Source organism: Bradyrhizobium sp. GW821-FHT13H06, assembly GCF_058803975.1.
Map to the genome: position 1 here is coordinate 622,755 of NZ_JBXAPN010000001.1, position 222,561 is coordinate 845,315.

A 222,561-nucleotide genomic window follows, 5' to 3' on the forward strand; every position below is an offset into this window, starting at 1 on the left:
TGCGGCCGCCGACCGTCGTATATTCGCCCTGCTGCAACACGCGCAGCAGGCGGGTCTGCGCCTCCATCGGCATGTCGCCGATCTCATCCAGGAACAGCGTGCCGCCCTCGGCCTGCTCGAACCGGCCGGAGGCGCGGGTGTTCGCGCCGGTGAAGGCACCGCGCTCGTGCCCGAACAATTCGGACTCGATGAGATCGCGCGGAATCGCAGCCATGTTGACCGCGACGAACGGGCCGTTGCGGCGCTTGCCGTAATCGTGCAGCGCCCGCGCCACCAATTCCTTGCCGGTGCCGGACTCGCCCGTGATCATCACGGTGAGGTCGGTCTGCATCAGGCGCGCCAGCACGCGGTAGATTTCCTGCATCGCCGGCGAGCGGCCGACCAGCGGGATCGCCTCCATCTCGGCATCTTCGTCCGGCGTCGAGGTTCGCTCCTTCGGCTCGGCGAGCGCGCGGCCGACGATGGCGATCAGCTCCTTGAGGTCGAAGGGCTTGGGCAGATATTCGTAGGCCCCGCGCTCGGAAGCGCGAATCGCCGTCATGAACGTGTTCTGCGCGCTCATGACGATGACGGGCAGATTCGGCCGCATCTTCTTGATCCGCGGCAGCAGGTCGAAGGCGTTTTCGTCCGGCATCACCACGTCGGTGATGACGAGGTCGCCCTCGCCCTGGCTGACCCAGCGCCAGAGCGTTGCGGCATTGCCGGTCAGCCGCACCTCGTAACCGGCGCGGGACAGAGCCTGATTGAGTACGGTGCGGATGGCGGTATCGTCATCGGCTACGAGAATGCTACCTGCGGGCATCGTTGATCCTCATTTTGCCCCCTGTGACGCAGGCGACGACTTACCGGCAGAGTCGGCGCGACTGCTTTGATCGGCATGTTTCACCGATGTGGAATACATCGGCATCAGCACGCGGAAGGTGGTCTTGCGCGGCTGAGATTCGCATTCGATGATGCCCCCGTGATCGCCGACGATCTTGGCGACCAGCGCCAGGCCGAGACCCGAGCCGGTCTGCTTGGTGGTCACGAACGGGTCGAACAGGTTGGGCAGGAGATCGTCCGGCACGCCTGGTCCGTTGTCCTTCACGCAGAATTCCAGCGGCAGGGATACCCTGGATTTTTGACCGGGGACTGACAGGCGCACGCCGGGACGGAAGGCGGTGGTGAGCTGGATCTCGGCGTCGGGAACGTCGATCAAGGCTTCTGCAGCGTTCTTCACGAGGTTGAGGAACACCTGAATCAGCTGATCCTGGTTGGCCAGCACCGGCGGCAGCGAGGGATCGTAGTCCTCGATGAAGCGGATGTTGCGGGCGAAGCCCGACTGCGCCAGCCGTTTCACATGGTCGAGCACCGAATGGATGTTGACGGGGCCGCGCACCACGGGGCGCTCGTCGCCGAACACCTCCATGCGATCGACCAGCGTCACGATGCGGTCGGCCTCGTCGCAGATCAGCCGCGTCAGCATGCGGTCCTCGGACGAGGCCTGCTGCTCCAGAAGCTGCGCCGCGCCGCGGATGCCGGACAGCGGATTCTTGATCTCGTGCGCCAGCATCGCGGCGAGCGCGATCACCGAGCGCGCGGCGCTGCGATGGGTGAGCTGGCGGTCCATCTTGTCGGCGATGGTGCGCTCCTGGAGCATCACCACGATGTGGCCGGGCCGCTCGGTGAGCGGGGCCACGTGCAGATCGACCTGGCGGTCGCCGCCCATGCGCGGCGTGCCGAGATCGACCTTGTATTCGTTGACCGGCGAATTCGACGAGCGCACCTGGTCGATCAGCGCCAGCAACGGGCTGCCGAACGGCACCAGTTCCTTCAACGACTGCCGCTTCAGGAACTGCGTCGAGATCTCGAAGAAGGCCTCGGTCGCGATATTGGCGGCGACGATCTTGCCGTCCGGCCCGATCATGAGCACGGGGTTAGGCAAGGCGTCCAGGATTGCGTCGCTGTCGGACTGAAGCGGCCGACGATGTTCAGCGGCTGAGCTCATGCAGCAGCGCTCCATGCGAAGTCGTCGAAGGCATCTTGCAGTGACTTGTGAACGAGGCGCGGATCCTCCGAGACCAGGATCTTCTGGCGCCAGGATTTCAGCTTCTCCGCCGGGGCACGGCTCGCCTGCGCTGCGACGTCGAGTGCCCAGCTCAGATGCTTGCGGGCATGCCTCAGTCCGATGCGCAGACCATAGAGCGCGCAGACGCCATCATAGAGCGTGCGGACATATTGCAGCTGCGTTTCGAGCGAAGGCGTCGCTTCCTCAGCCCCACCCCGCAGGCGGCGGCCGATCTGACCGGGCAGCCAGGGCTGGCCCTGCGCGCCACGGCCGATCATCACGGCATCGGCGCCCGAGGCGTCCAACGCTGCGAGCGCCCTCTCGTAGGACGTGATATCGCCATTGACGACGAGCGGGATCGAGATGGCCTCGCGCACGGCGCGGATCGCATCCCAATCGGCCTCGCCCTTGTAGAACTGGCAGCGGGTGCGGCCATGGACGGTGACGAGCCTGATGCCTGCGGCCTCCGCGCGCCGCGCCAGTTCCGGCGCGTTGCGCGTGCGGTCGTCCCAGCCGAGCCGCATCTTCAGCGTCACCGGCACCTTCACCGCCGCGATCGTCGCATCGATCAGGCTCAGGGCATGGTCGAGGTCACGCATCAAGGCCGAGCCGGACTGGGCGCCGGTGACGTGGCGGGCCGGACAGCCCATGTTGATGTCGATGATATCGGCGCCTTCGGCTTCGGCGATCCGGGCGCCTTCCGCCATCCAGTGCGTCTCGCAGCCGGCGAGCTGGACCACATGCGGGCCGATGCCGGTGGCTTCGCAGCGCAACCGGGACATCCGGTGGCCATTGGCGAGCTCATCGCTCGCGGTCATTTCGGACACGACGAGACCGGCCCCAAGCTCGGCGGCCAGCCGGCGGACGGGCGAGTCAGTCACACCCGACATCGGCGCCAGGAGGACCGGGGCGGCGATGTCAATATCGCCTATTTTCAACGGCTTAGAGCCTGATACTGCCGAGCCGGTCACAGGGGTCTCGTTGACTGTGCAGGGCCTCATCGCGCCTGCCATGATCTATCTTGCGCACAATTCTTGTGCAGTCAAGCGTCATGCCTACAGTTTAGACAAGTCTGCAAATCTTGCAAGTGCAGTGCAGCAAAATGCTGTTTCCCACAATCCGGGGAAACCCCCTTTTTTTGCGGGCCTGCCGTGCTAGAGGCATGCCGGCAATTACCACTCCCCGACTCCTTGACGAGCAACTGAGTATTTGAGTCCTATGGCGAAATCACAGCGCACCGCAGTCGTTCTCGTCGCAGCCGGGCGTGGACTGCGTGCAGGCGCCGGCGGGCCCAAGCAATATCGCGAGATCGGCGGTGTGCCGGTGATCTATCGCGCCATGGAGGCGTTCAGCCGCCACGCGGAGGTCTCGGCGGTGCAGCCGGTGGTGAACCCCGACGACAGCGCCATGTTCACCGCGGCGGTCGCAGGGCTCAGGCACGAGCCGCCGACCAATGGCGGCGCCACCCGGCAGGCTTCGGTGCTCGCCGGTCTCGAAGCGCTGGCGAAGCACAAGCCGGACATCGTGCTGATCCACGACGCCGCCCGCCCCTTCGTCTCGGCAGGCGTGATCTCGCGTGCGATCGAAGCTGCGGGCCGCACTGGCGCCGCGATCCCCGTCGTGCCCGTCACCGACACCATCAAGGTCACCGGTGACGGCGGCAATGTCGAGGACACGCCGGACCGGGCGCGCCTCAGAATCGCGCAGACGCCGCAATCCTTTCGTTTCGACGTCATCCTCGAGGCGCATCGTCGCGCGGCGAAGGACGGGCGCTCTGATTTCACCGACGATGCCGCGATTGCCGAATGGGCGGGATTGACGGTCGCAACCTTTGAGGGCGATGTTGCCAATATGAAGCTCACCACTCCCGAGGATTTCGTGCGCGAGGAAGCGCGCCTGGCTGCCCTGCTCGGCGACATCAGGACCGGCACCGGCTACGACGTCCACGCCTTCGGCGAAGGCGACCATGTCATGATCTGCGGCGTGCGCGTGCCGCACACCAAGGGGTTCCTCGCCCATTCCGACGGCGATGTCGGCCTGCATGCCCTGGTGGATGCCATCCTCGGGGCACTGGCCGACGGCGACATCGGCTCGCACTTCCCGCCGAGCGATGCGAAATGGAAGGGTGCCTCCTCCGACCAGTTCCTGAAATACGCCATCGAGCGCGTCGCCCAGCGCGGCGGCCGCGTCGCCAATCTCGAGGTGACGCTGATCTGCGAGCGGCCGAAGATCGGCCCCTTGCGCGACAGCATGCGCGCGCGCATCGCCGAGATCTCCGGCGTCGACATCTCCCGCGTCGCGGTGAAGGCGACGACCAGCGAGCGACTCGGCTTCACCGGCCGTGAGGAAGGCATCGCCGCCACCGCGAGCGCCACCATCCGCCTGCCGTTTAGCGAAAAGACTTGGAGCATCTAAGCCATGGGCGGCAGCGACGCACGCGCCCTCTCCCGCTCGCTGCTCGATCTGTGCCGGATGCGCAAGCTGACGATCGCGACCGCGGAATCCTGCACCGGCGGCCTCGTCGCCGGCGCGCTGACCGACATCCCCGGTTCCTCCGACGTGATCGACCGCGGCTTCGTCACCTATTCCAATGACGCCAAGCGCGCGATGTTGGGGGTCGAAGCGAGCACGCTGACGAATTTCGGCGCGGTCAGCAAGGAGACCGCAACCGCAATGGCGATCGGCGCGCTGGAGCGTGCCGATGTCGATCTCGCCGTCGCCATCACCGGCATTGCCGGCCCCGGCGGCGCCACGCCTGGCAAGCCGGTCGGTCTCGTGCACTTCGCCGCCGCCGCGCGCGACGGCCGCATCATCCATCGTGAGCAGCGTTTTGGCGCGATCGGCCGCAGCGCCGTGCGCGCCCGCTCCGTGGTCGAGGCGCTGCGCATGCTGATGGAGCTCGCCCGCGGTCCGCAAGTCGCGGCCAAGCCGCAACGTGCCGCCGCAAGCCGCCTGCGCCCGCGGGTGACCCGCTCGCCACGCCGGCATGCGGTGAAGCGCAGGCCTCCGCGTTCGCCGCGAGGCTGAAAGACCTGCGCCGCCGAAACGCCTACGCCGCCGCGAGCAGCGCGCTGGCGTGATCGAGCACGCACTGCCTGACCGCGTCCGCCTGTGATGGCTTGGCCTTCGCGCTGACCGTCAACTCCACGATCGGCGACGCCGGATTGGCGACATCGACCACCTTGGAGATGTTGACGGCAGGCGCTGCCTGATCGTCCATGCGGGAGTCATTGCGCAGCTCTGTCAGGATCCGATCGGCCAGCGCCGAAGCGGCGCCGGCCGGAACCGGAAACGCCACCTTGACCTCGCCCGTGCCGGGATAGGCGCTGTGGTTGACGATCGCTGCACCCCACACCTGTCCGTTCGGCAGCAGGATCTGCGTGTTGTCGGCCGCGACGAGTTCGGTCATGAACAGCGACAGCGACCTCACCTTCCCCGCCTTGCCGGCGACCTCGACGTCGTCGCCGATGCGAAAGGGCCGGAACAACAGCAGCATCACGCCGGCAGCGAGATTGGAGAGCGTACCCTGCAACGCCAGACCAATGGCGAGAGATGTGGCGCCCAGCACGGCGACGAGGCTCGCGGTCTGGATACCGAAGAGCTGCAGCACGGCGATGCCGACCACCGCGAGCACGCCATAGCGCGCAAGGCTACCCACGAACAACGTCACCAGCGGATCGACGCGATGCGTGACGCTCAGGACGCGCGTGACGAAACGCTGCATCGTGCCGGACAGGTACCAGCCGATGGCGAGCAGCAGGATCGCGTAGATCGCGTTCAGCCCATAGAGAACGAGCGAGGCTTTCAGCGTGTCGAAATTGACGGTCATGGCGGCTCCAACCAAGGCAATCGGTTGAGAACTCGCTGTCGCGGAAAATGATCCCCTTCGGGGCTAGCCAATCGTCAAGCACCTGCCGCGGCATCGCATGGGTGCGAGCGACGTGAAAACGGGGTACTGACCGGCTGGAATTCCAGGTTCATCGCGAATCCCGTTATTGCGCCGCTCGCTCGACACGACACATGACGGGGAGCTTTTGCTCGATCGCCTTCGCGAGCACCGTCCCCGTGGTCCGTCCGAGCTCTCTCGCGATGGTCGTAATCGGCTTGGTGCCTGCGAGCTCCCTGAGTCGGTTGAGGTCTTCCTCGCTCCACGATTGCTTCCAGCGCGCCATCTGTCCCGTCCAGCTCCGCAAGCCCCGCGCCCGACTCATATTCTAGTTGAATACCTTAGTAAATACATCCCTTACAGGTGTACCGCTCGCGGGCAAGGGGTGTTCCGCCGCTGCTCTGCGTTTTGGCACGGACCCCACGGGTCACCTTGGCCCGCACGAAGTCTGGCTGCTTGATCGTGCCCCCAAGGCTTGCGCGTGACAGCCCGTCCCTACCAGCCCTTGTGCTGCCTGTCGGGCAAGACACCCAGCCGGCAGGTCAATCCGCGCCCGCGAAAATATTCCGCTTTACCGAAATTCGGCTTTGGCGTATCCGTCCGTCACCTCATCCCGGTCAGAGGGGCGTATCGCGATCGTCACGACACGCGGGGTGAGATGCGGTGGACGCTAGTCACATCGGCGCGAGAGGCCTTCGCAGGGCGGGCGACCGTGAGCGACAGGTCTTCGCGCACACGACCGGTGCGATCTGCGTACGGCAGAACCGTGTCGTCCTGGCGCCCGGGGTCTGTGCGCCAAGTCTTTGCGGTCAAGTCTTTCGGTGATGTGGCGGCCCAACCGGGCGCGCGCATCAGTCATCCGCAAGGCGACGGGGGCAATAGTGCATCGCTCCCCGGGGAGAACTCGGCATAAGCCGTCAAACCACTGCGCAGGGAAGGCCGGATGTTTGGCTTCACCTGTATGCCACTGTGCAGCTTCTCGTAGCGCAACCTTCGCACAGTGGACCGTGGGTGCCCGGCCGGCACCTGGTCTTCCCTGCACCCTCTGACTGACGAGGGTGTCAAGATGCAGCAAAGCTCGGGCAGGAACTGCCGCGAGAGCGCAGGGTTGTGTCAGATTTTCAAAAAGCACGTAAGTTTTGTCGAATTCGATCGGGATCGCACATGCGAAGGCCGCGACCAAACGTCATCACGCGTGCCCGACCTTGCGCGGGAGCATATTGGCGCAATAATGCTCCGCTACTCTGTGATCCGGAATCAACCGGTCCTGTTCTTTGGAGGGTGACGAGAGTGTTCGCTCGCACCATTGCTCTGGCCATCGCCATTGCCAACTTGGCCGCTTTTGATGGTGCGGCCGCACAAACGGTCAACCAGCCGCCGGACACGATGGCGGCGCGGGTCGAAGCCTGCACGCCCTGTCATGGCAATCAAGGCGAAGGCACCAGCGACGTCTATTTCCCGCGGCTTGCCGGCAAGCCGGCCGGCTATCTCTACAACCAGCTTCTTGCCTTCAAGAATGGCCGGCGAAAATATCCGCCGATGAACTATTTGCTGGAATTCCTCCCCGATCCATACCTGCAGCAGATGGCGGACTATTTTGCGGATCAACATCCGCCTCTGCCGCCCGTCACAGCAAGCGATGCAAGCAAGGAGGTGCTGCAGCACGGCCAGTCGCTGGTGTCGCGTGGCGATCCGCAGCGCCAGATTCCGGCGTGCGGAAGCTGCCATGGCCCGACCTTGACAGGAATGGAGCCGGGAATTCCGGGCCTGCTCGGACTGCGCCCGAACTACATCAGCGCGCAGTTGGGCGCGTGGCGTTATGGCACGCGCACCGCGAAAGCGCCCGACTGCATGCAGCAGGTTGCCGCCAGGCTCACCGAGGAAGACGTGACGGCGGTCGCGGCATGGCTCGCGAGCCGCCCAGCGCCGGTGAACATCGCGCCGGCACCGAAGGGCACGTACGTGCTGCCGTTCGCCTGCGGCAGTGAACCGGATTGAGGAGACGGAATTGCGATCGTGTTCACGAATCCTTGCCGTATGGCTGTTGCTCCTTGCTGGTCCGTCCGCCGAGGCGCAGCCGAAGTCCGGCCCTGATGGCGATAGCCTCGTCGCGCGCGGCGAATATCTGGCACGGGCCGGCGACTGCATTGCCTGCCACACGGCGCCCGAGGGGCACACCTTCGCCGGCGGACGCGCCATGCCGACGCCTTTCGGCACCCTGTATTCCTCCAACATCACGCCGGATCGTGACACCGGGATCGGCAAATGGACTGCCGATGACTTCTACAAGGCGATGCACTCTGGCCGCTTTCCGGACGGCGGATTGATGTATCCCGCAATGCCGTTCGCGTCCTACACCAAGGTCACCAGAGCCGATACTGACGCGATCTTCGCCTATCTGAGGTCGATCCCGCCCGTGAGCCAGCGGAATCGTGAGCACGACCTCCGCTTCCCCTATTCCAACCGCCAGCTGATTCTCGGCTGGCGCACACTGTACTTCTCAGAGGGCGAATTCAAACCTGACCCGACCAAATCCGCGGAATGGAATCGCGGCGCCTACCTTGTCGAGGGCCTCGGCCATTGCGGCATGTGCCATTCGCCCATCAACGCGCTCGGCGGCACCTCGCAATCGGAAGCCTTCAAGGGCGGCCTGATCCCGATGCAGAACTGGTACGCGCCATCGCTCACGTCAAATCGTGAGGCGGGGCTCGGTGACTGGAGCATCAAGGACATCACGGACCTGCTGCAGACCGGCGTTTCCATGCGCGGCGTCGTCTACGGCCCGATGGCCGAGGTCGTGCACAACAGCCTGCAATATCTGAACGACGAAGACACCAGGGCGATGGCGGTGTACCTCAAGAGCATTGCGGAGCCCTCGCGTCCACCGCCGGCGAGAACGACGCTGCCGACGACCGAGAGCAGCCTGCTGATCAGCCTCGGCAAGACCGTTTACGACAAGCACTGCGCGAGCTGTCACGGCACGCAGGGCGAAGGCAAGCCGCCGCACTGGCCGCCGCTCGCCAACAACCAGTCGATCGAGATGCAATCGGCAGTCAATCCGATCCGCATGGTGCTCAATGGCGGCTATCCGCCGGGCACCAAGGGCAATCCGATGCCCTACGGCATGCCGCCTTTCGCGGGGCTTCTGTCCGACAACGAGATCGCCGCCGTCGTTTCCTACATCCGCACCGCCTGGGGCAATCGCGGCACGCCGGTCTCGGCGCGCGAGGCCAACGAGCTGCGGTCCGCACCGCTGAACTGAGAGACGCCAGGTACCCGTCATGATCAATTCCGATCCGCCGACCAGCCCAGCCGCCGCCGACCAGGCGGTCGAAGAGGTCGTCGCGCAAGGCCCGTCCGGCGCAATCGTGCTCGCGGGCATCGCCACGGCCTGCGTGGTCGCGATGTGGCTCGCGTTCTATCTGTTCGTCTTCCTGCCACGTGGCTCGCTGCAATGAGCGCAGAGGAATCCCATCGCGGCAGCGCCGAGGTCGCGGCCCGCGTCGAGCGGCGCTGGGCGACCATTTCCGTGATCATCATCGTCGGCATGGCGCTGCTCGCCGCATTTGCCGGCATCCACCGCGCGACCATGCCGCAGCCGCGCGTCGAGACCACCGATCCATCGCGGCTGCATCTCTCCGGCGAATTCGTCGAAAGCAACCTCGGCAGCGTGCTGGAAACCAATGGCAGTGTGACCGTGCGTGCGATCGGCCAGCAATATTCCTTCACGCCAGCCTGCATCCTTGTGCCCGCGGACACGCCGATCACGCTCCGCGCCACCAGCGCCGATGTCGTGCACGGCATCCTGATCCAGGGCACCAACGTCAACACGATGCTCGTGCCGGGTTACATTTCCGAGCAGCCCATGCGCTTTGCGAGGACCGGCGACCATCTGATGCCCTGCCAGGAATTTTGCAGTTTCGGCCACGAGGGCATGTGGGGCAAGGTCAAGGTGATCGACAAGACCGAATTCGCCGATCGTGCGAAGGGTGGCGGGAGGCTGAGCTGTGTTGGTCAATAGGAAGCTCATCCTCGCCCATTTCTGGCTGGCCTTTGCCGTGTTCGGCATCGCGCTCGCGCTCGGCGCCTGGCAGATGTTCATCCGCAGCCCGATCGGCACCTGGCTCTCCAACCCCGAGCTCTATTACCGCTCGCTGACCGCGCACGGCACAGTGATGGGCTACGTCTTCCCGACCCTGGTCGCGATGGGTTTTGGCTACGCCATCAGCGAGTCCGCGCTGGAGCAGCGTCTTGTCGGCGTGCGCTGGGCCTGGGCCGGATTCTGGCTGATCGTTGCCGGCAGCATCATGGCGGTGATCCCGATCGCGCTGGGCCGCGCCTCGGTGCTCTACACCTTCTATCCGCCGCTGATCGGCAACGTCTTCTACTATCTCGGCGTCGTGCTGGTCGTGGTCGGCTCCTGGTTCTGGGTCGCGCTGATGTCGATCAACCTGCGCGTCTGGCGCAAGGCGAATCCCGGCGCGCCGGTGCCGCTGGCGATGTTCGCCAATGTCGCCGGCTCGTATTTGTGGGCCTGGACCGCGGTCGGTGCCGCGCTCGAGCTGTTGTTGCAGATCATTCCCGTCGCGGCGGGGCTGAAGAGCACGATCGATGCTGGCCTCGCCCGCGTGTTCTTCTCCTGGACGCTGCACGCCATCGTCTATTTCTGGCTGATGCCGACCTACATCGCTTATTACACCATCGTACCGCGCGCGATCGGCGGCCGCGTCTATTCCGACACCATGGCGCGGATCTCCTTCATCCTGTTCCTGGTGGTGGCGATGCCGATCGGCATGCACCACACCTTTGCCGACCCGCAAGTCGGCGCCGGCTTCAAGTTCATCCATTCGGCCTTCACGGCGCTGGTGACGTTGCCGACATTCCTGACGGTGTTCACCATCTGCGCATCCGTCGAGATCGCCGCGCGCCTGCGCGGCGGGCGCGGCCTGTTCGGCTGGATCAGGGCCCTGCCCTGGGACAATCCGATGATGCTCGCGCTCGCCTTCTCCTTCGTCATGCTCGGTTTTGGCGGCGCCGGGGGCCTCATCAACATGAGCTATCAGCTCGATGCGTCCATCCACAACACGCAGTGGATCACCGGCCATTTCCACCTGATCTTCGGCGGCGCCATCGTCATCATGTATTTCGCGATCGCCTATGATCTGTGGCCGCATCTGACCGGCCGCGAGCTGATCGATCTCCGGCTGATCCGCACCCAGCTCTGGTTATGGTTCGTCGGCATGATGGTCACCACGTTCCCGTGGCACTGGGTCGGCATTTTGGGCATGCCGCGCCGCATGGCCTATTTCGACTTCGGCGATCCCGGGATCGCGCCGCAGGCGCTCTCCGTCACCCTTTCGGCGATCGGCGGCTTCATCCTGCTGGCATCGGGCATCCTCTTCCTGGTCATCCTGGCGCGCGGCATGCGCGCACCGCAGGCTGACGCCGGCCCGTATCGGTTTGCGCTGGCCGTACACCAGCCGGCGACCGTGCCGGTCGCGCTCAACACGCACGCGCTGTGGGTGGGGCTGATGATCGCACTCACCCTCACCAATTACGGCTACCCGATCCTGACGCTGGCGCTGAACGAGGGCACCTCGGTGCCGGCCGTCTATGTGGGAGCGCAGTGATGATCGCGCGCGACCTCTTCACCTTTCGCAACAGGCATTTCACGGCAGCCGTCGGCATCACCGCCGCGATCCTGATCGTGACCGCGATCGGTGGCTTCATCGTGCTGCCTTTCGCCCAGCCCTGGGTCCAGTTCGCCAATGTCTGGGATGCGATCTGCAGCGCTGCCGGCCTGCCGCAGCGGGCGGCGACCGTGGCGGCGCCGGAGCAGACCAGGCCCCTGTCCGAGGTCGTGCTCACATCCTCCACGCTGGCGCGCCCGAACCAGGAGGCCATCGGCCGCGGCGCCACGCTGGCGCAACGTTGCGCCATCTGTCACGGCCCGACCGGCATCAGCCGCGCGGACTCGCCGAACCTCGCGGGTCAGTATGCGGCGGTGATCTACAAGGAGCTGCACGATTTCCGCTCCGGCGCACGCACCAATGCCGTGATGTCGCCATTTGCGGTCAACCTGACCGACCAGGAGATCGCCGATCTCTCGATGTACTACGCCTATCTGCCGCGGCTGCCGGCCTACCACCCGACGCCGCAGCTGCCGAAACCCAACATCGTCATCTATGGCGCGCCGATGCGCGGAATCGCGCCCTGCGGTTCCTGCCATGGCAGCCTCGACAACAAGATCGGCAGCCCGTGGCTGGAGGGGCAGTCCGAGGCCTACATCAAGGCGCAGCTCCAGGCCTTCGCCTCCGGTGAACGGCGCAACGACATCAGCCAGCAGATGCGCAACATCGCGCGCGCGATGACGCCGCAGGAGATCGATCAGGCTGCGGCATACTACGCCTCGCAGCCGCCGGATGTGGTGAAGGCGGTGGATTGAAGCGAGGATCTCGTGCCCCGGATGCAGCGCAGCGCTCCTTTAGCGGTGCGCTGCAGAGCCGGGGCCCATTTATCGAGTGAGGGGCCATGGGTCCCGGCTCTGCGGAGCAGCGCCGTAAGCGCGTTTACGCGCGTCTTCGACGCGCTATGGCGCTGCGCCGCGTCCGGGACACGAGAGTTACGATAACCTACGTCGACGCCAGCTTCGGCCGGCCGTAGATCGCGTCCGCGCGCTTTTCAAACGCGGTCGAGAAGCGCGCGAAGGCGGCGTCGAACATCGAGCCCATCAGCATCGCCAGCATGCGGCTCCTGAACTCGTAGGCGAGAAAGAACCCGACGTCGCAGACGCCCTCGCCCTTGGGCTCGAACGCCCAGCGGTTTTCGAGGTTGCTGAAAGGACCTTGCAGATATTCGACCAGGATCTTCAGATTGGCGCGGTCGAGCGTCACCCGGCTGGTGAAGGATTCCTTGATCAGCTTGAACGATACCGTCATGTCGGCAACCAGCACCTCGGTGCCGTCGGGCTTTGCCAAGCGCTGACGAACCTTCAGCGCGCTGCACAGCGGCACGAATTCCGGATAGCGCTCGACGTCGGCGACCAGATCGAACATCTCGGATGCGCTGTGATTGACACGGCGCTTGCTGGAAAAACGGGGCATATCGGTTCAGTGGGCGTTAGCTGCCCGCGCGGCCTTCAGTCTCGCAAAGTCCTCGCCGGCATGATGCGACGAGCGGGTCAGCGGGCTCGCCGACACCATCAGGAAGCCCTTGGTGTAGGCGACCTTCTCGTAAGACGAAAACTCGTCCGGCGGCACATAGCGCATCACGGCATGGTGCTTGCGGGTCGGCTGGAGGTACTGGCCGATGGTCAGGAAGTCGACCTCGGCCGAACGCAGGTCGTCCATCACCTGGAGCACCTCGTGGCGCTCCTCGCCAAGGCCCACCATGATGCCGGACTTGGTGAAGATGGTAGGATCGAGCTCCTTGACCCGCTGCAACAGCCGGATCGAGTGGAAGTAGCGCGCGCCGGGCCGCACCGTGAGATAGCGCGAGGGCACGGTCTCCAGATTATGGTTGAACACATCGGGCCTCGCCGCGACCACGACCTCGAGTGCCCCCTCCTTGCGCAGGAAGTCCGGCGTCAGGATCTCGATCGTGGTCGAGGGGCACGCGGCCCGGATCGCGCCGATCGTCTCGGCAAAATGTTGCGCGCCGCCGTCGGCGAGGTCGTCGCGGTCGACGGAGGTGATGACGACATGAGCGAGGCCGAGCTTGGCGACCGCCTCAGCGACGTTCTGCGGCTCGGCCGCATCCAGCGCATTCGGCAGGCCGGTCTTGACGTTGCAGAAGGCGCAGGCGCGGGTGCAGGTGTCACCCATGATCATGAAGGTCGCGTGCTTCTTGTCCCAGCACTCGCCGATGTTCGGGCAGCCCGCCTCCTCGCATACCGTGTGCAGGCCGTTCGCCCGCACGATGTTGCGGGTGTCTGCATAGCCGCGGGTATTCGGCGCGCGCACGCGGATCCAGTCCGGCTTGGGCGGCGAAGCGGAATCAGGCCGGTTCACCTTTTCGGGGTGGCGCGGGCGCAGCGGGTTCGAGATGGTATCGACAATAACGACCATGGGGTGTCCGGTCTGTTCAGGTCCTACCTAATCGGTCTGGCTGCCTGCCGCAACCCGGCTCGCGCCGCTTCAGGGAACATGGCAGATATGGGCAATATCCTGCTCTGTTCTCAGGCGATTCTCACCTCGAATGGCTCCAATCTCGAAGGCATCCCCACCGCGGCTCGGCAAGCAGCTGAAGCGGACCTTTTTCGGCCGCAGCGTCCACGAGGTCGCACCCGACCTGATCGGCGCGACCATGCTGGTCAACGGTGTCGGCGGGATCATCGTCGAGGTCGAGGCCTATCATCATACCGACCCCGCGGCGCACTCCTATCGCGGGCCGACGCCACGGAACCAGGTGATGTTCGGCCCGCCCGGCTTCGCCTATGTCTATCGCTCCTACGGCATCCACTGGTGCGTGAACTTCGTGTGCGAGGCGGAAGGCTCGGCCAGCGCCGTGCTGATCCGCGCATTGGAGCCGACGCACGCCTTGGCTGCGATGCGCCGGCGCCGGCATCTCCAGGATGCGCATGCGCTGTGCTCAGGCCCGGGCAAGCTGACCGAAGCGCTCGGCATCACCATCGCACACAACGCGCTGCCGCTGGACCGTCCGCCAATCGCACTGCATGCGCGGACGGAGGATGTGGAGGTCGCAACGGGCATCCGGATCGGCATCACCAAGGCTGTCGAGTTGCCCTGGCGCTATGGCATCAGGGGATCGAAGTTTTTGAGCAAGCCGTTTCCGAAGTGACGGTCATTCCGGGGCGGCTCGCAGAGCCGAACTCCGCTGCGCAATTGCGCACCTGAGAATCTCGAGATTCCGGATTCGATGCTGCGCATCGCTCCGGAATGACGGCGAGCTCACGACGCCTGCTTCAGCCGCTCCAGCGCCTCGAGCAGCTTGGCCTTGCGGGCCAGCGCGGCCTCGCGCTTTTCGCGCTCCTCCTCGACGACCTCCTCGGCCGCGTTGGCGACAAACTTCTCGTTCGCCAGCTTGGACTCGGCGCGCTTGATGTCGGCGTCGGCCTTGCCGATCTCCTTGTCGAGGCGCGTGCGCTCGGCAGCAACGTCGATCACGCCCTTCAGCGGCAGCGCAGCCACTTCGCCACGCACCAGCAGCTGGACCGCGCCATCAGGCGCGCGATCGGCGAAGGAGATGTCGGACAGCCGGGCCATGCGCTTGATGACATCGGTCCAGCGCGGCGCGCGCTCCCGGGTCTCGGCCGAGGCGCCGGCGAGCACCAGCGCCGTCAGTGTCGCCGGCGGGATGTTCATCTCGGCGCGCACGGAGCGGATCTGGGTGACGAGATCGATCACCCAGCCAATCTCGGCCTCGGCCGCGGGATCGGTGAAGTCGGCATGATCGAAGAACGGCAGCACCCAGGCCGGCGAAACGAGCGCATCGGTCGGTCCCGTCGTCGCCGCGAGCATCGCGAGCTGCTCGGGCGTCGGCTCGGCCGGCTTCAGCGGCCACGGCGCCAACGCGAGCAGGCCCTCGCGCTTCGCCGTCACCTCCCACAGCTCCTCCGTGATGAAGGGCATGAAGGGGTGCAGCAGCTTCAGGATCTCGTCGCGCGCCCAGGCGACCATGGCCCGGGTCTCATCCTTGGCGGGACTGTCAGGACCAAGCAGCACCGGCTTTGCAAGCTCGACATACCAGTCGCAATAGACGTTCCAGACGAAGCGATAGATGCTGCCCGCAGCGTCGTTGAAGCGATAGGCTTCGATCGCCTCGGTCACCTCACGCGTGGTGTGCGCGGTCTCATGCGCGATCCAGCGGTTCAGTGTCTCCTTCGCGTTCGCCGGCTCGAACCCTTCAGACACGGCGCAATGGTTCATCTCGGCGAAGCGACACGCGTTCCAGAGCTTTGTCGCGAAATTGCGATAGCCCTCGACGCGGCTGGTGGCGAGCTTGATGTCGCGCCCCTGCGCCGCCATCGCCGCCAGCGTGAAACGCAGCGCGTCGGCGCCGTATTCGTCGATCAGGTTCAGGGGGTCGATGACGTTGCCCTTCGACTTCGACATCTTGGCGCCCTTCTCGTCGCGGACGAGGGCATGGATGTAGATGGTCGAGAACGGCACTTCCTTCATGAAGTGCAGGCCCATCATCATCATGCGGGCGACCCAGAAGAAGATGATGTCGAAGCCGGTCACCAGCGCGTTGGTCGGGTAGTAGCGCTGCACCTCGGGTGTATCGTCGGGCCAGCCGAGCGTCGAGAACGGCCACAGCGCCGAGGAGAACCAGGTGTCGAGCACGTCCTCGTCGCGGGTGATGAAGCCTTCGCGCTTGTTGCGGTCGAGCGCCATCTCGCGCCCCTGCTCGACCGTGATGACTTCCTGCTCGACGTAATAGCCGAGCGCGTGACTGACGGCCTCCTCCTCGGTCTCGGCCACGAACACCTTGCCGTCAGGACCGTACCAGGCCGGGATCTGGTGGCCCCACCAGAGCTGGCGCGAGATGCACCAGGGCTGGATGTTCTCCATCCACTCGAAATAGGTCTTTTCCCAGTTCTTCGGCACGAAGGTCGTTTCGCCCGAACGCACCGCCGCGATCGCGGGCTTGGCCAGCGTCTTGGCGTCGACATACCACTGATCTGTCAGGTACGGCTCGATCACGCTGTTCGAGCGGTCACCATGCGGCACCATGTGGGTGTGCGGCTCGATCCGCTCGACGAAGCCGAACGATTCCAGCCGTTCGACGATGCGCTTGCGCGCGACGAAGCGGTCAACCTTGTGGAACTCCTCGGCGAACTGCGCGGCGCCTTCAGGCAGGTCGCGCAGATAATCCTCGTTGTCGAGGAGATCGAGGCAACCTTCCCTGTCGAGCACGCTGATCCGGCGCAGGCCGTGGCGATTGCCGACTTCGAAATCGTTGAAGTCGTGCGCCGGCGTCACCTTCACCGCGCCCGAGCCCTTCTCCGGATCGGAGTACTCGTCGGCGACGATCGCAATCTTGCGGCCGACCAGCGGCAGGATGACGTTCTTGCCGATCAGATTCTGATAGCGCTCATCCTCGGGATGCACGGCAACGCCGGTATCGCCGAGCATGGTCTCGGGACGCGTGGTGGCGACGACGATGAAGCTCGAGGGATCCTCGGGGCTGAAATTCTTGCCCTCGATCGGATAGCGTAGGTACCAGAGGTGGCCCTTGACTTCGACCTGCTGCACTTCGAGATCGGAAATCGCGGTCAAGAGCTTGGTGTCCCAGTTCACCAGCCGCTTGTCCTTGTAGATCAGTCCCTCGCGGTGCAGCTCGACGAACACCTTGACGACGGCTTTCGACAGGCCCTCGTCCATGGTGAAGCGCTCGCGCGACCAGTCGCAGGACGCGCCGAGCCGCTTGAGCTGGTTGATAATGGTGTCGCCGCTCTCGGCCTTCCATTGCCAGACCCGCTCGAGAAACTTCGCGCGGCCCATCTCGCGGCGGCCGGGCTGCTGACGCTCCATCAGCTGCCGCTCGACCACCATCTGGGTGGCGATACCGGCATGGTCGGTGCCGGGCTGCCACAGCACGTCGCGGCCGCGCATGCGCTCGAACCGGCACAGGATGTCCTGCAGCGTATTGTTGAGGGCGTGACCCATGTGCAGCGAGCCCGTCACGTTCGGCGGCGGGATCACGATGGTGAAGGGCACGGCATCACGGCGGTCGGGGCGACCAGCCTTGAAGGCAAGGCCGTCCTCCCACACGACGGACATGCGGGCTTCGATATCGGCGGGCTGGTAATTTTTCTCGATCATGGGGCGCTAGAAAGCCGCGCGAGGGGGCCAAGTCAACGAAAAGGTCAGCGCACGGGCCTTCCGGCCCGGTCGACGAGCCCAATATGGCGTACGAGCGGGGCTATATCGGGGCCGCACGGCCCTTCTCAGCGGCCGCCGCGCGAGACTCGCTCGATTTCGGCCTTCACGATGCGTTCAACAAGACCCGGAAGGTTGTCGTCGAGCCAGGACTTCAGCATCGGCCGCAGCATCTCCTTGACCAAATCCTCCAGCGTCCGTGCATTGCTGCTGAGCACCGTATGGGCCAGGGAGTTGAAGGCGGATTCGACCGCGGAGACCGTCGATTGCGCGAGGATCGGCTGCTGTGGCGGCAGCGGCGGGCCGTCAAAGTCCACCGGCGCGTAGGACGGCGGCGGCGTAGGCCGCGGCGGCGGCGATTCGGCGAATTCGAGATCGTCGCGCGGCTCGACCTTGCGGAAGTTGGGCGGCGGCGGAGGCGGTGTCGGATCCACCGCCATCTCGTCCGTCAATTCGAGCACGTCGGGTTCTGGTTCTGGTTCTGGCTCCGGCTCGGGAGCGCGGACCTCGGGCGCAGGTGTGGCCGCGTCGAGCCCCGCCAGCAGCGCGTCGATATCGTCCTGGTTATTGGTGGCGTCCGCCGCGGGCGCGGGGGGCGGCGGCGGAGCCGGCTTCGCAACTGGCGGCGCCGGCTTCTCGGCAGCAGGTTTTGCGGGCGCGACCTTGGATGGCGGAATGTCGTTCATTGCCTGCGGCTTCGGCGGCGTCGCGGGAGCCGCGGCCTTCTCGGGCTTGGCGGCCTCAGCCGGCGGCGGCTTTGCCTCATCGTCGGCAATGATGCGCCGGATCGAGGCCAGAATCTCCTCCATCGAGGGTTCTGTGACCTTTGCAGGCTGCGTCATCTCCGACTCCACATCATCAACGCCCTCGCATGCGTCGTTTTACCACCAAGCACGATAGGATTGGCCGGTTCCGGACGGGAGGCCCCTCATTTTCGTCGCGGCAGCCCGACTTGTCCCCAGATCACGGCTCGCCGTGCAGCTGTGCGCCCCTGCCCCCGGCACTCAAGTATTACGCACACGACATCAACGCGGGGCCGAATCGACCCGCATCATTCTGGCAAGGCTATGTCAGGGATTTTGACGATTGCAAGCAAAGCACCGGTCGACCTCGGCTATCGGCGAGGTCGACCGAATCACTACGCATGATCCGGAGAGGTATTCCGAAAAGATCATGCTTGAACAAAAACTAAAGCGCGATGGCGATTCATCCTGATCGCATCGCGCTTTAGGAGGGATCAGCGCCCGTCGGGCGTACGCACGCCGGCCCAGCTGTCGCGTACCTGATGATAGTGAACGCTGGGGTCGTAGGTCGTGGTCCGCAGACCAAGCACCTGCGGCGACAGGCGGCCGATGGTATTGAGGACCCTGTAGGAATTCACAACGCGATCATGCTGTGCGTTCACGAGATTGATGCGGGCGTTGACCAGCGCCTGCTGCGCATTGAGAACGTCGAGCGTGGTGCGCTGCCCGGCCTTTGCCTCCTCGCGCACACCGTTCAGCGCGATTTCGGATGCTGTCACCTGGGCTTGTGCGGACGTCACCTGCGCTTTGGATGCCTGGAGCAGGCCCCAGGCAGATGCGGTGTCAGCGCGAGCCTGGTCACGAGTCTGATCAAGCGTGAGACGCTGCTGGGCCAGCGATTCCTTGGACTGCCGGATCAGGGAATATTCGGCGCCGCCCGCATAGAGCTGCCACGAAGCTTGAGCGACAGCGGAGGCGCTGAACGCCCTGTTTTGAATCAAGGACTGTTCGTTTGCCTGCTGGGCGGTCGCTTGCAATGTGACCGTCGGCAGCAGCGCGCCTTCATTGATCTTCACGCTCATATAAGCGACATCGATGCCGAACATCGCTGCTGTGACTGTCGGGTTCTCAGTCAGCGCAAGCTCGACCGCCTTTGCCAGCGACGGCGGCAGTAAACGATCCACCGGCGAGCCAGGCGCAAGGTTGACAGGGTCGTTGCCGATCACACGGCGATAGGTCGCGCGCGTCGCCGTCAGCGTGGCCTCGGACTGCTGCTCCAGCGTTCGCCCTGCAGCCAATTGCGCTTCCGATTGCGCCACGTCAGTGCGAGTGACTTCGCCGACGTTGAAGCGGTCGCGTGTCTGCTTCAACGTCTGCTCGAGGACGCGGACGTTGCTCTTGTTGACATCGACCGTCGCCGAATCGCGCAGATAATCCATGTACGTCTGCGCCGCCAAGAACAGAACACTTTGCTCGAGATTGCGCAGCCCCTCGCGCGCGCCGGAGACCTGATGCTCTGCGCCCCGAACACGGTTGGCGGTTTGGTTGCCGTTGTACAGAGACTGCTGAATGGTAAGGGCGGAGCTGCGGGGGACGGTGGTCCCGTTGATTGGTCCAGTGCCCGGCGCGCTCAATATGTCCTGATATTGATAGCCGGCGCTCGCAGTCAGCGAAACTCTCGGGCGATATCCGGACAGTGCCTGAGGCACGTTTTCGTCGGTCACACGCACCTGGGCGCGCTGCGCGTTGAGCTGCGGATTGTCCTGATAGGCACGCACAAGCGCGCCTTCCATCGTCTCCGCCAAGGCAGGCATCGGCCCGGCAAGCGCCAGCAGCAGGACCGAAACCGCAGCTCCGGTGAAGAGCTTCACCCCATGCATCCCTTAAATTCCGTTCATCTAACGCCCACCCCGTGCCCACGAGCTGGGTTTACCGCCTACGAGGAGTCGTCGCCCCGCTGCAACATAGGACGGGGGCAAGCGCGACGGAACTACCTGAGGGTGGTTCTCAGCGGAAACTCTTCACGTGCAGCATCCCTGCCACACTTCTGATTCGGAACGGGATTTTGGCGGGCTTTGGCCCGTCAGAACACGAAGGCGGCAGCCCGTTCCAGCCCGGGAAGGACCGGGGCTGCGGCATCGAACAGGGCCCGATGGCCGAATTCACCGTGGGTACGGGTCACGATCATGGCGCGCGGCGGCCTGGATTCGGCCGACACCCCCACCAGGCGCCCCCCCTCCTTGAGCTGCCCGAGCAGGGCTTCCGGCATCACCTCGGCCGCTCCGTTGAGGACGATGACGTCATAGGGAGCGGCAGAAGGTTCCCCTTCGGGGCACGCCGCCGCCCGGCAGGTGACATTGGCAAGCCCCAGGGCGGCGAAGGCGTCCTTGGCTTTCGTGGCCAAGGCCGAATCGCACTCGGTCGCAACAACCTGCCGCGCAAGCTTGGCGGTCAGCGCGGCGAGGTACCCCGTGGCGCAGCCGACGACCAGAACGCAGTCATCCTCGCCGATCTCAGCGGCCTGAAGCAGCTTGCCGGTGAGCGCCGGCTTGATCAGGAACCGCTTGGCGCCGCCTTCGCTCACGTCGAGGTCGAGATCGAGATAGGCCAGCGCCTGCCGGGCGGCAGGCACGAAGGCCTCGCGCGGAACCGTGAGCATGGCATCGAGAACACGACGATCGGTGACGTCATTGGTGCGCACCTGGCCATCGACCATTTTCTGGCGCGCGGTCGAGAAACCGGACATTTGCGGACCCTGCAATGCGGACGATGCCGCGGAACAAATTCGCGGCATCTTTGGAGCATGCTCGGTCAAAACGCAACATGGCCGTTGGCCCCGAGAGACCAAGGCTTCCGCAGCTGCCCAATCGGAGGGTCGACCAGTCCTACTCGATCGCCACAGCGAGGCGGCCGATCAGAGCTGCGACCTCGTCCAGCCGCGCCGAATCCGGCGTCTCGACCGCACGCGCCAGACGGGCGATGCATTCGTCGTCGCTAAGTTCGGGAACGTCGGCCGGCAGAATCGAGGGGGCCATGAGAGAACGGTCGGCCTGGATGTCTGGCATGGAATGAGCTCCGTAAATGTCCGGCGGGTCGATGCTCGATTGGAATTGAGTCGATTTGGCGCCGCCCGCATGGCGCGCCCGCGCCCGCGCACACATCCGTTCAAGCGTGATTCCACGCTGGATTGCGGAGACCGTGCTCCAAAGTCAGGCGAAGAAGATCACGCACCGCATGAGGATGCGGACATAAATTACTGAGTTGTCAGCAAAATTTGGCTCCCCGGGCTGGATTCGAACCAGCGACCATCCGATTAACAGTCGGATGCTCTACCGCTGAGCTACCGAGGAAAAGGCGAACCGTTCGTTCGCGCGCGGCTGCGTATAACAAAGCCGCTAGCGCTTGCAAAGGACGAATTCGTCATCATCCGCAACGCACCTTGAGGAAGGTCTGGGCCGGCCCCTCCTTCAGGCACTTTCCGAGGATGGGTTCTGGATGCTTGCGCTACGCTCGCAACGACGGTGCTCGAAGCAACGCCTCTCTCCAGCGACGCAAATCTCTGTTGCAGACACACACGCGCTTCCTCGCGGCTTGTCTCGCCCGAGCTTTGCTGAATCTTGATCACGGCCGCCGGCACACCAGATCGATCTCGATCAGCGCGTCGTAGGCAAGCCCGGTCACGCCGACGCAGGTGCGCGCCGGCAGGCGATCCGGCGCGAAGAACGTGCGGTAGGTCTCGTTCATCGCGGCATAGTCCTTCTTGAAGCGGGTTAGATACACGCGCGTCATCACGACATGCTCGAGGCCGAGATCAAGGCCGGCGAGCACCACTTTCAGGTTCTCCATCACGGCGCGGGTCTGCGCGACGATGCCTTCGGGCAGCACGCCCGGCGCCTGCGGCGTGTCCGGCATCTGGCCCGTGACGAAGACGAAGCCATCGGTTTCCACCGCATGGCTGAAGGGCGCGACCGGCTTCGGTCCGCCGCTGATCATGTGGAATTTCACTTGGGTGTCCTTGTTAAGATGCGTCCTGAAACAGGCGCTTGCTGAGGATGGCGTGCACGCCCCAATTGCCGTCGACCACCTGCGTCACGCCGAAATCGACGGCGGCCGACATCAGCGCGATCGCCTCGTCCTCGCTGAGGCCTTTGACGTTCATCAGGAAGCGCCGCATCTTGCGGAACGCGTCCTTCATGGCGAGGTCGAGCGAGGACTTGGCGTAGACCTCGCTTTGGCCTTGGGCGCCGAACTCCGCGAGATAGTTCGGGTGGCTGAAGCCGGTCAGCACCCAATCGGTCTCGGTCTCGATCAGGGGATAAGAGAGATCGGCGAAGGGCAGGCCGGCGAGATCGGCCTTCTTGTGCAGGATCACCTCGAAGGTGCCGGTCATCGAGCACTCGATTGCGGTGCCGCTGAGCTCGCCGTCGCCCTGCGCGGCATGGGGATCGCCGACCGACAGCAGTGCCCCGGGAACCGAGACCGGAAGATACACGGCCGCCCCCTTCCCCAGCCGCCAATTGTCGAGATTGCCGCCGAAATAGGACGGCGGCACGGAATCGACGAAATCGACCTCGCGCGGCGCCACAGCGATCACGCCGAAATGCGGACGCAGGGGGATCCTGATGCCGTCGAGTACGGCATGGCGGCGCTTGATCGTGGCGGATGCGACGGGAACGCCGGGGTAATCGTAGGTGGTGTGCACGACGCCAAACGGATCGGTCTGCGGCTCCCAGCGGTAGGAATAGAGCGCGCAGGCGTGCGGCACCTCGGCGTCGTCGAAGATCTCGTAGATGGTGACCGCTTCGCGCGGCTTGGGACCGCCGAGAAACTCGTTGTAGTGATAGCCCCACCACGCCGCGACCGAGGAGCCGAACACGCGGCCCGTATGGTTCGGATTGCGGCTCGCCCGCGGCACGATGTCCAGGATGCGCACCTCCAGCACATCACCTGGCTGGGCGTCCTTCACAGCGACGGGTCCGGTGCAGATGTGCACGCCGAACCCCTCGCCGGCACCGCGGCCGAACACGCTGGCATCCATGGGCCCTGCGCCGCGGCGGTCGACGTTCTTCCTGTCCCGTGTCCAGCCGAACACGCTTTCGGCGGCGGCATCGCCGGCGATCATTAGCTCGGGATCGTCGGAGGCGTGCTGCGTCAGCGTCTCGATGGTGATGGTGTCGCCCGAGGCGATCTCGATCTGCGGCGGCAGCGAGCGGCTGAAATAGCCCCAATGGACGCGGCTGGCCTCGACCGGCAGATGGTGATGACGGCGTTCGGCGGTCGTGCGCGCCTCGGCGCCGGCGCAGGCGACACTGCTGCGCGTCTCCACGCTCTGATGGACGCGAAGCTGCGCCAGTGCCTCCTGCGGCCAGCCGCGCTGGCCGGCGACGCCGTGCTGGGCAGTCGCGCGCTCCGCCTCCTGCTGGCGAAACTCGCGCGGCGGCAGGCCGAAGCGATGTCGGAAGGCGCGGCTGAAATGCGCGGAGTCGCCAAAACCGTAGGCGTAGGCGATCTCCGAGATCGAGCGATGCGCCTCGGTTGGGTTGGATAGGTCGGCCCAGGCGCGCTGGAGGCGGCGCTCGCGAACGTAGTGGGTGAAATTGTCCCCGACCGTCTCGAACAGCTTTTGCAGGTAACGTTCGGAAATTCCCTCGGCCTGCGCGACACGCCCCGGCACCAGATCGGGATCGTCGAGGCGACGCTCGATGGTCTGGCAGATCCGGTGCAGCAGCGCGGCCTGCGTCGCGCTCGATCCAGCATCGGAGGCCGAGGACGCCAGCTGATGCACCAGCGTCAGCAGCAGATCGACGAAGGATTGCGCGACCGAATTCCATTCGGGATCGCTCAGGGTGTCGAGCGTCCGTGCAGTGGCATCGAGCAGCCGGGAGAAGACGTCGGCAAAGCCGCTCGGTGGAACGACGCGGGGCCCGCCGAGCCGCGGCTTGCCCGAAAGGCGGCCGTGCAGCGCCTCCGACGTCACCGACAGCACGATGGCGCGCATGTCGCGCTGGAACACGATGCTCCAATCGCCGCTGCGCGGCAGCAGCACGAGATGACCGACGGGAACGATACGATGACTGCCGGCGCTCTTCAGCACCATGCCATCCTCGACCGGCATCAGCGCGATGGGAAGGTCTTCGCTTGCTCGTGCGAGCGGGACGACGCTCTGCGCGCCCGCAGCCATGCGCGTCAGTGCGACGCCTGCGGCATGCCGGTGCGATGCGGTCGCGTGTCCGTCCAATACGCTGTGGCCACCCGCCGGCTGCAGGCCGACCGCGGCCAGCACGTCCCGCCAGGCTTCTGGGCGGTCGTCTTGCGCGTAGGACTCGCTCGTGAACGGGCGGAAGCTCATCGGATCGACCCAGATTGCAGTCGATCGAAGCAACCTCCGTGCCAGACGCACGCGGTCATCCGTCGCAGCGACGGGCCGAAGACGAGGTTCGTCGGTCACCATCCGATCCTGAAAAACGGGCTGCTCTTCAGAGCGTTAGAGCAGGACGACGTGGAGAGATTCAGTCGCACCGGAAGATGTTCTTGCGGATCGTGCCGTGGACGCCCCAATTGGCGTCGACGACCTGGGTGACGCCGAAATCGGCCCCGACCGACATCAGCGAGATCGCCTCGTCCTCGCTGAGACGATGCACGGTCATCAGGAAGCGCCGGAGCTTTCTGAACGCATCGCGCATCGCACGGTCGAGACTCGAGTGATTGGCAATCTCGGTTTGTGCATCGGCGCCGAGCGTGGCGAGATAGTTCGGATAGGTGAAACCGTAGAACGACCAGGCGTGGTCGGTCTCCAGCATCGGGTGGTCGAGGCCTTCGAGGCTGGTGCCGGCAAGGTCGGCCTTCTTGTGCAGGATGAATTCGAAGTCGCCGGTCAGCGAGGTCTCGATCGCGGTGCCGCCGAGCTCGCTGTCGCCCTGTGCGGCGTGAGGATCGCCGACCGAGAAATAAGCGCCGGGGACGGCAACCGGATAGAACATCCGCGCGCCCTTGCCGATGCGCCAGTCGTCGATGTTGCCGCCGGTGTAGCTCGGCGGAATCGAGCTGACGAAGTCGGCCTCCGACGGTGCGAGGCCCATCGTGCCGAAATGCAGTCGCGCCGGCACCTTCACGTTGGAGAGAATGTTCTCGCGCTTCCTGATGGTGGCGTGGTCGACGCGGACGCCGGGATAGTCGATGGTCGGATGCACGATGCCGTCAGGATCGGTCTGCGGCGTCCAGACGTAATTGTAGACCGCCTTCGCATAGGGCTCGCCGGAGGTGTCCAGCTCGAAGATGGTGACGACCTCGCGCGGCTTCGGCTCCTCGATCAGGTCGTGATAGTGAAAGCCCCAATTGGCTGCGACGTTGGAGCCGAAGCAGCGGCCGGCATGGCAGGCGCTGCAGCTCGGCCGTGGCCGCACGTCGAGGATGCGCACCTCCAGAATGTCGCCGGGCTCGGCGCCTTCGATTGCGACCGGTCCGGTGAGCAAATGCACGCCGATCCCCTCGCCTGCGCCGCGAATGAACGGACCCTCCGTCGGGCCGGAGCCGCGGCGCGCGACGGCCTTGTGCTCGCGCGTCCACTGGAACACGCTCTCGGCGCCGGGATCGCCCTGGATCATGCGCTCGTAATCGTCATTGGCATGATGGGTCAGTGTTTCGATGGTGGCGCGATCACCTGAGCGCAGCGTCAGGGCCGGCGCGACTGTCTTGGAGAAATAGCCCCAGTGGACGGTTTTCGGCGAAACCGGCAGCGTGACATGCTTCATGAGGTGGCCTCTTCGGGAGTCTTGAACCTTGCGGATGCGCCGCTCATCGCACCGCCTCCGGAGTCTTGTCGGCTTCCATCACGCTGAGGAATCGCGCCGTCAGCGGATTGCGGGGATTGGAGAGCACCTCGTGCGCCGGCCCTTCCTCGATGATCGCACCGCCGCTCAGGAAGGCGACGCGGTCGGCGACCTCGTCAGCGAAGCGGATCTGGTGCGTCGAGATGATCATGGTGAGGCCGTCGTCGATGGCGAGGCGGCGGATCACTTCCAGCACTTCGTTGACCAGCTCCGGATCGAGCGCCGAGGTCGGCTCGTCCAGCAGCAGCACGCTCGGGTTCGGCGCCAGCGCGCGGGCGATGGCGACGCGCTGCTGCTGGCCGCCGGACAGATGCCGCGGCAGCGCGTGGGCGCGATGCGAGAGCCCGACGCGGTCGAGCAGCTCGGCGGCGCGACGGTCGGCATCGATGCGGGTCATGCCGTGAACCCAGCGCAGGGGACCGGCGATGTTCTCCTTCGCCGACAGATGCGCGAACAGATTGAACTGCTGGAACACCATGCCGACGCCGACACTGGCGCGCTCATTGGCGATCGCCCGCGGCGACAACGGCTTGCCGTTCTCGCTGAAGCCGAGGCGCCGGCCGCCGACGCGCACGGTGCCGGCGTCCCAGTTTTCGAGGTGGTTGATGCAGCGAAGCAGCGTGCTCTTGCCGGAGCCGCTCGGGCCGAGCAGCGCGACCACTTCGCCGATGCGCACCGTGAGGTCGAGGCCCCCGAGCACCGTCTGTGGCCCGTAGCTCTTGGTCAGGTCCTTCACTTCGACCGCGATATTATTTCGCGCGATCGTCGCGGCGCGGCGGGCCCGCTCCTCGCGGGTCAGGGCCAGCGGCGGCGTGACCGCGAGCTCTGCTGGCGCGGGCTCCGGATCGGCGACGGTCGCATCGGCGAGTTCGAGCTTGGTGACCAGATCGACGCGGCGCCAGGGCAGATAATCGGCGAGCTTGCGCTCGCGGCGCGTGGTGCGGTCGAGATCGAGCAGCCATTCGACGAAGAGCTGGATCGCGCTGATGGTTGCGGTCAGCACGAGATAGAGCAGACCCGAGGCGAAGAAGATCGAGAAGAAGTCGAAGGTCGAGGACGCCAGCTGCGTCGAGCGCAAGGTCAGCTCCTGCACCGCGACGACGGAGGCGAGCGAGGAATTCTTCAGCGCACTCACCGCCTCGTTGCCGAAGGCCGGGATCATGGTGCGGATGGCCTGCGGCGCGATGATCCTGCGCATCAGCACTGACGGCGTCATGCCCAGCGCCTGCCCCGCCGTCAGCTGCCCGCGATCGACGCCGAGCACGCCGGCGCGCAGCATCTCCGCGATGAATGGCGCCTCGTTGCAGGCGAGCGCGAGGCCGGCGGCCAGCACCGCCGGCAGCTTGATGCCGATATGCGGCAGCGCGTCGTAGGCGAACACCATCTGAAGGATCAGCGGCGTGCCGCGGAAGATCACGGTGTAGGCCCTGGCGATCGCCGCCAGGGGCCAGAAGCGGGAGAGCTGCATGCCGGCGAGGATCAATCCGAGGATCAATCCGCCGCCGAGCCCGAGGGCGGTCACCTCGAGGGTGAGCTCGATGCCCGCGAGCAGATACGGCATGCTCAGATAGTGGAGGAACAGCGACATCAGTCGGCCGTGAGGATTTCCGGCTCCATGAAGTTGTTCACATCGAGCCCATGCTTCTTCAGAAGCTCCATGTGCGTGCCGGCCTTCTGCACCTCGATCAGCGCGGCGAGCACGGCGTCGCGGAATTTCGGCTTGTTCTTGGGCACGGCGATGCCGACGGAATACGGGATCGTCACCGCGATCGCCTTCTCCAGCTTGTCCGGATAGGCTTTTACGGCGCTATCGACGGTGTTGACGTCGTTGATGTAGGTGTCGGCGCGGCCGGCGAGGATCGCCTGAATGCAGTTGGCGTTGTTGTCGTAGAGCTGGATGGTCGGTTCGGGCTTGCCGGCCTTCTTGCACTCCGGGATCAACGCCTGGATCAGGGGCACCTCGACATAGCCGGTGTTTTCGGCGGCAGCGGCGCCGCACAGCGACATGTTGATGCCGTTGATGCCCTTCGGATTGCCCTTGGCGACCAGCACGCCGTCGAACACCTTCGAGTAGGTGATGAAGTCGGCGGCCTTGGCGCGCTCCTTGGTGGCGTAGATGTCGGAGATCACGATATCGGCCTGTCCGGCGGCGAGCGTGGTCAGGAGTGCCGCGAACGTCACCGCCTTGTAGGTCAGCTTGAAACCGAGACATTCGCCGATGGCTTCGCCGAGATCGATGTCGAAGCCGATATACTTGCTGGGATCCTTGGGATCGATCGTCTCATAGCCCGGCGTGTGCGGATTGATGGCGTTGACGAGCGTCTTGCCCTTCCAGTCCGGATACTTTTCCTGAAGCGCGGCGCAGGCGGCGGGCGCTGCGGCCTGCGCGCTCAACGGAGCGGCAACGACGAGGCCGAAAGCAATGGCGGCACCGAGCAAGAGCTTGCGCCGTGGCAATGATGCGCGCGCCACTCCCCGCCGCGCCTGGGGCCAAACCGATTTCTCCATCTCGCCAGTTCCTCCGAAATGTCATGGCGCCTGCCATGGTCCAGTGATCGGGGCGGAAGCGTGCGGGAGTGCGCCGCGAAAAGCTTGTCCGCGGGCGTACAAAAAATTGGATGGAGTGCGCCCCGCATTTGGGCAGACGGCTGCACAAAAACTGTTCGCAGGCCACGAAGCGGTGCGGGGGCGGGATTTTCGAATTCGGGAGAACCAAATGATCCCGGCTGCCGCAGCGAATGCCCGATCAGAGAATCATTTGGTGAGGTGATTTGACAGAGATGTGACATTTTCCGATGGAGATGCGGCTCCGCGCAGAAGCATCTACGGTCGACATCCGCAGCAAATCCACCGGCCCTACACAGCCTGTCCGCAGCATATCCACAGGCTCACTATGCCGGATTCGTGAGCCCGTGCGAGGTACTTGCTGCGCACAAACCCACAGGCCGCACAACTCAGCCGCCAGCCTGATCGTGCCGCGCGACAGGCCTCGTTGAGGCTGGACCGGTTGCGGCGCAAGCAGGCCGTGATGGCGCGGACGTTGGGGATCTCGCCGGCGCAGAGGCGGTAAACGTCAGGGGTGCATGCCCGTCGCTGCTCCGTTCTGCCCTGCCCTCCCGGCCTGCGCCGGGCGACTTTGGTGCGAAGAGCTAGGAGAAATAAGCCAGTGGGAATGTGATCTCTTTCACACCAACGAGGCCGTGGCGGCACGTAGGATTCGCGCGGAACTTTTTCAGGAATCGCTAACCAATCGGGTCCCGATCGCCGGATCGTTAAAATGCGAGCGATCGGGTCAATCCGAAAACAAGCCGGCTTTGCGACATTGCCTCATCCGCGTTCCGGAGGGTGTGATGAGCGAAGCCGAATTCAACTTGCTGCTGGATGCCGTCAGGGACGTCATGGTCCTTGAAGATCTGGCTCCCGCGCCGGAGGAGGAATTCGTGCCCCGCTCGTGGAGTTTCGACGCGACGCCCAAGGCCGCCAATGACAACGAGGGCGCTTGGCCCCTCCTGCCCTTTCCCGACGGCTGGTATGCGGCCTGCTGACGGCGCCTTCGCCTAACCGGATGCGGCCCCTTGCGGGCGCCTTGGCATTATCGAGCCCGGGCCGGGCGCGACCAGGATCAACTCTTGATACGTTCCTCGCCGTCCTGCGGCGCCCGGTCGGGTGCAGCCGGCGGAAAGATGCTGTCATAGATCGCACGCGCCTCACGAATGAGGCGAGCCCGCTCCAGCTCGGATTTCGGAACAAATCGGACGATCTCGCCCACGGTTTCTCCAGCGCTCGATTGATCGGATATTCCACCTCACCGATGCGAACTCTATGCCAGTGGGCCTAAATCGCTGGTTTGCGGGAGGCCCGGACAAACCCGGTGTCAGCCCGCCACCCCGTTTGGAACTGGCGGAAGGTAGAATGCAGCCGCCCAAAGGCGGCCAGACGAAGGCTGGCAATCCGCCAGCGGGCCACGACCAGAATTGAACTGGTGTACACGGTTTTGCAGGCCGCCGACGTCAAACGGATTGCGGCGCGACTGCGATATAAGGAATGCAGGCCACGACAGCGGCAACTTGGACCGCGTTGCTCAGCATGCCGCCCCAGTGTAGCCGTCGCAGCTGGCGTGCGGCGTCAGCTCCGCTCTCACTGAGCCGGGCATCCATCCGCCGCAAGAACCAGCGGCGAGACAAGGCCGCGAATGCCGCTATCAAGCCTATTCCAGCGGTTAGAAGTAGACGGCCAGTCACTGCGAGGGCCATCGTTCCAACGACGCCGGCAATTGCCACAGTCAGGAAATAACCACTGAACATGGAGCGCAATAGCAAGGCAACGGGCGGGATGTCCAATCTCACCAGCAGAAAGGCCGGTGCTGCTAGCAGGAAATAGACCATCGGAAGCAACAGAATGATGATGGCGAACAAAGCGACGTTGTCTGGCATCCTACGGACTTTCCCGAGTACCGGTTTTCCGGCGGCAGTCGCAAAAAAATCGCGTCGGCCATTAGGCTTGGCCGGATCCAAACTCAAAGTTACCATGAAGGTTGTTCAGGACAAGATGTCACTGCCCGATGCAATAGCGGAGCAATCGTCCACTTCCTCTAAGCGCCCGGCGATGTGACGCCTGCCGCCTCCGCAATGTGGGTGGAAATCCACCCGCTCGCGCGTACCGAGCGTGCGTGCGCGTCACCTTTGAAGTAGTAGCCGAACCCGCCATCCGCTTCGACGCTGCCAAGGCTATTGGCGCTGGCGTCGGCAGGCGGAGACTCGATAACGGCCCGACGGTGAAAGACCAGCAAATGTTGGGGAACTCATACTCGGTACCCCGAGTGTTCCGGCGTGCCCCACCCCTCTGAGGAAGGGTCCCTAGCGGGTCCCCAACGCAGCTCTTGGCCTCCGGCTAAGTCATTGATTTAAAATGGAGGCCACGACCAGAATTGAACTGGTGTACACGGTTTTGCAGACCGTTGCGTAACCACTCCGCCACGTGGCCCCGTAAGGGCGGAGCAATATAGGGGATGAAGCGTTTAGGCAACCGCCTTCGTCCGACCATGGCGGCGACGGGGCTCTTCCGATGTGGATCGAAGTCAGGCGCGTTTGCGACGCCGGAAGTCGCGCCGGCGGCCCTTCGGGGCAGGTTTGGGCGCCAATTCCGGCATCTCGGCCTGGACCTCGCGGTATCGTGTCAACAGCCGCTCAAAACTCGCATGCAGCGTGTCGGCGATGTCCGGACGCCGCTCGAGCCCGGCGAGGATCGTCGCCGCGGCCTCGATGGTCGAGAGCCCGTCGCTGCGCGGCTCGCGGCGCAGACGTCCGTAACGCGAGGGGTGCGCCGGATTGAGGATCACGCGCTGGCACTTGAGCATCCACGGATTGCGCCACCACAGCGCCTTGGCCTGGCTCCAGGTGCCGTCGAGCAGCACCACGCCTTCGAGCTTGCCGAGGATCGCGCGCTGGTTCTCGGCGACCTCACCCTTGCGGTTGAGCGCGACGATCTCGCCTTCGGCCTCGAGATCGGCCGCGCGCGCCGAGCCGAGGTAGAGCACGGCCCAGTGCGAGGCGTTCTCGACCGGCCGCCCCAGCGCCTTGGACAGGCTCGGCCAGGACAGGCCGACCCGCACTGTGGCATCGGCGAAATGCCTGGCAAGCAGCCGCGCGGTGCCGAGCGCCCTGTCCTGCTCCTGCGGATGCTGGAGGATCAGGAGCGACAGCCGGTTTTCGATCGGGGTGACGCTGTCGCAGATGCACAGCGGCATCGGCTTCTGGCAGTGCGGGCATTCGGGAATGGGATCGGCAGCGGCCGTATCTGCTGGGTTCGACATGGGCGCGCTATACGCTTCGCGCGCCGCTTCAACAACCTATTCCGCCGGTGCCGGCAGCGGACGCGGCTCGGAACGGCGCCGCAGGCGGTCGATCAGGAGATAGATCACTGGCGTGGTGTAGAGTGTCAGGATCTGCGAGACGAACAGGCCGCCGATGATGGTGATGCCGAGCGGGCGGCGCAGCTCCGTGCCGGGGCCGGTCGCGACCACGAGCGGAATGCCGGCGAACAGCGCCGCCATGGTCGTCATCAGGATCGGACGGAAGCGCGCCTGGCAGGCCTCGAAGATCGCCTCCGCCGAGGACAGGCCGCGCCGGCGTTCGGCGTCGAGCGCGAAATCCACCATCATGATGCCGTTCTTCTTGACGATGCCGATGAGCAGGATGATGCCGACGAAGGCGATCACCGTCAGCGGCGTGTTGGTGATCTGCAAGGCGAGCAGTGCGCCGAGCCCGGCCGAGGGCAGCGTCGAGATGATCGTGAGCGGATGGGCAAGGCTCTCATAGAGCACCCCCAGCACAATATACATCGCGACCAGCGCGCCGAGGATCAGGAGCGGCTGACGGCCGCTGGTCCTGGCGAAGTCCCCGGCATTGCCGTCGAAGCTGCCGCGAATGCCCTCTGGCATGTGCAATTCCTCGACCGCGCGCTGGATGTTCTGCGTTGCGGCCTGCAGCGGCACGTCCGGCAGCAGGTTGAACGACACTGTGGTCGAAGGGAACGATTGCGAGTGATAGACCGCCAGCGCGGCGAGCCCGCGCGTCGCATGCACCACGGCCGAGAGAGGCACCTGGGCGTCGCCCGCGCCGGCGACATAGATGCGATCGAGGTTGGAGGGATCGACCTGGAATTTCGGGTCGATCTCCAGCACGATCATGTACTGGTTGCGCTGGGTATAGATGATCGAGATCTGCCGCTGCGCGAACGCATTGTTGAGCGCGTTGTCGATGTCCTGAACCCTGACGCCGAGCGCCGAGGCTTTCTGGCGGTCGATGGAAAGCGTGAGCTGAAGCCCGCCAGGATCGCGATCGCTGGAGATGTCGGTGATGCCCTCCACGCTGTCCATGCGTTTGGCCACGATTGGCGCCCATTTCTGCAACAGGCCGAGATCGGTGCTGGAGAGCGTGTACTGGTAATCGGAATCGCTCTGCCGTCCGCCGGCGCGCACGTCCTGGGCGGCGAACATGAAGAGGCGGATGCCGGGGACGGGGTATAGCGCGCGCCTGAGGCGGTCGATCACGACCTGCGTCGAGACGTGGTCGCGCTCTTCCGGCGGCTTCAGGCTGATGAACATGGTGCCGCGGTTCGAGGTCGCCCCGCCCGGCCCGCCTCCGCTGCCGACGGTCGAGCCAATGCCGGCCACGGCCGGATCCTGCATCACGATGTCGGCCAGCCGCTGCTGCAGACCAAGCATCGACTGGAACGAGATGTCGGCCGAGGCGCGCGTCGCGCCGATGATGAAACCGGAATCGTCCGTCGGGAAATAGCCCTTGGGGACCTTGATGTAGAGTGTCACCGTGAGCGCGATAGTCGCGAAGAACACCAGCAGCGTCAGCAGCGGAAATTCCAGCACGGTGCGCAAGGTGCGGGCGTAGAAGGCGACGAGGCGCGACAGCGAGCCTTCGACGACGCGGTCGAACAGGGTCGCGGTGCCGGACGTGGTCTGCCGGATGTAATGGGCGCAGATCATCGGCGTGACCGTGAGCGACACCAGCGTCGAGACCAGGATGGCGAAGGTCAGCGTCAGCGAGAATTCGCGCAGCAGCCGGCCGACGATGCCGTCCATGAAGATCAGCGGCGTGAACGCCGCGATCAGCGACAGGCTGATCGAGACCACCGTGAAGCCGATCTGCTTCGCGCCCTCCTGCGCCGCTTGGAACGGCCGCATGCCATGCTCGAGATTGCGGTACATGTTCTCGATCATGACGATGGCGTCGTCGACCACGAAGCCGACGGAAATCGCCAGCGCCATCAGCGACAGATTGTCGATCGAGAAGCCCGCGACCCACATGCCGGCGCAGGTGCCGGCCAGCGCCAGCGGCACCGAGATGCCGGCCGCGATCGTCGGGGTCAGCCGTCGCAGGAACACGAACACAACGGCCATCACCAGGAACGCGGTCGCCAGCAGGGTCCACTGCATGTCCAGCACGCTGGCGCGGATCGTGCCGGTGCGGTCGACCAAAGTGGAGATCTCGACGCCGGCCGGGATCCACTGCTTCAGCGCAGGGATCAGCGCCTTCACCCTGTCGACGGTGTCGATGACGTTGGCATCACCCTGCTTGGTGATCTGGATCAGCACCGCCGGCTGCTTGTTGAACCAGGCGATCGAGCGGGCGTTGCGGACGGAATCCTCGATGTCGGCGACGTCCGAGAGCCGCACGAAATTGCCGTTGGAGCTCTTGATGATGATGTCGCGGAACTCTTTCGCGGTGCGCATCTGCCGATTGAGCGCCAGCGTCTCGCTCTGACGCTCGCCCTCGAAAATGCCGACGGGACCGAGCGGGTTGGCGTTGATGATCGCGGTCCGGACGTCGTCGGTGGCGATCCCGGCGTTCGACAGCGCCACGGGGTTGAGCTGCACCCGCACGGCCGGCTGGTCGGCGCCGGACACGGTGACGTCACCGACGCCCGGCACCTGCGAGATGCGCTGCGCCAGCACGGTGTCGGCGACGTCGTAGATCGCGCTTGCCGACAGCGTCTTCGAGGTCAGCGCCAGCACGAAGACGGGCGCGCCGGCCGTGTTCGCCTTGCGGAAGCGCGGCAGCGTCGGCAGGTCGCTCGGCAGGTCGACCATCGCGGCATTGATCGCCGCCTGCACGTCGCGTGCGGCCTTGTCGATGTTGCGGCCGATGTCGAACTGGAGCTGGATGCTGGTCGTGCCGAGGGTCGAGGTCGAGGTGATCTGGTTGATGCCGGCGATCTCGCCCAACCGCCGCTCCAGAGGCGAAGCCACCGTGGCCGCCATCACGGACGGATCGGCGCCGGGCCGGCTGGCCGAGACGAAGATGGCGGGGAAATCGACGTTCGGGACCGAGGCGACGGGAAGGAAATGGTAGGCCACGACACCCAGCAGGAACAACCCGATCGACAGCAGTGTGGTCGCGACCGGCCGGCGGATGAAGGGCTCCGAGATCGATGCCATCACTGCATCCCCTCGGTCGCGCCGGCGACCGGCGGCCCGCCGGATTCGGCGGGCGGCAGCGCCTGCTCGAGGCGGCGGTTGATGCGGTCGAGCGCGAGATAGATCACGGGGGTGGTGTAGAGCGTCAGGAGCTGGCTCAGCAGCAGGCCGCCGATGATGGAGATGCCGAGCGGGAATCGCAGCTCGGCGCCGGTGCCGCTCTCGATCGCGAGCGGCAGCGCGCCGAACAGCGCCGCCAGCGTCGTCATCATGATGGGACGAAAGCGCAAGAGACACGCCTGCACGATCGCCTCGTTCGGCGACATGCCCTGCCGGCGCTCGGCCTCCAGCGCGAAGTCGATCATCATGATCGCGTTCTTCTTGACGATGCCCATCAGGAGGATGATGCCGATCAGGCCGATCACCGAGAGATCCTGACCGCACAGCATCAGCGCCAGGATCGCACCGACGCCGGCCGAGGGTAGCGTCGAGAGGATCGTGATCGGATGGATGTAGCTCTCATAGAGCACGCCCAGCACGATGTAGATGGTGATCACGGCGGCGAGCAGCAGCCAGGGCTGTCCGGCGAGCGCCTTGGCGAATTCGGCGGCATCGCCGGCATAGACGCCGACGATGCTGTTGGGCATGCCGATGCGGGTCTCGATGGTCTTCACGGCCTCGACGGCATCGCCAAGCGCCGCGCCCGGCGCGAGGTTGAAGCTGAGCGACACGGACGGGAATTGCGCCTGGTGCGAGATCGCGAGCGGCGCCGTTGTCCGCTTCAGCGTCGCCACGGCCGACAGCGGCACCTGCGCGTTGGGCGCGCCGACGGTGGTGCTGGCGGCGCCCGGCAGATAGAGCTTTGACAGGATCGAGGGATCGCGCTGATACATCGGCAGCGCCTCCAGCACCACGCGGTACTGGTTGGCCTGCCCGTAAATGGTCGAGATCTGTCGCTGGGCGAAGGCGTCGTTGAGCGTGTCGGTGATGGCCTGAAGGCTGACGCCGAGCTGGCCGGCGCGGGTGCGGTCGACATCGAGCTGGGCCCGCAAGCCCCCCTCCTGCGCCTCGGAGGAGACGTCCCGGAACAAGGGATCGCGCCGCATCTCCGCAATCAGCTTGCGCGCCCATTCCGAGACCAGCGTCGCATCGGTGCCGGTCAGCGTGTACTGGTATTGCGAGCGGCTCGACTGGGTCGAGATCTGCACGTCCTGCACCGGCTGGAAATAGACGGTCATGCCGGGGATGCCTGATACCCGCTCCTTCAGCCGGGCCACGACGCCCGTGATGTCGTCACGCCGCTCGCCGCGCGGCTTCAAGCTCATGACGAGCCGGCCGACATTGGTAGTCGGGTTGACCGAGCCCGCGCCGATCACCGAGACCACGCCGACCACGTCGGGATCGGCCCTGATGGCGTCGGCCGCCTCGGCCTGCCGTCTCTTCATCTCCGCAAACGACACGTCGGGCCCAGCCTCCGTCACCGCCGTGATCGAGGCGGTGTCCTGCAGCGGGAGGAACCCCTTGGGCGCGACGACATAGAGCACGAGGGTCGCAATCAGCGTGGCGAAGGTCACGACCAGCGTGGCGCGCTGGCGCTCCAGGACCCACAAAAGCGATCTGTGATAGCCATCGACCGTGCGGTCAATGAAGCGGCTGATCGCGGCCAAGCCCGGCACCGCCAGCTCCTCATGGGCGTGCTTGAGCAGGCGCGAGCACATCATCGGCGTCAGCGTCAGCGAGACCACCGCCGACGTCACGACCGCGATCGTCAAGGTCAGCGCGAATTCCCGGAACATGCGCCCGACGAGACCCGACATGAACAGCAGCGGAATGAAGACCGCTATCAGCGACACCGTCAGCGAGATCACGGTGAAGCCGATCTCGCTGGCGCCTTTCAGCGAGGCCTCCATCGCACTGTCGCCGTTCTCCATGTGGCGGACGATATTCTCGATCATGACGATGGCGTCGTCGACGACGAAGCCGGTGCCGATCGTGAGCGCCATCAGCGAGAGATTGTCGAGGCTGAAGCCGGCAAAATACATGATGCCGAAGCTCGTGATCAGCGACAGCGGCAGCGCGACGCCGGCAATCAGCGTGGCGCGCAGCGAGCGCAGGAACAGCAGCACCACCAGCGTCACCAGCACGACGGCAAGGATCAACGTAAACTGCACGTCGCGCACCGAGGCGCGGATGGTGACGGTGCGGTCCGAGACGATGGTGAGGTTCACGCCGGCCGGGATCGCGCGCTGGACCTTTGGAATCTCGGCGCGGATCTGGCTGACGACGTCGATGACGTTGGCGCCGGGCTGGCGCTGGATGTCGATGATGACCGCCGGCGTGCCCTGGTACCAGCCGCCGGTGCGGTCGTTCTCGAGGCCGTCGACGATCTGGGCGACGTCGCCGATGGTGACGGGCGAGCCGTTGCGATAGGCGATGATGACCGGCCTGTAGGCGTCAGCGGCGGCGATCTGGTCGTTGGCTGCGATGATGTAGGATTGCTGCGCGCCGTCGAGCGAGCCCTTCGGCCCCGAGACATTGGCATTGGCGATCGCAGTGCGCAGATCTTCCATGGCGATGCCGTAGGCCGCAAGGCGCGCGAGATCGGCCTGGATGCGCACTGCCGGCTTCAGCCCGCCGAGGACCGAGACCCGTCCGACGCCGGAAATCTGGCTCAAACGCTGCGCCAGAATGGTGTCGGCGATATCGCTCATCACGCGCAACGAGATCGTGTCGGAGCGTAGCGCCAGCGTCATCACCGGCGCATCCGCCGGGTTCACCTTGGCGTAGGTCGGCGGATAAGGCAGCGTCTTGGGCAGCACGCCGGCCGCGGCATTGATCGCGGCCTGCACGTCCTGGGTCGCACCGTCGATATCGCGGTTGAGGTCGAACTGGAGCGAGATCTGGCTGACGCCGAACGAGCTGGTCGAATTCATCGCCGACAGCGACGGGATCTGGCCGAGCTGCCGCTCCAGCGGCGCGGTGATCAGCGAGGCGATCACGTCGGGGCTGGCGCCCGGAAGCTGCGTCGTCACCTGCACGGTCGGGAAATCGACCTGAGGCAGCGCCGAGACCGGCAGCGCGAAATAGCCCAGCAGTCCGCCGATCAAGAGCGCGATGCCGAGCAGCGAGGTCGCGATCGGCCGGCGGATGAAGGGTTCGGAGACGCCCATGGGTTACGCCTGCCGCTTCATGCGGCGGTTGTCGGGATCATGGCTGCTTCGCTCCGCTTCCGGATGCCCCCGGCCCCGGTGCCGGCCCGGTCTGTCCCTTCTGGTCACCCTCGCTGCTCTTCCGCTTGGCGCGGAATTCGCCCTCCTTGCCTTGGCCGTCCTTCTGGCCTTCTTTGGCACCCTCCTTCTTCTGGGCGTCCGGCCCGCGCGAGCGCTTGCGCGGCGCGAGATCGGCCGACGGGGTCTGGTCGTCGCGGCCCACGATCACCTTGGAGCCATCGGACAGATTGGCAAAGCCCGTGGTGACGACCTTGTCGTTCGGCGAGAGGCCGCTGGCGATGACGGCGTCATGCTCGTTCTGCTGGGTCACCGTCACGGGCTTGGCCGAGACGATGTTGTCCTCGCCGATGACGTAGCTGAAGGTCCCGATCGGACCGCGCTGCACCGCAGAGGTCGGCACCACCAGCGCCTGCGTCAAGGTCTCGACCTTGAGACGGACATTGACGAACTGGCCAGGCCAAAGCTGGTAATGGGCGTTCGGAAATTCCGCCTTGAGCTTGAGCGTGCCGGTGGTCTGGTCGACCTGGTTGTCGATGCCGGTGAGCTTGCCGGTGTCGATCACGGTGATGCCGTCGTTTCCGAACACGTCGACGGCGAGCGTGCCCTTTGCGGCGGCCGCGTTGACGCGCATGATCTGCTGCTGCGGCAGGCTGAACCACACCGCGATCGGCTGCAATTGCGTGATCACCACGAGACCCGTGGTGTCGGAGGCGTGGACGATGTTGCCCTGATCAACCTGGCGCAGGCCGGCCCGGCCCGCGATCGGCGCCACGATCTTGGTGTAGCTCAGCGTCGCGGCCGCGTTGTCGATCGCGGCCTGGTCGGCTTTCACCAGCGCCTCGGTCTGCGCCACCAGCGCACGCTGGGTGTCGGCCTGCTGCTTGGAGCCGGCATTGGAAGCGGCGAGCTGCTCGTAACGGGCGAGATCGATGCGCTGATTGGCGAGCTGGGCCTCGTCCTGCGCCTTCTTGGCCACCGCCTGGTCGTACTGCGCCTGATAGATCGCCGGATCGATCTCGCCTAGCACGTCGCCCTTCTTGACGTCCTGGCCCTCCGTGAAGTTGACGGCGATCAGCTTGCCGTCGACCTGCGAGCGCACGGTCACGGTGTTGAGCGCGCGGATCGCCCCAACGCCGTCGAGATAAACCGGCACGTCCTGGATGCGCGGGCTCGCCGCCAGCACGGGCACCGGCAGATCGGGACGCTGGATGCGGTTGTTGGCCTGTTGCTGTTGCGTGACGATCCAGCCGAGGTAGCCAAGGCCGCCCAGGATCGCGAGCGTGATCAGAGTCATGACGAAGCCGCGGCCGCGCGATTTTTTCGCCGTCCCCTTTTCCGCGCCCTGCTTCGTATCCGGCTTAAAGAGCATTGACCGGTTTCTCCATTCGCGGCTCCCAACCGCCGCCGAGCGCCTGGTACAGGCTGACGATGGCGAGAAGCCGTGCGAGTTGCGCCTGCGACAGCACGTCTTCCGCCTGGAACAGGGTCAGTTGGGTGTTGAGCACGGTCACGATGTCGGCAGTGCCGGCGCGCAATTGCTGCTCCGACAGATCGAAGGCGCGGCGCGAGGCGGCCACGACGTCGCGCTGCAATTGCAGCCGGATCGTGGTCTGCTTGATCGAGAACAGCGCATTGTCGACGTCGGCAAAGGCCTGGACGATGGTCTTGCGGTAGGTCTGGAGCAGCTCGTCCTGGCGCGCCTTGGCAAATTCGAAATTGCCGAGGATCCGGCCGCCGTCGAAGATCGGCTGCGTGGCGCTGCCGACGAGCTGGAAGAAGGCCGCGTGCGGCTGGAACAGCGAGACCAGCGCCGAGCTCTGGTAGCCGCCATTGCCGGTGAGCTGGATGGTCGGAAAGAACTGCGCGCGGGCATTGCCGATGTTCGCGGTGGCGGAGGCGAGCTGCGCCTCCTGCCGGCGGATGTCCGGTCGCTGCGTCAGCAGCTCCGACGGCAGGCCGGGCGTGACGCGTGGGATCGCGATCCGGTCCAGCGAGCCGCCGAGCACGCGCACGGTCTCCGGCGGGCGCGAGACCAGCACGGCGAGCGCGTTGACGTTCTGGTCCAGCGTCTGGCGCAGCGGCGGCACCAGGGCTTTCTGGTTCGCAAGCACGCTCTCCTGCTGGGCGACGTCGAGATCGGTGCCGGTGCCGGCCCTCCGGCGTTCCCGGACCGCATCGAGAATGCGCTGCGCGCTCGCGATGTTGCGCTGTGAGGTCCTGATGCGGTCCTGCGAGGCCAGCACCTGGAAATAGGCGTTGGCGACCGCTGCGAGCGTCGTCAGCGCGACCGTGTCGCGATCGAAACGATTGGCGTTCGCGGTCTCCTCCGCCGTCTGCAGCGCGTCGCGGTTCTGGCCCCAGAAGTCGAGCTGATAGCTCGCGCTGAGCGAGGCCGAATAATTGACGACCTCCCGCCCGCCGATGGACAGACCGGAGGCGCTCGAACCCGAGGTGCGCGAATAGGTTTCCGAGCCGGCTGTCGACAGGCTCGGCAGCAGCGCCGCGCCCGCCTGCCGCGCCTGGGCATCAGCCTGGACGATGCGCGAAACGGCAGCGGCGATGTCGAGGTTGACGGTCTGCGCCTCCACCATCAGCTGCGTCAGCTCCGCTGAGCGGAAGCCGCGCCACCAATCCAGTGACGGCGGCACATCCCCCTTCCCGGCATATTTGTATTGCGCGGGAACATCGAGCGCGGGGTCGGGCAGATCCTGCGTCAGCACGCAAGCGCCTGAACCGGCGGAGAGGCTCAGCACCGCAAGCCAGCGCGCCGCACGACGCGTCCAGGACGCAGAGCGCAATGATCGCCACATGGCGATCGCCGGAACATGTTGTGTCACATCCACCCCCCGCCGGGCAGATCGAGCCGCCACCCCGCCGCGGGATTAACCGATTCTCGGCAGGACGGTGGGGGGGCTTTCGGCAACTCGTTCACAGGCGATGCTTTCTGCGGAACCTCAAGCTTCATACTAGCTGGGCACGGAACAGGGGGACAGTGTCGCGGTTGCGAGATACCCGTGCCAACGAGCGGCCGCGAAACTGACAGGAATGCAAAAAGTGCCTGTCTCGCAGAGACTTCTCTCACTACGTGACGTCGGGAAACGCGATCAAGCTTACCAAGATTTCATGTGATATTGCTGCCACACCGGCTGCTAAGCTTCAATTCGACTGCACCACGCAGCTTTCGGCCCAGTCGCGCCTTCGAGCCACATCACAAGACCGTCAATTTGCCGAAAGCGATTCCATCCATCGCCCCGACATGTCTTCGGCCTTCCACGCGCTGCCCACGCTCCTCGATTTCGATCCGTCTCGTCCCTGGCAAAAACTGGCCGCAAGACCGCTCACGACGCGCGCTATCGTTTCGTCCCCCGACGGCATTCAGTGATTTCCTCCTACCGGTATCCCGCCTCGCGGCCGAGCGCATCACCGCCGGTCTCGCCGCTCGGAATATCACTGTTTGGGCGGGCGTTTCGGTCCGGTTCGCCGCAGCGCAAAAGCCTTCCCCTTTGGCCTCCCAAGCACTAGGTTCTGGCCAAAGCTGATCAACCCCTTGCCAGTGATTTCCCCCGACATGACCATTCGAAACGACGTTGTCGAAGCCATCGGCAACACCCCCCTGATTAAGCTGAAGCGCGCCTCGGAACTGACCGGATGCACCATTCTCGGCAAGGCCGAGTTCATGAATCCGGGCCAGTCGGTCAAGGACCGCGCCGGCAAATGGATGATCCTGGAGGCCGAGAAGCGCGGCGAGCTCAAGCCCGGGGGTCTCGTGGTGGAAGCGACCGCCGGCAATACCGGCATCGGGCTCGCGGTCGTGGCGAGCGCGCGCGGCTACCGCACCCTGATCGTGATCCCGGAGACGCAGAGCCAGGAAAAGAAGGACTTTCTGAAGCTGTGCGGCGCCGAGCTGATCGAGGTGCCGGCCCTGCCCTATGCCAATCCCAACAATTACCAGCATGTGGGTCGGCGGCTCGCCGACGAGCTGCGCAAGACCGAGCCGAACGGCGTACTGTTTGCCGATCAGTGGAACAACCTCGACAACGCCAAGGCGCATTACGAATCCACCGGCCCCGAGATCTGGGAGCAGACCGGCGGCAAAGTCGACGGCTTCGTCTGCTCGGTCGGCAGCGGCGGCACGCTGGCCGGCGTCAGCCGCTATCTGAAAGAGAAGAGCAAGAACGTCCGCATCGCCTGCGCCGATCCGCACGGCGCCGGCATGTACGAGTATTTCAGGACCGGTGAGGCCAAGGCGACGCCCGGCGGCTCGATCACCGAGGGCATCGGCCTCAACCGCGCCACTGCGATCGTCGAGACAGCCAAGGTCGACGATACCCATCTCATTCCCGATGCCGAAGCCGTCAGCGCGATCTACGAGCTGCTGCAGCACGAAGGCCTGTGCCTCGGCGGCTCGACCGGAATCAACGTGGTCGGCGCGATCCGCCTTGCCAAGCAGCTCGGGCCCGGCAAGACGATCGTCACCGTGCTGTGCGATTCCGGCAGCCGCTATCTGTCGAAGCTGTTCAACGCGGACTTCATGCGGGCCAAGAACCTGCCGGTGCCGGAGTGGCTGGAGAAGCGGAGCAACATCAAGCCGCCCTTCGTGTGATCGTCGCAGGAAGGCGCACGTCGGCGACGTGCGCCCGCAAGGCGCCCCCGGTTCGGTCCGCTTATGCGACCTCGCCGCCTTTCGGGGCCGCGGCACAATGGTCGCGCCAGAACTGGCGATAACCCGCCTCGACCTTGCGTGTGTAGATCTCGACGTTGCCGGCGGGCGAGGCCGCGATCCGGGCCGGCAGTTCCGTGCGCAGCTTCGCCAGATAGTCGGGCTGCGCGGCATATTTGCACGCGATCGCGGCGTAGCCTTCGTCGTCCTCGGCGACCCAGTCATCGAGACCGACGGCCGCGACGATCGAGCCGCCGGCGCGCGACGAGGCGCCGCTCCCGAGCTTGGCGACGACCGGAACGCCGGCATAGAGCGATTCCCAGGTGCTGATGCCGCCGTTCTGCGGGAAGGTATCCAGCGAGATATCGACGTTCGCGAAGGCCTGCAGATGCTCGGCGCGCGGGGTCGAACCCATGCAGACGACGTTGTCTTCGACGATACCCTCTGCCACGAAGCGCGCCACCAGGCTGTCGCGCAGCAACGGATCGTCAAGCAGGGTATGCTTGATGATGATCTTGGATCCGGTCACCGCGCGCATCACCCTCGACCACACACCGATGGCCTCGTCCGAGATCTTGTAGATGCGGTTGAACACGCCGAAGGTCACATGGCCGTTGCGGAGCATGGGCAGCTCCGACGGAGGCACATCCAGGATGGGATCGATCGTGATCAGGCACGGCAGATCATGGACTTTTTCCGCCAGCAGATGGCGCGCCGATTGCGGAATGAAGATGGGGTCCGCGAGCACGTAGTCCATGGTCTGAAGGCCGGTCCCCGTGGCATGTCCGAAACCTGTGACCTGGATGGGGGCCGGCTTGCGAGCGAAGACAGGAAGCCTGTTGCCCGACGAATGCCCGGATACGTCGATCAGGATGTCGACCTTGTCGGCCTGGATACGATCGGCCAGCTCGTCGTCCGAAAGCTGCCAGGCGTCGACCCAGATGTCCGCATAGGAGTTGAATTCGGCGGTCATCTCATCTCGTCGCGGCGAGCATGAATAGCAGACGATCTCGAACCTGGCGTGATCGTGATGGCGCAGCACCGGCAACAGGGCGAACGCCGCCGAGTGGTACCAGAACTCGGCCGCGACATATCCGACCACGATCCGCTTTTCCGGATCGAGCTCCCGCGCTGCCGGCGTCCTTCGCGGCAGTTTGGCGCCGATCGCGTCCCACCAATATTTGCGCGCGCCCTGCTGGACCGCGAAATCGGCATCGGAGAGAAAGTCCAGGAAGAAAATCTTGCGCGCGATCAGGTCCGCATTGTCCGGCGCGATCGCTAGCGCGGCGTCGAGATGCGCGATGGTGGATGCGATCTCTCCCTGGTTTGCGAAACAGGCGCTCAGCAGGGTCATCGCGATCGCTGAACGCGGATTTTCCGCAAGCAGGATCTTGACGGCCGCAATCGCCTCGGCCGTGTTTCCCAACTGGATGCTGACTTGCGCCTTGCCCTGCAAGGCGACCTCGAGCCTGGGCGAAAGCGCAAGCGCTGCGTCGAAGTCCGCAGCCGCCTGCTCCAGCCGCGACAGCTCGAAATGGAGCCGGCCGCGGTGCGCCAGGGTCTTCGCCGAACCCGGCCGGATCGCGAGCGCCGCTGCGAGCGCGGCTTCCGCCTCGTCGTATTGCTTGAGGTCGATACAGACCACGCCTTTGCCGACGAGCGCTTCCGCGTGACGCGGCTGAAACACCAGAGCACGCTCGAAACTTTGCTTGGCGCGGTCGAACTGGCGCAGCGCCAGCTCTGCCAGGCCGCGATTGCAGAGCGCATCGGCCGAGTCCGGCTTCAGCCTGATCGCGCGATCGTACTGTTCGATGGCCTGCTCTGGGAGATTCAAGTGAAGCAGCGTATTGCCGAGATTGGCCAGCGCGAGCGGAAAATTCGGCTTCAGCGCGATGGCCATTTCGTGGCACCGGCGCGCATCCTCGAAGTTCCTGAGATCGAAATGCACAGCTCCGAGATGGCTATGGGCCTCGTGCGAACGAGGATCCAGCGCGATCGCGCGCTCGAGCAGCCGCTGCGCCTCCTCCAGGCGCCGGCCGTTTTGCGCGCACAGACCGAGCAGGTGCGTGGCGTCGAAATGATCGGGAACAGCTTGCAGGATCTGACGGCAGAGCGCCTCGGTCTCCGCATATCGGCCCTGGCCATAGGCGCTCGCCGCGGCGGCGATGACGGCGTCCGCCTGCTTCTTCAATTTCTTCTGCAATCGCGCGTTCTGGAATGCGCGCGCGCCGGCGCCGCTGCTCTGCAAAGGATTGTCTCCGGAGGATCGCCCGGAAAGAGTCTAGCCGATTCGCAGGCCGGGCCGGCGGGTTACTGGACCAGCATCGCCTCCGGGACTTTCCGGTCCCCAGCGCCTACGCCACGTCGCCGCGTTCCGCGGCTGCGGCACAATAGTCGCGCCAGAACTGGCGATACCCCGCCTCGACCTTCCGCGTGTAGATCTCGACGTTGCCGGCGGGCGAAGCTGCGATCCGGGCCGGCAGTTCCGCGCGCAGCTTCGCCAGATGGTCGGGCTGCGCCGCATATTTGCACGCGGTCGCGGCATAGCCTTCGTCGTCCTCGGCGACCCAGTCATCGAGACCGACGGCCGCGACGATCGAGCCGCCGGCGCGCGACGAGGCGCCGCTCCCGAGCTTGGCGACGACAGGAACGCCGGCATAGAGCGATTCCCAGGTGCTGATGCCGCCGTTCTGCGGGAAGGTATCCAGCGAGATGTCGACGTTCGCAAAGGCCCGCAGATGCTCGGCGCGCGAGGTCGAGCCCATGCAGGTGATATTCTCGGCGGCGATGCCGTGCGCCACGAACCGCGCGACCAGGCTGTCGCGCAGCAAGGGGTCGTCAAGCAGCCCGTGCTTAATGATGATCTTCGATCCGGGCACCGCGCGCATCACCTTCGACCACACACCGATGGCCTCGTCCGAGATCTTGTAGATGCGGTTGAAGACGCCGAAGGTCACATGGCCGTTGCGGAGCATGGGCAGCTCCGACGTCGGCACGTCCAGCACGGGCTCGATCGTGATCAGGCATGGCAGATCGTGAACCTTCTCGGCCAGCAGATGGCGCGCCGATTGCGGAATGAAGACCGGATCGGCGAGCACGTAGTCCATGGTCTGAAGGCCGGTCCCCGTCGCATGTCCGAAACCCGTGACCTGGATGGGCGCGGGCTTCCGGGCGAAGACATGGAGCCTGTTGCCGGTGGTGTGGCCTGATACGTCGATCAGGACATCGACCTTGTCGGCCTGGATACGATCGGCCAGCTCGTCGTCCGAGAGCTGCCCGGCGTCGACCCAGACGTCCGCCAAAGGCTTGAAGCGTTCGGTCATCTCATCCGGCAACGGAAAGCAGGAATAGCAGATGATCTCGAACTTGGCGTGATCATGATGGCGCAGCACCGGCAACAAGGTGAGCGCGGCCGAGTGGTTCCTGAATTCGGACGCGACATATCCGACCACGATCCGCCTGTCCGGATCGAGCTCCCGTGGCGCGAGCGTCCTTCGCGGCAAATTGGCGCCGACCGCATCCCACCAGGATTTTCGCGCCGCCTGCTGGACCGCGAAACCGGCCTCGGAAAGGTAGTCCAGCAAGAAAATCTTGCGCTCGATGGCGTCCGCATAGTCCGGCCTGAGCTCCAGCGCCTTGTCGAGATGCTCGAGCGCCGTCGCGATGTCTCCCTGGCTCGCATGACACGACGCCAGCAGCGCCATGCCGATCTCGGAGCGCGGATTTTCCTCGAGCAAGGTCTTCACGGCCGAAATCGCCTTCGCCGTATTCCCCAGGAGAATGTTGACTTGTGCCTTCCCGCGCAGCGCCAGCTCGAGCGTGGGCGATTGCGCCAGTGCGGCATCGAAGTCCGCGGCGGCCTGCGGCAGCCGCGACAGATCGAAGTTGAGCCGTCCGCGCTGGGCCAGCATCCTCGCCGAATTGGGCTTGATTGCCAGTCCCGCCGCGAGCGCGGCTTCGGCCTCGTCGAAGTGCCGGAGCTCGACGCTCAGCATCCCCTTGCCGGCGATCGCTTCGGCGTGACGCGGCTGAAACAACAGGGCGCGGTCGAAACTCTCCCTGGCGCGGTCGAACTGGCCCATCATCAGTTCGGCCATGCCCCGATTGCAGAACGCATCGGCATAGTCCGGCTTGAGCTTGATGGCGCGATCGTGCAGTTCGATGGCCTGCTCGGCGAGCTTCATGTGCAGCAGGGTATTGCCGAGATTGGTCAGCGCGAGCGGGAAGTTCGGCTTCAGCGCGATCGCCCTCTCCTGGCACCTGCGCGCATCCTCGAATTTCTTCAGGTCGAAGTAGACGGTCGCGAGGTTGCTGTGGGCTTCGTGCGAACGCGGATCGAGCGCAGTCGCGCGCTCGAGCAGCTCTTGCGCCTCCGCCAGGCGACGGCCGTCATGGGCGCACAGGCCGAGCAAATGCGTGGCATCGAAATGATCCGGAAGCGCCTTCAGGATCTCGCGGCAAAGCGCCTCGGTCTCCGCATGCCGGCCCTGGCCATAGGCGCTCGCTGCGGCGGAGATGACGGCATCCGCCTGCTTCATCAGTTTCTTCTGCAATCGCGCGTTCTGGAATGCGCGCGCGCCGGCGCCGCTGCTCTGCAAGGTTGCTCTCCGAAGGATGGCCGCACGGAGAGTCTAGCTGATTCGTCGTCAAGGCCGCCCGGTCGGCTGGAGCGGCAAGGCCCCCGGGGTTTCCCGGTGCTCAGGGCAAGACTGGCCCCCGGCCTACGCAACGTCCCCGCCTTCCGGGGCCGCGGCGCAATAGTCGCGCCAGAACTGGCGATACCCCGCCTCGACCGTGCGCGTGTAGGTCTCGACATTGCCGGCAGGCGAAGCTGCGATCCGGGCCGGCAGTTCCGCGCGCAGCTTCGCCAGATGGTCGGGCTGCGCCGCATATTTGCACGCGGTCGCGGCATAGCCTTCGTCGTCCTCGGCGACCCAGTCATCGAGACCGACGGCCGCGACGATCGAGCCGCCGGCGCGCGACGAGGCGCCGCTCCCGAGCTTGGCGACGACAGGAACGCCGGCATAGAGCGATTCCCAGGTGCTGATGCCGCCGTTTTGCGGGAAGGTATCAAGCGAAATATCGACCTTCGCAAAGGCCCGCAGATGTTCGGCGCGCGAGGTCGAGCCCATGCAGACGACGTCGTTTTCGGCGATGCCCTGTTCCACGAACCGCGCAATCAGGTGGTCGCGCAGCATGGGATCGTCCAGCAATCCGTTCTTGATGATGATCTTCGATCCTGGCACCGCGCGCATCACCTTCGACCACACACCGATGGCCTCGTCCGAGATCTTGTAGATGCGGTTGAAGACGCCGAAGGTCACATGGCCGTTGCGGAGCATGGGGAGTTCCGAAGGCGGCGCATCCAGGACGAGATCGATCGTGATCAGGCACGGCAGATCGTGAACCTTCTCAGCCAGCAGATGGCGCGCCGATTGCGGAATGAAGATCGGATCCGCGAGCGCGTAGTCCATGGTCTGAAGGCCGGTCCCCGTGGCATGTCCGAAGCCCGTGACCTGAATCGGGGCCGGCTTGCGGGCAAAGACATGGAGCCGGCTGCCGGTCGTATGTCCCGATACGTCGATCAGGATATCGATCCCATCGGCCTGGATACGATCGGCCAGTTCGTCGTCCGAAAGCTGCGCGGCATCGACCCAGACGTCCGCGAGAGGCTTGAATCTCTCGGTCATCTCGTCCTGCGACGGCCAGCAGGAATAGCAGACGATCTTGAACCTGGCGTGATCATGATGGCGCAGCACCGGCAACAGCGAATACGCTGCCGAGTGGCGCCTGAATTCGGAAGCGACGTAGCCAATCACGATCCGCTTGTCCGGATCGAGCTTGCGCGGCGCAAGCGTCCTTCTCGGCAATTTGGCGCCGATCGCATCCCACCAGTATTTTCGGGCCGCCTGCTGCGCGAGGAAATCGGCTTGGGGCAGATAATCCAGCACGAAAATCTTGTATCCGATCGCCTCCGGAAAGTCCGGCGCGATCTCCAGCGCCGCATCGAGATGCGCGAGCGCCGTCGCGATGTCTCCCTGGTTCACATGGCAAGCCGCAAGAAGCGCCAATCCCATCTCCGACCGCGGATTGACTTCGAGCAGCGTCTTGACGCCCGCCATCGCTTGCGCCGTGTTCCCCACGAGGATGTCGATTTGCGCCCTCCAGCACAGCGCGAGCTCGAGTCGTGGCGATTGCGTTAGCGCAGCATCGAGGTCCGCTGCCGCCTGCTCCAGCCGGGACAGGCTCAGATTGAGCCGTCCGCGCTGCAGCAGAATCCTGGGTGACCCTGGCTTGATCGCGAGCGCTGCGTCGAAGGCGGCGGCAGCCTCGTTGAAGTGCCTGAGCTCGAGGCTCACCATGCCCTTGCCGGCGATTGCCTCGGCATGGCGCGGCTGAAGCGACAGGGCGCGATCGAAGCTCTCCTTGGCGCGCTCGAACTTGCCGGTCATCAGCTCCGCCATGCCGCGGTTGCAGAATGCATCGGCATAGTCCGGCTTCAGCCTGATCGCGCGGTCGTGCAGCCCGATCGCCTCTTCGCCGAGACCGATGTGCAGCAGCGTATTGCCGAGATTGGTCAGGGTGATCGGACAATTCGGCTTCAGCGCAATGGCCTTCTCCTGGCACGCGCGGGCGGCCTGAAATTTCTGGAGAGCGAAATACACGGCCCCGAGATTGCCATGGGCGTCGGGCGAACGCGGGTCGAGCGCAATCGCGCGCTCGAGCAGGAATTCCGCCTCATCGAGCCGGCCACCGTCGAACGCGCGCAGGCCGAGCAGGTGCGTGGCGTGGAAATGATCCGGAACCTCTTTCAGAATCTCGCGGCACAGCGTCTCGGCCTCGGCAAGTCTGCCCTGCCCGAGCGCCTCGACCGCGAAGGACATGACGGCGTCCGCCTGCTTCCTCAATTTCTTCTGCAATCGCGCGTTCTGGTATGCGCGCGCGCCGAGACTGCTCTGCAAGGTTTCTCTCCGGAGGATGGTCCGAAAAGAGACGAGCTGATTCGCATGGTGCCAAGCTTGCGGCGCCGGTCAGGCCGGTGAGGCCACCGGGTTGCGGGGGCTCACCGCAGGATCTGGCTCAGGAACAGTTTCGTGCGGGCATGCCGTGGGGCGGCGAAGAACTCCATCGGCGTATTGGCCTCGATGATCTGGCCGGCGTCCATGAACACGACGCGGTTGGCGACCTCGCGGGCAAAGCCCATCTCGTGGGTGACGACAAGCATGGTCATGCCCTCCTCGGCAAGATCGACCATGGTGTCGAGGACCTCCTTGACCATCTCGGGGTCGAGCGCCGAGGTCGGCTCGTCGAACAGCATCACCTTCGGGTTCATGGTCAGCGCGCGGGCGATCGCGACGCGCTGCTGCTGGCCGCCGGACATCTGACCCGGAAACTTGTTGGCCTGGTGCGGGATCTTGACTCGCTCCAGGAATTTCATCGCGGTCGCCTCGGCGTCTTTCTTGGGGATGTTGCGGACCCAGATCGGCGCCAGCGTGCAATTGTCGAGCACGGTCAGATGCGGGAACAGATTGAAGCTCTGGAACACCATGCCGACCTCGCGGCGCACGGCATCGACGTGCTTGAGGTTGGGACCGAGCTCGATGCCGTCGACGACGATCTCGCCCTCCTGGAATTCCTCCAGGGCATTGATGCAACGGATCAAGGTCGACTTGCCCGAGCCCGAGGGCCCGCAGATCACGATGCGCTCGCCCTTCGCGACCGCCAGGTCGATGTCCCGCAGGACATGGAATTCGCCGTACCATTTGTTGAGGCCGGAAATCTTGACGATGGGGTCGGACATGGTGGCCTCGATCAGCTGCGGCGGTGGGCGTTGAGGCGGCGCTCGACGAACAACGAGTAGCGCGACATTCCAAAGCAGAAGATGAAGTAGATGATCCCGGCGAAGGCGAAGCCGGTGAACGCGGTCGACGGCGTCGACCATTTCGGATCCGAGAACGAGGCGCGAAGCGAGCCCAGGAGATCGAACAGTGCCACGATCGAGACCAGCGAGGTGTCCTTGAACAGCGAGATGAAGCTGTTGACGAGGTTCGGAATGACGTGACGCAGCGCCTGCGGCAGCACGATCAGGGAGGTCGTCTTCCACCACGACAGTCCGAGGGCGGCGGCCGCCTCGCCCTGCCCGCGCGGGATCGCAGCGAGCCCGCCGCGGACGTTCTCGGCCTGGTAGGCGCCGGTGAACAGCGCGATGCCGATCAGCGCCCTGACCAGGCCGTCGACGGTGAAATTGCCGGGCAGGAACAGGGGCAGCATGTAGGTGGCGAAGAACAGCACGGTGATCAGCGGCACGCCGCGCCAGAACTCGATGAAGGCGATCGAGAAGATTCGGATCAAGGGAATGGTGGAGCGGCGGCCGAGCGCCAGCGCGATGCCGATCGGCAGCGAGGTGACGATGCCGGTGACGGAGACCACCAATGTCACCAGGAGGCCGCCCCATAGATTGGTCGTCACGATCGGCAATCCGCCGCGATCCAGGCCCATCAGCTTGATGACGATCGCGATGGCAATGAAGGTGGCGATGCTGGATGCCAGAGCCCGCCCGCCGGTGCGAATGCCGCCAGCAAGAAAGAACGCGATCAGGCTGACAATCGCGGCCGTGATGCCGAAATCGGCCCAGACCGGCTGCCCGATCACGTGGACATAATCGCGCAGCCAGGTGAGCGGAAAGATCAACCAGGAGATCGCCGTGCCGACCAGCACGATGAGGCTTCCGACAACCCACAGCAACGGTGCGATGGCGGACGTCTTGCTGAGACTGAGGAGCGCCTGCCCGGCACCGATGATGCTCTCGTCGAACAGTTGCAGCAGGCCGGCCGTCCAGCTCAGGCCGAAGCCCTTGATGCCGCCGCCGTGCAGCAGGAAGAATGCGACCACCGGAAAGGCAACGAAGAACAGGCCGGCATTCAGGCTCTTTGCCGGCAGCCGCGGAACGAGCAGCGGAAGCAGCAGCACGACCGCGAGCAACATCGTGAGGTCGACCCGCCAGCGCTCCGCCTCTGGATAGAAGCCGTAGATCAGTTGCGGCAGTTTCGCCTGGATGTAGGGCCAGCAGGCGCCGACAGCAAAGCCGGCGTTCTCGGCGAGGCACGCGGTTCGGTCCTGGCCGCTCCAGACCGCATCGACCATCAGGAACCTGACGGAGGGAATGATGGTGAACCAGAGCAGCAAGGCGCCCACGATCGTGAGCAGGATATTGGTCGGCGAGTTGAACAGGCGCGTACGCACCAGGCCGATAAAGCCCGTGGTCTTGATCGGCGCGGGCCGCTCGGCGAGCAGGTCCTGGCGGACGAAGCTGCTTGAGCTGATATCGGTCATGCGCCCAGACTCCGGCTGACGCGCCAACCGTAGACGCTCATGACGGCGCTGGTGAGCAGCGAGATCAGGAGATAGATGCCCATCGTCATCGCGATGATCTCGATTGCCTGCCCGGTCTGGCTCAGCGACGTGCCGGCGAACACCGACACCAGGTCGGGATAGCCGATCGCGACCGCCAGCGACGAGTTCTTGGTGAGATTGAGGTACTGGTTGGTCAGCGGCGGCACGATGACGCGCATGGCCTGCGGCACGACGATCAGGCGGAGCGTGGCGCCGCGGCTGAGCCCGAGCGAGGATCCCGCCTCCATCTGTCCCTTGTGAACGGACAGGATGCCGGCGCGCACGATCTCGGCGATGAAGGCGGCGGTATAGGTCGACAGCGCCACCGTAAGCGCCACGAATTCCGGAATGATACGCGAGCCGCCCGCGAAGTTGAAGCCCTTGAGCTGCGGCAGCTCGAAGGTGAAGGGCAAGCCGAACACCAGCATGGTCGCGATTGGCAGCCCGAACAGCAGGCCCAGCACATAGGGCCAGATCCGGATCATGCGCCCTTCCTGGAACAGCGCGCGCCGCGCATGGAAGCGCAGGGCCAGTGACGCCACGATACCGAACACCAGCATCGCCAGGAACGGCTCGAGGCCGCGCTCGCCGATCGGGCTGGGAACGACGAGGCCGCGATTGCTGATGAAGGCGATGCCGAACAGGGAAATGCTCTGCCGCGGATTGGGCAACGCCGCGAGCACCGCGAGGTACCAGAACAGGATCTGGAACAGGAGCGGAAGGTTGCGGATGACCTCGACATAGAGCTCGCCGACGCGCGACAAGAGCCAATTGGGCGACAGCCGGCACAGCGCGACGATGAAGCCGATCACGGTGGCGAAGACGATGCCCACCACCGAGACGACGAGCGTGTTCAGCAACCCGACCACGAACACGCGCAGGAACGTGTCCGAGCCGGTATAGGGGATCAGGGTCTGGTTGACGTCGAAGCCGGCATTGTTCCTGAGGAAGCCGAAGCCGGCGGCGATGTGCTGATTCTCGAGGTTGGCGCGGGCATTGGAGACGATTTCATAGCCGATCCAGCCCAGGATCGCCGCGAAGGCAAACTGGACGGCAACGCCGTTCCAGCCTGCCTTGCCGCCCAGGATGCGCCGGATCTTCAGCGCAATCTGGGCCGGCGGTTTTCGGGCTTCGGTGCTCATGCCGTTGCCGGCCGATCGGGGCGATCAGCGGATCGGCGGCGCGTACTGAAGACCACCCTTGTTCCAGAGATTGTTGACACCGCGATTGATGGCGAGCGGCGAGCCCGCGCCGACGTTGCGGTCGAACACCTCGCCGTAATTGCCGACCGCCTTCACGATCCGCACCACCCAATCCTTGGTCAGGCCGAGCTGTTCGCCGAAATTGCCGTCGCTGCCGAGCACGCGCTTCAGTTCCGGATTTTCCAGTTTCGCCTTCTCGTCGACGTTCTTCGAGGTGACGCCGAGCTCTTCGGCGGTGATCATCGCAAACAGCGTCCATTTCACGATGTCGAACCACTGGTCGTCACCGTGGCGCACCATCGGACCGAGCGGTTCCTTCGAGATGATCTCGGGGAGCACCATGTGATCGTTGGGACTGGCGAGCTTCAGACGATTGGCGTACAGGCCCGACTGGTCGGTGGTGAAGACGTCGCAGCGGCCGGCTTCATAGGCCTTGACGGTTTCGTCGTTGGTGGCGAACGCGATCACCTCGTACTTCATGTTGTTGGCCTTGAAGTAGTCGGCGAGATTCTGCTCGGTGGTGGTGCCGGTCTGCACGCAGACCGATGCGCTGTTGAGCTCGAGCGCCGAATTCACCTTGAGCGACTTCTTCACCATGAAGCCCTGCCCGTCATAGTAGGTCACGCCGGTGAAATTGGCGCCGAGCGAGGTGTCGCGCGAGATGGTCCAGGTGGTGTTGCGCGAGAGCACGTCGATCTCGCCCGATTGCAGCGCCGTGAAGCGGTCCTTGGCGGACAGCGGCACGTACTTGACCTTGGTCGGATCGTTGAAGATCGCCCCCGCAATGGCGCGGCAGACGTCGACGTCGATGCCGGTCCAGTTGCCCTTGTCATCCGGAGAGGAGAAGCCGGGCAAGCCCTGACTGACGCCGCAGGACAGCATGCCCCGGTCCTTGACGGTCTTGAGAGTTTGCGCATCGGCGGCTTCGGCAGAGAGGCCGGCGGCGAGAGCAAGGGTGAGAGCCAGGGTTACGCGTTTCATGGGCTTTGGGCCTTTCAAGGTCGTCTCAAGATCAGGAATGTTGTCTGTGGGGTCATCTCTGCCAGGGCTAATCGTACCAGGGCTAGCCTTGCAAGAGTCATGCTGGAACACCTTGCCGAACACCCGCCGATCCTGGGAGGCCATACCTTAATCCCCGCCGCAGGCGCCCGCCATTACGGCTGTGGCGCAAGGTCCGGTCAGACATTGGATCGAAGGTCGCGGCAGGCCCCTCAACATGCGGCGACTGAATAGCACCTGCGCATCACAGAACGACTGGCCTGCCGGGTCAAGGGGTTGACGAGACTCTTCTGTGTTCTGTTATTAACGACGACGGCCTTTCGGCCCGCCCGCGGGCGCAACGCGCCCGGCGGAAACGCGATTTTGAAAGCAGACGCATGGATTCCTCGCACCCCCAGCAGCAGCACGCCGAGACCCGGCTGGTCACCTCCGGCCGCGACACCAAGGCGCAGAAGGGGTTCGTCAATCCGCCGGTGTTCCACGGCTCGACCGTGCTCTATCCGACCGCCGAGGACCTGCACGCCCATCGCGGCGAGTTCACCTATGGCCGGCACGGTTCCCCCACCACCAAGGCGTTCCAGGAGACGCTGATGGCGCTGGAGGGACCGCAATGCGCCGGCGTCGGCATCGTGCCGTCCGGGCTTTCGGCGATCTCCACCACCCTGCTCTCGGTGCTGAAGACCGGCGACCATATTCTGGTGGTCGACAACGTCTACCGGCCTTCGCGCAATTTCTGCAACGGCATGCTGGCCCGCTATGGCGTCGAGACCACCTATTTCGATCCGCTGATCGGTGCGGGCATCGACAAGCTGTTCAAGCCCAACACGCGTGCGGTGCTGGTCGAGGCGCCGGGCTCGCAGTCGTTCGAGATGCCCGACATCCGCGCCATCGCCGAGGTCGCGCATGCCCGCGGCGCGCTCGTCATCGACGACAACACCTGGGCGACCCCGCTCTATCACCGCTCGCTCGAGCAGGGTGTCGACATCAGCATGCAGGCGGCCACCAAATATATCGGCGGCCATTCCGACATCATGTTCGGCACGATTTCTGCCAATGCCAAGGCTTGGCCGCAGATCCTCGAAGGCATCCGCCTGCTCGGCGTCTGCGCGGGCCCCGACGACGTCTTCCTGGCGCTGCGCGGATTGCGCACGCTGTCGGTGCGATTGGCGCAGCATCATCGCTCCGGGCTCGACATGGCGCGCTGGCTCGCTGCCAGACCCGAGGTCGCGCGCGTGCTGCATCCGGGGCTCGAAACCGATCCCGGCCATGCGATCTGGAAGCGCGACTTCACAGGCGCGTCAGGCCTGTTCAGCATCGTGCTGAAGCCCGCGCCGCAGAAGGCGGTCGACACCATGCTCGATACGCTGAAGCTGTTCGGCATGGGTTTCTCCTGGGGCGGTTTCGAGAGCCTCGCGATCCCCTTCGATTGCGATGCCTATCGCACCGCGACCAAGTGGGCGCCCGGCGGCCCGACGCTGCGCCTGCACATCGGGCTCGAGAGCGTCGATGATCTCAAGGCCGATCTCGATCGCGGCTTCGCTGCCCTGAAAGCGGCAATGTGAGCCTGCTCGCGAGGCAACGCGCCTCGGGACACGGCAACCACGCTCCGGCGGACGCGCAATCGCGCGTCGCGGGAACGCGCCGCTGCCGCAAACGTTAACGTCGATGCGCCAACAAAGAGTTTGATCGGCTCCCGTTTGGCGCTAGCCTCGCCAATCGACTCCAATCCGGACACGGAGCATGGGAACGTTGGTTCTGCTCGATCTCATGGGCGGCGTTGCCCTGTTGCTGTGGGGCTTGCACATGGTCCACAGCGGCATTTTGCGCGCCTTCGGTCCCGACCTGCGGCGCCTGCTCGGCAAGGCACTGAGCAATCGCGCCAGCGCATTCGCCGCCGGCCTCGGGCTCACAGCGCTGCTTCAGAGCAGCACGGCGACAGCGCTGATCACGAGTTCGTTCGCGGCCGAGGGCCTCGTCAGCCTCGCCGCTGCGCTCGCCATCATGTTGGGAGCCAATGTTGGCACGACGCTGATCGTGCAGGTGCTGTCGTTCAACATCGCAGCCGTTGCGCCGATCCTGTTCGTGCTCGGACTCGTCGCCTTCCGCTCCGGCCCGCGCTCGCGGATCAAGGACATCGGTCGCGTCTGTATCGGCCTCGGCCTGATGCTGCTCTCGCTGCACATCCTGCTCGACACGCTGGCGCCGGCGGAGAACGCGCCCGGCGTCCGCGTCGTGATGTCGGCCATCACCGGCGACCCGGTCCTGTGCATCGTCATCGCCGCCCTCGTCACCTGGGCGGTGCATTCGAGCGTCGCCAGCGTGCTGCTGATCATGTCGCTGGCCTATTCGCAGTTCATCTCGCCCGAGGCGGCGCTGGCGCTGGTGCTGGGAGCCAATCTCGGCAGCGCCATCAATCCCGTGTTCGAGGGCGCCAAGCGTGACGATCCCGCGAGCTATCGCCTGCCGGTCGGCAATCTCGTCAACCGCGTGGTCGGGATCGTCCTCGTCCTGCCCTTCCTGAGTGCGATCGCTGGGCACATGCACGCCTGGCAGCCCGATCTCGCCAAGATGACGGCGGCTTTCCACATCGCCTTCAACGTCGGCACGGCCGTCGTTTTCATCGGCCTGCTCGACACCATGTCGCGCCTGCTCACCCGCCTTCTGCCGGATCGCGTGCACGAGGCCGACCCGGCCCGGCCGCGCTATCTCGACGAGACCGCGCTGGAGACGCCGTCCCTGGCGCTCGCCGACGCCGCCCGCGAGACGTTGCGCATGGGCGATCTCGTCGAGGTCATGCTGCGCAAGGTGATGGCCGCGATGATGACCGGCGACCGTGCGCTGGTCGATCAGGTCTCCAAGATGGACAATCTCGTCGACGGTCTCGACGAGGCCATCAAGCTCTACGTGACCAAGCTGATGCGGGGCAGCCTCGACGAGACTGAAGGACGCCGCGCGATGGAGATCATCTCCTTCGCCATCAACCTCGAGCACATCGGCGACATCATCGACAAGAGCCTGAGCGAGCTCGCCACCAAGAAGATCAAGCGGCGCTTCCAGTTCTCGGCGGAAGGGGCCGACGAGCTCGCCGCCTTCCACAAGCGCACGATGGATTCGCTGCGTATCGCATTCGGCGTCTTCATGTCGGGGGACGCCAACGAGGCGCGCAAGCTGCTGGTGGAGAAAACCGCGCTGCGCAACACCGAGCTTGCCGCGGTCGAACGGCATCTCGATCGCCTGCGCGAGGGCCGTCCCGAGACCATCGAGACCACGTCGCTGCATCTGGACGTGCTGCGCGACCTGCGCCGAATCCACTCGCATATCTGCTCGGTCGCCTATCCCGTGCTCGACGCGGCCGGCGAACCCTACCGCAGAACCGAGGCGGATACAGCCACCCTGCCCGCGTCAGGCGCTGCGTCGGCGCTGCCGCGATAGATCAGCGATCCAGCGTCTTCGAGGCGCTGCCGCGGTTCTTCCAGATCAGCATGATGTTCCTGATGTAGATGATGGTCGCGAGCGACTGTCCGAGGATGATGACCGGCTCGCGCTTCACGACGCCGTAGACCAGCGTCATCAGCCCGCCGCCCATCGAGCAGAACCAGAACGCCATCGGCACCACGCTGTTGCCGGCGCGCTCGCTCGCGATCCACTGCACCAGGAAGCGCGCGGTGAAGAACAATTGCGCGACGAGCCCGAATGCGAGCCAGAAATCGAACTTGGCGACGAAGACGTCGTAGAGATAATTGCTCAGCGCCTGACCGTATTGAATGATCATGCGTTCACCTCGGTCACCTCAGGAGTCGGCTTCTTGCGGCGGATCAGCCACCACACCCCGGCGAGATCCATGATTCCGATCCACAGCCGGTCGAAGAAGCCGTAGTTCGATACGCCGGAGTGGCGCGGCCGGTCGATCACGTCGACATAGGCGATCTCGTAGCCCTCGCGGCGCACCAGCGCCGGCAGGAAGCGATGCAGCCCGTCGAAATAAGGCAGCATCAGGAAGACGTCGCGCCGGAACGCCTTCAGTCCGCAGCCGGTGTCGCGTGTGCCGTCTTTCAGGATGGCGTTGCGAACGCCGTTCGCTACGCGCGACTGGAACTTCTTGAAGCCGGTGTCCTTGCGCCCGACCCGCTGGCCGGCGGCGAGCCCGACGCGCGCGCTTTTCTCGACCGCCGCGATCAGGTCCGGCAGGAAGGCGGGATTGTTCTGGCCATCGCCGTCGAGCGTCGCCACGATGTCCCCGCGCGCCGCACGCACACCACTGCGCACGGCCGCCGATTGGCCGCCAGACCGCGCATGGCGGAGCTGACGCAGATTGCTCCGCTGCTTCATGATGGCGGCTAGCCGATCGCCGGTCGAGTCGGTGGAGCCATCGTTGACGTAGATGATCTCATAAGCCCAGCGGCCATCAAGCGCCGCACCGATCTCCGCGATCAGCGGCGCAATGTTCTCGGCTTCGTTGCGCACGGGAACGACGATGGAAACCGAAGGCTGGGGCGTCGACAAAGGAGGCTCTTGGTTGGATTCGGCCTGCGCCTTGGGAACCGGCGGTCCCCGCAGGCAGCCGCTTTTATGGGGCGGATGCCCCGTGGGCAACCCTTTTGAGGCGGCCCCGGGCCGCTCCCGGAAGAGGCACGATGGTGCCGTCGGCGCGGATGGCAAAGCCGAGCCGCCGGGCCGCGAACCAGTAACGCACCGTCATGGCGCCGACCATTCCGACCAGGGCGCCGGCCACGACGTCGCTCGGGTGATGCGCGAGCAGCACCAGGCGCGTCAGCAGGATCACGATTGCGTAAGTGAACATGAATACCCGCAGGCGCGGCCACAGCGCCGAGACCGCAAACGCCAGCGCGAACGCGGCCACTGCATGTCCCGACGGCAGGCTGGCATAAGCCCCCGTCCCCTCGAACGGCACGAAATTGAACGGATTGGCCTTGCCGCCGACGAACGGGCGGCCGCGACCGATGAGATATTTCAGGATCTCAGCGACAAGCGCCGACAGGGCAACAGACAGAAATATGTATTGAAGCCGCGTGCCGAAGCCGAGCAGCACTGCGCGGCGAGTCCCGTGCAGCCCTGCTGCAACGAACGCCACAGCCACCAGCGCAGCCCCCAACACGATCAGCAGATACTCGTCCTTGCCGAAATCGGTGAGGATGCGGATCGGCCACAGGCTGGGCGTGCCGCGCGGCGGCATCAACAGGATCTCGGTCTGATCGACCCCGACCATCAGCACGATGACCAGCGCCGCGCTCACAGCGCTCAGCCAGAGCGAATGCCGCGCCAGCTTTCGGGCGGCCTCGGCCCGGCGCGAATGCGAGGGCGAGCGCACGAGCTGCGCCAGCCCGCGCCAGGACACGGCGAGCAATTGTGCGGGATAGCCGGCACGCGGCGCAATGTCGGTCGGCGCCCGCATCCTACTCGGTGCCTTCGGAACGGAAGATCGAGATCGAGATCGCGCGCCCTTGCGAGAAGTTATAGCCGTCGATGCGCGCGCCGACCTTGTAGCGCAGCCCGATCGCCTCGGCGCGCTGCACGAAGCTGCGCTCCGAGCGCTGCTCGATCAGCGCGAAGCGGCAGCTGCCCTGCCGCAGGAAATCCGCCGCACCGGAGCCGTCGGTGAGCAGGGTCCGCGTCCCCACCAGGAAGACGAGGCTCGGCTCGTGATAACCGGCCGCAGCCGCCTTCGGTCCGACGCAGGTGACGTTGCGAAGCGCGCGCGCGATCTCGATGCTCGGAAACAGCGGCGTCAGTGACGGCAGGACGATGCCGTAGACCGTCACAGCCAGCATCAGGGCTGCTACCAGCGCGTTGAGCAGCGAGCGCTCGGCACGATTGTTGTCGTAAAGCCACCAGGCGAACAGGCCGAAGATCAGCGAGGCCGCGATGAACGGCCAGGCCACGAAGGCCGGCTGCCGCGTCAGCATCACCGACCCGACGACCGCGATGATCGAGGCGGCTGCGGGGATCGCGAACCACCAGGCCGAACCGCGCATCAACCAGGAACGCGACAGCACGCGCCGCTCCACCGCGCCTGCGGTGAGGATCGCGATCGCCGGGTAGAGCGGCAGCACGTAATGCGGCAGCTTGGTCAGCACGGCCTCGAACACAATCCAGGACGGGATCAGCCAGGCCAGCAGGAACTGCGCGCCGGGCTCGCGCCGCGCCCGCCACACCCCGGGCGCCGCCATCGCCGCAAGCGGCGCGCCGGGCCAGAACGTGATCCAGAACAGCGCCAGGTAAAGCCCGGGCGGCGCGCCATGGGATTCCTGGGCGCCCAATTTGCTCAGCATGTCGCCGCCGACGGAGTCCGCGAAGAAGGCCTCTCCCGCGCGCCAGAAGATCGCGAGGAACCAGGGCAGCACCAGCACCAGCATCCACATCAGACCCCAGAGCGGGCGCAGCTTCCACAGCCAGGAGGCATCGCGATCCTGGATCGCAAGCACGACGATGGTGAGACCTGCGAACATCAGGATCAGCGGGCCCTTGATCAGGACGCCGGCAGCGAGCGCGGTCCAGAAGATCGCGGGCCAGCTCCAGGGCGGATGCGTCTCGTCCTCGGCGCGCTGCCACGACAGATAGGCCCGCGCCATCGCCCCCATCGCGGCGACCACGCAGAGCAGCAGCACCGCGTCGGTCTTGGCGAGCCGCGCCTCGACGCCGAGCAGCACCGAGGCGCACATCATCAGCGCCGCCAGCACCGCGGCGCGCCGCGTGACGAAGCCTAGCGCGGCCCAATAGGTCATGAGCACGGCGCCGATCGCCCCGAACAGCGACGGCAGCCGATAGACCCAGATCCGCAATTCGGCTTTCGGCAGCTTGAGCATCGAGGCGGCTTCCACCGTCGCCGATTGCAACCAGTAGATGCCGATGGGCTTCTTGTAGCGGACGTCCTCCTGAAAGCGGATATCGACATAGTCGCCGCTCTCGACCATCTGCTTGGTGGCCTGGGCGAACCGCGCTTCGTCGCGATCGATTGGCGGGATGGTGAAGAAGCCTGGCAGAAACAGCAGCAGCGCGCACAGCACCAGGAAGCCGACCGCGCGCGCATGACTGGCCGTGACGATGTCGAGCATGCGCACGAGTCCACTGCCCGGATTTGCGGGTGATTTCGACTCGCGGGGTGCTCCAAAACGAGGGCTTGGGTAGGTCTCGGCCATTGGTTCCGCTTACGCTGAAACCGCCATCGCCACAACCGCTTAAGGCAGGGTCATTGAATTCGAATGACGACTGTGTCCGCGGCGCCCGTGGCGTCGATCACGGTGACCCGGGCAAAGCCGGGTCCGGGCGGATCGATCAACCTCTGGCGGCGGCCGTCGATCTCGCCAAGCGCGGCGCCGTTAACCATGATCGTCATGGGTAGCACGCCGCCGGCGACTTTGACCGGCATGGCTGCGTTCTCCCGGCTGCCTGATCGATCGACATCGATCCGCGAACCGTTGAGCGGAAACTGAATGTGCAGCGCCTGCTCGCTCCCGGTGCGCACCAGTTCCCCGACCGGGCGGAACCGCTTGAGGGGTAGCGGCAGCTTGGCGTTGCCCGCCACCAGGGTTCCCCTGGGCGCCTTTGGCAACGGGGCAAGCGTCTTGCCGGTCCTGGCAAAGGCGTCGAACAGGATCGGCGCGGCAGCGACGCGCCCGATCAGTCCGGGAACCGGAGCGCCGTCGGGCCGGCCGACCCAGACGCCGATGGTCATGCGGCCATCGAAGCCGACCGACCAGGCGTCGCGATAGCCGTAGGATGTGCCGGTCTTGAACGCGATGCGGTTGTGGGCAGCGTTCTCCGGCGGGGGCGTTCCCAGCAGCACGTTGCCGACCTGCCAGGCCGCGACCTGATCCAGCAGCCGGAGCGGCTCGCGGTCGTCCTGTTCAGTCACGACCTCGCGCAGCGGCTTGGTGGTGCCAAGGCGGGCGAAACCCGCATAGAGCTGGGCGAGGTCCTGGAGCGTCACGCCAACCCCGCCGAGACCCATGGCGAGCCCTGGCGTCTCGTCCTTGGGCAGAACCAGGTTGCCGCCGGCCTGCCGCAGTCGAGACGCCAACCGGCTGGAGCCGACGCGGTCGAGCAGCACGATGGCCGGTACGTTCAGCGACAATTGCAGCGCCTTCCTCACCGGCACCGTGCCCTGGAAGGTCATGTCGAAATTCTCCGGCGCGTAGGAGCCGAAGCGGACCGGCCGGTCGTCGATCAGGCTGTCGGGATGGACAAAGCCGTCCTCGAAGGCGAGCCCGTAGATGAAGGGTTTCAGCGTCGAACCCGGTGAGCGGACGGCGCGGGTCATGTCGACCTGCCCTGCCCGGCTCTCGTCGAAATAATCCGCCGAGCCGACGCGCGCGAGCACGTCGCCGCTTTCGTTGTCGACGACGATGATCCCGACCGAGATGTTCGGCCCGAGCGCGATGGCGCGGTCGCGCGCCAGCGGCTCCAGCACCTTCTGCAGGTTCGCATCGAGCGTCAATTTGATGACCGGCGCGTCCTTGACCGTCGAAAGCGCGGCATCCGAGGCATGCGGCGCCAGGATCGGCATCGGCTTGCGCAGCTTCGGCACGGGCACCGCCTTGGCCTGCCTGGCATCGTCTGCGCTGACCACATGCTCCTCGACCATGCGGTCCAGCACGCGGTCGCGCGCCTTGCGCGCCGCGTCCGGATGGCGGTCGAGCCGGCGGGTTTCCGGCGATTGCGGCAAAGCGACCAGCAGCGCGGCCTCCGCCAGCGACAGCCGCTTCGGCTCCTTGCCGAGATAGGCGATGGAAGCCGCGCGGATGCCTTCGAGATTGCCGCCGTAAGGCGCGAGCGCGAGATAGAGATCGAGGATCTGCTCCTTGCTCAGCGTCCGCTCCAGCTCGATCGCGCGCACGATCTGGCGCAGCTTGGCATGAAGCGAGCGCTGCCGCCGCGGCTCCACCAGCCGCGCAAGCTGCATGGTGATGGTCGAGCCGCCCGAGACGATGTGGCCGCGCGTTCCGAGCTGCAGCGCCGCGCGCGCCAGCGCCAGCGGGTCGAGGCCGTTGTGGGCGTAGAAGCGCTGGTCCTCATAGGCGAACAGCAGTTTCAGATAGGTCGGATCGACGTTCGTCCTGGCATCGACCGGCAGCCGCCAGCGCCCGTCGGCCATGGCATAGGCTCGCAGCAGCTTTCCGTTGCGGTCGACGATGGTGGTGGAGACTTGCCGAGCCTCGTCGAGCGGAAGCGGACCGAGCGAATAGACCCAGCCGACGAAACTGACGATAGCGAGGATGAGGGTGAACGCGAGGGCTGAGAGGGCACGAAGGCCCCTGCCCCGCACTCCGTCATGGCCGGGCTTGTCCCGGCCATCCACGTTCTTGCCAGCGGCGCCCAAGTCCGTGGATGCCCGGGACAAGCCCGGGCATGACGACTGAGAATGTGGCGCCGCGTCGCTCATACAATCCCGCTTACGTTCGAACCCACCACCTCACTTCGCCGCCCGCACCTCGACCGTACCCGTACCGGTCCGCCCATAGCGCGATGGATTATACATATCCTCGACATAGGCCTGCGGCAGCACATATTTGCCGGGCGACACCGCGCGCACGACATAGGCGACGGTGAACGCCGATTTGGAATCCGAGGCGCGGTCGACGGCCGCGGTGAAGCGGTCGTCGCGGAACTCGGTATCCTCGGGCTCCTCGCCGTCCTCGATCCAGTCCAGCGTGCCGCTGTCGCCGGAGGACACCAGCTTGGGATTGTCGATCTCCAGGCCCGCCGGCAGATAATCCGACACCATGATGTGGCCGTACTCAGGCTTGGCCTCGGTGATCTTCAGCACCACCGCAAAGCGCTGGTTCTGCTTGACCTTGCTGATGTCGGCCGGCTTGCCGTCGAGCGTGAAGTAGCTGCGCTCGATCTTGAAGCCGTTGGATGCGGCTGGCTCCGGCGTCACCGGCGAGCCCGACACCGAGACCACCGCCTGCACAGGCGCATCGCCGGTGTTGGTGATCTTCAGCGGCTTGCCGCTCAGCGTGTCCGCCTTGTAGCTGCGGTAGAGCGCGGTCTTGACCGGCTGGCCGTCCACTTCCATGGAGAGGTTCTCCTTGGCCAGTGCCCGCGCCGCCAGCACCAGCCACGCATTCTCCTGCGTGGAGGTGTAGGGCGTCAGTCCGCGCGCGGACTCGACCCGCGACACTGCCTGCGTCAACGTCGCCTTCGGCGCGTTGCCTTCACTGGCGAGCGAGACAAGCGCTGCGGCATCGCGCAGCTGCGAACCGTAATCGGTGCGACCGAACTCCAGCACCGGCTTGGGCGCGAGGCTGTCGAGCGCGGCGGCATAGACCCGCTCCGCGCGGTTGCGGTCGCCGACCAGAGCGAGCGCCGCCGCGAGCTGCGACTTCGCGATCGGCGTTGCGAGATTGGCCAGCTTGGTGTCGGCGAGATAGCGGAGATCGCCGATCGGCGCGACCCCGTTGCGCGCGAGCACGTAGAGGCCGTAGGCGAGATCGCGCCCACCGTCCTTCTCCGGCTCGTTCGCGTTGACCACGGAGTTGCGGATGCGGTCGAGCGCGTTCTTGAACAGCACGTCCGGCACCGCAAACCCCTTCTCGCGGGCGCGGGTCAGGAAGTCCGTGACATAGGCGTCGAGCCAGGCGTCGTCGCCGCCGGCCAACCACAGGCCGAACGAACCGTTCGAGCCCTGGCGCGCCAACAGCCGCTCGATCGCGTCGCGGATGCGCTGGTCGACCTCGGTGTCCATGGCGAGATGCGCGCCGGCGGCGAGATCGTTGACATAGAGCAGCGGCATGGCCCGGCTCGTGATCTGCTCCGAGCAGCCATAGGGATAGCGATCGAGCGCCTTGAGGATCGTCGCCGCATCGAGCGCGGTGGACAGGCTGGCCGAGACCGAGACGCTGCCGGTGCCCGGCACGAGGTCGGAGAACATGTCCGAGGTCAGCGTCAGGCTCTCGCCTTTCGCCAGGGTGCGGATCGAGCGCCGTGCCAGCACCTGCGTCGCCGCCTTGACGTCGAAGGCATAGTGGCGCGCCAGCGCGAGGCCATTCGGGCCCCTGATGTCGACGTCGAGCGTCGCCTGCCCCGCCGCAGTCGCGTCGATCGCGAGCGAGAACGCGTTGCGCTGCTTGGCGGCGAGCTTCACGGTGGTCGCGGGATTGCCGGTCATCTTCACCGGGCCGCCCGTCTTCACGTTGATGACGTAGTCGCCAGCCTGGCCCTCGACATTATCGATCTCGAGATTGACCGTGCCGTGGTCGCCGTTGAGCAGGAAGCGCGGCAGGGTCGTGGTCAGCACCACGGGATCGCGGATCACGACGTCGGTGTTGGCGCGGCCGAGCTTCGTGGCGGTCCACGCCGCCGCCATCACCCGCGCGGTGCCGGCGAACTCCGGGATGTCGAAGCTCACTTCGGCCGTGCCGTCAGCGGCGACCGTGACGATGCCCGAATAGAGCGCGAGCGGTTTTTGCGCTGGCGGTGAGCCCTGGAGCTCACCAGCGCCGGCGTCGCCGCCGGACTTGATCTGGCCGCGTGTGCCCGACATGCCGTCGATGAGTTGCCCGTAGAGATCGCGGATCTCCGCGCTCAGGCGGCGCTGGCCGAGATAGTAATCGTCCGGCGCCGGCGGCTTGTAATTGGTGAGGTTGAGGATGCCGACATCGACCGCGGCGATGACGACCTTGGCGTCCTCGCCCGGATTGAGCCCGTCGAGCTTGACCGGGATCTTCAGCGCCGAGTTCGGCCGGATCAGCGAAGGCGGCGTCAGCTTCACCTGCAGCGTCCGGGCCTGCTTGTCGATGCCGAACCATTTCAACCCGATCGCGCGGCCCGGCATGCGCTGGGCCGCCGCATCGAGCGGACGGCGCAGCGTCGCCACGACGTACGCGCCGGTGCCCCAGTCCTTGCCGACCGGGAGCTTCACCTGTGCGGTGCCTTCCTTGACGTCGATGGTCTGCGTCGTCAGCAGGCGGTCGCCGACCACGTTGACGGTCAGCTTGCCGGCGCTGCGGACATTGACCGACACCGTCATGGTGTCGCCCGAGGCGTATTGCGGCTTGTCGATCGAGGTCTCCAACAGGTCCGGCGTGTCGGCGCTGCCGTCGGAATACCAGCCGACGTCGAACTGCACCGAGGTCACCGGGCCGTCGGCATCGTTGGATTTGACGTCGAGCCTGTAACGACCGGGCTGGGGGCTGAGCGAGATGCGCGATGGCTTGTCGGCAGCAATCGTCACGTCGCCGTCGGCCACGCGGGAGGTCGACTTGACCGGCTCGTACTCCCAATAATTGTTCTGGCGGTACCACTGGTAGCGCGACTCCATCTTCAGGAGCTCATAGCTCAGACCATCACGCGGCAGCGTCTTGCCCTCGGGCGAGACGAACACGATTTCGAACTCGGCCTTGTCGCCCTCGGCGACGTTCTTGTCGCCGAACAGGGGCTTGATGCCGATCTGCGCCGCGGCGGGCGCGACCGGCAGCACGATCTTGCGCTCGACGGCGCGGCCGCCGGTCTCGACCATGCGGATGAAGATCTGCGCCTCCTGCGGCCGGGTCGAGGCCGGCTGCTTGTCCAGCGTGACCGGGAAAGTCGCAACGCCGTTGGCGTCGGCCTCGGGCAGGTTCTCGAGCGGCGTGCGCTCGTTCGAGCTGGTCTCCTCGTCGTCGACGCCGAACTGATAGCCGGCAAAGCCGGGGCGCTCGCTCGCCGGCGCCACCAGCATGTCGCCTTCGAGCTGGAGGCCGGAAGCCGGCGCGCCATAGAGGAAATGGCCGTCCGCCTTCAGCTCCACTGGAGCATTAGCTTTGATCAGCTTGTCCTTGGCCGACAAATCGAATTCGATCCGATCGGGGACGTAATCTTCGACCAGGAAGGTGGTCTCGCCGACGGACGATCCCTTCGGATCGGTGAAGGCGCGCACCCGCCACGTTCCGGTGGGGACGGCCGAGTTGAGGGGCACGGCCAGCGTGCGGCCGCCGGCGCCCTGGTCGGCCAGTACGGCACGGCGGAATTCGACGCCGTCGGGACGCTCGATCACCAGCGTCATCGGCCCGCCGGTGACGGCATTGCCCTGACCGTCGCGCAACAGCGCGGTCAGATAGACGGTCTCGCTGGAGCGGTAGACGCCGCGCTCGGCATAGACGAACGCGTCGGCGCCGGCCGGCACCGCACGTCCCGAAACGCCACGGTCGGAAAGATCGAAGGCGGAGGACTTGAGGCTGAGGAAGGCATAGTCGGCCTTCTCGCCGGTGACGGTGAGCATCGCCGGCGACAGGCCGCCCTCACCGCGCGCGAGCCCTGCTTCGAACAGCACGTGGCCGCTATCGTCGGTCTTGCGGGTGGCCAAAATCTCGTTGTTGCGGGCAACCAGCCGCACCTCTGCCTTGCCGACCGGATCGGTCGAGGCCAGCGAGTTGACGAAGACATGGATGCCGTCATTGCCGGAATAGGCGGAGACGCCGAGGTCGGAGACGATGAACCATTGCGTCGCGAGCTGGGACTCGTCGTCCGAGCCCGGGCCCTTGGCCGCGGCGGTCATCACGTACACCCCGGGCTGGAGCTCGCCGAGCGCCTGGTCCACCGGGAATGCGGTGGTGACGTCCTGGTTCAGCGTCATCGCGGTCGCGAGCTCGCCGGACCAGACCTTGACGCCGCGCTGGTCGCCGAGATCGGAGAGCTGGTATGTCGACAGCGTCCTCTGGAAGTCGCTGTCGACCACCGTGTTGATCAGATTGCGGTCGCCGATCCGGAAGACGTTGATGTTGACCGCGGGCGTGTTGACGCTGACCACGGGAATGCCGCGCTGGCCGGTCCGCGGCAGCACATAGGCGCGGCTGGTGAAGCGCACGAAGGGCTTGCGGTCGCGGACGTAGATGTTGAACTCGGCCGATTTCGGCAGGCCCTCCTTCACGGTGGACGGCAGGCCGGCGCGCAGATTGATGTTGTAGCGCTCGCCGTGCTTCAGCCCGTCGACGCAGAGCTGCTTGCCTTCCGCCGACAGCGCCGGCTTGTCCTGCCCCGCCAGCGCCAGGAACGGCGCGAAGTCGGTCCGCTTGGCAAGCTCTTCCGAGAACTGGAAGCAGGCGCGCGGGCTCGCCGAATCCGAGTCCACGGTGTAGTCGAGCAGCCGGAAGCCGTGCTCGTCGCGCATCTTCTCATATTGGCCGCGGACGTCGGCAACCTCGCGCATGTCGAGCGACAGCCGCAATGCATCCAGCGCCGGCCGCCACAATTTTCGTTCGGCCAGCGACTTGCCGAGCACGGCGAGTGCGTCGGCCTCCTCGCCCGGGTTTCCGGCGCGCTGATAGGCGATATAGGCGGCGGTCGAGGCCCGCTCGAGCAGGAAGGTCTGCTCGCTCGAGCTCTTCGGCGAGATCTGGAAGATGACCTTGGCAAGCCGCAGCCAGGTGCCGGCATCGTCTGGCATGGTGGCCGCGATCTGGCCGAGGACGGACAGCCCGGTGCGGTAATCATTGCGCCGGAAGGCGGCGTCGGCATCCGTGCGCAGCGTCGCGCTGGACTTGGCGACCGGCCCCGCCTCGCTCTTGATCTGGGCCTCCAGCTTGATCGCGGAATCGGCGAGATCGTCGCGTTTGAAGGCCTTGTCGGCGGCCTGCGCAGCCGAAAGGCCGAGCGCCAGCGCGGCGCAGATCGTGACGGCGCGAACAAGACCGATCATGGATGGACTCCCGGAAATCGCGGACGAACGCCGCTTGTCGCATGAAATGCGCGGAAAGGTGACGGCCTCAAGGCGATGGAACCAAAGGTGCAAATCGTCGCAATCGCCATGACAAGGCAAGCCCAGAGGAGACCGATCAAGATACCGCCGCGCGCGCCGTCCTGATGGCGCAGCAATACCGGACCAGTCGACCAGCGGCGGTGTCCCGGAAGCTCCTCAGCGGCCCCGGCGATGCGATCCATCGTCCAGTCCGCTGCCGCTCAACCCGGCACCCTGACACGCCACCGTTCCACTTTGTCGCGGCATTGAGGAAAACGGTTCGGTTCAGGCTTGGCGAAACACCAGATTTTTCATATTGGCATGTTAGATGAACGGCCAGCCCCCAAACCGGGCGGCTCAAAACGGTCCCGTAGCTCAACTGGATAGAGTAGCGGATTTCTACTCCGCGGGTTGCAGGTTCGAGTCCTGCCGGGATCGCCAGTCTTTATACTAACAACTCAGCAGCTTGCGTTCGTATCGGCTCAGTTCTTCCACTCCCCATTTTGGGGTCCTTCTGCGCGCCTGCTCGCTCTTTGAGCGAACCTATGGCTAGATCGACTTAGGCGGGGGAGAAAACTCGAATGCCGCAATGGTTGCAAAACCTGTTCGCAGGTTGGCCGATGATTCGGGCCAACTGGCCGACCTTTATCACGTTGCTGGTGTTGATGGCTGTCTCAATCTGGGGGCTGATGGAATGGAGCTATGGAGGCGTAGTCCGCAACAAAGATAGCATAATCAGCAACAAGGATTCCGAGATCGCCTTCCTTAAGAGCCAGAGAGACGACTACAAAGACAAGCTCAGTGGGGCGAGCCCTGCTGAAGCCAAGGCGAGAATAGACCACCTGGAGGCCCGGCTCGCAGCCATCGAGCCCCGCCGGCTCACGAAGGAACAGCGAGCAACGCTGATCGCAGGTTTGTTAATCCCGATCGGTGACAATCCAACCATCACGATAGCAACGGAGCCAACGGCTGACGCACTCCAGCTTGCAGCGGATTTGGTGTCTGTATTCAAATCCGTCGGCGGTTGGATTGTGGTAGAGTCTTCATTTTTTGGAGTCGGTGCGAGGCCGCGATCTGGGATTCAGATCGCCGTGCCAGATGCAGACAATTTGCCGCCGGCGGCCGTGGCAGTTCAGCGTGCATTTGCATCGGCGAACATCCCCTACGACTTAGTTCGCGAAAGGCCGCAACCGGGTGTTTCAGTCTCTTTGTTGATCAGTCCTAGAATCAACCGGTAACTGGAAGCACAGCATTGCGCTGTGGAGGACGCAGTTGAAGCTATGAGTCCCGCTAGTTGTGATTGAGTTGTCGGTCAAGGCGCTAGATGAGTGCAGAAACAACAACCATACTCAGGGCATTTCTCGGCGGCTTTGCCCCTCTGCTTCTGTATGCCCACGGCTGGTTCAATATCGCGCATTGGAGCGCAGAAAGAAGCGCATCGAGCTCGCACAAGAATTGATGGCCTGCCGGTCTATTCTTGTGGACACATATGGGGCACCAGAATCGGAACGCCGCGATTTCACCCGGCTAGTGGCAAGCATAAGTTTACCTGTTCTCAGAGGACAAAGAGGTAGTCGCTAGCTACGGTGCTTTGCTAAATGACAGAGGCAACCCGAAGCTCTCCGCGTCTTGCCCAAACCAGACTATTGGGGAAGCCGACCCGCAGGCGGCGAATGGCAAGAACGGCGAAGGCGAAGAAGCGCGGGCCGTTACAGCTGCGCAAAACGTCGGTCGCCACTCCGACTGGCTATCTTCAGCGCCCCCAAAGACTGATTACAGTATCAGTCCGCGGGTGCAGGTTCGAGTCCTGCCGGGATCGCCAGCGTTTTTGCCAGTGCCGATCCATCGTCCTTCACGAATGCGTGGGTCACTCCGCTCCGGGCTTTCAACCGAGCACATCGGCCCTATCTATCCGCGGGGCGAAGTGTGCCCGAGAAGGATCCCGATGCCTCAATCCGAATGGACGAGAATGGCTGTCGCATCTGCGGTGGCGATTGTCGCGATGTCGTACTTGGCGATTGACGCAGGCCTCGTGAACACCAATGTGGTGACAAAGCCCATCAAGGTGGCGCAGGCATCGATCGTCGGCGCCGCGATGGGCCAGCACCACCTTGCCTTCGCCGTTCAGGAGTGGGCGCGTCGCGGCGCCGAGAGGCCCGCCCTGGAACACTGCCTGGCGATCGATTGATGCGAGGCGCACGCCTCGTGCGGCTATCGACGAGACCTCGCATTCACCCTTCACCTCTGATGCGCCATCCACCACCGCGCAATTGCGGCGGCCAGATCATTCCAAAGCTCCGTCGGAAGATCCGGGACCGCCACCCGGACGCTGTATTGGTCCGTGGTCGCATCGTGAAACCATTCGGTCGCCGCGAAATCGAAGCCGAAGCTGCCGGCGTGGCGGATGGGAAAGCCCTCCCCGCGCAATTCGCTGCTCATGTCTTCGGCAGCCTGCCGCGCTGCCGCCTCGTTGAGCGCCCGCTTTCCTCGGAGGGTCACGTACAGACCGTGGGTGAAATGAAGCTCGGCCGAGAGCGACGGAAGCTTCGCGGTGAAATATCGAGCCGTGCTTCGGCCGTTGCGCAAGATCGCCGCGACACGCCTCTGCGTGAGGGCCCAGTACGCCGCGCTGCCTGCGAAGGGCGGGAAGTGCGCCGGCAACGCCGCGCCACCGAAAAGCCGCACCGCGTTTCGGGTTTCGGACGCGAGACGTGCCCATTCAACGCCCCCTGCCCGCTGCTGCTGATGCTCGTTCCCTTGCACGAAAACGGCTGAGCCGAGCCGGCCATATTCCGCTCCGAGCGAATCGAGCTTGTTGTGGCTTCGCACCAACACCAGCGGGATTCCGTATCGCCGGGCCCATCTCAGGACACGCCTGATGCGGCCAGACCTGCCGGCGAAGCATGTCGTATCGAAAACCAGGAGATCGAGGCCCGAGCCGTCACAGCGGAGCGCCGCCTCGAAAGCGCCGGCGAAAGAGCAGGAATCCAACAGAAGTATTCGCGGCGCGTTCGCCGGAGCAAATGCATCGCCCAGCGGCAGCTTCAAGGCCTCGAGCCGCAAATGCGGGACGAAGCCCCGGATCAGTTCCAGCGTCTCTCCATAGGAGCCTGGAAGCACCAGGACATCAGCCTTCTCGACGATTTGCGCGGAGGCGAGCAGCACGGCGGAGATCGCGGCCATGCCCGAGGCGGTGTAGACCGCGGTGCTCGTGCAGCCGCAGTCGAACTCATAGAACGAAGGACCGCGCACCGTGAGATCGGCCCGCTGGTAGTCGTAACTGAACGCGAACGGCCCGCTGGCGGGATCGGCCGTATGCGACCAGGCTGTCTCCGTCGCCTTCCACTTCTGCAACTCGTGCTCCGCCCTCAGCGCGGCAGTGATCTGGAATTTGGACCTGACGACCTCGTCGACCGAACGCGGACACGCCAGATCGAACCGGCTTCTCAGGCAGTCATTCAACAGCCTGAGTTCCTCGTGCTTTCGCTCCAGATAGGCTCGAATGGTCTCCATGCGCTTCTTGACGGTTCCGATGGGACGTCAACGTCCGGAACACGCCGTGGGTCCAACGCGCCCGCTGCAACGAACACGCGTCCTCGCAGTTGAATCCACACAAGGAGGACAGCATGGCTGACATCAGAGAGCACATGAAGATCATCGGCAAGGACGGCGCACATGTCGGCACCGTCGATCGCGTCGAGGGCAATCGCATCAAGCTGACGCGCAAGGACAGCCCGGAAGGTCACAAGGACCATCATCACTACATCGATACGAAATATGTCGGCGCCGTCGAAGGCGATATCGTCAAGCTGTCGGTGAATGCCGACGCCGTACCGAAGACGGAAGCCGCCTGAAACACTGAGCTGAAACACTGAGCCCCTTCGGGGGCTTTTTGTTTGTTCACGATCCGACTCCGCTTCGTTCGCAAAGCACGAATCGCGATCGCAAATTGCGAGGCCGAAGATTCGTTAATGACCGGTTCAGCCATGTCGGTCATGCACTCACGAGCACAGGCCGCAGCCGGTAGGCATCGATCGCGGCATTCGACAGCAACAGCCTGCGTCGCTCTCCACGCAACATCATGCGGTCGATCCGGTTCAAGATGAAGCGGGCGGAATCCTTGTGCTCGCCCGTGAGCAGGCCGGACTGGTCGAGATATCGCCAGGCGATCTCGAAAGACTGTGCGCGTAGCTCGGGATCCGTCATAGCCGCACAACGCTGCCGTGGAACGAATGTTCCTGCGCGCCAAGCGCGCGAGCCGTTCATCGCCGCGGATCGATGCGGAACGAACGCGCAATCAGGGCGTTGGACATCCGACTCGAGTGGTGCCGACCTGCCAACCCCGGTCGGCTTTGAAGGACCCCGTGCTTGTCCCCCGAGCACGGGGTTTTTCTCATTCGGCCGCCCTATTCGATCCGAGCCATGTGGCCGGCTGACGATGAGGAGTCGGCATGCTCATCGTGTGGATCGCGGGCGAGCTGATGCCACGCCAGGGCCAGCTGGATCAGCCGTTGCCGGTCGGCACCTTCGGCCTCCGCGGCCCGCTTCATTGCGGCCTCGGCTTCGTGCTGGGGATCGTACTTGGTGCACATGAGGTGACCCTAGCCGGTCATCTGGACAAGCCCATGGCAATTTCGTCCGTATGATTGCGGGGTACTTTCAGGCCTCACGGGCAGATCTGTGAACTACGTCACAGCCTGTCCCCGGCAATCTCCGCTAAACAGCGCTTCGACGCTTCTTGGATGAGGCCCGGTCATGACACGCAAAGCAGCCACGGAAGTCGTCCCGAAGCAGCGACATAGCTCGAACCTGCTTGGCATCGCGTATCTTGGCACCATCGGCGTGGTGATGGTGGCCTGGATCGGCAGCCTGGTCTGGGCCACGATGGCATTCTTCAGCTGGCTCGTGTCCTGACGCGCAAGGCGAGCGATCGTCCTCGTCCGATTGCGCTTTAGAACAGGCAAGACAGCGCCTGAGAGAGTTTGATCCCGCCGCAAACGATCATGGCCCAAAGCGCCACGCTGATCTGGATGGCATCCAGCATGTCCCACATCCCCCGCGAATCATCCGGATATTTTTCTTTGAGACTTGCGTGAGGCGGCCGCCAGCGCCAGCGCTCATTTGAAGCCGGCACACAAAAAAGAGGCGGGCCTGGGCCCGCCTCCGCGCTCAATCCGCTTGGAAAACTCAGTAGCACGCCCGGGGATCGGCCTGCACATATTGGCCGTTCGGATAGCGGTAGTAGCAGGTGCCCTGCGCCCAGTAGTAGCCGGGCTGGGATGCAGCGGTGGCGCCGGCGATCGCGCCCGTCGCGCCGCCGAGAACGGCGCCCGCGGCGGCTCCTGTTGCGTTGCCCGAGATCAGGCCGCCCAGCACGCCACCGACGATCGCGCCGCCGAGCGCGCTGGCGCCGGGGTCAGCCGGTGGCGGAGGCGGAGGTGGTGGCGCGTAGGCGACGGGCGGCGGGGCATAGGCCACCGGCACGTCGTCGATATAGTCCTCCGAGATGTAGGCAGGCGGACCAGCCATTCGCTGCGGATAATAATACCAGACGCCGCCAACGTCCCACCACCAGCCGGAGCGTCCGTTGCGGACCTCATGACGCCAGCGGCCGCCTTCCCAGGCGCGATTGCCGCGATAGGTATGTCCGCCCCAGTCGCGCGCCAGAGCGGGGCCGCGGGCGACGTGACGTCCCGGCGGCGGACCGCCGGCACTGTGCCGGGCGGGACCCGCATGGGGCTGCTGGTCGACGGGCCGGCCCGCCTGCTGTGGCGGGGGACCTTTGCGCATGTTCTGATTGGTCGGGGCTGGCGCGCCTACGCCTTGGCGGGCCGGCGGCGGGCCGGCATCCCTCGTCGGCCTGGCGTCCTGAGCCTGCGCCGAAAGCGCGAGCAACGACACGGCCGAAACCAATGGAATGATGATCTTCATGCGTTTAGACGCACTCATGCGTGCTCGCCCCCTGCTCTCTCGATCGCCGTCATTCCCAGCGCGATAGACGATTCGCCGCGCGCCGGGCCGATGCGGGCCGACATAACTGACCTGCTTGATCGGCTAAGTCCCGTTACAAATGATTAAGATCACGGCAATTTTTGGCCTCAACGGCCTCCCGGCGGGCCGCCCTGAAGCGCCTCTAGCGAGCCGGCTCAATCACGTTGCAATTGCTTCGCCCGGACATCAGGCAATCCTGCATCTTGCTGGCTGCGGTGAGATCCCGGGCAAGCCACCAGCCCACGCCAAGAATCACGATCGCGATGATCAATCCGGCGATCGCGCCGCGGCGGTCGTCACCGGGCTGGCGCTTGGGTCGACTGTTCGGGCGAGGATTCGGCTTCTCGCCGGGTTCGGATTTGGGCTCGGACATGGCCGCCTGATCGCGCTGGCGAGCCGGCTTTATCACCTCTGCGGCGTCGCGTCACATCCGGATCAGCCTGCCCCGAGTTCAGCCCCGGGGCGGCGGGGTCGCGTCCTTGCGTGAGGTTTCGATGGCCGGGATCGCCCGCTGGACCCGCGGTGCGCAGGTCGTGAGCACGAATGCGGTCTGGCTGCATTCCCAATCCGCCCCCAGCACGGCACTATCGACCGCCTGCGGGCGCGCGAACAGCACTGCGGCGCCGGTCGCGCCTGCCAGGACGAAGGCGATTGCGAGCGCCTTCAGGCTCGGTCGGAAGGTCATCATGCCCGTGCTCCGTCTCGTTCCGGGCGGACGCTAGGCGTCGCGCTCGTGCTCCCTTATGAGGGACATCACAATTCAGCAGTTTTTCCGGGCTACGAGAGATCGTCGGGGGGCGATTTTTCGTTGACCTGATCGGCTGCGATTATGGGTGGCTTCGCGACGCGCGCCGATGTACACGCTACAGCGTCGCGTGGCGCCTGCTATGCCCAGCCGACGTACCAACAGGCACGAATGTAGGATCGAAAGCGAGGAAGACAAGGCTCGTAGATGAGTGGATTCAGGGAACCCGGCTTCACGGACCGGCAAAAGGCGGCGCAGGAAGCCCGCAAAAATCTTTTGAACAAATTCAAATCGCAACCGGGCCCCGACGATCCGGCGGTGCTCGCGCGCCGTGCTGAACGCGAGGCACTCGCGGCCAAGCGCGCCGAGGCGAAGGCTGCGCGCGAGGCGGAGAAGGCCGAGCAGAAGCGCATCGAGGAGGAAGCCAAGGCGGCCGAAGCCGAACGGATCGCCCGCGAGGCCCAGGAAGCCGCCGAGAGACTGGCTGCGCTCGAAGCCGAGCAAAAGGCCAAACGCGACGCGCGCTACGCCGCCCGCAAGGCGAAGCGCAAGTAACACGTAACAAGTAAGGTGCGCTCGTAGCGCCCCATTGAACTTGAACCAAAGCACCGTTCCGGAGGCGGCCTCAAAGGCCGCCGCCGGAATTGGAGGTTGCGCGGCCTGCCCGAGGCAGGCGCGCTACGACCACGACGACGATCAATTCTTCTTCATCATCCCGTCGTCTTTCTTCATGCCGTCCTTCGACATGTGGTCCTTCTTCATGCCGTCGTCCTTGGACATGGTATCCTTCTTCATCATGCCGTCCTTGGACATCGTGTCTTTCTTCATCATGCCGTCATCCTTGCCCATCTTGTCCTGAGCAAAGGCGGCCGGGGCAAACGCGAGGCCAAGCGAGAGAGCGGCAGCCGAGACGCCGAGCACGATGCGGGTGCGAATGGTCATGGTTCAACTTCCCTTCGAGATGGAGTTTGTCAGCGACGGACGCCGCTATTCAATCCCGACGGATCGCCAGCCGGCGTTGTTACGCCGCCGCCGACAAATTTCGGTGAGCCTTCCCCTATTTCTCGTTCGGCGTACTTCCGGGCTCGTAACCAGGAAGTGTGCAGCGCAGCACGGCCAGCACTTGCCCGGACATTCGGTCTCGAACTATCAGATGAGAGAATATCGGGTGGAAGACCGGCTAGGATGGGCCTCCCTGCCGGTCTGAAGGACTAGACCGAAATCACACCAACAAGAATCGTCCAAGGAAATCACGCCATGCTCACGCGCCGCCATCTGCTCGCGACCGCCGTCGCTGCGCCCGCCATCCTCCGCTTCGGCACCGGTACGGCGCACGCCGCGACCACGCTGAAGATCTCGCACCAGTTCCCGGGCGGCACCATCGACAAGGGCGATTTCCGCGACCGGCTCTGCCGCATGTTCGCCGCCGAGGTCAGCAAGCGCAGCAATGGCGACATCGCCGCCGAGATCTATCCGAACTCCTCGCTGATCAAGACCAACGCGCAGTTCTCCGCGATGCGCAAGGGCGCGCTCGACATCAGCCTCTATCCGATGCCCTATGCCGGCGGCGAGGTGCCGGAGACCAATATCGGCCTGATGCCGGGCCTCGTGACCACCTACGACCAGGGCCTGCGCTGGAAGAAGGAGCCGGTCGGCAAGGCGCTGACCGATTTCCTCGCCGACAAGGGCATCATCCTGCTCACCTGGGTCTGGCAGGCCGGCGGCGTCGCCAGCCGCTCCAAGCCGATCGTCGCGCCCGAAGATGCCAAGGGCATGAAGGTGCGCGGCGGCTCGCGCGAGATGGACATGGTGCTTCAGACCGCCGGGGCCTCGGTGCTGTCGGTCCCCTCCAACGAAATCTACGCGGCGATGCAGACCGGCGCCTGCGATGCCGGCATCACCTCCTCGACCAGCCTGATCTCGTTCCGCCTCGAAGAGGTCGCGAAGTCGCTGACCTCGGGCGCGGGCGCCTCCTACTGGTTCATGCTCGAGCCCCTGATGATGTCGAAGGCGATCTTCGACAAGCTGCCGAAGAACCATCAAGACATTTTGCTCGCGGTCGGTACCGAGCTCGAAGCGTTCGGCCGCAAGGGCGCACAGGATGACGACGTCGAGGTCGCCAAGGTCTACGAGAAGGCCGGCGCCAAGGTCTCGGCGCTCGACGCCGCGACCGTCGGCAAGTGGCGGGACATCGCCCGCGACACCGCCTGGAAGGACTACAGCGCCAAGACCGCGACGGCCGCAAACCTGCTCAAGCTCGCCATCGACGTCGCGGCATGAGTCACGGTCCGCTTCCGGACCGCGACGACAAGACGATCGCTGCCGCAGGGACCGGCCTTGCGCCAGCGATCGATCGCGGTCTCGCCGTCCTCAACAGCATCATCGTGGTGTTCGCGTCGATCGCGCTGGTCGCGGCCTGCACCATCCTGAGCTACAGCGTGCTCAGCCGCGCTCTGTTCAAGGCCGCCAATTACTGGCAGGACGAGGCCGCCGTGTTCCTGCTGGTCGGCGCGACCTTCATGACGGCGGCCTACGTGCAACAGAACCGCGGCCATATCGGCATCGAGGCCTTCGTCGGGCTGCTCTCGCCGCTGGCGAACCGGATCCGGCTCTGGCTGGTCGACGCCGCCACGTTCCTGTTCTGCGCCTTCTTCACCTGGAAATCCTGGACACTCGCCCATGAGGCCTATGTCGACGGCCAGGTCTCGAACTCGATGTGGTCGCCGCCGCTCGCCATTCCCTATTCGCTGATGGCGCTCGGGATGAGCCTGCTCTGCATCCAGATCCTCGTGCAGCTTGCGCTGCCATTCGTCGGAGCCAGGCGGCCATGAGCGTTTTCGGTATCGGCGTCGCTTACGGCATCGTGACGCTGCTGGTGATGTTCTCGGGCATGCCGATCGCGTTCGCGCTCGGTGCGGTCGCCGTCGTGTTCATGGGCATCTACATGCCCTCGGCCTCGCTCGATACGGTCACGCAGAACGTCTACGAGGAAATGGCCTCGATCACGCTGCTGTCGATCCCGCTCTTCATCCTGAAGGGCGCGGCGATCGGCAAATCGCGCGCCGGCCAGGATCTCTATTCGGCGCTGCACGCCTGGCTGCACCGGGTCCCCGGCGGCCTCGGCGTCGCCAACGTGTTCGCCTGCGCGCTGTTCGCGGCGATGGCGGGCTCCTCGCCTGCGACCTGCTCGGCGATAGGCTCGGCCGGCATCCCCGAGATGCGCAAGCGCGGCTATTCCGGCGGCTTTGCCGCAGGGATCATCGCCGCCGGCGGCACGCTCGGCATCCTGCTGCCGCCCTCGATCACCATGATCCTGTTTGCGGTCGCGGCCGAAAAGTCACTGGGGCGGCTGTTCCTCGCCGGCATCGGACCGGGCCTGCTGCTGGTCACCCTGTTCGGCGCCTACGCCGTGATCCGCTTCCGGCAGGAATATGCCGCGGCTGAAGCGGTCTACAAGAATGGCGGCCCCGAGGCTGCGATCCTGACCCGCGACGAGTACACGCTGGCCGAGCGCTTCAGCGTACTGCCGCGCGTGATCCCGTTCGTGCTGCTGCTCACCGGTGTCATGATCGCCCTCTATGGCGGCTACGCCACGCCGTCGGAGACCGCGGGGCTCGGCGGCCTGCTGGCGCTGGCGCTGATCGCCGCGATCTACAGCGTGTGGCGGCCGAGCGACCTTGCCCCCATCATGAAGTCGACGATCCGGGAATCGACCATGCTGATGATGATCATCGGCATGTCACTGCTCTATTCCTACGTGATGAGCTATCTGCACATCTCGCAATCGGTCGCCGAATCCATCGTCGCGATGCACCTGCCGCGCTGGGAGCTGCTGTTCGCGATCCTCGTCATGGTGGTCGTGCTCGGCTTCTTCCTGCCGCCGGTGTCGATCATTCTCATGACCGCGCCGATCATCCTGCCGCCCCTGCGCGCCGCCAATTTCGACATCATCTGGTTCGGCGTGGTCATGACCATCGTGATGGAGATGGGGCTGATCCATCCACCGGTCGGCCTCAACATCTTCGTCATCCGCAACGTCGCACCGGACATTCCGCTCAGCGAGGTGATCTGGGGCACCCTGCCCTTCGTGCTCTTGATGATGCTCGCAGTGCTGCTGCTGTGCTTCGTGCCGGGGATCTCGACCTGGCTGCCGGATCTCGTGATGGGGCCGGACGGGAGCAGGTAGCCGCAACCACACCTGCTGTAGGGTGGGCAAAGCGAAGCGTGTCCACCACTTGTTGACTATCGCGGTGAGATGGTGGGCACGGCGCTAACGCGCCTTTGCCGACCCTGCAAGTTCCGTGGTTATGGCTCGCTCTTCCGTCGCGACTTCGGCGCATTCGCCACCACCTGCAACAGGTCCTTGCGCACGGCCTCGATGTGCCGCTCCAGGAAGCGGCAGGCCTCCTCGACCTTCCGCGCGCGGCAGAGCGCGATCAACTGGGCATGCTCCTTTTCCGCTGTCCCCATCGCCTTGGTGTTGGAGAGCTGCAGACGCGTGTAGCGGTCGCTGGTCTGAAGCAGTGACAGCACGATCGCGCGCGTACGGGGCTGCGGCGCGTGCACGTAGAGCGCCATGTGGAAGTCGGCGTTGAGCTGGCCCCATTCGCTGACATTGCGCGCCTTGATCGCCTTCTCGAAGCTCTTGTGGATGTCGTCGAGCCCCTCGAAATCCTCCGCGCCGAAGCGCGGCGCCGACTGCGCCAGCAGCCGCGGCTCCAGGATGCGGCGCAGGTCGAAGACGTCGTTGATCTCGTCCAGTGACAGCTCGGAGACGATGGCGCCCTTCTGCGGCACGATCCGCACCAGGCCTTCCGCCTCGAGCTGGAACAGCGCCTCTCGCACCGGGATGCGACTGACGCCGTAAGCATCCCCGAGCGCGTCCTGGCGCAGCTGGGATCCGGCCGGATAGGTGCCGTCGAGGATCGCCTGCCGGAGCTGATCGACGATCGCAGCCGACAGGGTGCGATGCTTCAGAGGCTGTTTCATCTGACCTTCTGTTGTCCTTCCCGACTCGTTCGGCCGACGCGGTCCCTGTCTTGCATGTCGAGGTGCCCGGCAAAAGCCAGCCGCTCCACAAAAGCAAAGTGCCCAGCAAAAGCGCGCCCTGCCGCAGAAATGACCGCAAACTCCGTTTGACTCCCAAATTGTATAAATTATACATTTGGCAATCGCACGACAATTCTTCGGGAGTTGGGGCCTCTTTCATGATCGAGCAGACCATGCCGGCCACGCGCGCGCTCAGCCTCCGACGTACGATCGTACGGATGTCGGGCGGCCTGCTCGCGCTCGAGCGCCTCGCGCTCATGGGCCTGATGTACCTGCTCACCGGACTGATCCTGGTGAACGTCGTCACCCGCTACTCGCATTTCCCGATCTACTGGATCGATGAATCCGCGGTCTATTGCGTGGTCTGGCTGACCTTCATCGGCGCCTCCGCGATGACGCGGCTGCGGCTCGACTTCGCGGTCACGATGCTGACGGAGCGGCTGTCGCTGCGGCACCAGAAGACCGCCAAGGTGATCTCGACCGGCCTCGTCGTCGTGTTCGGTGTCGCCCTGATCGTCACATGTGTGCTCTGGATGGACCCGGTTGGTCTCGCCCGCGCCGGCTTCGACGGGCGCAAGCTCGCCGCCGAAACCTTCAACTTCCTCTACACCGAGCGCACCCAGACGCTGAACTGGCCGACCTGGGTGCTCTATCTGACGCTGCCGATCTTCGCGGTGTCGATGACCATTCACGGTCTCGCCAATCTGCTGGAAGATCTCGAGCTGGTCCCGCGCACCGCGCCGAAAGGCTTTCAGCTCTCCGAGCTGGACGGGGTCAACTGATGATCACGTCAGCGGCCTTCGTGGCGTTCATGCTGGTCGGCGTGCCGATCGGCCTGTGCCTGTGCCTTGCCGGCCTCGTTTACATCGCGGCATCCGGCAACCCCGTGCTGTTCCAGTCCTATCCGCTGCAGCTGTTCGGCGGCGTCGACAGCTACGGCCTGATCGCCATCCCGCTCTTCATCCTGATCGGCGAGATCATGAACGGCGGCGGCATCACACGGCGCATCGTCGACATGGCGATGGCCTTCGTCGGCTCGCTCAAAGGCGGTCTCGCCTACGTCAACATCCTCGCCAACATGTTCATCTCCTCCATCCTGGGATCTGCGACGGCGCAGGTCGCGATCATGGCCCAGATCATGGTCCCGGAGATGGAGAAGAAGGGCTACGACAAGACCTTCGCAGCGGGGCTGACCGCCTATGGCGGCATGCTCGGCCCGATCATCCCGCCGTCGGTGATGTTCGTGGTCTACAGCGTGCTCGCGCAGGTGTCGGTCAGCGACATGCTGATCGCCGGCATCGTGCCGGGCGTCATTCTCACCGTGATGTTCTGCCTCGTCATCGCGCTGATGGGGTACGTCTACAACTATCCCCGCGCGGACTACCAGACGCCGCGCCAGCGCGTCATGACGATCCTGCGGACCTCGCCGACGCTGCTGATCCCGATCGTCATCGTCGGCACCATCCTCGGCGGCCTCGCCAACGCCACGGAATCCGCGGCCGTCGGCGCGGTCGCCGCAGCGCTGGTCGGAAAGTTCTGGACCAGGGAGTTCCAGTTCTCCCAGCTGCCGCAGATGATGCTGCGCAGCGCCATCTATTCGGCAATCGTGCTGTTCCTGGTCGCAGCCGCCGCCGTGTTCTCCTGGGTCCTGATCTTCGGCAAGGTGCCGCAGGAGACCGCCGCCTGGATCCAGACGGTCGCCAAGGACCCGGTCAGCTTCATGCTGATCTGCAACGTGATCCTGCTGGTGATCGGCACGGTGATCGACGGCATTCCCGGCCTGATCATGACCGTGCCGATCCTGCTGCCCGTGGCAACCGAAATCTATCACATCGACCCCCGGCAGTTCGGCGTCGTGGTGGTGATCAACCTGGTGCTCGGCCTGCTGTCGCCGCCGGTCGGGCTCTGCTTCTTCGTCGCGGCAGCCGTCACCGGCGCCAAGCCCGGCAAGATGTTCATGGTGACGCTGCCCTTCTTCGTCATCTCCTGCGTCCTCCTGGTGCTGCTCTCGCTCTACCCGTCGCTCTCGCTGATCCTCGTCAAATAGGCCGTCCAATAGGAGCCCGACCATGTCGCTTTCACGCCGCCGTTTTCTCGCCGCCGGTGCCGCCGCCTCGGTGTTTGCCCCATCGCTGGCGCTCGCCCAGGCCAAGGAATTCCGCCTCGGCCTGATCACGCCCAACGGCCATTCCTGGAACAAGGCCGCGCTCAAATTCGGCGAGGATCTCAAGTCCGCGACCAACGGCCGCCTGACATTGACCGTGTTCCACTCCGGCCAGCTCGGCAACGAGACCGCGATGATGCAGCAATTGCAGTCCGGCGCCCTCGACATGGGCTTCATCCAGGCCGCCGAGCTCGGCTCGCGCGTGCCGCACATCGCCGCGATCAACGCGCCCTACATCGTTCGCTCGACGCCTTCGGTCGCGAAGCTCGTGCGCCATCCGGCGGCGGTGAAGCTGTTCGACGTGCTGCCGCAGGAAACCGGAACGATCGGGCTCGGCTGGGGCATCACCGGCATGCGCGCCGTGTTCTCGTCCAAGGATCTGCACTCGCTCGCCGACATCAAGGGCATGAAGCTGCGCATCAATCCGACGCCGGTCTATCGCGATTTCTATTCTTCGCTGGGCGCCGCCCCGACGCCGATCCCGACGCCGCAAGTGTTCGATGCCATGGCCAACGGCCAGGTCGACGGCCTCGAGGCCGATCTCGAATTCTCCTGGAACCAGCGCTTCGACAAGGTGTCCAAGGTCATCCTGCAGATGAACGCCGTCTTCATGCCGATGGCGGCGGTCGTCTCCGGGCGGGTCTGGCAGTCGCTTCCCGCGGCCGATCGCGAGCTGATCACCAGGACGATCAAGACGACGCTGGACGCGCAGATCGACGAGCTCGCCGGCAACGAGCCCGCGCTGATCCAGAACTTCAAGAACGCGCCGATCCCGATCCGCCAGGTCGACGCCAAGGACACCGAGGCCGTCATCGCGGAATTCGACAAGATCTGGTTGCCGAAAGCCCCCGTCCTCGCCGAGCTGCGCAAGGTCGGCGCGACGCTCTGATCCCATCCATCGCCCTCACGTCAATGCCCGGCGGATCGAACGATCCGCCGGCACAATTCCAATCGGAGCCAAGCAATGAGCCCACGCATCTCCTGGGAAGGCGTCTTCCCGGCCGTCACCACGCAGTTCAACGACGATCTGTCGCTCAATATCGACGCGACCGCCAAGGTCATGGACGGGCTGATCCGCGACGGTGTCTCCGGCCTGATCGTCTGCGGCTCGGTCGGCGAGAATACCTCGCTCGAGCGCAAGGAAAAGATCGCGATCATGGAAGCCGCCAAGTCGGTCGCGGCCGGCCGGGTGCCGGTGCTGTGCGGCATCGCCGAATTCACCACGGCCTTCGCGGTCGAAACGGCCAAGGAAGCCGCGCGCGTCGGCATCGACGGCGTGATGGTGATGCCGGCGCTGGTCTATTCCTCCAAGCCGCACGAGACCGCCGCGCATTTCCGCGCCGTCGCCAGCGCCACCGACCTGCCGGTGATGCTCTACAACAATCCGCCGATCTACAAGAACGACGTCACCCCGGACATCCTGGCCTCGCTCGCCGATGTCGAGACCGTCGTCTGCTTCAAGGATTCCTCGGGCGACACGCGGCGCTTCATCGATACCAGGAACATGGTCGGTGACCGCTTCGTGCTGTTTGCGGGCCTCGACGACGTCATCGTCGAGAGCGTCGCCATGGGCGCCGTGGGCTGGGTCTCCGGCATGTCGAACGCTTTCCCACGCGAGGGCGAGACGCTGTTCCGCCTCGCCAAGGCGGGGCGTTTCGCCGAGGCGATGCCGCTCTACGAATGGTTCATGCCGCTGCTGCACCTCGATGCACGCCCGGACCTCGTCCAGTGCATCAAGCTGTGCGAGCACATCATGGGCCGCGGCACCGCGCTGACGCGCCCGCCGCGCCTTGCGCTGCTGCCGCAGGAGAAGGCCGAGGTCGAGGCGATGATGGCCAAGGCGCTCAAGAACCGGCCGCGCCTGCCGGATGTCGGCCTGAAGGCGGCCTGACCGCAGGTCCCGTAGAGTGGGCAAAGCGACTTGTCCGCCGTAGCTCGCAGAGCGAAGGCGGAAGCGTGCCCACCACACCTGGCTCGATCATGGAGAGATGGTGGGCACGGCGCTACGCGCCTTTGCTCACCCTACAAGAGCGACGATAGCTCTCTCAGCCGTCATTGCGAGGAGCACTTGCGACGAAGCAATCCAGAGTATTTCCGCGGAGGGATCCTGGATTGCTTCGCTACGCTCGCAATGACGGAGAACTAGGAGACAGCCCGCTTCCTCCTCGCGTTCAGCGCGGACGCCACGCGGCTCACGGGCGGCTTGCCCAGCACGCCGCTCATCGCGTTGGTGGCCGCCAGCAGCTTGTCCATGTCGACGCCGGTCCTGATCCCCATGCCCTCGAGCATGTAGACGACGTCCTCGGTCGCGACGTTGCCGGTCGCGCCCGGCGCATAGGGGCAGCCGCCGAGGCCGCCCGCAGCGCTGTCGATGACGCGGACGCCCTCTTCCATCCCTGCATAGAGATTGGCGAGCGCCTGGCCGTAGGTGTCGTGGAAATGCATCGCGAGCCTGGCGGGAGGGATGCTGGCACTGACCGCGCGCAGCATCTCCTTCGCCTTGGATGGCGTGCCGACCCCGATGGTGTCGCCGAGCGAGATCTCGTAGCAGCCGAGCTCGAACAGCGTGCTGGCGAGATCGGCGACCGCCTTCGGCTTGATCTCGCCGTCGAAGGGGCAGCCGAGCACGCAGGAAATATAGCCGCGCACCTTCACGCCATCGGCCCTGGCGCGCGCCAGCACCGGCTTGAAGCGCTCGATGGACTCCGCGACCGTGCAGTTGATGTTGGCGCGCGAAAACCCTTCCGAGGCCGCCGCAAACACCGAGACCACTTCGGCGCCCGCGGCACGCGCGGCGTCATAGCCCTTCTCGTTCGGCACCAGCACGTGGAATTCGGCGCCCTTGATGTGGCTCACTCCGCGCAGAACCGCGTCGGAGCTAGCCATCTGCGGGATCGCCTTGGGCGAGACGAAGGCGCCGACTTCGACCGTTTGGAGGCCGGCCGCGACCAGCGCCTCGACGAAGGCAATGCGGGCCTCGACGCTGACGGGCGTCTTCTCGTTCTGGAGACCGTCACGCGGCCCCATTTCGATGATGCGGACGGGATCGCTCATGTCACTCTCCGGAAGGCTCGACGACGGCGAGCTCGACGCCCTCCTGGACGATGTCGCCGACCTTGCACCTGATCGACTTCAGCACGCCGGCAAAGGGCGCGCGCAGTGTCTGCTCCATCTTCATGACCTCGAGCGTCAGGATCGGCGCGCCCTTCTCGAGCTTCGCCCCCTCCTCGGCGAGCACGGCGACGACCGTGCCCGGCAGGGGTGCCGCGATCTTGTCCTCGCCGGCCTGCTCCTCGCTCTCGCCGCCGAACGGATCCACCCAGTGCAGGTCGAACCGGCCGTTGCGCGTGCGCAAGTAAAGCTCATGGCCGTCGATCACGGCCGCGACGGACGATTTGACGCCGTCGAGCGTCAAGTCGAAGCCGCCTTCCTTCGCCGTGGTCATGAACGCCAGCTCGCGTTCGCCGATCACGAGCGTCGAGGGGCCACTCCCGTAGTTCAGCGTGATCTTCTGCTCCGGCCCGTGCCCGACACGGAAGGCAAAGTTGCGCTGGCGGCGGCCGACCGGCTGCCAGCCGAAGGTCTGCCAGGGCGAATTCGCCTGCGCACGGGCGGCCTGTCGCTCGTCGTTGAGGATCGCAGCCACCGCGGCGCAAAGCTCGAGCTCGCCGGGCGCCGGCGCGGCCTGTGTCAGGACCGCCAGCTCGCGCTCGATGAAGCCGGTGTCGATCGCATTCGTGCGCACCTTGGGATGCGTCATCAGCGCCGACAGGAACGGGATGTTCGTCACGATGCCGCGAACGTCGGACTCTTCCAGTCCCCGATTGAGCCGCTCGATCGCGACGTCCCGCGTCGGCGCCCAGGCGATCATCTTGGCCAGCATGGCGTCGTAGTACGGCGAGACCGCATCACCTTCGCGATAGCCGGCGTCGATGCGCAAGCCTCCAGCTTCTGCCGGCAACCGCCAGGTCGAGATCCTGCCGACCGACGGCATGAAGTTCTTGGTGGGATTCTCCGCATAGACCCGCGCCTCGACGGCATGGCCGTTGAGCCGGATCTCGTCCTGCTTCAGCGGCAGCGCCTCGCCGAAGGCGACGCGCAGCTGCCACTCGACGAGGTCGATGCCGGTGATCAGCTCAGTCACGGGATGCTCGACCTGCAGACGCGTGTTCATCTCGATGAAGAACACGTCCTTGCCGTCGGAGACGAACTCGATCGTGCCGGCGCCGACATAATTCACCGCTCCGGCCGCCTTTCGCGCGGCGGCGCAGACCGTCTCGCGCTGCGCGGCATTGAGGGTCGGCGACGGCGCCTCCTCGATCACCTTCTGGTGCCGGCGCTGCAGCGTGCATTCGCGCTCGAACAGCGAGAGCAGATTGCCATGGCTGTCGCCGATCACCTGCACCTCGATATGCCTGGGATTGTCGACATATTTTTCGATCAGCATGCGATCATCGCCGAACGCCGCCAGAGCCTCGCGCTTGGCGCTGACGATCGCGGGCCCAAGCTCGGCCGCCGAACGCACGATCCGCATGCCGCGGCCGCCGCCGCCGGCGGAAGCCTTCACCAGGATGGGGAAGCCGATCCTGTCCGCGGCCTTGGAAAGCGTCGCCTCGTCCTGGGCCTCGCCGTGATAGCCAGGCACCAGCGGCACGCCGGCCTTCTCCATCAGCGCCTTCGAGCCGGATTTCGAGCCCATCGCAGTCATCATTTCGGCGGTGGGCCCGACGAAGACGAGCCCCGCTTCAAGGCAGGCCTGCGCGAACTCGGCGTTCTCCGACAGGAAGCCGTAGCCGGGATGCACGGCCTCTGCCCCGGTCTTCCGTGCGGCCTCGATCAGCCGCTCGACACTGAGATAGCTGTCGCGGGCCCGCGCGGGCCCGAGCAGCACGGCTTCATCCGCGAGCGCGACATGCATCGCGTCGCGGTCGGCCTCGGAATAGACCGCGACCGTGCGCAGGCCCATGGCGCGGGCGGTGCGGATGACGCGGCAGGCGATCTCGCCCCGGTTGGCGATCAGGAGCGTGCGAAAACGCCGGTAGAGCTTGGAACGGTCCATCGCATCACATCCTGAACAGGCCGAATTTCGTCGGTTCGATCGGCGCATTCGATGCCGCCGACAGGCCAAGGCCGAGCACGAGGCGGGTGTCGGCCGGGTCGATCACGCCGTCGTCCCACAGGCGCGCGGTCGCGTAATACGGGTGCCCCTGGCTCTCATATTGCGCGCGGATCGGCTCGCGGAACTTGTCTTCCTCTTCCTTCGACCAGCTGTCACCCTTGGCTTCGATGTTGTCGCGGCGGACCTGGCTCAGCACCATCGAGGCCTGCTCGCCGCCCATCACCGAGATGCGCGCGTTCGGCCACATCCAGAGGAAGCGCGGCGAGTAGGCGCGGCCGCACATGCCATAATTGCCGGCGCCGTAGGAGCCGCCGATCACGACGGTGAACTTCGGCACGGAGGCGGTCGCGACCGCCGTCACCAGCTTTGCGCCGTCGCGCGCGATGCCGCCGGCCTCGTATTTCTTGCCGACCATGAAGCCCGTGATGTTCTGCAGGAACACCAGGGGAATGCCGCGCTGGCAGCACAGCTCGATGAAATGCGCGCCCTTCAGCGAGCTCTCGCTGAACAGGATGCCGTTGTTGGCGATGATGCCGACCGGATAGCCCCAGATATGGGCGAAGCCGCACACCAGCGTCGTGCCATAGAGTTTCTTGAATTCGTCGAATTCTGAGCCGTCCACCACGCGCGCGATGATGTCGCGCACGTCGAACGGTTTTCTGCCGTCGACGGGCACCACGCCGTAGATCTCCTCCGCCGCAAACAGCGGCTCGCGTGGCGGATGCATGTTCAGGTTCGGCCGTGCCGACGGCTTCAGCGTGCCGACGATGCGCCGCGCGATGCCGATCGCATGGGCATCGTTCTGGGCATAGTGATCGGTCACGCCGGACTGGCGCGAGTGCACGTCGGCGCCGCCGAGCTCCTCGGCGCTGACCACCTCGCCGGTCGCAGCCTTCACCAGCGGCGGGCCGCCGAGGAAGATGGTCCCTTGATTGCGCACGATGATGCTCTCGTCGGACATCGCCGGCACATAGGCGCCGCCGGCGGTGCAGGAGCCCATCACGATCGCAATCTGCGGGATTCCCTGCGAGGACATCTGCGCCTGGTTGTAGAAGATGCGGCCGAAATGCCGCTCGTCCGGGAAGATCTCGTCCTGCAACGGCAAGAAGGCACCGCCGGAATCGACCAGGTAGACACAGGGAAGATTGTTCTGCCGCGCGATGTCCTGCGCACGCAGATGCTTCTTCACGGTCATCGGGTAATAGGTGCCGCCCTTGATGGTGGCGTCGTTGGCGACGATCACGCATTCGCGGCCCGAGATGCGCCCCACCCCCGTGACGACGCTCGCCGAATGCACGTCACCGCCATAGAGGCCATAGGCCGCGAGCGGCGACAGCTCCAGGAACGAGGTGCCGGGATCGACCAGCAGATCGACGCGCTGGCGCGCCAGCATCTTGCCGCGCGCTGTGTGGCGGTTGCGCGAGACCTCGCCGCCGCCGCCGGCCACCTGGCTGAGTTTTTCGCGCAAGTCAGCGACGAGCGCGCGCATGGCTTCGGAGTTGCGCGCAAAGTCGGATGAAGACGGATCGATGCTGGAATGGAGCGGCATGAAAGTCCCGCGTATCTGGTGATCTGACGAGAGGCCGCGAGCAGGTTGGACCAGTCTCGCGGCAATTCCAATTGCGTGCAGGATCTAGGCCGTCTCGGCCATGAGTTCGCGACCGATCAGCATGCGGCGAACCTCCGAGGTGCCGGCGCCGATCTCGTAAAGCTTGGCGTCGCGCCAGAGGCGTCCGACCGGGAATTCGCTGGTATAGCCGACCCCGCCGAGCGCCTGGATCGCCTCGCCCGCCATCCATGTCGCCTTCTCCGCGGAATAGAGAATCGCAGCCGCCGCATCCTTGCGCAAGCTGCGCGCGTGGTCGGCGCGGTCGCAGGCGCGGCCCACGGCGTAGACATAGGCACGCGTGGCCTGCCAGGTCGAATACATGTCGGCGAGCTTGCCCTGCATCAGCTGGAAATCGCCGATCGGCTGGCCGAACTGCTTGCGCTCATGCATGTAGGGCACCACCGCGTCCATGCAGGCCGCCATGATCCCGAGCGGGCCGCCCGAGAGCACCGCGCGCTCATAGTCCAGGCCGGACATCAGCACCTTGACGCCCTCGCCCACCTTGCCGAGCACGTTCTCCTCGGGGACCTCGCACTCGTCGAAGAACAGCGGATAGGTGTTGGAGCCGCGCATGCCGAGCTTGTCGAGATGCTGGCCGTGGGTGAAGCCTTTGAAGCCCTTCTCGATCAGGAAAGCCGTCATGCCGCGCGGGCCGGCCTCCGGATCGGTCTTGGCGTAGACGACCAGCACGTCGGCATCGCCGCCATTGGTGATCCACATCTTGGAGCCGTTGAGCACGTAGCGGTCGCCGCGCTTGTCGGCGCGCAGCTTCATCGAGACGACGTCGGACCCGGCGCCGGGCTCGGACATCGCGAGCGCGCCGACATAGTCGCCGGAGATCAGCTTGGGCAGATAGCGCTGGCGCTGCGCATCGTTGCCGTTGCGGCGGATCTGGTTGACGCAGAGGTTGGAATGGGCGCCGTAGGACAACCCGACCGCAGCCGAGCCGCGCGAAATCTCCTCCATGGCGACGACGTGGGCGAGATAGCCCATGTTGGAGCCGCCATACTGCTCCGGCGCGGTCATGCCGAGCAGGCCAAGGTCGCCAAAGCGCTTCCACAGGTCTGCCGGGAACAGATTGGCTTTCTCGATCTCGGCCGCGCGCGGGGTGATCTCCGCCTCCACGAAGGCGCGGAGCGTGTCGCGCAGCATGCCGATGTCTTCGCCCAGATCGAAATCGATGCTCGGGATGTTCAAGGCGATTTCCTCCGTATTTTGGGGTCCGAACCTAGCCCGGTCCCGGCCCTCTTGCAGTCGAAAAGGTTGCATTTTCCGCCAAACTTGGCGAGGATTTTCAGGAGGGATTTCCGATGCCTTTTCAAGCCGCCACCGCGATCCCGCGCCGCGCCGTCACCCCCGCCGCCTTCGTCCGCGGCGTGGTCGCCGCCTATGAGCGATACGGCCGCGATCCCGCGGAGGCATTGAACCGGGGCCAGGTCGCGCCGGACCTGGTCAATTCTCCGGACGGACGGGTCACCGCCGCCCAATTCGAGGCGCTGGCGGGCCATGCCATGCGCGAGCTCGACGACGAGGCGCTCGGCTGGTTCTCGCGGCGACTGCCTTGGGGCACCTATGGCATGCTGTGCCGCGCCTCGATCACCGCGCCGACGCTGGAGGTCGCACTCAAGCGCTGGTGCCGGCATCACCGACTGGTCACCGAGGATGTGCTGCTCGATCTCGAGCTCGGCGAAGAGACCGCGGTCGTGTCGATCCGTGAGCGACGCGATCTCGGGCCTTGCCGCGAGTTCTGCCTGGTCACCCTGTTCCGCTACGTGCTCGGCTTCTCGTGCTGGGCCGTCGATTCCCGGATCGCGCTCCGCGCGGCTGAATTCCCCTACCCGCAGCCCGGACACGTCTCGGTCTATCCGACCATCTTCTGCCGGGCCGTCCGCTTCGATGCGGACCGCGCCAGCATCATCTTCGACAAGCACTATCTGTCGCTGCCGCTCACGCGCAGCGCGGCCGATCTCGACAACATGCTCAAGGGCGCGTTGCGGCTGACCGTGCTGCCCTACCGGCGCGACCGGCTACTGGTCGAGCGCGTGCGCCGCGTGCTCCGCAATGCGCGCGGGCGCATTCTCGGCGCCGAGGACGTCGCGCGCGAGCTGGCGCTGTCCACCCGCACCATGCACCGGCGCCTGCGCGAGGAGGCAACCTCGCTGCGCGATCTCAAGGAAGAGGCGAAGTTCGAGCTCGCCAAGCAGGAGCTGATGCGCGGCCGCACGCCGATCAAGCGCATCGCGGAGATCGCCGGCTTCCGCAACGAAAAAAGCTTTTCGCGCGCCTTCCGCAGCTGGACCGGGACCTCCCCGCGCGAGTTTCGCGGCCGGTACCGGTGAGCGAGCGCGTGCGCTGCGTGGTCGTCATGAATTGCGGCCCCGAGTTGGATCTCGGAGGCCGCAACATCTCTGAACCGGTCTCGATTGGCGGCGTTAGTTCGAGTTGGTCTGGCCGCCCGACCGGAGCTTGCGCGAGTGAGTCTGCTTCGGCTGCTGGGCGAACGCGTCGTTCGAGGCCTTCGCGCCGCCGCTCTGCGAGCAGGTGCCGCCGATGCCGCCGGCCGCGGCGCGGCACGCTTCCATCGTCGGATAGCCGCAGCCGTGAGCGGCCTGAGCGCCGTTGGTGATGCAGTAGTCTTCCGCCTGCGCTGCGGGTGCGGTCATCATGAGAAACGCGGATGCAAACAGCGTCGCCGCGGATGCGACGAACGTCTTCGAAATCGATGTCATGGTGTCTTTTCCTGCTTCAGGGTCTCACAAAAGAGGCCTCGGCATGCCAACACGCTGAGGGTTCGCCCCTCGCATCTAGGCGGCGCAGGGGAACCGACAATCACGGCTCAGCGCATTGCAGGGCTTCCCAAATCACATGTCACAGTTAGGTGAGTGACTCATGCATCATTGTTCGGATTGCATGAAATTCTGGTTTGGCCGCGCGATAGCATTTCCGATCCTATCCTGCCGGCGCAGCCGCGGCGGCCTCCTGCAACGGCAACGGCACATCCTTGGCGACGCCGAGCACCGGGAAGCTGCGGACGTTCTTCACATCGGGCATCGCCGCGAAATGCAGGAGCTGCTGGCGCATGCTCTCGACGCTCGGCGCCACGCATTTGAGCAGATAGTCGGTGTCGCCGGAAATCCGCCAGCATTGCTGGATGCGCGGGATCGCTGATATCGAGGTCTCGAACGCCTCCAGCACCGGCTGGGCCTGGCTGCCCAGCTGGATCGAGACGAACGAGACCACCTCAAAGCCGAGCCGCCGCTCGTCGATGACGGCGCGCACCGCCCGGATCACGCCGCGGCTGAACAACGATTTCAACCGCCGCAGGCAGTTCGGCGCGGACACGCCGACGCGCAGCGCCAGCTCGTTGTTGCGCACCCGCCCGTCCTGCTGCAGCTCGGATAAGATCTTCAGATCGACGCCGTCGAGCTGGTCACGCCCCGCCATACCCCGCCTCGCCATGAGCTCGTCACGCGAGGCAGCGAAGCACGTGGCGGAATTGATGCCAAGGGCAGAACCCGGGGGCCCGGCGCCGGACGCGACGTTAAACGTACAGGCGGGATGCCTCCCGGCCATCCACGTTCCTTCACGCCGGCCCGCAACGGCAGACGCCGCCTGCCCCTCAATGCGTCCAGGGCTCTCCGCGGCGGAACGAGAAATTGTCCGCATAGGCGACCGGCCGGCGAATCGATTCCTGGGGCTCGATGACCTGGTAGGCGATGCCCTTGCGCTCGCAATAGGCGACCGCCTCTTCCTTGCTGTGGAAGCGCAGCGTGATCTGCTGCTTCATGTCGCCGGACGACGTCCAGCCCATCAGCGGCTCGACCGAGCGCGGCTGCTCCGGCTCGTAATCGAGCTGCCATTCCTTCGTCTTGGACCGGCCGGATTGCATCGCGTTCTTGGCAGGCTTGAAAATGCGTGCGGTCATGACTGGTCCGGGCCTCTTCGTCTTTTCGTTCGATTTCGATGCGTCACGGTGGCAGTTGGTGGAAACCTCAGGGATAGTATAGAGAAACCGATCGGGACTTGATCGGTGATTCCGGCCCCCCGGCCCCTCGCCAACGGTATAGTCATTATGCTGCACCGTGACAATTCCGTACCTGCCTTCGGCGCCGGGATCCCGCCCGGCGGCACTGCCTCATCAGCCTATCCGATCTCTTCGAGAGCTCCCGTCGCATGGCCTTCCTGAACATCAGTGCAACGCTTCCCGACAAGGGCCGCGATCTCCGGCTCGACCTGTTTCGCGGCGTCGCGAACTGGGCGATCTTTCTCGACCATATCCCCGACAACGTCGTGAACTGGATCACGACCCGCAACTACGGCTTTTCCGACGCGGCCGACCTGTTCGTCTTCATCTCCGGCTATACCGCTTCCTTCGTCTATGCGCGGATGATGCTGGAGCGCGGCTTCATCGTCGGCGCCACGCGGCTGACCAAGCGGGTCTGGCAGCTCTATGTCGCCCACATCATCCTGTTCGTGATCTACATCGCCTCGATCAGCTATCTGGCGTTGCGCTTCGGCGATTCCGAGATGATCAACGAATTCAACGTCGCCGGCCTCGTCGACAATGCCACCGAGACGTTGCGCCAGGGCCTGTTCCTGCGCTTCAAGCCGCTCAATCTCGACGTGCTGCCGCTGTACATCGTGCTGATGGGCCTGTTTCCGCCCGTGCTGTGGTTCATGCTGCGCAAGCCCGACCTGACGATGGTCCTGTCGATCGTGCTGTGGCTGGCCGCGCGCCATTATGGCCTGAACCTGACCGCCTATCCGGCCGGTCAGTGGTACTTCAACCCCTATTGCTGGCAGGTGCTGTTCGTGTTCGGCGCCTGGTGCGCGATGGGCGGGGCACGCCGTTCGATGACGCTGATCAATTCGCCGATCACGCTGTGGGTCTGCCTCTTCTATCTCCTGTTCGCGCTGGTCATGACCATGGCCGGCCGCTTCCCCACCCTCGGCGGCATGTTCCCGGAATGGCTGTTCTCGGCCTTCAACCCGAATGACAAGACCAACCTTGCGCCGTATCGCTTCCTCCATTTCGTGGTGATCGTGATCCTGGTGATCCGCTTCGTGCCGAAGGAGTGGCCGGGGCTGGAGTGGAGGGTGTTCGATCCCTTGATCGTCTGCGGCCAGCAGTCGCTCGCCGTGTTCTGCGTCGGCGTGTTCCTGTCGTTCGTCGGCCATTTCGAGCTGTCGATGAGCTCGGGCTCGCTGCTCGCGCAGATCTTCGTCAGCGTCGCCGGCATCGCGATCATGACGACGGTGGCCTATTACATCTCGTGGTCGAAGAAGCAGGACAAGCCGCTGAAGCCGCCACCGCCGAAGCCGGGGGCAGCCGCGACGAAGGCGGCCTGAGCGGGCGCCGCCTTCGGAGCGCGAGGCCTCCGTTGCCCCGCCTGTCGGGCCGGGATCGAATTGACTTGGGTCAACAGAGGGCGGCGCTGTCCCGCATAGTGTCGCCGCGACATGCGCCGCCGCGCCGCCCGCGGCGGACTCCTCTCGCACAAGGCCCGAACCCATGCCCTCTCATTTCCACGCCGTGATATGGATCGACCACTCGCAGGCCAGGATCTTCCATTTCGGCCTCGGCGGCTCGGACGAAATCACGCTGCATCCGCATCTGGCGACACGCCATCTTCATCACAAGGCCAATGCGATCGGCAGCGGCCATGCAGCTCCCGACAAGGCATTCTACACCGAGGTGACCAAAGCCCTCGCCGACGCCGGCGAGATCCTCATCATCGGTCCGGCGAGCGCGAAGACAGAGCTTGCCAGCCACATTCGCGCGAGCGCAGCCGATCTGGCCAAGCGGATCGTCGCGGTGGAAGCGGCCGATCATCCCTCGGACGCCGAGATCGTCGCCTATGCGAAGCGTCACTTCAAAATGCCGCTGCCGCGCGTGCAGACACCGGGCTCGGCAACAGGCGAGCGGCACTCGGGTTAGGACTGCACGGCCTCAACAGCCCGGGGCGCGATGATGTCTCGTCCCGGTCTCAGCGCGCTTCAGGCCGCCTCTTCGCCGTCGAACTCGGTGAATTTCTTGTAGATCCAGTCGCGGCCGTCGCGGCGGCGCCAGACCTTGCCGACCACGAACTGCCCATTGATGGAGCGGCGCGGCACGATCACTGTCCAGAGGTGCCAGATATCGGTCCAGCTGGACTGCGGACCAATGGTCTTGAGGTTGCGATCAAGAGACATGTGGCGGAACTCGCTGGCGTACAACTCAACCGACGGGCGCCGCGACGAACCGTGATCTGTGGTCGCACGGATTGAAGGCCGCCCATCGCGAGCCGGGACAGACCTTGATAACAGCCACCCGGACGGCCGCAACAAACGCTCGCCTTTAACCTAACCGATCAACCTTACTTCTTGGGATGGAGCGGCGAGATCGGTTGTAAGCTGGCGCCGGGTTTTCTAGACTGCATGTGATTTGAGAACGAACGCTGTTTCAGACGCACGTTGATTTTCCAGCTGACGTCGAACTTTGAAAACGACCGGACGTTTGGAAATCATCGACGTGCCGGGATGACAATAATGAAACTGCAATGCGCATCTCTGCGCCTCGCGCTGCGAATGATGCCGCCAGCGTCAGTGGTGAAGACGCCGCCGCAAGAGCGGTTGAACGCCGCCAACGACAACGAGGCGATCTGGCCGTTGCTGCCGTTTCCACCCGGCTGGCACGCGTCGAGCTGACCGGCCCGGCCGGAAAAGCGCAACGCCGCGCAAGCGCAATATCATCGCTTGGCGGCGTCCGTTAGGCATTGGGCGCTGAAATCCCCAACACACATGTGTCGGTGGCGACGCCCAAAGGTTCGATGAATCTTTGGCAATTCTGCGCCGCGCGGCCCCTCACCAGCGCCTTGAAAAATCGCGCAGAAGTCGTGTGGCGCAAGCTATGAACGCCAAGGCTTCGAAGGTCTTGGCTTCGAAGGGCTCGGAAGACCTCTCGCAAACGGCGCACGACGCAATGCGCCGCCTGCCCCGCCTCGGCGATCAAGCCGACTGGGACGTGGCGCTGGACGCGCTGCCGGACGCGTTCTGGGCATTGGTCCCGAGCGCGCCTTGCGCGTTGTAGGTCTGCCCGGACGAACTGCCCTGACTGCCTTGCGTGCTCGCGGAGGTCTCGACCTCTGTGGTGCCGTCGGAATAGGTGATGGTGGTGGTGGTGACGCCGTCGATGGTCATGGAGACCTCGCTGACGATGGTCTTGGCCGAGCCGCCGCCCGATCCCGAGCTTTCACCCGCCGATTGCGAGGACGATTCCGACGAGGTCGATGAGGCGGCCGCCGTCGACGAAGCCTCCGACGTTGAGGATGCCGACGTTGAGGATGCCGCAGACGGTGACGCCGTCGCGGCCGGTACGGACGTCGTCACGGCCGCGGTGGTGGATGCAATCGCGCTGATCGACATGGAGACCTCGCTCGAAGGAGACATTGGGCAAAGCGCCGATTACGCGCCCCCGATCCTCCCTTCAACGCACCCAGCCCGCAAAGCAGGCGCGGCCCCACGAAAAATTCGGCCCGGCAGGCCTTTCATTTTAGGGGCTCGGCCGGAGCAACCAAACGCAGCATCGTGCGTTGCAGGTTTTTCCCACCGATCTCGAGGCGTCCGTGAATGTCAACGATCAGCGCGCCCGCCATGGACGGACAGTGGTCTCGTCTCACGTCCGTGTGAGCAGGAGTGCAGCCGGTGAATTTCTGCGAGCGAGCCGAGACCAATGATGAGCAGGCCGCATGGCAAGGGGGAGCAGTGAGCCAGATCGATACGACCGAGAAATTATCCGACGTCCCGGAGACCGGAAGCTCGCTGTTGCCGCTCCTCGGACTTGGCGTGGCCGGGATTGCAATGCTGGGCTGGATCGGCGCCCTCGCCTGGGTCGCCTGGCGGCTTGTTGACTGGCTGCTGTTCTGAGCGGAGTTGCGGTCGCAGGTCTGCGATCCCATGCCCTGCGAGCCTCCTCGGGACTGGTCGGGGCAGCTGGATTCGAACCAACGACCTGCAGTACCCAAAACTGCCGCGCTACCAGGCTGCGCTATACCCCGAATGTCCGGCGAGCCCCGTCGATACACGCTTCCCAAGGCGCCAGCAAGCTTCCAGAAGGCGCCAGCAAGCTTCCAAAAGGCGCCAGCAAGGCCGGCAATCGCCTCGCCCGCACCTATTTGCTGCCGAACAGAGGGTGGCCGACGCGGTCACCGGGACGGATGCCGTACTTCTGCGCCGTTCCCGCCACCACCTCCAGCACGGCCCGGGCCGGCCCCCGGGACGAGATGATCTTCGTCGACAGCGGCTCGGTGTTCTCGGCGATGCGCAGGATGCGGCCGTCGGCGCGGATGAAGATCATGTCGAGCGAGACGTAAGTGTTCTTCATCCACATCGAGATCTCCTGCTCGGGATTGAAATCGAACAGCATGCCTTTGCCGTCCGCCAGCTCCTTGCGATACATCAGGCCGGTCTCCTTCTCTTCCGCGGTCGTTGCCATTTCCACGGAGAACACCTGCACGCCGTTCTTGGTGACGATCTCGAGCGGCTGGAAGCTGGCGGCGCCGACGGGCGCACTGGTGACGACACAGCCGATGATGACGAGGATGGCGGCAAGCCAGCCCTGCGCAGCGGACCAGGCGGCCTTTCGATCAGAATTCATGGGGCTCTCGAGGCGTGGGGGACTGGGCAAGTCCTTACGCGGCGGCCATTGGAAAAGAAAGAGGCGCGCCGGCCAGCCGGCACGCCTCTGCTCACGATCGCGAGAATTGGTTGTGTTCAGTGCGACTGCAATCCCGGCGATCCGGTCTCGGGATGGATCTCGGCCGCCATCATGCCCTTGGAGCCGGGCCCGAAGCGGACCAGGACGTACTGGCCCGGCCTGAGTTCGGTCATGCCGAAGCGGCGCAGTGTCTCCATGTGCACGAAAATGTCGGGCGTGCCCTCGCCGCAGGTCAGGAATCCGAAGCCGCGCAGCCGGTTGAACCATTTGACCTGGGCCCGTTCCAGCCCGCTGGTCGGAGTGACCGTGACGTGGGTGCGCGGCGGCAGCATCTGCGCCGGATGGATCGCGGTCGACTCGTCCATCGAGACCACGCGGAAGGCCTGGTAGCCCTTGGTGCGCTGAATGCACTCGACGACGATGCGGGCGCCTTCATAAGCGGTCTGGAAGCCGTCGCGCCTGAGCACGGTCACGTGCAGGAGCACGTCGGGCCAGCCATTGTCGGGAACGATGAAGCCATAGCCTTTGGAGGCATCGAACCATTTGATGACGCCATGGACCTCGACGAGATTGGCGCTGGTCTCACCGAGCCCGCTGAAGGGGCTGAGCCCGCTGTCGCGGCCGGCACCGCCGTGCTCGCCCGGCGTCATCCGCCCGGGCGATACTCCCTGCCCGGGAACTCCGAGCTTCTTGGACTCAAATCCGTCCGACGACCCCATAACCCCGGATCCCACACTGCCATGCCACCCGCCCCATTGGCGGCGCTCGAATCACGCGTCTTTTGAAAATGTTCTCAACTCGACGCGACGCGAATCTTCCGACTCAAAAGATAACACTCCCGGTTGAGAGGCATAGACAAAAAAGAGATTCGCCGGAACCTATGAACAGCTTGCATCGCCGCGAATCAAATTGATTCGTCTCAATTGCCGACGAAGGGACCGAGCGTCTCGCCGATGTCGTGATGGATGACGAGGTCGGCGATGTCGTCCTGCTCGGTCGGCTCGCGGTTGATGATGACCAAACGTGCACCGGCGCGCTTGGCCATGAGCGGAAAGCCCGCGGCCGGCCAGACCACGAGCGAGGAACCGATCGCGATGAAGAGGTCGCAGGATTGCGACAGCGCGGTCGCGCGCTGCATTTCGTCGTCCGGCATCATCTGGCCGAAGGAGATCGTGGCGGTCTTCACCGGCTCGTCGCATGCCGTGCAATTGGGCGCCGCGCCATCGTCGTCGAAACGGCGCCTCACCCAGTCGAGCGGATAGGCCTGCCCACATCCGATGCATCTCGCAAAAGTGGTATTTCCGTGAAGTTCAACCACGTGCTCGCTGGCGAAACCCGAGGCCTGGTGCAGATTGTCGATGTTCTGGGTGATGACGGCGGGAACCTTGCCGGCGCGGTAGAGCGAGGCCAGCGCGCGATGGCCGCGGCCGGGCTTCGCTGCGGCGAACACCTCCTCCATCGCGAAGCGGCGGCGCCAGGATTCGTTGCGCGCCTCCCGGCTCGCGACGAATTCGTCGAACGGGATCGGACGGTTGCGCGTCCAAATTCCGCCCGGCGAGCGGAAGTCGGGAATGCCGCATTCGGTCGAGATGCCGGCGCCGGTGAACGGCACGATGGTCCTGGCCTCGGCGATCATGTCGCCGAGCCGCTCGACGCCGCTCTGAAGATCCGATGCGATCAATCGCGCCTCCCGACTCGTTTGGCCTGACAGCAATATGCACAAGCGACAAGATCGCTGACGTACTTATCAAGTGCGAACGCAACGCGCTCGGCAACTTTTTCTTCCGGCCTTCGCTTATCACAATCCTGCAATGCCTCCTCCCCATTGACGCCCCATTCAGAAGCGCCAATGGATGTGTTGACGCGACTCAACGTGATTGCGGCGGCAGCGCTTGAGTTCACATGTGCACATACTCAGGTGTGGAGGGGATTTTCACATGACCGAAGACGAAGAACGCAAAGCGCGCGAGCGCGATGAGATCGCCGCCCGGGTCGCCGCCTTCCGTGCTACGCAGGAGAAGTTCAAGCGCGAGCGCGAAGAATACTTCGTGTCGACGCTGGAGAACGCCCGCAAGGTGGAACGGCCATCGCTCTGGCCATAGCATCGCCGCGCAGGCAAGCGCGAGGACATGCGAATGAAAAAAGCCCGGAGCAACGCTCCGGGCTTTTCGCTATTGGCGGCTACCAATGGCGCCAGTGGTGATGGCGGTAGTACGGCCCGCCGCCGTAATAGGCGTACGGACCCGGCCCGTAATAATAGCTCGGGCCGCCATAATAGCCGTAACCAGGACCGTAATAGCCATACGGTCGGGAGGCTGCGACCGCGCCCGCGGTGATGGCGCCGGCGGCAAGGCCGAACGCGAGGCCCGGGCCGATGCCGCGACCGCGCGCCTCGGCCGGCGCAGGCGCCGCGACGGCGGTCACGCCGACGGCCGCGATCGTGGCCAGAACTGCCAATGTCTTCTTCATGCTCCTCTCCTTCGCGTCTTGCGGAGATAACCGCGAGCGCGCGCGATGGTTGCGCAACCCGCGGAAACCGGGCGCGGTCAAAAACCGTTGATGCGAGGGGAACGAAATCGCCGCACGCGGATTGGTTTGCCAAGTGCGGGAGCCTCCGCCATCCGGGTTGAGGCAACAGCACGAAGACCCCGTCAGTATCTCCGCGATGCTGGCGGGGTTTTTCAGTTTCACGGGAGCCAATGGCAGCAGACCGCAATTGCTGCCAGCGGGGCGGACGATCGAGGAGGAATTTTTGCCATTATCCGCTTTGCTGGCCCGTATTCGCAGGTTGGTTCCCAGATCCGACGATCAGCATTACGACGAGATCGTCCGCAGCTTCGGTGTCGGCACCCTGCGCCCGCCGCCGACGCCGATGAGCGATGGCGAACTGGCACGGGCAATCGCCGAGTTCCTGAAGGAGCAGCCGTCGAGCGAATCCGTCGCGACCCTCGGCCGCCGGCTCGACCCCTCCTCGCCGGTTTGAGTTCCTTTCGGGAGCAGGGAACCAGGATTGCGCGCGGACGTTGAGTCTTTCCTCACGCTGAGCGGAAGGAAAGAGGCCCGACATGCCCGCGTGGCTCGAAGTCTTGCTCAACCTGTCCGGCTATGCCGGCTTCGTGGCGCTCGCCTCGCGCGGCGGCGTCGCTTGCCCGCGGTCGCCGGCCGACGATCGCATCTATAGCGACGAACGCTAACGCATCGCGCTTTAGTTGGCGTGCGCCGCCTGGCCCGCCGTGCGCACCAGCCTGTCGGCCTTGACCGCCACGCGCGTGTCCTCCGCCTGCGGCCGCAGCGAGAGGCTGATCACCACGAAAGCGAGACAGAACAGCGTGCCGACGACGGCGACGCGCCGGTAGGTGTACCGGTCGCCTTGGTAAAAGGACGGCGTCGAAAAAGGCGTCATGACAAATCGCTTCTTGGCAAAGTCGTTTCTTGCTCGTCTTTGCCAGACACCTACCCCAGCCCGCAGCAAGCGCAACGCGATTGGGCTTTTAACCTAACCGAATAGGGTTATCGGCGTCCGCGCAAGCACTCGTTAGGCACATCAGAGGCAGCACCTCTGCCGTCGGGACAGGCGAAAGACCGACCGACTTTGTTCCGGCTTCGACTCCATTTCGTTCTCGAAGAACGAATCGGAATCGCAGAAATGGGTGCGGAGCAGTTCTTAACAAACACTTTGCGGCCTCGATCGGAACAGCCGGCATTGATGCCGCTTCCACGCCTCGCGCTTCGGAGAAGCCACGCGCGGGGCCAGGCATCACTCCGTCTCGTTTCTGACGCGCGCGGCCGCAACGCCGCAGCGAAGCGCCCCTGTTCTGCATCCGACTCCATTTCGTTCTCGAAGAACGAATCGGAGTCGCGAAAATCGGTACGGAGCGAATCCTAACGATCGATGAAAGCGCGAACTCTCGCACCTTCGGCGGCACAGCCCTTTGCGGGCAAACTCTTCAGCGGCAAATCGAGCGCGAGCCGACAGAACGCGATCGCGGGCTGCCGCGTGTCGTCGACGCTGATCAAGCCGCCCGCTTCGCCTTCTCCTTGGAGAAGCATTCGAGGATCTGGATGCGGAGCTCTTCTGCGGCAGGCCCCTCGAGCTTCCTGAGCTCGTTCCAGAGCCTGATCACTTCGCGCTGTTTTTCGACAGTCATGAGTCACCTCCCAAAAGTCTCCCAAGGCGACCCACACTAGAACAAAAAGAGAACAAGAAGTCCAGCCCTCCGGCTAAATTTCGCTGGCCTCGCGTTGAACCTTTTAGGAGCGGCATGGACTTACGGAAGCTGGGGATTTCAGCGCCCAGTCACACGGCAGCGCCGCCTGACGAACATACTCCGTCACCGCGGCGCTGTTGCCTTTTAGATTTTCAACCTTAAGTTTGGAATCCGGTTGGCGGCCAGGCGCTGAAATCCCAACGCCGTCAGCCAAGAGAGCCCCGCGCGAAAGCGCGGGGCTTTTCTCTTGAAGTCGGTGATCTCTTGAAGTCGGTGACTTGGCGACGGGCGCGGATTGCATGCTGGCGAAACGAAGCCTCGCCCTTGCGCATCGACCGGCCGGAATCCAGTGGGCCGGCAATGGTGCGGCGCAGCCGCTCCCCATGGAAGCCGGCATCGCGAGCTTCGTCATCGAGAGCTGATGATCTGCGAGGTCTGCGAGAACGAAACCTCTGTCGGTCTGCGCGGCTTGCGGCCGCAGAGCCTGCCCCGCCAGAGCGACCGGCGCTCCCTATGGTTTGTCCTGATCGTCCGGTGATGTTCGGCGTCGCCTTCGCCGAGCACCACCTCGTCAGCCATTGCTCGTCGCGCGGCCTTGCGACAGTGCCCGCCGCAACGATGTCGCTTGCGCCTCAGACGGCGTCCTTGGCGACCTTCAGCGGCGAGGCCTTGACCGATTTGCTGGCGGGCTTTGCCGCAAACTGCATCGGCTCCTTGGTGAAGGGATTGATGCCCATGCGGGCTTCGGTCGCCGGCTTGTTCACGACCGACATCTTCACGAAGCCGGGAATGACGAACTCACCGGACTCATTGAGCTCCTTGTAGCCGACCGTCGCCATGTACTCGATCACCGACTTCACGTCGTTCTTCGAAAGCTGCGTGCCCTCGGCAATTGCATCGATCAATTGGGTCTTCGTCATCTTCGCCATGTCTGAATTCCTTTGAATGGGGGCGCGCGCAATTCCTGCTGAGGACGCGGCCGGACCGCGGGGGCGCGCTGCTGATTCATGCCAGAGGTCATGAAGTGTCCGGGCTTAGAACCCATCGAGCCCGAAAACGCAAGCGCGGGTTCTCAGGGGCTCCCTTCCTCCTGTGAACGATGCCCGCTCTCTTTTTGAACCATTCGGCGGCAGGCGCGTCTTATGATTGAGGTCCCTAAGCCTCCCCATCAGAGAGCCCCGCTTCCCCCAGGCGGGGTTTCGCTGTGCAGACTTTTGTTGGTCCGCCTGCTGTGTCACCTGCACGTGAAACCTGTGGCTCGGCCGGCGTCGTTGACACTTCAGTAACCTAACGCGGCCAAGCTCCAATCAGGTCTGTTGCGTTGGAGTATCCCACAGTGCTGGATTTTGACGAGCTGCGTGAACTCGCGGCTGATGTTCGTATTTTTGTCGAGGTCGCCGAAGACAAGGCCGAAGCGCTCAGGGCCGTCATCGCGGCTTACGACGTGGTGCTGGCGATCTTCCCCACTGAAGAGGGCATGGGTCTCCACGTCATCAAGGGCCGCGAGATCCTGGACGGGATTGCAAAGTCGCGGACGCATGCGATGTACAGTCACACCGCCATCGCGGTTCCCGACCTCGCACATGCAGAAGCGCTCAAGTTCCTGACGACACCTGTCGACCACCGGATTGCGGCCTAAAGCATGATCCGGAGAAGTGCGCAGCGTTTCTCCCTCGCGACAAACGCGGAACGCGTTTGCGCGGAGATCATGCTTGAACAACAACCTGAAGCGCGATGACGATTCATCCTGGTCGCATCGCGCTTTAGTCGCTGGTGCGAATGTGCCGATCTCGCCGCGAGGCACGACCGACGAGGCGCGCGCTCAGCTCGCGAATGAAGCCATATGCGTTTGCCCGGCAAGTCCGGCTGTGGATTTTCTTTTGAACTTTCTGCCCGCTCGCGCGTCTTACAGTTGAAGCGTCCCCAAGCTTCACCCCCGACAGAGAACCCCGCTTCCCCCAGGCGGGGTTTTCGCTTTTTGGCGCGCTCGCGCTGCATCGGCTCGTCCGGAATTTCAAGCCTCTCTTTGCCGTTGACCCGGCTCCCCTCCCGAAGCACCTTTTCGGCGGGCAGGCTTTTGAGGAGGAGTTATGCCGAAAACCCTTGTGGAATTCAGAGCGCAGAACCTTCGTTTGCTGGAACGGCTTTGTCCCGATGACCCCAGATACATCCAGGCCTGGTTGAAGCAATTCGACGAGCAGAACGGGATTGCACCCGAAGCGCGTCCGAAGCCCGGCAAAACGCGACGGACTTCTCCGCCGAGGAAGGCCGCTTCGCCCGGTCGGACCAGGTCAGCGCCCTCCTCCTCGATCTCGCCACGCTGATCGGCGCAACGACGAGCACGTGTTTCGTTGCTGCGTGCTCCCCGTCGTAACCAGGGCCATCGCATATGAGTTCCTGGCGGCGCCTGAGCGAGCGCCTCGTCCTTCGAGACGACCGCCTTGCGGTCTCCTCAGGATGAGGCTGAGCGGCATCTTTGCTTCCGGAAACTGCTGTCACGCACTCGGTCCTCATCCTGAGGGCCCGCCAAAGGCGGGCGTCTCGAAGGATGGCCGCAGGGAAAGTTTCTCAATTGCGATAGCCTTGCCGTCGTAACGGGGAGCGCAGAAGACAGTGCGATGACGGCCACGCCTGCGCGCCACCGGCCATGGCCACTCTTCCAGCTTGCGGCCGCTCATGGCGAACAGCTGCAACTGGGAGCACCATCATCGCAATTCGAGCCGTGCAGCTTGACGGCGCGTCGCATCTCGAACGGCGCGTCGACGCCGGCGACATACCCCGATGCGATGCACGAGCAACGATACGACGGCACAAGCCCCTCACGGAATATCCGCGGCCTTCCGGCTGTCGCCGATTGAAACCGGCTTGTTCAAAAAATACTCGCGGTTGCCTGTCGCGGCCTCCGCGTACTGGTCGATGGCCACGATGATGGCCTGGACGTGGGCGTAGCACCACCCTTCCCGCGTCGCCTTTCGGCGGACGTCCTCGAGCGCGGTCAGGAAGGGCGACAGCTCTCTCTCGTCGTCGAACCAGCGCCTGCTCACCATCTCCTCCCGCCGAGCACCCTGCCCTTGTTGTGATGCGGCTCTACGCTCCTCAGCGCGTCACGCTGGGCGCAGAGACCTTCAACCTTCGCCTCCATCCGCGACAGCAGCGCTTCGGCCGAGGCCGTCCCGACGCCCGCCCGCTGCAGCTCCAGGATCTCCTTTCTCTGCCTGCCAATCTGGATGCGCATCCGTTCGATCTCCCGCCTGACAAAGTCCAGGTCCGGCATGTTCAGCCCTCGCGATTTGAATATGGCCAAAGAGAACAAAAAAGGAACGAAGAGTCGAGTCCGACGTTTGACGGAAAAGGAGATCTTCAATGGCGGACAACACCCGGAAGGAACCGAAGGATTGGGTTTCCGGGGCCGACCCGATGACGGGAGCCCAGGAATCCTACCTCAAGACCCTCGCCGAGCAGGCGCATCAGGACCTGCCCGAGGAGGAACTGACCAAGGCCGAGGCCTCGGAGCTGATCGACGAGATGCGGCAAAAGGCCGGGCTGGAGCGGTGACCCGTATTCTTGCGGGAATCCGGAGCCATGTGTATGCAAACGAAATTGGGAATCGAAAATGCCTTATTTCGTTTGCGCCCGCGACGGAGCGGGCCAGATCATTTTGAAGCGCGACACAAGGGAAGCGGCCGAGAAGAAGGCCGCCGAGCTCCGCGACATGGGCTATTTCGAAGTCGAGATCATCGCGAAGGGTAACGAGAAGGCGGCATGAAGCTCGTCTGATCCGCCTTCGCGCTGCTCACATCGGAGCCAGCGCTTCATGCTTCCCTCAGCGCCTTGAAGGCGCTGAGAATGACGAAAGCACCCAGGCCGTAGGTCAGTGCATTCACGCCCCAGCAAATGGCTACGCCGAGGAAGGTGGATCCTCCGACCGCTCCCCAGAAAAAATACGCTGCGGTGATGCCCGGCCACTCCAGCGAGAGGAACGCGAAGTCGGTTAACGGCTCCGCGACGAGGAGCGCTGAGGAGATGAACGCCCCGATTGCGAATGCGATGATGAGGCTCATCTTCACGGAGTACATCACAATCCCAGCAAGCCGGCGATAACGGGAATGAGGAAATAGGCGGCGATCCCGAGAAGGCCGCCCACGACAAAGCGTGCAGCACGGCCGTGGATCTTCGTATCGAGCCACGCACAGATGGCCACCGCAGCCTGTCTCAGCCAGCCACCAACGAGGCATCTGACGAGGTCAAACAGGAGCTCTGCAACGAGGGCGGCCATGGCGTTTGGTCGGCGCGACCTTTGGTGGGGTTCAAGTGCAGAGGATATGACCATTTCCGTCGGCAACAGCGCGAGAGCGAGAATTTGGGAGCCAGTAGCCGGGATTACTCAGCCAGTGCACAAATTTCCGTATCTCTCCAGTCGGCTTCGGGCGGCGCTCGGCGGGAATGCCTGATTGAGTGCACTGTCGGCACGACATAACGTGACCTTTGCTTTAGCGGAAACCCCAATCCGGATATTGCGCATTCTGCACGACCTTTCGGCGCCACTCCCCTGACTTACAATGAGCGATCAGGCAATCAACGCAAAACAGGGGCTTGAATGAAAACCGCACTTGTCTTCGGCGCAACCGGCTTCATCGGCTCGCATTTGCTGCGCGACCTGTTGGACAGTTCCGACTATTCGCAGGTTCTGGTGGTGGTCCGCAAGCCGTTGGCGGTGAGCCATCCGAAGCTCACGGTGTTGATCGGCGATCTCGCTTCCCTGCCCGCACTCAAGCCGCAGCTGATAGCGGACGAGATCTTCATCGCGCTGGGGACGACGCGCAAGCACACGCCTGACGAGGCCGAGTACTACAAGATCGATCATGATTATCCGCTGTTGGCGGCCGAGATCGCCAGGGCGAACGGCGCGCGGTCGGTGTTCCTGGTCACGGCCGTCGGCGCCAACGCCGCTTCCAGCGTGTTCTATCTCAGGACCAAGGGCCAGGTGGAGCGGGACATTCTCTCGCTCGATTTCGAGCACACGCATATTTTCCGCCCGTCGATGATCCTCGGCGAGCGCGACGAGGACCGCCCGCGTGAACGTCTCATCATCGCGATATGGGGCGTGCTCAATCCGCTGCTCGTTGGCCCGGCCGACCGGTATCGCGGGCTCGCCGGTAACGACATCGCGCACGCCATCGCCAAAGCCGCGCGGCATCAAACGGAGAAGGTGCGAATCTATCATTGGAAAGAGATGGCGGCACTGCTTCGAACGTGATGCAGTCCGAGCGTCCCGGCACCCTTCACGCACATTTGCCTCGGCCCCCTGCCCCTCCTCTCCTTTTCCTGCTATCTCCTACCCCGCTGTCCCGTCCCAATACAAAACCCTCCATTCGTTCCAGGGAGCAACAACCATGCGATACCTCCACACCATGCTGCGCGTGCGCAATCTCGATGTCGCGCTGAAATTCTATGTTGATGCTTTCGGTTTGAAGGAGGTGCGGCGGATCGAGAACGACAAGGGGCGCTTCACGCTGGTGTTCCTGTGCTCGGCGGACGATCTCGAGGCGCTGAAGAAGCAGCCGCCGACGCGTGGGGCGCCGCTGGTCGAGCTCACCTACAATTGGGACGAGGAGACCTACGGCGAGGATCGCTTCTTCGGCCATCTCGCCTATGAGGTCGACGACATCTACGCCACTTGCGAGAAGCTGATGAAGGCCGGCGTCACCATCAACCGGCCGCCGCGCGACGGCAACATGGCCTTCGTGCGCTCGCCGGACCTGCACTCGATCGAGCTGTTGCAGAAGGGCGAGCCGAAGCCGCCGCAGGAGCCGTGGCTGTCGATGCCGAACACCGGTCATTGGTAGATTTGCGCGCGGAACAAGCGCGCACTGCCCGCGTTCACCCTCCAGTGATGCAATTGGAGGAGGATGCGATGGCGAGAGGGCTGTTGCTGTGGATGATTGGCGTGCCGATCCCGGTGATCATTCTGTTGTGGCTGTTCTTCGGCCGCTGACCGTCAGGTTGAACTTTGCAATGAAAGCTCCGCCTCGTGCGGAGCTTTTTGCATGAGGGGCGCGCTGCAATCGCGCATCGCTCCGGGCAGCGGATTCCGCTATCACCCGCAACAAGCGACAATGCGGGGAGACGCTTCATGCCTGATACCAAGCTGACGATCTGGGGCCGTGCCAATTCGGTCAACGTGCAGAAGGTGCTGTGGTGCCTGACCGAGCTCGGCCTCGCTTGCGAGCGCATCGACGCCGGCATGAGCTACGGCAGGACGCGCGAGGCCGAGTATCTCGCGATGAACCCCAATGCGCGGATCCCGACGCTGGTCGAGGGCGACTTCGTGCTGTGGGAGTCCAACTCGATCATGCGCTATCTCTGCCTCGCACATGGAAGCGGCACGACGGTCTACCCGGAGGCGCCGAAGCAGCGCGCCTCGGTCGACCGCTGGCTCGACTGGACGCTGTCGACCGTGCAGCCGGTCGACCGCCCGGTGTTCTGGGGCATCGTGCGCACGGCGCCTGCCGAGCGCGACATGATCCAGGTGCAGCGCGATGCCGATGCCGCCGCCGAGGTCTGGGCCATCGCCGACCGCCTGCTCGCCACGCGCCGCTTCATCGAGGGCGATGCGTTCACGCTGGCCGACATCGCGATCGGGTCCTATGCGCGGCGCTGGCTCGGGGTCGAAGGCATCAGCCGGCCCGCGCAGCCGCACCTCACCCGCTGGCTCGCCGAACTCGGCAAACGGCCCGGATTTGCACAATTCGTCGCACCGCCGATGTCGTGAGCGCCGGCAGGGTGCAAGCTGCGGCGATCGCGCGAACGGAGGTGATGACCGAGCAAGCCGCGCGATCTATCGGCCGCACCTTTCAACGATGACATCATACCCCTGTTTTGCCCGACGCGTCAAAGCCGTATTCGCAAAATCCTAAAAATGGAATGACCAGCGTTTGCCGTGACTTAGCTACTGTGCATGGGGTTGTTTTCGCAGTTTTGTCGGGGCTTCAGCGCCAGCCGCGCTCGACCAGCAGGACGGCGATGATGAGCACCAGCGTCACCACGGCGGTCGCCAGCCGGGCCGTCCAGCTCAGGCCGCGGCCGACCCACCACAGCAGCGCGCAATACATCATGATGGGAACGATGAGGTCGAGCCGCAGCAGGTCCGCCGGCATGGCCCTTAGCGCCTGACGCTGGTGTCGATGCTGATCGAGCCACCGACCTTCACGCAGGTCCCGGTGCCCTCGACCATGACGAAGCGCGGGCCATAGGAGGCGCAGGAGCCCGCTCTTGCCTTTCCGGCGGCGCTCTTCAACGGCAGGGCGTTGCCCGCTTGCTGCCGTTCGGCAGGCGGGAGGCGGAGGCTCTCGGCCGCGGTCGCGGACGTGGCCAGCAACGAGATCAGGATGAGGAGCGGCGTACGCATCGCCGCCTTGTAGCCCGGACCGGTGAGGCGCGCCATCGGGGGTGTTCGCGCCCGCGATCAGATGAACCTGACGCCGGCCGACTTGCCGCGACGCCAGACCACCTGGCAGCTCCGCCCGGTGCGCGCGTCGCGCGCAAAGGCCATCCGGATCACGCCCGGAAGCTGGCTCGCGTCCTCGTCCAGCGTGATTTTCGCGCCCGTGTCGGAGATGTCCTGGACCAGGCAATGCCGCGCGGCGAAGCCGCCGTCGAGCGTGATCCAGGCGTGCTGCGACAGCAGCTTGCGGGCGGCGCGCTTTTTCGGCGGTGGCATTGGAAAATCTCCCGCTCCAGCGCTACGCAGGGAACCCTAACAAACCGTTGAAATCGCCTCCGATGCCTCCGGCCCGCATTATCCACGGGCGCCAAAAGTCCGTTCCCGAACGGCTTGCCCGGGAGCGCAAACGCCACTATACGTTCGCCCGCTGCAAGCCGCCGGGCGCTGTTCGGCCGGCCAGCGGCCGTGCCGCGGCAAGCGGCGGGGCCCTGCGTTTGCTCCCTTCGTCTATCGGTTAGGACGCCACCCTTTCACGGTGGAGAGAGCGGTTCGATTCCGCTAGGGAGCGCCAACAAAATCAATCACTTACAGGTTTGTCCGGCCACCGTGTCCAACAAGTGGCCAATAAACCTGTACGAACGTCCGTGGACGCTGGACTCGATCGCCGACCCGCTTTCACGAAGCTCGACATGATTGCCCTAGCGATGGTCGGCGCCATGGCCGCGCTGGCGGTTCTCTGCGGCCTGCTTATTCCCCAGCCCGAGACCAGCAAGCCTAAAGCGGCTCCGCCGCCGTGCTACTCGATTGGCGGGTGGGTAGCGCCGGGATGCTATGCGAGCCCTGTCCACACCTACGATACGCAGTAGCTCGCGGCCGTGCCGAGCCCCCAGGAATGGATCATTTGCGAAGTACTTTCGATGGCGCTTTGATGGGGGCATGCCTCGCCCTGCCCGCCGCCATACGCCCACCCACCCCGATGGTCGACCGCTCAAGATCACCTTCGGCGAAATGCGGAGCATGGGCGTTCGTGGTGTGCTGGTCTATTGCCACTGCGGCCGCCATGTCGCCTTGGATGCCGACCGCTGGGGCGATGAAGTGCGGCTGTCTGATATCGAGCCGCAGTTCGTCTGTCAGGGATGCGGAAGCCGCGGCGCCGATGTTCGACCTAACTTCGAGCGCGGCAACCCACGGCTGGCGATTATAGGCACGAAAGAGGCCGCCAGCTAGGGCGGCCTCCGCTCGCGTACTTTGGGTTCCTGAGCTCGATTGGCTTCCACGTATATGGGAGGCGCTTCGTAGCCCCGCCAGCGTGAACCGGCGGCCCTTGTGGTCACAGCCGTCGGCGGTGCGTCATCAGCCGCTGCCAGTCGCGCTTTCGGTGCGGTTAGAACGTGAACGTCAGGCCGTCAGGTGCTCCCTACTGGCAATTGCAAGCAGGTCCTCAGCTATCGATTCCGCAAATCCGCCGACCGAGATCAGTTCGTGACACCGCGCTTTGGAGATCATGCCAGCCAGCGTCACTGCTCGCGTCTTCAGAATGCGATCCTCGATTGCGGTGCAACGCCGAAACGCTTCATTGGTAGCATGCTCCGCGGCGCGGAAACCGTTTGGTCGTCTCCTCGATCGTCGATCCCAGCTGATGTAGGCGGCGATGATCTCGTCAGCACGGGCTCGCGCTTTTGCCGATGGCTCGAAGTGTCGGACTGACAGCGTAAAGTCTCCGTTGTCTTCCGTGGCCCTTGTAATTCGGTACCATTTCTCGGCGCGCATCTGTTCGATTTCGCGTGATCCATAGATACTTGCATTCGCCGGTTCGGGAAGTCCAAGGTCGGCGTCGCCGTTGTCGACCTTTAGCGTTTCGGGGACAGGAATACAGCGTAGACCATCCATCTCATCTGAAATCTTGTTGAGCCGGCTCCATTCAGCTTCGGCCGCCCGGAATTGCCCGCTCAGCGCGATCAGTTCTGCATCCTCCGCAGAAATGCCCGCCGAGGAGTCCGCAGCACATCTGCAAATCAGGCCGGCGGGATCTCCGAAGATCACCCAGTCAAGGGATTGATTGTACCGAGCGAAGAACGAAACAACGTCCGAGTGGAACACTTCGCCATCTTCCTCGGGGTCCTGCTCCTCTTCGACATTGTGAGTGCGGAAGTAGTTAAGCATTCGCTCCGCAGCGTCTTCGTCCAGCTTCCAGTTCGTGGTGACAAACGTTGAGCGAAGCACGTGGACGATCTGCTCTGCCCGCGCCAACGGTGCGTTCGACTTTGTCGGCGCGATCGACGCGGCCGCGATAGGCGTTGCGGAGGCGATAGACGGCGATGCGATTGGAACGGCGGCGACGATTGGAAGGGTGACGATCGAATTCATGATAAAGCTCCTGCGTGTTGTCGAAATCGGCTCTTTGCTGGCCGGCGCGCTCTGATCACATGCGGAGGAGGTCGGCGGGGAATTTCCGTGCGTTAGGGTTGTCATGGGTTGCTCTGGATTTGGGCTTGTCACGGCCCGCGCAGCGGGACAGCCGCTGCAGCCGGGGGGTGACAACTCGCCAGAGCGACGAGCCGAGCGCTTTTAAGGGTTGCCCCTCTGGACAGCACGCCCGACCCCGGCCATAAAGGCAGGGTTCGGAGCCGCACCGCCAAGTGCGTCCGTTCGTGCGGCACCGCCGCACGATTCAGCCGTGATCACCGACGCCAATCGGTGTCATCCTGACCAAGGATGTGCGGCTATAGCTCTGGTCCGGGTTGTCACGCCCACGGACATCATCAGCTGATTTGCTTAAAAAAGCTACCCTCTCGATGAGGGTCATAGCTTGATGCGCTTCCGGAACGGGATGACCCTGCCCTCGCCTGACAGGCGGCGCCTAGGCTCCGGCCGGGCGGGCCGCGGCGGACCATCGTCAAAGGGCGTCCACTCGACTTCCTCGATGCCGTAGGCGATCTGCCACCATTGCCCAGTTAGCGAGGCACCGCTCCAAGGGAATTCCTCTATGGGCGCGTCGTCGTCATCGAGATCGCCGGCATCGAGCGGGACGGGTTTGGCTGGGCTCTCCCACATGATGCCGCCGGCCGGCAGCTCGACATACTCGCAATCGGGGACGTCGGTGCACTCGTCGACCACGATCGCCAGGTCGTCCTCGTCGTCAGCGACAAAGAAGCCGACAAGGTCCCGGTTTTTGATTATGCGGACTAGGTAAGCAGGCACTGAGGGGGTCTCCGGTTGGAAAAGCATGCCAATTGGCGCGTCCCCTGCCAATCCTACTTCCGCCCTTTGAGTGCTCGCCTGCGGCGGCTTCGCTGGGGTTTGACCGCTCATGCCGAAGGGATATGTATGAGTGCGGCCCGCAGTAGGACCACGAGCTTTGGGGGTGTCGAGCTAGGCTCGACATACTAGATCTAGATGTCGAGCCAGTTAGAGTTTGATTTTAGTGCCGGCCTCGGGGCTAACGACACGCCAGCCGTTTGGACGCCGCGGGATATTTGGGTTCGATTGAACCAGCAGTTGCTCGAATACCTTGGAGAGGATCGTCGATTCGAACGAAAGGGCTGTCGGAAAGTAGGGCTGGACGAACTCGCAACGTACTACAGTACGTTCTCCAACACGCCGGATGGAGGACTCTTGATTTATGGCGTTGAGGATGATGGCACCATCGTCGGATGCAACTCCCTAAGCGCGAAGACACTCAACGAGATCGACAAGTGTCACCTGCAAAGGTGTCCTCTCGCAATGCCGGAGTTCAAGCGAGTTCCGGTCGTGATCAATGGTGTTCAAGACTTTTGCTACGCCATCTATGTTCCATACCGCAGCAGGCTCGTCGAAACGAATAAGGAAGAAGCCTGGATTCGATACGGTGATAGCCGCCACAAGATGAGTGAGCAGGAGAAACAGGATTTCCGTGCCACTCGACAGGAGTTGTCCTTTGAGCTCGAAGCCGCCGGCTACGAATACCCGCGCGATTTCGATCTGCGTATCATCCAGGATTTTTGCGACAATTATCGTGAGCGCGAGGGCGTCGGATTCAACAACGACGATCTGCTGGTCGACCGTCGTCTCCTACGAAAAGAAGGCGCCAAACTGATCCCCGTCAACGCCTTGGTACTGCTGGCAGGCAAAGACCCCGGACTTGCAATACCGGGCTGCCGGCTACGCATCCAGCGTTTCGCGACCGACACGGAGGGCCAAGGGTCCTCTTACTCACCTCAGCGGGACCGCACCGTCGAAGGCAATATCGTGAAGATGCTTCGAGAAGGGGACGAAGTTATTAGCTCTTTAATTTACGACGTCACTTGGCTCAACGACCAGGGCAAATTCGTTACGACGCCCGAATACCCAAAATATGCGTGGTTCGAAGGCGTCGTGAACGCTCTCGTCCACCGATCATACAATTTCAGTGGCTCTGAGGTCTTCGTCAAGCTCTTCCCCGACCGCATGGAAATTGAAAGCCCGGGCGGGTTTGTGCCACCTGTTAATGAGAAAACTATCTATGAGGTCCGCGCCGCTCGAAACCATCACCTTATGGATGCTCTTCGTTTTCTCGGCTATGTCCGAATGGCGCGCGAAGGCACCCGGCGCATCCGGGAAACCATGAAGGAATACAACTTACCTGAGCCGCAGTGGAAGCAGGAAGCGGTTCACGGCGTGATCGTGAGAGTGACGCTCCGAAACGATCACGCATCAAGAAAGCGCGCAACAAACACTGACGTTGCAAATCACTTCGGTGTCGACGTCTGGAAACTTCTTCAAGAACACGAAATCAAAATTCTGGCCTACGCCTACCAGAACAACTCCATACAGGTTTCTGAGGCTTCTCGGCTGACAGGCCGCACTTGGCAAACAAGCAAAAAGGATCTCGACCGTCTTATGCGCGCAGGCCATTTGCTTTTTCAGCCTGGGGAGTATGTTCGGGACCCGAAGGCGCACTACAAAATCGTAAAAAAGTAGTCTTTGCCTAGGCGCATCGATCTTCCCCACAGGTCCAGCGCCGCCGCTTTCTCTGTCCGCTACGGCGCGGCCTCGGATGCCTTCTTCAGCGCGGCCTCGGCATCCCGGATCATTTGCTTCCCGCCCTTGCCGATCTCAATCATGTTGAAATACAGGCTGTCGATCAATTGCCGCTTTTCCTCCGGCTTCACCGTCGGGTTCTTGTAGATGTCCCGCACTAGCTTGGAGTGCTGCGACAGGGTGTCCTTGATGGCATCCAGCCGCATGAACATCATCGGGCCGCCGGCCGCCTGGATGCGCGCCATGGCGTCGACATCGCCTTCCTTGGCCTTTGCCAGCCATGTGTCGTAGTAGGCCTTTGTGGTCTCGTGCTGGTCGTAGAAATCCTGCAGCGACTGCGTGTTCGCGGAGGGATACCGCACCACGAATGCCTTCACGACCGGGACATCGGCCAGGGTGTCCGTCGGCTTCGCCGGATCGGGCAGGACGCCGGCCTTGCGCAGGCTCGCGTCGGCGGCATTGAGAGCATAAATCCCAAGCCCACCGGTCCATGCCCGGATGTAGTTCTCCATCAGGATCGGCGAAGTCGTGGCGCGCGCGATCGGCCCGAACGGCGCTCCGGGCCCGACGGCAGTCGAGCGCACGCCCGGGAATGCGCTGACGATCTGGCTTAGCCGCTTGGCGAGCTCGGTGGTGTACGGCGTGTACTGGTACTCAGGGAGGTGCTTTTCCTGGTCCGCCGGGATCAGCGTCCGATCGGTCATCGTTGACCTGTTGGCATATTGCTCGAGCAGCGGCTGGGCGAAGGTCGGAACCACGCTCGGGGTCACGATGTCGATGATCGACTTGCCGAACTTGTCGAACGCCTCCGGGTTGTTGCCGACGGTCTGATCCAGGATGCGCTCGACGCCGGACCCGAACACCAGCCCGAGCTCGAACGGCTTCGGGATCCTGTAGATGTGATCCTTCGTCATCACGATCCAGAACAAGTCCTTCTGCCAATGCGGCAATTCCTTGTAGCGTGGATCGTCATGGTTGGCCCACCACAACAGGACCGACGGCAAGGTGATGCCGCCCACGACCTTGGCCGTGGTGTTGAAGGGGCGATCGGCGAAGGCGCGGCCGACCCGGTCCAGGCCCTGCACCTGGGCGTTCATGAAGGCGGTGATCATGTTCGCCGCGCGCATCGAGGCGCCGATCCGGGCAAAGTCGAGGGTGACCTCGCGCGAGGCGAAGGCGGCGCCCTGGATGGCCTCCTTGCCCTCCCCGCGCATCTTCTTGAACTCGGCCAGGCGGGTGGCATTCTCGGCCAGCTCCGAGACCATCCGCAGGCCGCGGATCGGGCTGGTCACCACGTTCCACGAACGTTCCATCAGGCCGGTTTCGCCGGATAGTTTGGCGAGGCTCTCCTGCATGTAGCGGCGGTCGAGCGCGACCATGGTGGCATTGGCGCCGCCCCCCTTCATCCAGTCCTGAAAGTCGGCATCCTTGCGGATCGCGCTGATCAGGCCCTTGGCGGTGTCGACTGGCGTAAACAGGCCGCGGCCGCTGTTGACGAAGGCCGTCGCGAAGTCGCGCACGATGTTGCGGACCATGAAGTCCGGCGACAGCGTGGCGCCGGCGCGCAGGCCCTTGGCCGGCAGCGCCAGCACCCGGGTCAGCAGGTTCGCGCTGTCCTGGTCCAGCCCGCGGAAGGCGCGCACGAGCTCGGGGTCATCGATCTTGACGGTTTCCTTCACGCCGTTCCGGAAGGCGCTGAGCGTCTCGCCCTCCTCGGGAATGGCCGTCTTGACGAAGTCGATGATCGCCTCCGGCTCGGTGATGCCGTGCTCCTTGAGGTAGGCGGCTAGCTCCGGATCGGACGGCGCGCGCCTGGTCACCTTGACCTCGGCCCCGTCCTTCTTCAGCGCGTCGATCAGCTTGATGCCGACCGCGTTCCGCTCGGCCACCGAGATGTAGGCATAGGTGTTCTTGATGATGGATTCGAGCGGGTCGACGACGTCGCGCTCGGATCCCTTCAGCCGCTTTACCGGGTTTCCGGGCCCGAAGGACTTGCCGGCCGCGCCGCCGGTCTCCGGCTGGATCACGCGATAGAACGGGATGTAGTTCTTGCCGGCCTCGGCCATGGCGCCGAAAGCCTCATCGGAGAGGACGCCACTGTCCTTCAGGTAGGTCAGCACCTTGTTCTGGTAGTCGACCAATTCTGCGGCAGCCCTGCCATATTTCCCCTCGCCGTCGGCCGCAACCCGCGCCGCCGCCTCCACATCCATGCCGGACGTGCGGCCGCTCGCCTCGATCTCGATCGCGCGCTTTGACGCCAGATAGGCCCGGAAGCCATCCAGGTCCTTGGCCACCGGTTCGATGATCTCGGCCAGCGGCTTGCCGTTGGTCTTGTAGGTGGCGAAGTCGAAGGTGCCGTGCTCGATGAAGTGCTCGGCCTTTCCGAACTGGCCGCGGGTCAGCCGGGCCAGCTGGTAGGCGTCCTCGTCCACGGCCTTGAGCGGGTGGAGGCTGTCGACTGTCCAGGTGTAAACCTTCTTCCAGGTCAGGCCCTCCCCCGTCGCTCGCTCGCCGATGCTGATCTTGGCGAGAATCTTCCTCTGGGCTTCCTCAAACGATCCAGAAGGCGGCTCCGGCGGCTTGCCAGACTCGCCTGGTGGCTTGGGCGGCCGCGGCGGCTCACCACCCGGCAACACGCCCGGATCGCTGCTGAGAAGCCCCTGGGCGATTACGGGATTGGTCTGGGCGTCGTGTGCCAGCTCCGCTGGATGGAGCCCGCGTTCGGTATAGGCCGCCAGAAGCTTCTCTTGGACTGCGATCGGTGCTCTTTCGCCGCCGACCACCTCGGCCGCGGTGACGAAGTCCTCCGATCGGGCGACCGAACCGATCGGCTCCGGGATGATCTCGCCCGTCGGCGTGCGCGTGCGGCGCGCGGTGGCCTGCCCGCCCATCAGCAGGGTGGCAATGGTCGCCATGTGCGCCCCGTCCCGCCGCGCGCGCGCCTGCTCGGCCTCATTGCCACCGGTGACCTCGGCGGCGACCTGCCCACCGACGGCGCCGGCGGCATAGATGGCCGCGTTCAGCCCGCGGAACGTCGCCTCGATGGCGTTGTAGGTCGCGCGGATGCCCGCCTCGTTCAGGAACCGGATGCCGCTGGTGATGTCGCGCGGCGCGTCCGGGTCCTGGAAGATGCCGAGCTTCTGCAGCTTCTTGGTGTCCTCCGGCGACAGGCCGGTCGGCGCATCGCCGAACCCGGCGGTGCCGCCCTCGTAGATCGCGCCCAGAACGCGGGCGGCTAGGTTCGGGCCGGCCGTCTTTTCGAGGTTCTCCACGGGGTCCGGCTCGATCGAGAACCGCCGCAGGAAGGCCTCCGGAATGTGCGCCGGGGCCTGGACGCTTTGCCGCACAGGCTGCCAATCATCAGTACCGGTTGTCCCGAAAACTTCAGCGTCGGACATCTCGCGCTGTGGGACGACCTTGACCCAATCTTCGACCTGGGCGCCGAAGACCTCATCGTCCGTCATCTCCGTCACGGCTTCACCCTCGTTCCGGTATAGACGACCCTATCGAGATAGCCCCTGCACCGGATCAGCATACGATCCTCCATTACCAAGCATGTGGATCAGGGGTGAACACGACGTCCGTCGCCGATGGAGACGTCATGTGCGTGGTGGCGCCCGACTGGCCGTTCGTGACAAGCCGCGTGCATCCATTGACCGCCATCGGCGGGCTGATCATGAAGTTGCCGATTGTGTTGCCGTTTGGAAGAGTAAACAGGCCGACGCAATCGACGCCGCCGATCACGCTGCGAGCGCGCACCATGCCACTGGCGACGCCGCCTGGAATGTTGATGGTGACAGGATTTAAGACCTGCTCGGCATGAAGGCCGCGGATATCGACGAAGCCGCCAACGACTGCCAAGCCAAACTCACGCGGTCCGCCGGATCCGGAGGAAAGCCCACCCAAGTTCAGGTTGTCGATGAGCACCTGAGTGGTTCCGTAGTTGATGTAAACTTGGGCCCCTCCAGACGACCCACCTGCGAGGCAATTCGCAGTCGACTTACCACCCTTGAACTCCACGCTATCGAGTAGGATGTATGTCGCGCCGCCGTATCCGGTTTCGTAGGTTGACGCCCGACCGCACGCGCCAGGATAGATCGCCATGCGGCGCATGCCGGATTCGTGCTGGGCGTTGTTGGTGTAGACGGTAGACCTGCTGGAATCCCCGACGATGTCAAACTGATTGAAAATCTGGAAATCTTCAAGCAGCGACCCGAAGCATGCTAGATGCGAGAATGAATTGCAGAGCTCCCATTGATTGATACTCGCCGGGAACGTGTTGCACATCTTGATCACGCTGGCGTAGTTGCCTTGCCCCTTCACCTTGACGCCATAGGGCACCATGAGCGGCGTTGTTGCCGAGCAGCCGATCATTGCAGTCTGCTTCGTCAGCAGAACTAGGCCGCCTTGCGTGCCTCCAACATCGATGCTGGTGCTGGTCTTGTACCACGCAAAGCTGAGGGCATTCTGAAGCGTGGTGAAGTTGTCTGTGGCCGTGCCGTCCGTCCCGTCCCAATCGAACTTGACGCCCATGGCGCGCGCGTCGAGGCCCGCAGCCGGGAAGACGATTTGCCACTTGTTTCCGACGGCATCGCTGAAAGAGCCGGTCGGTGTAGTGACGCTGGAGACGGTCCATGTCACGGTCGATGCACAGCCAGGCACGGTCACCGAGAGGACATCGCCGGCAGTATAGCCGCCGGCCATGGCCCCGTTATAGCCGCCGACATTGGCGATAGAAGTGACCACATTGCCAGAAACGGTGACGACGCCCGTAGTGCCGCCGAGCTCGCCGCGTCCATTGCCCCCGTTGAAGGGAAGAGTGTAATAGGTGCCGTTGGTGCAGCCTGAGGTGCCGTTTGCGGTAATCGTACCGGACAGAACACGCGTGTCGAGGAAGTTGCCGGCGATCTTCTTGAACGTAGCCCCGCCGCCATCGCCGGCTGAAGCGTAGCCTGCTGTCACCAGCCCGTCGAAGTCCGATAGGTTCAGCGTCTGTGCCAGCGCGCGCGAGGCAAGGATCGGAGATGCCGCTGCGGTACTGGTCGCGCAGGTCGGGCAACTAATGATGCCGGTGACGGCATCGAGCAGGATCGGAGATGTTGCCGTGGTCGGCACCGTTCCGGATAGTGTCGGCCATTTGATCGTCGGCGTTCCCGCTACAGCCTGCGCGCTGACGGTTGCTTGTCCGCTGGTCGATCCCTTGTAGACAACAGAATTGACGTTGACCGTGTTGAGATCGAGCGAGCTCGACAGCATCGATGTGATGAGCGTCGAGAACGGGATCGCTTGTGCAGGCCCGGAGCCGATCGCGGTTCGGCCGATGACAGTGCCGGAGGGCACGGTAGGGAAGGTCTGGGCCGCGGCGATGACTGGCAGCAGTAGCGACGCGACGATCGTCGCAGCGAACTTCAGGCTCCGAATATGCATGTGCGGCCGATGGAATCGCGACGGCTCCACTGCTGGTCACCGTCCGCCTCGGCCTTATCCTCGTCGGGGGGCCGCCTTCTCCTTTCTGCCTTGTCCACGACGGGGGGCGTTTACTGCCGATCAGCTTGTCCTTGCGGGGCTGAACTCCGACTGACGCGTTACGAAAACTTTGGCCGGTTTTTCTCCCCGCGCGCCGGCCGGCGCGGATGCGAGGGCTCAAAGCGGGCCCTTGGAGCTCTCAAAGTTTGACGTCCCTCATGCTGCTTTGACCGGCGACGTGAGAACGATGTCCATCAGCATAAGATCGCGCCTGTGCTGACCATTGCCCGCCAGGAGTTCCTTGACCCAGGCCTGATCGCGCATCCGCTCAGCCTTCAGCCGTGAAACGGCCTCGTGCTCCTGAGGCGTGACTTCGCGATTGGTCAGCGTCTCGCGGATCACTTCGTCCCGGATGCCGAGATCCCGAAGCATTTCCGTCGCGCCGATCATCTGGAGACGACCGGTTGACTGAAACGGTGCGTCGTCAAGCAGACCAGCCATCGCCATGTCGACGTCCGGAGCACCACCGCTATCGATCTTGGCCTGCAGGTCGCGCATTTCCTGAGCGTGACGGGGATTGCCACCCAGATACTCTTCCCGCCAACTCGGGTCCGCCTTCAGTGCACTCAGCCGCGCGGCCGCTTCCGCACCAGTGGCCGGGATTTCAGGAGGCGGCGGTGCCGCGGGTGCCGGCGGCGGCGCTGCGGTCGCATGCGACACGATCATCTCACCGAGCGTTGCGCCCGGATTGTCCCAGCTGCTCATGCCGCCTCTCCCTGCTCTTCGCCTTCGTCGTCATTCCGCTCGAGGGCCTGGATTGCGGCGCGCGCGCCGTGTTGCAGACCGCGGAGAACCGAGTCGTTGAAAAATTCGTACGGCAGACCGCCCTTGTTCGGATGGCAGCACCGGCCGACGCCGGGCCCGATCATGCACTCAGCCGCGGAGCATCCTGTGCAGCAGCCCTTCGCGCTGATGCCGGCAAGCAGCTGATCCATGTTCGTGCTGCGCAACTCGAGCACCCGGGCCGATGCCGCCATGCGCTCAATTTCCTGCGCCCGCACCTGCGCTGCGCGGAGCTCTTCGACTGCGGTCCTGGCGGCCGCGATCTTGGCGCGATGCTCGGTCAGCTTTTCAGTCGCGCCGAACCGCCGCTCGACCGCTGCCAGGGTCAGATCAGCACCCTCGGTTTCGAGTGCCGCGAGGATTGCCAAGGCGCCGTCGAGCTTCTCGGCTATGCTGCTGTTGATCTTCGGGGACGCATTCCCGCTGCTCAGTCCAAGCACTGCCATGATCCACCTCACGCTGCTTCGGAGCGCTGCTGGTCCTGCCGGCGCGCGGCGGCGACCGCATCCTCGAGCCGGCACCGGATCCAGTCGGAGACCGTGCGCCGATCGCGTGCAGCGATCTCCTTCACCTGCTCCTCAAGATCAGGCTTGATCCGCGCGCCGATCATCTTCGTGTTTGCCATGGTTGAATTCCTTCGATCGTTCGTCACTTGGATCAAGCCCAAGCTGCTGATCTTTAGCAACGCACCGCACTGGCGCATGACGTTTTCGCTTCACCCACCGGTCTCGTACCCGCGCAACGGCCGCAGGGTCTTCAACCACGATCAGCGCAAGCCCGAGCGCTCCGAGGAGTGCCCCGAAGCTCATTGGTCCGAGGATCTTCATCGGTTGAGGTGCGAGCAATTTGGATACGTAGCCAGATTGCAGGCCGCCGATCTCGCAAAGCACCTCATGGCTCACGTCCAATTCGTCCCGACGATCGCGGAGCGCTTGGATCAGGCCGACGTAGTCAGTAATCGGGCGGGAGGTCATGTCAGCGACTGCTAGGCGATGTTTTCAGGTGATGAACGGAGTTTTCCGGGCCGGGCCGCGAAAGAGAACGAGGACATGAAATCTGCGAAGGGCTCGGGATTTCAGCCCCCCTCCCCTCGATCCCAGTTTCGCAGCAGATCTGACTGACCATCTGCCCCGCGAGCGCGTCGGCTTCCAAGAGTGTTGAAGTTCATGAGAGAGCGCGCGCGAAAACCCTTCTCCGAACGGCAGATATTGGACGAACGTTGGACACGAAGCGGAAAAGGTGCGCTTTTGCAACGCGTCTCGGGGTCCTTCTCCACCTTGTCGGAGTGGATATCGTGCGCCAAGCCGCGGGCCGACCTGAGGGTAACGGTTACGCGCTTGTTCGGTCCCACTCGGGATGAGTGGATATACCCGACCGAGCGCGATCGAGTGGCGCGGAAGTTCGGCGTTACTGCGCTCATGCCCATGGTCAGCTCCTTCCGCCCTTCTCTTCCAAGCGGTCGCAGCGCCAGCGGCCACCAAGGCCGCGGTAGGCGGTGCAAACCGCGTGGGGGGTGCGGGGGGTCTGTGTGCATCAGTCTGCACGGTGGTTTGTATCGGTCTGCTATGTAGTTTGATGGGTGGTTTGTGGGGTGGTTTGTATGTGCTTGGGGCGGTTTGCAGGGTGGTTTGTATGCTCATCTGAGAGCTCGCTCGATGTGCTTGGAGCGCTTGCCATCGACGATGACGATGGTGCCGCGGGCGAGCAGCCGATCCATGGCCTGCGCGAAGGCTCTCGCTTTGATGCCGCCGGCGTCGGGCTGGCCCTCGAAAGCGGATGGCGCATAGCCTGAGGCCTTGCTGTGCCGCACCTCTCGGCCTTCAGCTGTGAAACGATCGAGTAGCCGCATAAAGACGTCGTCGACCTCGCGGTCGGCAGCCGCGCGATACGGCGAGGCTTCGCCGGCCATAGCGGTGGTGAAGGTCAGGCCGCCCCAGCGCAGCGTTACCTTGTCACCGGTGCGACCGTAGTTTGATTTTGTGACGGTTAAGGTCCGGACGTCTGGATCGTCCTTATCCGGGTCGCTGAGGTGCAGCATGGAGCGCACTGAGTTGCGCCAGTCCACCGAGTTGGCCGTGCCGCTGCCGTCGGCCATGCCGCGGACACTGGGATGGTCCAGCAGCACGATCGCGGTGTCATGTTCCCGGGCAATCTTGCGCAGCATCGCGAGGAAGGCACGCACCTGCCGACGGGCTATCGCCTCGCCATCGAACACCGCGGCGACGTTGTCGACCACGACCAGGCGCGGCTTGTGCTCGACGATCCAGGCCTCGAGCCAGTCCAGCAGCGGCGCCCGTGACAGCCGGCCGTCCTTGTTGGCGTGCACCAGCCACGTGCTCTCCAGGTCCGGAAACACCATGTGCAGGTCCGGCAGGCTATAGGGATCGATGCAGCGGTGCTTACAGATGCGCTCCACGCGATCGCGGATGTTGTGCTCGGGCTCCTCACAGCTCAGGAAGAGCGCGGGTCCACCCTCGATCGTGCATCCGAGCCAGTCCTGAAGGCCGGTGGCGACGTAGACCAGCAGCTGCGTAATGATCTCGGTTTTGCCGCTGCCGCCGTTGCCGGACATGATGGTCAGGTCACCGCTCGGCACGCGCCCGCTGGCCAGCCAACGTTGTTGCTCCGGCTCGATGCCCTTCCATGCCGCCGGGGTGATCGCCGCGTAAGCAGCCCTCTGTGCAGGCTTCCCGCCGTCGTTCGCTTCGGTCTGCCTCTCGTTAGGAGCCATCACGTGCCCCATATCCTTGAGCGCCTGGTAACCCACCTGAAGCGCCATCCCACGGTTTGCGGAGGTCAGCATCACGCGGCCTCCAACATCTGAAGGAGAGTGGGCACATCGTCAGGATGATTTCGGAACCAGGCCGCCAACCGATCGGGATCACCCTGGTTCACCACATAGTGGAAAGCGTCTATCGTTGATTGCGCCGTGCGGTAGACCGGCCTTTGCATTGCCTCGGCCGGCACCACAGGCGGCAGTTCGCCAGTCCAGCGATGGCGGTCCCGTTCGTCGGCCATCTCCCAATCGCGAAGCAGCCGCGACGCATAGTCCGGCGGTAAATCGTCGGCCCCGGCTTCGTCAACATCGGCCAATGCTCGCGCCCAGATGAAAGCGGCTGCGATCACGTCCTGGACTTTGTCCTGCCCAAGCTCGGCGACGAGGCCGCGTTGCTCAGCGAAATTTTGGAGCATATCGACGGCCCACTGGATTTCCATCTCGCCCGACACGCAGCACAAGGCGTACTTCTCAGCGCAGGCTGTGAGAATTTTGATGGGTGCCGGCGCGCTCATTCTTCGTCGCCCCCATCGAGCAGGCCAAGCTCGCGCGCTTTTTCCACAGCCTTGTTGATGGCCTTGGCAAGATCCGGCAGCCGCGTGACTTTGATGGCGAGGCCCTTCGCTGTCGGAACGAGCTTCCCGTCCCTGTTCATCGCGTGCTTGCGCACGTTGATCAAGTTATGGCCTTGATAGGTCGACAGCTCCGTTATGATCGCGTCGTGGCGACGGTTGGCCCAGAACTGGTCCACGACCACGGATTCGGTGAGCTCGGGATTGCGCGCTCCCATGATCAAGCTGCCTGGTTGCCGTGGTCCGGCTTCGCCTGCGGCAACGATGCCAGCCAGGCGCTTTCGTCCTCGATCGTGATGAGGGTCGCGCTGCCAACCTTGCGGGCGTTAAGGCGACCTTCCTTCACCTCGACGTAGGCCTGCGACCTCGAGATCGAGTTGCGGGCAGCAAACTCGTCGATGCGAAACGATCTCTTGCCGAAGGAATTCTGAGTTGCGCTTTCCATGTCCATCTCCGTGTGGTGTAGCCGCACGTGGATGGATGGATGATTTGCCGAAATTCTTAGAGGGACATTCGAACGCTATTTTGGGCCGCGAATGTCCCGGCGGCGTTTGGAGGATCGCCTGGCATCCCGAACGGCTTCGGCGCTGACTGAACGACCGAACGCAATTTCCGTAAGGCTGGCTACGATCTCGTCGAGCGGCTGCCCGCAATTGAGCTCGAACATCTCACTGGTCAGACGCATGAAACGTTGGCGGGGCGCCTGGCTCTTCTTGTGGCCTAGCACTTCGTCGGCGAGCTCCTGAAAATTCTCGGCGGCACGCGCCTTCAGGGCGGCCTGTTCAAATTTGCCGGACTTCCAATCCTTGTTCGAGACCGCGCGAGCCTTGGAAAGGACTGCGGGCGCCTCCTTTACTACTCGCTGGGCGCGCTCGCTGGTAATGAACGCATCCAGCAGCCACGCGATAAACGCGTAGGGCGGCGGGGCCGCCTGCGTGGCTGAAATCTTTTCCCACAATCTTTCGACTTCAGGATGTTCTTGCCAGCGATCAAGAACCTCGACCATGAGCAATCGCTCGCTGTCGTCCCCAACGGGTTCTAGGGCACGTCGAAACTTGGATATCTCAGTCTTGAACGACGGCCGCGCCGCCATGATCAGGCCCCCGGCTGCAATGTCGTCACGTTTCCATCCTCGACTACACCGAACCGCGGCGCCCCTGCTCTGATCGCATCAGCGACATAGCTGGGGGCCAGATGGCCATAGTGCTTCTCGACCATGCGCGTGTCGCTGTGCCCAAGGTTCTTGGCCACCACCATCAACGGCACGCCGTTCATGACTGCGTGGCTTGCCCATGTGTGCCGCAACCCGTGGAAGCCCATCGGAGGGTCGATCTTTGCGCGCGTGCAGGCATCGCGCATGGGATCCTTCTGATGATCCTTCTTCCACGGCTCCCCGTTCTCTTTGACAAACAGGAAAGCGGTGCCCGCGCGGCCGGCGGTAATCGAGCGGAAGAACGCCACGCCGTCCTCGGTGAGGTGGATGTGCCGCGACTTGCTGGACTTGGACTTGCGAATGGCAACGGTGCCGCTGTTGTGGCTGAAGTCGACGACCTTTAGCCGCGTCAGCTCGCCATACCGTGCGCCGGTCTCGACCGCGCCGCGGGCCAGACGGCGGAAGTCCAAGTCTGAAGCGTTGAGCAACCGCGTCACTTCGGCGAGTTCGAGGTAGCGCACGCGCGCGGCGTCGACGCCCTTGAAAGGCTCCACGGCGCGCCAGGCAGCGTCGCTGGGGACCTTCTCGTCCCGCCATGCTCGGTTGAGGGCGGCCTTGAGCACCGTCAGGATGCGGTTTGCGGTCGACCGCCGGCGGCGCTGATGCTCCTCGGGGTCTTCGATCTCCTTGAACCTCTGTTCGTCGCCCTTTTTCACCCGAATGCGTGCGCCGGCCTTCGCGAGATTATGGTGCCATTTCTCGATCTTTTCCTTGGTCAGGTCCTTGACCTCCGTCTCGCCGAGCTCGGGCAGGATGAACGCGTCGGCGGCGTACCGGCTGAACTTCGCCGACTTGCGCTTGGCCTCTAGGAATTCGATGTAGTCGTCGACGGCGGCTTTCACGGTCAGCGGGCCGGACTTGCCTGCCGCCTTGTGCGCGCGGTCGACCATCAGATCGCGTGCCTTCGCCTGTGCCTGTGAGAAGCTCAGGATCTTCACGCCGTCGGCGTCGGAAAAATCGTCGGCCGGGCCGATTGTCGTGACCTCGTACTTCTGATCACCCACGTAGCTGCGCACCACCCAGTTGCCGGCGCCAGACTTGAGCCGCCGGTAGCCCAGGTGAACCCCCTCCTCCATCACGCGGTAATAGGGCTTGCCGCGGGGCTCCAGGCGCCGGCGCGCCTCTCGCTTTTCCAGATTTGCGTCGCGCACTGTGCGGGCCATATCGCCACCTTAGGAGTTGAGAGAGCGTCGTGTCCAACACTTGTCCAATATCCGTGGCTGGACGTCAATGGACTGGCATGGCCTTATGTGGCAGTATCTGTTGATTAAATTCGCCTATTTTTACGGAGGTGGACGGCCATGGACCTATTCTTATCTCTTTCACGGTGGAGAGAGCGGTTCGATTCCGCTAGGGAGCGCCAAAAAGCACCTAAAGTCATAGTGATGTCGGCAGGTTGGCTGGTCCATGACCTGCGCAGGGAGATCGAGCCGCGGACACATTGTTTCTGCGCAGAAACTCGGCTACTGGTGCGGTTTCCATCTATGGATCCGCAGCGATGACGGCCCGGGGGCTCACGTTCATCTACGTTGAGTATGGTGACATGGAGCGGCTCCAATTGGAGCTGAGGTACAGCCTTTCGACCTTGCTATATTGGGGCCGCCGATTCCCTTTGGACGTTGTCGTTTACACCGACAAACCATATCGCCACGCGGATTTGCCGGTTCGGCTGGTCGACATCTCCAGCAAGATTTCGGAGTTTTCCCGCGACGGTCTCTACCATCACCGCATCAAGCCATGCGTCCTCCTGAAGGAAATGGAGACCAGCACGAACTATTGCGTCATGGCTGACACCGACACCTTCTTCCGCGAGGGATTCTTCGAACGTCTGTTGGCCTCGCTGAGATCCGGTGCTGTAGCCGTCGATCGCCGTCACGGCCGCAATCCCATGCCCCAGCTCGCGGGGTTCGCAACCAGTCTGCCGAATGCAGGTCCCTATCGCTACGATCCAAAGCTCGCCGTTGAATACAACAGCGGGCTCACGGCCGTTGATCCGGAGCGCCATCTTCCCGTCGTGCAGGATGCCATAGCATGGATCGACGCCGTGCTCGACCATGGCGCACGGCAGCTCACCATCGAGCAGATCGCTTTGTCCGAGTGCCTGCGTGCCCACGCGATCCCCGTAGCCACGATGCACCCCGCTTTCGGGCACTACTATCGGGTCGCTCACAAGCGATACATGCAATGGCAGCTGCGACGCTGGAGGGAAAAGGATGGCCGGCTGTTCTCACCGCAGCCAGGAACGATCCCGTACACGCGACTTCGGGTGAGGTGGTTCAGGATCTTCGCCAGGATCAGTACGGTGCTCGGGCGCAATGTCGAGACGCAGACCCGGTGGAGATGAGAGCCGTCGAATTCACAGTCGGCGCCAAAAGACGAGTGAGACGATTGTGACCAGTGGGACCAGCACAGCGGTGACCCTGCCAACCCATCTGGCCATTCGCTCGACCCGAAATTGAAGCGCCGCGTCTGGGGCTGGTGAGGCAGCAGGGTCGGTTGGCTTTCTACGCATGGCAGCTTTCCTTTAGCCGATCCCCTTCAGCTTGGCACGCTCGGGCTCGGGCGAACGCCGGGGCGTCCTTCAGCCTCGGCCTTCGGCGCCCCTTTAGCAGGTTAGCCAGCGATCCAGGACCGGAGAGCAACATGCTGGCGAATCACCGGGGTTAACCATCTGAGATTGCTCATGATGGCCCTTGCGCCAGGGAGCGCCAGCTGCGCGGTGGCTCGCCAACGCCGACAATCCTCCGCCGCGGCATGAACTCCCCGCCTCCGCCCTCCGACCAATCTCCGATCGGAACCTGTACAGGCCCATGGAGCCGCGCGAGACCATGCCCAACAGCCATTCCGGCGCTGCCCCGCAGCCGCCGGCCTGGATGCATCGCGCGTCCCCCCATGCGCCGGACCGGCGCGCCAGGATGCTTGAGCACATGGCGCACGCCCGATCGCTTGCGCAGCGCCTGGCGGCGGCTGCGCAGCCCAAGACGCAGCCGAAGACATCGTCGCCGCTCGCGGCCGGCATAACGATTTTCGGTGATGCCTGCGGCTACGCAATCCTGTTCGGCCTCATTGCGCTCCTGTTCCAGTCCAGCGTTCCTCTCTACCTCGGCGCGTTTCTCTTCCTGGGCGACGGCACGCGCATCGAGAACGCGCTCGGAGCGATCGGGATCAGGTTCGAGCCCGATACGATCGGCCCCGAGATCGTCAAGGGCTCCATGTTCTGGTTTGCCTGGATCGCGCTGCTCGTATCCATGAGAAGCTCCGTCCCCGCCTTTCTCGCCGCGTGGATGCCACCGGCCATCTCATGGTCATCGGTCGCGGGCATCGCTCTCGCGCTCGCCATTTTCGATGCGCTCGCCGCGCTGACGATCCGGCGCGGAGGTCCGTGGTTCAACTTGTCGATCAGGCCGGACGGCCTGGCCTGGACGACAATAAAGACCGTCGTTCTCGTTGGCGTGCTGGCGCTGCTGGTGCTGTTGGTCTGAACGCCACCGCTGATTCCGCAGTGACGATATTGCGACCTTACGCCGCGAGCCATCGCACGACTCTGGTCCGCGCATTTACCGGAAATTTACCCCTGCTCATCTGCGCCGGTATCAATTGCTTAGAGTTTGGCCGCTAGCCGTGGAACTACGGAATCCCAAACAGATCGGCGCTCATGTCCGTCGAAGAGTTCCTCAGGCAACGGGCAGTGGACGTTGCGGTGAGCGGCAGCTACTCGCTGCCCCGCTGGTACGATTGCGAGGGCAAGCTGCGCAGCTTTGCCTGCCGGACCAAGCGCGTCTCGCCCTTCCGCATGATCGTGGACGTGCCTGTCGTCGGCAAGGTCGGCGAGCGCGTGACCTCCTACTTCCAGGATTTCGGCGAATTCCAGTGCACCATCAGCGCGACGCTGAAGGCGGGCTTCCTGATCGAGCTCGACATGACGCGGACGCGGCGCGCCTGGATGTCGGAAAAGCTGACCTGGCTCGAGAAGAAGCAGAAGGATGCGAGCGTTCGCGAGCTACGGCGTGACGCGCGCTTCGTTCCGCAGGTCTCGCACACGGTCCTGACCCTCGCGGACGGGAGCACTCATTCCTGCTTCATCATCGACGTCTCGACGGCCGGCGTCGCGGTGTCCTCCGAGTACGATCCGCCGGTCGGAACTCCGCTTGCGGTCGGTGCCTGCGTCGGGCGGGTGATCCGCAAATTCGCGCACGGCTTTGCGGTCAAATTCGCCGAGAAGCAGTCCCGGGACGACCTCGTCCGCCTGATCGTGCGCTCATCGCAGCCGGCCTGATCCACCGCATCGCTGCCCTATCGCGGCCAAAATGCGGTATCAGCTTATGTTGGTCTGTGCCTCGGGCCGGACGTCATGTTCAGACTTGCGCTCGGGGGACCGAATGGCAGTCGACAAGATCACAGTTGATAAAGTCACAGTAGATAAGATCACTTGGGACAGGGTCGGCCGGGTCACCGAGCCCGGCCGCTACATGTACACGTTCGGCTGGCTCACCATCACCGCCGGCGATATCGAGATCTGGAAGCGATACCCACAGGCCGCGTTCACCCTGCTGGCGCAACCGGCCGATCCGGACGAATCGATCGGCGAAGAATTCCATCTCGGCGCCTTCGACGTCGCTCCCGGCGCGCCGCCGCCGTTCACCACGCATTGAAGAACGGCTTCGGGGCCGCCGCGCGCTGCCTTGAGAAGTCATCCTACCCGCTGATCCGCCGCCGGGACAGGTGCGCAGTGAATTGAAGAAGCCTGCGCATTTCCTTGATCTGGCTTGCCAATCCCGACCCGACATCCGACGCACGGTTGTTGCCATGGATGACGAGCATTTTTTGTCATGCAATTGATTGCGCTTGTATTCTACTTCTTCGCAGGCGACGGGAATGAACGGCAGCTGTCGCCCGCATTCAGCGAGCCGACAGCAGGCGCATGACACATGGTCGCATCGGCCCGACGTAGATAAGCGGATCAAGGGAACCTATTTTCGGCGCCAATGTACCTGATCGAAGCGCTCCCCACCGTCATTGGAACTGCGGCCATCGCCCCGGCGCTGCTGATGCTGTGGCTTGTCATCGCTGCCGAAGAGCGCCCCGGCCCGCCGGCCCAGGTCTGGACTGCCTTCCTGCTCGGCGCGGCCAGCATTTCGCTCCTGGGGCTCGCCCGCGCTCCCTTCGCCAAGATGGTCGCGGCCCCCGACGACCCCTGGGCGGCGCTGGCCATGCATTCGATCTTCGGCGTCGCGCTGCCTGAAGAGGCCGTCAAGGTGATCGCCATCGTGCTGATTTCGTCGACCAAGCGGCGGACCTTCTCCAATCCAATGGACACCGTGGTCTATGGCGCCGCGGTCGGCCTCGGCTTCGCCGCCTACGAGAACCTCGCCTACCTGGTCCAGCACGCGGAGATGTGGCGCTCGCTGGCCGCCCTGCGCAGCGTGCTGACCGTGCCCTTCCACGGCGCGCTCGGGATCATTGCGGGCGCCTACCTGACGATCGCGCGCGCAGGCACGGCACTGGGCGCGAACCGCCGCCATCGCGACTGGGCGCGCCTCTCCAGCCGGCTACTGATCTTCGCCGCCCCGCTCGCGCTGCATTCGGCTTTCGACTTCCCGCTGCTGGCGCTCCAGCGCATGCCCGATCTCGATCCGACGCTCCGGATGTGGCTGGGCGCCGCGAGCCTCCTGGTCGGCTTCGGCTCGATTGCTTTCGCCATCCGCCTCGTCCGGCGCGTCGCGCGCCACCATGCGCCGCGGACCGATGTCGCCCGCGAGCGGCTCAGCCAGCTCCGCCGGATGTGGGCGCTGCTGCTGGCCGGCGGCGGCATCGGCTTTCTGGGGCTCGCCTTCGTACTGACCTCGATCCATCACTGGCTGATCAACCCCGAGCGCAACCTGACGCTGGCGCTGATCCCGATTGGTTTCGTCTCGATCCTGCTCGGCCTCGCGCTTCTGATTGTCACGACGGCGATCTACATTCTCGGCCGCAACCGCATCCGCACCAGCGCGGAAGGCTTTTCGTCGGCGCCCGGCGGCGGCTGAGCGATGGCAGGCGCGGTGGACACATACTAGATTGAGCGGCATGGGCTGCTGACGAGATCGAGGACTTCATGACATCGCCTGAGGAATTTTCACGGCTGCAATCCGCAATGAACCAGGCGGTCAAGACGCATTGGAAGGCCTTCCTGTTCGAGGGCATCCTGCTCGTGGTTCTCGGCATAGCCGCATTGGTCTTGCCGCCGCTCGCGAGTCTTGCGACCGCGATCTTCCTCGGCTGGATGTTCCTGATCGGCGGCATCGGCGGACTGATCGCGACCTATTGGGCACGCAGCACGCCGGGCTTCTGGTGGTCGCTGATTTCGGCCGCTCTTGCCGTGCTCACCGGCATGCTGCTGCTGGCCCGGCCGACGCAGGCCGTACTGACCCTGACCATCGTGCTCGGCGCCTATTTCCTCGCGGAGGGCGTCACCACCATCATGTACGCGCTGGAGCACCGCCGCGAACTCAGCGGCCGCTGGTCGTGGCTCCTGGTTTCCGGCCTCGTCGACATCGCGATCTCGTTCATGGTGATCACGGGACTGCCAAGCTCGGCGGACTGGGCGATCGGCGTGCTCGTCGGTATCAACCTGCTGTTCGGCGGCGCCTCCTTGATCGGCATGGCAATGGCGGCACGCAACAGCAAGACCTGAGGCGCCACGCCGCCCTACGCAACGATTGGGGGGGGGTGACAAGCCGCCAGCGGCAGGCTATATGGCCTGCCATGATCACCGTCGCCACCAGCTATTTTTGGTACTTTAGCTACGACAGCTCGCTGGCGGCGGGAGGATCGCGCTCAATCTGACACATTGCAGCAAACGTCCGAACAAGCCGCCAGACCTGGCGGCTTTTTTATTGGCCGGCAGGTTCTAAAACAGACAGGAGCCCGCCGTGCTGAGCACGACCGACGATCTTCGTATCCGCGAACTGAAAGAACTGAGCACACCGGAAGAGGTGATGCGGGAGGTCCCGCGCACGCTCACCGCGACGCGCGTGGTGATGGCCGCCCGCAACGCGATCCACGCCATCCTGAGCGGCCAGGACGACCGCCTGCTGGTCGTAGTCGGCCCCTGCTCGGTGCATGATCCCGAGGCCGCGCTCGACTACGCCGAGCGCCTTGCGCACCTGCGCGAGGACCTTGCCGACCAGCTCGAGATCGTGATGCGGGTCTATTTCGAGAAGCCGCGGACCACCGTCGGCTGGAAGGGCCTGATCAACGACCCCAATCTCGACGGCAGCTTCGACATCAACAAGGGCCTGCGGCTGGCGCGCAACGTGCTGTCGGCCGTGAACAATCTCGGTCTGCCCGCCGGCACCGAATTCCTGGACATGACGACGCCGCAATACATCGCCGATCTCGTCTCCTGGGCCGCGATCGGCGCGCGCACGACCGAGAGCCAGATCCATCGCGAACTGGCCTCGGGGCTGTCCTGCCCGGTCGGTTTCAAGAACGGCACCGACGGCAACGTGCGGATCGCGGCGGACGCGGTGAAATCGGCGTCGCATCCGCATCATTTCATGGCGGTGACGAAGCTCGGCCGTTCGGCGATCGCCTCGACCGCGGGCAACGAGGACTGCCACATCATCCTGCGCGGCGGCAGCAGGCCCAACTACGACGCAGCCAGCGTTGCGGCCGCCTGCAACGAACTGACCAAATCCGGCGTCGCGCCGCTCGTGATGGTCGATGCAAGCCACGCCAATTCGAGCAAGAAGCCGGAGAACCAGCCGCTGGTGATGGCCAACATCGCCAGTCAGATCTCGGGCGGTGAGAGCCGCATCATGGGCGCGATGATCGAGAGCAACATCGTCGCCGGTCGCCAGGACGTGGTGCCGGGCAAGCCGCTCACCTACGGCCAGAGCATCACCGACGGCTGCATCGACTGGCCGACCACGGCAAGCGCGCTCGAGCAGCTCGCCGACGCCGTCGAGATCCGTCGCAACACCCGGCACGCCGGGCGGCACGAACGATCGGCCTGAGAAATCACGAGGCTAAAGCATGATCCGGAAAAGTTTGCAGCGGTTTTCCGAAAAGATCATGCTTAGACAACAACCTGAAGCGCGATGACGATTCATCCTAATCGCATCGCGCTTTAGGTTGGCTCGCTCCTACCTCTCCCCGACGGGGAGAGGTCAAAGCAATCAGCAGCCGCGGCAGATGCTCTTGATCTTGCGATCGAGCTCCGCATCTTCCTTGTTCGCAGGGGTGTTCGGATCGCTCAGATTCTTCTCACTCGGCACGTCAGTCGCACGCGGCTGGCGGTGACCAACTGGCGCCGGCCACACCGTTCCACGGCTTGCACCGCTGGAGGTCGATCCCTTCGAGCCGTTGGTCTGCGCAACCGCCGGGCCACAAAGCAAGACCACGAGCGATGCTGCCACCATGATCTTCTTCATTCTCAGTGCTCCATTCTCCAAACCGGCGCGCTCTCCGCCCCGCTCAGGTCTCGGGCGGGTAAAGATGAACGTCGCCGCAATAATCGACGATACGATAGCGCGTTTCGGCTCCCGCATCATCCGCATCGGGTGCGGTATTTTGCGGCGCCAGTACGTAACCTGGCCCCACGGGCGATTTGCCGGCGCCGCCGGGAATGTCGATGACATAGTCCGGCTGACATAGTCCCGACACCCGCCCGCGCAGCTGCCGCATCAGGTCCTGTCCCTCCGCCAGCGTCGTTCGCAGATGCGCAGTGCCCGGTGCGAGATCGCCGTGATGCAGGTAGTAGGGCTTGATCCGGCATTCGACGAAAGCTCGCATCAAATCCGACAGAGCGGCGATGTTGTCATTGACGCCGCGCAACAGCACGGACTGGCTCACCAAAGGAACTCCAGCGTCGACGAGCCGTGCGCAGGCAGCACGCGCGGGCCCTGCCAGCTCACGCGCGTGGTTGGCGTGCACTGCCAGCCAGGTGGTCGCGCCCGCGACCTTCAATGCCGCAACCATCTCCTCGCTGACGCGCGCGGGTTCGGCCACCGGTACGCGGGTGTGAAGACGGATGATCTTGACGTGATCGATCGCAGCCAGTTCGGCCATGATCTCGCTCATCCGCCGCGGCGACAGCATCAGGGGATCGCCACCGGTCAGAATCACTTCCCATATCTCGTCGTGTGCCCGGATGTAGTCGATCGCCGCGCGATAAGCGCTGTCCGACAGCGCATTCTCCTTGCCCGGCCCCACCATCTCGCGGCGGAAGCAGAATCGGCAATAGACCGCGCAGACGTGAACGAGCTTGAACAACACGCGGTCGGGATAGCGATGCACGATTCCGGGAACTGGCGAATGCGGATGGTCGCCGATGGGATCGGCACTCTCGCCCGGCCTCAGGTCCAGCTCGGCCGCGGTGGGAACGAATTGTCGCGCGATGGGATCGTCGGGATCGCTGGTGTCGATCAGCTCGATCAGCGCCGGCGTGATCGCCACGGCATAGCGCGCGGCAACGCGTTCGAGCGCCGGCAGCGCCGCTGCGGGGGCCAGCCCCTCGGCGACGAGTTCGGCAGGCTCGCGCAAAGTGCGTGCAAGGTTCGTCTTCGTCATCTCTCATCCGCAGGCGGTGTCCACACCACCTGATCAATTCGTGTTGCGCCGCTCGCCAGCATGACCAGCCGGTCGAAGCCGAGTGCGACACCACTCGCCTCCGGCATTGCGGCGACCGCGGCCAGAAAGTCCTCGTCGAGCGGATAGGCTTCGCCGTAGCGGCGCTGCTTCTCCGTCATCGATTCCGTGAAGCGTTTTCGCTGCTCCTCGGCATCGGTCAGCTCGCCAAAGCCGTTGGCGAGCTCGACGCCGCACGCATAGACCTCGAATCGCTCGGCGACCCTCGGGTCGTCCGCCTTCACCCGCGCCAGCGCCGCCTCTGGAGATGGGTATTCAAACAGGATGGTCAAACGCCCCTGCCCGAGATGCGGCTCGACATGCTCGACCAGGACCTTGCTGAAGATGTCGGACCATGTGTCGTCCTCGGCCACACGGACCTTGCCGCGGACCGCCGCGGCGAGCGCGTCACGGTTACCCTCGCCACCCGAAATTGTCGACAGCAGATCGATGCCCGCGAAGCGCTCGAAGGCACCCGCGACCGTCAGGAGCTCCGGCTCGGCGAAGGGATCGGCCGTCCTGCCGCGGAAGGAAAAGGTCCCGATACCGGTCGCCTGCGCCGCACGGGCGATCACGACGACGCAATCGGCCATGATGGCATCATAGGGGGCACCTGCCCGGTACCATTCCAGCATGGTGAATTCGGGCAGATGCAGGTCGCCGCGCTCGCGGTCCCGGAACACCCGGGCGAATTCGAAAATCCGCGTCTCGCCCGCCGCCAGCAGCTTCTTGCAGGCGAATTCGGGCGAGGTCCGCAGGTATCGGCAGGCCCGGCTGCCGTCGGGCCGGATGATCTCGGTCCGGGGGGCGTGCAGATGGGTCTCATTGCCCGGGGAGACCTGAAGGACCGAGGTTTCGACCTCCATGAAGCCTTGTTCGGCGAAAAAGGCCCGTAAAGCTCCGGTCACCGCGCCCCTGGCCTGGAGGAACGGCCGCCGATCGGGGTGCCTGCCGGGCGACCAGAACGGCGACATCGGCTTGTCCCCAGCCATTAACCGACCGCTCCAGCCAGCAGCAAAGTGCTGGCATCCAACGGCAAAATCAGTATGTTGCGGCCCGAAACGGGCGCCGAGGTCCGATTTGAGGCCCCAAGTCCCCCATCAATTTGACCACGTCCTGGCCCCCGCCGGGCCAAGCAAGCAGGAAATACAGCTTTGAGAGTCATCGCCAGTTCTATTCGCAAGGGCAACGTGATCGAGCAAGACGGCAAGCTTTATGTCGTCGTGAGCGCCGAGAACATCCATCCCGGCAAGGGCACCCCGGTCAGCCAGATCGAAATGCGCCGAATCTCGGACGGGGTAAAGATCTCCGAACGCTACAAGACCACCGACCAGGTCGAAAAGGCCACGATCGAAGAGCGCAATTACACCTACCTCTATGAGGATGGCGACGGCTACCACTTCATGAACCCTGAGACCTACGACCAGGTCCAGGTCTCGAAGGACGTCGTCGGCGATGCCGCCGCGTATCTCCAGGAGAGCATGACGGTCAAGCTGTCCATGCACGACACCAACCCGGTCTCGATCGCGCTGCCGCAGCGCGTGACGCTGGAAGTGGTCGAGACCGAGCCGGTGACCAAGGGCCAGACCGCATCGTCATCCTACAAGCCCGCGGTGCTCTCCAACGGCGTGCGCACCACCGTGCCGCCGCACATCTCGGTCGGCACCCGCATCGTGGTGATGACCGAAGACGGCTCCTATTCCGAGCGCGCCAAGGACTAAGCGGGCAATCGAGGATCGAAACAGGTACCGCCGGGGGCGAGGCAGTGAGCAGGAAGAGTTTCCGGTTCGTCCCGCTTCTCCTGGCGTCGCTGTCGCTCCTCCCTGCAGCGCCGGTCGCGGCGGATGAATTCCGCGGCCCCTCGCTCACGGCCCTGCGCGTCGACTGGCGCGCAGCGCTCGACCAGCTCCGTGTCGAGATCAACAGTCGCCCGCAGATTGCGGGCGACTTCATCTTCGCACCCCGCCGTTCGGTGCCGCGCTACGATCCGCGCGCGATGCCCGCGCTGGTGCAGCTCAACGCGATCTCCTCGCGCTTCTTCACCGGCATCACCCGAAGCCCCGTACCCGTGCTGCTGCCGTTCGACGCTGCCGCGTACCTCGAGGCGCAGCGCAGCGGCGCGCCGGCGTCGCTCACGCTGTCGCGCTACCAGGCAGACTTCAATCCCGTCGACATGTTCGATGCCGGACCGGCGGGCTACAGCGCGACCTTCTCGTTCGAGCCCGGCGCCGGCGAGGGTATGCCGAGCCGGGTATTCGCAAGGCCGGTCGAGGTGCAGATCACGGGCTCGGCGCTCGTCTATGACATCGCCGATCCAGCCGGCGGCAAGGGCGAGCCAGTCAAGCCACTCGCGGCAACCTACCCGGACCTGCGCAGATTCATCCGGGAAGGCTATGTGCGCTATGCTTTCACCCGCTTCGGCGTCGCCTATGTGGTGTCGATCCAGTGCCTCGACAGCATCGCCAAGCCGCGGCGGCTCGCCTGCAAGGAAGCCTATCCAGTCGCCGAGCGCTTCTTGAAGGCCCTGCGTATCGCCGGTGGCCAGCGCATGCGGCCGTTGATGGACATTGCCTCCAACGTCCTCGACCGTCCCGCGGGACGTTCACCGGACTTCAGCTACCGGCCGAGCGGAGACATCATTCCGAACACCGGCTACCGCAAGCAAGGCGGCCATCCCGATCTGATGGCCTATGCCCAGATCCGCTTTCCCCTCGAGAAAGCGCCCGCCTTCGTCCGCTCGCAATCCTACGGCAGGCGCGACAAGAGCGAAGGTCCGACCGCCTATCCCTGGCGCGACAATTTCTGCGAGTCGCGCAGTTTCGAGGTGTGGCAGTGCGGCGGAGGCTACGGCCACCAGGGCGAGGACATCCGCGCCGCGGACTGCCCGGCGCCCGGTGAAGGCCGCGAGCCCTGCGATCCCAAGCAGCGCGCCGTCGTCGCCGTGCGTGACGCGATCGTCATCCGCGGAGCCAAGGACCAGGCCGCGACACTTCAAGTCAACAGCCGCACCGAGCACATCCGTTTCCGCTACATGCATATGAACCCGCACGCGTTGAACGCCGATGGCGTGCTCAATGGCCGCATCGTCACCGAAGGCGAGAAGATCGGTGTGATCTCGAACTATCTCGACCATCCCGCCGGCACGTCGATGCACCTGCATTTCGATGCGCAGGTGTTCACACGCGACGGCTGGATCTGGGTCAGCCCCTACGTCACGCTGGTCTCGGCCTATGAGCGCCTGATCCGCGCCCGCGGCCGCGAAGTCGGCCCGGAGATCGCAGGCACGGCGCAGCCGGTCGCCCATGCGCTGCCGGAGGACGTGATCAAGCCGGACCTGCGCGAGGGATCGAGCGGCGAGGACAATTGACGGCTTGCTCGCTCCGATGCCGGGCGGCGCAAGAGCGTGTCGTCGCGCACACCCGCCGGCTCAACGAAGAAGGGACACGGTTCATGAGTGTCGGACTGATCGGTCTTCTCGACGATGTCGCGGCGATTGCAAAGGTGGCAGCAGCCTCGCTCGACGACGTGGCAAGCCAGGCCGCCAAAGCGGGCACGAAGGCGGCAGGCGTGGTCATCGACGACGCCGCCGTCACGCCGAACTACGTCATCGGCTTTGCCTCGAAACGCGAGCTGCCGATCGTCGGCAAGATTGCGGCCGGATCGCTGCGCAACAAATTACTGATTCTGCTTCCCATTGCCCTGCTGCTTGGCTACTTCCTTCCCGCCGCGGTCACGCCGCTGCTCATGCTGGGCGGAGCCTTTCTCTGCTACGAGGGCGCCGAAAAGGTGCTCGAAGCCGTGCTGCCGCATCATGCGCACCACCACGAAGCTCAGCTGCAGCCAATTGCGTTGAATGCCCGGTCGGTCGAGGACGAGAAGGTCTCGAGCGCCATCAAGACGGACTTCATCCTGTCGGCGGAGATCATGGCGATCACGCTGGCGGCCCTCCCGGCGGGCAGCATCTGGACGCAGGCGCTGGTGCTGGCGCTGGTCGGCCTCTGCATCACCGTCGGGGTCTACGGCGTGGTGGCCCTGATCGTGAAGGCGGACGATGTCGGCATGGCCCTTGCGCGCTATGACGGCACCTCGATCATCGGCAGCGGAATCCGCTTGCTTGGACGCGCGCTCGTCCGCGGCATGCCCATCTTCCTGGCCGTGCTGAGCACCATCGGCACCGCCGCCATGATCTGGGTCGGCGGCGGCATCATCCTGCACGGCATCGAAAACTACGGCCCACCCGTGGTCGGCCACACCGTCCATGCCGCCACCGAGGCTGCCGCACACCTCCTTCCCTCCGTTGCGGGCGTCATCGAATGGTCGGTCGAGGCAGCCATCTCGGGCGTGCTTGGACTCCTTGTCGGCGCACTTGCGATTCCGGCCGTCGAATACGGTCTCGCACCGGCATGGAAACGGTTGAGGCGATCGCGATCGGGCTGAACATGCGGTGGCGGATTGCGCCTGCAGCTACTCCAGGAACGTCGTCAGTTGCGCGCCCTCGTCTGCGACGAACACCGCGATCAACTCCGCCGGCTCAGTCATACTGGCATTGGCCGAGACCAGATGCGTCGAGCCGGGCGGCTCGAAGAAGGACTGGCCAACGCCGAACGTCTCGACCGGGCCGCCGCCGAGCTGCGAGCGAATCTCCCCCTTGGTGATGTAGGCGGTGACGGATCCCGAGTGACGGTGCGGCCGCGAAAATCCGCCGGGACCGTAGGACACGCGCACGATGGTGACGCGCTTGCCCGGGACGTTGGGAAGCGCGTAGGAGCCGATCGGCTCGACCTTGTCGAGCGGCGAGCTCTCCGCCGCCGTGGCGCAGAGCGGCGCCAGCACTCCGGATACACTGTCGATCGTCACCGGCAGCACCTTGCCGATCGCAAGCGCGCAGGCGAGCCCTGCGACGACGGCAAGCGCCGTTGAACGCGATGGCGTCGGGCGCTGCACGGCAGAAAAGCTCATGGCTGTCATCGTGACCTCCCCTTGTTCCCCTCAGGATGCAGCTGCAGCGGCTGCGACCGGCCGCTTTGCCGGCGTCCAGCGAAACGCCGCGCCGAAACGGTTCCAGACGTTGATCGAGGCGACCGCCGACGTCAGGTACGTCAGTTCCGTCTCGGAGAATTCGCCAGAGGCTTCGGCGTAGACCTCCTCGCTGACGCCATCGGGCAGACAGGTCAGCGCCTCGGCCCAGGCCAGGGCCGCGCGCTCGCGCGGCGAAAAGATCGGCGCCTCGCGCCAGACCGCGACCAGATGGAGCTTGTCGACAGGAACGCCGATCCGTTCCGACAGCAGGACGTGGTGTTGCACGCAGAAGGCGCAGCCGTTGATCTGCGAGGCGCGCAGCTTGACGAGCTCGAGCAGCTGCTTGTCGAGGCCGGCCTTCCCGGCCAGCTGGCCCAGCGTCAGCACCAGATCATACGCGTCCGGCGCGACCCTCTTGAAATCCTCGTATTCGCTGCGGGCATGTGACATTGCCGTTCACCTCGGAATGTTATTGTTATAAGTGCTGTTATATCTTATAAGAGCTCTGATATGCCGCGCAAGACCGCTGCCAGCACAAGACTGAAAAACGTGCGCAACGCACCCGCGCCTGCCGTCGGCGCCACGCGTGTCCCCGCTCCCGGCGAAGGCAAGCGCGGCGAGCAGGGCTATCTCGGCTATCTCCTGCGTCAGGCCCATGCCGCGGTTCGCCTGACGATGGAACGGACTCTCGCCGATCTCGGCGTGACGTCGCCGCAATTCGCGGTATTGACGATGCTCAACGCCTATCCGGGCTTGTCGGGGGCCGATGTCGCCCGCCTCACTTTCCTGACGCCCCAGACCGTCGGTGTCATTGTCCGCAATCTCGAACGCGACGGCGCGATTGTGATGACACCTCATCCCGTCCATGGCCGCATCCTGCAATGGACGCTGACGCCGCGCGGCGCGACGCTGTTGAACGCGTGCCGGCAGCGTGTGCTCGAATTGGAGAAGCGCCTGGCTCGGGATTTGGATTCAAGGGCGGAAACCACGATCCGGCGCTGGCTTGCCGGAATCGCGAAGGATCTGCAGGGGGACTAGGCGACCGACATTCGCGGTCGTTGATTGCCGCCTCTTCCGCAGCAGCAGCGCGCCTATCCGCCCTTCAACGCGTTCTTGACCTCGCCGTCGGGCCAGGTCTCGTTCGCCGCGATCACCCGCACGCGGCTTTGATCGGCGGTATTCACCAGCACGTGCGAACTCATCCGGTCACGGCTTTGCTCGAGACGCAAGTCGGTTTCCGGCTTCCAGCTCAGCGTGGTCGCGAGATCGCCGGGGAAAATCTGCCACTGCGATCCGTCGTCGAGCTCGACGACATGGCTTTCCGCATGTGTGCGTATCTTCATTCGACCCCGATTCGATTTGCCGATCGTGCGAAGGAAGGCCCCGGCATCAAGCCGGGACCCTGCTCCGTCAATCGTTGTCGTGAATGACGGTCTTGCTGCGGTTGCCGAATTCATCTTCCTTCTTGATCACCGTGGTGCGGCCGGCGGGCTCGCGTTCCCTGATGACGGTGGTGCGGTCGTGGTCGCGGTCGCGCTCACGATATTCGTGCGACTGGCCGACCGTTATGCCTGCGCCCGCCGGGCCGACGTGAACGCCGACCTCGTCGGCGAACACAGGCGCTGCGACGGCGGTGACCATGGCTGCGACAAGCAGATATTTCCTCATCTTCTCCTCCTTCCTGGTGTGGAGGGAATGCGGGAGTGCGACACTTGTTCCGGTGGGAACCGCTGACGCAATCAGGCAGAATTCTCACATCGCTGCCGTTCCAGGAACCGACTCACACGCGCCATGTTTCCGGCTAGAATGCGCCCATGATGCACGCTGATTCCTCGCCTCGCCCAACTCGCCGCGCCCTGCTCCAATCGGCGTTCGGTGCAGCCGCCTTGCTCGCCGTCCCGACAAGCGCTCTCGCCGCGCCTCCGGGCTTCGACGAATGGCGCGAGAGCTTTCGCGCCCGCGCGATGGCGAAAGGTATTTCAGCCGCGACGTGGCAGCGCGCGATGGGGCGGGTCGAGCCGGACATGAGCGTATTCAAGCAGATGCGCAACCAGCCGGAATTCAACGAGCAGCTCTGGCAATACATCAACCGCCGCGTCTCGGACTGGCGCATCATCAACGGCAAGATCGCGCTGAAGAACAACGAGGCGCTGCTTGCGCGCATCGAGCGCGATTTCGGCGTCGAACGCGGCACGCTGCTGGCGCTGTGGGGCGTCGAGTCCGCCTATGGCGATCCCCTGGTGCAGCAGAACCACATGAGGCCGGTGTTTCCCTCGCTCGCAGCGCTCGCCTGGAACGAGCCACGCCGCAAGGCCTATTGGGAGACCGAGTTGATCAACGCCTTGCGCATCGTCGACAAGGGCTGGAGCACTCCCGAGGAGATGCGCGGCTCGTGGGCCGGCGCGATGGGACATTCGCAATGGATGCCGGAGGTCTGGCTCAACGTCGGCATCGACTATGATGGCGACGGCAAGGTGTCGCCATTCGGCAAGCCCGACGACGCGCTGGGCTCGACGGCAAAGTATCTCGTCAACCGCGGCAAGTGGCATCGCGGCGAGCATTGGGGCTACGAGGTGCGCACGCCCGGCAGCATGAGCGGAAGCCGCACCTACGCGGCGTGGCAGGCGGCGGGCGTGACCCGTGCCGACGGCCAGCCGTTTCCGCAGCCGAACGCATCCGCGCAGATGTGGACGCCGGTTGCGGGCGGGCCGACCTTCCTGCTCGGACCGAATTTCTATTCGGTGAAGAGCTATAACCCTTCCATGAACTATGCGCTGGCGATCTGCCATCTCGGCGACCGCTGCCTGGGAGCGCCACCCTTCATCCAGCCCTTTCCCGGCTCCGAGCGTGCGCTGACGCTGGCCGAGGTGCAGGAGATGCAGACGCGCCTGACCAAGGCCGGCTTCGATACCGGCGGCACCGACGGCCGCGTCGGCAACGACACGATGAAGGCGGTGAAGGATTTTCAGCAGCGCGCCGGCATCACGCCGCCGGATGGCTATGGCGGGCTGAAGGTGCTGGCGAAGCTGCGGCAGGGCTCGTAGGTACCCGTCATTCCGGGGTTCGCGTAGCGAGAACCCGGAATCTCGCGCCACATCTCCGGATTCCGGGTTCGAGGCTCCGCCTCGCCCCGGAATGACACAAGTGGTCAATGCCGATACTGCGGCTCCTCCGCATCGAGCTGCCGACGGATCGCGGCCAAATGCAGCCGCGCGGATTCGGCATCGCCTTCGCGCATCTGCTTGTAAGTCGCGGCCGCAATCGCGGGATCGACCGGCAACACCTTTCGCCCCGTCGACATCGCCAGCACCTGCACCTCGGCGGCGCGTTCGAGGTAATAGAGATCGTCCCAGGCCTCTGCGATGGTCGGCGCCAGCACCATCACGCCGTGATGCTTCATGAAGACGATGTCGGCATCGCCGACGGCGGAGGCTATGCGCGCCCCTTCACCGTTGTCGAGCGCAAGGCCGTTGTAGTCGCGATCCACGGCGGTGCGGCCGTAGAATTTCAGCGCGGTCTGGCCGGCCCAGATCAGGGGATCGCCCTCGGTCATCGACAGCGCCGTGGCATAGGGCATGTGGGTGTGGAAGGCGACCTTGGCGCGCGGCAGGCGCTTGTGCATCTCGGCATGAATGTAGAAGGCGGTCGCCTCCGGCACGCCCTCGCCGTCGAGCACGTTGCCATGGAAGTCGCAGATCAAAAGCTTCGATGCGGTCAGCTCGCGGAAGGCGTAGCCATAGGGATTGACGAGGAACAGATCATCATGGCCGGGCACGACGGCCGAGAAGTGGTTGCAGATGCCTTCCTCGAAACCGTTGCGCGCCGCCATGCGGAAACAGGCGGCCAGATCCTCGCGCGCGGTGCGGATCGCGTCGGTCGCGAGGTCCGGCCGGTTGGAGCGGAATGGAGCGGGCGCGGGTGAGGAAGCGTGAAGGCTGTGCGCCATGGCGAAGGACACCTCTGTCGGTCGGGAGCTGCCAGCCTTGTACAGGGACTGGGGCTGCGCGTCAGCCCCTGCAACCGCCGCCCTGCCCTGCGCGGCTCAGGTTCGCCGCGGCACGCCGCCCGCGTTCATGCCGCCGTCGATGACGAGCTCGCTGCCGGTGACGTAGCGCGAGGCATCGGACGCGAGATACAGCACGCCGGAGGCGATCTCCGCGGCATGGCCAGCGCGGCCGAGCGGCGTGACGACGCGGGCGCGCTCCTCCGGATCGATCGGCGCGTTCTGGCCGGCGCCGGTCGCTCCCGTCGGGATCTTGCCCCAGATCGGGGTATCGATGATGCCAGGGTGAACCGAGTTGACGCGGATGCCGTCGCCCGCCGCCGCGCACTCCATCGCGATCGACTTGGCGAACAGCCGCACGCCGCCCTTGGTCGCCGAATAGGCCGACAACCCGGGCGAGCCGCGCAGGCCCGCCAGCGACGACATCATGACGATCGAGCCGCCGCCGGTCTTGCGCATCAAGGGCAGGCAATGCTTGACCGAGAGGAACACGCCATCGAGATTGATCGCATTCTGCTTGCGCCAGTCAGCGAGCGTCATGTCGACGATCGAGGGCACGGCGATGCCGATGCCGGCGTTGGAGACCATGATGTCGAGCCGGCCGTAGCGCTTCGCGATGTCGGCGACGACCTCCACCCAGCGCTCCTCGCTGGTGACGTCCTGCTCCAGGAAGATCGCCTTGCCGCCGGCGCCTGTAACACGCTTGGCGAGCTCCGGGCCGCGCAGCTCGTCGATATCGGTGATGACGACCGCGGCGCCTTCGCGCGCAAACAGCTCGACGATGGCCTCGCCGATGCCGGAAGCGCCGCCGGTCACCAGTGCGACCTTGCCCTCAACCTGCCCTGTCATGTTCACTCCCATTGTTTCTTGTTGTTGTTGGCCGTTATATTTCGCACATGATCCTTGTCGGAAAACCGCTTCGCACTTTTCCGGATCATGCGCTATCTAATCACGGATGGCCCCTGGTCCGGTAGCGCGACGTCGACGACGCGGAATTGCACGCGCTCGGCGCCTTGGTAGCGGTCGACCGAGAGCGAGCCCGCGACATGCAGCTGCTGGCCTCGATTGGCGAGCAGCGCATTGCCGAGCTTCTGGCCGACCGAACGGAACGCGATGCCGTTGACCATGGCGCCGTCGCCCGACTTGAAACGCAGGCGCAGATGCGCCTGGCCGACCTCGTCGGCGAACACGAGTTGGTGCGCCGGCAATGCCAGCACGGGCTCCGGGTTGCCGCTGCCGAAGGGACCGGCACGGTTGAGCGTCGCCGCAAGCTCCGGCGTCACAGCACGTGCGGAGACCGCGCCGTCGATATAGAGTTCGTTGACGTGGCGCGCCTCCGCGACATCGCGTGCCAGCGCGTTTTCGAGATAGGCGCGGAATTCGGCGAGCTTGTCTTTCCGCAGCGTGACGCCGGCGGCCATCGCATGGCCGCCGCCCTTGAGCAGGATGCCGTCGGCAACCGCCTGCCGCACTGCCTTGCCGAGATCGACGCCGGCGATCGAACGGCCCGAGCCGGTGCCGATGCCGCCGGGCTCCAGCGCAATGGCAAAGGCAGGCCGCGAGAACTTCTCCTTCAGGCGGGAGGCGACGAGGCCGACCACCCCGGGATGCCAGCCTTCCGAGGCCGTGACGATCACGGCGAGCTTGTCCTCCAGCCCGATCGAAGCCAGTGCCTCGGCTTCGGCCTGGGCTTCGGCGGCCTGCTCGATGACGCGGCGCTCGCTGTTGAGGCGATCGAGCTCCGCCGCGATCCGCGCAGCCTCGACGCTGTCGCCTTCCAGCAGCAACCGCACGCCGAGATCGGCGCGGCCGATGCGGCCGCCGGCATTGACGCGCGGCCCCAGCATGAAGCCGAGATGCCAGGCCTCCGGCGGGCCGTTGAGCCGCGCTACGTCCATCAGTGCGGTATGCCCGACATGGTCGCGCCGTCGCATCGCGATCAGGCCCTTGGCCACGAAGGCGCGGTTGAGACCGATCAGCGGCGCCACGTCGGCGACGGTGCCGAGCGCGACGTGATGCAGCATGCCCAGCAGATCCGGCTCCGGCATCTCGGAGGTCCAGAAGCCGCGCTGGCGCAGCTCGCGGTTCACGGCGACCAGCGTCACCAGCACGAGGCCGACGGCGGCGAGATGACCGAGGCCGGAGAGATCGTCAGGGCGGTTCGGATTGACCAGCGCATCGACTTCGGGGAGATCGAGCCCGCATTGGTGGTGGTCGATCACGACCACGGACATGCCGAGACGTTTTGCTTCAGCGAGCGGCTCGATGCTGGTGGTGCCGCAATCGACTGTAACGAGCAGCGTCGCGCCCTTGGCGGCGAGCGCCCGCACCGCCTCGGTATTGGGGCCGTAGCCTTCGAATATCCGGTCGGGAATATGGATCAGCGGATCGAGCCCGCAATGGCGCAGGTGCCAGGCGAGCAGCGCCGCCGAGGTGGCGCCGTCGACGTCGTAGTCGCCGAAGATCGCGACCTTCTCGCCCCTCGCCGCGGCATCGGCGATCCGCTTGGCGGCAGCTTCCATCTCCGTCACGGTGAACGGGTCCGGCAGCAGCTTTCGGATGGTCGGATCGAGGAAGTCGGGCACCGCGTCGATATCGATCCCGCGGCCGGCCAGCACCCGCGCCAGCAGCTCCGGCAGCTGGTGCCGCTGCACGATGGCGAGCGCCTGCGCCGCCCCGCGCCCGTCCAGCCGGTCGCGCCAGAGCTTGTCGGTCAGCGAACGCGCCACGCCCAGGAAAGCCTGGGGCGCTTCGACGGGCAAGGCGGTGGCGGGCGGCGTCATGGCGGATGCAACTTGTTGGAGCTCAGGGTCCAGGCGATCACGCGGACGCACGGTGACTGGCTTTCCGGAGGATTGGCCGGCAATCGGCCCGGATTTGCAACGGCCCGACCGCACAAAGCGGTGGATGGCCGCCCGGCCGGGGTGACTACCATTTAGGCATTCCGCCGAACAGCAAATTAAGCAGGCGTTAGGCGGAATCTTCGAAAAAGAATCGTATTCGATCTGTAAGTCGTTGTTCCCCGTTCATTGCAGATCAGGCCTCATTGCCAAGGGAAGCTCCCCGATGTCTGCTGCGCTGGGTCTGAAAGCCAAGCCGATTGCCCCCGAAGCCACGGACGATGATTCCGACATCTCCGCGCTGATCAATCGCCTCACTGCGGAGGTCAACCAGATCGCGATCGACAAGACCAAGTCGATCCAGCAGATCACCAATCAGATGAAGATGCTGGCGCTGAACGCGCTGATCGAGAGCTCGCGCGCAGGCGCGCAAGGCGCGGGCTTTGCGGTGGTGGCGCAGGAGGTGCGCGGAGTCGGCCAGCAGGTCGAGACCATCGCCCGCGAGCTCGAAACCCAATTGACGAAACGCACCGGCGATCTCGTCTCCTCGATCGAGCGCATGAGCCAGCGTTCGCGCGGCGAGCGCATGGTCGACCTGTCGCTCAATGCCATCGAGCTGATCGACCGCAATCTCTATGAGCGCACCTGCGACGTGCGCTGGTGGGCGACCGATTCCGCCGTGGTCGATTGCGCGGCCTCGCCGGGCGCTGCGGCGGTCTCCCATGCCTCGCAGCGCCTCGGCGTGATCCTGGGTGCCTACACGGTCTATCTCGACCTCTGGCTCTGCGATCTCGACGGCAACGTCATCGCCAACGGCCGCTCCGACCGCTTTCGCGTCGTCGGCCAGAACGTCGCCCACACCAGATGGTTTCGCGAGGCGCGGTCCTTGCGCTCCGGCGACGACTATGTCGCCGGCGACGTCGAGAACCAGCCGCTGCTCGGCAACGCGCAGGTCGCGACCTATTGCGCCAGCGTCCGCGACGGCGGCCAGGCCAATGGCGCGCCGATCGGCGTGCTCGCCATCCATTTCGACTGGGAGCCGCAGGCCCGCGCCATCGTGCAAGGAGTCCGTGTGGGCGACAGCGACAAGGCCCGCGTGCTGCTGGTCGACTCGAATTTTCGCGTGATCGCCGCCTCCGACGGCCAGGGCATCCTCAGCGAGCGCATCTCGCTGTCGCTGGATGGCCAGCGTTCCGGCTTCTATCAGGACCGCTCCGGCACGATGTTCGCCTTCCATGCGACGCCAGGCTACGAGACCTACCGGGGCCTCGGCTGGTATGGCGTGATCGTCTGCGGGGCCTGAGGCGGGCAGCGGCCGCTCGCGAAACCGATCGTTCTCGCCTGCCCGCTCAAAATCCTGGAAAACAACCCCATGCACAGTAGCCCGAGGGTTGTTTTCATTGGTGTTTCTCAAGGGCTTCCCTGCCGTCCTGCCTCCGTCAAAACGCTTTGACACGTCGGGCAAAACACTGGCAATCTAGGATCATCGCAGGTTGTGTTCACGGCATGAGGGACTGATCCCTTCCGATGCGATCTTGTGATATCGCAGCCCAGCTTCTGAAGCATTTTCCGGCAAGGCTCGCCCGTTACAGGCAAGAGCCGGCGCCATGGCTCGCATAGAGTCGCTTCGCATCACGTTGATCGACGTGACAGCGCGAGCTCCCCTGGTTCGTCTCGCGCTCCGATAGACCGAGGAGACATGCCATGAAGATCGTCGTGATCGGCGGAACCGGCTTGATCGGATCGAAGCTCGTCGCGAAGCTCAAACAGCAGGGCCACGAGGCGGTGGCAGCCTCGCCGAAATCAGGCGTGAACGCCGTGACCGGCGAAGGCCTTTCCGCGGCGCTGGCGGGCGCGGATGTCGTCGTCGATGTCGCCAACGCGCCGTCCTGGGAGCCGGCTGCCGTGCTCGACTTCTTCCAGCGGTCGAGCAGGAATCTCGGCGCGGCAGAGGCCGCAGCAGGCGTGAAACATCACGTGGCGCTCTCGATCGTGGGTACCGACCGCGCACCCGACAACGCCTATTTCCGTGCCAAGCTGGCGCAGGAAACCATCATCAAGTCCGCCTCGGTCCCCTACTCGATCGTGCGCGCCACCCAGTTCTTCGAATTTCTCGGCGCCATCGCCGAAACCGGGGTGATCGACGGCAAGATCATCGTTCCTACGGCCCAGTTTCAGCCAATCGCGGCCGACGACGTCGTCGACCGCCTCGCGGAGGTCGCGACGGGTCGGCCGCTCAACGGCACGATCGATATCGCAGGACCCGAGAAGGCCCCCTTCAATGAATTCATCGCACGGCGCCTGAAGGCATCCGGCGATGTCCGCCCAGTGGTGGGGGATCCGAAGGCGCCCTATTACGGCGCCCTCATTGACGACAAGTCGCTCACCCCGCTCGGCGAGGCGCGGCTGGGGACAACGCCGCTCGCAACATGGCTCGCGAGCCTCTGAAGCTCCGCCAAACTCAACCACGATGGAAATGGCAAAGAAGGGGAAATCCCATGCGTAGATTGCTGATCGCAACCGCGGTTTATGTCGCATCCTTCCTGGCGGCCCATGCAGCCGAGACCGCCGCTCCCTCGGCCACCCCCTTGGCCAAGGTCACGATCGTCTTTGACCAGGCGCTGCCAAATGTCCCCGGCAAGAGCATGAAGGGCGTGCTGGTCGAGTACGGCCCCGGAGGCTCCTCGCCGGCCCACATTCACGCGCCGTCCGCCTTCATCTATGCCACGGTCCTCGAAGGAGCGATCCGCAGTCAGGTCAATGATGGCCCGGCCAAGGTCTTTCACAAGGGAGAGAACTTCTCTGAAAGGCCCGGTGACCACCACGCCGTCAGCGCCAATGCCAGCAATAGCGAGCCCGCGAAGCTGCTTGCCGTGTTCGTGGTGGATACGACCGACAAGGAGTTGACGACGCCGATCGCGAAGTAACGCCGGACCGGCTCGTGCCGTCAGAGGCCGCGACGCGCCGCCATTTCGGCTGCAAGCAGCAGAGCAGCGCGGCTAGCCCCAACCGATGCAATGCCTTGCCCTGCGATGTCGTAGGCGGTGCCGTGGGCGGGCGTGCAGATCGGGAACGGAAAACCGCCGAGCAAGGTCACGCCGCGATCGAAGCCCATCAGCTTCATCGCGATCTGGCCCTGGTCGTGATACATCGTCAGCACCGCGTCGAACGCGCCCGCCTTGGCGCGCAGAAACACGGTATCGGCGGGAAACGGTCCATCGGCGGCAATGCCCTCGCGCTGGCCGGCCGCAACCGCCGGCGCAATCACGTCGATCTCCTCGCGGCCGAAACTGCCGCCGTCGCCGGCATGGGGATTGATGCCAGCGACCGCGATGCGCGGTCGCACGAAGCCGGCATTGCGCATGCAGGAATCGGTCAGCTTGAGCGCGCGATGGATGCGTTCGCTGGACAGCTTTGCAGCGACGTCCTTGAGCGGAATATGAGAGGTGACCCGTGCGTTCCAGAGCCGGTCCAGCACGTTGAATTCGCTTGCCGGCGTCGTGAGGCCGACGACCTCGGCCGAGAACGCGATCTCGTCGTCATATTCGGCGCGCGCCAGCCGCATCGCCTGCTTGTTGAAGGGCGTGAAGCAGACGGCGTCGACGCGGCCATCGCGGCCGAGCTCGAGCGCGTGCCGATAGTTCGCCAGCGCGAACTTGCCGCCGGCAAGCGTCGCGGTCTTCAGCTCGACGTCGCTGGGATCGAGGTGGCGAAGATCGACGAACAGCAAGTCGGCTGTCGCCGCGCGCAGGTCGGCTCCCTGCTCCGCCATGATCAGGTCCGGCTTGATCCCGGCGATGCGCGCACCTTCGTCGAAGATGCGGCGGTCACCGATGACGACGAGCCTGCAGCTCGCACGGACGTCGTCCTGCATCGCGAGCTTGGCCGTCAGCTCCGGACTGATGCCGGCGGGATCCCCCATTGCCAATGCGATGAGCGGATTTGCGGTCATATGATCACCTTGTCCGGGGCGACCGCGTCGGTCGCGGAGGGCGCGGGCTTATGCCAGAGACGCGCAAGCTGCAGCACGAGCGGAAGCAGCAACAGCGCGATGCCCCCCACGATCAGGCAGGTCACCAGCTTGTTCGCGAAGAAGATGCCCAGGGAGCCCTTGGAAATCAGCATCGACTGCCGGAACGCATCCTCGGCCTTGTCGCCGATGACGATCGCGAGCACGAGCGGCGCCAGCGGATAGAACAGCTTCTTGAAGAGATAGCCGACGACACCGAAGCCGAGCATCATCACCACGTCGAGATAGGAGTTCGACACCGAATAGGCGCCAACGACGCAGATGATCACGATCAGCGGCGCGATCACCACGAAGGGAATCCGCATCAAGGCGGCGAAGACCGGAACGGTCAGCAGCACCAGCGCGACGGCGACGATGTTGCCGACATACATCGAGGCGATCAGGCCCCAGACGAAATCCTTCTGGTCGACGAACAGCATCGGGCCGGGATTGAGACCCCAGATCATCAGCCCGCCCATCATGACGGCCGCGGTCGCAGAGCCGGGAATGCCGAGCGAGAGCATCGGCAAGAGCGCGCTCGTCCCGGCGGCATGATCGGCCGTCTCCGGCGAGATGATGCCTTCAACCTCGCCGGTGCCGAAATGCCGGCCACGGCGCGAGAAGCGGCGGGCGATGCCGTAGCTCATGAAGGAGGCCGCGGTCGGTCCGCCCGGCGTAATCCCCATCCAGCACCCGATCGCGGCGCTGCGCAGCAGCGCAACGCCATGCCGCGGCAAGCGGCCGACGGCGCGAAACACCTCGGCCCAATCGATCTTCGACGACACCGCGCGGGCATGAAACTCCTCCTCGACCGCGACCAGCAGCTCGCCGATGCCGAACAGGCCCATCACCGCGACGACGAAGCTCACGCCCTTGACCAGCTCATCGACACCCATGGTGAGGCGCACACTGCCGGAGACCGTGTCGATACCGATGGCGGCGATGGCAAAGCCGATGGCCAGCGCCACGACGGTCTTGATCGGCGCCGCACCGCCCATGCCGACGAAGCTGGCGAAGGCGAGGAAATAGACGGCAAAATACTCGGCCGGCCCGAACGCGAGCGCAACTTGCGCCACCCAGGATGCGAGGAAAGTGATCAGGATGACGCCGATCAGCGCGCCGAAGGCCGCCGAGCCGAAGGCGGTGGCGAGCGCCGTCGTCGGCCGGCCGTCGCGCGCCATGGGGTAGCCGTCAAAGGTGGTCGCGACCGAGGACGGCTCGCCCGGAATGTTGAACAGGATCGAGGTCACCGAGCCGCCGAACAGCGCACCCCAATACATGCTGGAGAGCAGGATGATCGCCGAGACCGGCTGCATGCCGAAGGTCAGCGGCAAGAGCAGCGACACCCCGTTCGGAGCGCCGAGCCCTGGCAGCACGCCGACGAGAATACCGAGCAGCACACCGACTGCCATCAGGGCCAGATGCGGCATGGTGACCGCGATGGAAAAGCCATGCAGGAGGTCTGCGAGATTATCCATCGGCCTCTCCGTCAGAACCCGAACGCGGCGGCGAGCGCGCCGTGCGGCAGGCTGACCTGGAACAGGCGCTCGAACACGACGTAGAGCGCGAGTGTCGTCGCCCCCGCCATGGCGAGCGCACGGGGCACGGATTGGTGCCGGGGGACCGCCAGCACTGCGAAGACGTAAAACGCCGAAGCGAGATACATCCCGGCCAGCGGAATCGCGGCCACGAAAATCGCAGCCGGCACGAACAGGCCGGCGAGCCGGCGCAGCTCGGTGGACGTGATGGCGATCGGGACATTCGCCAGTGTTGCGGCCGGCAGCACGCCCCGCGCCAGATTGTAGAGGCTTCCGAGCACGATGATGATGCCGGTCAGAAGCGGGAACGTGCCGGCCTCCACACCCGCACTCGACCAGCCGATGCCGTTGTCCAGACTGGAGACGACGACGGCGATACCGAATCCGCCGGTGAGGACGGCGGTCGCAAGCTCGAGGGCGCGGCGGGATATCATCGAGGCTCCCTGATGAACGAGGGACAACAGGACGTCATGGCGCGCAGTCGTCGCGCCTCACTTGACGAGCCAACCCTGCTCGCCCGCGACCTGCCTGATGTGCTCGAGATCCTCCTTGATGAATTTGTCGAACTCCGCACCGGTCAGGAAGGTGTCGACCTGCGAGGTCTTCTCGATGTAGTCCTTCCACTCGGGCGTCGCCTGCACCTTCTTCATGAGGTCGACATAGAATGCCGCCTGCTCCGGCGTGACCTTGCCGGGCAGCCACACGGTGCGCGGCTGCTCGTATTGATTGATGTCGAGGCCCTGCTCGACGCAGGTCGGAACGTCGCTCCAGCCTTCGGTCGCGGTCACCCTGGGGCCCTGTGGCAGCCGCTTCGGGCTGAAAACACAGAGCGGTCGCTGCGTGCCGCCGCGCCATTGGCCGAGGCTTTCGCTGGGATTGTTGACGTGGGAGTCGAGATGACCGCCGGCGAGCTGCACGGCGGTCTCGGCGCCGCTCTTGAACGGGATATAGGTCAGCTTGACCTTGCCGGCCTTCTCGATCATGCGCGTCAAGACCTCATCGGTGTCCTTTGACTGCGCGCCGCCCATCCTGAACTCGCCCGATGCGGCCGCCTTCAGATAATCGCCCGCCGTCTTGTAGGGCGCGTCCTGCTTGACCCATAGCAGGAACTCGTCCTGCGCCATCGCCGCGATCGGGGTGAGATCGGTGTAGTTGAAGGCGACCTTGGAGACGAGCGGCTGCTGCCATGCGTTGGAGGTGCCGAAGATCACCTTGTGGGGATCGCCGGCGGAGGCCTTGCCATAGACATAACCTTCGGCGCCGCTGCCGCCGCCCTTGTTGACGACGACGATCGGCTGCTCCGTCAGCTTGTGCTTGGTGATGATGTTCTGCACCGCGCGGGCAAGATTGTCGGTGCCGCCGCCCGGGCCGGCCGTGGCCACGAACTCGATCGGCTTTTGCGGCTGCCAGGCCGCAGACGCAGGCATCGCGCCGGCGAGCACGGTCACGGCTGCGGAAAGCAAAAATGTTGACGTCCGACCCATGTTTCCCTCCAGTTGATTTTTATGTTTTTTGTCTTTGTTCTTGTCGGCTCCACGTCCACTCAGGCGACGCGTTCCTCGCGTCTTCCCGATGCCAGCACGATCGCGCCTTCTTTTTCGAGCGCTTCGATCTGCTTCTGATCGAACCCGTGCTCGGCCAGCACCTCGCTTGTGTGCTCACCATAGACCGGCGCGCCTGATCGCACTTTGCCTGGGGTCTCCGAAAACTTGATGGGAAGCCCAATCGTCTTGACGGGACCGAGCGTCGAGTGCTCGACCTCGACGACCATCTCGCGCGCCAGCGTCTGCGGATCGCTCAGAGCCTCCAGCATGTCGTGCACGGGGCCGCACGGCACGCCCTTCTCGTCCAGCGCCGCGAGCCAATGCGCCCGGGACTTCGTGCGAAAGCGCTCGCTCAGGACGGCTTCGAGCTCCTTCAGATTCGCCATGCGGTCGGCTCCGTTGACGAAGCGCGGATCGGAGGCAAGCTCGCTCGCGCCGAGCGCTTCCAGCATCAAGAGCCAATGCTTCTTGTTGGCGCCGCCGACGACGAGCCAGCCGTCCGAGGCTTCGAACGCCTGGTACGGCGCGTTGAGCGGATGCGCCGAGCCCATGGCGCGCGGCGCAGTGCCGGCAGCCAGCGCGATGGTCGACTGCCAGTAGGTCTGCACCAGCGCGGCCTCGTAGAGCGAGGTCTCGACCCACTGCCCTTCACCCGTCTTGAGGCGATGGGTGTAGGCGGCGAGAATGCCCATGCTCGCGAGCAGGCCGGCGGTGATGTCGGACAGCGGGGGGCCGCATTTGACGGGCGGGCCGTCGGGACGCTCGCCGGTAAAGCTCATGATGCCGCTCATGGCCTGCGCGACCAGATCGAACCCGCGGCGATGCTTGTAAGGGCCGGTGCGGCCGAAGCCCGACAGCGAGCAGTAGATCAGCGCCGGGAATTCCGCGTGCAGAGCCTCGTAGCCGAAACCGAGACGCTCCATCGCGCCGGGCGCAAAATTCTCGACCAGCACGTCGGCGCTCGCGATCAGGCGCCGCAGCACCTGCTTGCCGCCATCGGTCTTCAGGTCCAGCACGATGCCGCGCTTGTTGCGGTTCATCATCAGGAAGGAAGCCGCCTCGTCCCCGATCTTCGGCGGCACCGAATGACGGGTGTCGTCGCCGTTCGGCCATTTCTCGATCTTGATCACGTCGGCGCCCATGTCGGCGAGCATCAGGGTGCAGGTCGGTCCCGCCATGACATGGGTGAGATCGACGACCTTGAGGCCGGCCAGCGGTCCCGAGCGGCGAGAGGTGGATTGCGATCGATCGCTATGCATCGGCCCGTCCTATCGGCCGCGCCATTGGGGCGCGCGCTTGTTGAGGAAAGCATCGAGCCCTTCGCGAAAATCCTGGCTCGTGTAGCACATCAGGATGAGGTCTTCGCCCTCGTCCCGCGCCAGCCGCCTTTGCAGGCGCGCGACGGCCTGCTTGGTCGCATTCAGCGTCAGCGGCGCATGGCTGGCGACGAGGCGGGCCACCTCGTCGGCGCGCCGATCAAGCGCCGGAAGATCGTCGACGATTTCGCCGAGCAGCCCGACACTCGCGGCCTCCGTGGCGTCGACGAGGCGCGCGGTGAAAATGATGTCCTTGACGCGCGCGGCACCGATGAGCGCCGTGAGACGACTGACATTGGACATCGACAGGCAATTGCCGAGCGTGCGGGCGATCGGAAATCCGATCTTGGTGCTCTTCGTGCCGATGCGGAGATCGCAGGCCGCGGCAATGCCCGCCCCGCCCCCGGTGCAGAACCCGTTGATCGCCGCGATCGTCGGCACCCGGCACTGCTCCAGCGTGGTCAGCACGCGATCGATGCGGTTCTCGTAGTCGATCGCGTCCTGCGGCGTCTTGAATTCGCGAAACTGGTTGATGTCGGTGCCCAAAGCGAATGCCTTGTCGCCGGCCCCGCGCAGCACCAGCACCTTGATTGCATGATCGCGGTCGGCCTCCTCGCAGATCGCAGCGAGCCGCTCGTACATGGCGAAGGTGAAGGCATTGCGGGCCTGCGGGCGGTTGAAGGTGATCCGCCCGATGCCGTCGTCGCGCTCGAAGACGAGGTCTTCTGCCGCCACTTGCAGGTCCATTTCCTCATACCTTTCTATTTTTTCCATTTTTGAATGCAAAATGCGAGATTTTCAAGCTGGAACTTGCATATATCCGCATGTAAGTCCATTTTTGCATTCAAATTGAGCCCAGGACCCATGCTTCACGAAGAAGTCGTTGGCCGCATCCGCGCCATCCTGCTCGACGGTGAAATCCCGCCGGGCGTGCGGATTCCCGAACGCGAGCTGTGCGAACGGCTGGAGATCTCGCGCACACCGCTGCGCGAGGCGCTCAAGGTGCTCGCCGCCGAGGGCCTGGTGCAGCTGCTGCCCCATCGCGGCTCGCGCGCGGCGAAGCTGACCGACAAGGACATGCGCGACCTGTTCGAGGTTTGCCAGGGCCTGGAGGCGCTCGCCGGCGAACTCGCCTGCGAGCGCATCACGGACGCCGAGATCGAGGAGATCGCCGCCGCGCATGCGGAGATGGTGCAGCATTATCGCGAGCGCGATCTGATCCAGTACTACCGTGGCAACCGTGCCATTCACGAAGCCATTGTCAGCGCAGCCGGAAACCCTGTGCTCGCGGGGCTCTACAGCTCGGTGACCGCGCGCATCCGCCGCGCGCGCTATGTCACGCCGATGACCCCGCAGCGCTGGGCGCTCGCCGTGAAGGAGCACGATGCGATCCTCAACGCGCTGCAGCGGCGCGACGGCGTCGGCCTCGCCCATATCCTGCGGGCGCATCTCCGCCACAAGCGCGAAGAGGTTCTGCAGGCGGGCTTTGCCGAGACGGAAGGCAATGAGCTCACGCTGTGAATTGCGTAACGCGCAATTCCGCGGTCGCATGCATCCGCCGACCAATTCTACTTGCTAGCTTGTCGTAACCGGCGCAGCATGGCTTCTGCCGACCTCCGGCCACATGGCTGATCAGGCCGGTCGCAACCGCGCGAACGATGGCGCAAGACAAGCAAGATAAAAGACTAAAGCGGAGGAAACGCATGACAATCAATGTCTCTCGTCGGTCCCTGCTCGCACTCGGGGCGGGACTCGGCGCCAGCGCCATGCTCGGCAGCAGCGCGCTGGCGCGGGCTCCCAAGCTCGGCACGCAGACTCCCTACTGGCACCGATTCATTCTCGGCGACGCCGAGGTGACCGTCGTATCCGACGGGCCGCTGCCGCTCGGCGATCCCTCGGGGACCTTCACCGGCGTTCCCAAGGAAGAGGTCAAGAAGATGCTCGCCGACAATTTCCTGTCGCCGGACAATGTCGTGCTCGAACAGAACTCGCCGATCGTGAACACCGGCGACAAGCTGATCCTGTTCGATACGGGCATGGGCAGCTCGAAAATGTTCGGCGCCAGCACCGGGCGACAACAGAAGAGCATGACCGAGGCCGGCATCAAGCCGGGCGACATCGACGCCGTCGTCTGCTCGCATGCCCATATCGACCATATCGGCGGCATCGTCGACGAAGGCGGCAAGCCGCTGTTCCCGAACGCGCAGGTCTACATCTCGCAGACCGATTTCGACTTCTGGACCGACGAGGCCAAGCTCGGCAGCCCGGCCAAGGACTTCGTCGTCCACGCCCGCAAGAACCTGCTGCCGGTGCGCGACCGCATCGTGTTCTTCAAGGACGGCCAGGAATTCCTGCCCGGCGTGCAGGCGATCGCGGCACCGGGCCACACCGTCGGCCACACCATCTTCATGGTCTCGTCGGCGGGGAAATCGTTCGCCTTCCTCGGCGACCTCTCGCACCATTCGGTGCTGCTGCTGGAGCGGCCGCGGATGGAGTTCTCCTACGACACGGATCCGAAGCAGGCGGCGGAATCGCGTGTAAAGTTGCTCACGATGCTCGCGGCGAACAAGACGCCGGTGATGTCCTATCACTTCGCCTGGCCGGGCTACGGTCATGTCGCCAAGGCCGGTGAGGGATTCCACTATTATCCCGAACCGATGAAGATGACGCTGTAAGCCGGCAAATCACATCCGGGCGGCGCGAGCCGCCCGGATGATGTGCAGCCCGCGCATCTTCATCCGAGGACGTCGGCTAACACCCCAGCCGGTCGGCGATGCCGCCAAAGTCCTTGGCGACGATGTCCCAATTGCCGGTCGCCTCGAAGTCGACCTTCTGCAGCGGACCGTATTCCGTCGGCCGCGCCACGAACGCCGTCTTCAGCCCGTTCTTCTGCGCGGCCGCGAGATCGCCGTTGTGGGCGGCGACCATCATCACCTCCTCCGGCTTGAGGCAAAGCAGCTTTGCAGCGCCGAGATAGGTCTCGGGATCGGGCTTGTAATGCTCGAACAGCTCGGCCGACATGATGAGGTCCCACGGCAGGCCGGCGAACTTCGCCATGTTGGTGAGCAGCGCGACGTTGCCGTTCGAGAGCGGCGCGATCACGAATTTCGATTTGAGCCGCGTCAGGCCTGCGACGCTGTCCGGCCAGGGATGCAGGCGGTGCCAGCCCTTGGTGAGGTAGTCGAGATCGGACTCGGTAAGCCCCTTGATCGCGAACTTCTCGACCAGCTTCTCCAGCGAACGGCGATGCAGATCATCCAGCATGACGTAGCCGCGCTCGGGATGCTGGCGCACGTCGTCCATGGAGGCCATGTACATACCGCGCCAGCCGTCGACGAGCGCGGTCCAGTCGGCGGTGATGCCGCGACCTTTCGCCCACCACATGAAGTCGGTGATCAGGCTGGTGCGCCAGTCGACGACGGTGCCGAACACGTCGAAGACGAGGGCTTTGACGGCGGAGAGATCGGACATGTACGCATCCTCAATTTTCTTATCGTTGTCATTCCGTGACGATCGGACCGCGCGAAGCGCGGCCCTGAGAACGCAAAACCTTGCGCAACAATCTCTGCATTCCGGGTTCGCGCTTCGCGCCCCCCGGAATGACGGTAGAGATCAGTCCAGATGGAACTTCGCGAGCTCGCGGTGCTCGGCCTTGATGTAGCGCACGGTGCCGGTGACGGAGCGCATCACAACCGTCTCGGTCTCGATCACGCCGTCCTTGCGGAACTTGACGCCCGACAGCAGCGAGCCCGTGGTGACGCCGGTGGCGGCGAACAGGCAGTCGCCGCGCGCCATGTCCTCGATGCCGTAGATCATCTTGGGGTCGTTGACGCCCATCTTGGCGGCGCGCTCGCGCTTCTCCTCGGAGTCGAGGATGAGGCGGCACTGCATCTGGCCGCCGATGCAGCGCAGCGCCACGGCGGCGAGCACACCTTCCGGCGCGCCGCCGGTGCCGAGATACATGTCGACCCCGGTGTTGTCGGGGTCAGCGCAGTGGATCACGCCGGCGACGTCGCCGTCGGTGATCAGGCGCACGGCGGCGCCGGTCGAGCGCACACCCGCAATGATGTCGGCATGGCGCGGACGATCGAGCACGAGCACCGTGATGCCTTCCGGCTTGACCCCCTTGGCCTTGGCGAGGCGGCGGACGTTGTCGGCAGGGCTCGCATCGAGATCGACGACGCCCTTGTCGTAACCGGGGCCGATCGCGAGCTTCTGCATGTAGACGTCGGGGGCGTGCAGCAGCGTGCCGCCGTCGGCCATCGCCATGGTGGCGATCGAGCCCGGCATGTTCTTGGCGCACAGCGTGGTGCCTTCGAGCGGGTCGACCGCGATGTCGACCTCGGGTCCGGTCTTGAGGCCGACCTCCTCGCCGATATAGAGCATCGGCGCCTCGTCGCGCTCGCCCTCGCCGATCACGATGGTGCCCTGGATCGGCAGCTTGTTGAGCTCGCGCCGCATGGCGTCGACGGCGGCCTGGTCGGCCGCTTTCTCGTTGCCGTGCCCGCGCAGCCGCGCCGAGGACACCGCCGCCCGCTCCGTCACCCGCACGATCTCCAGCGTCAGAATGCGCTCGAGCAAGGCGTGCGGGGGGACTTCAATATGGGTCGACATCGGCTCACTCCTTCGAAACGTTTGGGCCGGAAATCTCCGTCCGCATCAACTCGTAACACCCACAGTTCGTTCGAACCGTGTCAGTTCTTCTCGATCCTGATGACCTGCGGCCGTCCGCTGATGACCTTGTCGCGCTGAACGGCGGCAAGAGCGCGGCGCACCGCGTCCTCATGCGTGGCATAGGTAATCAGGATGACGGGCACGGGGACCGCCTTGCCGTCGCTGGGCGCAGCGCCGCCATTGGGATGACGCTGCACGATCGACTCGATCGAGATCTTTTGTTCTGCAAGCCGCGTCGCGATCGCGGCCGCAGTGCCGGGGAAGTCGCGCGCGAGCAGACGGATGTAATAGCCGCCCTCGTGCCGCTCCATCGGCGCCTTCTTGGTGTCGCGAAGCTGCGAGATCGGCCGGCCGAACGGATTGGCACGGATGCCGCGCGCAACGTCGGCGATGTCGGCGACGACCGCGGATGCGGTCGCAGCCCCCCCGGCGCCAGGACCGACCAGCGTGATCGGCGGAATGCCCTCGCCGTCGATCGTGACCGCATTGGTGACGCCCATCACCTGTGCGATCGAGGATGATTTCGGCACCATGGTCGGATGCACGCGCTGCTCGATGCCCTTGGTGGTGCGGACCGCAACGCCGAGCAGCTTGACGCGGTAGCCGAGATCGGCGGCCGCGCGAAGATCTTCCGGCGCGATGGATGAGATACCTTCGACATACACCGCACTTTGAGCAACTTTCGTGCCGAAGGCGAGGCTGGCGAGAATGGCGAGCTTCTGTGCGGTATCGTGGCCGTCGACGTCGAAGGACGGATCGGCCTCGGCATAGCCGAGCCTCTGCGCGTCCTTGAGGCATTCGGCGAAGGACAGCCCCTCCTGTTCCATCCGGGTCAGGATGTAGTTGCAGGTGCCGTTGAGGATGCCGTAGACGCGGTCGATGCCGGTTCCGGCGAGACCTTCACGTAACGTCTTGATGACGGGGATCGCCGCGCCGACCGCTGCCTCGAAATTCAGCGCGCCGCCGTGCTTTTCAGCCGCCTTGGCGAGCTTGATTCCGTGCTTGGCCAGCAGCGCCTTGTTGGCGGTGACCACCGACTTGCCGGCGCTCAGCGCGGCTTCCACAGCCGACAGCGCCGGATCGCCGGCGCCGCCCATCAGTTCGACGAAGCAGTCGACCTCGGGATGGGTGGCCAGCGCCATCGGATCCCTGGCCCATTCGACGCCGCGCAGGTCGACGCCGCGCTTCTTGGCCTTCGAGCGCGCAGTGACGGCGACGACACGGATGCCGCGGCCGCTGCGGCCCGCGAGCACGCGCGCCTGCGTTTCGATCAAACGGACTACTTCGGCGCCCACGGTGCCGAGCCCCGCTATGCCCACTTTCAGGGGTGCAACCATGATGTCTTAGAAAACCTGCCGAAGAGAACTCAACGCCGATTGGCGAGCGGAACGACGTTGTGCAACGTTTCGATGCCGCTTTCAAGGAAGCGGCGCACGCCGCGCGCGGCCTGCCTGATCCGTTGCTCGTTTTCCACCATGGCGATGCGGACATATCCTTCACCATGCTCGCCAAAGCCGACGCCGGGCGAGACCGCAACGCCGGATTTCTCCACCATCAGGGTCGCGAACTGCATGCTGCCGACGCTGCGGAAGGCTTCCGGCAGCGGCACCCAGGCGAACATCGAGGCCTCCGGCGGCGGGATCTCCCAGCCGGCGCGGCCGAACGATTCCACCAGCGCGTCGCGGCGCTTGCGGTAGGTGTCGCGCATCTCCCTGATGCAATCGTCCGGACCGTTCAGCGCGGCGGTCGCGGCGACCTGGACCGGCGTGAACGCGCCGTAGTCGAGGTATGATTTGACGCGGGCGAGCGCCGCGATCACGCGCTCATTGCCGACCGCAAAGCCCATGCGCCAGCCGGCCATCGAATACGTCTTCGACATCGAGGTGAACTCGACGGTGACGTCCATCGCGCCGGGCACCTGGAGCACCGAGGGCGGCGGGTTGTTCTCGTCGAAATAGACCTCGGCATAGGCGAGATCGGACAGGATCAGGATCTCGTGCTTCTTCGCGAAGGCGACGAGGTCCTTGTAGAAATCGAGGCTCGCGACATAGGCGGTCGGGTTCGAGGGATAGCAGACGACCAGCGCCAGCGGCTTCGGAATCGAATGCACGATCGCCCGCTCCGCCGCCTCGAAGAATTGCGGCGTCGGCTCGGACGGCACCGAGCGGATCACACCGCCCGCCATCAAGAAGCCGAAGGCATGAATCGGATAGCTCGGGTTCGGACAGAGGATGACGTCGCCGGGCGCGGTGATCGCCTGCGCCACATTGGCAAAGCCTTCCTTCGAACCCAGCGTCGCCACCACCTGGGTTTCGGGATTGAGCTTCACGCCGAAACGGCGGGCGTAGTAGCCGGCCTGGGCCCTGCGCAGTCCGGGAATGCCGCGAGAAGCCGAGTAGCGGTCGGTGCGCGGCTTGCCCAGCGTCTCCTTCAGCTTCTCCAGCACATGCGCCGGCGCCGGCAGATCCGGATTGCCCATGCCGAGGTCGATGATGTCGGCCCCGGCATTCCGCGCGGCTGCCTTGGCCCGGTTGACCTGTTCGAATACGTAAGGCGGCAGGCGGCGGATGCGGTAAAATTCTTCCATGGCTCTCTAGGGCTCCGGGCAACCGGTCAGGACAGAATCGACAGACCACGAGGGCCATTTCAAAAGGCGCTCATGCTCATCGCGAAAATCACTCAAAATCAAATACTTAGAGCAATCATCGACGACGAGGACTGAAGTCGTTCGCCCTGACTCTTGGCTGAACCGGAATCTTTTAGCACGGCAAGGCTGAGGCGCCAGCGATTACCTTGCGCCTCATTTGGCGTCCTTGGCGGCCACCGCCTGGCGATCGCGTGCCGCGGCGAGCTCGGCCTCGATCTTGGCGCGCCGGTCCGGCGGGATGATCGCCTCATCGCGATCCGGCGGCAGGTCATGCACCGGCAGATACGTGCCGGGCTCCCTGACATGCGGCTGTGCATCCCCCGGGGTCAGATCCGCGAGCTGGCTCGAGCATCCGCCGAGGGCGAGCGCCGCGAGCAGCAGCACGCTGCAGATCGGCCGCGTCTTTTTCAGGTCCCATAACGCCAACACTTGGGAAATCCCCTACTCGTCCCAAAGCACGGCCCCGGGCAACCTTACCCAAGACCGCGCCCAAGCTCAAACCATTGCTGCCCAAATGGTGCGAGCGAAAACAGCCCCGGCCCAACAAGACGAGCGGTGCGGCTCGATTGTGACGGAACCCAAGAAGATTTGTCGCAGTGCAACACATCTTCGAGAGTGTTTAACGTCAAACATGCGAGCTTCGCGGTGACGAATACGGAATGAATCGTTACTGTTCTGCTCATGAGCATGGCCACAACCGACACGCCGAAACCCGGGACGAAGTTCGACGCGGAAGCCTTCGCGATGAATGTCGCGCGGGCGATGGAGAGCGGCGGCAAGGCGCTCGCCGCCTATCTCAAGCCGCGCGAGAGCGGCGAGGTGCAGGACCGCCCGCCGGCCGAGCTTGCCGAGGTCGTCAGGACCTTCACGTCGGTCGCCGAATACTGGCTGTCCGACACCTCCCGCTCCTCCGATCTGCAGACCAAGCTCGCGAAGGACTATCTCGACCTCTGGGGCTCGGCGGTGCGCCGCATGGCCGGTCAGGACGCCCAGCCCGCGATCGCGCCCTCGCCGCGCGACAAGCGCTTTGCCGATCCGGAATGGAAGTCGAACCAGTTCTTCGACTTCGTCATGCAGCTCTATCTGCTCACGACCAAATGGGCGCAGGAGCTGGTGCGCGATGCCGAAGGGCTCGATCCGCAGACCCGCCGCAAGGCGGAGTTCTACATCCAGCAGGTCATCAACGCATTGTCGCCGTCCAACTTCGTGCTGACCAATCCGGAGGTGCTGCGCGAGACGGTGGCGAGCAGCGGCGAGAACCTCGCGCGCGGCTTGAAGATGCTGGCCGAGGACATCGCGGCCGGCAAGGGCATGCTGAAGATCCGCCAGTCCGATCCGGACAATCTCGTCGTCGGCGTCAACATGGCAACGACGCCGGGCAAGGTGATCTACCAGAACGAGATCATGCAGCTGATCCAGTACGCTCCGACCACGGAGAAGGTGCTGCGCACGCCGCTCCTGATCGTGCCGCCCTGGATCAACAAGTTCTACATCCTCGATCTGAAGCCGGAGAAATCCTACATCAAGTGGTGCGTCGATCAGGGCATCACCGTGTTCGTGATCTCATGGGTCAATCCCGACAAGCGGCTCGGCAACAAGAGCTGGGAAGCCTACATGAAGGAGGGCCCGCTCACGGCGATGGACGTGATCGAGAAGGTCACCGGCGAGATGAAGGTGCACACCGCCGGCTATTGCGTCGGCGGCACCATGCTCGCGACCACGCTCGCCTGGCTCGCCGAGAAGCGCCGCCAGCGCGTATCGTCCGCGACGTTCTTCGCCGCCCAGATCGACTTCACCCATGCCGGCGATCTCCTCGTGTTCGTCGACGAGGAGCAGATCTCGGCGCTCGAGCAGGACATGAAGGCCGCCGGCGTGCTCGAAGGCTCGAAAATGGCGATGGCCTTCAACATGCTGCGCTCCAACGACCTGATCTGGTCTTATGTCGTCAGCAACTATCTGAAGGGCCAGCAGCCGAGCGCGTTCGACCTGTTGCACTGGAACTCGGACGCGACACGGATGACCGCAGCCAACCATTCCTATTACCTGCGCAATTGCTATCTGGAGAACCGGCTCTCCACCGGCACGATGGTGCTCGACAACACCCTGCTCGACCTCTCCAAGGTGAAGGTGCCGGTCTACAATCTCGCCACCCGCGAGGACCACATCGCGCCGGCCGAATCAGTGCTGTACGGCTCGCAATTCTTCGGCGGTCCGGTGAAGTATGTCCTGTCCGGCTCGGGCCACATCGCCGGCGTGGTCAATCCGCCCGCCTCGAACAAGTACCAGTACTGGACCAACGACAACATCAAGGACGTCAGTATCGGGCAGTGGATGAAGGGCGCCGTGGAGCACAAGGGCTCGTGGTGGACGGACTGGCGCCAATGGGTTGGCGAACTCGATCCCGAGGAAGTCCCGGCGCGTGCGGTCGGCAGCGAAGCATTCCCACCGATCGAGGATGCACCCGGCAGCTATGTCAGGGTTCGCGCATAGCGGAATCTCCCGCGCTTGTATAAGCTTGCTTGCACCACCGCGACGACTGAGGGAACCGGACTATGACGCGCGAATTGTTCTGGCTGACACTGACGGTGATCCTGACCGGGATACTCTGGATTCCCTACACCATCAATCGCTGCCAGGTTCGCGGGCTTAGCGGTGCCATGGCCAACCCGTCGCGCGGCGACAAGCCGCAGGCGGAATGGGCGAACCGGCTGATGTTCGCGCATGACAACGCGGTCGAGAATCTCGTGATCTTCGCCCCGCTGGTGCTGATCCTGAACGCGATCGACTATTCCACGAAGTGGACCGTGCTCGCCTGCGCCGTTTATTTCTGGTCGCGCGTCGCACATCTGATCGTCTATGCACTCGGGATCCCGGTGTTCCGCACGCTCGCCTTCACCGTCGGCTTCCTCGCCCAGGCCGTTCTGGCGCTGGCAATCTTCAATATCTTCTAGAGATCAGGCCGCGACCTTGCGAACGACGAGATGCAGCATGTTGGCCGGCGTCTTGTCGAAACTCTGGATCACGTTGGTTTCGGCTGACAGCGTGATCCACGGACCTGCGCCAGCGTAAGTCGCCTCGAGCCATTCGCGCGGCGGATAGTTGTAGTAGCGATCGAGGCTGTCGCGACCGTCCCCCTCGCCCATCTTGTAGCTGGCGTAGAACACGCCTGAAGGCTTGAGCGCACGATGAATGCGCCCGAGGATGCCGGCAAGCTCGTCGCGCGGGACGTGCAGGAGACAGGCGCTGGCCCAGACGCCGTCATAGGCCTCCTGCGCGTCCAGTTGGTCGAACCGCATCGTCTCGACGGGATGACCGAGCCGCTGCGAGGCAATCTCGGCCATTTCAGGCGAACCGTCGGTCGCGCGCACCGAAAACCCTTCGGCCAGCATCACCGCCGCATGATTGCCGGCGCCGCAGCCCAGCTCGAGGATCGCGCCGCCGGATGGCAGCAGGGCCAGGAAGTCAAGCAGCCGCGTCGACGGTGCCTTCGCCCAGCCAGCATAGGACGCGGCATGGCCGCGGTAGAATTGCAAGGTCGCTTCGTCCACCGCAGTACCTCGTGTCATGGGAACAGCGCGATCTGCTCCAGCCCCGTCGTCTCGGGCAGCCCGAACATCAGGTTCATGTTCTGGATCGCCTGCCCGGCCGACCCCTTCACCAGATTGTCGAGCGTGGAAATCACGATCGCCCGGTTCTTGATCCGGTCGGCGACGACGCCGATCTGCACATAGTTGGAGCCGCGCACATTCTGGGTCTGCGGCAGCACGCCCTTCCTGGCAACATGCACGAAGGGCTCGTTGGCATAAGCCTGCTCCAGCACGGCTCGCAGATCGTCCGGTGTCGCGCCGTTGAGCTTGACGTAGGACGTGCAGAGTTCGCCGCGCGCCATCGGAATAAGATGCGGCGTGAAGTTGATCGTCACCGCGGAACCGGTGGCGACGCCGATCTCCTGCTCGATCTCGGGCGCGTGCCGGTGGGTGCCGACCGAATAGGGCGACAGCCCCTCGCCCGCCTCGCTGAACAACGTGTTCTGTTTCAGCCCGCGGCCGGCGCCGGTGACGCCCGATTTCGCGTCAATGACGATGTCGTCGATGTCGATCAGTTTGGCCTTCGCAAGCGGCACCAGCGCGAGCAGCGCCGCCGTGGGATAGCAGCCGGGACAGGCGACCAGCCGCGCCGACGTGATCTTTTCGCGATAAAATTCGGTCAGGCCATAAACCGCTTCGGCCTGCAATTCGAGCGCCCGGTGCTCGTGGCCGTACCATTGCGCATAGGTGTTCTTGTCCCGCAGCCTGAAATCGGCGGACATGTCGAGGACCTTGATTTTGGGATTTGCCCTGAGGACCGCGGCGATGATTTCCTGCGTGGTGCCGTGCGGCAGCCCGCAGAACACCGCATCGAGCTTGCTCCAGTCGACCTTTTCCCATTCCATCAGTTTCGGCAGGTTCAGCATGAAGAAATGCGGAAACACGTCGCCCATCGACTTGCCGGCGTGGGTGTTGGCGGTGAGCGTGACGATCTCGGCATCCGGATGCCGCGCCAATAGGCGCACCGCATCGGCCCCGGTGTAACCGGAGGCGCCGAGAATGCCGATCTTCTTCGAACTCATCACGCGTCCCTTCCAGGCGTCATTGGATCGTCTTGCCGGGGAGAAAGTTGCAGTGTCGCTTCCTCCACCGGGCTGGCCTCGCGAGCAACGCTCGATCAGCTACTTGTCGGCAAGACCCAGCATCAGCCGCATGTTCTGCACGGCTGCGCCGGATGCGCCCTTGCCGAGATTGTCGAGCCGGGCGACCAGCAGTGCCTGATGGTACTTGTCGCTGGCGAAGACGTAGAGCTCGAGCATGTTGGTCTCGTTGAGCGCCTCCGGTTCGAGCCGGCCGGCCTTGGTCGCCTCGTTCTGGAGCGGCATCACCTTGACGTATTTCGAACCGGCGTAGCGCTTTGCCATCGCCGCCTGCAGGTCGGCGCCGCCGGTCTTGCCCGGCAGCATGTCGAGCTGCAGCGGCACCGAGACCAGCATACCTTGCCGGTAGTTGCCGACCGAGGGAATGAAGATCGGGCGCCGCGTCAGGTTGGAGTAGAGCTGCATCTCCGGCAGATGCTTGTGCTCGAAGCCAAGGCCGTAGAGCTCGAAGGACGGCGCGCTGCCGTCGTCGAAGCTCGCGATCATCGACTTGCCGCCGCCGGAATAGCCGCTCACGGCATTGACGGTGACGGGATAATCTGATGGCAGCAGGCCGGCATCGACGATCGGCCGCAGCAGCGCGATCGCGCCGGTCGGATAGCAGCCGGGATTGGAGACCTTCTTCGCCGCCTTGATCCTGCCGGCCTGGTCCGGGGTCAGCTCCGGAAAGCCGTAGGCCCAGTCCGGCGCGACCCGGTACGCCGTCGAGGCGTCCAGCACCTTCGGCGCAGACGCGCCCATGCTGTCGACCAGCGCGACGGTCTCCTTCGCGGCATCGTCCGGCAGGCAGAGGATGACGAGGTCCACCTCCTCCATCAGCGCCTTCTTGGCCGCGGGGTCCTTGCGCTTGTCGTCGGCGATGGTCTTCACCACAACATCGCTCTGGAGCTTGAGGCGCTCGTTGATGCCGAGGCCGGTGGTGCCGGAGCCGCCGTCGACGAAGACGGTCGCGGGCTTCCTGGCCGCGTTGGTGGTCGGGGCTTTCGTGGTCTCAGCGAGGCCGGTTTCAGAAAGGCTCATGGCGCGCTCCTTTCGAGCATGTTCGTGTCGTCTGCGAAGATCTGCGGCCGGGTGTGCCGCATCAACCGTGAAATCTCTCTTGCGTCGGCGTCACCGGCGCCAAGCGCGTTCGCGATCGCTGCGAAATCGGCGTCCGACTTGTGCTGGTTCAGCTTGAAGCTGCCCTCGACCTCTTCAACCGTCATGACCAGACCCACGATCGCCTTCTTCATCGCCTCGAACCGCCCGGCGGTCATCTTGCCCGACGTCCATGGCTTCTTCGGCAGCAGCCAGCTCTCGAACTTTTCGCTGAGCGTGTCGAGCTGCACCGACAGCTCGTCATCCGACAGCAGCCGCACCGGCCCGCTCAGATGCACCGACTGGTAGAGCCAGGTCGGCACCTGATCCGGCGAGACGTACCAGTCCGGCGACACATAGGCATCGGGGCCGTTGACTGCGAGCAGCCAGGACACAGCACCATCCGCCAGCTTTAGCAGCGGATTGTGACGGGCCAGATGAAAGGCGGCATGCGGCGTGCCGTCAGCGCCGTAAGTCAGATAGAACGGCAATGGCGAGGCGATGGGCTTGTGGCCGTCGAAGGCGCACATGGTCCCGAAGCCGCGCTCGTCGGCGAACTTCAGGCTCGCGGCGCGGTCCTGCTTGAAAAAGGGTGGCGTGTACATCGTGGTCTCCTGCTGGGCCTCCTCGGGGGAGCCGCCGGATCAGATCGCGCTGACAGGAGAGAGAATGCCGCGGATCGGATCCAGCGGCAAAGACGATGATCTCAAACGCGATCGACCGCCCAAACCGCAAAAGAGCGGCGGCGGCGACGGGCGAACAGGATGGTCGCGGCGTTGATCATGGCGCGCGGCTATAAGGCCAGATCGGGTTCCGGTCAAGGTGCCGGCGTCAGATGACGCGCCAGATCCATTCCATGAGCTTGGCGAGCACGTCGCCGAACAGCAGGAGCACGGCGGACCAGATCAGGGCCGAGACGAAATTGGCGGCCTGGAAGCTCCAATAAGGCATCTCGAAGATGCCGGCTGCCAGCGGCACGGAGGCGCGCAAGGGGCCGAAGAAGCGCCCGATGAAGATGCTGGGTATGCCCCAGCTGCGCACGAAAGCCTCGCCTCTGGGCAGCAGGTCCGGATAGCGCGAGAGCGGCCACATCTGGGCAACCCTCTCCTTGTAGCGGTAGCCGAACCAGTAGGAGACCCAGTCGCCCAGCGCCGCGCCAAGGCCGCCGGCAATCCAGACCGGAAAGAAACTGATGCCGCTGGCCCCGATCAGCGCGCCGATGGCCACCAGCGCGCCCCAGGCCGGAACCAGCAACGAGATGAACGCAAGCGACTCCCCGAAGGCGAGCAGAAACACGATCGGTGCCGCCCAGGCCTGGTGAACGCGCACGAAATCGGCCAGGGCGTGCGCAAATTGCTCCATCAAAAATAGCCTTCCCGCCCCGTCTCAAGGTGCTGCTCGATGAAAAGGACTGGTAAGCCAAGGACTTGTGTGACATCAAGTCACAAAACCCGACATGACGCCTGGCGAACCGTCAAATTGCCGGGAACTTGTGGGCCCTGCGGCGTAAAATCGCCGGGATTGGCTCCCAACCCACACCGCCAGCCCGCCGGCGGTAACCTTTCCAAGGCAGAAGTGGCATAGTCGGGCCAACCGATTCGCCGCCCATGCGGCCCTCAAAACGCATCAAGATATATGTCCAAGCAGTTGAAGCCTAAAGCAAAAGACGACTTTTTCGGCGGCGACGAGCCGAAACCTCGTGCCGCCAAGGCGGCGCCGCGCGGAAGCGGCGGGGAAGCCGATTACACGGCAGCCGACATCGAGGTGCTCGAAGGGCTGGAACCGGTGCGTCGCCGGCCTGGCATGTATATCGGCGGCACCGACGAGAAGGCGCTGCATCATCTGTTCGCCGAAGTCATCGACAACTCGATGGACGAGGCGCTCGCCGGGCACGCGACCTTCATCGAGGTCGATCTCAGCGCTGACGGGTTCCTGACCGTGACCGACAACGGCCGCGGCATCCCGATCGATCCTCACCCGAAATTCCCGAAGAAGTCAGCACTTGAAGTCATCATGTGCACGCTCCATTCGGGCGGAAAGTTCGACAGCAAGGTCTACGAGACCTCGGGCGGCCTGCACGGCGTCGGCATCTCCGTGGTGAACGCCCTCTCCTCGCGTCTCGAGGTCGAGGTCGCGCGCAGCCAGAAACTCTATCGCATGACGTTCGAGCGCGGCCACCCGAAGGGCAAGCTCGAGGACCTCGGCAAGATCAACAACCGCCGCGGCACGCGCGTGCGCTTCAAGCCCGACACCGATATTTTCGGCGCTAAGGCCGCGTTCAAGCCGCAGCGCCTGTTCAAGATGACGCGCTCGAAAGCGTATCTGTTCGGTGGCGTCGAGATCCGCTGGAACTGCGCGCCCGAGCTGCTCAAGGGCATCGAGGACGTGCCGGCCGAAGCAACGTTCCACTTCCCCGGCGGCCTCAAGGATTATCTCGCCGCGGCAATCCACGCCGACACGCTGGTGCATCCCGACATCTTCTCGGGCAAGTCGGGCCGCAACGGCGCGCATGGCGCCTGCGAATGGGCCGTGGCCTGGACCGCCGATGCCGACGGATTCCTCTCCTCCTACACCAACACCGTGCCGACGCCGGATGGCGGCACGCACGAATCCGGCCTGCGCAGCGCCCTTTTGCGCGGTCTGAAGGATCACGCCGAGCGCGTCGGTCAGGGCAAGCGCGCGGCCTCCGTCACCTCGGAAGACGTGATGGTCGGCGCCGCCGTGATGCTGTCGGTGTTCGTGCGCGAGCCGGAATTCCAGGGGCAGACCAAGGATCGCCTCGCCACTGCAGAGGCGCAGCGCATCGTCGAGCAGGCGATGAAGGATCCGTTCGACCATTGGCTGTCGGGCAATCCGAACATGGCCAACCGGCTGCTCGACTTCGTGATCGACCGCGCCGAAGAACGGCTGCGGCGGCGGCAAGAGAAAGAGACCGCGCGAAAAACCGCAGGCAAGAAGCTGCGCCTGCCCGGCAAGCTCGCCGACTGCACCGACGCCGGCACCGATGGCTCGGAGCTGTTCATCGTCGAGGGTGACTCGGCCGGCGGCAGCGCCAAGCAGGCGCGCGACCGCAAGACCCAGGCCGTGCTGCCCCTGCGCGGCAAGATCCTCAACGTCGCTTCTGCCGGCAAGGACAAGCTGACGGCGAACGCCCAGCTCTCCGATCTGGTGCAGGCGATCGGCTGCGGCCAGCTCGCACATTACCGCGAAGAAGATCTGCGCTACCAGCGCATCATCATCATGACCGATGCCGACGTCGACGGCGCGCACATCGCCTCGCTCCTGATCACTTTCTTCTACCGGCAGATGCGGCCCTTGATTGACCAAGGCCACCTCTTCCTCGCCGTGCCGCCGCTCTACAAGCTCACGCACGGCACCAAATCGGTCTACGCCCGCGACGACAAGCACAAGGACGAGCTGATCAAGTCCGCGTTCAACGCCAACGCCAAGGTCGAGGTGAACCGCTTCAAAGGTCTCGGCGAGATGATGCCGGCGCAGCTCAAGGAGACCACCATGGATCCGAGCAAGCGGACGCTGCTCAAGGTGGTCCTGCTCGCCGACGACCGCGACACCACCGCGGATTCGGTGGAGCGCCTGATGGGCACCAAGGCCGAGGCGCGCTTCGCCTTCATCTCGGACAAGGCCGAATTTGCCAGCGAAGAGCTGCTGGACGTCTGAGGGATTGGTCCGTGCCGGGCGCGCCAGCTCCAAGCTCGGTGGTCCGGTGGTGGCGAAGTACTGAGCCGCCGCTTCTTCGAAAACCAGCCCCGGCCTCGGCCGGGGCTTTTTGCTTTTTGGCTCCGCCTCCAGGTCGGCCACGGCGTGGACGGCTCGATTCGCGCTGGACCGGGCGACTCTGCCATCGACTCAGGAGCTCAAACGCCGAGCCAGGATTGCCTCCATTTCGTACAATGCCGGATTTGCTAACGACAGGTTACCCGAAATCGAAGTCTTGAGACCCCAAATAACATATTGAAAAATATGATATATTATGGATTCGAGCGACGGCGTCCGAAACACCCCAGCACCGGCGTTTTCCCGCGACTGTGCCTGCCCGGCAACAGCATTTCGGCGAGAACCGTCTATAGTCCGGCCATCAGATGACACGAACTTCAGCGCGCTCGCGCCTGCTACGACAGACCAAGGTTGGGGATTTGACATGAAGAAGACTTTGCTCGCTCTGACCGCGGTTGCGGCGATGACCGGTGCGGCCTCGGCGGCTGACCTTGGCGCCCGTCCCTATGCGAAGGCTCCGATGCCGGCGCCCGTCGCGAACTGGACCGGCTTCTACGTGTTCGGCGGTGGCGGTGGCGGCCTCTCGAATGCCGACCAGAGCGTGGTTGACACCGGCACGGGCACCCCGCTGACGATCACCCAGCGCCAGGGCGGCTCGGGCTGGTTCGGCACGGTTGGCGCCGGCTACGACTGGCAGTTCAGCGGCACTTGGGTCGCTGGTGTGTTCGCCGACGGTCAGTTCGGCAGCATCCGCGCCACCATCCAGGATCCGACCCTCGGCATCACTGGCAACCAGAAGCTGGAAACCTCGTGGGCCGCGGGTGTTCGCCTCGGCTGGCTGGTCGCCCCGAACGTTCTCTCCTATGTCAACGGCGGTTACTCCGGCGCTCATTTCGGCCAGACCAACTTCACCACGCTGGGCGGCACTCCCGTGGGCGTCCATCTCAGCAGCTACGATCGGCATGGCTGGTTCGTGGGTGGCGGCGTCGAGAACAGCCTGAACATCTTCGGCATCACGTCGCCCGGCTGGTTCATGAAGACCGAGTATCGTTCGGCCTTCTACAATGCCAAGACTCAGGACGAACTGCTCGACGGCAGCAACCTTCCGGTCGGCAACAGCATCCGCGCCAACAGCTGGAACCAGACGATCTCGACTTCGCTGGTCTACCGCTTCAACTGGACCGGTCCGGTCGTCGCGAAGTACTGATCCGATCTCACGATCAAACGTCAAAGCCCCGGCATCGCCGGGGCTTTTTCGTTTTGGGCCGAGCGGCCGACCGCTGGTCTGCAATGACTTGTACGGCGAGCCGGGCTCCGCCCGCCGACTATCGGCACTGCCGAGCGCCCAGCGGCGAATTGCCTTTCCAGGGACACGCTTCCTCCTCCGCCGGCAGCTTGCGCCGGTGCCGCCATTGTATCCAGACCGAAGCTACGGTTAGTGTGCGCTCAAGCTTTCGCGGCGCGGCGATCCTGCATCGTCGCGCCGCCGACAGGAGCGGACCGATGGGAGGAATGCATGCGCAGATTTCTGCTGGTCGCAGGCCTGCTTGCGACTGCCGTCGGGCTGCTCTGGATCGGACAGGGCACGGGCGCCGTTCCGTGGCCGCGATCGAGCTTCATGGTCAACCAGCTGCAATGGGCGGGCTATGGCGCAGCCATGGCCGGCTTCGGGCTGGTGCTGATCTGGCAGAGCCATCAATAAGATAAACCAGGGAATGAAAGCATGACATCCAGCCGGTTCGATCTTCGCGGCAAGGTCGCGATCGTCACGGGAGGCAATGGCGGCATCGGCCTCGGCATGGCGCGCGGCCTTGCCGACGCCGGCGCCGATATCGCCGTGGTCGGACGCAATGAGACCAAGTCCGCCGCGGCCGTCGCCGATCTCAGGCAGCGCGGTGTGAAGGCGATCGCCGTCGCCACCGACGTGACCGACAAGGCGGCGGTCGCTGCGATGATCGAGCGCGTCGTCGGGGAGCTCGGCCGCATCGACGTCCTCATCAACAATGCCGGCATGAGCATCCGCAAGCCGCCGCACGAGCTCGAGCTCGACGAGTGGAACAAGGTGATCAACACCAACCTCACCAGCGCCTTCGTGTGCTCGAAGCTGGCCTATCCGGCGCTGAAGGCGTCCGGCAACGGCAAGGTGATCAATATCGGTTCGATGATGTCGATCTTCGGCGCGAGCTTCGCGACCGCCTATGCCGCGAGCAAGGGCGGCATCGTGCAGTACACCCGCGCCTGCGCCAACGCCTGGGCGCCCGACAACATCCAGGTCAATGCCATCCTGCCGGGCTGGATCGACACCGACCTCACCCGCGGCGCGCGGCAGCAGGTGTCGGGGCTGCACGAGCGCGTGCTGGCGCGCACGCCTGCGGGGCGTTGGGGCGACATCGACGACTTCGCCGGCATCGCCGTGTTCCTCGCCTCGCCCGCGTCGAACTTCGTCACGGGCACAGCGATCCCCGTCGACGGAGGCTTCTCGGTGATGGCCTGAGGCCAGGCCAGCACTCGAGAACTTGCGCGCAAAAAAGAAGCCCCGGACGAAGCCGGGGCTTTTAGATTTTGGCAGTGATCGTCTTTTGTTGGTGCTTGGTGGTTCGTTGACGTGCTCAGTAGCGGCCGATGGTCGGCGCGTCGAACTTGTAGCTCGCACGCACGACGGCCCACTGGATATCGCGCGGCTTGGCGTCGAAGGTGTAGTTACCCGAGGTGCCGCCGAGCTGATAGGTCTGGCTGCCGAAGGCCGCGTAGTTGTATTCGAGGCCGACGATCCAGTTGCGGGTGACGCCGTATTCCCAGCCGGCGCCGACGGTCCAGCCGTTGGCCCAGTGGGTCTGTTCGCCCGAACCCGTCGCCACACCGGCGGTGTCGCTGACCGAGAGACGGTTGTTCACGCCGGCATAGCCACCCTTGAAGTAGAACAGGTTGTTCTGCACGGCGAAGCCGGCGCGCCCGACGACGGTCGCGAGCACGTTGGCGCGCCAGGAGAACACGTCATCCCCGGCGCCAAACACCGTGTTGACGACCGTACCCTTGTTGTCGAGGCCGGAGATCGTGCCCTCAATGCCGAACACGTAGTTGTTGGCCTGCCAGTTGTAGCCGATCTGGGCGCCGCCCATGATACCGGAGTTGCGCTGACGGAAGCCGTCGCCCGGCGAAAGATCGCCGAACGCCGCGCCGGTTCCGTTGTTGGTGAACTGCTCGTTGGTCCAGGCGCCACCGATATGGCCGCCGACATAGAAGCCGGTCCAGTTGAACAGCGGCTCGACATAGGCAGGCGCCTTCGTGTAGCGCGCACCGAGATCTGCGGCGGAGGCCGCGCCGGTCGAAACCAGAGCTGTCGTGCAGGCGAAGGCGGCAATCAATTTACTACGCATGGTACACCCCGTGTCCTTTGATGGGCGCACGGTCACACGCAGGTCTTACTCAAATTTGAATCAAGAAAGTTAAGACGCCGGATTGGCGAGCAGCGCGTCTTGAATCCGTTGGCGCTGTTGCTCGCGCGCAACGCTTGGCGCGCGATTTAACGCGGCATTATCCCTAGCGGCTCCTGCGCTACGGTGCCGGCGCGGCCCTCGAGTGCACGTGCTCCGGCCGCACGCCGAGCGCAAGCAGGCGCGCCGGAATGCCCTGGAGCCACGGCAGCGCGGTGACGAGGCGCACGACCAGCGGCACTTTGAGCGGCCGATCGCCGCCCTGCAAGGCGCCGCTGATGATGTTGTTCTGCACGATCACCTGCATGCGCTGCGTCATCTTCACCGGAAATTCGCGTCGGCGCCTGATAGCATCGAGCTCGTCCTCGGTCGGGCAGCCGCGCTGAAGCTTGTCCGCCAGCAGATTGGCGGTCGCGACCGCGTCCTGCACGGCGAGATTGACGCCGACGCCGCCAACCGGCGACATCGCATGCGCGGCGTCGCCGATGCACAGCAGGCCCGGCTGCGTCCAGCGCTTGAGGCGGTTGATGGCGACCGTGAGCAGCTTGATATCGTCAAAGCTCTTCACATCAGTGATGCCGGATCGAAGGATCGGCGCCATGCGCACGACGTCGTCGAGCAATGCCTGCAATCCCCTCGCCTTCACCGCTTCGTACTGTCCCTTGGCGATGACATAGGCGCATTGCCAATAGTCGCCGCGGTCGAAGGTGATCATCATCTTGCCGGGCTCGACCCGCGCGAACACGTTCTCGGTCTCGTCGGGTCTGCGGCCGGCGCGGAACCAGAGCACGTCCATCGGCGCGCCGATCTCCTCGACCTCGAGGCCGGCGCGCTCGCGCACGGTCGAATGCCGGCCGTCGCAGGCAATGGTGAGATCGGCCTCGATGTCGATGATGCCGTCAGGCGTTTTCGCCCGTACGCCGGCGACGGTCTCGCCCCGGCGGATCAGATCGACCGCCTCCGTGCTCATCATCACCTCGAGCGAGGCAAAGCGCCGCCCGGCCTCGCGCAGGAAGTTCAGGAAGTCCCATTGCGGCATGAAGGCGATGAAGGGGTATTTGGTATGGAGCCGGCTGAGATCGGCGATGCGCACCGGCGTGCCGCCGAACAAGCCGTCCATCTTCTGCAAGCGCTGATGCGGCAGCTTCAGGAAGCCGTCGATCAGGCCGAGCTCGTCCATCACCTGAAGCGTCGAGGGATGCACGGTGTCGCCGCGGAAGTCGCGGAAGAAATCCGCATGCTTCTCCAGCACCACCACGTCGATCCCGGCCCGCCCGAGCAGATAGCCGAGCATCATGCCGGCCGGCCCGCCGCCGACGACGCAGCAACGGACCTTCATGGTGCGGTTTGGTTGTCGGTCGGATGTCATTGCCGCCGCGCTTCAAGTATCGATCGAGATACGCCTGACGATACTAGCGCGATTCAGGCCGAAGGCAGTCCTCAATTTGCAAGACAGTCCGTGACCAAGGAGTTGTTCCTTCAGCGGGAGATCGACGTTCGCTCGCCTCAGGGCTTCGGCGCCTTCCGTTCCCATGGGCGCTTGCCATCGGCGTCGCGATCCCAGGGTCGCGTGATCGGCGCTACCTTCTCATCGTCGGCGACTTTCGCGCGGTCCGCCTGGACGCGCTCACGGTCGGTGAGTGGCGGCACTGTGGGGACGGGAGTCGTTTGGGCCAAAACCGGAAGCGTCGTAACGACCGCGACGATGATGAATTTTACCATCCCCGACTTTAGCACTTCCACCTTGGCCTGTCCGATTTAAGTTCGCCCCACTCCGTAGGCCGATCCCGTCAGGCTGAACAGCGCATCAATGATTGCTGCGGTTCGCGCTGCGAAAACTCTTGATCTCCGAGACGCTGCCGTCGCGATAGGTCAGCTCCACCGAGACGGACTGCGTGCTTGGCGCGAGCTTCATGTAGAGCGGCATGCCGGCGGTGACCGCGCTGGGATCGCGCATGTCGCAAGGCGGCATCTTCAGCACCTGGTTGGGCACGGCGGTGTCGATGCCGATGCGCACCTCGCGGATGGCGCAGCGGTAGGACACGAGATGCGTGTAGTAGACCAGGAGCCCGTTGAATTCGCGGAACGACAGCCAGCTCGTCGAGGTCATGTCGAGGATCTTGCGCTGGTCGCGGATCAAAGCGGCCTCGGGATCGAACCTGATCGGGAACGGTCCCTGCATCTCGCCGGACTGATCGACATAGCGGACTTCGATGGTACCGGCCTGCGCATCAGGCGGCAGTTCGATCGACGGGTTCGGCATCCGCTTGCGCGTGCGCGGATCGAGCGTGTCGATGAATCCGGTCTCGCGGAAATCGCTCTTGCCGGCGATGCGCCAGGAAATGCCGAGCGTCGGGTCGGCGAAGGAGAACGTAACGCTCCAGCCGCCATTGTGCCGCGAGAAGCTCGCGATCGGCGCGTTGATGGTCTCCTCCTTCGGCATCTGTGGCACCGACACCGGCGGCAGTGCCGCAAGCTTCTGCGGCGGCGGATCGGCCGGGCGCGCGGCCGCATCCTTCGCCATGCCGCTGAGGAAGACGTCGTCGACCATCTGGTCGAAATAGACCGGCACCTGCCTGTGCTTGACCGTGTCGGCCATCTCGCTGACGGCACGGCGCGTGCGTTGCGCCACCTGGACGAGGTTCTCGCCGGGCTGGAGCAACTCCTTGGCGAATGTGCGCGTGAACACCGAATTCGGATTGGTGTCGTCGTTGGACAGACGATCGAGCGCGGTCTGACGAGGTCCTGCCGAGAACACCGAGAACACGCCTTCGGGCAGCTGCGTCATCGGCGCGAGCCCGCCGCCACCGGCGACCGCACGGGTGCCCTTGCGCTCGAACGGGTTGTTGCGGCAGGCGTCGAACACCAGGATCGAAGTCCGCGCCTTCTTGTTCTGAAGGCGCTCGACGATGCGGTCGGCCAGGATCGAGGCGTCGCGCACCAGCTCTTCCTGACCTTCCGTCGCCGACGGCACGTCGGTCGGCAGCAGATAGTTCTGGCCGGCGATCTCGAAGCCGTGGCCCGCGTAGAAAAAGAACGCCGTGTCGCCGGGCTCGATGGCCTTGTCGAAGGCAAGCAGCGTCTCCGAGAATTGCTGCCTGCTCTGGTTCTCAGCGACCATCACCGAGAAGCCGAGCTGCTTCAGCGTGTCGCCCATGGTGCGGGCGTCGTTGACGGCCTTGAGCAGCTTCGGGACGTTCTTGTAGTCGTTGTTGCCGACGACGAGCGCGACGCGCTTCTCGGCATGGGCGGGCGCTGCGAAGCCGCTCAGGCTCGCTGCGAGGCCAAGGGCCGCCAGAATTCCGAAAAGCCGACGCGTCATCGCAAAATTTCCCTGCAGAACGGCCCTACGCCGGTTTCTTCGAACAGCAGTTCACGGGATCCCCTGCCGCTGTGTGATAGTCGGCCGAGACGCAACGACGGTTCAAGGGGCCCGGGCCACGATTCCACGATCTGGCTATGGCAGATTGCGTTGGAATCTGGTTCTTCTTGGACGATTTCGCCGGAAGTGAGGGGCAGCCGTGTTTCACTGGTGTACGGACGAGGTGGAGCCGCACGACCGCTTCGAGTATTGGCGCGAGGTGCGCGCCAAGGGATTGTTCGGCGTTACCGCCGAGCTTGAGCGCGAGCGGCGAACGAACTTCTTCGGCGAGTTCTCGCTGCGCCAGGTTGGCGGGGCCGGCCTCGTCGAGCTGAAGGCCTCAACCTACGCGGTCGAGCGCAGCGCGTCCGACATCGCCAACGCCCCGGGTGACGCAATCTGCGTCTACCAGCAGCTCGGCAGCGGCGGCTGGTTCGGCGGCATGCGCGCAAGCGACTTTTCGATCGCCAACGGCAGCTTCGCCACCAGCCATACCGACCTGCCTTACCGCACCGCGCCCCAGGGCGCCGGGGGTTTTCACCTGCGGATCCTGAAGATTCCCGTGAGCAGCATCCCGACGCAGGACAAGCGCATGCGCGAGCTCGCGCCCCGGACGTTCAACGATCCGACCCTGGCGCCCCTGCTCGCTGCCTGCTTTGCCGATCTCGGCGAGGCCGCCGCGGATGATGCTGCCGCCGCGGATGCGTCCCCTCTCGTCCAGACGTCCCTGGTTCAAGCTTTGGCCCATCTGGCGCTGATCGAGCGCGGCATCGTGCGGCCCGGCAGCCGGCGCGGCCAGGCCGCGCTGCGAACGGCCCGCCTCTCGCAGGCCCGCCGCCTGATCGCACGCCACCTGCAGGACCCAAACCTGGCGCCGACCATGGTGGCCGATCTGCTCGGCGTGTCCGTGCGTCACCTGCACATGCTGTTCGAGACAGCCGAGAAGAGCTTCTCGCAGACCGTGACCGACGAGCGCCTGAAAGAGAGCCGCCGCCTGATGCGCGAGGCGCCGGAGCGGCTGATCGCCGACATCGCGGCCTCCTGCGGCTTCGAGAGCCTGGCGACCTATTACCGGGTCTTCAACGCCGCCTATGGCATCGCGCCCGGCGACTTCCGGGCCAGGGGTTCGGATGGCCCTTAGCCCGTCGTTTGGCGATTGCCGCCGGACCGCGGGCGGAGCTGAAAATCCCAGCAGCGCCCGCGATTTGGGCAAAAACCTCAGGTTTTTTAGGGCCTTCCCGCGCCTGCTCCATTGACTTTGGCCAATTCCCCCCTATGTTCCAGTGCGACGCGGCTCAGATCGACGAGCGATTCCTGAGCCTTGCGCTTTGTTCGCGTGAGTCAGCACCCCCAGCTTCTTCGAGAGCGCGCCGTTTCGGGGTGGAACGCGACAGCCTTATTACCCTCGATTCCGAACGGCGGTTTCGACCAGAGGCTCAATGTCCTTTTCAAATCTCGGACTATCCGAAAAAGTCCTCGCCGCAGTGGCGGCCACCGGTTACACCAATCCCACCCCCATCCAGGAACAGGCGATCCCTCACGTCCTCGCACGCAAGGACGTGCTCGGCATCGCCCAGACCGGCACCGGCAAGACCGCGGCCTTCGTGCTGCCGATGCTCACCATCCTCGAGAAGGGCCGAGCCCGGGCGCGCATGCCGCGCACCCTGATCCTCGAGCCGACCCGCGAGCTTGCGGCCCAGGTGAAGGAAAACTTCGACCGCTACGGCGCCGGCCAGAAACTCAACGTCGCCCTCCTGATCGGCGGCGTCTCCTTCGGCGATCAGGATGCCAAGCTGATGCGCGGCGTCGACGTGCTGATCGCAACCCCCGGCCGCCTGCTCGACCACACCGAGCGCGGCGGCCTGCTGCTCACCGGCGTCGAGCTGCTCGTCATCGACGAGGCCGACCGCATGCTGGATATGGGCTTCATTCCCGACATCGAGCGCGTCTGCAAGCTCGTCCCGTTCACGCGGCAGACCCTGTTCTTCACCGCGACCATGCCGCCGGAAATCCGGCGCATCACCGAAGCCTTCCTGCACAATCCGCAGAAGATCGAGGTCTCCAGGCCCGCCACCACCGCCGTCACCGTCACGCAGGCCCAGGTGCCTGCCGGACGCGAGGCGCACGAGAAGCGCGAGCTGCTTCGCCGCCTGCTGCGGGAGGCCAAGGACCTCAAGAACGCGATCATCTTCTGCAATCGCAAGCGCGAGGTCGCCATCGTTCACAAGTCGCTTCAGAAACACGGCTTCAGCGTCGGCGCGCTGCACGGCGACATGGACCAGTCGGCCCGCACGGCGGCACTCGAACAATTCCGAAAGGGTGAGCTGCCGCTGCTCGTCGCCTCCGACGTTGCCGCCCGCGGCCTCGATATTCCCGAGGTCAGCCACGTCTTCAATTTCGACGTTCCCCATCACGCCGACGACTACGTTCATCGCATCGGCCGCACCGGCCGCGCCGGCCGCACCGGCACCGCGATCTCGATCGTGACACCACTCGACCAGAAGTCGATGGTGGCGATCGAAAAGCTGATCGGCCAGAGCATTCCGCGCGCCGAAGGCGATTACGAAGTCTCGGCCGAGGCATCCGATGCGAGCGAGCGTCCGCGCGAGCAGCGCGGCCGTGAACGTTCACGCGGCGGCCGCGGCAAGCCGCAGCGCGGCCGCGACCGTGAGCGCAGCCACGAGCCGCGCGACGCGCGAGGCGAGGCAAGGCATGCTGCCGAATCGAGGCCTCCTTCGGAGCCGCGACAGCCCGCCGAATCACGGCATCGGTCCGACGACAAGCGTCGGGCGGAGCCGCGTCACGAGGCGCGCCAGCAGGCCAACATCTCGCATGTCCCCTCGATCGGCCGCCCCGAACCGCGCCGCCAGCGCGAAGTCGACACCGAGCCGGGCGATCACTCGCATCTGCCGGCGTTTCTGCTGCGGCCGGTACGTTCGCCCGCCGGCGCCTGAAGCGCAACGCGCTCCAGATTCCGGTTGAGCAAACCCGCGGCACACTCTATTAGACGCCTTCGTGAACGTATATTTACGGGGCGTTCACGATCGTCCGTTAGCCTACGAACATAATTTAAGCATTGCTGCGGTCGGGGGCGCGCCGGCCGCTGTGGGGTATGTTCCGTGATCAAGGTGCTCGATGAACACGAACGCACGATGGCGTTCGCCGAGGTGGCGCTCGGTCAGATCCGATCGCTTCGGCAGACGGCAATTCCCCGCAATTACGAGATCTGGTACGTCTACGCCACCGGCTACAACGCGCCGCTCAACAAGATCATCAACGAGACGCTGGCGCGCAGCGGCAAGCTGACCGAAGCCGATCTCGAGCAGATCTACGAGACCTATCTCTCCCACATCAAGACCACCGATCGCATCGACAAGGTCGGCGCGCGCGTCATCGGCGAGATCGATGACGTGATGAAGGTCCTGGGCGACGCGCTCGGCATGACCAGCGCCTACGACGCCAGCCTGTCGGGCGCGACCGAGAAACTGTCGTCGGCCAAGAGCCGCGACCAGCTCAAGACGATCGTCGAGGCCCTGCTGCGCTCGACCAGCGAGATGCGCGAGACCAACAAGGCGCTGGAAGACCGGCTCACGCTGTCGAAGAACGAGATCAGCAATCTCCAGCAGAGCCTGGAAGCGATCCGCGCCGAGAGCCTGACCGATCCCCTCACCGGCCTCGGCAACCGCAAATATTTCGACCGCATGATCGGCATGGCCGTGCAGAACGCGCTCGCCTCGGGCGAGCCGCTGTCGCTGCTGCTGTTCGACATCGATCACTTCAAGTCGTTCAACGATTCCTACGGCCATCTCACCGGCGACCAGGTGCTGCGACTCGTCGGCCTTTCGATGAAGCAGACCATCAAGGGCCAGGATATCACCGCACGCTATGGCGGCGAGGAATTCGCGGTCGTGCTGCCCAACACCGCGCTGCGTCAGGCTCTCACGGTGGCCGACCACATCCGTCGCGCCGTGATGGCGAAGGAATTGAAGAAGAAATCGACCGGCGAGATCCTCGGCCGCGTCACCATCTCCGTCGGCGTCTCCATGCTCAAGGAGGGCGACGACACCGACGCGCTGATCGAGCGTGCGGATGCCTGCCTCTACGCCGCCAAGCGCAATGGCCGCAACCGCGTGATCTGCGAAGCCGATCCGGAATACGCGGCCGAGACGCACAGCCGCGTGGCATAGGTTTTCGCCGGGCTCCTGTGGGCGGGGGGCGCATAGGCGCAAGCCATGCCCAGCATCTCTATCCTGAACGGCGAGCACGCTTTGCTTTGCCCACGCTGCGAACGGCCTTCTTGGCTGTCTTCTTGGCCGGCCGCTTCTTCGCAACAGGCTTCTTCGGCTCCACTTTCTTTGCCGCCGCCTTCTTCGCCTTAGGCCGCTTCTTCACCTTGGCGCGTTGGGCCGCGGCGAGGGCCGCCCTCGCCCATTGTGCAAGCTCTGCGGAATCGTCGAACAGGCGTGCGGGCAGTTCCCAGTAGGAGTTGACCACCACGGTCTTGGCGCGAGTCGAATACTGGAACGGCTTTGAGCCTTCGGCCTCGAAGTCCGGAATGGTCGTTTCGTCAGCGCGGAAGAACAGGCCGGCGCGGAGGGACAACGCGAAATTGACGCCGTCGGCGGAGATGCCGTAGCCGGAGAACATCTTGCGGATGGTGACAGGGCCGAAATCGGCGAACAGGTCGATCAGGAATTCGCGGTCCATGGAGGCTTCCCTGCGCGAGCAAGCGAACCCTCATAGCACCCCCGTCATTGCGAGCGAAGCGAAGCAATCCAGACTGCCCTCGCGGGGACAGTCTGGACCTCGCAATGACGATCGGATCTAGCCGTCGATCTTAGCCGGACGCAGCTCGACCGATTCGCCGCAGCCGCAGGCGGAGACCTGGTTGGGATTGTTGAAGACGAACTGGGCCTGCATCTTGTCGGCCCTGTAGTCCATCTCGGTGCCGAGCAGGAACAGCACGGCCTTGGGATCGACCAGTATCTTGACGCCCTTGTCCTCGACGACCTCGTCGGTCGGCCGGATCTCGTGGGCGTATTCGACCGTGTAGGACTGACCGGCACAGCCGCCATTCTTCACGCCGACGCGCAGGCCCACGATCTCGGAATCGGCACGCTGGGTCAGCTCGCTGATGCGCTGGGCGGCGGCATCGGTCAGCCGCATCACCTGCGGGCGCGGCCGCCGTGGCTTCGGGGTGGATGCTGGTGTCGAGCCTGACGAAATTTGGGTCATATCAGTGATGTGGTCCGTTGCGGCGCGAATTCAATGCCGGTGGTGGCGTCACCACATGTTGAGCACGAGACGCGCCTCGTCGCTCATGCGTTCCGGCGACCACGGCGGCTCCCAGACGACCTTGACGTCGACCACGCCGACGCCAGGGACGCTGGCGACCGCGTTCTCGACCATGGTCGGTAGTTCGCCGGCGGCCGGACAGTTCGGCGTCGTCAGCGTCATCTGCACGTCGACCGAGCGGTCGTCCTTGATCTCGACCTTGTAGATCAGGCCGAGCTCGTAGATGTCGGCAGGAATCTCCGGATCGAAGACGGTCTTGAGCCCGGCGATGATCTCGCGGGTCAGCCGCTCGGTCTCCTCCGGCGGCAGCGCCGACCGTGTTTCCATCGGATTGGCTTTGATTTCGGCCGTATCACTCATGCGAACAAATCCCGCGCTTTCAGCAGCGCCTGTGCCAGATGATCGACTTCTTCCCGCGTATTATACATGCCGAACGAGGCCCGGCACGTCGCGGTCACGTTGAACCGCTCTAAAAGCGGCATCACGCAATGGGTACCGGCGCGCACCGCGATGCCCTGGCGGTCGATCACGGTGGCGACGTCATGGGCATGCGCGCCCTTGAGCTCGAAGGAGATCACCGGGCCCTTGCCCCGCGCCGTGCCGATCAGCCGCAGCGAATTGATCTCGCGCAGCTTCTCCTGGGCATAGTTGGTGAGATCGTGCTCGTGCGCGGCGATGCGCTCCTTGCCGATCGAATTGACATAGTCGATGGCGGCGCCAAGGCCGACAGCCTCGACGATGGGCGGGGTGCCGGCTTCGAACTTGTGGGGCGGGTCGCCGTAGGTGACGATGTCGCGCGAGACCTCGCGGATCATCTCGCCGCCGCCATTGTAGGGGCGCATCGCGACGAGGTGGTCGTACTTGGCCCAGAGCACGCCGATGCCGGTCGGCCCGTACACCTTGTGGCCGGTGAAGACGTAGAAGTCGCAGCCGATATCCTGGACGTCGACCGGCAGATGCACCGCGCCCTGGCTGCCGTCGACGAGCACGGGAATGCCGCGGGCATGGGCGATCTTGACGACGTCCTTGACCGGCACGATGGTGCCGAGCGCGTTCGACATCTGCGTGATCGCGACCAGCTTGGTCTTCGGCGTCAGCAGCTTCTCGAACTCGTCGATGAGGAAATTGCCCTCGTCGTCGACCGGCGCCCACTTGATCACGGCACCCTGGCGCTCCCTGAGGAAATGCCAGGGCACGATGTTGGAGTGGTGCTCCATGATCGAGATGACGATCTCATCGCCCTCTTTGATATTCGGCCCACCCCACGAGGACGCGACCAGGTTGATCGCCTCGGTCGCGTTGCGGGTGAAGATCACTTCTTCGGTGCGCGGCGCGTTGATGAACTGCGCGACCTTGGTACGGCCACCCTCATAGGCTTCGGTCGCGGCATTGGCGAGGTAGTGCAGGCCGCGATGCACGTTGGCGTATTCGCTCGTATAGGCCTGCGTCATGCGATCGAGCACCGACTGCGGCTTCTGAGCCGAGGCGGCGTTGTCGAGATAGACCAGCTTCTTGCCGTAGACCTGCAAAGCGAGCGCCGGGAAATCCTGGCGCACGCGCGCGACGTCATAGGCGCCGTTCTTGACTGCCGGATGGGTGCTCATGATCGCCGCTCCAGCCAGCGCTCGGCCATGCCGATCACATGCTCGCGCAAACCATCGTCGGCGATCTGCTCGATCGCCTCGCCCACGAAGGCCTGGATCAGCAGCGCCTGGGCCTGCTTCTCCGGCAGGCCGCGGGCCTTCAGATAGAACAACAAGGTGTCATCCAGCGCGCCGGCGGTGGCGCCGTGGCCGCAGGAGACGTCGTCGGCGAAGATCTCGAGCTCGGGCTTGTTGTCCGCCTCGGCTTCGTCCGAGAGCAGCAGCGCGCGCGTCATCATCTTGCCGTCGGTCTTCTGCGCGTCGGGACGGACGATGATGCGGCCCTGGAACACCGAATGGGCGCGATCGTCGATCACGGCGCGGAAGATCTCGCGGCTGACGCAGTTCGGCACGGCATGGTCGACCACCAGCGTGGTGTCGCCGTGCTCAGTCTTCTGCAACAGGTTCACGCCGTTGATGGAGAGCTCGCTGCCCTCGCCCGCCAGCGTGATGAAGCCCTGAAAGCGGCTGACCGCGGCGCCGCTGGTCATGTTGAAGAAATTGAGCTTGGTGTTGGCACCCACGGTGACGAATTGCGAGGTGATGTTCACCGCATCGGGCGCATCGTCCATCAGACGGATATGGGCGACGTCGGCGTCGTCGCCTATCCAGATGACGACCGCATCGTTGACCTGGTAGGCGCCCGCCTGCCCGGCTCCGACAAAGGATTCGATGATGGTGGCACGGGCGCGGTTGCCGACTTTCACATGCGAGCGGGTATACGTCGACGCGCCCCCGGCGGTGGCCACGTGAACGATCTGGATGGGTGCCGAGACCTCGACGCCTTCGCCAATCGACAGCAGCACGCCGTCGGTCGCCATCGCGGCGTTCAACGAGATCACCGCGTCAGTCGTGATGGTGCGCAGCAGGTCAGCGGCCACCGGATTTGCTTCGTTGTTCAGCACCTCGGACAGGGTCTTGAGGTCGACTTCGGAGCCCAGCGCGGCGACGTCGGAAAGATCTGGCGCGAATACGCCGTCGACCAGCACCAGCTTGCGGGCGCCCGCGATCGCATGCGCCTTCACAGCGTCTGCGGCCCGCTTCAGCGCGGCCGCATCGGGGCTAGCTGCCAGCGGCAACACCTTGCCCACCAGCGCGCGCAGGTCGGTGTATTTCCATTCCTCGATCCGGCGATGCGGCAGGCCGAGACGCTCATAGGTCTCGAATGCCTCGCGGCGCACTGCGGTGACCGCGGGCGCCCCGGGCAACCGGCCTTCCGCGCTGGCGAAGAGATCGCTCACCGCGCGGCCGCCTCCGGTCTTTGCCACAGCAACATTCATCTTCAACAATCCTTACGCGGCCTCGAACTGGGCGTAACCGGACGCCTCCAGCTCCAGCGCCAACTCCTTGCCGCCACTCTTCACGACGCGGCCTCTCGACATCACGTGCACGACGTCGGGCACGATGTAGTTGAGCAGCCGCTGATAGTGGGTGATCACGACCATCGCGCGCTTCGGCGAGCGCAGCGCATTGACGCCGTCGGCCGCAATGCGCAGCGCGTCGATGTCGAGGCCGGAATCCATCTCATCGAGGATGCACAGGCTCGGCTCGAACAGCGCCATCTGGAGTACCTCGTTGCGCTTCTTCTCGCCGCCGGAGAAGCCGACATTGACGCCGCGCTTGAGCATGTCCTGCGGGATGTTCAGCGACTTCGAGACTTCACGGACCTTCTTCAGGAAATCAGGCGTGGAATACTCGCTCTCGCCGCGTGCCTTGCGCTGCGCGTTGAGCGCGGTGCGCAGAAACGTCATTGTGGCGACGCCGGGAATCTCGACCGGATACTGAAACGCCAGGAACACGCCCTTCGCGGCGCGCTCGTCCGGCGCCATCTCCAGGAGGTCCTCGCCCTTGAACAGGATCTGGCCGTCGGTGACCTCATAACCGGGCTTGCCGGCGATGACGTGCGAGAGTGTCGACTTGCCGGAGCCGTTCGGCCCCATGATCGCGTGCACCTCGCCCTCGTTCACGGTCAGCGTCAGCCCGTGGAGGATCTCACGCTCCTCGACACGAACCTTGAGGTCTTTCACTTCAAGCAAAGCCATAATGTTTTTCCATCTATCCCCTCATCCTGAGGAGCGCCAAAGGCGCGTCTCGGAGGATTGAGGCCACTATTCTTTCCGAAATCCATCCTTCGAGACGGCCGCTGACGCGGCCTCCTCAGGATGAGGCCGGAGCTAGCCGACCGACCCTTCGAGCGAGATCGAGATCAGCTTCTGCGCCTCTACCGCGAACTCCATCGGCAGCTGCTGCAGCACGTCCTTGACGAAGCCGTTGACCACGAGGCCGACGGCCTCTTCCTGGCTGAGCCCGCGCTGGATGCAGTAAAACAGCACGTCCTCGGAGATCTTGGACGTCGTCGCCTCGTGCTCGAACGTCGCCGACGAGTTCTTCGCCTCGATATAGGGCACAGTGTGCGCGCCGCATTTGTCGCCGATCAGCAGCGAATCGCAGGCCGTGAAGTTGCGCGCGCCGGTCGCCTTGCGGTGCGCCGTGACGAGGCCGCGATAGGTGTTCTGCGACTTGCCGGCGGCGATGCCCTTGGAGATGATCCGGCTCGTCGTGTTCTTGCCGAGATGGATCATCTTGGTGCCGCTATCGACCTGCTGATAGCCGTTCGAGATCGCGATCGAGTAGAACTCGCCGCGCGAATTGTCGCCGCGCAGGATGCAGCTCGGATATTTCCAGGTGATCGCAGACCCGGTCTCGACCTGGGTCCAGGAGATCTTGGAATTGTTGCCGCGGCAGTCGCCACGCTTGGTGACGAAATTGTAGATGCCGCCCTTGCCTTCCGAATTGCCCGGATACCAGTTCTGCACCGTCGAATATTTGATCTCGGCATCGTCATGCGCGACGAGCTCAACCACGGCCGCATGCAGCTGGTTCTCGTCGCGCTGCGGCGCGGTGCAGCCTTCGAGATAGGAGACGTAGGCGCCCTTGTCGGCGATGATCAGGGTGCGCTCGAACTGGCCGGTGTTGCGCTCGTTGATGCGGAAATAGGTCGACAGCTCCATCGGGCAGCGCACGCCGGGCGGCACGTAGACGAACGAGCCGTCGGAGAACACCGCCGAGTTCAGCGTCGCGTAGAAATTGTCCGAGGTCGGAACCACCGAGCCCAGATATTTCTGCACCAGTTCAGGATGCTCGCGGATCGCCTCCGAGATCGGCATGAAGATCACGCCGGCCTTCTTCAGCTCCGCCTTGAACGTGGTTGCAACCGAGACGGAGTCGAAGACGGCATCGACCGCGATCTTGCGGCGGGCCGGATCCTCTTCGCCGGGCTTGGGCTCGACGCCCTCAAGCATGGCGACTTCCCGCAAGGGGATGCCGAGCTTCTCGTAGGTCTTGAGGATCTCCGGATCGATCTCGTCGAGCGAGGAGACCGTCTTCTTCGGCTTCGGCGCCGCGTAATAATAGAGGTCCTGGAAGTCGATCTTGGGATAATCGACGCGGGCCCAGGTCGGCTCCGTCATGGTCAGCCAGCGCCGATAGGCTTCCAGCCGCCACTGGAGCATCCAGGCGGGCTCGTTCTTCTTCTCGGAGATGAACTTGACGGTTTCTTCCGACAGACCCTTGGGGGCCTTGTCGGACTCGATCAGGGTCTCAAACCCATAACGATACTGGTCGACGTCGATGCGCTTCACGCGCTCGACCGTCTCTTGTACGGCTGGCATTCCATCCTCCGCTCGCGGTTTCAAGGACCGCGGTGGATCAAACTCGGTCGAGTATTACGATATTTCTCTGCGGAAAGCACGGGCTTAGAACCGTTCGAGCCGTGTTTCGTCGCTTAGCCCTTAAGTAGGGTATTACCAAGCTTTCGCCAAGCCTCTAACGCCCTGTTGATGTCATCTGGCTCCGTGGACCAGCCCAGACTGAGGCGCACCGCTCCCTGGGCGACCGCGGGGTCGTAGCCCATGGCAGACAGGACGTGGGACGGCTGGACCTTGCCGGAGGAGCAGGCGGAGCCGGAGGAGACCGCGATGCCCTCCAGGTCGAAGCCGATCACGGCGGTTTCGGCCTTCAGGCCCGGCGCGGTGAAGAGCACGGTATTGGGTATCCGCTCCGCGTCATCCGCAAAGACCGTCGCTCCGGCAACGCCGCGAAGGCCATTTTCCAAGCGATCTCTGAGAGTTGCCATTCGCTTCACATCCTCCGGCAGAGCCTGAAGCGCGGCTTTCACCGCCGCCCCGAAGCCGGCAATCCCCGCGATATTCTCGGTTCCGGCCCGACGGTTGAGCTCCTGCCCGCCGCCGCGCAGCACCGGCTCCAGGCCGACTATCCCCTCGGTCATCACCAATGCGCCGACCCCCTTGGGGCCGCCGATCTTGTGCGCAGAAAAGGTGGCAAGATCTGCGCCTACCTTATTGATATTGAAATGGATTTTACCCAGCGCCTGGATTGCATCGACGTGCAAGAGGCCGCCGGCCCCGTGGACGATGCTTGCGGCCTCAGCGACGGGCTGGAGCGCGCCGGTCTCGTTATTGGCGGCCATGATTGAAACCAGAGCTGGCGGGCCGTCCTCGAGCTGGACCCTCAGATCCTCGAGGTCGACCACGCCAGAGCGCGTGACACGGATCAGGCCGATCCTGTCCGCCGGGAACCGGCCGCCGGCCAGCACCGAAGCATGCTCAACCGCCGAAACCAGCAGCCGCTCGACGGGGCCGCCCGAGGGCCCCCGCAGACCCGGCGAGAGCGCCAGCGCATTGGCCTCGGTTCCAGCTGAGGTGAAGATGACGTTCCGCGGCAGCGCGCCGACCGCGGCCGCGAGCGCGGCGCGCGCCTCCTCGACCAGCCGTCGCGCCTCGCGCCCTTCGGCATGGACGGATGACGGATTGCCGACGAGGTCATAGGCCGCAACCATCGCCGCCCGCGCCTCGGGGCGCAGCGGCGTGGTCGCGTTCCAGTCGAGATAGACACGTGTCGGCATCTCGCCCTCTTAGCACCTTTTACCGGCGGGCCAACCGGACGGAGCGTATCAGACCAGCTGGTGCTGCTCCGTCCTGAGAACCGTCCGCGGCACCGCCCGCAATCCGAACAGCGGCCGCAGGCAGGCGATGCGTCGGACGATTTCATAGGTCGTCACACATGTGAGTGCGGTCCCAATGATGACGATGAACGCCTCCATCCCGGCTGGCATACCGGTGTCATGCAGTTGATGCGCGATCACGATGATCGCGGTCTGATGCACGATGTAGTACGGGAAGATCGCGTCGGTCAGATAGCGACGCACGGGGCCGTCGGCTGTGAAGTAGCGCCGCGCAAAGCCCAGCACGGCTGCAATCGCGAGCCATTGGTAGCCACCATAGGCCGAGGCGGCGGCCCACTTCAGCGCCGGCGATGGCGCAAACAGACCGGCGCGAACCAGGATGAAGGCCGAGAAGCAGACGGCCGCAGCCACCAATGCCACCCAGCGCCGGGCCTCGACATTGCGCCAGATCCCTTCCTGCTTCGCCATGAGAAAACCGATCAGGAAGGCCGTGGCGTGGTCCGCGTGGTTGTACCAGTCACCGAACAACGCATGCGTCGACGGGAAGGCCGGGAACAGCACCAGACGCCAGGCTACAAACAGCAGGCACGGCACGATCAGGAGCGATGGCCCGGCGAGCAAGACGGCCAGCTTGCGGCCAAGCCAGTCGGCGCCGGCCGGCCAAAGCGTGAGCACGCCCAGCAAGGCCATCGTGTAGACCCACAGATAGACCACGAACCAGAGATGGTTCCAGGTCGGCAACACGATGCAGGGGTTCGGACAGAACTGCGCCCCGAAGGCAAAATAGTGCCGGGCGTAGAAATCGAAAAAGCCCGCGGAATAGCCGAGGCTCTCGACGATCTGGAGGTAGGACTGCGGCGGCACGATGATGAGCATGCCGAAGATCAGCGGGATCAAGAGCCGCGCCGTCCGTGCACCGGCCATCAAGGCGAGACTCGCCTTGTCCAGCATGAAGCGCGTGGCAACCCCGGACACCAGAAACAGCAGCGACAGCCGCCAGGGGTTGAGGAACAGCATCACCGGTTCCAGCAAGGTGAGGCGGTGCACGCTCTTGATGTGAAATCCCCAGGACACGTAGAGCATGCCGACGTGGTAGAAGATCAGCAGCCCAAAGGCTAAAATCCGCACCCAGTCCAGATCGATGCGCCTGTCAGAGCTTTGGAATTGCTGTGGTGTTGTCATGGTATTCTGCTCCTTGACGGGACGACGAACGCGGTTTCCGGGCCATGGCTGCTGACACCGAAAATGCTCCACCGGCGGCGCGCGTCGAGCCGGTTTGGGATCAGAATCGGACGCGGGGGGACGAGCCGCCCGCGGCCGGGACGAGTCGCGGGCTTTTTGGGATCAGCGGCGGCGACCGGATGATGTTCGCCGCGATTGCGGCGGTTGCGCTCGCGACCGGAATCGTCAACGCGTTTTCGGGCGCTCAGGACGCCGCCTGGCGCGGCGACCGCTACGACATCGGCCGGCGGCTGTTCTGGGAGATGTCGAGCATTGCCGTCATCCTGCTGCTGCTGCCGATCCTGGTGCTGGCGGTCCGCCGCATGCGCCAGACGCGCGGCCTTGCCGCCCGCGCAGCAATCGGGGCGATCACCCTGCTCGGCTTTTCGGCGCTCCACATCAGCGGCATGGTCTGGGTGCGGAAGCTTGCGCTCTGGCTCGCCGGAGGAGCCTACGATTTCCGTTTCTCGCTTGCGACGGTCCTTTACGAATTCCGCAAGGATGCCGTGGCGGTCGTCCTGATCGCCGGCACGATCTGGTTGCTCGAAAGCCGCCGCGAGCTGAAGAGCGCCGCAGCCGCGCCGCCGACACCACCGCCCCCCCAACAGGCTTCATCGCCGGATGTGATTTGGCTGCGCGACGGAACGAGCCGCCTTCGCGTGGTGCCGCACGACATCCTCTGGGTCGCGTCCGCCGGCAACTACATCGAATACAGCCTCGCCGACGGCACCCAGCACCTGATCCGGGGTACGCTGGCGGCCGCGGAAAGCGAGCTGGCGCGTTTTTCCATCGTCCGCGTTCATCGGACCAGGCTTGCCAATCTCGACCGGGTGCGCGGCGTGGACCTCAAGCCATCAGGAGATTTCGAGCTCGCCTTCGACAACGGCCAGTCGCTCGGGGGCAGCCGACGTTACCGGCCGGCGGTCGCCGCGCTCGGAAGCCGAACCGCCCCGGCGGGAATCACCACCGCCGATCGACCGGCGAAACAGTCGTGATTCCAATTGGTTGAGCGCCGCCCTCCGGCAGAGCGGCCGGCTCCTGCCGTTCTCCCGTTGAACTCGGGCAGGTCCCGATCAGGGGCGGCAGGCCGAAGATGACGCTGCCATGACTGACTAAGCTCTTGAGCCCATTGAGAGATGTCGAAGAAGCTTGCTTTTTGACCCTTGCCTCGTGTTAGAACGCGCGCGTCAGTTCACCTGCGCGCCACTCGCGCATCATCCGAGGGCGCGCCTCTCCACCCTCATTCGTGCTCCCGTCGGCCGCAACGCTGATGGAGCCACAGTCGGTTGATTGCGCAGGGATCACCTCCAAGGGACTCAATCAGAGACATCCATGCCTGAAGTTATTTTTACCGGCCCTGCGGGCCGTCTCGAAGGCCGCTATCACCCGGCCAAGCAGAAGAACGCGCCGATCGCGATGATCCTGCATCCGCATCCGCAGTTCCACGGCACGATGAACCATCAGATCGTGTACCAGTGCTACTACGCCTTCGCGCATCGCGGCTTCTCGGTGCTGCGCTTCAATTTCCGCGGCGTCGGCCGCAGCCAGGGCTCGTTCGACCACGGCACCGGCGAACTGTCGGATGCAGCCGCCGCACTCGACTGGGCGCAGACCATCAATCCCGAAGCGCGCGCCTGCTGGGTCGCCGGCTTCTCCTTCGGCGCCTGGATCGGCATGCAGCTCCTGATGCGCCGTCCCGAGGTCGAGGGCTTCATCTCGATCGCGCCGCCCGCGAACCTCTACGACTTCTCGTTCCTCGCGCCCTGCCCGTCGTCGGGCCTGATCGTGCATGGCGAGAAAGACGCGGTGGTGCCGCCCAAGGACGTCAACACGCTGGTCGAGAAGCTGAAGACGCAGAAGGGCATCGTGATCGACCAGCAGATCATCCCCGGCGCCAACCATTTCTTCGACGCCAAGCTCGAGCCGTTGATGGAGACCATCACGGCCTATCTCGACATGCGTCTGGCAAACGTCCGCTAAGCCAGCTTGAGCGCGACGATCCCCGTCAAGACGAGCGCGATGCCCGCAAGCTTCATCGCGCTCAAGGACTCGCCGAACAGCACCACGCCCATGAGGAAGGTGCCGGCGGCGCCAATGCCGGTCCAAACCGAATAGGCGACGCCGACCTCGAGCACCTTCAGCGCGCGTCCGAGCAGGAACACGAAGGCGGCGAGCAGCACGAGCGACGCAATGCTCCAGCCCGGCCGCGTGTAGCCTTCCGCATATTTCATCGTGATCGCCCAGCCGACGTCGAGCAGGCCGGCGAGCACGAGCATGGCCCAAGCCAACGACGGCGACATGGCGCGCGCTCAGGCCGCAAGCTTGAGCAGATGCGCGTCGTGCCGCACGAGGAAGGCGCGCAGCAATTGCGGATAGTCCGCGCCGACGGCGCTGCGCACACTCGGACGTTTCGCGAGCTCGGCGCGCCACGCACGGATCTTCGGCACATCGCGGAAGATGCCATGCTCAGTCAATTCGTCGAACAGATCGAAGTAGCGGAAGATCGGCGCGAACACGGCGTCGACGAGACTGAACGGGTCGCCGGCAAAGAAGGGACCAGTGCCGAGCGCGGCCTCGACGCGCGCAAACTTCGCGACGAGCGCCTGACGCTTGTTCTCGAAGGTCGCCGGATCGGTCGTGGTTTCCAGGCCCCAGAGGTCGCCAAGGATCGCCGAGCCGAACTCCATCCAGGCGCGGTGTTCGGCACGCTTCAACGCATCCGCCGGATGCAGCTTCGCGCCGCCTTGCGTCTCCTCGATGTACTCGCAGATCACGTTGCTCTCGAACAGCGCGACCTCGCCCTGCTCCGTCGTCACCACCAGCACCGGCACCTTGCCGAGCGGCGACAGCTTCAAGAACCAGTCCGGCTTGCTGGCGAGATCGATGTCGATCCGCTCGAACGGCACGCCCTTCTCTGTCAGCGCGATCACGGCGCGCTGCACGTAGGGACAAAGCTTGTGGCTGATCAGTTTCAACGAAGCGGTCATGGCAGCGATCCCGGCGGTTCAATGCAACTGCATTCACTATAGATGCGCTTGCATGAACTCGTCAAGATCAATGCATCTGCATTGATCGGCCGCGATCTCAGGGCCGCGCCATGACCCCGCCCGTCATCGGCATGGGTACGCCTGTGGTCGCTGGATAAGACAATGGCAGGCCCTTCAAACCGCGCACAGCGAGGAAACCGAAGGCCTGCGCCTCGATGGCATCAGAGGCCCAGCCGAGCGTATCGGCGGCCTCGACGGTCGCCGAGCCCACCCGCTCCCGCAGCATCCGCAGCATGGTCAGGTTGCGGGCACCGCCGCCGCAGACGATCCAGCTCCGCGGCCGCCGCGGCAACAGCGAAATGATGCGGGCGATCGCCGCCGCGGTGAAGGCAGTCAGTGTCGCGGCACCGTCGGCCGGCGCGACGTCGCCGAGCTTCAGGGCGGCAAAATCGTTGCGGTCGAGCGATTTCGGCGGCGGCAGCGCAAAGAACGGCAGCTCCAGCGCCCGCGCAATCCAGGCTTCATCCACCTTGCCGAGCGCTGCGAATTTGCCTTCCGCATCGAACGCCTGGTTCATGGTGCGGTACATGAAATCGTCCAGCAGCGCATTGCCCGGCCCCGTGTCGCAGGCAATCAACGCCTCGCCGTCAATATAGGTAACGTTGGAAACGCCGCCGATATTGACCACGACGATCGGCCCCTCGCGCTGCAGCGATTGGACCAGCGCCCGGTGGTAGACCGGCACGAAAGGCGCACCCTGCCCGCCGGCCTCGACGTCGGCCGCGCGGAAATCATACATGACGGGAATATGGATCGCCCTGGCCAGTGCCGGCCCATCGCCGATCTGCACCGTCAGCCGCTTCTCGGGCCGGTGCAGCACGGTCTGGCCATGGAAGCCGACGATGTCGATATCCTCCGGCCTCATGCGATTCTGGGCGAGGAAGGCAGTGACCGCCTCGGCATGGGCCCGCGCCACCGCACGCTCGGCATCGGCCAGAATGCCCGGGCGGGCGTCGCGTTGCGAAAGATGCACGGCCTCGCTCAGCGCCTGGCGCAGCAGGTTGCGCTCGGCCGGGCCGTAGGCCCGGTAGCCGGTCGGCCCGAACGCCTTCACCTGTTTTCCGTCGGTTTCGATCAGCGCGACATCCACCCCATCCAGCGAGGTGCCGCTCATCAGACCGAGTGCCGTCAACATCATGGATCAGCGTCCTCAAGAGACCCGCCCTGGCCTGCCGATCTTGTGCCAGAGGGACACATCTTATAATGCCAACGCGCCAGGTGGCGGGCGGTCATCGGGTTCCCGCGGAAGACCCTTAAATTGCCCCCAAAACAGTAAACCAAGAATTGTCAGGCACGCCGACAGATGACTGCATTTAAATCGGATTTCCTCAATATCCTGCAGGAACGAGGATTCATCCACCAGTGCTCCGATTTCGAGGGGCTGGATGCGCTCGCCGCCAAGGGCGAGGCCATCGCCTATGTCGGCTACGATTGCACCGCCCGCTCGCTGCACATCGGCAACTACCTGACCATGATGATGCTGCACTGGCTCCAGCAGTCCGGCAACAAGCCGATCACGCTGATGGGCGGCGGCACCACCATGGTGGGGGACCCCTCCGGCAAGGACGAGACGCGCGCGATGCGCACCGTCGCCGAGATCGAGGCCAACAAGGAATCGATCCGCGGCGTGTTCGCAAAGGTGCTGCGTTATGGCGAGGGCAAGAGCGACGCCATCATGCTCGACAATGCGGAGTGGCTGACCAGGCTGAACTGGATCGAGATGCTGCGCGACGTCGGCCGGCACTTCTCAGTCAACCGCATGCTGACCATGGACTCCGTGCGGCTGCGTCTCGAGCGCGAGCAGGAGATGAGCTTCATCGAATTCAACTACATGGTCTGCCAGGCCTACGACTTCGTCGAGCTGGCCAAGCGCACCGGTTGCCGCCTCCAGATGGGCGGCTCGGACCAGTGGGGCAACATCATCATGGGCGTCGATCTCGGCCGCCGCATGGGCACCCACCAGCTGTTCGCGCTGACGACGCCGCTGCTGACGACAGCGTCGGGCGCCAAGATGGGCAAGACCGCGCAAGGCGCGGTGTGGCTCAATGCCGACCAGTTCTCGCCCTATGATTTCTGGCAGTACTGGCGCAACACCGAAGACGCCGACGTCGGCAAGTTCCTGAAGCTGTTCACGACGCTGCCGATCGCCGAGATCAAGAAGCTCGAAGCGCTTGGCGGCTCGGAGATCAACGAGGCCAAGAAGGTGCTCGCCACCGAAGCGACCGCGCTGCTGCACGGCCGCGATGCCGCAAACGAAGCGGCCGAAACCGCGCGACGCACCTTTGAAGAAGGCGCCCTCGCCGAGAGCCTGCCGACCGTGGAAATTCCGCGCGGCGAACTCGACGCCGGCTTCGGCGTGCTCGCCGCCTTCGTCAAGGCGGGCCTCGTTGCCTCCAACGGCGAGGCACGGCGGCAGATCAAAGGTGGCGGCCTGCGTGTGAACGACGCGCCCGTCACCGACGAGAAGATGGCGCTCTCTGCGGCCAATCTGACGCCGGAAGGCGTGATCAAGCTGTCCTTCGGCAAGAAGAAGCACATCCTGATCAAGCCTGCATAGGCGTATGAGCTTTTCGCTGCTTGTCAGGGTGCGCGGATGCGCGCTCCCTGACGGCAATGGACCAGAACACGCCCAGGGAAACGCGCAAGGAACAAGCCGGCAGCACCAAGCGCGAGGCGGTGCGCACCGCCCTCGTGGTGCTCTGCCTTTGTTTTACCCTGGCTGTTCTGGGCCGCGGGCTCAGCGAGAGCTTCACCGTTTTCTTGAAGCCGATCTCCGAGAACTTCGGCTGGGACCGCGCGCAGGTCGTCTCGATCTATTCTCTGACCTGGCTGATCAGCGGACTGACCGCACCGCTGGTCGGGCGCCTGTTCGATCATGCTGGCCCGCGCATGGTCTATGCGCTCGGGCTGTTCTTGCTCGGCTCAGCCTTCCTGATTGCAAGCCGGGCCCAAGCGCTGTGGCAGTTCCAGCTCTCGATCGGCATCTGCGTCGGTATCGGCGTTGCCTTCATCGGCAACGTGCCGAGCTCGATCCTGCTCGGCCGCTGGTTCGGATCACGGCTGCCGACCGCCATGGCGGTGGTCTATTCGGCGATGGGCGGCGGCGTGCTGGCGCTGCTGCCGGCCTCGCAGCTTCTGATCGATCATCTCGGCTGGCGCGAGACCTACCAGGTCTATGGCCTTGCCGCGCTCGCGCTGCTGGTGCCGCTGCTGCTCCTGCCCTGGCGGATGTTTTCGGCCGGCTCGCCGCATATCGCCAAGAGAAGCGACCCTGATTTCATCGACAACGGCTGGACATTGGCGAGCGCGATGCGCCACCATGCCTTCTGGGCGCTGTCCTCGACCTTCTTCTTCACCGCGGTCGGCATGTATGCGATCGCCGCGCAGATCGTCGCTTATCTGATCGACGCCGGCTTCCCGCCGCTCCAGGCTGCGACCGCCTGGGGCTTCTCTGGCGTCGTGCTGGTGTTCGGCATGCTCGGCGTCTCCGCGCTCGACGTACTGATCGGACGCCGGCCGTCGGTGCTGCTCAGCTACGCGATCTCGATCCTCGGCATCGTTCTGCTCTGGCTGCTGCAGTACTATCCGAACGTCATCCTGCTCACCGGTTTCGTCGTCTGCTTCGGCAGCATGATGGGCTCCCGCGGGCCGCTGATCACCGCCACCGCGATGAAGATCTTTCGCGGCAAGCGCGTCGGCACCATCTTCGGCACGATCTCGATCGGCAGCGGCTTGGGCTCGGCCTTCGGCTCATGGAGCGGCGGTCTGATTCACGACGCAACGCACGGCTACAATCTCCTGCTGGTCTTCGCACTTGCGAGCGTCATCCTCGGAATGATTCCATTCCTGGTCGTCCCCGCCTTGCGGGAGTAGGTCTCCCCGACGTAACCTGCATCCCTTGGCGTCACCGGGATATTACCTACGAGCCTGAGGCGAACACGCAAAAAAAGCGGATCGCGCGCGGCTGAAATGCCGGGCCTGCGGTGTTTTGTCCGACATGACAAAAATGTCAGCGCGGAATTGATCGTAGGTGGCTTGCGAGACGAAACTGAATACGGTCCAAGTCGCAGCATTGGATGGAGGGCAAACCAATGGACTTTCCTTATCTCACTCGCTTTCAACCGGTTCTGCTGAGCCTGTTTCGCTTCGTCACCGGCCTGTTGCTGTTCCAGTACGGCGTCGCCAAGCTGTTCAAGTTTCCGGTGCTTCCCTACTTCGCCAACATTCCGCCGCTGATCTGGACGGCCGGCGCGATCGAGCTCGTGCTCGGCGCGCTCCTGATCCTCGGCCTGTTCACGCGGCTCACCGCGTTCATCCTCTCGGGTGAAATGGCGTTCGCCTACTTCATGGGCCACATGTTCAAGGGCGAGACGCCGGTGTTCCTGCCGCTGCTGAACGGCGGCACCGCCGCGATCCTGTTCTGCTTCGCCTGTCTCTATCTCTCGGCGGCCGGCGGCGGCTCGGTGAGCGTCGATGCTGCGATGGGCAAGGAGAGCGACGCAGGCGGCGCCTATGCGCGGCGCTGACGCGCTTCGCCGGTTAACCTGAAAGTAAGACGGCACCGGCGGATCTGCCGGTGCCGGTCAGCGCGTCCCCAGCACGTTCCAGATGAGAACGAGGACCGCCACGAGCAGCACGGACATGATGATTCGGTGACCGAACCGATTCATGAGCGCTCCTGCGAGGCACGCTGACCGCCAAAGCGAAAAACCAATTCTCTCCGGCATCCGGATTGGCCTGCACCGACGCCTGTCGTCGATTCAGTTGCAGGCTTGCGCATACGATTGCACCGTAGCTTTCGCGCGGCGCGGTTCTGCGCGCGCATGTTCACGTTTGGTAAGAACTTCATGCTACCCATGCGAGCAATAACAATCATTTCGTAGGGGCTGTGATGAAGCTGCTGAGCCATTTGAAGATCCGCACCAAGCTTGCCAGCATGGTCTGCCTTGCGGCTCTCACAGTCACGGCCATCATCGGCGTATCGGCCGTGCTCAGCAAGAGCCGCATGATGGAGGACCGCGTCCAGCAGATGCGGACCGCAGTGGAGCTCCTCTTCAACTACGCCCAGTCGCTCCAGGACGAAGTCACCGCCGGCAAGCTCACGCAAGCCGACGCCAAGACCCTGTTCCACCAGCGCGGCCGCCGCATGAACTTCAACGGCAACCAGGGCTATCCGGTGGTCTACAATCAGGACTCCTCCCTGGTCGTGAACGGCGCCAATCAGCAGCTCGAAGGCAAGATCACCGGCGCCAAGGATTCCAATGGCGTGCTGATCGCCGACGCCATCATCAAGGCCGGCAACGAGACCGCGCAGGGCGGCGTGACCTCCTATCTCTATCCCCGTCCCGGCCAGACCGAGCCGGTCCGCAAGACCGTATTCGCACGCAAATTCGCGCCCTGGAACGTGACCATCAGCTACGGCCTCTATGTCGACGACATCGACGCCGACGTGCGCGCGCTGACGCTGCAGCTCGGCGCGATCGGCATCGGCCTGATGCTGCTGATGGCGACGCTGTCCTGGCTGATCGCCCGCGACGTGCTCGGCGCGCTCGACCGCCAGAAGAATCGCATGCAGGAAATCTCCGAAGGCGCCATCGACAAGCCGGTCGAGGAGACCGATCGCGGCGACGAGATCGGCCGCATGGCCGAGACCCTCGAAATCCTGCGCCAGACGGCATTGACGGCGCGCGCGCTGGAAGCCGAACAGGTCGCCACCAAGACGCGCACCGAACAGGAGAAGCGCGAGGCCCTGATCGCGCTTGCCGACCGCTTCGATGCCTCCGTCGGCCAGCTCGTCGGCCTGATGGCCTCCGGCTCCGGTGAGCTCGAGGCCACCGCCAAGTCGATGTCCTCGACCGCCGAAGGCACCAACAGCCGTGCCGCCGTGGTCGGTTCGGCCGCCACCGAAGCCAGCCAGCGCGTCCAGACCGTCGCGGCCGCCGCCGAAGAACTCTCCTCCTCCATCACCGAGATCAGCCGTCAGGTCGCGCAATCCGCCGAGGTCACCGGCCGTGCCGTGGACAGCGCCCGCCGCACCGACACCATCGTGCGCGCATTGTCCGACGGCGCCCAGCAGATCGAGCACGTCGCCGAGCTGATCTCCAGCATCGCGGCACAGACCAATCTGCTCGCGCTCAACGCCACCATCGAGGCGGCACGCGCCGGTGAAGCCGGCCGCGGCTTTGCGGTCGTCGCCTCCGAGGTGAAGTCGCTGGCGAGCCAGACTGCGGAAGCCACCCGCGAGATCGGCGACAAGATCGCCCAGATCCAGGGCGCGACCAAGGAAGCGGTGGATGCGATCGGCGGCATCACCGCCACCATCGAAGAAGTCAGCCGCATCGCGACCTCGATCGGCGCCGCCATCGAGGAGCAAGGCGCCGCCACGGCCGAGATCGCCCGCAGCGTCTCGCAGACGGCGGAGGCAACCAAGGAGGTCACCACCAATATCGGCGTCGTCTCCACTGCCGCCAACGAGACCGGCAACGCCGCCGGCATGGTGCTCGCGGCGGCCTCGAACCTCTCCAAGCAGGCCGAGCAGCTCTCCGGCGAGGTCGGGACGTTCCTGGCCGGCGTGCGCGCGGCGTGAGCCGCGCGACATCCGTGCCCGAACACGACGATGCATCGAGGAATCGATGCATCGATTGAGCCGACGCTCGACCACATAAACACGATCACGATCCATATTTTTCTGGACACGTCGCCGCAGTCGTCGACCTCACACCTGCATATGCGTGTCCACGGCTGCGCCGATTGCGGAGCACCTGAACGCGACATCTCCTGCGTTCAGGAATGGTAAGAACTTCCTGATACGGCTGCGCGAGAACAAGCATTCTACAACCGTTCCCGAGGCCGTCATGTCGCTGCTCAGTCACCTGAAGATCCGCACCAAGCTCGCCAGCATGGTCTGTCTCGCGGCGCTGACCGTCACCGCTCTCATCGTCGGGTCGAGCTATCTCAGCAAGACCCGCATGCTCGAAGATCGCGCACGCCAGATGCAGACGGCGGTCGATCTGCTGCACGGATTCGCGCAATCGCTTCAGGACGAGGTGACCGCCGGCAAGATGACGCTCGCCGATGCGCAAACCCAATTCAAGCTGCGCGGCCGGCAGATGAAGTTCAACGGTGGCCAGGGCTATCCCGTCGTCTACACCGCCGATTCAACCGTTATGATGAACGGCGGCGCGCCTCAGCTCGAGGGCAAGAATAACGGGATCAAGGATGCCAATGGCATCGTGATCGGCGATGCCACGGTCAGCACGGCCAAGCAGGCGGCAGAAGGCGCGATCCTGTCCTATCTCTTCCCGCGTCCGGGCGAGACCGTTCCGGTTCGCAAACTGGTGTTCGCGCGCCACTTTGCGCCCTGGAACGTCGCGATTGCCTACGGCCTCTATGTCGACGACATCGACGCCGACGTGCGCGCGCTGACGCTGCAGCTCGGCGCGATCGGCATCGGCCTGATGCTGCTGATGGCGACGCTGTCCTGGCTGATCGCCCGCGACGTGCTCGGCGCGCTCGACCGCCAGAAGAATCGCATGCAGGAGATTTCCGAAGGCGCCATCGACAAGCCCGTCGAGGAGACCGATCGCGGCGACGAGATCGGCCGCATGGCCGAGACCCTCGAAATCCTGCGCCAGACGGCATTGACGGCGCGCGCGCTGGAAGCTGAACAGGCCGCCACCAAGACGCGCACCGAACAGGAGAAGCGCGAGGCCCTGATCGCGCTTGCCGACCGCTTCGATGCCTCCGTCGGCCAGCTCGTCGGCCTGATGGCCTCCGGCTCCGGTGAGCTCGAGGCCACCGCCAAGTCGATGTCCTCAACCGCCGAGGGCACCAACCGCCGCGCCTCCGTGGTCGGCTCCGCCGCCACCGAGGCCAGCCAGCGCGTCCAGACCGTCGCGGCCGCCGCCGAAGAGCTCTCCTCCTCCATCACCGAGATCAGCCGTCAGGTCGCGCAATCCGCCGAGGTCACCGGCCGTGCCGTGGACAGCGCCCGCCGCACCGACACCATCGTGCGCGCATTGTCCGACGGCGCCCAGCAGATCGAGCACGTCGCCGAGCTGATCTCCAGCATCGCGGCACAGACCAATCTGCTCGCGCTCAACGCCACCATCGAGGCGGCCCGCGCCGGTGAAGCCGGCCGCGGCTTTGCGGTCGTCGCCTCCGAGGTGAAGTCGCTGGCGAGCCAGACTGCGGAAGCCACCCGCGAGATCGGCGACAAGATCGCCCAGATCCAGGGCGCGACCAAGGAAGCGGTGGATGCGATCGGCGGCATCACCGCCACCATCGAAGAAGTCAGCCGCATCGCGACCTCGATCGGCGCCGCCATCGAGGAGCAAGGCGCCGCCACGGCCGAGATCGCCCGCAGCGTCTCGCAGACGGCGGAGGCGACCAAGGAGGTCACCACCAATATCGGCGTCGTCTCCACTGCCGCCAACGAGACCGGCAACGCCGCCGGCATGGTGCTCGCGGCGGCCTCGAACCTCTCCAAGCAGGCCGAGCAGCTCTCCGGCGAGGTCGGAACCTTCCTGGCGGGCGTGCGCGCCGCCTAACGCGCCACCCCCGACTCGAGACGTTTAGCGCGAAAGCGTCGCCACATTCGTCATGGCCGGGCTTGTCCCGGCCATCCACGTTTTTGGCCGCGCCGCACGAAGAACGTGGATGCCCGGGCCTTCGCCGCGCCGAAGCGGCTTCGGCCGCGCAGGCGGGACAAGCCCGAGCATGACGAGCACTTGGGAATGTGGGCGTTTATCGCCGCGCGAGGCTGCAACCGCTCGACAGCTGGCGCGTCGATCCCGTCGAGCCGTCGTTGGACTGCGACGGGAATTCGTCGAACGGCGAGTTCTGCTTACCGGTGTTGAACTCGAAGATCTTCCGGAACAGGCCGGGCGCCATCGCCGAGATCGGATTGACGCGCATCACCGGGGCCGCCGGGGTGCCGACGACCTCGTAGGTCACGCCGATCAGCCCCTCGTTGTTGCCGCCGCCGAGGAAGATGCCGAACAACGGGATCTGGCCGAAGATGTTGTTGACGCCGTACATCGGCACGAAGGTGCCGCTCATGCACACCTGGTTGCCGGGATAGTCGATCGAGCCCTCGATGGTGGCACCGATCATCGGTCCCTTGACCACGCCGTCGCGGACCGTGAGCGCGCCGTTCTGCCGCGTGAACTCGGCGCGAAGCGCGCTGAAAGAGACGCCATTCCCGGTGCCGTTGGGCGCGCCGGCGGCAACGCGTTCGAGCTGCGCCTCGCCCTTCACCGTGAAGTCGCGCACATTGATCAGGCCCTCGCGCGCGGTGTTCGGCTCGGAGGTCGGCGGCTCCATCGCCACCACCATCTGGCCGCCGACCGCCTTGGTGTAGGTGTCGGTGAAGCGCAGCAGCGCGCCGGCATCGTTGGTCTGCAGATAGATCACCTCGCGGCTGCCCTGCGCGCGGCCGCCGCGCAGATCGGCTGCCACCGGCGTGTCGCGGCCAATCTTGCCGCTCAGCGTGAAGGCTTTGACGGCGCCGCTGCGTTTCGACATCTTGGCATCGACGCTGCGCATGGCCTCGCCGTTGAAGCCGGCGACGGCGCCGAGCTTCACGTCGATGTCGAAATCGACGTTCTTCAGCTTGCTCTTGCCGTCGTCCTTGGAATTGCCTGAGATCGCCGACTTCAGGAAACCGCGGCCGTCGAACACGTCGCCGCGCATGGTGCCGCGCACCACGCCGTCCTGGCTGCGCTCGACTTTGAGCGACGCCTTGTCGCCGTCGGACGGCGCGTAGGTCGGGAAGTTGGCGTTCATGAGATCGCCGTTCGCGTCGACCTCGAGCGAGCCCTTGATCGAGGCTCCGGCACCGTCGATGACGATGTCCTCGAAACGCGTCGATTGCGCCGTCGGCACCACCTTGAAGCTGGCCTTGGCGGATTTGCCCGGCAGCTTTACCCAGCCGGGAAGGATGTTGTCGAGCTTGACCGAGGTCAGGTCGGCCTCGACGCCGAGCTTGGTCGTCTGATCCGTGCCACTTGCGATCTTGCCCGAGAGCTTGATCGGCAACGATCCACTGACGGCGGGGCTCAGATCGAATCCCAGGCGCGCGCGGCTGGCATCGTCCAGCGTCGCCTGCAATCGGACGTCCGCGTCGCCCTCGGCCGGCTTGCGATAATCGAGCGAGGCCGCCTGGCCGTTGATCTTGACGTCGCCCTTGACCTGATAGCCCTGGTTATTGGCTGATATCTTGAGGTTGTTGGCCTCCAGCTTCTGGTTCATGACCAGCTTCTCGGCGGCAAAGCCGTTGAGGTCGGCGGTGACGGCATAGGTGGTGTCGGCCTTGGTCAGCTCGCCCTTGACCGGCATGCCGAGCTGGATGTTCGCCGAGAAAGTCCCCTTGCTGGTGTTGGGATCGACGACCGTCGACGACAGATCGCTCAGCCGATCATTGGCGAGCATTTCAGCGGCCGCAGGCACCGGGCCATCAACCCTGAACCTGCTTCGCGACGGCGACGGCTTGGGCGCCATATCGGGCACCTCGAAGACGAAGTCGGAGATCGTTACCTTGCGCCCCGAAGGCGTATCCGCAACGCCCTGCCCGATGTTCACAGTCGCAGTGCGCCCGGTCACGCGCGCCTTCAAATCGGCATCGCGCACCACGGGCATGCCGTCCACGGGGCGGACCGCGACACCGCTCGCCACGATGTTGACCGACAGGCCGTCGTCCGGAATCGGCGGGCCCCTGCGCGGGAGGTTCTTCGTCGGCGAGTTGATGCCGATCTCGATGCGCTGGAGCGTACCGCGCTCGATCCGTTCGATCACCCATTCGCGCAGTTCGGGGACGACCAGCGTCGGCCACATCCGCTTCAGGGCTGAGGCCGACATCGGCGTTCCCGCAAAGCCCAGCGTCAGCCGCGGCTCGCCGGAATAGTCGATGGCACCGGTGCCGGCGACGCCGATCTCGCCATTGCTGATGTCGGCCTGCGTCAGCAAGAGGCGCTTGTGATCCGTGTCGAAGCGGAGTCCGATCGCAATGCGGTTGAAGACGAGCGGCGGCTCGTTGTCGATGCCGCCGAGCAGAATCGAACCGCCGCTGAAGCCGAGCTGCCAGTCGTTGGTGGTGCCGTTGGGCGGCTCGAGATGAGCCAGCAGCGTCAGGCGGTTCGCGCCGGAGAGAATCTTGAACGGAGCGACCAGCACGCGCCGATTGGCGTCCCACTCGACATTGATCTCGGCCGAGTCGATGGCCATCGGATAGTCGGGCGTGTCGGTGTCGATGATGTTGCCGGCGCCGACGGCGATCTTGCCGCGGAAGAAGGTCGGCACGCCGTCGCGGCCGAGCTCGCCCTTGAGTTCGCCGGTCAGCGGCAGGTCGGCGGTGTAGGTGAAGTCCTTCACCCGCAGCGCCAAGAGGATATTGGAGGTCGAGACCTTGTCGGCCTTGATGTCGATGGAGCGGACGCCGTTCTCGGCGGGACCGATCGTGGCGCGCAGCATCCACGGGCGCGCGCCCTCTTCGCCGAGGCTGAGCGCGACGCCGCCGCGGCTCGGCCGGCGCAGGCTGAGCGTGATGTTCTCAAACGACCATTTGCTGCCGCGCTGCTGATCGTCGACGACCAGGTTGCCGTTCTTGAGACCGATCTCGTTGAGGTTCTGACCGTCGAGGCCGGTCATGCTCAGACTGTCGAGCCAGTCGAGGCCCTGGAGGATGCCGCTCTGCGCTGTCGCCTGCGGGGCGGCTTGCGACACCTCCGGGCTCGCGGGCGCGGTCGCGAATGGCGGCGGCGGGACACCGCCACGCGGGAATGTCGGCGGCAGGCCGGCGTCCTTCTTGGACGCGACGCCGGTCGCCAGCGGCTTCGCGGTGTCGCCGGCCGACACGGTGACGGTGCCATCGGGCGCGATGCGGATCGCGAGCTCGGCATCGACGAGATTGAGGCTTTCGGCGCGCAGGTGCCCCATCAGGAGACCCGCACCCGACAGCTTCACCTCGGCCTTCGGCGCGCTGGCGACGATGGCGTGATCGCGGTCGCGAACGATGATGTCTCGGATGCGGACGGCGATGCGGACCCGCCCGGCGCGCTCGATCTGGGTGCCGCCGATCTCAACCGTGTTGCCGTGGCCGATATTGTCCTCGATCGCGGCTGCCAGCCATGGCGTTGCGATGTCCAGATTGATGGGACCGGCGCCGAGCCGCCACCACAGCGCGCCGAAACAGCCGACGAAGATGACGAGCAGGGTGCCGAGAACCACCGCGCTGCGCTTCAGCCAGCGACCACCACCCAGCCAGCGGCGCAAACCGCCGAATCCGCCACCGAAGCGATGGAAGCCCGAACCGGAACGCGCCAGCAGCCGCCGCGCGCGATGGCCCGCCGCCGCTTCCTGATCCGGATCCCAGTCGGCGTCGTCCCATTCCTGCGGCTCATGTTGGCCGCCGCGCCGATCGAAATCCCGGTTGTAGTCCTGGGGCGACGTATTCCTTGCCATTGCTTCTCGATACAGGCGCCCGTCGTAGGATTGAGCGCCGCCGGGACCGCAGCCGGCCGCGGGACGTGATGCTCCCTGGGCCGGCACTGCCGCCATACCTCGTATATTCCTGCTGTTCGTCATTTCGCCCCGGGAGCGCGTTCAACGAGCAGTGGGGTGGTCGGTGGAATTCCTTGTAACCATACTCCGGCGTCGTCAGACTTGCCCAGCCGAGGGCGCGATTCCGGCACGCCGGACGAGGGCTGCAATACCGCTTCGATTGACCCGCCGAAAGCGTCGAAAGGAAGGCGTATGTCCAAGAAATCCCGAAAGAAATCGTCCAAAACGTCCTCCGGCAGTTCGACCGCCAAAAAGAAGACCGCAAAAACGCGGGCATCGACTCAAGCAAAGTCCGCGAAAACACAGCGGACACCGGCAGGCAAATCAACCGGGACCGTAGCAAAAGCAGGATCACATAAGGCCGCATCGGAACAGTTAAATTCATCCAAAGCGGCCTCCCCGCCCGCTCAGGCGAAGTCCGGCCTGGTTGAGGGCCAGAAGGCCCCCGCCTTCCGCCTGCCCCGCGACGGCGGCGACGTGGTTACGCTGGCGGACTATGCCGGGCGAAAGCTCGTCCTGTTCTTCTATCCCCGGGCCGACACGCCCGGCTGCACCCGCGAGGCGATCGACTTCACCCGCCTGGCCGGTGCCTTCACCGCCGCCGGCGCGGCCGTGCTCGGCATCTCCGCCGATCCGTTAAAGGCCCAGGAGAAGTTCCGCGACAAGCACAAGCTCGGCGTGCCCCTCATCTCGGATGAGAAACATGAGATGCTGGAGGCCTATGGCGCCTGGGGCCAAAAATCCATGTATGGCAAAAGTTTCCTGGGAATTCTTCGCACCACGATACTGATTGGTCCCGACGGCCGGGTGGCCCGGATCTGGCGCAATGTCCGGGTCGACGGCCATGCCGACGCGGTGCTGGAAGCGGCAAGAAGCCTTTAACCAGTCCTTTAAATTCGCCTGTTCCCGTTTCCGAAAAATTAACCATGACCAGCCCAGATTGCTGCGGCAATTAGGGCCGTACGGACTCATCCGACCGGCGCGGGAGTGCCGATGTCGAAAAGTTCTGCCCAATATTCGCAGTACCCCCAACATCATCCTCATGACCACGGACGCGTCCTCCACCGCCGTCCGGCCGCCCCGGCGGCGGTAACCGCGATTCCCCTGCCCGCCGCCGACGACGCCTACACCATCGTCCATGCCGGCAAGCAGGTCCGCTTTGGCCCTGTGGTATTCTGGATCGTGGTCGGCACCGTGGTACTGCTCGGGCTGTGGTCGGCAGCAACGGCCACCTACTTTGCGTTCCGTGACGACGTCCTGACCCGGCTGATCGCCCGCCAGGCCGAGATGCAATATGCCTATGAGGACCGCATCGCCGAGCTGCGCGCCAAGGTCGACCGCGCCACCAGCCGCCAATTGCTCGACCAGGAACAGTTCGACCAGAAGCTCGACCAGATCATGAAGCGCCAAACGGCGCTGGAGTCCCGGGCCACGGCGCTCGGCGCCATGCCCGACGTGACTGGCTCGATTCCCCGCTCCGCCCCGCAGCGCGGCGATGCTAGCCAGGCCACGCCGAAGCCGTCGCCGATCAGCGACACCGTCATCTTCGTGGCGCCGGCGGACCGCGAAGCGCGCCTCGAATCGCGCGCTCCGACCGTCGCGGCGCCGCCGACCAGCCAGTTCGCCAAGAACCACGGCTTCGACAATGTGCTGGCCCGGCTCACGAACTCGCTCGATCAGGTCGAGCGGCGCCAGATGGCGGCGCTCAACGCCGTCGAGGAAAGCATGGATTCGCGCATGCGCCGCATGCGCGGCGTGGTCAGCGATCTCGGCCTGAAACTCGCCAGTCTCGAAGCCGCCGTGCCGCGCACCGCGATGGGCGGGCCTTTCGTCCCCGTCAAGTTGACGGCCAATGCCGGACCGTTCGAGAAGCAGCTCTATCGCATCAACACCACGCGCGCCGAGATGGACCGTCTCAACCGCACGCTGGCGCTGGTGCCCTATCGCAAGCCCGTCATCGGCGAGGTCGAGTTCACCTCCGGCTTCGGCGTGCGCAGCGATCCTTTCCTCGGGCGGCCCGCGATGCATACCGGGCTCGACTTCCGCGCCGCCTCCGGTGATCCCGTTCGCGTCACCGCCAACGGCAAGGTGGTCTCGGCGGGCTGGTCCGGCGGCTATGGCCGCATGGTCGAGGTCGACCACGGCAACGGGCTGTCGACCCGCTACGGCCATCTCTCAGAGATCAACGTCAAGGTCGGCGAGATCGTGAAGATCGGCCAGGTCGTGGGCCTGGTCGGCTCGACCGGTCGCTCCACTGGTCCCCATCTGCATTATGAGACCCGCATCGAGGGCGAAGCAGTCGATCCGCAAAAATTCCTGCGCGCCGGCGTGCGTCTCAGCGCGGGTTAGTCCCGCGCTGCTCTCTGTCCCGTAAGCGGCCCCTTAGCGCCGGCCACCCATTCCGCCTCCGGGGCCGCCGAAGCCGCCACCACCACCCATTCCACCACCGGGTCCCATGGGCCCGCCCGGTGCGCCCGGGCCGCCGGGCCCTGACGGGCCGCTCGGTCCTGTCGGCGCAGAGCCGGACGGCGCACCGGGCCCCGCTCCTGGCGCAGGCGCGCCCGGTGCACCGGGCTGGCCGCCGCCAGGGGGGGTGCCGCGATTTGGATGCAGGATCGAGCCGCCCGGCGAGCGCCCGGGATGCCCCGCTCCGCCGGGCGCCTGCCCCGGCGATTCCGGGAATTGCCCAACCGCCTGCGCCGAATCGAGCTGAAGCCCGCGCGACCTGTCGAAGACGCCATTGATCACCATGCGCGCTTCACCGGCGGCTGGGCCGAAGCGCGAGCCGTCATGAGCAATGAGCCCGGAGCCGAGCTGGAGGTTCGAACCCGCCCGCTGCACATAGGCCTCGATCGACAGGCGGCTGGCGCCGACGAGATCCGAAAAATCGTCGATCCGCGTGCGCGCCGCCTGCATCGCCCCGTGGCTCGCGCTTCCCTCGATCTGGACCCGCTGGCCGACCAGCCGGGGATCGACACCGTTCAGCTTCAATCCGCCGATTCGCAAGCCGTCCGGCCCGCCCTCGACCAGACCCGTCACGCGCGCGACGGCATTGCGCCGCGGCTCGACCAGGCTTGCGACGATGACCCCGTCAGTCCGGCGCAAGCCGTAGACGGCAACTTGCGTACCCGTGCGGAGCGTGCTCGCCTTGTCACCGGCCAAGATCTTCTGGCCGAGCACGATCAGCTCGTTGCCCTTCACCTGCTCAATCGGACCGGAGACCTCGCTCGCGATCGTGATGTTGCGCGTGACGAGCGTGCCGTCGGCCTGACGGATCGCAACCACGCGCGCGAGTTGACCGATACGCAGCGCCCTGGGGCTGGCCGCCTCCCCGTCGATCCGGACCGGCACGTCGCTCGCGTAAGTGATGCGCTCGCCGTTGACGTAGATGCTGCCGAAACGCTGGATCACGCCGACGATGCCGGTGCCGCCGATGCCGTGATCATCACCGCGCGTGATCCCGGTGCCACCGATGCCCTGATCGGTGCCGCGCTTGACCTGTGCACGGGCGATAGCCGTGCCGGCGAGCCAGAATCCAGCCAGCAGCACGCGACGGGAGATGAACGGCGGCCGGCTCATGAAGGACCACCTTCTTTGCCGCGCGCCTTCGCTTCACCCTCCTCGTCGGCACCTTCGTTGTAGATGTAGATGCCGAAATTCCAGCGGGCATTGCCGCCCTTGTCCTTGGCGAGCGCGCGGTTGGCCTCGCGGTTGGCGGTCTTCAGCGCGTCCATGGCGAGCTCGCGCGAGCGCGCTTCGAGCCGCCGCGCCAGCTTCGGCGAGATGTTGTTGTAGTGCACCGCGCGCTCGAGGAAGCGTGGCGCGGGCCCGGAGACGTTTTCCGCGGCGGCCGCGATATGGTCGTGCAGATTGCGGCCGAGATAATGCCATTTGCCGTCGTCCTCGCCGCTCGGCACGAAAGCGGCCTCGACCAGCTCGATCTCGTCGGACTCGTTGATGGTGACGAGCTTGCGGTCGATCCACTCGTCGAGCACCGCGCGTGGGCGTACGTCCTTGGTGACCGAGGCGACGAGCTGCTCGAACGAGGGCGCATCGCCCTCGGCCGTGCGCGGCAAAGCGAGCGGCTCGCCCCTGGCATCGGTGAACTCGGGCGCGGCGAGCCAGCGCGCGATCACCGCGCTGGTCAGCGACACTGCCGCCGGCGCCTCGTGCACGGGCGCGCCGGCGCCGCGCAGCCGCGCCACTTCCTTGCGATGGATGCCGGTGAGCAGGCTGACCCGGCTGTCGGTCTGCTCCTTTCCTTCCAGCGCGAAATCGTGCTCGGCGACGTTGACGAACAGCTCGCGAAGCAGCTGCGCCAATGCCGGAAAGGTCATTCCGCTTCGGATGCAGAGCCGCACGAGCGGGCGCAGCAGCCGCGCCAGCGGCGCGTGCAGCTTCGCGGCGGCATTCGGCTGCGGTGCCGCTGCTTTGGACCCGGACTTGGCATTCATGTCTGAATTGTACCAATGCCACACGTGGGACACAATCCCACACTTTTCCGTGTTGCGATTGACGTGGTAAATTTTCCCACATATACGAGACGCCACTGAGGGGCGCGACATAAGGGACTTCACACATGGCTGACCGCTTGGTCCGCATTTCCAGCTCACCGCGTGCCGTGCCGGCTCCCGACTGGGGACACGGCGCGATCGAGCCGATGCTGCCGGCGCTGCTGCGCGGCGTCATCTTCATCTCGCTGCTGGCCGCACCGTTCCTCGCAGCGCTTCTCGCAGGCTGACCGCCATCATGCATCACACCAGCGACAGCCCGCCCCGCCCGTCGGTGCTGCACATCTTCAAGGTGTACTATCCCGACCTGTTCGGCGGCACGCTCACGGTGATCCGAGACATCTGCGCGAGCCTGAAGGATGCCTTCGCCTCCGCCGTGCTGGTCTGCTCGCAATCGGCCGGACGGCGCCAGATCGTCGTCAACGACGTCCCGGTCGAGCGCGTGCGCTCGTTCGGCAACGTCATGTCGCTGCCAGCCGCCCCGACCTATCCCTGGCGTCTGTGGCGCAGGATCGCCGAGCACGATCTGCTCGCGCTCCATGCCCCCTTCCCTCTCGCCGACCTCGTCTTCGCCTTCGGATACGGCGCCAGGCGTCCACTGGTGGTGCACTGGCACGCCGACATCGTCACTCATGCCGGCCTGCGCTGGCTCGTCGAACCTCTGATGCGGCGAACGCTGCGCCGCGCCAAGGCGATCATCGTCTCGGACCACGCGCTGGTCGACCACACGCCGCTGCTGCGCGAATTCGAGGACAAATGCCACGTCGTGCCGTTCGGCATCGACACCACAATCTACGACCGGCCGAAGATCGAGCCGCACCAAGTCAACGATCGCGGCCGGCTCGTGCTGGCCTGCGGCCGGCTCGTGCCCTACAAGGGTTTCGACGTGCTGGTCCGCGCCGCAGCCGCGCACGATTTCGAGGTCTGGATCATCGGCGAGGGCAGCGAGCGGCCGCGGCTCGAGCAGTTGATCCAGGAGCTCGGCCTTCATGACCGCGTCCGCCTGCTCGGCTCGGTCAACGATTGCGAACGCATCAAGCTGATGTGTCTCGCCGACGTCTTCGTGATGCCGTCGGTGACCAATGCCGAGACCTTCGGCCTCGTCCAGCTCGAGGCCATGGCCGCCGGCCGCCCGGTCGTGAATACGGCGCTCGACACCGCGGTGCCGCGTGTCGCCCGCCACGGCATGGAGGCGATCACCGTGCCGCCCGGCGACGTCGCGAAGCTGGGTGAGGCCATCGATATCCTGATCCGCGATCCCGAGCGACGCCGCCGCATGGGGCTTGCAGCGCGCACGCGCGCCCTCACCCGCTACTCGACCACGGCCTTCAGGCAAGGCATGGAGACCGTCTACCGCGATGCCGTTGCCGTACCAGGCAAGGAACGATCAGCAACCGCGGAGTCGCTTCAAGCGACCGCCTGGCTGGACTGCGTTCGGATCGCGGCGGCACTGGCCTGGTCGGACATGCGCCACCGCTACGTGCGTTCGTTGCTCGGTCCGTTCTGGATGTCGCTCCAGATGGCGATCGTGGTGGCGGTGCTGGGCTCGGTGATCGGCCAGATGTCGAACGACGACATGCTGTCGCGCCTGCCCATGCTGGCGCTGTCGATGACGGCCTGGACTTTCCTCAACAGCGTGGTGCTCGACGCCACCACGGCGCTCCAGAACTCCGCGAGCCTGATCCGCGACCGGGCGCTGCCGCCGGTCATCTTCCTGCTGCAATGCACGTTCCGCCAGGCGCTGTTCGCGCTCCACAACGCCTGCGTACCACTCGTCCTATGGCTCATCCTGTCCCGTCACGAGCTCTCCCACGCGCCGGCGGCGCTGCCGGGCCTCCTGGCGTTCGTGGCCTGCACCTTCGCCTTGAGCCTCGTTCTCGGTGCGATGGCAACACGCTATCGCGACCTCAAGCCAATCATCGAGTCCACGTTGATGCTCGCCTTCCTCGCCTCGCCCATCATCTGGTCGTCGGAGATGATCAACCACCGCTCGACGGTGATGCGGATCAATCCGCTCACGCATCTGTTCGCGGTGTGGCGCGAGCCACTGGCCGGCGGCCATGTCGACCCCGTCAGCATCGTCTACGTCCTCGTCGCGCTGGCGCTTCTGATCGTTGCGAGCGTGCTGACGCTGCTCCACCTTCGCAAAGCCGCGTTCTGGATCTGATGCATGGTCTCGATCAGCCTACGCAACGTCTGCCTCGACTATCCGGTCTATGGCGCCTACGACCATTCGCTGAAACGGCGGCTGCTCGGCCATCTCATCCGCGAGCCCGGCGAGATGCGGATCATCCGCGCCGTCGACGACGTCACCATCCAGGCTGAAGCCGGCGCCCGTATCGGACTTGGCGGAGCCAACGGCTCCGGCAAGTCGACGCTGCTGCGGCTGATCGCCGGCGTCTATCCACCAAGCAGCGGCAGCGTCGCGATCCAGGGCAAAGTCGTGCCCCTGCTCGGCCTCAATGCCGGCGTCAATCTGGATTTCGTGGCCGAGGACAACATCGCACTGCTGCTGCGGATCAGCGGCCGCAAGCCGACCCGCAGCGTGATCGACGAGATCTGGGCCTTCACCGAGCTGGAGGCGCGCATGCAGCGGCTGCCGCTGCGGATGTTCTCCTCGGGCATGCTGATGCGGGTGCTGTTCGCGACCGCCACGGCCTTTCCGGCCGACATCCTCCTGCTCGACGAATGGCTCAGCGTGGTCGACGAGCACTTTGCCGAAAAGGCGCAGGAGCGGCTCCTCAAGCTCATGTCGCAGGCGGCGATCGTGATCATCGCCTCGCACGACCAGCCGCTGCTGTGCCGCACCTGCACCAGCATCATCAACCTCGATCGCGGCCGCATCGCCTCGACCATCACGGTCGCCCCGCCGGTCCCCAACGCCTTCGAGCTCCGCGAGAAACGCGCATGAAGCACAACATCCTCGTCGTCTCCGAGTCGCTCGGACAACCCAATCACAAGCGCGGTATCTTCCACTTCACTCGGGAACTGGTACGTTCGCTCGCCTCGGAAGGCCACGAACTCACGCTGGTGGTGGAGACCACGAAACGCTATCGCAAGCTCTGCCAGCGCGAGCGGCGTACGAGGCTGTTCGCGGCGCAGTCGCGCAACATCGAGCTGCTTGCGCTCTATCGCTATCTCGACGAAATCAACGTGAGCGGGCCGTTGACGCTCAGCGGCACGCGCCGCAAACTCGACTGGCTCCGCCGTAGGGCCGGCCTGTTGCTGTCGCAGGACAACACCGTCTGCCTCCTGCGCGCGATCGGCCTGCTCGGCCTGCCCACGCGCCTGATCGAGAACCGGCCCGCCGCGCTCGAATACATTCCGCCGGACCTGAGGCACCTCGAGCTGTTCGGCGACTTTCAGCTCGAGCCCGGCTTCTTCAACTATCAGGACGCATCGGCCTTCTTCCTGCTGCCTCCGCCGCGGATCGACGCGCGCGATTACGACTTGATCGTCGTGGACACCCCGACACGAGTGGTGATCAGGCGCAAACCCGGCGCCAAGGTGATCTGCATCGTCCACGACCTGTTGCCGCTCACCGACCTCAAGCTCAGCGACATCGCCACGCGGCAGTTCCTGGCGCGAATCCGCACCAGCCTGCGCCAGGCCGACGAACTCGCCTTCGTTTCAAACTACAGCATGATGCGGTTCAGGGAACTGCTGCCGCAATTTGCGCACCTGCCGGCGCGGGTCGTGTATCCCCGCACCCGGTTCGACGCCCCGGATGTCCTGCACCTTCCAGCCCCGTCGGGGCGTCCGGGGCGGCCGAGCTTCGTCGTCATCGTCTCGAACGAGCCACGCAAGAACGTCGCCGCCGTCGTCCGCGCCTTCCGCAACGTTCCCCACGCCGATCTCGTCGTGATCGGCTATACCGGCGAGATCAGCCGGATGCGCAACCTCCCGCCCAACGTCCGCTTCGCCGGCTACGTCGACGAGCACGAGAAGGCGACTCTGATCGCGGAAGCGCACGGCCTGATCATGCCGAGCCTTGCCGAAGGTTTCGGCGTGCCGATCATCGAGGCGCTGGCTGCGAACACGCCGGTGCTGTGCTCCGACATCGCCGTCTTCCGCGAGGTCGCGGGCGAGCTCGCCGACTATTTCGACCCGTTCTCCACGGAGGCGATCGCCGCCTCCGTCACCCGCGTGCTGACGCGGCAGGAGGAGTGCCGCGGCAGGATCCGGGCGCGGCGCCACGAGCTCGCCGAACGCTTCGGCTACGAGACCCAGGCCCGGGATTTCCTCGGCCATGAGACGCCCAGAGAAAGCCTGGTCGCAGCACAGTAAGTGTCAGCCACATGCCCGCTGAGCAAGCCGTATCGCCCGGTCCCGCCAGCCCGCCAACCGTGCGCGACCGATCGCAGGCTCTGGATCATTCCGCCCGGCTGTTTCGTGCTGCCGACCTGCTCGTCATCCTGATCGCGGCATCGCTGCCCTGGTCGACCACCGCGACTTCGATCCTGGTCGGGTTCTGGCTGCTTGCGGTGACGCCGACCATCGCCTGGCGCGACTATGCGCGCCAGCTCGCGCGACCGGCGTCAGCCCTGCCCTTGGCACTCCTGCTGCTCGCGCTTCTTGGCACGCTGTGGTCAGAGGGTGCGTGGGCGGACCGGCTGCATGCGGTCAAGCCGGTTGCAAAGCTCATGCTGATTCCGCCGCTGCTCTACCATTTCCGCCGGTCCGAGCGCGGCTTCCATGTCTGCATCGCCTTTCTCGCTTCCTGCGCGCTGCTTGCCGTGTTCTCCTGGATCGTGCTGCTCGATCCCGCCTGGAAGATCACCGCAACGGCGTCATCAGGCGTTCCCGTCAAGAACTACATCGACCAGAGCCAGGAGTTCACGCTGTGCGCCTTTGCGCTCGCGCTGCCTCTCTGGCGCGGCAGACGCGCGGCCACAACAGTCGTCTGCCTGGCCCTGATCCTGCTGTTCGTCACCAACATGGTGTTCGTCGCCTCGGCCCGCACCGCCCTGCTCTGCATCGCGGTGCTGCTGACGCTGTTCGCCTTGAGGCATTTGAGCCGGCGGGCGGCACTGGTCCTGCTCGCAGGTACGGTCGCCGCGAGCCTGTTGGCCTGGACCACGTCGCCCTATCTGCGCCAGCGCATCGACGACATCGCCGTCGAATACCGCCACGGCCACGAGGACATCAGCCGCGCCTCGACCGCGCAGCGGCTGACCTATTGGCGCAAGTCGCTCCATGCCTTTATCGAGGCGCCTCTGATCGGCCACGGCACCGGTTCGATCAAGCGCCAGTTCGAGCGCGCCGCCACGAGCAAAAGCAGACTCGATGCCGAGGTCGTGAGCAATCCGCACAACCAGACCCTCAACGTCGCGGTGCAGTGGGGCCTTCTGGGTGTCGTCCTGCTCTACGCCATGTGGATCGCGCATCTTCGTATGTTCGCAGGTGAAGGCTTCGCCGCCTGGATCGGTCTCGTGGTCGTCGTACAGAACATCGCGAGCTCGCTGCTCAACTCGCACCTGTTCGATTTTCATGAGGGCTGGATGTATGTGCTCGGCGTCGGCGTCGCCGGCGGCATGGTGCTGAAGGCCCAAGCCGGAGAAGCGACAGGCAGCCCGCGATTGCTGGCTGGGCTCGTCCGTCGATCACCAGCAGCGCGCTGCCGATGACGATCGCGCCCGCGATCTCGCGGACGGAGATCGGCTCGCCCAGCACCAGCCAGCCCAGAAGGATGGCGGTGACGGGAATGAGCAGCGTCACCAGCATCACGTTGGTCGCGCCGGAGCGCCGCAGGATCTGGAAGAAGACGATGTAGGCGAGCGCCGTCGACAGGCCGGCGAGGCCGAGCACCGCAAGCCATGTCGTGTCGCTCGGCATCGGAAGACGCCAGGGCTGCTCCACCGCACCGGCGATGATCGCCATCATCGCGGTCGACGCCATCAGTTGAAACGTCGCCGTTCCAAGAGGCGGCGAATCCTTCAGTAGCCGCCGCGCCGCCAGGGCCGCAAAGCCGTAGCTCAAGGCCCCGCCAAGGCAGAGCAGGATGCCGAGCCCCTGCCCCGGCTTCGTCTCGATGCCCCACCCGCGCAGGATGACGACGCCGAAGAGCCCCAGCGTCACTCCGGCCACGCGACGCACCTCCAACGCCTCCTCGCCCGCTGCTGCCATCACGAGAACCGCAAACAGCGGCGTGGTCGCGTTCAGGATCGACGCCAGCCCGCTCGGGATGAAAGTCTGGCCGATTACGATCAGCGAGAACGGGATGGCGTTGTTGAGCAGCCCGATCGCGACGAACGGCTTCCAGCCAGTCGCCCCGATGGGAAAGCCGATGCCCTGCATGCGAAGCAGCGGCAGCAGAATGGCCGCGCCCAGCGCGACGCGCAGGAACACCAGCGTCAGCGGCGGCAACTCCCGCAAGGCAGCGCCGTTGAAGAAGAACGAGCCGCCCCAGAGGATGGAGAGCACGCAGAGCAGCGACCAGTCGCGTGCGTCGATCCGGCTGTCGTTCGGGGGCATGCGTCTCACCCTTGGCGGCCAAGTCCGTCCGCCTAGACCGGCGCGATCGACGGCGCCACCCGAATTCCGATGAAACAGAGGTTCACAAGACCGATGCGCAAAAATGAACCAGATCGAAACTGCCCGCGTCGAGCGGCTACGGCGTCTTCGGCCGCGACACCAGCTCGATCATCCGGCCTTCGTCATCGTCCGGCATCTTCGCCGCCGCCTGCGCGTAGGCCTCGACCGCGGCGACCGCGACCAGCGGCTTGTCTGCCAGGAGGCTCTCGGCGAGCTTCACCGCATAGGCGGCATCCTTGTGCCGCAGCGCCGTCGTGAACGTCGCGCCGGAAAAATCGCGTGCGACCATGCGCGTGGAGTGACGCTGCACCTGGGGGCTTGCGGCGACCCCTGCCTGGATCGACTCCAGCACGAGGTTCATGTCGAGCCCGGCCCGCTCGGCGATGGCGAGGCCCTCGGCGAGACCGGCGATCTGGATCGCGCCCATGAGATTGTTGATGAGCTTGTAGACCGTGCCGGAGCCGACCGGCCCGAAATGGCGGATGGTCGAGCCGATTGGCGTCAGATAAGGCCGCGCACGCTCGAGATCGGCCGCATCGGCGCCGGCGAGCAGCGTCAGCTTCCCGGCCGCCGCCGCGTCCGGCAATCCCGTCACGGGACAATCGATGTAGATCAGACCGCGCGCGTTGAGCTCGCGGCCCATCTCGCGCGCGTGGTCATGGGAAACGGTCGAGCATTCGATCGCGATGGTGCCGGCCTTCGCCGTCTTGGCCGCGCCCTTGGGCCCGAGCCAGACCGCGCGCGAGGCCTCGTCGTCGGCGACCATGGTCACGACCGCGGCGGCATCGATCGCCGCGTCCTCCGGCGAGGTCGCCCAATGCGCGCCGCGCGCGATCAGGTCTTCCGCCTTGGCCTTGCTGCGATTCCACAGCGTCACCGTGAAGCCGGCATCGAGATAGCGGCCGGCCATGCCATGACCCATCCGCCCCAATCCGATGAAGGCGACACGGGGCATGGCTAGTCCACGTCCTCGATCTCGCCGGTCGTGGTGCCGAACGCGCGCTGCGCCAGCGTCGCGGCCATGAACTCGTCGAGCTCGCCATCGAGCACGCCCGCGGTGTCGGAGGTCTGCACGCCCGTGCGCAGATCCTTCACCATCTGGTAGGGCTGCAGCACGTAGGAGCGGATCTGGTGGCCCCAGCCGATGTCGGTCTTGGCGGCCTGATCGGCGGCGGCTTTCTCCTCGCGCTTCTTCAGCTCCATCTCGTAGAGCCGCGCGCGCAGCATGTCCCAGGCCTGCGCCCGGTTCTTGTGCTGGGAGCGTCCGGCCTGGCAGACCACGGCAACGCCGGTCGGAATGTGCGTCAGGCGCACTGCGGATTCGGTCTTGTTGACGTGCTGGCCGCCGGCGCCGCCCGAGCGCATGGTGTCGACGCGGACATCCGATTCCTTGATGTCGATCTTGATGCTGTCGTCGATGACGGGGAAGACCTGCACGCTCGAGAACGAGGTATGTCGCCGCGCGTTGGAATCGAATGGCGAGATGCGCACCAGGCGATGCACGCCGGCTTCCGTCTTCAGCCAGCCATAGGCGTTGTGCCCGGAGACCTGGATCGTCGCCGACTTGATGCCGGCCTCTTCGCCCTCGGATTCTTCCAGGAACTCGACCTTGAAGCCGTGGTTTTCGGCCCAGCGCGTGTACATGCGCAGCAGCATCTGCGCCCAGTCCTGGCTTTCGGTGCCGCCGGCGCCGGCATGGACTTCGAGATAGGAATCGAAGCGGTCGGCCTCGCCCGACAGCAGCGCCTCGAGCTCGCGGCGCGCGACTTCCTTCTTGAGGTTCTTCAGCGCAGCTTCGGCTTCGGCAACGACGCCGTCATCGCCCTCGGCCTCGCCGAGCTCGATCATGCCGATGTCGTCTTCGAGCTCCTGCTCGACCTTGCCGATTCCTGAGAGCGCATCCTCGAGCGAGGTGCGCTCCTGCATCAGCTTCTGGGCTTTCTGGGGATCGTTCCAGAGATTGGGATCTTCTGCGAGCTTGTTCAGCTCAGCGAGGCGCGCCGTCGATTTCTCGACGTCAAAGATGCCTCCTCAGCAGCCCGACTGACTGCTTGATCTCTTCTACCAACCGTTCGATTTCGGCGCGCATGTCGTTCTCTGGTTTCGCGGAATGGTTCCGCAAGCAATTGAGGTGTGGATGTAGCGGCGGCGACTGCAAAGCGCAACCGCCGGAACCGCGATCGTCTGTGTTGTCCTGAGCCTTAAAGCGCGACGCGATTAGGATCAATCGTCATCGCGCTTTAGGTTGTTGTTTAAGCATGATCTTTTCGGAAAACCGCGGCGCACTTTTCCGGATCGTGCTTAGTACAGCCCGCCGGTGCCCGGCCGCATGAAGAAGCCGGAATCCGGCTGCTGCTGCTGCGACGCCGGCATGCGCCCGTCGGCGTCGGCAACGCCGATGACCGAATAATTGTCCGGCGGGGCCGTGCCCGGCTTGAAGGCTTCGAGGATGGTTCCTCCGGTCTCGCCGGGGCCTGCGCGCATGCCGGTCTTGGCGACGACGCGCACGAGCTTGATGCCGGCCGGCACCTTGAACGGAACGGCCGGCTTGTCGGCGAGCGCGAGCTTGAGGAAATCGCGCGCGATCGGAGCTGCCAGATGGCCACCGGTCGCGGCATTGCCCCGACCCAGCGGACGCGGCTTGTCGTAGCCCATGTAGATGGCGACGGCGATATCGGGCGAGAAGCCGACGAACCAGGCGTCCTTGGCCTCGTTGGTGGTGCCGGTCTTGCCGGCGACGGGTTTGCCGACGTCCTTGATGACCGTGGCCGTACCGGCCTGCACAACGCCTTCCATCAGCTCGGTGATCTGATAGGCGGTCATGGAATCCAACACCTGCTCGCGGCGGTCGATCAGCTGCGGCTCGGGCTGGTTCTTCCAGCCGCCCGGCGCGTCGCAGCCGCGGCACTCGCGCTGGTCGTGCTTGAAGATGGTGTGGCCGTAGC

214 protein-coding genes, 5 tRNA genes and 1 pseudogene (2 of these 220 running past the window's edge) are annotated in these 222,561 nt (G+C 64.7%); 88 read left to right on the forward strand and 132 right to left on the reverse strand.

The window, feature by feature from the left end:
* The 3 genes in view from ntrC to dusB are tightly spaced (at most 9 nt apart) and all read right to left on the reverse strand, a layout consistent with a single transcriptional unit that may run on beyond the window.
* On the reverse strand, positions 1-802 hold the 5' portion of the coding sequence (gene ntrC / locus AC1RQP_RS02905) for a nitrogen regulation protein NR(I) (RefSeq protein ID WP_239623552.1). Its footprint begins 641 nt before the window's first position; only the first 802 of its 1,443 coding nucleotides appear in the window; its start codon is at positions 800-802; its stop codon lies off the left edge, out of view.
* Between the two features lie 9 nt (positions 803-811).
* Entirely contained in the window at positions 812-1,987 is a 1,176-nt protein-coding gene (locus AC1RQP_RS02910) for a two-component system sensor histidine kinase NtrB (RefSeq protein ID WP_035713228.1), read from the reverse strand.
* Positions 1,984-2,985 carry a tRNA dihydrouridine synthase DusB gene (gene dusB / locus AC1RQP_RS02915; RefSeq protein WP_492936370.1) on the reverse strand — a complete coding sequence of 334 codons (1,002 nt, stop codon included), beginning with the start codon at positions 2,983-2,985 and terminating at the stop codon, positions 1,984-1,986. Before dusB ends, AC1RQP_RS02910 begins: the two co-directional genes overlap by 4 nt.
* Before the next feature lie 280 nt (positions 2,986-3,265).
* On the opposite strand from dusB, the gene AC1RQP_RS02920 reads away from it, so the two are divergent.
* On the forward strand, positions 3,266-4,462 hold the full coding sequence (locus AC1RQP_RS02920; RefSeq protein WP_492935870.1) for a bifunctional 2-C-methyl-D-erythritol 4-phosphate cytidylyltransferase/2-C-methyl-D-erythritol 2,4-cyclodiphosphate synthase: 1,197 nt from the start codon (positions 3,266-3,268) through the stop codon (positions 4,460-4,462).
* Positions 4,463-4,465: 3 nt separating this feature from the next.
* Positions 4,466-5,074 (forward strand): CinA family protein, encoded by a 609-nt coding sequence (locus AC1RQP_RS02925; protein ID WP_194387418.1) that lies wholly within the window; start codon positions 4,466-4,468, stop codon positions 5,072-5,074.
* A gap of 22 nt (positions 5,075-5,096) precedes the next feature.
* Here AC1RQP_RS02925 and AC1RQP_RS02930 read toward each other — a convergent pair whose 3' ends face one another.
* Positions 5,097-5,876 (reverse strand): mechanosensitive ion channel family protein, encoded by a 780-nt coding sequence (locus AC1RQP_RS02930; protein ID WP_492935871.1) that lies wholly within the window; start codon positions 5,874-5,876, stop codon positions 5,097-5,099.
* Between the two features lie 163 nt (positions 5,877-6,039).
* Complete coding sequence (locus AC1RQP_RS02935) at positions 6,040-6,219, reverse strand: hypothetical protein (RefSeq protein WP_061881839.1); 180 nt, start codon at positions 6,217-6,219, stop codon at positions 6,040-6,042.
* Between the two features lie 1,004 nt (positions 6,220-7,223).
* Here AC1RQP_RS02935 and AC1RQP_RS02940 point away from each other — a divergent pair.
* From AC1RQP_RS02940 to AC1RQP_RS02965, 6 genes are read left to right on the forward strand one after another with little or no spacing between them, the layout of a single operon-like run.
* Positions 7,224-7,931, forward strand: coding sequence for a c-type cytochrome (locus AC1RQP_RS02940; protein ID WP_239623549.1), 708 nt, complete (start codon positions 7,224-7,226; stop codon positions 7,929-7,931).
* A gap of 10 nt (positions 7,932-7,941) precedes the next feature.
* A complete protein-coding gene (locus AC1RQP_RS02945; RefSeq protein ID WP_492935872.1) occupies positions 7,942-9,195 on the forward strand; it encodes a cytochrome c in 1,254 nt (417 codons plus the stop codon).
* A 19-nt stretch (positions 9,196-9,214) separates the two neighbouring features.
* Positions 9,215-9,391, forward strand: coding sequence for a hypothetical protein (locus AC1RQP_RS02950; RefSeq protein WP_027542758.1), 177 nt, complete (start codon positions 9,215-9,217; stop codon positions 9,389-9,391).
* Positions 9,388-9,954: a cytochrome C oxidase subunit II gene (locus tag AC1RQP_RS02955; protein ID WP_492935873.1), complete on the forward strand. Its 567-nt coding sequence runs from the start codon at positions 9,388-9,390 to the stop codon at positions 9,952-9,954. The genes AC1RQP_RS02950 and AC1RQP_RS02955 overlap by 4 nt, the downstream gene beginning before the upstream one ends.
* A complete protein-coding gene (locus tag AC1RQP_RS02960; protein ID WP_492935874.1) occupies positions 9,941-11,563 on the forward strand; it encodes a b(o/a)3-type cytochrome-c oxidase subunit 1 in 1,623 nt (540 codons plus the stop codon). Before AC1RQP_RS02955 ends, AC1RQP_RS02960 begins: the two co-directional genes overlap by 14 nt.
* Positions 11,563-12,378 carry a c-type cytochrome gene (locus AC1RQP_RS02965; RefSeq protein WP_492935875.1) on the forward strand — a complete coding sequence of 272 codons (816 nt, stop codon included), beginning with the start codon at positions 11,563-11,565 and terminating at the stop codon, positions 12,376-12,378. The genes AC1RQP_RS02960 and AC1RQP_RS02965 overlap by 1 nt, the downstream gene beginning before the upstream one ends.
* A gap of 187 nt (positions 12,379-12,565) precedes the next feature.
* Here AC1RQP_RS02965 and AC1RQP_RS02970 read toward each other — a convergent pair whose 3' ends face one another.
* Entirely contained in the window at positions 12,566-13,036 is a 471-nt protein-coding gene (locus tag AC1RQP_RS02970; protein ID WP_239623545.1) for a type II toxin-antitoxin system RatA family toxin, read from the reverse strand.
* A gap of 6 nt (positions 13,037-13,042) precedes the next feature.
* Positions 13,043-13,999 carry a lipoyl synthase gene (lipA, locus tag AC1RQP_RS02975; RefSeq protein ID WP_492935876.1) on the reverse strand — a complete coding sequence of 319 codons (957 nt, stop codon included), beginning with the start codon at positions 13,997-13,999 and terminating at the stop codon, positions 13,043-13,045.
* Between the two features lie 130 nt (positions 14,000-14,129).
* Between lipA and AC1RQP_RS02980 the strand changes: the two genes are divergently transcribed.
* The gene (locus AC1RQP_RS02980; protein WP_492935877.1) at positions 14,130-14,732 is read left to right on the forward strand and encodes a DNA-3-methyladenine glycosylase; all 603 of its coding nucleotides are present in this window, start codon (positions 14,130-14,132) and stop codon (positions 14,730-14,732) included.
* 110 nt (positions 14,733-14,842) lie between these two features.
* On the opposite strand, the gene AC1RQP_RS02985 is transcribed toward AC1RQP_RS02980, so the two are convergent.
* The 11 genes from AC1RQP_RS02985 to AC1RQP_RS03035 all read right to left on the reverse strand — a co-directional run bounded on the left by AC1RQP_RS02985 (position 14,843) and on the right by AC1RQP_RS03035 (position 28,856).
* Positions 14,843-17,719 (reverse strand): valine--tRNA ligase, encoded by a 2,877-nt coding sequence (locus tag AC1RQP_RS02985; protein WP_492935878.1) that lies wholly within the window; start codon positions 17,717-17,719, stop codon positions 14,843-14,845.
* 125 nt (positions 17,720-17,844) lie between these two features.
* The gene (locus tag AC1RQP_RS02990) at positions 17,845-18,618 is read right to left on the reverse strand and encodes a PopZ family protein (protein WP_492935879.1); all 774 of its coding nucleotides are present in this window, start codon (positions 18,616-18,618) and stop codon (positions 17,845-17,847) included.
* 395 nt (positions 18,619-19,013) lie between these two features.
* Positions 19,014-20,399 carry a TolC family outer membrane protein gene (locus AC1RQP_RS02995; protein ID WP_492935880.1) on the reverse strand — a complete coding sequence of 462 codons (1,386 nt, stop codon included), beginning with the start codon at positions 20,397-20,399 and terminating at the stop codon, positions 19,014-19,016.
* Positions 20,400-20,602: 203 nt separating this feature from the next.
* Positions 20,603-21,265: a protein-L-isoaspartate O-methyltransferase family protein gene (locus tag AC1RQP_RS03000; RefSeq protein WP_239623539.1), complete on the reverse strand. Its 663-nt coding sequence runs from the start codon at positions 21,263-21,265 to the stop codon at positions 20,603-20,605.
* A gap of 139 nt (positions 21,266-21,404) precedes the next feature.
* Positions 21,405-21,584: a hypothetical protein gene (locus AC1RQP_RS03005; RefSeq protein ID WP_028176399.1), complete on the reverse strand. Its 180-nt coding sequence runs from the start codon at positions 21,582-21,584 to the stop codon at positions 21,405-21,407.
* Between the two features lie 210 nt (positions 21,585-21,794).
* Positions 21,795-21,869: transfer RNA gene (locus tag AC1RQP_RS03010), tRNA-Asn, on the reverse strand.
* A gap of 271 nt (positions 21,870-22,140) precedes the next feature.
* Positions 22,141-22,524: a RidA family protein gene (locus tag AC1RQP_RS03015; RefSeq protein ID WP_492935881.1), complete on the reverse strand. Its 384-nt coding sequence runs from the start codon at positions 22,522-22,524 to the stop codon at positions 22,141-22,143.
* A gap of 13 nt (positions 22,525-22,537) precedes the next feature.
* Positions 22,538-24,868, reverse strand: a complete 2,331-nt coding sequence (locus AC1RQP_RS03020) for an acetamidase/formamidase family protein (RefSeq protein ID WP_492936371.1) — start codon at positions 24,866-24,868, stop codon at positions 22,538-22,540.
* Positions 24,869-25,028: 160 nt separating this feature from the next.
* A complete protein-coding gene (locus tag AC1RQP_RS03025) occupies positions 25,029-26,270 on the reverse strand; it encodes an acetamidase/formamidase family protein (RefSeq protein ID WP_492935882.1) in 1,242 nt (413 codons plus the stop codon).
* 43 nt (positions 26,271-26,313) lie between these two features.
* The gene (locus tag AC1RQP_RS03030; protein WP_492935883.1) at positions 26,314-27,936 is read right to left on the reverse strand and encodes an amino acid ABC transporter permease/ATP-binding protein; all 1,623 of its coding nucleotides are present in this window, start codon (positions 27,934-27,936) and stop codon (positions 26,314-26,316) included.
* Positions 27,936-28,856 carry an ABC transporter substrate-binding protein gene (locus tag AC1RQP_RS03035; RefSeq protein WP_492935884.1) on the reverse strand — a complete coding sequence of 307 codons (921 nt, stop codon included), beginning with the start codon at positions 28,854-28,856 and terminating at the stop codon, positions 27,936-27,938. The genes AC1RQP_RS03030 and AC1RQP_RS03035 overlap by 1 nt, the downstream gene beginning before the upstream one ends.
* 842 nt (positions 28,857-29,698) lie before the next feature.
* Here AC1RQP_RS03035 and AC1RQP_RS03040 point away from each other — a divergent pair.
* Positions 29,699-29,893, forward strand: coding sequence for a hypothetical protein (locus AC1RQP_RS03040; RefSeq protein ID WP_492935885.1), 195 nt, complete (start codon positions 29,699-29,701; stop codon positions 29,891-29,893).
* 77 nt (positions 29,894-29,970) lie between these two features.
* Here AC1RQP_RS03040 and AC1RQP_RS03045 read toward each other — a convergent pair whose 3' ends face one another.
* From AC1RQP_RS03045 to AC1RQP_RS03080, 8 genes are all read right to left on the reverse strand, one after another.
* Positions 29,971-30,117: a hypothetical protein gene (locus tag AC1RQP_RS03045; protein ID WP_239623533.1), complete on the reverse strand. Its 147-nt coding sequence runs from the start codon at positions 30,115-30,117 to the stop codon at positions 29,971-29,973.
* A 241-nt stretch (positions 30,118-30,358) separates the two neighbouring features.
* Positions 30,359-30,781 carry a hypothetical protein gene (locus AC1RQP_RS03050; protein ID WP_492935886.1) on the reverse strand — a complete coding sequence of 141 codons (423 nt, stop codon included), beginning with the start codon at positions 30,779-30,781 and terminating at the stop codon, positions 30,359-30,361.
* Between the two features lie 476 nt (positions 30,782-31,257).
* A tRNA-Cys gene (locus tag AC1RQP_RS03055) sits at positions 31,258-31,331 on the reverse strand.
* A gap of 94 nt (positions 31,332-31,425) precedes the next feature.
* Positions 31,426-32,160: a tRNA-uridine aminocarboxypropyltransferase gene (locus AC1RQP_RS03060; protein ID WP_440640310.1), complete on the reverse strand. Its 735-nt coding sequence runs from the start codon at positions 32,158-32,160 to the stop codon at positions 31,426-31,428.
* A gap of 36 nt (positions 32,161-32,196) precedes the next feature.
* Positions 32,197-35,301 carry an efflux RND transporter permease subunit gene (locus AC1RQP_RS03065; RefSeq protein ID WP_492935887.1) on the reverse strand — a complete coding sequence of 1,035 codons (3,105 nt, stop codon included), beginning with the start codon at positions 35,299-35,301 and terminating at the stop codon, positions 32,197-32,199.
* Complete coding sequence (locus AC1RQP_RS03070; protein WP_492935888.1) at positions 35,301-38,450, reverse strand: efflux RND transporter permease subunit; 3,150 nt, start codon at positions 38,448-38,450, stop codon at positions 35,301-35,303. Before AC1RQP_RS03070 ends, AC1RQP_RS03065 begins: the two co-directional genes overlap by 1 nt.
* A 37-nt stretch (positions 38,451-38,487) precedes the next feature.
* The gene (locus AC1RQP_RS03075; RefSeq protein WP_492935889.1) at positions 38,488-39,879 is read right to left on the reverse strand and encodes an efflux RND transporter periplasmic adaptor subunit; all 1,392 of its coding nucleotides are present in this window, start codon (positions 39,877-39,879) and stop codon (positions 38,488-38,490) included.
* Entirely contained in the window at positions 39,869-41,320 is a 1,452-nt protein-coding gene (locus tag AC1RQP_RS03080; RefSeq protein WP_492935890.1) for an efflux transporter outer membrane subunit, read from the reverse strand. The genes AC1RQP_RS03075 and AC1RQP_RS03080 overlap by 11 nt, the downstream gene beginning before the upstream one ends.
* 275 nt (positions 41,321-41,595) lie before the next feature.
* On the opposite strand from AC1RQP_RS03080, the gene AC1RQP_RS03085 reads away from it, so the two are divergent.
* Both AC1RQP_RS03085 and AC1RQP_RS03090 read left to right on the forward strand, forming a co-directional pair.
* Entirely contained in the window at positions 41,596-41,892 is a 297-nt protein-coding gene (locus AC1RQP_RS03085; RefSeq protein WP_492935891.1) for a hypothetical protein, read from the forward strand.
* 186 nt (positions 41,893-42,078) lie between these two features.
* A complete protein-coding gene (locus AC1RQP_RS03090) occupies positions 42,079-43,113 on the forward strand; it encodes a cysteine synthase A (RefSeq protein WP_028176411.1) in 1,035 nt (344 codons plus the stop codon).
* 61 nt (positions 43,114-43,174) lie between these two features.
* On the opposite strand, the gene AC1RQP_RS03095 is transcribed toward AC1RQP_RS03090, so the two are convergent.
* The 7 genes from AC1RQP_RS03095 to AC1RQP_RS03125 all read right to left on the reverse strand — a co-directional run bounded on the left by AC1RQP_RS03095 (position 43,175) and on the right by AC1RQP_RS03125 (position 54,746).
* The gene (locus AC1RQP_RS03095; RefSeq protein WP_492935892.1) at positions 43,175-45,418 is read right to left on the reverse strand and encodes an O-linked N-acetylglucosamine transferase family protein; all 2,244 of its coding nucleotides are present in this window, start codon (positions 45,416-45,418) and stop codon (positions 43,175-43,177) included.
* Positions 45,419-45,524: 106 nt separating this feature from the next.
* Positions 45,525-47,768, reverse strand: coding sequence for an O-linked N-acetylglucosamine transferase, SPINDLY family protein (locus AC1RQP_RS03100; RefSeq protein WP_492935893.1), 2,244 nt, complete (start codon positions 47,766-47,768; stop codon positions 45,525-45,527).
* 123 nt (positions 47,769-47,891) lie between these two features.
* A complete protein-coding gene (locus AC1RQP_RS03105) occupies positions 47,892-50,132 on the reverse strand; it encodes an O-linked N-acetylglucosamine transferase family protein (RefSeq protein ID WP_492935894.1) in 2,241 nt (746 codons plus the stop codon).
* A gap of 101 nt (positions 50,133-50,233) precedes the next feature.
* Entirely contained in the window at positions 50,234-50,971 is a 738-nt protein-coding gene (locus AC1RQP_RS03110) for an amino acid ABC transporter ATP-binding protein (protein WP_275973698.1), read from the reverse strand.
* 11 nt (positions 50,972-50,982) lie between these two features.
* Positions 50,983-52,503, reverse strand: a complete 1,521-nt coding sequence (locus AC1RQP_RS03115; protein WP_492935895.1) for an amino acid ABC transporter permease — start codon at positions 52,501-52,503, stop codon at positions 50,983-50,985.
* Entirely contained in the window at positions 52,500-53,705 is a 1,206-nt protein-coding gene (locus AC1RQP_RS03120) for an amino acid ABC transporter permease (protein WP_239623521.1), read from the reverse strand. The genes AC1RQP_RS03115 and AC1RQP_RS03120 overlap by 4 nt, the downstream gene beginning before the upstream one ends.
* Positions 53,706-53,729: 24 nt before the next feature.
* Positions 53,730-54,746 carry an amino acid ABC transporter substrate-binding protein gene (locus AC1RQP_RS03125; RefSeq protein ID WP_239623520.1) on the reverse strand — a complete coding sequence of 339 codons (1,017 nt, stop codon included), beginning with the start codon at positions 54,744-54,746 and terminating at the stop codon, positions 53,730-53,732.
* Between the two features lie 395 nt (positions 54,747-55,141).
* Between AC1RQP_RS03125 and metC the strand changes: the two genes are divergently transcribed.
* Together metC and AC1RQP_RS03135 are read left to right on the forward strand one after the other, a co-directional pair.
* Positions 55,142-56,326, forward strand: coding sequence for a cystathionine beta-lyase (gene metC, locus AC1RQP_RS03130; RefSeq protein ID WP_239623519.1), 1,185 nt, complete (start codon positions 55,142-55,144; stop codon positions 56,324-56,326).
* 178 nt (positions 56,327-56,504) lie between these two features.
* The gene (locus AC1RQP_RS03135; RefSeq protein WP_492935896.1) at positions 56,505-58,196 is read left to right on the forward strand and encodes a Na/Pi cotransporter family protein; all 1,692 of its coding nucleotides are present in this window, start codon (positions 56,505-56,507) and stop codon (positions 58,194-58,196) included.
* Position 58,197: 1 nt separating this feature from the next.
* Here the strand turns inward: AC1RQP_RS03135 and AC1RQP_RS03140 are convergent, their stop codons facing one another.
* The 6 genes from AC1RQP_RS03140 to AC1RQP_RS03165 all read right to left on the reverse strand — a co-directional run bounded on the left by AC1RQP_RS03140 (position 58,198) and on the right by AC1RQP_RS03165 (position 69,399).
* Complete coding sequence (locus AC1RQP_RS03140; RefSeq protein WP_061881543.1) at positions 58,198-58,536, reverse strand: lipid-A-disaccharide synthase N-terminal domain-containing protein; 339 nt, start codon at positions 58,534-58,536, stop codon at positions 58,198-58,200.
* On the reverse strand, positions 58,533-59,267 hold the full coding sequence (locus AC1RQP_RS03145; RefSeq protein ID WP_492935897.1) for a glycosyltransferase family 2 protein: 735 nt from the start codon (positions 59,265-59,267) through the stop codon (positions 58,533-58,535). The genes AC1RQP_RS03140 and AC1RQP_RS03145 overlap by 4 nt, the downstream gene beginning before the upstream one ends.
* A 64-nt stretch (positions 59,268-59,331) precedes the next feature.
* A complete protein-coding gene (locus AC1RQP_RS03150) occupies positions 59,332-60,177 on the reverse strand; it encodes a phosphatase PAP2 family protein (RefSeq protein WP_492935898.1) in 846 nt (281 codons plus the stop codon).
* 1 nt (position 60,178) lies between these two features.
* On the reverse strand, positions 60,179-61,921 hold the full coding sequence (locus AC1RQP_RS03155) for an ArnT family glycosyltransferase (RefSeq protein WP_492935899.1): 1,743 nt from the start codon (positions 61,919-61,921) through the stop codon (positions 60,179-60,181).
* A gap of 50 nt (positions 61,922-61,971) precedes the next feature.
* Complete coding sequence (gene pbpC, locus AC1RQP_RS03160) at positions 61,972-64,080, reverse strand: penicillin-binding protein 1C (RefSeq protein WP_492936372.1); 2,109 nt, start codon at positions 64,078-64,080, stop codon at positions 61,972-61,974.
* 114 nt (positions 64,081-64,194) lie between these two features.
* Positions 64,195-69,399, reverse strand: a complete 5,205-nt coding sequence (locus AC1RQP_RS03165) for an alpha-2-macroglobulin family protein (protein WP_492935900.1) — start codon at positions 69,397-69,399, stop codon at positions 64,195-64,197.
* A 403-nt stretch (positions 69,400-69,802) separates the two neighbouring features.
* Here AC1RQP_RS03165 and AC1RQP_RS03170 point away from each other — a divergent pair.
* From AC1RQP_RS03170 to AC1RQP_RS03180, 3 genes are all read left to right on the forward strand, one after another.
* A tRNA-Arg gene (locus AC1RQP_RS03170) sits at positions 69,803-69,879 on the forward strand.
* Between the two features lie 140 nt (positions 69,880-70,019).
* The gene (locus AC1RQP_RS03175) at positions 70,020-70,676 is read left to right on the forward strand and encodes a hypothetical protein (protein WP_492935901.1); all 657 of its coding nucleotides are present in this window, start codon (positions 70,020-70,022) and stop codon (positions 70,674-70,676) included.
* 731 nt (positions 70,677-71,407) lie between these two features.
* Positions 71,408-71,626 (forward strand): hypothetical protein, encoded by a 219-nt coding sequence (locus AC1RQP_RS03180; RefSeq protein WP_492935902.1) that lies wholly within the window; start codon positions 71,408-71,410, stop codon positions 71,624-71,626.
* Positions 71,627-71,676: 50 nt separating this feature from the next.
* Here AC1RQP_RS03180 and AC1RQP_RS03185 read toward each other — a convergent pair whose 3' ends face one another.
* Positions 71,677-72,951, reverse strand: a complete 1,275-nt coding sequence (locus AC1RQP_RS03185; RefSeq protein ID WP_492935903.1) for a hypothetical protein — start codon at positions 72,949-72,951, stop codon at positions 71,677-71,679.
* A 113-nt stretch (positions 72,952-73,064) separates the two neighbouring features.
* Here AC1RQP_RS03185 and AC1RQP_RS03190 point away from each other — a divergent pair, with 113 nt between their 5' ends.
* Positions 73,065-73,292, forward strand: a complete 228-nt coding sequence (locus tag AC1RQP_RS03190) for a DUF2171 domain-containing protein (RefSeq protein ID WP_028176428.1) — start codon at positions 73,065-73,067, stop codon at positions 73,290-73,292.
* Positions 73,293-73,431: 139 nt separating this feature from the next.
* Here AC1RQP_RS03190 and AC1RQP_RS03195 read toward each other — a convergent pair whose 3' ends face one another.
* Complete coding sequence (locus tag AC1RQP_RS03195) at positions 73,432-73,704, reverse strand: hypothetical protein (RefSeq protein ID WP_492935904.1); 273 nt, start codon at positions 73,702-73,704, stop codon at positions 73,432-73,434.
* A gap of 185 nt (positions 73,705-73,889) precedes the next feature.
* On the opposite strand from AC1RQP_RS03195, the gene AC1RQP_RS03200 reads away from it, so the two are divergent.
* Together AC1RQP_RS03200 and AC1RQP_RS03205 are read left to right on the forward strand one after the other, a co-directional pair.
* Complete coding sequence (locus AC1RQP_RS03200; RefSeq protein ID WP_239623509.1) at positions 73,890-74,084, forward strand: hypothetical protein; 195 nt, start codon at positions 73,890-73,892, stop codon at positions 74,082-74,084.
* A gap of 109 nt (positions 74,085-74,193) precedes the next feature.
* Positions 74,194-74,352, forward strand: coding sequence for a hypothetical protein (locus tag AC1RQP_RS03205; protein WP_492935905.1), 159 nt, complete (start codon positions 74,194-74,196; stop codon positions 74,350-74,352).
* 273 nt (positions 74,353-74,625) lie between these two features.
* Here the strand turns inward: AC1RQP_RS03205 and AC1RQP_RS03210 are convergent, their stop codons facing one another.
* From AC1RQP_RS03210 to AC1RQP_RS03220, 3 genes are all read right to left on the reverse strand, one after another.
* Positions 74,626-75,387 (reverse strand): hypothetical protein, encoded by a 762-nt coding sequence (locus AC1RQP_RS03210; RefSeq protein WP_492935906.1) that lies wholly within the window; start codon positions 75,385-75,387, stop codon positions 74,626-74,628.
* A gap of 184 nt (positions 75,388-75,571) precedes the next feature.
* Positions 75,572-75,802, reverse strand: coding sequence for a hypothetical protein (locus AC1RQP_RS03215; RefSeq protein WP_239623507.1), 231 nt, complete (start codon positions 75,800-75,802; stop codon positions 75,572-75,574).
* 78 nt (positions 75,803-75,880) lie between these two features.
* A complete protein-coding gene (locus tag AC1RQP_RS03220) occupies positions 75,881-76,117 on the reverse strand; it encodes a hypothetical protein (RefSeq protein ID WP_239623506.1) in 237 nt (78 codons plus the stop codon).
* A 264-nt stretch (positions 76,118-76,381) separates the two neighbouring features.
* Here AC1RQP_RS03220 and AC1RQP_RS03225 point away from each other — a divergent pair, with 264 nt between their 5' ends.
* Complete coding sequence (locus tag AC1RQP_RS03225) at positions 76,382-76,729, forward strand: DUF6481 family protein (protein WP_061881510.1); 348 nt, start codon at positions 76,382-76,384, stop codon at positions 76,727-76,729.
* Between the two features lie 141 nt (positions 76,730-76,870).
* Here the strand turns inward: AC1RQP_RS03225 and AC1RQP_RS03230 are convergent, their stop codons facing one another.
* Positions 76,871-77,116 (reverse strand): pentapeptide MXKDX repeat protein, encoded by a 246-nt coding sequence (locus AC1RQP_RS03230; RefSeq protein WP_036027965.1) that lies wholly within the window; start codon positions 77,114-77,116, stop codon positions 76,871-76,873.
* 315 nt (positions 77,117-77,431) lie between these two features.
* On the opposite strand from AC1RQP_RS03230, the gene AC1RQP_RS03235 reads away from it, so the two are divergent.
* Genes AC1RQP_RS03235 through AC1RQP_RS03245 form a run of 3 tightly spaced genes read left to right on the forward strand, consistent with a single transcriptional unit; the run spans position 77,432 to position 80,360 of the window.
* Positions 77,432-78,454 carry a TRAP transporter substrate-binding protein gene (locus AC1RQP_RS03235; RefSeq protein ID WP_197969357.1) on the forward strand — a complete coding sequence of 341 codons (1,023 nt, stop codon included), beginning with the start codon at positions 77,432-77,434 and terminating at the stop codon, positions 78,452-78,454.
* A complete protein-coding gene (locus tag AC1RQP_RS03240; RefSeq protein ID WP_126257747.1) occupies positions 78,451-79,005 on the forward strand; it encodes a TRAP transporter small permease in 555 nt (184 codons plus the stop codon). Before AC1RQP_RS03235 ends, AC1RQP_RS03240 begins: the two co-directional genes overlap by 4 nt.
* On the forward strand, positions 79,002-80,360 hold the full coding sequence (locus tag AC1RQP_RS03245; RefSeq protein WP_492935907.1) for a TRAP transporter large permease: 1,359 nt from the start codon (positions 79,002-79,004) through the stop codon (positions 80,358-80,360). The genes AC1RQP_RS03240 and AC1RQP_RS03245 overlap by 4 nt, the downstream gene beginning before the upstream one ends.
* Before the next feature lie 119 nt (positions 80,361-80,479).
* Here AC1RQP_RS03245 and AC1RQP_RS03250 read toward each other — a convergent pair whose 3' ends face one another.
* Positions 80,480-81,163 (reverse strand): GntR family transcriptional regulator, encoded by a 684-nt coding sequence (locus tag AC1RQP_RS03250; RefSeq protein ID WP_492935908.1) that lies wholly within the window; start codon positions 81,161-81,163, stop codon positions 80,480-80,482.
* Positions 81,164-81,396: 233 nt separating this feature from the next.
* Here AC1RQP_RS03250 and AC1RQP_RS03255 point away from each other — a divergent pair, with 233 nt between their 5' ends.
* The 4 genes from AC1RQP_RS03255 to AC1RQP_RS03270 all read left to right on the forward strand — a co-directional run bounded on the left by AC1RQP_RS03255 (position 81,397) and on the right by AC1RQP_RS03270 (position 85,278).
* On the forward strand, positions 81,397-82,005 hold the full coding sequence (locus AC1RQP_RS03255; RefSeq protein ID WP_492936373.1) for a TRAP transporter small permease: 609 nt from the start codon (positions 81,397-81,399) through the stop codon (positions 82,003-82,005).
* Complete coding sequence (locus AC1RQP_RS03260; protein ID WP_492935909.1) at positions 82,005-83,270, forward strand: TRAP transporter large permease; 1,266 nt, start codon at positions 82,005-82,007, stop codon at positions 83,268-83,270. Before AC1RQP_RS03255 ends, AC1RQP_RS03260 begins: the two co-directional genes overlap by 1 nt.
* 22 nt (positions 83,271-83,292) lie before the next feature.
* The gene (locus AC1RQP_RS03265; protein ID WP_492935910.1) at positions 83,293-84,276 is read left to right on the forward strand and encodes a TRAP transporter substrate-binding protein; all 984 of its coding nucleotides are present in this window, start codon (positions 83,293-83,295) and stop codon (positions 84,274-84,276) included.
* Between the two features lie 75 nt (positions 84,277-84,351).
* Positions 84,352-85,278 carry a dihydrodipicolinate synthase family protein gene (locus AC1RQP_RS03270; protein ID WP_492935911.1) on the forward strand — a complete coding sequence of 309 codons (927 nt, stop codon included), beginning with the start codon at positions 84,352-84,354 and terminating at the stop codon, positions 85,276-85,278.
* A 251-nt stretch (positions 85,279-85,529) separates the two neighbouring features.
* Here AC1RQP_RS03270 and AC1RQP_RS03275 read toward each other — a convergent pair whose 3' ends face one another.
* The 4 genes from AC1RQP_RS03275 to AC1RQP_RS03290 all read right to left on the reverse strand — a co-directional run bounded on the left by AC1RQP_RS03275 (position 85,530) and on the right by AC1RQP_RS03290 (position 91,312).
* A complete protein-coding gene (locus AC1RQP_RS03275; protein WP_492935912.1) occupies positions 85,530-86,441 on the reverse strand; it encodes a hydroxymethylglutaryl-CoA lyase in 912 nt (303 codons plus the stop codon).
* 1 nt (position 86,442) lies between these two features.
* On the reverse strand, positions 86,443-88,446 hold the full coding sequence (locus AC1RQP_RS03280) for an acetyl/propionyl/methylcrotonyl-CoA carboxylase subunit alpha (RefSeq protein ID WP_492935913.1): 2,004 nt from the start codon (positions 88,444-88,446) through the stop codon (positions 86,443-86,445).
* A gap of 4 nt (positions 88,447-88,450) precedes the next feature.
* On the reverse strand, positions 88,451-90,055 hold the full coding sequence (locus AC1RQP_RS03285; RefSeq protein ID WP_492935914.1) for a carboxyl transferase domain-containing protein: 1,605 nt from the start codon (positions 90,053-90,055) through the stop codon (positions 88,451-88,453).
* An 84-nt stretch (positions 90,056-90,139) separates the two neighbouring features.
* Positions 90,140-91,312, reverse strand: coding sequence for an isovaleryl-CoA dehydrogenase (locus tag AC1RQP_RS03290; RefSeq protein ID WP_492935915.1), 1,173 nt, complete (start codon positions 91,310-91,312; stop codon positions 90,140-90,142).
* A 113-nt stretch (positions 91,313-91,425) separates the two neighbouring features.
* Here AC1RQP_RS03290 and AC1RQP_RS03295 point away from each other — a divergent pair, with 113 nt between their 5' ends.
* Positions 91,426-92,454 carry an AraC family transcriptional regulator gene (locus AC1RQP_RS03295; RefSeq protein ID WP_239623497.1) on the forward strand — a complete coding sequence of 343 codons (1,029 nt, stop codon included), beginning with the start codon at positions 91,426-91,428 and terminating at the stop codon, positions 92,452-92,454.
* Positions 92,455-92,547: 93 nt separating this feature from the next.
* On the opposite strand, the gene AC1RQP_RS03300 is transcribed toward AC1RQP_RS03295, so the two are convergent.
* The 3 genes from AC1RQP_RS03300 to AC1RQP_RS03310 form a co-directional block, all read right to left on the reverse strand.
* The gene (locus AC1RQP_RS03300; protein ID WP_492935916.1) at positions 92,548-92,844 is read right to left on the reverse strand and encodes a DUF3551 domain-containing protein; all 297 of its coding nucleotides are present in this window, start codon (positions 92,842-92,844) and stop codon (positions 92,548-92,550) included.
* 220 nt (positions 92,845-93,064) lie between these two features.
* On the reverse strand, positions 93,065-93,559 hold the full coding sequence (locus tag AC1RQP_RS03305) for an Lrp/AsnC family transcriptional regulator (protein WP_492935917.1): 495 nt from the start codon (positions 93,557-93,559) through the stop codon (positions 93,065-93,067).
* Positions 93,560-93,734: 175 nt separating this feature from the next.
* Positions 93,735-94,040, reverse strand: coding sequence for an ETC complex I subunit (locus AC1RQP_RS03310; protein ID WP_008567648.1), 306 nt, complete (start codon positions 94,038-94,040; stop codon positions 93,735-93,737).
* Positions 94,041-94,288: 248 nt separating this feature from the next.
* Between AC1RQP_RS03310 and AC1RQP_RS03315 the strand changes: the two genes are divergently transcribed.
* Complete coding sequence (locus AC1RQP_RS03315; protein ID WP_239623494.1) at positions 94,289-95,464, forward strand: OpgC domain-containing protein; 1,176 nt, start codon at positions 94,289-94,291, stop codon at positions 95,462-95,464.
* Between the two features lie 163 nt (positions 95,465-95,627).
* A complete protein-coding gene (locus tag AC1RQP_RS03320; protein WP_239623493.1) occupies positions 95,628-96,053 on the forward strand; it encodes a translational machinery protein in 426 nt (141 codons plus the stop codon).
* 59 nt (positions 96,054-96,112) lie between these two features.
* Here AC1RQP_RS03320 and AC1RQP_RS03325 read toward each other — a convergent pair whose 3' ends face one another.
* Positions 96,113-96,307: a hypothetical protein gene (locus tag AC1RQP_RS03325; protein ID WP_061881492.1), complete on the reverse strand. Its 195-nt coding sequence runs from the start codon at positions 96,305-96,307 to the stop codon at positions 96,113-96,115.
* A gap of 261 nt (positions 96,308-96,568) precedes the next feature.
* Between AC1RQP_RS03325 and AC1RQP_RS03330 the strand changes: the two genes are divergently transcribed.
* Positions 96,569-96,802: a hypothetical protein gene (locus AC1RQP_RS03330; protein WP_239623492.1), complete on the forward strand. Its 234-nt coding sequence runs from the start codon at positions 96,569-96,571 to the stop codon at positions 96,800-96,802.
* A gap of 300 nt (positions 96,803-97,102) precedes the next feature.
* Here the strand turns inward: AC1RQP_RS03330 and AC1RQP_RS03335 are convergent, their stop codons facing one another.
* Entirely contained in the window at positions 97,103-97,519 is a 417-nt protein-coding gene (locus tag AC1RQP_RS03335) for a hypothetical protein (RefSeq protein WP_492935918.1), read from the reverse strand.
* A 279-nt stretch (positions 97,520-97,798) separates the two neighbouring features.
* On the opposite strand from AC1RQP_RS03335, the gene AC1RQP_RS03340 reads away from it, so the two are divergent.
* The gene (locus AC1RQP_RS03340) at positions 97,799-98,020 is read left to right on the forward strand and encodes an RNA-binding protein (RefSeq protein ID WP_492935919.1); all 222 of its coding nucleotides are present in this window, start codon (positions 97,799-97,801) and stop codon (positions 98,018-98,020) included.
* Positions 98,021-98,074: 54 nt separating this feature from the next.
* Here the strand turns inward: AC1RQP_RS03340 and AC1RQP_RS03345 are convergent.
* The 4 genes from AC1RQP_RS03345 to AC1RQP_RS03360 all read right to left on the reverse strand — a co-directional run bounded on the left by AC1RQP_RS03345 (position 98,075) and on the right by AC1RQP_RS03360 (position 100,491).
* A tRNA-Pro gene (locus tag AC1RQP_RS03345) sits at positions 98,075-98,151 on the reverse strand.
* Positions 98,152-98,264: 113 nt separating this feature from the next.
* Positions 98,265-98,750, reverse strand: a complete 486-nt coding sequence (locus AC1RQP_RS03350) for a DUF192 domain-containing protein (RefSeq protein ID WP_239623488.1) — start codon at positions 98,748-98,750, stop codon at positions 98,265-98,267.
* A 116-nt stretch (positions 98,751-98,866) separates the two neighbouring features.
* Positions 98,867-99,529 carry a cold-shock protein gene (locus AC1RQP_RS03355; protein WP_028176456.1) on the reverse strand — a complete coding sequence of 221 codons (663 nt, stop codon included), beginning with the start codon at positions 99,527-99,529 and terminating at the stop codon, positions 98,867-98,869.
* A 200-nt stretch (positions 99,530-99,729) separates the two neighbouring features.
* Positions 99,730-100,491, reverse strand: coding sequence for an SIR2 family NAD-dependent protein deacylase (locus tag AC1RQP_RS03360; RefSeq protein WP_492935920.1), 762 nt, complete (start codon positions 100,489-100,491; stop codon positions 99,730-99,732).
* A gap of 256 nt (positions 100,492-100,747) precedes the next feature.
* Between AC1RQP_RS03360 and AC1RQP_RS03365 the strand changes: the two genes are divergently transcribed.
* A complete protein-coding gene (locus AC1RQP_RS03365) occupies positions 100,748-100,912 on the forward strand; it encodes a hypothetical protein (RefSeq protein ID WP_162832225.1) in 165 nt (54 codons plus the stop codon).
* 79 nt (positions 100,913-100,991) lie between these two features.
* Here AC1RQP_RS03365 and AC1RQP_RS03370 read toward each other — a convergent pair whose 3' ends face one another.
* Positions 100,992-101,279, reverse strand: coding sequence for a hypothetical protein (locus AC1RQP_RS03370; RefSeq protein ID WP_028176458.1), 288 nt, complete (start codon positions 101,277-101,279; stop codon positions 100,992-100,994).
* A gap of 157 nt (positions 101,280-101,436) precedes the next feature.
* Here AC1RQP_RS03370 and AC1RQP_RS03375 point away from each other — a divergent pair, with 157 nt between their 5' ends.
* On the forward strand, positions 101,437-101,793 hold the full coding sequence (locus AC1RQP_RS03375; protein WP_492935921.1) for a hypothetical protein: 357 nt from the start codon (positions 101,437-101,439) through the stop codon (positions 101,791-101,793).
* A gap of 82 nt (positions 101,794-101,875) precedes the next feature.
* On the forward strand, positions 101,876-102,004 hold the full coding sequence (locus tag AC1RQP_RS03380) for a hypothetical protein (RefSeq protein ID WP_256456621.1): 129 nt from the start codon (positions 101,876-101,878) through the stop codon (positions 102,002-102,004).
* Between the two features lie 11 nt (positions 102,005-102,015).
* Here the strand turns inward: AC1RQP_RS03380 and AC1RQP_RS03385 are convergent, their stop codons facing one another.
* On the reverse strand, positions 102,016-102,213 hold the full coding sequence (locus tag AC1RQP_RS03385; protein ID WP_492935922.1) for a hypothetical protein: 198 nt from the start codon (positions 102,211-102,213) through the stop codon (positions 102,016-102,018).
* Positions 102,214-102,823: 610 nt separating this feature from the next.
* Entirely contained in the window at positions 102,824-102,958 is a 135-nt protein-coding gene (locus AC1RQP_RS03390; RefSeq protein ID WP_256456618.1) for a hypothetical protein, read from the reverse strand.
* A gap of 359 nt (positions 102,959-103,317) precedes the next feature.
* Between AC1RQP_RS03390 and AC1RQP_RS03395 the strand changes: the two genes are divergently transcribed.
* Positions 103,318-103,440: a hypothetical protein gene (locus tag AC1RQP_RS03395; RefSeq protein WP_492935923.1), complete on the forward strand. Its 123-nt coding sequence runs from the start codon at positions 103,318-103,320 to the stop codon at positions 103,438-103,440.
* Between the two features lie 210 nt (positions 103,441-103,650).
* Here AC1RQP_RS03395 and AC1RQP_RS03400 read toward each other — a convergent pair whose 3' ends face one another.
* On the reverse strand, positions 103,651-103,947 hold the full coding sequence (locus tag AC1RQP_RS03400; RefSeq protein ID WP_008558895.1) for an HU family DNA-binding protein: 297 nt from the start codon (positions 103,945-103,947) through the stop codon (positions 103,651-103,653).
* 407 nt (positions 103,948-104,354) lie between these two features.
* Between AC1RQP_RS03400 and AC1RQP_RS03405 the strand changes: the two genes are divergently transcribed.
* Together AC1RQP_RS03405 and AC1RQP_RS03410 are read left to right on the forward strand one after the other, a co-directional pair.
* Entirely contained in the window at positions 104,355-104,657 is a 303-nt protein-coding gene (locus tag AC1RQP_RS03405; protein ID WP_131868552.1) for a hypothetical protein, read from the forward strand.
* Positions 104,658-104,730: 73 nt separating this feature from the next.
* Complete coding sequence (locus AC1RQP_RS03410) at positions 104,731-104,934, forward strand: hypothetical protein (RefSeq protein ID WP_492935924.1); 204 nt, start codon at positions 104,731-104,733, stop codon at positions 104,932-104,934.
* A 903-nt stretch (positions 104,935-105,837) separates the two neighbouring features.
* On the opposite strand, the gene AC1RQP_RS03415 is transcribed toward AC1RQP_RS03410, so the two are convergent.
* Both AC1RQP_RS03415 and AC1RQP_RS03420 read right to left on the reverse strand, forming a co-directional pair.
* Positions 105,838-106,062, reverse strand: a complete 225-nt coding sequence (locus AC1RQP_RS03415) for a hypothetical protein (protein ID WP_244430071.1) — start codon at positions 106,060-106,062, stop codon at positions 105,838-105,840.
* Positions 106,059-106,292: a hypothetical protein gene (locus AC1RQP_RS03420; RefSeq protein WP_492935925.1), complete on the reverse strand. Its 234-nt coding sequence runs from the start codon at positions 106,290-106,292 to the stop codon at positions 106,059-106,061. Before AC1RQP_RS03420 ends, AC1RQP_RS03415 begins: the two co-directional genes overlap by 4 nt.
* A gap of 89 nt (positions 106,293-106,381) precedes the next feature.
* Between AC1RQP_RS03420 and AC1RQP_RS03425 the strand changes: the two genes are divergently transcribed.
* Together AC1RQP_RS03425 and AC1RQP_RS03430 are read left to right on the forward strand one after the other, a co-directional pair.
* Positions 106,382-106,573 (forward strand): DUF3072 domain-containing protein, encoded by a 192-nt coding sequence (locus tag AC1RQP_RS03425; RefSeq protein WP_492935926.1) that lies wholly within the window; start codon positions 106,382-106,384, stop codon positions 106,571-106,573.
* A gap of 58 nt (positions 106,574-106,631) precedes the next feature.
* Positions 106,632-106,784 carry a hypothetical protein gene (locus tag AC1RQP_RS03430; RefSeq protein ID WP_492935927.1) on the forward strand — a complete coding sequence of 51 codons (153 nt, stop codon included), beginning with the start codon at positions 106,632-106,634 and terminating at the stop codon, positions 106,782-106,784.
* Between the two features lie 46 nt (positions 106,785-106,830).
* Here the strand turns inward: AC1RQP_RS03430 and AC1RQP_RS03435 are convergent, their stop codons facing one another.
* A complete protein-coding gene (locus tag AC1RQP_RS03435) occupies positions 106,831-107,094 on the reverse strand; it encodes a hypothetical protein (protein WP_492935928.1) in 264 nt (87 codons plus the stop codon).
* Positions 107,094-107,294: a hypothetical protein gene (locus tag AC1RQP_RS03440; protein WP_239623478.1), complete on the reverse strand. Its 201-nt coding sequence runs from the start codon at positions 107,292-107,294 to the stop codon at positions 107,094-107,096. Before AC1RQP_RS03440 ends, AC1RQP_RS03435 begins: the two co-directional genes overlap by 1 nt.
* Positions 107,295-107,615: 321 nt before the next feature.
* On the opposite strand from AC1RQP_RS03440, the gene AC1RQP_RS03445 reads away from it, so the two are divergent.
* From AC1RQP_RS03445 to AC1RQP_RS03460, 4 genes are all read left to right on the forward strand, one after another.
* Positions 107,616-108,275 carry an oxidoreductase gene (locus AC1RQP_RS03445; RefSeq protein WP_492935929.1) on the forward strand — a complete coding sequence of 220 codons (660 nt, stop codon included), beginning with the start codon at positions 107,616-107,618 and terminating at the stop codon, positions 108,273-108,275.
* 136 nt (positions 108,276-108,411) lie between these two features.
* Entirely contained in the window at positions 108,412-108,864 is a 453-nt protein-coding gene (locus AC1RQP_RS03450; RefSeq protein WP_239623476.1) for a VOC family protein, read from the forward strand.
* Positions 108,831-109,013 carry a hypothetical protein gene (locus AC1RQP_RS03455; protein ID WP_239623475.1) on the forward strand — a complete coding sequence of 61 codons (183 nt, stop codon included), beginning with the start codon at positions 108,831-108,833 and terminating at the stop codon, positions 109,011-109,013. The genes AC1RQP_RS03450 and AC1RQP_RS03455 overlap by 34 nt, the downstream gene beginning before the upstream one ends.
* 138 nt (positions 109,014-109,151) lie before the next feature.
* Complete coding sequence (locus tag AC1RQP_RS03460) at positions 109,152-109,790, forward strand: glutathione S-transferase family protein (protein ID WP_492935930.1); 639 nt, start codon at positions 109,152-109,154, stop codon at positions 109,788-109,790.
* A 217-nt stretch (positions 109,791-110,007) separates the two neighbouring features.
* Here AC1RQP_RS03460 and AC1RQP_RS03465 read toward each other — a convergent pair whose 3' ends face one another.
* Genes AC1RQP_RS03465 through AC1RQP_RS03475 form a run of 3 tightly spaced genes read right to left on the reverse strand, consistent with a single transcriptional unit; the run spans position 110,008 to position 110,738 of the window.
* Positions 110,008-110,175 carry a hypothetical protein gene (locus AC1RQP_RS03465; RefSeq protein WP_035678397.1) on the reverse strand — a complete coding sequence of 56 codons (168 nt, stop codon included), beginning with the start codon at positions 110,173-110,175 and terminating at the stop codon, positions 110,008-110,010.
* A gap of 5 nt (positions 110,176-110,180) precedes the next feature.
* On the reverse strand, positions 110,181-110,426 hold the full coding sequence (locus AC1RQP_RS03470; RefSeq protein ID WP_239629753.1) for a hypothetical protein: 246 nt from the start codon (positions 110,424-110,426) through the stop codon (positions 110,181-110,183).
* Positions 110,427-110,483: 57 nt separating this feature from the next.
* A complete protein-coding gene (locus tag AC1RQP_RS03475; protein WP_061880412.1) occupies positions 110,484-110,738 on the reverse strand; it encodes a PilZ domain-containing protein in 255 nt (84 codons plus the stop codon).
* A 220-nt stretch (positions 110,739-110,958) separates the two neighbouring features.
* Here AC1RQP_RS03475 and AC1RQP_RS03480 point away from each other — a divergent pair.
* Positions 110,959-111,033: transfer RNA gene (locus AC1RQP_RS03480), tRNA-Glu, on the forward strand.
* 365 nt (positions 111,034-111,398) lie between these two features.
* Positions 111,399-111,689: a hypothetical protein gene (locus AC1RQP_RS03485; protein WP_492935931.1), complete on the forward strand. Its 291-nt coding sequence runs from the start codon at positions 111,399-111,401 to the stop codon at positions 111,687-111,689.
* A gap of 171 nt (positions 111,690-111,860) precedes the next feature.
* Here AC1RQP_RS03485 and AC1RQP_RS03490 read toward each other — a convergent pair whose 3' ends face one another.
* The gene (locus AC1RQP_RS03490) at positions 111,861-112,829 is read right to left on the reverse strand and encodes a hypothetical protein (RefSeq protein ID WP_492935932.1); all 969 of its coding nucleotides are present in this window, start codon (positions 112,827-112,829) and stop codon (positions 111,861-111,863) included.
* Between the two features lie 435 nt (positions 112,830-113,264).
* Positions 113,265-113,663 (reverse strand): hypothetical protein, encoded by a 399-nt coding sequence (locus AC1RQP_RS03495; RefSeq protein WP_492935933.1) that lies wholly within the window; start codon positions 113,661-113,663, stop codon positions 113,265-113,267.
* A gap of 195 nt (positions 113,664-113,858) precedes the next feature.
* Here AC1RQP_RS03495 and AC1RQP_RS03500 point away from each other — a divergent pair, with 195 nt between their 5' ends.
* Positions 113,859-115,400, forward strand: coding sequence for an ATP-binding protein (locus tag AC1RQP_RS03500; protein ID WP_492935934.1), 1,542 nt, complete (start codon positions 113,859-113,861; stop codon positions 115,398-115,400).
* 59 nt (positions 115,401-115,459) lie between these two features.
* Here the strand turns inward: AC1RQP_RS03500 and AC1RQP_RS03505 are convergent, their stop codons facing one another.
* The 12 genes from AC1RQP_RS03505 to AC1RQP_RS03560 all read right to left on the reverse strand — a co-directional run bounded on the left by AC1RQP_RS03505 (position 115,460) and on the right by AC1RQP_RS03560 (position 127,493).
* A complete protein-coding gene (locus tag AC1RQP_RS03505) occupies positions 115,460-118,924 on the reverse strand; it encodes an LPD38 domain-containing protein (RefSeq protein ID WP_492936374.1) in 3,465 nt (1,154 codons plus the stop codon).
* An 82-nt stretch (positions 118,925-119,006) separates the two neighbouring features.
* The gene (locus tag AC1RQP_RS03510) at positions 119,007-120,887 is read right to left on the reverse strand and encodes a hypothetical protein (RefSeq protein ID WP_492935935.1); all 1,881 of its coding nucleotides are present in this window, start codon (positions 120,885-120,887) and stop codon (positions 119,007-119,009) included.
* Between the two features lie 255 nt (positions 120,888-121,142).
* Positions 121,143-121,691, reverse strand: a complete 549-nt coding sequence (locus AC1RQP_RS03515; RefSeq protein ID WP_492935936.1) for a hypothetical protein — start codon at positions 121,689-121,691, stop codon at positions 121,143-121,145.
* Positions 121,688-122,215: a hypothetical protein gene (locus tag AC1RQP_RS03520; protein ID WP_492935937.1), complete on the reverse strand. Its 528-nt coding sequence runs from the start codon at positions 122,213-122,215 to the stop codon at positions 121,688-121,690. The genes AC1RQP_RS03515 and AC1RQP_RS03520 overlap by 4 nt, the downstream gene beginning before the upstream one ends.
* Before the next feature lie 8 nt (positions 122,216-122,223).
* A complete protein-coding gene (locus AC1RQP_RS03525; protein WP_492935938.1) occupies positions 122,224-122,394 on the reverse strand; it encodes a hypothetical protein in 171 nt (56 codons plus the stop codon).
* Complete coding sequence (locus AC1RQP_RS03530; protein ID WP_492935939.1) at positions 122,354-122,743, reverse strand: hypothetical protein; 390 nt, start codon at positions 122,741-122,743, stop codon at positions 122,354-122,356. The genes AC1RQP_RS03525 and AC1RQP_RS03530 overlap by 41 nt, the downstream gene beginning before the upstream one ends.
* A gap of 662 nt (positions 122,744-123,405) precedes the next feature.
* Entirely contained in the window at positions 123,406-124,572 is a 1,167-nt protein-coding gene (locus AC1RQP_RS03535; protein WP_492935940.1) for an AAA family ATPase, read from the reverse strand.
* On the reverse strand, positions 124,572-125,060 hold the full coding sequence (locus AC1RQP_RS03540) for a hypothetical protein (protein ID WP_492935941.1): 489 nt from the start codon (positions 125,058-125,060) through the stop codon (positions 124,572-124,574). Before AC1RQP_RS03540 ends, AC1RQP_RS03535 begins: the two co-directional genes overlap by 1 nt.
* Positions 125,057-125,335 carry a PC4/YdbC family ssDNA-binding protein gene (locus tag AC1RQP_RS03545; RefSeq protein ID WP_492935942.1) on the reverse strand — a complete coding sequence of 93 codons (279 nt, stop codon included), beginning with the start codon at positions 125,333-125,335 and terminating at the stop codon, positions 125,057-125,059. The genes AC1RQP_RS03540 and AC1RQP_RS03545 overlap by 4 nt, the downstream gene beginning before the upstream one ends.
* Positions 125,336-125,337: 2 nt before the next feature.
* Positions 125,338-125,562 carry a hypothetical protein gene (locus AC1RQP_RS03550; protein WP_492935943.1) on the reverse strand — a complete coding sequence of 75 codons (225 nt, stop codon included), beginning with the start codon at positions 125,560-125,562 and terminating at the stop codon, positions 125,338-125,340.
* A 75-nt stretch (positions 125,563-125,637) separates the two neighbouring features.
* A complete protein-coding gene (locus AC1RQP_RS03555) occupies positions 125,638-126,123 on the reverse strand; it encodes a hypothetical protein (protein ID WP_492935944.1) in 486 nt (161 codons plus the stop codon).
* Between the two features lie 89 nt (positions 126,124-126,212).
* Positions 126,213-127,493 carry a tyrosine-type recombinase/integrase gene (locus tag AC1RQP_RS03560; RefSeq protein ID WP_492935945.1) on the reverse strand — a complete coding sequence of 427 codons (1,281 nt, stop codon included), beginning with the start codon at positions 127,491-127,493 and terminating at the stop codon, positions 126,213-126,215.
* Positions 127,494-127,828: 335 nt separating this feature from the next.
* On the opposite strand from AC1RQP_RS03560, the gene AC1RQP_RS03565 reads away from it, so the two are divergent.
* From AC1RQP_RS03565 to AC1RQP_RS03595, 7 genes are all read left to right on the forward strand, one after another.
* On the forward strand, positions 127,829-128,674 hold the full coding sequence (locus AC1RQP_RS03565; RefSeq protein WP_492935946.1) for a hypothetical protein: 846 nt from the start codon (positions 127,829-127,831) through the stop codon (positions 128,672-128,674).
* 583 nt (positions 128,675-129,257) lie between these two features.
* Positions 129,258-129,812, forward strand: coding sequence for a hypothetical protein (locus AC1RQP_RS03570; RefSeq protein WP_492935947.1), 555 nt, complete (start codon positions 129,258-129,260; stop codon positions 129,810-129,812).
* Between the two features lie 173 nt (positions 129,813-129,985).
* Positions 129,986-130,606: a PilZ domain-containing protein gene (locus tag AC1RQP_RS03575; protein ID WP_492935948.1), complete on the forward strand. Its 621-nt coding sequence runs from the start codon at positions 129,986-129,988 to the stop codon at positions 130,604-130,606.
* Between the two features lie 103 nt (positions 130,607-130,709).
* The gene (locus tag AC1RQP_RS03580) at positions 130,710-130,982 is read left to right on the forward strand and encodes a hypothetical protein (RefSeq protein ID WP_239623470.1); all 273 of its coding nucleotides are present in this window, start codon (positions 130,710-130,712) and stop codon (positions 130,980-130,982) included.
* A gap of 333 nt (positions 130,983-131,315) precedes the next feature.
* Positions 131,316-132,356: a PrsW family glutamic-type intramembrane protease gene (locus AC1RQP_RS03585; RefSeq protein WP_028177540.1), complete on the forward strand. Its 1,041-nt coding sequence runs from the start codon at positions 131,316-131,318 to the stop codon at positions 132,354-132,356.
* 68 nt (positions 132,357-132,424) lie between these two features.
* Positions 132,425-133,003, forward strand: a complete 579-nt coding sequence (locus tag AC1RQP_RS03590) for an HdeD family acid-resistance protein (protein WP_239623469.1) — start codon at positions 132,425-132,427, stop codon at positions 133,001-133,003.
* Between the two features lie 238 nt (positions 133,004-133,241).
* Positions 133,242-134,327, forward strand: a complete 1,086-nt coding sequence (locus tag AC1RQP_RS03595; RefSeq protein WP_492935949.1) for a 3-deoxy-7-phosphoheptulonate synthase — start codon at positions 133,242-133,244, stop codon at positions 134,325-134,327.
* A gap of 162 nt (positions 134,328-134,489) precedes the next feature.
* Here the strand turns inward: AC1RQP_RS03595 and AC1RQP_RS03600 are convergent, their stop codons facing one another.
* The 3 genes from AC1RQP_RS03600 to epmA are packed head-to-tail and all read right to left on the reverse strand — an operon-like array spanning position 134,490 to position 136,931.
* Positions 134,490-134,744 (reverse strand): hypothetical protein, encoded by a 255-nt coding sequence (locus AC1RQP_RS03600; protein WP_239623468.1) that lies wholly within the window; start codon positions 134,742-134,744, stop codon positions 134,490-134,492.
* A 43-nt stretch (positions 134,745-134,787) separates the two neighbouring features.
* Complete coding sequence (locus tag AC1RQP_RS03605) at positions 134,788-135,882, reverse strand: lysine-2,3-aminomutase-like protein (RefSeq protein ID WP_239623467.1); 1,095 nt, start codon at positions 135,880-135,882, stop codon at positions 134,788-134,790.
* A complete protein-coding gene (gene epmA / locus AC1RQP_RS03610; protein ID WP_492935950.1) occupies positions 135,879-136,931 on the reverse strand; it encodes an EF-P lysine aminoacylase EpmA in 1,053 nt (350 codons plus the stop codon). The genes AC1RQP_RS03605 and epmA overlap by 4 nt, the downstream gene beginning before the upstream one ends.
* A gap of 162 nt (positions 136,932-137,093) precedes the next feature.
* Here epmA and efp point away from each other — a divergent pair, with 162 nt between their 5' ends.
* The 3 genes from efp (at position 137,094) to AC1RQP_RS03625 (ending at position 140,376) form a co-directional block, all read left to right on the forward strand.
* Positions 137,094-137,660: an elongation factor P gene (gene efp / locus AC1RQP_RS03615; protein WP_212373478.1), complete on the forward strand. Its 567-nt coding sequence runs from the start codon at positions 137,094-137,096 to the stop codon at positions 137,658-137,660.
* 44 nt (positions 137,661-137,704) lie between these two features.
* Positions 137,705-139,306 (forward strand): M23 family peptidase, encoded by a 1,602-nt coding sequence (locus AC1RQP_RS03620; protein WP_492935951.1) that lies wholly within the window; start codon positions 137,705-137,707, stop codon positions 139,304-139,306.
* A gap of 83 nt (positions 139,307-139,389) precedes the next feature.
* A complete protein-coding gene (locus tag AC1RQP_RS03625) occupies positions 139,390-140,376 on the forward strand; it encodes a DUF808 domain-containing protein (protein WP_492935952.1) in 987 nt (328 codons plus the stop codon).
* Positions 140,377-140,403: 27 nt separating this feature from the next.
* Here AC1RQP_RS03625 and AC1RQP_RS03630 read toward each other — a convergent pair whose 3' ends face one another.
* Together AC1RQP_RS03630 and AC1RQP_RS03635 are read right to left on the reverse strand one after the other, a co-directional pair.
* Positions 140,404-140,907 (reverse strand): cupin domain-containing protein, encoded by a 504-nt coding sequence (locus AC1RQP_RS03630; RefSeq protein WP_492935953.1) that lies wholly within the window; start codon positions 140,905-140,907, stop codon positions 140,404-140,406.
* A gap of 21 nt (positions 140,908-140,928) precedes the next feature.
* Complete coding sequence (locus AC1RQP_RS03635; protein ID WP_492935954.1) at positions 140,929-141,408, reverse strand: carboxymuconolactone decarboxylase family protein; 480 nt, start codon at positions 141,406-141,408, stop codon at positions 140,929-140,931.
* 60 nt (positions 141,409-141,468) lie between these two features.
* On the opposite strand from AC1RQP_RS03635, the gene AC1RQP_RS03640 reads away from it, so the two are divergent.
* Entirely contained in the window at positions 141,469-141,996 is a 528-nt protein-coding gene (locus AC1RQP_RS03640; RefSeq protein ID WP_492935955.1) for a MarR family winged helix-turn-helix transcriptional regulator, read from the forward strand.
* A 53-nt stretch (positions 141,997-142,049) separates the two neighbouring features.
* Here AC1RQP_RS03640 and AC1RQP_RS03645 read toward each other — a convergent pair whose 3' ends face one another.
* Positions 142,050-142,301, reverse strand: a complete 252-nt coding sequence (locus tag AC1RQP_RS03645; RefSeq protein ID WP_492935956.1) for a hypothetical protein — start codon at positions 142,299-142,301, stop codon at positions 142,050-142,052.
* Between the two features lie 67 nt (positions 142,302-142,368).
* Positions 142,369-142,626: a hypothetical protein gene (locus AC1RQP_RS03650; RefSeq protein WP_492935957.1), complete on the reverse strand. Its 258-nt coding sequence runs from the start codon at positions 142,624-142,626 to the stop codon at positions 142,369-142,371.
* A gap of 146 nt (positions 142,627-142,772) precedes the next feature.
* Here AC1RQP_RS03650 and AC1RQP_RS03655 point away from each other — a divergent pair, with 146 nt between their 5' ends.
* Complete coding sequence (locus tag AC1RQP_RS03655) at positions 142,773-144,002, forward strand: lytic murein transglycosylase (RefSeq protein WP_492935958.1); 1,230 nt, start codon at positions 142,773-142,775, stop codon at positions 144,000-144,002.
* A 104-nt stretch (positions 144,003-144,106) separates the two neighbouring features.
* Here AC1RQP_RS03655 and AC1RQP_RS03660 read toward each other — a convergent pair whose 3' ends face one another.
* The 3 genes from AC1RQP_RS03660 to recJ form a co-directional block, all read right to left on the reverse strand.
* Positions 144,107-144,904 carry an aldolase gene (locus tag AC1RQP_RS03660; RefSeq protein WP_492935959.1) on the reverse strand — a complete coding sequence of 266 codons (798 nt, stop codon included), beginning with the start codon at positions 144,902-144,904 and terminating at the stop codon, positions 144,107-144,109.
* Between the two features lie 96 nt (positions 144,905-145,000).
* Positions 145,001-145,810 carry an SDR family NAD(P)-dependent oxidoreductase gene (locus AC1RQP_RS03665; protein ID WP_492935960.1) on the reverse strand — a complete coding sequence of 270 codons (810 nt, stop codon included), beginning with the start codon at positions 145,808-145,810 and terminating at the stop codon, positions 145,001-145,003.
* Between the two features lie 92 nt (positions 145,811-145,902).
* Positions 145,903-147,744 (reverse strand): single-stranded-DNA-specific exonuclease RecJ, encoded by a 1,842-nt coding sequence (gene recJ / locus AC1RQP_RS03670; RefSeq protein WP_492935961.1) that lies wholly within the window; start codon positions 147,742-147,744, stop codon positions 145,903-145,905.
* Positions 147,745-148,027: 283 nt separating this feature from the next.
* Between recJ and AC1RQP_RS03675 the strand changes: the two genes are divergently transcribed.
* From AC1RQP_RS03675 to AC1RQP_RS03685, 3 genes are all read left to right on the forward strand, one after another.
* Complete coding sequence (locus AC1RQP_RS03675; protein ID WP_492935962.1) at positions 148,028-149,104, forward strand: methyl-accepting chemotaxis protein; 1,077 nt, start codon at positions 148,028-148,030, stop codon at positions 149,102-149,104.
* A 401-nt stretch (positions 149,105-149,505) separates the two neighbouring features.
* Positions 149,506-150,249 (forward strand): SDR family oxidoreductase, encoded by a 744-nt coding sequence (locus tag AC1RQP_RS03680; protein WP_239623453.1) that lies wholly within the window; start codon positions 149,506-149,508, stop codon positions 150,247-150,249.
* Positions 150,250-150,299: 50 nt separating this feature from the next.
* The gene (locus tag AC1RQP_RS03685) at positions 150,300-150,728 is read left to right on the forward strand and encodes a cupin domain-containing protein (protein ID WP_492935963.1); all 429 of its coding nucleotides are present in this window, start codon (positions 150,300-150,302) and stop codon (positions 150,726-150,728) included.
* A 20-nt stretch (positions 150,729-150,748) separates the two neighbouring features.
* Here AC1RQP_RS03685 and AC1RQP_RS03690 read toward each other — a convergent pair whose 3' ends face one another.
* The 6 genes from AC1RQP_RS03690 to AC1RQP_RS03715 are packed head-to-tail and all read right to left on the reverse strand — an operon-like array spanning position 150,749 to position 156,955.
* A complete protein-coding gene (locus tag AC1RQP_RS03690) occupies positions 150,749-151,753 on the reverse strand; it encodes a 4-hydroxythreonine-4-phosphate dehydrogenase PdxA (RefSeq protein WP_492935964.1) in 1,005 nt (334 codons plus the stop codon).
* Positions 151,750-153,288 (reverse strand): tripartite tricarboxylate transporter permease, encoded by a 1,539-nt coding sequence (locus AC1RQP_RS03695; RefSeq protein WP_492935965.1) that lies wholly within the window; start codon positions 153,286-153,288, stop codon positions 151,750-151,752. Before AC1RQP_RS03695 ends, AC1RQP_RS03690 begins: the two co-directional genes overlap by 4 nt.
* 11 nt (positions 153,289-153,299) lie before the next feature.
* Positions 153,300-153,782, reverse strand: a complete 483-nt coding sequence (locus AC1RQP_RS03700; protein WP_492935966.1) for a tripartite tricarboxylate transporter TctB family protein — start codon at positions 153,780-153,782, stop codon at positions 153,300-153,302.
* 57 nt (positions 153,783-153,839) lie between these two features.
* Positions 153,840-154,832 carry a Bug family tripartite tricarboxylate transporter substrate binding protein gene (locus AC1RQP_RS03705; RefSeq protein ID WP_492935967.1) on the reverse strand — a complete coding sequence of 331 codons (993 nt, stop codon included), beginning with the start codon at positions 154,830-154,832 and terminating at the stop codon, positions 153,840-153,842.
* A 59-nt stretch (positions 154,833-154,891) separates the two neighbouring features.
* Entirely contained in the window at positions 154,892-156,151 is a 1,260-nt protein-coding gene (locus AC1RQP_RS03710; protein ID WP_492935968.1) for a CaiB/BaiF CoA transferase family protein, read from the reverse strand.
* 9 nt (positions 156,152-156,160) lie between these two features.
* On the reverse strand, positions 156,161-156,955 hold the full coding sequence (locus AC1RQP_RS03715) for an enoyl-CoA hydratase/isomerase family protein (protein ID WP_492935969.1): 795 nt from the start codon (positions 156,953-156,955) through the stop codon (positions 156,161-156,163).
* A 117-nt stretch (positions 156,956-157,072) separates the two neighbouring features.
* On the opposite strand from AC1RQP_RS03715, the gene AC1RQP_RS03720 reads away from it, so the two are divergent.
* Together AC1RQP_RS03720 and AC1RQP_RS03725 are read left to right on the forward strand one after the other, a co-directional pair.
* Positions 157,073-157,729, forward strand: a complete 657-nt coding sequence (locus AC1RQP_RS03720) for a GntR family transcriptional regulator (protein WP_492935970.1) — start codon at positions 157,073-157,075, stop codon at positions 157,727-157,729.
* A 182-nt stretch (positions 157,730-157,911) separates the two neighbouring features.
* Positions 157,912-158,883, forward strand: coding sequence for an MBL fold metallo-hydrolase (locus AC1RQP_RS03725; RefSeq protein WP_492935971.1), 972 nt, complete (start codon positions 157,912-157,914; stop codon positions 158,881-158,883).
* A 76-nt stretch (positions 158,884-158,959) separates the two neighbouring features.
* Here the strand turns inward: AC1RQP_RS03725 and AC1RQP_RS03730 are convergent, their stop codons facing one another.
* The 5 genes from AC1RQP_RS03730 to AC1RQP_RS03750 form a co-directional block, all read right to left on the reverse strand.
* The gene (locus tag AC1RQP_RS03730; RefSeq protein ID WP_239623443.1) at positions 158,960-159,679 is read right to left on the reverse strand and encodes a haloacid dehalogenase type II; all 720 of its coding nucleotides are present in this window, start codon (positions 159,677-159,679) and stop codon (positions 158,960-158,962) included.
* A gap of 141 nt (positions 159,680-159,820) precedes the next feature.
* Positions 159,821-160,822, reverse strand: a complete 1,002-nt coding sequence (glpX, locus tag AC1RQP_RS03735; protein WP_239623442.1) for a class II fructose-bisphosphatase — start codon at positions 160,820-160,822, stop codon at positions 159,821-159,823.
* A gap of 80 nt (positions 160,823-160,902) precedes the next feature.
* Entirely contained in the window at positions 160,903-162,219 is a 1,317-nt protein-coding gene (locus tag AC1RQP_RS03740; protein WP_492935972.1) for a homoserine dehydrogenase, read from the reverse strand.
* 29 nt (positions 162,220-162,248) lie between these two features.
* Positions 162,249-163,469, reverse strand: a complete 1,221-nt coding sequence (locus AC1RQP_RS03745) for an LL-diaminopimelate aminotransferase (RefSeq protein WP_239623440.1) — start codon at positions 163,467-163,469, stop codon at positions 162,249-162,251.
* Positions 163,470-163,682: 213 nt separating this feature from the next.
* Complete coding sequence (locus tag AC1RQP_RS03750) at positions 163,683-163,958, reverse strand: hypothetical protein (RefSeq protein WP_492935973.1); 276 nt, start codon at positions 163,956-163,958, stop codon at positions 163,683-163,685.
* Between the two features lie 252 nt (positions 163,959-164,210).
* Between AC1RQP_RS03750 and AC1RQP_RS03755 the strand changes: the two genes are divergently transcribed.
* Both AC1RQP_RS03755 and AC1RQP_RS03760 read left to right on the forward strand, forming a co-directional pair.
* On the forward strand, positions 164,211-166,019 hold the full coding sequence (locus AC1RQP_RS03755; protein WP_492935974.1) for a PHA/PHB synthase family protein: 1,809 nt from the start codon (positions 164,211-164,213) through the stop codon (positions 166,017-166,019).
* Positions 166,020-166,081: 62 nt separating this feature from the next.
* Positions 166,082-166,480, forward strand: a complete 399-nt coding sequence (locus AC1RQP_RS03760; protein ID WP_239623437.1) for an MAPEG family protein — start codon at positions 166,082-166,084, stop codon at positions 166,478-166,480.
* A 3-nt stretch (positions 166,481-166,483) separates the two neighbouring features.
* On the opposite strand, the gene AC1RQP_RS03765 is transcribed toward AC1RQP_RS03760, so the two are convergent.
* The 5 genes from AC1RQP_RS03765 to AC1RQP_RS03785 form a co-directional block, all read right to left on the reverse strand.
* On the reverse strand, positions 166,484-167,077 hold the full coding sequence (locus AC1RQP_RS03765; protein ID WP_028177572.1) for a class I SAM-dependent methyltransferase: 594 nt from the start codon (positions 167,075-167,077) through the stop codon (positions 166,484-166,486).
* A 14-nt stretch (positions 167,078-167,091) separates the two neighbouring features.
* Complete coding sequence (gene argC, locus AC1RQP_RS03770) at positions 167,092-168,138, reverse strand: N-acetyl-gamma-glutamyl-phosphate reductase (protein WP_492935975.1); 1,047 nt, start codon at positions 168,136-168,138, stop codon at positions 167,092-167,094.
* 99 nt (positions 168,139-168,237) lie between these two features.
* Positions 168,238-169,236, reverse strand: coding sequence for an N-acetyl-gamma-glutamyl-phosphate reductase (argC, locus tag AC1RQP_RS03775; protein WP_492935976.1), 999 nt, complete (start codon positions 169,234-169,236; stop codon positions 168,238-168,240).
* Positions 169,233-169,898: an FMN-binding negative transcriptional regulator gene (locus tag AC1RQP_RS03780; RefSeq protein ID WP_492935977.1), complete on the reverse strand. Its 666-nt coding sequence runs from the start codon at positions 169,896-169,898 to the stop codon at positions 169,233-169,235. Before AC1RQP_RS03780 ends, argC (AC1RQP_RS03775) begins: the two co-directional genes overlap by 4 nt.
* A gap of 226 nt (positions 169,899-170,124) precedes the next feature.
* Positions 170,125-170,655, reverse strand: coding sequence for a DedA family protein (locus tag AC1RQP_RS03785; protein ID WP_239623433.1), 531 nt, complete (start codon positions 170,653-170,655; stop codon positions 170,125-170,127).
* 273 nt (positions 170,656-170,928) lie between these two features.
* Between AC1RQP_RS03785 and parE the strand changes: the two genes are divergently transcribed.
* The 4 genes from parE to AC1RQP_RS03805 all read left to right on the forward strand — a co-directional run bounded on the left by parE (position 170,929) and on the right by AC1RQP_RS03805 (position 175,522).
* The gene (gene parE / locus AC1RQP_RS03790) at positions 170,929-172,971 is read left to right on the forward strand and encodes a DNA topoisomerase IV subunit B (RefSeq protein ID WP_492935978.1); all 2,043 of its coding nucleotides are present in this window, start codon (positions 170,929-170,931) and stop codon (positions 172,969-172,971) included.
* Positions 172,972-173,452: 481 nt separating this feature from the next.
* A complete protein-coding gene (locus AC1RQP_RS03795) occupies positions 173,453-174,235 on the forward strand; it encodes an outer membrane protein (RefSeq protein ID WP_239623431.1) in 783 nt (260 codons plus the stop codon).
* Positions 174,236-174,544: 309 nt separating this feature from the next.
* A complete protein-coding gene (locus AC1RQP_RS03800) occupies positions 174,545-174,730 on the forward strand; it encodes a hypothetical protein (RefSeq protein ID WP_028177579.1) in 186 nt (61 codons plus the stop codon).
* Between the two features lie 21 nt (positions 174,731-174,751).
* Positions 174,752-175,522 carry an SDR family NAD(P)-dependent oxidoreductase gene (locus AC1RQP_RS03805; RefSeq protein ID WP_492935979.1) on the forward strand — a complete coding sequence of 257 codons (771 nt, stop codon included), beginning with the start codon at positions 174,752-174,754 and terminating at the stop codon, positions 175,520-175,522.
* Between the two features lie 115 nt (positions 175,523-175,637).
* On the opposite strand, the gene AC1RQP_RS03810 is transcribed toward AC1RQP_RS03805, so the two are convergent.
* The 3 genes from AC1RQP_RS03810 to AC1RQP_RS03820 all read right to left on the reverse strand — a co-directional run bounded on the left by AC1RQP_RS03810 (position 175,638) and on the right by AC1RQP_RS03820 (position 179,784).
* Positions 175,638-176,405 carry an outer membrane protein gene (locus AC1RQP_RS03810; RefSeq protein WP_492935980.1) on the reverse strand — a complete coding sequence of 256 codons (768 nt, stop codon included), beginning with the start codon at positions 176,403-176,405 and terminating at the stop codon, positions 175,638-175,640.
* Positions 176,406-176,583: 178 nt separating this feature from the next.
* On the reverse strand, positions 176,584-177,831 hold the full coding sequence (locus AC1RQP_RS03815) for an FAD-dependent oxidoreductase (RefSeq protein WP_492935981.1): 1,248 nt from the start codon (positions 177,829-177,831) through the stop codon (positions 176,584-176,586).
* Positions 177,832-178,269: 438 nt separating this feature from the next.
* Positions 178,270-179,784: a caspase family protein gene (locus AC1RQP_RS03820; RefSeq protein WP_492935982.1), complete on the reverse strand. Its 1,515-nt coding sequence runs from the start codon at positions 179,782-179,784 to the stop codon at positions 178,270-178,272.
* Positions 179,785-179,983: 199 nt separating this feature from the next.
* Here AC1RQP_RS03820 and AC1RQP_RS03825 point away from each other — a divergent pair, with 199 nt between their 5' ends.
* The 3 genes from AC1RQP_RS03825 to AC1RQP_RS03835 all read left to right on the forward strand — a co-directional run bounded on the left by AC1RQP_RS03825 (position 179,984) and on the right by AC1RQP_RS03835 (position 184,010).
* On the forward strand, positions 179,984-180,964 hold the full coding sequence (locus tag AC1RQP_RS03825) for a helix-turn-helix domain-containing protein (protein ID WP_492935983.1): 981 nt from the start codon (positions 179,984-179,986) through the stop codon (positions 180,962-180,964).
* 298 nt (positions 180,965-181,262) lie between these two features.
* A complete protein-coding gene (locus AC1RQP_RS03830; RefSeq protein ID WP_061880366.1) occupies positions 181,263-182,777 on the forward strand; it encodes a DEAD/DEAH box helicase in 1,515 nt (504 codons plus the stop codon).
* A gap of 165 nt (positions 182,778-182,942) precedes the next feature.
* Positions 182,943-184,010 carry a GGDEF domain-containing protein gene (locus AC1RQP_RS03835; protein ID WP_239623425.1) on the forward strand — a complete coding sequence of 356 codons (1,068 nt, stop codon included), beginning with the start codon at positions 182,943-182,945 and terminating at the stop codon, positions 184,008-184,010.
* 58 nt (positions 184,011-184,068) lie between these two features.
* Here the strand turns inward: AC1RQP_RS03835 and AC1RQP_RS03840 are convergent, their stop codons facing one another.
* The 9 genes from AC1RQP_RS03840 to AC1RQP_RS03880 all read right to left on the reverse strand — a co-directional run bounded on the left by AC1RQP_RS03840 (position 184,069) and on the right by AC1RQP_RS03880 (position 192,927).
* Complete coding sequence (locus AC1RQP_RS03840) at positions 184,069-184,530, reverse strand: TfoX/Sxy family protein (RefSeq protein ID WP_492935984.1); 462 nt, start codon at positions 184,528-184,530, stop codon at positions 184,069-184,071.
* A 117-nt stretch (positions 184,531-184,647) separates the two neighbouring features.
* Complete coding sequence (locus AC1RQP_RS03845) at positions 184,648-185,058, reverse strand: HesB/IscA family protein (protein ID WP_239623423.1); 411 nt, start codon at positions 185,056-185,058, stop codon at positions 184,648-184,650.
* 48 nt (positions 185,059-185,106) lie between these two features.
* Positions 185,107-185,478 (reverse strand): SUF system Fe-S cluster assembly protein, encoded by a 372-nt coding sequence (locus AC1RQP_RS03850; RefSeq protein WP_239623422.1) that lies wholly within the window; start codon positions 185,476-185,478, stop codon positions 185,107-185,109.
* Complete coding sequence (locus tag AC1RQP_RS03855) at positions 185,475-186,722, reverse strand: cysteine desulfurase (RefSeq protein WP_492935985.1); 1,248 nt, start codon at positions 186,720-186,722, stop codon at positions 185,475-185,477. The genes AC1RQP_RS03850 and AC1RQP_RS03855 overlap by 4 nt, the downstream gene beginning before the upstream one ends.
* Positions 186,719-188,041 (reverse strand): Fe-S cluster assembly protein SufD, encoded by a 1,323-nt coding sequence (gene sufD / locus AC1RQP_RS03860; RefSeq protein WP_492935986.1) that lies wholly within the window; start codon positions 188,039-188,041, stop codon positions 186,719-186,721. Before sufD ends, AC1RQP_RS03855 begins: the two co-directional genes overlap by 4 nt.
* Before the next feature lie 12 nt (positions 188,042-188,053).
* On the reverse strand, positions 188,054-188,803 hold the full coding sequence (sufC, locus tag AC1RQP_RS03865) for a Fe-S cluster assembly ATPase SufC (protein ID WP_239623419.1): 750 nt from the start codon (positions 188,801-188,803) through the stop codon (positions 188,054-188,056).
* 132 nt (positions 188,804-188,935) lie between these two features.
* Complete coding sequence (gene sufB / locus AC1RQP_RS03870) at positions 188,936-190,432, reverse strand: Fe-S cluster assembly protein SufB (RefSeq protein WP_492935987.1); 1,497 nt, start codon at positions 190,430-190,432, stop codon at positions 188,936-188,938.
* Between the two features lie 113 nt (positions 190,433-190,545).
* On the reverse strand, positions 190,546-191,685 hold the full coding sequence (locus AC1RQP_RS03875) for a cysteine desulfurase family protein (RefSeq protein WP_492935988.1): 1,140 nt from the start codon (positions 191,683-191,685) through the stop codon (positions 190,546-190,548).
* Positions 191,686-191,733: 48 nt separating this feature from the next.
* Positions 191,734-192,927 (reverse strand): acyltransferase family protein, encoded by a 1,194-nt coding sequence (locus tag AC1RQP_RS03880; protein ID WP_492935989.1) that lies wholly within the window; start codon positions 192,925-192,927, stop codon positions 191,734-191,736.
* Between the two features lie 179 nt (positions 192,928-193,106).
* On the opposite strand from AC1RQP_RS03880, the gene AC1RQP_RS03885 reads away from it, so the two are divergent.
* Together AC1RQP_RS03885 and AC1RQP_RS03890 are read left to right on the forward strand one after the other, a co-directional pair.
* Positions 193,107-193,961 carry a LytTR family DNA-binding domain-containing protein gene (locus AC1RQP_RS03885; RefSeq protein WP_492935990.1) on the forward strand — a complete coding sequence of 285 codons (855 nt, stop codon included), beginning with the start codon at positions 193,107-193,109 and terminating at the stop codon, positions 193,959-193,961.
* 337 nt (positions 193,962-194,298) lie between these two features.
* On the forward strand, positions 194,299-194,946 hold the full coding sequence (locus AC1RQP_RS03890) for an alpha/beta hydrolase (protein ID WP_024337874.1): 648 nt from the start codon (positions 194,299-194,301) through the stop codon (positions 194,944-194,946).
* On the opposite strand, the gene AC1RQP_RS03895 is transcribed toward AC1RQP_RS03890, so the two are convergent.
* The 3 genes from AC1RQP_RS03895 to AC1RQP_RS03905 form a co-directional block, all read right to left on the reverse strand.
* Positions 194,943-195,266 (reverse strand): DMT family transporter, encoded by a 324-nt coding sequence (locus AC1RQP_RS03895; RefSeq protein ID WP_492935991.1) that lies wholly within the window; start codon positions 195,264-195,266, stop codon positions 194,943-194,945. The two genes, AC1RQP_RS03890 and AC1RQP_RS03895, sit on opposite strands and share 4 nt — an antisense overlap.
* A gap of 9 nt (positions 195,267-195,275) precedes the next feature.
* Positions 195,276-195,953, reverse strand: a complete 678-nt coding sequence (locus tag AC1RQP_RS03900; RefSeq protein WP_492935992.1) for a glutathione S-transferase family protein — start codon at positions 195,951-195,953, stop codon at positions 195,276-195,278.
* 97 nt (positions 195,954-196,050) lie between these two features.
* Entirely contained in the window at positions 196,051-197,151 is a 1,101-nt protein-coding gene (locus AC1RQP_RS03905) for an anhydro-N-acetylmuramic acid kinase (RefSeq protein ID WP_492935993.1), read from the reverse strand.
* Positions 197,152-197,316: 165 nt separating this feature from the next.
* On the opposite strand from AC1RQP_RS03905, the gene tyrS reads away from it, so the two are divergent.
* The 5 genes from tyrS to AC1RQP_RS03930 all read left to right on the forward strand — a co-directional run bounded on the left by tyrS (position 197,317) and on the right by AC1RQP_RS03930 (position 204,562).
* Entirely contained in the window at positions 197,317-198,570 is a 1,254-nt protein-coding gene (gene tyrS, locus AC1RQP_RS03910) for a tyrosine--tRNA ligase (RefSeq protein ID WP_239623412.1), read from the forward strand.
* Positions 198,571-198,626: 56 nt separating this feature from the next.
* Positions 198,627-199,886 (forward strand): MFS transporter, encoded by a 1,260-nt coding sequence (locus AC1RQP_RS03915; protein ID WP_492935994.1) that lies wholly within the window; start codon positions 198,627-198,629, stop codon positions 199,884-199,886.
* A gap of 218 nt (positions 199,887-200,104) precedes the next feature.
* Entirely contained in the window at positions 200,105-200,539 is a 435-nt protein-coding gene (locus AC1RQP_RS03920) for a DoxX family protein (RefSeq protein ID WP_492935995.1), read from the forward strand.
* Between the two features lie 365 nt (positions 200,540-200,904).
* A complete protein-coding gene (locus AC1RQP_RS03925; RefSeq protein WP_492935996.1) occupies positions 200,905-202,599 on the forward strand; it encodes a methyl-accepting chemotaxis protein in 1,695 nt (564 codons plus the stop codon).
* Positions 202,600-202,867: 268 nt separating this feature from the next.
* Complete coding sequence (locus AC1RQP_RS03930; protein WP_492935997.1) at positions 202,868-204,562, forward strand: methyl-accepting chemotaxis protein; 1,695 nt, start codon at positions 202,868-202,870, stop codon at positions 204,560-204,562.
* Between the two features lie 196 nt (positions 204,563-204,758).
* On the opposite strand, the gene AC1RQP_RS03935 is transcribed toward AC1RQP_RS03930, so the two are convergent.
* A complete protein-coding gene (locus tag AC1RQP_RS03935) occupies positions 204,759-208,568 on the reverse strand; it encodes a YhdP family protein (protein ID WP_492935998.1) in 3,810 nt (1,269 codons plus the stop codon).
* Positions 208,569-208,763: 195 nt separating this feature from the next.
* Between AC1RQP_RS03935 and AC1RQP_RS03940 the strand changes: the two genes are divergently transcribed.
* Both AC1RQP_RS03940 and AC1RQP_RS03945 read left to right on the forward strand, forming a co-directional pair.
* The gene (locus AC1RQP_RS03940) at positions 208,764-209,453 is read left to right on the forward strand and encodes a peroxiredoxin (RefSeq protein WP_492935999.1); all 690 of its coding nucleotides are present in this window, start codon (positions 208,764-208,766) and stop codon (positions 209,451-209,453) included.
* A 111-nt stretch (positions 209,454-209,564) separates the two neighbouring features.
* Positions 209,565-210,920 (forward strand): M23 family metallopeptidase, encoded by a 1,356-nt coding sequence (locus AC1RQP_RS03945; RefSeq protein WP_492936000.1) that lies wholly within the window; start codon positions 209,565-209,567, stop codon positions 210,918-210,920.
* A 33-nt stretch (positions 210,921-210,953) separates the two neighbouring features.
* Here AC1RQP_RS03945 and AC1RQP_RS03950 read toward each other — a convergent pair whose 3' ends face one another.
* Complete coding sequence (locus AC1RQP_RS03950) at positions 210,954-212,150, reverse strand: DUF5666 domain-containing protein (RefSeq protein ID WP_492936001.1); 1,197 nt, start codon at positions 212,148-212,150, stop codon at positions 210,954-210,956.
* On the reverse strand, positions 212,147-213,025 hold the full coding sequence (locus tag AC1RQP_RS03955) for a DUF6502 family protein (RefSeq protein ID WP_239623405.1): 879 nt from the start codon (positions 213,023-213,025) through the stop codon (positions 212,147-212,149). The genes AC1RQP_RS03950 and AC1RQP_RS03955 overlap by 4 nt, the downstream gene beginning before the upstream one ends.
* Positions 213,026-213,150: 125 nt before the next feature.
* On the opposite strand from AC1RQP_RS03955, the gene AC1RQP_RS03960 reads away from it, so the two are divergent.
* From AC1RQP_RS03960 to AC1RQP_RS03980, 5 genes and pseudogenes are all read left to right on the forward strand, one after another.
* Complete coding sequence (locus tag AC1RQP_RS03960; protein WP_239623404.1) at positions 213,151-213,312, forward strand: hypothetical protein; 162 nt, start codon at positions 213,151-213,153, stop codon at positions 213,310-213,312.
* An 8-nt stretch (positions 213,313-213,320) separates the two neighbouring features.
* Positions 213,321-215,249, forward strand: a complete 1,929-nt coding sequence (locus AC1RQP_RS03965) for a glycosyltransferase (RefSeq protein ID WP_492936002.1) — start codon at positions 213,321-213,323, stop codon at positions 215,247-215,249.
* Positions 215,250-215,252: 3 nt separating this feature from the next.
* On the forward strand, positions 215,253-215,993 hold the full coding sequence (locus AC1RQP_RS03970; RefSeq protein WP_492936003.1) for an ABC transporter ATP-binding protein: 741 nt from the start codon (positions 215,253-215,255) through the stop codon (positions 215,991-215,993).
* A complete protein-coding gene (locus tag AC1RQP_RS03975) occupies positions 215,990-217,369 on the forward strand; it encodes a glycosyltransferase family 4 protein (protein WP_492936004.1) in 1,380 nt (459 codons plus the stop codon). The genes AC1RQP_RS03970 and AC1RQP_RS03975 overlap by 4 nt, the downstream gene beginning before the upstream one ends.
* A gap of 11 nt (positions 217,370-217,380) precedes the next feature.
* Positions 217,381-218,640, forward strand: a pseudogene (locus tag AC1RQP_RS03980) (O-antigen ligase family protein); the annotation flags it as partial.
* Here the strand turns inward: AC1RQP_RS03980 and AC1RQP_RS03985 are convergent.
* The 4 genes from AC1RQP_RS03985 to AC1RQP_RS04000 all read right to left on the reverse strand — a co-directional run.
* Entirely contained in the window at positions 218,549-219,556 is a 1,008-nt protein-coding gene (locus AC1RQP_RS03985) for a DMT family transporter (protein ID WP_492936005.1), read from the reverse strand. The pseudogene AC1RQP_RS03980 and the gene AC1RQP_RS03985 sit on opposite strands and share 92 nt — an antisense overlap.
* A 136-nt stretch (positions 219,557-219,692) precedes the next feature.
* Entirely contained in the window at positions 219,693-220,571 is an 879-nt protein-coding gene (locus AC1RQP_RS03990; RefSeq protein ID WP_492936006.1) for an NAD(P)-dependent oxidoreductase, read from the reverse strand.
* A 2-nt stretch (positions 220,572-220,573) separates the two neighbouring features.
* Positions 220,574-221,705, reverse strand: a protein-coding gene (gene prfB, locus AC1RQP_RS03995) for a peptide chain release factor 2 (protein WP_194387559.1) whose coding sequence is annotated in 2 segments (ribosomal slippage) — positions 220,574-221,635 and positions 221,637-221,705 — 1,131 coding nt in all. Because the reading frame shifts where the segments join, the coding sequence is not laid out codon by codon here.
* A gap of 212 nt (positions 221,706-221,917) precedes the next feature.
* Positions 221,918-222,561: the 3' end of a penicillin-binding protein 1A gene (locus AC1RQP_RS04000; RefSeq protein ID WP_492936007.1), read on the reverse strand. The gene runs 1,858 nt beyond the window's last position; 644 of the gene's 2,502 nt are visible here — the last part of the coding sequence; its start codon lies off the right edge, out of view; its stop codon occupies positions 221,918-221,920.

What these genes read in the sequence shown, in the direction of transcription:
- AC1RQP_RS02910 (WP_035713228.1), bottom strand. Translation starts at nt 1,987, where the DNA reads ATGAGCTCAGCCGCTGAACATCGTCGGCCGCTTCAGTCCGACAGCGAC.
- AC1RQP_RS02920 (WP_492935870.1), top strand. Translation starts at nt 3,266, where the DNA reads ATGGCGAAATCACAGCGCACCGCAGTCGTTCTCGTCGCAGCCGGGCGT.
- AC1RQP_RS02925 (WP_194387418.1), top strand. Translation starts at nt 4,466, where the DNA reads ATGGGCGGCAGCGACGCACGCGCCCTCTCCCGCTCGCTGCTCGATCTG.
- AC1RQP_RS02930 (WP_492935871.1), bottom strand. Translation starts at nt 5,876, where the DNA reads ATGACCGTCAATTTCGACACGCTGAAAGCCTCGCTCGTTCTCTATGGG.
- AC1RQP_RS02935 (WP_061881839.1), bottom strand. Translation starts at nt 6,219, where the DNA reads ATGGCGCGCTGGAAGCAATCGTGGAGCGAGGAAGACCTCAACCGACTC.
- AC1RQP_RS02950 (WP_027542758.1), top strand. Translation starts at nt 9,215, where the DNA reads ATGATCAATTCCGATCCGCCGACCAGCCCAGCCGCCGCCGACCAGGCG.
- AC1RQP_RS02955 (WP_492935873.1), top strand. Translation starts at nt 9,388, where the DNA reads ATGAGCGCAGAGGAATCCCATCGCGGCAGCGCCGAGGTCGCGGCCCGC.
- AC1RQP_RS02965 (WP_492935875.1), top strand. Translation starts at nt 11,563, where the DNA reads ATGATCGCGCGCGACCTCTTCACCTTTCGCAACAGGCATTTCACGGCA.
- AC1RQP_RS02970 (WP_239623545.1), bottom strand. Translation starts at nt 13,036, where the DNA reads ATGCCCCGTTTTTCCAGCAAGCGCCGTGTCAATCACAGCGCATCCGAG.
- lipA (WP_492935876.1), bottom strand. Translation starts at nt 13,999, where the DNA reads ATGGTCGTTATTGTCGATACCATCTCGAACCCGCTGCGCCCGCGCCAC.
- AC1RQP_RS02980 (WP_492935877.1), top strand. Translation starts at nt 14,130, where the DNA reads ATGGCTCCAATCTCGAAGGCATCCCCACCGCGGCTCGGCAAGCAGCTG.
- AC1RQP_RS02985 (WP_492935878.1), bottom strand. Translation starts at nt 17,719, where the DNA reads ATGATCGAGAAAAATTACCAGCCCGCCGATATCGAAGCCCGCATGTCC.
- AC1RQP_RS02990 (WP_492935879.1), bottom strand. Translation starts at nt 18,618, where the DNA reads ATGACGCAGCCTGCAAAGGTCACAGAACCCTCGATGGAGGAGATTCTG.
- AC1RQP_RS02995 (WP_492935880.1), bottom strand. Translation starts at nt 20,399, where the DNA reads ATGCATGGGGTGAAGCTCTTCACCGGAGCTGCGGTTTCGGTCCTGCTG.
- AC1RQP_RS03000 (WP_239623539.1), bottom strand. Translation starts at nt 21,265, where the DNA reads ATGTCCGGTTTCTCGACCGCGCGCCAGAAAATGGTCGATGGCCAGGTG.
- AC1RQP_RS03005 (WP_028176399.1), bottom strand. Translation starts at nt 21,584, where the DNA reads ATGCCAGACATCCAGGCCGACCGTTCTCTCATGGCCCCCTCGATTCTG.
- AC1RQP_RS03020 (WP_492936371.1), bottom strand. Translation starts at nt 24,868, where the DNA reads ATGAGCTTCCGCCCGTTCACGAGCGAGTCCTACGCGCAAGACGACCGC.
- AC1RQP_RS03025 (WP_492935882.1), bottom strand. Translation starts at nt 26,270, where the DNA reads ATGAAGCATGTCACGCTGCCGGTTTCGCCGAAAACCGTCCACTGGGGC.
- AC1RQP_RS03030 (WP_492935883.1), bottom strand. Translation starts at nt 27,936, where the DNA reads ATGTCGCTGTTCCTCCACTATCTGAGCATGCCGTATCTGCTCGCGGGC.
- AC1RQP_RS03035 (WP_492935884.1), bottom strand. Translation starts at nt 28,856, where the DNA reads ATGGAGAAATCGGTTTGGCCCCAGGCGCGGCGGGGAGTGGCGCGCGCA.
- AC1RQP_RS03040 (WP_492935885.1), top strand. Translation starts at nt 29,699, where the DNA reads ATGAGCGAAGCCGAATTCAACTTGCTGCTGGATGCCGTCAGGGACGTC.
- AC1RQP_RS03050 (WP_492935886.1), bottom strand. Translation starts at nt 30,781, where the DNA reads ATGCCAGACAACGTCGCTTTGTTCGCCATCATCATTCTGTTGCTTCCG.
- AC1RQP_RS03060 (WP_440640310.1), bottom strand. Translation starts at nt 32,160, where the DNA reads ATGTCGAACCCAGCAGATACGGCCGCTGCCGATCCCATTCCCGAATGC.
- AC1RQP_RS03065 (WP_492935887.1), bottom strand. Translation starts at nt 35,301, where the DNA reads ATGGCATCGATCTCGGAGCCCTTCATCCGCCGGCCGGTCGCGACCACA.
- AC1RQP_RS03070 (WP_492935888.1), bottom strand. Translation starts at nt 38,450, where the DNA reads ATGGGCGTCTCCGAACCCTTCATCCGCCGGCCGATCGCGACCTCGCTG.
- AC1RQP_RS03075 (WP_492935889.1), bottom strand. Translation starts at nt 39,879, where the DNA reads ATGCTCTTTAAGCCGGATACGAAGCAGGGCGCGGAAAAGGGGACGGCG.
- AC1RQP_RS03080 (WP_492935890.1), bottom strand. Translation starts at nt 41,320, where the DNA reads ATGTGGCGATCATTGCGCTCTGCGTCCTGGACGCGTCGTGCGGCGCGC.
- AC1RQP_RS03090 (WP_028176411.1), top strand. Translation starts at nt 42,079, where the DNA reads ATGACCATTCGAAACGACGTTGTCGAAGCCATCGGCAACACCCCCCTG.
- AC1RQP_RS03110 (WP_275973698.1), bottom strand. Translation starts at nt 50,971, where the DNA reads ATGTCCGACCCCATCGTCAAGATTTCCGGCCTCAACAAATGGTACGGC.
- AC1RQP_RS03115 (WP_492935895.1), bottom strand. Translation starts at nt 52,503, where the DNA reads ATGACCGATATCAGCTCAAGCAGCTTCGTCCGCCAGGACCTGCTCGCC.
- AC1RQP_RS03120 (WP_239623521.1), bottom strand. Translation starts at nt 53,705, where the DNA reads ATGAGCACCGAAGCCCGAAAACCGCCGGCCCAGATTGCGCTGAAGATC.
- AC1RQP_RS03125 (WP_239623520.1), bottom strand. Translation starts at nt 54,746, where the DNA reads ATGAAACGCGTAACCCTGGCTCTCACCCTTGCTCTCGCCGCCGGCCTC.
- metC (WP_239623519.1), top strand. Translation starts at nt 55,142, where the DNA reads ATGGATTCCTCGCACCCCCAGCAGCAGCACGCCGAGACCCGGCTGGTC.
- AC1RQP_RS03135 (WP_492935896.1), top strand. Translation starts at nt 56,505, where the DNA reads ATGGGAACGTTGGTTCTGCTCGATCTCATGGGCGGCGTTGCCCTGTTG.
- AC1RQP_RS03140 (WP_061881543.1), bottom strand. Translation starts at nt 58,536, where the DNA reads ATGATCATTCAATACGGTCAGGCGCTGAGCAATTATCTCTACGACGTC.
- AC1RQP_RS03150 (WP_492935898.1), bottom strand. Translation starts at nt 60,177, where the DNA reads ATGCGGGCGCCGACCGACATTGCGCCGCGTGCCGGCTATCCCGCACAA.
- AC1RQP_RS03155 (WP_492935899.1), bottom strand. Translation starts at nt 61,921, where the DNA reads ATGGCCGAGACCTACCCAAGCCCTCGTTTTGGAGCACCCCGCGAGTCG.
- AC1RQP_RS03165 (WP_492935900.1), bottom strand. Translation starts at nt 69,399, where the DNA reads ATGATCGGTCTTGTTCGCGCCGTCACGATCTGCGCCGCGCTGGCGCTC.
- AC1RQP_RS03175 (WP_492935901.1), top strand. Translation starts at nt 70,020, where the DNA reads ATGCCGCAATGGTTGCAAAACCTGTTCGCAGGTTGGCCGATGATTCGG.
- AC1RQP_RS03180 (WP_492935902.1), top strand. Translation starts at nt 71,408, where the DNA reads ATGGCTGTCGCATCTGCGGTGGCGATTGTCGCGATGTCGTACTTGGCG.
- AC1RQP_RS03185 (WP_492935903.1), bottom strand. Translation starts at nt 72,951, where the DNA reads ATGGAGACCATTCGAGCCTATCTGGAGCGAAAGCACGAGGAACTCAGG.
- AC1RQP_RS03190 (WP_028176428.1), top strand. Translation starts at nt 73,065, where the DNA reads ATGGCTGACATCAGAGAGCACATGAAGATCATCGGCAAGGACGGCGCA.
- AC1RQP_RS03195 (WP_492935904.1), bottom strand. Translation starts at nt 73,704, where the DNA reads ATGAACGGCTCGCGCGCTTGGCGCGCAGGAACATTCGTTCCACGGCAG.
- AC1RQP_RS03200 (WP_239623509.1), top strand. Translation starts at nt 73,890, where the DNA reads ATGCTCATCGTGTGGATCGCGGGCGAGCTGATGCCACGCCAGGGCCAG.
- AC1RQP_RS03205 (WP_492935905.1), top strand. Translation starts at nt 74,194, where the DNA reads ATGACACGCAAAGCAGCCACGGAAGTCGTCCCGAAGCAGCGACATAGC.
- AC1RQP_RS03210 (WP_492935906.1), bottom strand. Translation starts at nt 75,387, where the DNA reads ATGAGTGCGTCTAAACGCATGAAGATCATCATTCCATTGGTTTCGGCC.
- AC1RQP_RS03215 (WP_239623507.1), bottom strand. Translation starts at nt 75,802, where the DNA reads ATGTCCGAGCCCAAATCCGAACCCGGCGAGAAGCCGAATCCTCGCCCG.
- AC1RQP_RS03220 (WP_239623506.1), bottom strand. Translation starts at nt 76,117, where the DNA reads ATGATGACCTTCCGACCGAGCCTGAAGGCGCTCGCAATCGCCTTCGTC.
- AC1RQP_RS03225 (WP_061881510.1), top strand. Translation starts at nt 76,382, where the DNA reads ATGAGTGGATTCAGGGAACCCGGCTTCACGGACCGGCAAAAGGCGGCG.
- AC1RQP_RS03230 (WP_036027965.1), bottom strand. Translation starts at nt 77,116, where the DNA reads ATGACCATTCGCACCCGCATCGTGCTCGGCGTCTCGGCTGCCGCTCTC.
- AC1RQP_RS03235 (WP_197969357.1), top strand. Translation starts at nt 77,432, where the DNA reads ATGCTCACGCGCCGCCATCTGCTCGCGACCGCCGTCGCTGCGCCCGCC.
- AC1RQP_RS03240 (WP_126257747.1), top strand. Translation starts at nt 78,451, where the DNA reads ATGAGTCACGGTCCGCTTCCGGACCGCGACGACAAGACGATCGCTGCC.
- AC1RQP_RS03245 (WP_492935907.1), top strand. Translation starts at nt 79,002, where the DNA reads ATGAGCGTTTTCGGTATCGGCGTCGCTTACGGCATCGTGACGCTGCTG.
- AC1RQP_RS03250 (WP_492935908.1), bottom strand. Translation starts at nt 81,163, where the DNA reads ATGAAACAGCCTCTGAAGCATCGCACCCTGTCGGCTGCGATCGTCGAT.
- AC1RQP_RS03255 (WP_492936373.1), top strand. Translation starts at nt 81,397, where the DNA reads ATGCCGGCCACGCGCGCGCTCAGCCTCCGACGTACGATCGTACGGATG.
- AC1RQP_RS03260 (WP_492935909.1), top strand. Translation starts at nt 82,005, where the DNA reads ATGATCACGTCAGCGGCCTTCGTGGCGTTCATGCTGGTCGGCGTGCCG.
- AC1RQP_RS03265 (WP_492935910.1), top strand. Translation starts at nt 83,293, where the DNA reads ATGTCGCTTTCACGCCGCCGTTTTCTCGCCGCCGGTGCCGCCGCCTCG.
- AC1RQP_RS03270 (WP_492935911.1), top strand. Translation starts at nt 84,352, where the DNA reads ATGAGCCCACGCATCTCCTGGGAAGGCGTCTTCCCGGCCGTCACCACG.
- AC1RQP_RS03275 (WP_492935912.1), bottom strand. Translation starts at nt 86,441, where the DNA reads ATGAGCGATCCCGTCCGCATCATCGAAATGGGGCCGCGTGACGGTCTC.
- AC1RQP_RS03280 (WP_492935913.1), bottom strand. Translation starts at nt 88,446, where the DNA reads ATGGACCGTTCCAAGCTCTACCGGCGTTTTCGCACGCTCCTGATCGCC.
- AC1RQP_RS03285 (WP_492935914.1), bottom strand. Translation starts at nt 90,055, where the DNA reads ATGCCGCTCCATTCCAGCATCGATCCGTCTTCATCCGACTTTGCGCGC.
- AC1RQP_RS03295 (WP_239623497.1), top strand. Translation starts at nt 91,426, where the DNA reads ATGCCTTTTCAAGCCGCCACCGCGATCCCGCGCCGCGCCGTCACCCCC.
- AC1RQP_RS03300 (WP_492935916.1), bottom strand. Translation starts at nt 92,844, where the DNA reads ATGACATCGATTTCGAAGACGTTCGTCGCATCCGCGGCGACGCTGTTT.
- AC1RQP_RS03305 (WP_492935917.1), bottom strand. Translation starts at nt 93,559, where the DNA reads ATGGCGGGGCGTGACCAGCTCGACGGCGTCGATCTGAAGATCTTATCC.
- AC1RQP_RS03310 (WP_008567648.1), bottom strand. Translation starts at nt 94,040, where the DNA reads ATGACCGCACGCATTTTCAAGCCTGCCAAGAACGCGATGCAATCCGGC.
- AC1RQP_RS03315 (WP_239623494.1), top strand. Translation starts at nt 94,289, where the DNA reads ATGGCCTTCCTGAACATCAGTGCAACGCTTCCCGACAAGGGCCGCGAT.
- AC1RQP_RS03320 (WP_239623493.1), top strand. Translation starts at nt 95,628, where the DNA reads ATGCCCTCTCATTTCCACGCCGTGATATGGATCGACCACTCGCAGGCC.
- AC1RQP_RS03325 (WP_061881492.1), bottom strand. Translation starts at nt 96,307, where the DNA reads ATGTCTCTTGATCGCAACCTCAAGACCATTGGTCCGCAGTCCAGCTGG.
- AC1RQP_RS03335 (WP_492935918.1), bottom strand. Translation starts at nt 97,519, where the DNA reads ATGTCGATCAGCGCGATTGCATCCACCACCGCGGCCGTGACGACGTCC.
- AC1RQP_RS03350 (WP_239623488.1), bottom strand. Translation starts at nt 98,750, where the DNA reads ATGAATTCTGATCGAAAGGCCGCCTGGTCCGCTGCGCAGGGCTGGCTT.
- AC1RQP_RS03355 (WP_028176456.1), bottom strand. Translation starts at nt 99,529, where the DNA reads ATGGGGTCGTCGGACGGATTTGAGTCCAAGAAGCTCGGAGTTCCCGGG.
- AC1RQP_RS03365 (WP_162832225.1), top strand. Translation starts at nt 100,748, where the DNA reads ATGACCGAAGACGAAGAACGCAAAGCGCGCGAGCGCGATGAGATCGCC.
- AC1RQP_RS03370 (WP_028176458.1), bottom strand. Translation starts at nt 101,279, where the DNA reads ATGAAGAAGACATTGGCAGTTCTGGCCACGATCGCGGCCGTCGGCGTG.
- AC1RQP_RS03380 (WP_256456621.1), top strand. Translation starts at nt 101,876, where the DNA reads ATGCCCGCGTGGCTCGAAGTCTTGCTCAACCTGTCCGGCTATGCCGGC.
- AC1RQP_RS03385 (WP_492935922.1), bottom strand. Translation starts at nt 102,213, where the DNA reads ATGACGCCTTTTTCGACGCCGTCCTTTTACCAAGGCGACCGGTACACC.
- AC1RQP_RS03390 (WP_256456618.1), bottom strand. Translation starts at nt 102,958, where the DNA reads ATGACTGTCGAAAAACAGCGCGAAGTGATCAGGCTCTGGAACGAGCTC.
- AC1RQP_RS03395 (WP_492935923.1), top strand. Translation starts at nt 103,318, where the DNA reads ATGCTGGCGAAACGAAGCCTCGCCCTTGCGCATCGACCGGCCGGAATC.
- AC1RQP_RS03400 (WP_008558895.1), bottom strand. Translation starts at nt 103,947, where the DNA reads ATGGCGAAGATGACGAAGACCCAATTGATCGATGCAATTGCCGAGGGC.
- AC1RQP_RS03420 (WP_492935925.1), bottom strand. Translation starts at nt 106,292, where the DNA reads ATGCCGGACCTGGACTTTGTCAGGCGGGAGATCGAACGGATGCGCATC.
- AC1RQP_RS03425 (WP_492935926.1), top strand. Translation starts at nt 106,382, where the DNA reads ATGGCGGACAACACCCGGAAGGAACCGAAGGATTGGGTTTCCGGGGCC.
- AC1RQP_RS03430 (WP_492935927.1), top strand. Translation starts at nt 106,632, where the DNA reads ATGCCTTATTTCGTTTGCGCCCGCGACGGAGCGGGCCAGATCATTTTG.
- AC1RQP_RS03435 (WP_492935928.1), bottom strand. Translation starts at nt 107,094, where the DNA reads ATGTACTCCGTGAAGATGAGCCTCATCATCGCATTCGCAATCGGGGCG.
- AC1RQP_RS03440 (WP_239623478.1), bottom strand. Translation starts at nt 107,294, where the DNA reads ATGGCCGCCCTCGTTGCAGAGCTCCTGTTTGACCTCGTCAGATGCCTC.
- AC1RQP_RS03445 (WP_492935929.1), top strand. Translation starts at nt 107,616, where the DNA reads ATGAAAACCGCACTTGTCTTCGGCGCAACCGGCTTCATCGGCTCGCAT.
- AC1RQP_RS03450 (WP_239623476.1), top strand. Translation starts at nt 108,412, where the DNA reads ATGCGATACCTCCACACCATGCTGCGCGTGCGCAATCTCGATGTCGCG.
- AC1RQP_RS03460 (WP_492935930.1), top strand. Translation starts at nt 109,152, where the DNA reads ATGCCTGATACCAAGCTGACGATCTGGGGCCGTGCCAATTCGGTCAAC.
- AC1RQP_RS03465 (WP_035678397.1), bottom strand. Translation starts at nt 110,175, where the DNA reads ATGCCGGCGGACCTGCTGCGGCTCGACCTCATCGTTCCCATCATGATG.
- AC1RQP_RS03470 (WP_239629753.1), bottom strand. Translation starts at nt 110,426, where the DNA reads ATGCGTACGCCGCTCCTCATCCTGATCTCGTTGCTGGCCACGTCCGCG.
- AC1RQP_RS03475 (WP_061880412.1), bottom strand. Translation starts at nt 110,738, where the DNA reads ATGCCACCGCCGAAAAAGCGCGCCGCCCGCAAGCTGCTGTCGCAGCAC.
- AC1RQP_RS03485 (WP_492935931.1), top strand. Translation starts at nt 111,399, where the DNA reads ATGCCTCGCCCTGCCCGCCGCCATACGCCCACCCACCCCGATGGTCGA.
- AC1RQP_RS03490 (WP_492935932.1), bottom strand. Translation starts at nt 112,829, where the DNA reads ATGAATTCGATCGTCACCCTTCCAATCGTCGCCGCCGTTCCAATCGCA.
- AC1RQP_RS03500 (WP_492935934.1), top strand. Translation starts at nt 113,859, where the DNA reads ATGTCGAGCCAGTTAGAGTTTGATTTTAGTGCCGGCCTCGGGGCTAAC.
- AC1RQP_RS03505 (WP_492936374.1), bottom strand. Translation starts at nt 118,924, where the DNA reads ATGACGGACGATGAGGTCTTCGGCGCCCAGGTCGAAGATTGGGTCAAG.
- AC1RQP_RS03510 (WP_492935935.1), bottom strand. Translation starts at nt 120,887, where the DNA reads ATGCATATTCGGAGCCTGAAGTTCGCTGCGACGATCGTCGCGTCGCTA.
- AC1RQP_RS03515 (WP_492935936.1), bottom strand. Translation starts at nt 121,691, where the DNA reads ATGAGCAGCTGGGACAATCCGGGCGCAACGCTCGGTGAGATGATCGTG.
- AC1RQP_RS03520 (WP_492935937.1), bottom strand. Translation starts at nt 122,215, where the DNA reads ATGGCAGTGCTTGGACTGAGCAGCGGGAATGCGTCCCCGAAGATCAAC.
- AC1RQP_RS03525 (WP_492935938.1), bottom strand. Translation starts at nt 122,394, where the DNA reads ATGGCAAACACGAAGATGATCGGCGCGCGGATCAAGCCTGATCTTGAG.
- AC1RQP_RS03530 (WP_492935939.1), bottom strand. Translation starts at nt 122,743, where the DNA reads ATGACCTCCCGCCCGATTACTGACTACGTCGGCCTGATCCAAGCGCTC.
- AC1RQP_RS03535 (WP_492935940.1), bottom strand. Translation starts at nt 124,572, where the DNA reads ATGCTGACCTCCGCAAACCGTGGGATGGCGCTTCAGGTGGGTTACCAG.
- AC1RQP_RS03540 (WP_492935941.1), bottom strand. Translation starts at nt 125,060, where the DNA reads ATGAGCGCGCCGGCACCCATCAAAATTCTCACAGCCTGCGCTGAGAAG.
- AC1RQP_RS03545 (WP_492935942.1), bottom strand. Translation starts at nt 125,335, where the DNA reads ATGGGAGCGCGCAATCCCGAGCTCACCGAATCCGTGGTCGTGGACCAG.
- AC1RQP_RS03550 (WP_492935943.1), bottom strand. Translation starts at nt 125,562, where the DNA reads ATGGAAAGCGCAACTCAGAATTCCTTCGGCAAGAGATCGTTTCGCATC.
- AC1RQP_RS03555 (WP_492935944.1), bottom strand. Translation starts at nt 126,123, where the DNA reads ATGGTCGAGGTTCTTGATCGCTGGCAAGAACATCCTGAAGTCGAAAGA.
- AC1RQP_RS03560 (WP_492935945.1), bottom strand. Translation starts at nt 127,493, where the DNA reads ATGGCCCGCACAGTGCGCGACGCAAATCTGGAAAAGCGAGAGGCGCGC.
- AC1RQP_RS03565 (WP_492935946.1), top strand. Translation starts at nt 127,829, where the DNA reads ATGACGGCCCGGGGGCTCACGTTCATCTACGTTGAGTATGGTGACATG.
- AC1RQP_RS03570 (WP_492935947.1), top strand. Translation starts at nt 129,258, where the DNA reads ATGGCGCACGCCCGATCGCTTGCGCAGCGCCTGGCGGCGGCTGCGCAG.
- AC1RQP_RS03575 (WP_492935948.1), top strand. Translation starts at nt 129,986, where the DNA reads ATGTCCGTCGAAGAGTTCCTCAGGCAACGGGCAGTGGACGTTGCGGTG.
- AC1RQP_RS03580 (WP_239623470.1), top strand. Translation starts at nt 130,710, where the DNA reads ATGGCAGTCGACAAGATCACAGTTGATAAAGTCACAGTAGATAAGATC.
- AC1RQP_RS03585 (WP_028177540.1), top strand. Translation starts at nt 131,316, where the DNA reads ATGTACCTGATCGAAGCGCTCCCCACCGTCATTGGAACTGCGGCCATC.
- AC1RQP_RS03590 (WP_239623469.1), top strand. Translation starts at nt 132,425, where the DNA reads ATGACATCGCCTGAGGAATTTTCACGGCTGCAATCCGCAATGAACCAG.
- AC1RQP_RS03600 (WP_239623468.1), bottom strand. Translation starts at nt 134,744, where the DNA reads ATGAAGAAGATCATGGTGGCAGCATCGCTCGTGGTCTTGCTTTGTGGC.
- AC1RQP_RS03605 (WP_239623467.1), bottom strand. Translation starts at nt 135,882, where the DNA reads ATGACGAAGACGAACCTTGCACGCACTTTGCGCGAGCCTGCCGAACTC.
- epmA (WP_492935950.1), bottom strand. Translation starts at nt 136,931, where the DNA reads ATGGCTGGGGACAAGCCGATGTCGCCGTTCTGGTCGCCCGGCAGGCAC.
- AC1RQP_RS03625 (WP_492935952.1), top strand. Translation starts at nt 139,390, where the DNA reads ATGAGTGTCGGACTGATCGGTCTTCTCGACGATGTCGCGGCGATTGCA.
- AC1RQP_RS03630 (WP_492935953.1), bottom strand. Translation starts at nt 140,907, where the DNA reads ATGACAGCCATGAGCTTTTCTGCCGTGCAGCGCCCGACGCCATCGCGT.
- AC1RQP_RS03635 (WP_492935954.1), bottom strand. Translation starts at nt 141,408, where the DNA reads ATGTCACATGCCCGCAGCGAATACGAGGATTTCAAGAGGGTCGCGCCG.
- AC1RQP_RS03640 (WP_492935955.1), top strand. Translation starts at nt 141,469, where the DNA reads ATGCCGCGCAAGACCGCTGCCAGCACAAGACTGAAAAACGTGCGCAAC.
- AC1RQP_RS03645 (WP_492935956.1), bottom strand. Translation starts at nt 142,301, where the DNA reads ATGAAGATACGCACACATGCGGAAAGCCATGTCGTCGAGCTCGACGAC.
- AC1RQP_RS03650 (WP_492935957.1), bottom strand. Translation starts at nt 142,626, where the DNA reads ATGAGGAAATATCTGCTTGTCGCAGCCATGGTCACCGCCGTCGCAGCG.
- AC1RQP_RS03655 (WP_492935958.1), top strand. Translation starts at nt 142,773, where the DNA reads ATGATGCACGCTGATTCCTCGCCTCGCCCAACTCGCCGCGCCCTGCTC.
- AC1RQP_RS03660 (WP_492935959.1), bottom strand. Translation starts at nt 144,904, where the DNA reads ATGGCGCACAGCCTTCACGCTTCCTCACCCGCGCCCGCTCCATTCCGC.
- AC1RQP_RS03665 (WP_492935960.1), bottom strand. Translation starts at nt 145,810, where the DNA reads ATGACAGGGCAGGTTGAGGGCAAGGTCGCACTGGTGACCGGCGGCGCT.
- recJ (WP_492935961.1), bottom strand. Translation starts at nt 147,744, where the DNA reads ATGACGCCGCCCGCCACCGCCTTGCCCGTCGAAGCGCCCCAGGCTTTC.
- AC1RQP_RS03675 (WP_492935962.1), top strand. Translation starts at nt 148,028, where the DNA reads ATGTCTGCTGCGCTGGGTCTGAAAGCCAAGCCGATTGCCCCCGAAGCC.
- AC1RQP_RS03680 (WP_239623453.1), top strand. Translation starts at nt 149,506, where the DNA reads ATGAAGATCGTCGTGATCGGCGGAACCGGCTTGATCGGATCGAAGCTC.
- AC1RQP_RS03685 (WP_492935963.1), top strand. Translation starts at nt 150,300, where the DNA reads ATGCGTAGATTGCTGATCGCAACCGCGGTTTATGTCGCATCCTTCCTG.
- AC1RQP_RS03690 (WP_492935964.1), bottom strand. Translation starts at nt 151,753, where the DNA reads ATGACCGCAAATCCGCTCATCGCATTGGCAATGGGGGATCCCGCCGGC.
- AC1RQP_RS03695 (WP_492935965.1), bottom strand. Translation starts at nt 153,288, where the DNA reads ATGGATAATCTCGCAGACCTCCTGCATGGCTTTTCCATCGCGGTCACC.
- AC1RQP_RS03700 (WP_492935966.1), bottom strand. Translation starts at nt 153,782, where the DNA reads ATGATATCCCGCCGCGCCCTCGAGCTTGCGACCGCCGTCCTCACCGGC.
- AC1RQP_RS03705 (WP_492935967.1), bottom strand. Translation starts at nt 154,832, where the DNA reads ATGGGTCGGACGTCAACATTTTTGCTTTCCGCAGCCGTGACCGTGCTC.
- AC1RQP_RS03710 (WP_492935968.1), bottom strand. Translation starts at nt 156,151, where the DNA reads ATGCATAGCGATCGATCGCAATCCACCTCTCGCCGCTCGGGACCGCTG.
- AC1RQP_RS03715 (WP_492935969.1), bottom strand. Translation starts at nt 156,955, where the DNA reads ATGGACCTGCAAGTGGCGGCAGAAGACCTCGTCTTCGAGCGCGACGAC.
- AC1RQP_RS03720 (WP_492935970.1), top strand. Translation starts at nt 157,073, where the DNA reads ATGCTTCACGAAGAAGTCGTTGGCCGCATCCGCGCCATCCTGCTCGAC.
- AC1RQP_RS03725 (WP_492935971.1), top strand. Translation starts at nt 157,912, where the DNA reads ATGACAATCAATGTCTCTCGTCGGTCCCTGCTCGCACTCGGGGCGGGA.
- AC1RQP_RS03730 (WP_239623443.1), bottom strand. Translation starts at nt 159,679, where the DNA reads ATGTCCGATCTCTCCGCCGTCAAAGCCCTCGTCTTCGACGTGTTCGGC.
- glpX (WP_239623442.1), bottom strand. Translation starts at nt 160,822, where the DNA reads ATGTCGACCCATATTGAAGTCCCCCCGCACGCCTTGCTCGAGCGCATT.
- AC1RQP_RS03740 (WP_492935972.1), bottom strand. Translation starts at nt 162,219, where the DNA reads ATGGTTGCACCCCTGAAAGTGGGCATAGCGGGGCTCGGCACCGTGGGC.
- AC1RQP_RS03745 (WP_239623440.1), bottom strand. Translation starts at nt 163,469, where the DNA reads ATGGAAGAATTTTACCGCATCCGCCGCCTGCCGCCTTACGTATTCGAA.
- AC1RQP_RS03755 (WP_492935974.1), top strand. Translation starts at nt 164,211, where the DNA reads ATGAGCATGGCCACAACCGACACGCCGAAACCCGGGACGAAGTTCGAC.
- AC1RQP_RS03760 (WP_239623437.1), top strand. Translation starts at nt 166,082, where the DNA reads ATGACGCGCGAATTGTTCTGGCTGACACTGACGGTGATCCTGACCGGG.
- argC (WP_492935975.1), bottom strand. Translation starts at nt 168,138, where the DNA reads ATGAGTTCGAAGAAGATCGGCATTCTCGGCGCCTCCGGTTACACCGGG.
- argC (WP_492935976.1), bottom strand. Translation starts at nt 169,236, where the DNA reads ATGAGCCTTTCTGAAACCGGCCTCGCTGAGACCACGAAAGCCCCGACC.
- AC1RQP_RS03780 (WP_492935977.1), bottom strand. Translation starts at nt 169,898, where the DNA reads ATGTACACGCCACCCTTTTTCAAGCAGGACCGCGCCGCGAGCCTGAAG.
- AC1RQP_RS03785 (WP_239623433.1), bottom strand. Translation starts at nt 170,655, where the DNA reads ATGGAGCAATTTGCGCACGCCCTGGCCGATTTCGTGCGCGTTCACCAG.
- parE (WP_492935978.1), top strand. Translation starts at nt 170,929, where the DNA reads ATGTCCAAGCAGTTGAAGCCTAAAGCAAAAGACGACTTTTTCGGCGGC.
- AC1RQP_RS03795 (WP_239623431.1), top strand. Translation starts at nt 173,453, where the DNA reads ATGAAGAAGACTTTGCTCGCTCTGACCGCGGTTGCGGCGATGACCGGT.
- AC1RQP_RS03800 (WP_028177579.1), top strand. Translation starts at nt 174,545, where the DNA reads ATGCGCAGATTTCTGCTGGTCGCAGGCCTGCTTGCGACTGCCGTCGGG.
- AC1RQP_RS03805 (WP_492935979.1), top strand. Translation starts at nt 174,752, where the DNA reads ATGACATCCAGCCGGTTCGATCTTCGCGGCAAGGTCGCGATCGTCACG.
- AC1RQP_RS03810 (WP_492935980.1), bottom strand. Translation starts at nt 176,405, where the DNA reads ATGCGTAGTAAATTGATTGCCGCCTTCGCCTGCACGACAGCTCTGGTT.
- AC1RQP_RS03815 (WP_492935981.1), bottom strand. Translation starts at nt 177,831, where the DNA reads ATGACATCCGACCGACAACCAAACCGCACCATGAAGGTCCGTTGCTGC.
- AC1RQP_RS03820 (WP_492935982.1), bottom strand. Translation starts at nt 179,784, where the DNA reads ATGACGCGTCGGCTTTTCGGAATTCTGGCGGCCCTTGGCCTCGCAGCG.
- AC1RQP_RS03830 (WP_061880366.1), top strand. Translation starts at nt 181,263, where the DNA reads ATGTCCTTTTCAAATCTCGGACTATCCGAAAAAGTCCTCGCCGCAGTG.
- AC1RQP_RS03840 (WP_492935984.1), bottom strand. Translation starts at nt 184,530, where the DNA reads ATGGACCGCGAATTCCTGATCGACCTGTTCGCCGATTTCGGCCCTGTC.
- AC1RQP_RS03845 (WP_239623423.1), bottom strand. Translation starts at nt 185,058, where the DNA reads ATGACCCAAATTTCGTCAGGCTCGACACCAGCATCCACCCCGAAGCCA.
- AC1RQP_RS03850 (WP_239623422.1), bottom strand. Translation starts at nt 185,478, where the DNA reads ATGAGTGATACGGCCGAAATCAAAGCCAATCCGATGGAAACACGGTCG.
- AC1RQP_RS03855 (WP_492935985.1), bottom strand. Translation starts at nt 186,722, where the DNA reads ATGAGCACCCATCCGGCAGTCAAGAACGGCGCCTATGACGTCGCGCGC.
- sufD (WP_492935986.1), bottom strand. Translation starts at nt 188,041, where the DNA reads ATGAATGTTGCTGTGGCAAAGACCGGAGGCGGCCGCGCGGTGAGCGAT.
- sufC (WP_239623419.1), bottom strand. Translation starts at nt 188,803, where the DNA reads ATGGCTTTGCTTGAAGTGAAAGACCTCAAGGTTCGTGTCGAGGAGCGT.
- sufB (WP_492935987.1), bottom strand. Translation starts at nt 190,432, where the DNA reads ATGCCAGCCGTACAAGAGACGGTCGAGCGCGTGAAGCGCATCGACGTC.
- AC1RQP_RS03875 (WP_492935988.1), bottom strand. Translation starts at nt 191,685, where the DNA reads ATGCCGACACGTGTCTATCTCGACTGGAACGCGACCACGCCGCTGCGC.
- AC1RQP_RS03880 (WP_492935989.1), bottom strand. Translation starts at nt 192,927, where the DNA reads ATGACAACACCACAGCAATTCCAAAGCTCTGACAGGCGCATCGATCTG.
- AC1RQP_RS03885 (WP_492935990.1), top strand. Translation starts at nt 193,107, where the DNA reads ATGATGTTCGCCGCGATTGCGGCGGTTGCGCTCGCGACCGGAATCGTC.
- AC1RQP_RS03890 (WP_024337874.1), top strand. Translation starts at nt 194,299, where the DNA reads ATGCCTGAAGTTATTTTTACCGGCCCTGCGGGCCGTCTCGAAGGCCGC.
- AC1RQP_RS03895 (WP_492935991.1), bottom strand. Translation starts at nt 195,266, where the DNA reads ATGTCGCCGTCGTTGGCTTGGGCCATGCTCGTGCTCGCCGGCCTGCTC.
- AC1RQP_RS03900 (WP_492935992.1), bottom strand. Translation starts at nt 195,953, where the DNA reads ATGACCGCTTCGTTGAAACTGATCAGCCACAAGCTTTGTCCCTACGTG.
- AC1RQP_RS03905 (WP_492935993.1), bottom strand. Translation starts at nt 197,151, where the DNA reads ATGATGTTGACGGCACTCGGTCTGATGAGCGGCACCTCGCTGGATGGG.
- tyrS (WP_239623412.1), top strand. Translation starts at nt 197,317, where the DNA reads ATGACTGCATTTAAATCGGATTTCCTCAATATCCTGCAGGAACGAGGA.
- AC1RQP_RS03915 (WP_492935994.1), top strand. Translation starts at nt 198,627, where the DNA reads ATGGACCAGAACACGCCCAGGGAAACGCGCAAGGAACAAGCCGGCAGC.
- AC1RQP_RS03920 (WP_492935995.1), top strand. Translation starts at nt 200,105, where the DNA reads ATGGACTTTCCTTATCTCACTCGCTTTCAACCGGTTCTGCTGAGCCTG.
- AC1RQP_RS03925 (WP_492935996.1), top strand. Translation starts at nt 200,905, where the DNA reads ATGAAGCTGCTGAGCCATTTGAAGATCCGCACCAAGCTTGCCAGCATG.
- AC1RQP_RS03930 (WP_492935997.1), top strand. Translation starts at nt 202,868, where the DNA reads ATGTCGCTGCTCAGTCACCTGAAGATCCGCACCAAGCTCGCCAGCATG.
- AC1RQP_RS03935 (WP_492935998.1), bottom strand. Translation starts at nt 208,568, where the DNA reads ATGGCGGCAGTGCCGGCCCAGGGAGCATCACGTCCCGCGGCCGGCTGC.
- AC1RQP_RS03940 (WP_492935999.1), top strand. Translation starts at nt 208,764, where the DNA reads ATGTCCAAGAAATCCCGAAAGAAATCGTCCAAAACGTCCTCCGGCAGT.
- AC1RQP_RS03945 (WP_492936000.1), top strand. Translation starts at nt 209,565, where the DNA reads ATGTCGAAAAGTTCTGCCCAATATTCGCAGTACCCCCAACATCATCCT.
- AC1RQP_RS03950 (WP_492936001.1), bottom strand. Translation starts at nt 212,150, where the DNA reads ATGAGCCGGCCGCCGTTCATCTCCCGTCGCGTGCTGCTGGCTGGATTC.
- AC1RQP_RS03955 (WP_239623405.1), bottom strand. Translation starts at nt 213,025, where the DNA reads ATGAATGCCAAGTCCGGGTCCAAAGCAGCGGCACCGCAGCCGAATGCC.
- AC1RQP_RS03960 (WP_239623404.1), top strand. Translation starts at nt 213,151, where the DNA reads ATGGCTGACCGCTTGGTCCGCATTTCCAGCTCACCGCGTGCCGTGCCG.
- AC1RQP_RS03965 (WP_492936002.1), top strand. Translation starts at nt 213,321, where the DNA reads ATGCATCACACCAGCGACAGCCCGCCCCGCCCGTCGGTGCTGCACATC.
- AC1RQP_RS03970 (WP_492936003.1), top strand. Translation starts at nt 215,253, where the DNA reads ATGGTCTCGATCAGCCTACGCAACGTCTGCCTCGACTATCCGGTCTAT.
- AC1RQP_RS03975 (WP_492936004.1), top strand. Translation starts at nt 215,990, where the DNA reads ATGAAGCACAACATCCTCGTCGTCTCCGAGTCGCTCGGACAACCCAAT.
- AC1RQP_RS03985 (WP_492936005.1), bottom strand. Translation starts at nt 219,556, where the DNA reads ATGCCCCCGAACGACAGCCGGATCGACGCACGCGACTGGTCGCTGCTC.
- AC1RQP_RS03990 (WP_492936006.1), bottom strand. Translation starts at nt 220,571, where the DNA reads ATGCCCCGTGTCGCCTTCATCGGATTGGGGCGGATGGGTCATGGCATG.